We start from the raw sequence: 229409 nt of genomic DNA on the forward strand, positions 1-229409 counted from the left end.
TCGTCGGGGCCTCCGCGCGGTCGCGCTCTCGACACAGGCGCGCCCCTTCGGCTCACTCACCGTAGGGCGCCCCATGCCGTAGTGGGCGAGCACAGCAAGGGGGCCCGTGCGGAGGAGTTCTCCGCACGGGCCCCTCTGCTACGAGTACTCCGCTCAGCGGGCCTCTACCGGGACGAAGTCGCGCTCGACCACGCCCGTGTAGATCTGGCGCGGGCGGCCGATGCGGGAGCCGGGCTCCTTGATCATCTCGTGCCACTGGGCGATCCAGCCGGGGAGGCGGCCGAGGGCGAAGAGGACCGTGAACATCTCGGTCGGGAAGCCCATGGCGCGGTAGATCAGACCCGTGTAGAAGTCCACGTTCGGGTAGAGGTTGCGCGAGACGAAGTAGTCGTCGGAGAGCGCGTGCTCCTCCAGCTTCAGCGCGATGTCCAGCAGCTCGTCGGACTTGCCGAGGGCCGAGAGGACATCGTGCGCGGCAGCCTTGATGATCTTGGCGCGCGGGTCGAAGGACTTGTACACCCGGTGGCCGAAGCCCATCAGGCGGACGCCGTCCTCCTTGTTCTTCACCTTGCGGATGAAGGAGTCGACATCGCCGCCGTTGGCCTGGATGCCCTCCAGCATCTCCAGCACGGACTGGTTGGCGCCGCCGTGCAGCGGGCCCCAGAGCGCGGAGATACCGGCGGAGATCGAGGCGAACATGTTCGCCTGCGAGGAGCCGACCAGCCGGACCGTGGAGGTCGAGCAGTTCTGCTCGTGGTCCGCGTGCAGGATGAGCAGCTTGTCGAGCGCGGAGACGACGACCGGGTCGAGGTCGTACTCCTGGGCCGGGACCGAGAAGGTCATGCGCAGGAAGTTCTCGACGTAACCGAGGTCGTTGCGCGGGTAGACGAACGGGTGACCGATCGACTTCTTGTACGCGTATGCCGCGATGGTCGGCAGCTTGGCGAGCAGGCGGATCGTGGAGAGGTTGCGCTGCCGCTCGTCGAACGGGTTGTGGCTGTCCTGGTAGAACGTCGACAGGGCGCTGACCACGGAGGACAGCATCGCCATCGGGTGGGCGTCCCGGGGGAAGCCGCGGTAGAAGTTCTTGACGTCCTCGTGCAGCAGGGTGTGCTGCGTGATCTCGTTCTGGAACGTGGAGAGCTCGTCGACGGTCGGAAGCTCGCCGTTGATCAGCAGGTACGCCACCTCCAGGAAGGTGGAGCGCTCGGCCAGCTGCTCGATCGGGTACCCGCGGTACCGAAGGATGCCCTGCTCACCGTCGAGATAGGTGATCGCGGATTTATAGGCAGCGGTGTTGCCGTAACCGCTGTCCAGGGTGACCAGACCGGTCTGGGCCCGGAGCTTCCCGATGTCGAAGCCCTGGTCGCCGACGGTGCTGTCGATCACCGGGTAGGTGTACTCGCCGTCGCCGTACCGCAGTACTACAGAGTTGTCGCTCACGTCATCCCTCACCGACGTAGTGCCTCTTCTTCGAGGTGCCCTGACTGTCTCTACCATCCCCCAATTGGCTCTGAAGAGTGCACTCGGGGTCGACCATCGGGCCCATCGGCGGCACTGAGTGCCGCCAACCTGTTCATCCTGCCCGTTCCGTCCAGCATCTGGAAGGGCTGTGTGACCTTTACGACTCGTTTGATCGATCAAATTTCACTCACGAGGCGACGGGCCTTCACGAGAGGTACTCACAGTGACCGGGGCGCGAGCCGGAAGTCGAGGGCCGTGCACCGCCGTCCCGCCGAGACCGTGCGGACCGCCTGGCCGATCGCCTTGCGCGAGCCGACGAGGACGACCAGCTTCTTCGCCCTGGTCACGGCCGTATACAAAAGGTTGCGCTGGAGCATCATCCAGGCTCCGGTGGTGACCGGGATCACCACGGCCGGGTACTCGCTGCCCTGGGACCGGTGGATCGTCACCGCGTAGGCGTGCGCCAGCTCGTCCAGTTCGTCGAACTCGTACGGAACCTCCTCGTCCTCGTCGGTGCGGACCGTCAGCCGCTGGTCGACCGGGTCGAGAGCGGTGACCACGCCGACGGTGCCGTTGAAGACGCCGTTCTCGCCCTTGTCGTAGTTGTTGCGGATCTGGGTGACCTTGTCGCCGACGCGGAAGACCCGGCCGCCGAAGCGCTTCTCGGGCAGGTCGGGGCGGGCGGGTGTGATGGCCTGCTGCAGCAGGCCGTTGAGGTTGCCGGCGCCCGCCGGGCCCCGGTGCATGGGCGCCAGCACCTGCACGTCCCGGCGCGGGTCGAGCCCGAACTTGGCCGGAATACGACGGGCCGCGACATCCACGGTGAGCCGGCCGGCCTCCTCCGTCTCGTCCTCGACGAAGAGGAAGAAGTCCTTCATGCCGTCGGTGACCGGATGCTGCCCGGAGTTGATGCGGTGCGCGTTGGTCACCACGCCGGACTGCTGGGCCTGGCGGAAGACCTTGGTGAGGCGGACGGCGGGGATCGGGCCGCCGTCCGCGAGCAGGTCGCGGAGGACCTCCCCGGCGCCGACGCTGGGGAGCTGGTCGACGTCGCCGACGAAGAGGAGGTGGGCGCCCGGCGGCACCGCCTTCACCAGCTTGTTGGCGAGGAGGAGGTCCAGCATCGAGGCCTCGTCGACCACCACCAGGTCGGCGTCGAGCGGGCGGTCCTTGTCGTAGGCCGCGTCGCCGCCGGGCTTCAGCTCCAGCAGGCGGTGGACGGTGGAGGCCTCGGCGTCGGTCAGTTCGGCGAGGCGTTTGGCGGCGCGGCCGGTGGGGGCGGCGAGCACGACCTTCGCCTTCTTCGCGCGGGCCAGTTCGACGATCGAGCGGACCGTGAAGGACTTGCCGCAGCCCGGGCCGCCGGTCAGCACGGCCACCTTCTCGGTGAGAGCCAGGCGGACGGCCGCCTCCTGCTCGGGCGCCAACTCCGCGCCCGTACGCCCCCTCAGCCAGGCCAGCGCCTTGTCCCAGGCCACGTCGTGGAAGCCGGGCATCCGGTCCTCGCCGGTGCGCAGGAGGCGCAGCAGCTGGGCGGAGAGGGAGAGTTCGGCGCGGTGGAAGGGGACGAGGTAGATCGCGGTGACGGGGTCTCCCCCGTCCTGGCCCGGCACCTTCTCGCGCACCACGCCGGGTTCGCCGGAGTCCTCGTCGGGCAGGGCGAGTTCGGCCAGGCACTCGATGACCAGCCCCGTGTCGACCTGGAGGAGTTTGACCGCGTCGGCGATCAGCCGCTCCTCCGGGAGGTAGCAGTTGCCCTGGTCGGTGGCCTGCGAAAGGGCGTACTGGAGGCCCGCCTTGACGCGCTCGGGGCTGTCGTGCGGGATGCCGACGGACTGGGCGATCTTGTCGGCGGTGAGGAAGCCGATGCCCCAGACGTCGGCGGCGAGGCGGTACGGCTGGTTCTTCACGACGCCGATCGAGGCGTCGCCGTACTTCTTGTAGATGCGCACGGCGATGGACGTGGACACCTCCACCGTCTGGAGGAAGAGCATGACCTCCTTGATCGCCTTCTGTTCCTCCCAGGCGTCGGCGATCTTCTTGGTGCGCTTGGGGCCTAGGCCCGGGACCTCGATGAGGCGCTTGGGCTCCTCCTCGATGATCTGCAGGGTGTCCAGGCCGAAGTGCTGGGTGATGCGGTCCGCGAAGATCGGGCCGATGCCCTTGACCAGGCCGGAGCCGAGGTAGCGGCGGATGCCCTGGACGGTGGCGGGGAGCACGGTGGTGTAGTTCTCGACGGTGAACTGCTTGCCGTACTGCTGGTGGGAGCCCCAACGGCCCTCCATACGGAGGGATTCGCCCACCTGCGCGCCCAGCAGCGCGCCGACGACGGTGAGGAGGTCGCCGCCGCCCCGGCCGGTGTCCACGCGCGCGACGGTATAGCCGTTGTCCTCGTTGGCGTACGTGATGCGTTCGAGCACGCCTTCGAGGACCGCGAGTCGCCGTTCCCCCGGGGGGTTTCCCGCCTGTTGAGCCATGGGGCGACGGTACCGGGGAGGTGTGACAGGGCGCCCCGCCGGGAGCGGGGCGCCCGTGCCGTCCGACGGGCCCGGCGGATGCTCAGAGGATGAAGACGCTCTGCGCCGTCTCCGTCTGGTACGTCTCGCCCGGATACACCAGCCACTCGACCGGGCCGCCGCAGTCCGCTCCGGAGTGGACCTCGGCGATGGCGTCGGTGTGGTTGGCCACCGACGACGGCAACCGGTCGACGGGGTAACAGCCGCTCGGGTTCTCGTATCCGATGTCGTTGATGATCAGGACGCCTTCCGCCGCGTACGCCGATCCCGGCACCGCGACCGTCAGGGTCACGGCGGCCGCGAGTGCCCCCAGGGCCACGGCCCTACGTCGTCGCATCATGGTGGGATCCCCCTCCTGGCGCGGACCGCCCTGATGCAGCCCACAGCCGTCACCCAAGGTATGCGATCGAGTTCGTTGTGTAATCAGCGCACGGAGGTGCCGCCCGCGCCATCGGAGTGCGCCTCGCGACTTCCGGAAGGACGTCGCACCGGTCGGCACGCAGGAGTGCGCGCCGGGGCACCCGGGACCTCGGTCGCGACCTCGGTCACGATTGGATTTCAGCCACCGCCGCCCCCTTGCCCCGGCCATGTGGAATCGATTCCAATCGGTCGTGAAATCGATTCCATGAGTTCCACGAGGAGGTGGAGCGGCGATGGCCGGCATCAAGGATGTCGCGGCCGAGGCGGGGGTGTCGGCCGCCACGGTGTCGCGGGTGCTCAATGATCATCCGTCGGTCAGCGCGGCGGCCCGGGCGCGGGTGATGACGGCCGTCGAGACTCTGGGGTACCGGCCGAACGCCGTCGCGCGGTCGTTGCGTACGGATCAGACGCACACCCTCGGGCTCGTCATCAGCGACGTCATGAATCCGTACTTCACCGAGCTGGCGCGGTCCGTGGAGGAAGAGGCGCGGGCGCTCGGGTACAGCGTGATCATCGGGAACGCCGACGAACGGCCCGAGCTTCAGGATCATCATGTGCGCAATCTGCTGGACCGGCGGATCGACGGGCTGCTCGTCTCGCCGACCGACGGTGGTTCGCCCCTGATGCTGGACGCGATCCGGGCGGGCACTCCCATGGTGTTCGTGGACCGGTGGATCCCCGGCGTGGACGTGCCGGTGGTGCGTGCCGACGGGCGCGGCGCCGTACGGGATCTCGTCGCCCATCTCCACGGGCTCGGGCACCGGCGGCTCGCGATCATCGCCGGGCCCGCGGCCACCACGACCGGCCGGGAGCGGGTCGAGGCCTTCCGGGAGGCCCTCGGCGAGTTCGGGCTGGCGCTGCCGGACGACTACATAGGGCAGGGCGACTTCCAGGCGGACAGCGGGCGGCGGGTGACCGAGGGGTTCCTCGATCTGGCCGAGCCGCCCGAGGTCGTCTTCGCCGCCGACAACCTGATGGCGCTGGGCGCGCTGGACGCCGTGCGCGCGCGTGGGATGCGGGTTCCCGAGGACATCGGGCTGGCCGCGTTCGACGACATCCCGTGGTTCGTGCACACCGATCCGCCGGTCACGGCGGTCGCGCAGCCGACGGGTGAGCTGGGGCGGGCCGCCGTACGCGCGCTCGTCGACCGTATCGAGGGGCGGCCCCCGCAGTCCGTCACCCTCCCCGCACGTCTCGTCGTACGTCTGTCGTGCGGCGAGTCCCCCGAGTCCCCCGTACCGAACAGGAGCGCGTCGTGAGCGACCCGGACGAGTTGCTGCGCATCGAAGGCATACGCAAGACCTTTCCCGGTGTGGTCGCGCTGGACGGCGTCGACTTCGATCTGCGCCGGGGCGAGGTGCATGTGCTGCTCGGGGAGAACGGCGCGGGCAAGAGCACGCTGATCAAGATGCTCTCCGGTGCCTACACCCCCGACGCGGGGCGGATTCTGGCCGGTGGTCAGGAGGTGCGCATCCATGGTGCGCAGGACTCCGAGAGGCTCGGGATCGCCACCATCTACCAGGAGTTCAATCTCGTCCCCGATCTGAGCGTCGCCGAGAACATCTTCCTCGGGCGGCAGCCGCGTCGCTTCGGGATGATCGACCGGAAGCGGATGGAGGCCGACGCCGCCGAGCTGCTGGAGCGGGTGGGGGTCACCGTCTCGCCACGCGCGCGTGTGCGTGAACTCGGTATCGCCCGGCTCCAGATGGTCGAGATCGCGAAGGCGCTGAGTCTGAACGCCCGTGTGCTGATCATGGACGAGCCGACCGCCGTGCTGACGACCGAGGAGGTCGAGAAGCTCTTCGCGATCGTGCGGCGGCTGCGTGAGGACGGGGTGGGCGTCGTCTTCATCACGCACCATCTGGAGGAGATCGCCGCTCTCGGGGACCGGGTGACCGTCATCCGGGACGGGAAGAGCGTCGGGCAGGTGCCCGCCTCCACGCCCGAGGACGAGCTCGTACGGCTCATGGTCGGCCGGTCGATCGAGCAGCAGTATCCGCGGGAGCGGGCCGACGCCGGGGACGCGCTGCTCGCCGTCGAGGGCCTGACGCGGGACGGCGTCTTCCACGACGTGAGCTTCGAGGTGCGGGCCGGCGAGGTCGTCGGTGTCGCCGGGCTCGTGGGCGCCGGGCGTACGGAGGTCGTGCGGGCGGTGTTCGGCGCCGATCCGTACGACAAGGGGGCCGTGAAGGTCTCCGGGGCGCCGGTGCCCAAGGACGACGTCAACGCCGCGATGACCGCCGGGATCGGGCTGGTGCCCGAGGACCGCAAGGGCCAGGGGCTGCTGCTGGACGCGTCCGTGGAGGAGAACCTCGGGCTGGTGACCCTGCGGGGCGCCACCAGGGGCGGGTTCGTCGACCTGAAGGGGCAGCGGGAGAACGCGGCCCGGGTCGCCGAGCGGCTCGGGGTCCGGATGGCCGGGCTGCACCAGCACGTCCGCACCCTCTCCGGCGGCAACCAGCAGAAGGTCGTCATCGGCAAGTGGCTGCTGGCGGACACCAAGGTGCTGATCCTCGACGAGCCGACGCGCGGCATCGACGTCGGCGCCAAGGTCGAGATCTACGAGCTGATCAACGAGCTGACGGCCGCCGGTGCGGCCGTGCTGATGATCTCCAGTGACCTGCCCGAGGTGCTCGGTATGAGCGACCGGGTGCTGGTCATGGCCCAGGGGCGGATCGCGGGCGAACTCGCCGCCGCCGAGGCCACGCAGGACGCCGTGATGGCGCTCGCCGTCTCCAACCCCACCCTTCTCGCGACTGAAACGGAGGCCCCCCGTGGCCGCTGACACGCTCAAGAGCACTACGGGCGCGAGTGGCGCCTCGGGAGCCTCGGGGCTTCGCCGGCTTCTGCTCGACAACGGCGCGCTGACCGCGCTCATCGCCCTCGTCATCGCGATGTCGGTGCTGTCCGGCGACTTCCTGACGGCCGACAACCTGCTCAACATCGGCGTCCAGGCCGCCGTGACCGCGATCCTCGCGTTCGGTGTGACCTTCGTGATCGTCTCGGCGGGCATCGACCTGTCGGTGGGCTCGGTGGCGGCCCTGTCGGCCACCGTCCTGGCCTGGAGCGCCACGTCGGAGGGCGTCCCGGTCTGGATAGCCGTGATCCTCGCGATCGGCACCGGTATCGCGTGCGGCCTCGTCAACGGCTTCCTGATCTCGTACGGGAAGCTGCCGCCGTTCATCGCGACGCTCGCCATGCTGTCGGTGGGCCGCGGTCTGTCGCTGGTGATCTCGCAGGGCAGCCCGATCGCCTTCCCTGACTCGGTGTCGCACCTCGGGGACAACCTGGGCGGCTGGCTGCCCGTGCCGGTCCTGGTGATGCTGGTGCTGGGTGGCGTGACGGCCGTGATCCTCGGCCGTACGTACATCGGGCGTGCCATGTACGCGATCGGTGGCAACGAGGAGGCGGCCCGGCTGTCCGGGCTGCGGGTGAAGCGGCAGAAGCTGGCGATCTACGCGCTGTCCGGGCTGTTCGCCGCCGCCGCCGGCATCGTGCTCGCCTCCCGGCTCTCCTCCGCGCAGCCGCAGGCCGCGCAGGGCTACGAGCTGGACGCCATCGCCGCGGTCGTCATCGGCGGCGCCTCGCTGGCCGGTGGTACGGGCAAGGCGTCGGGGACGCTGATCGGCGCGCTGATCCTCGCGGTGCTCAGGAACGGCCTCAACCTGCTGTCCGTGTCCGCGTTCTGGCAGCAGGTCGTCATCGGTGTCGTCATCGCGCTGGCCGTGCTGCTGGACACCGTGCGGCGCAAGGCGGGGGCGACCCCGGTTCCGGCGGGGGCCGGTGGCTCCGGGGACCGGAAGAAGCAGGCGCTGACGTATGTGCTGGCCGCGGTGGTCGCGGCGGCGGTCGTGGGCGCGACCTCCTTCCTGCACACCGGGTCGTCGGCGGCGAAGAGCGAGAAGATCGGGCTGTCGCTGTCGACGCTCAACAACCCCTTCTTCGTGCAGATCCGGGCCGGTGCCCAGGACGAGGCGAAGAAGCTCGGTGTGGACCTGTCGGTCACCGACGCGCAGAACGACGCCTCGCAACAGGCCAACCAGTTGCAGAACTTCACCAGCGAAGGCCTCGGCACGATCATCGTCAACCCGGTGGACTCCGACGCGGTGACCCCGGCGGCGAAGGCCGTCAACAAGGCGGACATCCCGCTGGTCGCCGTCGACCGCACGGTCAACGGCGCGAACACCGCCGCGCTCGTCGCCTCCGACAACGTCAGCGGCGGCGAGCTGGCCGCCAGGTCGCTCGCCGAGAAGCTGGGCGGCAAGGGCGAGATCGTCATCCTCCAGGGGCAGGCGGGCACCTCCGCCAGCCGGGAGCGCGGCGCCGGCTTCGCCGAGGGGCTGAAGGCCTACCCCGGCATCAAGGTCCTCGCCAAGCAGCCCGCCGACTGGGACCGCACCAAGGGGCTCGACGTGATGACGAACATGCTCCAGGCCAACCCGGACGTCGACGGTGTCTTCGCCGAGAACGACGAGATGGCGCTCGGCGCGATCAAGGCCCTCGGCTCCAAGGCCGGAAAGTCCGTCCAGGTCATCGGCTTCGACGGTACGGCGGACGGGCTCAAGGCCGTCGAGGCGGGCACGCTGTACGCGTCGGTCGCGCAGCAGCCGGCCGAACTCGGCAGGATCGCGGTGCGCAACGCGGTCAGGGCCGCCGAGGGCGAGAAGGTCGAGAAGTCGGTGATGGTGCCGGTGAAGGTGGTCACGTCCGAGAACGTGGCCGAGTTCAGCGGCTGACGTCACCGTTCCGGCAGAAGGGACCATTCATGTACGACTACGACCTCCTGGTCGTGGGTTCGGCCAACGCCGACCTGGTGATCGGTGTCGAGCGGCGGCCGGGCGCCGGGGAGACCGTGCTCGGCTCCGACCTGGCCGTGCACCCGGGCGGCAAGGGCGCCAACCAGGCCGTCGCGGCGGCCCGGCTCGGGGCGCGTACGGCGCTGCTGGCACGGGTCGGCGACGACGGCAACGGACGGCTGCTGCTGGACTCGCAGCGGGCGGCCGGGGTCGACACGGCGGGCGTGCTGGTCGGCGGGGCGCCCACCGGGGTCGCCCTGATCACGGTGGACCCGTCGGGCGACAACAGCATCGTGGTGTCGCCCGGCGCCAACGGGCGGCTGACCCCGGAGGACATCCGGGCCGCCGACGCGCTGCTGCGGGCCTCACGGGTCGTCTCGGCGCAGTTGGAGATCCCGTTGGAGACGGTCGTGGAGGTCGTACGGCGGCTGCCGGAGGGCACCCGGTTCGTGCTGAACCCGTCGCCGCCCCGGGAGTTGCCCGCCGAGGTGCTGGCCGCCTGTGATCCGCTGATCGTCAACGAGCACGAGGCACGGGTCCTCGTCGGGGGTGATCCGGCGGATTCACCTTCGCCGGAGGACTGGGCGGCGGCGCTGCTGGCGCTCGGGCCGCGTTCGGTGGTCGTCACGCTGGGCGCGGAGGGGGCGTTGGTCGCGGACGCCGGGGGCAGTGTGCGGGTGGCGGCGGTGAAGGTGGAGGCCGTGGACACGACGGGGGCCGGGGACGCGTTCACGGCCGCCCTGGCGTGGAAGCTGGGCGGCGGTTCGGCACCGGCCGAGGCCGCCGCGTACGCGGCCCGGGTCGGGGCCGCCGCCGTCACCAAGGCCGGGGCGCAGGTGTCGTTCCCGACCGCCGAGGAGGTCGCTGCGCTGTGAAGCGGGCCGGGATACTCAACCGTCATCTGGCGGGCGCCCTCGCCGAGTTGGGCCATGGGCACGGGGTGCTGGTGTGCGACGCGGGGATGCCCGTGCCGGACGGGCCGCGCGTGGTCGACCTGGCGTTCCGGGCCGGGGTGCCGTCCTTCGCGGAGGTGCTGGACGGGCTGCTCGACGAGCTCGTGGTCGAGGGGGCGACCGCCGCGCGCGAGGTGCGGGGGGCGAACCCGGAGGCGACCGTACTGCTGGAGGACCGCTTCCCCGACCTGGAGCTCGTCTCCCACGAGAAGCTCAAGGAGCTGTCGGCCGGCGCGCGGCTGGTCGTACGCACCGGGGAGGCGCGGCCGTACGCGAATGTGCTGCTGCGGTGCGGGGTGTTCTTCTAGGGGTTCCGGGACTCCCGGGGCTTCCGGGGTTCCCGGGACTCCCTGGAACCCCGGGAGTCCCGGGAGTTCGCCGGGCCGGCCGTCAGTAGGTGCGGCGGCGCACCAGGTAGGCGGCCGCGGCGAAGAGGGCCATGGCCAGGCCGAGGTAGAGGGAGCACTCGATGATCAGCATGGCCGGGTAGCGGCTCGCGGGGTGGTACTCGGTGTAGTGCCGCATGCCGTGGTCGGCCAGATAGCGTTCGAGGGCGGCGCTGCCGTCGCGGACCGTGTCGCTGTCGTAGACCTGCTTGAGGACGTCTCTCTTCTCCCCGTCGGAGAGTCTGTGTCCCGCGCGGTCGACCAGCCCTTCGTCCACGATCCAGTCCGTCACCGGGCGCGGATCGGCCGCCTGCCCCGCGTCCGGCGCCGCCGTACGGACCAGGGGGCTCAGGTAGTGGGGCCGGGCCGCCTCCTCCAGGGTGATGTTCACCGTCAGGCAGACGACGAGGGTGAGGCCCATGGCGACCACGGTCCGCCGGAGCAGGACTCCGGCCAGGACGCCGAGGGCCAGGGCGAACAGGGTCAGCGCGACGAGGCCCGGCGACACGGTGAACGCGGCGCTGCGCATCCGGCTGCCGACCGAGTCCAGGGGCCTGCGCCACCAGGTGAACAGGAGCGAGCAGGCCAGCGCCAGGACGGCTGTGCCGAGGCCGACCAGGGTCAGTTGGGTGACGAGCCACCGGGTGCGGGACACCCCTTGGGTGAAGGCGAACCGCCAGGTGCCGTTCTCGAACTCCCGGGCCAGGAGCGGTGCGCCGACGAAGGCGCCGACAAGGGCGGGCAGGAAGATCACCCAGACCATCCGGTTGCCCCACTCGCTGTACCGGTCGGTGAACTGCTCGACCAGTTGCGCGCATCCGGCGCGGGCGCCGGGATCGGCGACACAGGCGGCGATGCCGTCCGCGCGGTACTCCTCGTGCATGGCGAAGCCGCTGATGAGGGTGGGGACGGTGACGGCGGCCAGCAGAAGGACGCCCGTCAGCAGAGCGGCGCGGTGCTGGCGCCAGGCAACCCAGATCACTGGTCGGTCCTGCCCTTCGAGAGAGGCGAGTCGAGATAGGCGAGGACGAGGTCCTCCAGGTTCACGGGGTGGGCTTCCCAGCGGGGGTGGGTGGGCGCGGCGGCCGGCCGGCGCACCAGGAGGTGGCTGTTGCGGTCGCCGTGGGTGGCGGTGACCAGTCCGTCGAGGGCGGCGTCGGCGACCCGGGGGCCGGTCAGGACGCGGTGGCCGGCGAGCAGGTCGTCGATGTCGCCGACGAGGCGTACCTGTCCGCCGTGGAGCAGCACCAGGTAGTCGCAGACCCGTTCGAGTTCGGTGACCACGTGGGAGGAGAGCAGCACCGTCATCTCCGTCTCGGCCACCGCGGTGACGAGGGTCTTCATGAACTCACGGCGGGCCAGCGGGTCGAGGCTGGCGACGGGTTCGTCCAGGACCAGCAGGCGCGGCTGCTTGGCCAGGGCGAGGGTGAGGGCAACCTGGGCCTGCTGGCCGCCGGAGAGCCGGCCGGTCCTGCGGTCGAGCGGGATGTCGAGGTCGCGCAGTCGGCGTTCGGCGCCCGCCTGGTCGAAGCGGGTGTTCGTACCGCGTCCGTACCGCAGCATCTCGGCGACGGTGAACCCCCGGTAGAGGGGATGGTCCTGGGCGACGAACCCGACCTGGGACAGGCTCTGCGGACGGCCCGGCCGCAGCGGCGTACCCAGCAGGGAGACGGTGCCCTCGGTGGGGGCCAGCAGGCCTATCGCCAGGTGCAGCAGGGTCGTCTTCCCCGCGCCGTTCGCGCCGACGAGCGCGATGACACGGCCCGCGGGCAGGGAGAGCGTGCAGTCCCGCAGTGCCCACTGCCGGCCGTAGCGCTTGCCCACCCGGTCGATCCGCACGGCGGCGTCGGCGGCGTCGGCGGTCATGCCGTCTCCCGGTGCTGCTCGTCGCTCATGACCGCGTCGACCATGGCGCGCACCTGCTCCGGCGCGAGACCCGCCCCGCGCGCGTCGGCCAGCCACTGCCGCAGCCGGCCCGACAGCCGGGCGTAGGTCGCGGCGGGCACCTGTTCGATGTCGCCGGTGACGAACGTGCCCTGGCCGGCACGGGGCGCGGCGAGCCCGGCGTGCTCCAGCTCGCGGTACGCCTTGGCCACGGTGTTCGGATTGATCACCAGAGCGGACGCGACCGCGCGCACCGTGGGCAGCTGGTCGCCCTCCTGGAGATGGCCCAGCAGGATGCCGCGCCGGACCTGGTCGACCAGTTGCAAGTAGGCCGGTACTCCTGACCGGTCAAGCACTCGGAATGCGAACACGCGCACCCTCCGCCCCTCCATCACGCGATGACCCAATGTCTCGGTGTACTAGCAAGATAGTACACAGATGACACACGGGTCCCCGGCCGGCCTCGGCGAAGAGTGGCGCACACCTCGGTGAAGAGTGGCGCACGCGGTGACGCACCCGGCGCGGGAACGTTTCGAGGGGCCGGTCCACTGGACCGGCCCCTCGGCTTTCCCCTCCCCGTCAGAACTCCCGCGATCCCCCCGGATCCCCCTCCGAGAAGTCCTGATGCCAAGTACGACCCGCGGGGTGCGGGGAGGGTTGTACGGCACCTCAGGGATTCTTCGGCGCCAGGGAGTCGACCTCGGCCGCGTAGAACCACGCGGGGTCGACGTCCATACCGGTGAAGTGGCCCGCGAGTTCGAGGGACAGGGCTCCGTGGAGACGGGTCCAGAAGGTCAGGGCCCGGTGGAGGGCCTGGTCCTCCGGCAGGTCCCCGCAGGCGCCGAGCAGGGTCGCCAGGATCTCGGACGTGATCGTGGCGGTGTCGGCGGGGGCGTGGTAGCCGGGGATGGGCGTGCCGTAGATCAGGAAGTAGCGGTGGGGATCGTCCAGGGCCCAGGCGCGCAGGGCGTGCGCCAGCGTGGCCAGGTCGGCGCCGGTGTCGGCGACCTCGGCCGGCTCGGCGGCCCTGGCGGCCTCGGCGGCCTCGCGGAAGGTGTCGGCGAGGCTGCGGTAGGCGTCCCGGATCAGCTCGGTGATCAGCTCGTCGCGGCCGGCGAAGTACCGGTAGAGCGCGGGGCCGCTCATGCCCATCCGTTTCGCGATCGCGTTGAGGGACAGCGCGGAGGCCCCCGCCTCGGCGATCTGCTCCCACGCGTGCTGCTTGACCTCCGCGCGGACCTGGGCGCGATAGCGCTCGCGGGGGGTCTTCGCGTCGTTCGCGTCGTTCGCGCCCTCGGTTGTCGTCATGGTTAGAGGCTATCACTGTTGTTATTGACAGTCTCGGACGCGATCGGTTACAACTTCTCACGAGAGCGAGAGCCAGTCACGTCATCCAGATCAACGCGCAACGCGGAGGCAGTCATGAACGCCGGAGAACTCGTCGAGGTCGTCCTGCCGGGCAAGGTCGAGCCGGAGGGGCTGCGGATACGGCGCGGGGCCGTTCCCGTGGCCGGTCCCGGGCAGGTCGTGATCCTCATGGAGGCCACCGGGGTGTCCTTCGCCGAGCAGCAGATGCGGCGGGGCCGGTACTACGACCAGCCGCCGTTCCCGTTCGTCCCCGGGTACGACCTGGTCGGCAGGGTGCTCACGACCGGCGAGGGCGTCGACCCGGGTCTGTCCGGGGTCCGGGTGGCCGCGCTGGTCAAGGTCGGCGGCTGGGCGAGCCATGTGGTCGTCGAGGCGGCGGACGTGGTGCCGGTGCCGGAGGGGATCGGTGCCGCGGAGGCGGAGACCGTGGTGGTCAACGGCGTCACGGCCTGGCAGATGCTGCATCGCTCGGCCCGCGTCCGCGCCGGGCAGACCGTCCTGGTGCACGGCGCCAACGGGGGCGTCGGCTCGGTGCTGGTACAGCTCGCCCGCGCCGCCGGGGCGAAGGTGATCGGGACGGCGTCCGCCCGCCACCACGACGCGCTGCGGGCGCGGGGAGTCGTCCCCGTCGACTACCGCACCGAGGACGTCGCGGGACGGGTCCGCGCGCTCGCCCCCGGCGGGGTGGACGCCGTCTTCGACCACATCGGCGGCCGGAGCGCGGTCGACTCCTGGCGGCTGCTCGCGCCCGGCGGCACGCTCGTCGCGTACGGCAGCGCGTCCACGCGGGACGACGAGGGGTCCAAGCAGTGGCCCGTGCTCAAGCTGCTCGGCCGGGTGTGGCTGTGGAACGCGCTGCCCAACGGCCGCCGTGCCTCCTTCTACAACGTCTGGGCCGGGCGGGCCCTGTCCCCCAACCGCTTCCGGGCCCGGCTGCGCACCGACCTCACCCAGGTGTTCGCGGCCCTCCGACGCGGTGACGTGACCGCCCAGATCGCCGCGCGGCTGCCGCTCACCGACGCGGCCGAGGCGCTGCGGCTGGCCGAGTCGGGGACGGTCGCGGGGAAGGTCGTGCTCAATCCGTAGGACCGCCGGTCGACGGCCGTCCGTAGGACCGACGGCCATCCGTAGGACCGCCGGACGTCGGCCGACCGCGATCCGCGGGACCGGCCGACGCGCCCATCGACAACCTCAGCCGTCAACACCCTGAAGGGGACACCATGTTCGGTCTGCGCACCGCCACGTCCACCGTCTCACTCGCCGTCGCCGCCGCCGTCACCGTCGCCGGGATTCTGGGGACCGCCGCCCCGTACGCCCGGGCGGCGGCCCCGGCCGACGCGCCGCACGACGGCGGGTCCGCCTGTCGTGGGGAGGGCGTCGACCGGACGGCCCTGATCCGCTACCAGGCCGATGTCGTGATCGACGCGCCCCTGAGCACCGTTTGGAAGCTGCAGACCGACGTGGAGAACTGGCCGTCCTGGCAGGCGCCGGTGCTCGGCGCCGAGCGGCTGGACCACGGGCCGCTGCGGAAGGGCTCGCGGTTCCGGTGGACGACACCGGCGCCCGCCACACCGGCAACTCCCGCGACCACGCTGGAGATCACCTCCACCGTCCGGCAACTGGAGCGCGGCGTCTGCCTCCTGTGGAGCGGGCCCGCGGTCGGCGAGGGGCTGCGCGTCGACGAGGGCGTCCACCTGTGGCGCTTCGAACAGGTACGGGGCAAAGTCCGGGTGCACACCGAGGAGACCTGGACCGGCGCCCAGGTCGAAGCGGACGTCCCCACGGCGACGGAGGCGCTCGGCCGGGGCCTCGAAGCGTGGCTCCGCGACCTGAGGACCACGGCCGAGGCCCGCTCCGGCCGAGGGTGACCACGCCACGGGGCTGTTCGATTTATGTCCCGATGGTGTCACTTCGCGGGCAAGCGCGTTGCGGGTGCAACGCGTTGTGGGAGAGCATGTTCGGGACGTAGGTGAACGCGTAAGTGAGCACGCGAGTGAACACGCGAGTGATGACCTAAGTGATGACATACGCGAACCGGACACACGGGGGTGGAACGACGTGAAGTTCGACATGGGGTCGACGACCCTGGCGGATCTCGGGAAGAGCACGCTCGGATCGAGCGACGACCTCGGGACGCTGATCCAACTGCTGATCAGCGCGGCGGAACCGCTGGAGGGCAAGTTCAACGGCGCGGGCAAGCTGGCGTTCGACTCGTTCAAGAACCGCGCGGACGAGATCACCGCCGATCTGAACGGCTCGCTCGCCGCGATCCTCGGCGGTCAGTCGGGCATGGACACCGCGTTCGGCACCGGCGACGTGGAGTCCCAGGACAACGCCAACCAGAACATGGGCCAGGCCAACTTCGACGCGGCCCGCTTCGGCGCCCGATAAGCAGCGACGAGCAGGAACTAGGGGGAAGTACTCATGGCTCAGAACCAGGACCGCCGTTCGTACGACACCGGCGCCTCGGGCGAGGTGCAGACCGCGCTCGGCACGATCGTGGGGCAGCTGGAGCGGGTGCTCGGCGACCGCGACGCCGCCGTGAAGGCCGCGATGACCGAGTTCCAGGCCGACGGGGTCTCGGACGACTACCACGGCAAGGAAGAGCGCTGGAAGAAGGCCGCGGGCGAGGTCCGCGAGATCATCCGCCTGGTGCGCACCACGCTCGAACAGAACGACGGCACCGCGCAGTCCACGCTGTCCAAGGCCCGCGCGGCGGTCGACCAGATCGGCTGACGGAGCGAGCGAGGCGAGAGGGGTTCCGCAGCCGTGGCGGCACAGGATTACGACAGCCAGTTGCTGGAGTCGGTGTCGGTGCGGCGTCGGCGGCTGCGGGACGCCCTGCTGTTCGGGGCGCAGCGGCAGCGGCGCTCGGTGGACGAACGGATCGGGAAGGTCTTCGCCGGGATCGTCATCGCGGCGGTGTTGTGCGCGGGATGTGTGGGGTGGTCTTTCGTGTCGAACCGCATCATCGGAAAGAGCCCGTACGGGGGTTCGGTGCAGCCGTCGGTGACTCCGTCCGGCACGCCCTCGCCCACCGGGTCGCCGGCCGTGTCCCCCACACCGTCCTCCAGGTTGTCCACAGGGTTTTCCACAGCCCCGACCGGCGATTCCGCCCGGTGATAGGTTCGATCGCGTGATGGCTACGGGGACGGCTGCAGGGACATCGGGGCAGGCCACAGGCGGTGCGCGGACGGCGCTCAGCCGGGTCACGCTCGTCGGTGAGCGACGGCGGGTCGATCTCGTGCTGCCGTCCCGGGAGCCGGTCGGGCTGCTGCTCCCGGAGGTCATGCGGCTCCTGGACGACCGGGTCGGCGAGCGGCCCGAGTTGCGGCATCTGGTCACGGCGGACGGCTCCGCGCTGGCGCACGACAGCACGCTGGAGTCGGCCGGGATCCCGGACGGCGCCGTGCTGCGGCTGGTCCGGGCCGAGGACGCGCCGTCGGCGCCCGTGGTGCACGACGTCACGGACGAGGCGGCCGAGGATCTCGACGCCCGGGGCGGGCGTTGGCGGCCGGCCGCGCGCCGTGTCACCGCCGGGCTCGCCACGGTCGGCTGGGCCCTGGCCGCCGGCGTGTTCGCCCGCGCCGCGTACGAGCCCGGTGTCGTCGCGGGCGCGCTGCTCGGCGTCGCGCTGGTGGCCGCGCTCGCGGGCGCGCTGCTGGGGCGGACCGGGAAGCGGGCCCTGTCCACGACCCTGATCGCGACGGCGGGTGCGCTGGGCTTGCTCGGCGCGTCGACGTCGGCGCAGGCACAGCAGTGGTCCGGGACACCGCAGGTCGCCGCCATGGCCACGGCCGGGGTCGTCACGCTCGCCCTGCTCGGGCTGTTCACTCCGCTCGGGCGGGGTGGACTGGTCGGGGCCGGAGCGCTGGCGGGGGCCTCGGTGTGCTGGCTGGGGATCGCGGCGGCCGTCTCCGGCTCGTTGTCGCTGTCGGTGACGGACCAGGCCGAGGTGGGGGCCGTCCTCGCGGTGGTCTCCGTGGTCGTGCTCGGGCTGCTGCCCCGGCTGGCGCTGATGGCCTCGGGGCTCTCCGGGCTGGACGACCGGCGTTCCGGGGGCGCCTCCGTGAGCCGCCTCCAGGTGTCGGCGGCGCTCACGGCCACCCACCGGGGGCTGGTGCTGGCGACGGTCACCATGGCCGTCTCGGCGACCGCGGCCGGGGTGTTCGCGTTGCGCGCGCCGACCAAGTGGACCGTGCTGCTGGCCGCCGTCACCATGGTCGTCCTCGCGCTGCGCGCACGGGCGTTCCCGCTGGTCGCGGAGGTCGTGGTGCTGCTCGGCGCGGCGGCGGTGCTCGCCGTGCGGCTGGTGTCGGCCTGGCTGGACCACACCGGCGACGCGGCCGGTCCGCTCGCCGTCCTCGTCCTGCTCGCCGCGCTGCCGCTGCTGGTGCTCGCCGTGCGGCCCGCCGAGCATGTCCGGGTACGGTTCCGGCGCCTGGGCGACACCCTTGAATCGATCGGCGTCATCACTCTGTTCCCGCTGCTCATCGGGGTGTTCGGCGTGTACGGACGACTGCTCGACACGTTCGCTTAGGAGCTGGGGGCCATGGCGCAGGCAGGGGACTGGCAGCGGGACGTGCTGCGCGAGCTGGGCCGGCAGGACGCGGCGGCGGCCGGGGGCGACACCGCTCCCGGTCCACCGGAGACCCCCGCCCGGCGGGCCGAGCCGACGCTGAGGCTGGTGCGGTCGGTGCCGGCGGAGGCGTCCGGGGCGACGGACCGGCCCGAGGCGACCGGGTCGCCGGAAGCCCCGCAACCGCCGGAAACCCCGCGGGAGTCCGGCGACGACCGGGCCGCGCGACCGGCACCGGGCGACGGCACACCTCCCGGGCAGCCGCGGACGCGGTCGGTGCCCGGCGCGCACCCGCCCGTGCAGGGGTTCGCCGCCCCGCCGGCGCACGCGATGCCCGTCGTACGGCCGCCCGGTCAGGAGACGCCCGGTGCTCAGCCGCCGGCGGGGCCGGGGCCCGGCGGGCGACCGCCGGTCGCGCCCGACGCCGTGAGGCCGGGCATGCCGTACGCGCCCGCCGAGGCGCCCCGCGCGGGGCATCCCCAGGCAGCCGCGCAGTGGTCGGGAGCGGCCGGGGACGCCCACCGGCCGGACGGGTCCGGTGAGGCGAACCGTCCGGCGGAACCCGGCGGTCACCCCGCGCCCGCGCCCGGCCAGGGGGCCACCCCCGGCTCGGAGATCGCGCCCGGGGACGACGTATCGCACGCCGCCCCGGCCCCCCGTGGCTCCCGGTCCCCGCAGACCCCGGTGCGCGCCCCCGACGCCGTGCCCACCATCGATCCTCGGCTCGCGCACGCGCTCGGGCGACCGCAGCACGGGGATTCGGTGGCCCGGCGGACAGGGCGGTCGATCCGGAAGCTGGCCTCGTCCGCGGCGCAGGACGTGGCGGAGGAGACGCGGATCGCGCGGGAGCTGCAGCAGCCGGTGACGACGGGGCGGGTGATCGCCGTGACGTCGATCCGGGGCGGGGTCGGGAAGTCGACGACGGCCGCGCTGCTGGGACGCACGTTCAACCACTACCGGCACGACCCGGTGCTGACCCTGGAGGCGGACGCGGCACTGGGCACCCTGCCGGTGCGGATGGGCGCCGACTCGGTGCGCTGGGCGGCGGCCGACCTCGCACGGATCCTCGACCCGGCGATGCGGCTCACCGATGTCACCGGATACCTGGTGCCCGTGGCCGACGGCGGCTGGCTGCTGCCCGGGAGCCAGGGCCGGGTCGGCGCCCCGCTGGACATCCGTACGTACCGCACGGTGACCCTCGCGCTGCGGCGCTACTTCGCGGTGACCGTGGTGGACTGCGAGACCCTGCCGGGTGAGGTGGCCCGTACGGCGATGGACACGGCGCACGCGCGCGTGGTCGTGGCGCCGATGACCGCGGAGGGGGTCAACGGCACCCGTCAGGTGCTGGACTGGCTGGGCCGGTTGCCGCACTCCGCGCTCGCCTCGACCGTCGTCGCGCTGACCGCCAACTCCCCCGATCTGACGCTGGACCGAAAGACGGCCGTGGCCCACCTCAAGGAGGCCGGCGTCCATGTGGTCCCCCTCCCCTACGACCGTCACCTCGCGCAGGGCGGCCCGATCCGCACCTCCCTGCTGGGCCGGGAGACCCGTGCGGCGGCGATCACGCTCGCGGCCGAGGTGATGACCCGGGCGGTGAGGATGCGATGAGCGGCCACCGTCGTACGGCAGGACATGAGGAAGAAGGGGTCCGGTCGTGACCCAGCAGGTGATCCACCGGCCCGCCCGGAGCAGCCGGCCGCTCGGGGCCGCCGGTGCCCGGACGATCGAGCCGCCGCCCAACCTCCCGGAGGGCAAGGCGGGGACGGCGGCGACGGCGCTGCTGCCGATGGCGGGTGTCATGGGCTCGGTCGTGATGATGACCGTGATCCGCAACAGCCAGTTCGCGGCGCTCGGCGCGATGGTGCTGGTCTTCGCGCTGCTCGGCGCGGTCGCGCTCTTCCTCTCCCAGCGCGGCAAGGCCCAGCGCACCCGGCGTACGCAGCGGGAGCGGTATCTGGAGTATCTGGAGGAGCTGCGCGAGGAGTTCGGGGCGGAGGAGCGGGACCGGCGGGCGCTCGCGCGGGTGCTGAACCCGCCCCCGGAGGCGCTGTACGACCTGGTGCGCGACCCGGCCCGGCTCTGGGAGCGGCGGCGGCAGGACGCGGACTTCCTGCGGGTGCGGGTCGGCACCGGTGACGTACCCGTGGCGCATCTGGCCATCGGGCAGAACCAGGGCGGGGTGCTGACCCCGCCGGACCCGTTCATGCTGAACGAGGCGCGGGCGCTGCTGGCGCGGTACTCGGTCGCGGGCGGCTGCCCGATCACCGTGCCGTTGGACCGCGCGGGCAATGTCAGCGTGGTCGGTGACCGGGAGGGCGTGCTGCGGGTGGCCCGCGCGCTCCTGGTGCAGGTCGCCGTGGCGCACGCGCCGGACGACGTGGCCGTGGCGCTCGGGGTGCCGGGCGAGCGGCTGGCGGACTGGGAGTGGGCCAAGTGGCTGCCCCATGTGCTGGACGCGCAGGAGCACGACGGTCCGGTGGCGGCCCGCCGGATCGCGCCGGGACTGCCGCAGCTGGCCCGGCACTTCCGGCACGAGCTGGGCCGGCGGGCGTCGTACGCGGCGGAGGTGCGCCGCGGGCTCGCCGACCGCAAGGCGCTGCGGCTGGCGTCGCGGATGCTGGTCGTGAGCGACGAGTACGGGGACACGGCCGTCGAACTGCCGCGTCCGGACACGGCGGTGGGGCTCGCGGACATGGGCGTCACCGTGCTGCATCTGCTGGAGGAGCAGGTGCACGAGCCCGATCAGGTGGCGGTGCGGATCACCGTGCGGGGCGATCAGGTGGTGGTGGAGGATCTCCGCGCGCCGGACCCCCTGGCGACACCCGAACCCCTCGTGGCCGCCGCCGCGCACGGCACCTCCGACCAGGTCACCGCCGCCGGTGCCGAGGGCCTCGCCCGGCTGCTGGCGCCGCTGCGGCTGTCCGCCGAGTCGGCCGCCGAGGGCACCCCGGTCACCGGGCCCGTGGACTTCCCGGGCCTCCTCGGGATCGACGACCCGGCCGTGCTGAATCTGGCCGATCTGTGGGCGCCGCGCGGTGAGCGGGAGTTCCTGCGTGTGCCCATCGGCCTGACGGACCGTCATGAGCCGGTCCTCCTCGACCTCAAGGAGTCCTCCGAGCTGGGCATGGGCCCGCACGGGCTGTGCGTCGGCGCGACCGGTTCCGGCAAGAGCGAGTTGCTGCGCACCCTGGTGCTGGCGCTCGCCGCCACCCACTCCCCCGAGGATCTGGCGCTCGTCCTGGTCGACTACAAGGGCGGCGCGACCTTCGCCCCGTTCACCGGACTCCCGCATGTGGCCGGTGTGATCACCAACCTGGAGAACCAGGCCGGGCTGGTCGAGCGGGTCCACTCCAGCCTCGCGGGCGAGGTCAAGCGGCGGCAGCAGGTGCTCAAGGACGCGGGGAACGTGGCCGACATCGGGCACTACGCGGCCCTGCGCGCCACCCGGCGGCCCGATCTCGAACCGCTCCCGCATCTCTTCGTCGTGATCGACGAGTTCGGTGAACTCCTCACTGCCAAGCCGGACTTCATCGATCTCTTCCTCTCCATCGGGCGTATCGGCCGGTCCATCGGCGTGCATCTGCTGCTCTCCAGCCAGCGCATCGAGGGCGGCAAGCTCAAGGGGCTGGACACCTATCTGTCGTACCGGCTGGGGCTGCGCACCTTCTCCGCCGACGAGTCGCGGACCGTGCTCGACACCACCGACGCCTTCCATCTGCCGCCGCTGCCGGGCTTCGGCTATCTGAAGGTGGACACCTCGACGTACGAGCGGTTCAAGGCGGGGTACGTGTCGGGCGCGTACCGGGGTCCGGCGCTGACCGTGGAGGCGGACGACACGCCGCTCGCCTGGACGTATCCGACGTACAACACGCTCGGCGCGTCCGGTGGCGGGAGCGGCGCGGGAGCGGCCCCGGAGGGGCCCAAGGCGACCAAGCGGGAGACCGGGCCGACGGTGATGTCGGTGATGGTGGACCAACTGGCCTCCGCCGCGCGGCCGGTGCGCCGGATCTGGCTGCCGCCGCTGCCGGACGCGATCACCCTGGACGCGGCGGCCGGGCCCGTCCGGGTGGACGAGCGGGGGCTGCGACTGGCCTCCGGGAAAGCCGCAGAGGGCCCGATGCGGGTGCCCCTCGGGGTGCTGGACGATCCGGCGAAGCAGTGGCAGGGGCACTGGGTGCTGGATCTGACGGTCGCGGGCGGGCACGCGGCGGTGATCGGCGGCCCGCAGTCCGGCAAGACGACCCTGCTGCGGACGCTCGCGCTGTCGCTGGCCACCACGCACACCCCCGCCGAGGTCGCGATCTACGGGCTCGACCTGGTCGGTGGCGGCCTCTCGGCCCTCTCCGGGCTGCCGCACGTCGGCGGGATCGCGGGGCGGGCCGACCGGGAACGGGCCGCGCGGACGGTCGCCGAGGTGCGGACGATGCTGGTCGAGCGGGAGGAGCTGTTCCGCGAGCACGGCATCGACTCGGTGGACCAGCTGCGGCGGCTGCGCGCGCAGGGCGGGCTGCGGGAGCTGGGCTCGACCGACATCGTGCTGCTGATCGACGGCTTCGGGGCGCTGCGCGACGAGTTCGCCGAGCTGGACGACACGGTCGTGGATCTGCTGAAGCGCGGCGGCGGGTACGGCATCCATGTCGTCGGCGGCATGCTGCGCTGGAACGACGTACGGATCGCGACGCAGTCGATGTTCGGGACACGGGTGGAGCTGCGGCTGAACGACCCGAGTGATTCGAGCGTGGACCGCAAGCTCTCCGAGACGCTGTCGCCCGACACCCCGGGCCGGGTGCTGACCGACGGCAAGCTGTTCGCGCAGGCGGCCCTCCCCCGGCTCGACGGACGGCCGGCGACGGGTGATCTCGGTCCGGCGCTGGAGGACGCGGCCCGGACGATACGGTCCACCTGGCACGGTGAACTGGCCGCGCCCGTAAGGGTGTTGCCGACCCGGCTGCCGTCCGCGCGGCTGCCGTCGGTGGTCGCCGAGCCGCACCGGGTGCCGATAGGGGTGGACCAGGACGCGCTGGCGCCCGCCCTGCTCGACCTGTTCGGCCAGGACCAGCATCTGCTGATCCTCGGCGACAACGAGTGCGGCAAGACGAACCTGCTGAAGCTGGTCGCGGCGCGGCTCGTGGAGCGGTACTCGGACGAGGAGCTGGTCTTCGGCGTCTTCGACCCCCGGCGCGGGCTGCGCGGAGTGATCCCGGAGCCGTACCGGGGCGGGTACGCGCACAACGCGAAGCTCGCGGCGGGGCTGGCGACGGGGATCGCCGGCGAGCTGGAGAAGCGGATGCCGGAGAGCGCCGACCCGGACGCGCTCACCGACGAGCCCGCGTTCGAGGGGCCGCGGATCGTGATCCTGGTCGACGACTACGACATCCTGACCACCGCCGGACAGCAGCCGCTGTCGCCGTTCCTGCCGTACGTCTCGTCGGCGCAGGACATCGGGCTGCACTTCGTGATCACGCGCCGGGTCGCGGGCTCCTCCCGGGCGATGTACGAGCCGCTGCTGCAGACCCTGCGCGAGACCGGTACGGCGGCGCTGCTGATGACCGGTGAGCGGAGCGAGGGCCAGCTCTTCCCCGGTCTGTACGCCTCGGCGCAGCCGGCCGGGCGGGGCACGCTGGTCCGCCGGGGCCGCGCCCACCAGTTGATCCAGACGGCCCTCGACGGCGGCCTCGACGGCCGACCCGGCAGTGGCCCCGACAGCGAGGAGGGCGACCGCCCGTGACCAAGGACGTCATCGCCCTGACCCCGAGGATGCCCGATGTCTGGGCGCTCATGACGAGCCTGTACGCCGGAGGTTCGGAGCTGGATCTGTCGGCGGCGGCCGAGGGCGCGGTGGTCCAGTTGCACGGGCCCGGCGGGCGTCCGCTGGTGTCCGTGGAGTCGCCGGTGCTGGTGCAGGTGCCCGGTGAGGCGGAGCGGCTGCTCGGGCAGGCCATGGAGGCCCCGTTCTGGTGGACGGAGGCGCGGGCGTCCACGGCGGTGCCGGAGGCGGAGCGGCTCGCGGGGGTGGTGTGCGGGCGGCTCAACGCGCTGCTGGGCGGCTCGACCTGGCCGCCCGGGGCGGCGGGCACGAAGGTCGTCGATGTGTCGGCCGTGCCGTCGGCGGGGTCGGCGCAGCCCGCCGTGGACGTGGTGACCGAGAACGCGGCGGTCGTCCTCGTCGACCGGCCGGTGGTGGCGCTGACCAGCTGGCTCGCGGAGATCATGCGGACGGCGGTGGTGTCCCGGCGGTCGCTGCAGATCGTCACCCCGGCCGGGGTGCGGCTGACCCCGGCCGCCCGTGCGACGCTCGCGCGCGTCCCCAACCGGTGGGTGGTCCAGGACCCGGAGTGCGGGTACTACGACGGGGTGTCGGGGGCGGTGCTGCGCTGGCGGGACGGCGCGTTCACCCCCGCGCTCGCCGAGGACGGGACGGCGACGGTGGCCGGCGCGTTCACCCGCCCGACGGACGGGGACGCTCCCGGGCGGCAGCTGATCGTCGCCCTGCGGACCGTGCACAGGGCCGACGAGCGGCTGCTGCTCGGCGGGGCCCTGGAGGCGGCCTGGCGGGCGCTGACGGGTGCGGCGCCGGTGGGCTGGGGCACGGCGGAGCCGGTCAACCTCCCCTGGTCGCTGCGGCAGTTGACGGACCTGGCGCGGGAGCGGGCGCCCGAGCCCTCGCAGGTGGTCGTGGTGGGCGCCCCGGAGCGACCGGCCATGGCCACGGTCCGGGTGACCCGGACGACGAAGGGCGTGGAGGAGGACGCGGTCCTCACGCTCGGGTACGCGGCCGGTGAGGAGCCGCCGCTGGACCGGATCGAGGCGCTGGCCGACACCCTGGTGCGGGAGCACGGGCTGCGGACCATGCTGACCTCGGTGCGCGTGGCCCGCGCCGATCTGACGACCGCGCCCCGGCTGGAGGGCCCGCCGCTCCCGTACGCCTTCACGCTCGGCCCGGAGGACGTCCACGCCATCGGCCTGGACCACGCCCGCCGGCCCCCGGTGGAGGTCCGCGCCCGCCACCTCGGCCCGGCGTCCCGTCCGGCCCTGCACTACCCCCTCGGGGACGGCGCGGACCCCGGGGCCTGGGCACGGCTGCAGCAGCTCACGGCCCATCTCAAGGGCGATCATTCCCGGCCAGTCACCCCTGCTCGGTGAGGGTGACTCGCGTCACTAACTCAACGACCAATACGAGCAGTAAGAGCTCTGACGGGTGAGGGATTTACCGGCCTGACCAGGGTCCCTAACCTCCCGGCAACAGCTGCCAGAAGGCACGCGCCAGGAGGAGAACCATGGCCAGATCCAGCCAGCCCAGCACCCGACGCATCGTCGTCACCGCGTGCGCCGCGACGCTCGCCCTCGGCAGCCTGGCCGCCTGCGGCGGCGGTGACGGCGACGCGCCGAAGGTGGCGGAGAACAAGATCGCGGCGGGCCAGGTGCCGGACTACTACCCGGCGGACTACGCGGACCTGATCGCGGCGGCGGAGAAGGAGGGCGGCAAGCTCACCGTCTACTCCAACCTCGGTGACGAGAACATGGCGCCGATCGTCCGGGACTTCAAGAAGAAGTACGACTTCATCAAGACGGTCTCCGTCAACGAGCTGGACAGCGACGAGCTGTTCCAGAAGACCCTCTCGGAGAACGCGGCCGGTTCCTCCCCGGCGGATGTGCTGATCTCCAGCGCGGCGACCGCGTGGTCGGACTTCTCGGCCCGCAAGGGCACGGTCCTCACGTACAAGTCGCCCGAGCTGGAGGAGCTGGGCGCGAGCGCGGAGCTGCTGCCGAGCGTGTACTCGCTGTCGCAGGACCCGATGACGATCGCGTACAACACGTCGCTGATGGAGACCCCGCCGACCACGCTGACGGACTTCGCGAAGATCGTGACGGGGGACGAGGCCAAGTTCAAGAACAAGGTGACGGTCCGCGACCCGGAGGGCTCGTTCGGCTTCACCGTCACGCGGGCGCTCACCGAGGGCAACCCGGAGGCGTGGGACGACCTGAAGAAGATCCTGCCGCTGACCCGCCCGGAGACCTCCTCCGGCACGCAGCTGGAGAAGATCGTCGCCGGTGAGTACACGGCCGGATTCCTGATCAGCGCGTCCCCCGCCTACCCGGTGGTCGAGGACAGCGCGGGTCTTGTGAAGATCGTCTTCCCGAAGGACGGCACGGTCGTGCTGCCGCGCGGCATGGGGATCGCCGCCGAAGCGCCGCACCCGGCGACCTCGAAGCTCTTCATGGACTTCGCCCTCTCCGAGGAGGGTCAGCGCGCGGTCGCCGAGGGCGGTCTGGCCTCGTACCGCGACGGGGTGAAGGGCGAGGGCCTGCACACCTACCAGGAGGTCGTGGACGCGGTCGGCGAGGAGAACATCATCCACGTCAAGTACGAGCCGGTCTCCAAGGACGACTCCGCGGCCTGGCTGGAGCGCTTCGACGGACTCCGTAAGTAGCCGGACTCCGCAGGCAGGCAGCTTTCAAGGACCGATCGGAGTCAGCCCAGATGTCAACCCTCACCCAGCCACCCCGCACACCCGCGGACGAGTCACCGGCGGAGACGTTCCGGCCCCCGCGCTACCGCCGCCCCTTCGGCATCGGACGGGACACGGTCGTCCAGTACGGCGTCCTGGCGTTCCTCGCCGTCCTGGTGCTGGCCCCGATCGTCCCGACCCTCTACCAGAGCATCCGCAACCGCCCGCTCTACGAGGCGGGCGGGGCGTTCACCCTCAGCGGCTACACCGACCTCTTCACCAAGGCCGGCTTCGGTGAAGTCGCCCTGAACACCCTGCTGTTCGCCTCGCTGACCACGGTCCTCAGTCTCGCGATCGCGATCCCGATGGCCATCGTGGTCGTCCGGACCAAACTGCCCGGCGGGCGGCTGATCGCCCTCGCCATGCAGTGGCCGTTCTTCATCTCGTCGCTGATCCTGGGCTTCGGCTGGATCATCATGTACGGCCCGGCCGGGTTCGTCAGCGTCAAGGTGCAGCAGCTCTTCGGCTCGGTGCCGTGGAACCTGTACTCGATCCCCGGCATGGCGCTCACGGAGGCCGTGGCGCTCGCCCCGATCGCGTACGTCTTCTGCGCCAACGCCCTGCGGCAGTCGGACGCCTCGCTCGAATCGGCCGCGCAGGTCTGCGGGGCCGGTCCCTTCCGCATCCTCGCCCAGGTGATCGTGCCGCTGCTGCGCCCGCCGATCGTCTACAGCGCGATTCTCGTCTTCTCCGTGTCGATCGAGACGCTGAGCGTGCCGCTGCTGTACGGCCAGCCCGTCAGCATCGACGTCTTCTCGACTTTCCTGTACCACAACGGACTTCAGTCGGTGGACCCCGACTACACGATGCTGGGCGCGGCCTCCACGGTCATCCTCGTCGTCACGCTGAGCCTGGTCGCCGTGCAGGCGAAGCTGCTGAAGGACGCGGCCCGGTTCGTGTCCGTGCGCGGCAAGGTGACCCGTCCGCGCAAGCTGGACCTGGGCTGGCTGAAGTGGGTCAGCATCGCGTGCATCTGGTTCTACGTGATCGTCGGCGCCCTGATCCCGATCGCGGGCCTGGTGATGCGGTCCTTCACGCTCGTGTTCACACCACTCCAGTCGCCGTTCAGGACGGTGACGACCAAGAACTACGAGATCGTCTTCGACTCCGACAACTATGTGCAGTCGCTGTACAACAGCATGATCGTGGCCGGGGTCGGCTCGGTCGTCGTGTCCGCGCTGGCCGTGTTCGCGGTGATGGTGGCCCGGCGGTCGACGTTCCGCTTCGGCCGGGCGGTGGAGTATCTGGCCCTGATCCCGCAGTCGCTGCCCGGCATCATCATCGGTATCGGCTTCTTCTGGGCCTTCGCGCTCGCGCCCTTCGGCATGGGCTCGGTGCTCCAGGGCACGATCTACGCCGTCATCATCGCCTTCGGGATGCGGGCCCTGCCCAGTGCGTTCGGCTCGGTGGCGCCGGCGATCATGCAGATCGGCGGGGAGCTGGACAACGCGGCCCGGGTCTCCGGCGCCGACTGGCTGATGACCTTCTTCCGGGTTCTGCGGGCCCTGATCACACCGGCGTTCGCGGGCGCGCTGATCCTCACCTTCGTGATCATGCTCAAGGAGTACTCCCCGGCCGTCTTCCTCTCCTCGGCCGACAACAACATCCTCGGCACCACCATGCTCAGTCTCTGGACGCAGGGCAGGGCCGGATCCGTCGCCGCGCTGGCCACCCTCCAGATCGGCATCACCGCGGTCTTCGTCGCACTCGCGGGACTGCTCATGAAGGGAAAGCACCATGCCTGAGGTGACCGTCAAGAACCTCGCCAAGACCTTCGGCGACAACTCCGTCCTGCGGGACGTCACCTTCACCATCAAGGACGGCGAGTTCTTCACGCTGCTCGGCGCGAGCGGCTGCGGCAAGTCGACGACGCTGAACTGCATCGCGGGTCTGGAGCAGCCGACGGAGGGCTCGATCGCGGTGGGCGGCAGACCCTTCGTGGACGCGGGCGCGGGGGTCTTCCTTCCTCCCGAGGAGCGCAACCTCGGCATGGTCTTCCAGTCGTACGCTCTGTGGCCGCACATGACCATCGCGAAGAACCTGGCCCTCCCCCTCAACATCCGCAAGGTGCCCAAGGAGAAGCAGAAGACGCTGATCCACGACGCGCTGGACAAGGTGGGGCTGGCCGCGCTCAGCGGCCGCTACCCGCATCAGCTCTCCGGCGGCCAGCAGCAACGCGTCGCGCTGGCACGGGCGTTGGTGTACTCGCCGAGTGTCCTGCTCCTCGACGAGCCGCTCTCCAACCTGGACGCGAAACTCCGCGAGCAGGCCCGCGCCTGGCTGAAGCGGCTCCAGGAGGAGCTGGGCATCACCACCGTCTACGTCACCCACGACCAGGACGAGGCGCTCGCGCTCAGCGACCGGATCGCCGTGATGGAGGGCGGCAACATGATCCAGATCGGCACCCCGCACGAGATCTACGAGAAGCCCGCGGCACCGGCGGTGGCCGCGTTCGTCGGCCGCTGCAACTTCCTCACCGGCAAGGTGGTGAGCGTGGACGGCACCCGGCACAGCGTGCTCCTCGACGCGAGCGGCGAGATCGTCCGGGTCGACAGCGAGGCACGCGTGCCGACCGGCGACTCCGTCACGGTCGCCGTCCGCCCCGAGCGCCTGGAGGTCGTCGCCTCCGCCGAGACCCCGGCGGGTGTGAACAGGCTCGACACCCAGGTCATCACCAGCTCCTACGTCGGCTCCCGCTACGAGTACGACGTCCGCCTCGGGGACCAGGTGGTGCAGGTGCTCAGCGCGGGCGGCGGCCTCGCGGGCGAGGTGGCCCTGGTCTTCGATCCGGGGCACGCGCTGCTGTACGCGGACCGGGTCGAACTGCCGAAGGACCAGCGGGACCTGCTGACAGTGACGTCGTAGCCCCGCACGTCGGAGCCCTGGACGTTGTAGCCCCAGACGTCGTGGCCCCCTGGCCCCGCGCCTCGCTGCCCGGTTCCGGCAGCGGGGCGCGGAGCATGGCTGCCTGTCGGCCCCGTTGTCTGCCCGGTCGTCATCGAGTGAAGCTGTGGCCATGAGAATCGGCGCGTCGCTGCTCACGCTGTCCCTGCTCCCGTTGCTGGCCTGTATCTGGGTGTTCGCCGTGTGGCTGCCCGGGGACATGGACCGGTACGTGGAGTACGGGAGGGCCGAGCCGTGCGCCGGCGGGGCCCCGGCGGCGGAGTGGGAGGACTGTCTGCGGACGGCCACCTTCACCGTCGACAGCACCAAGAACACGCGGAGCAGAAGCGGCGGTTACCGGGCGACGCTGTCCGGGGCACCCCACTGGAACGGCGTCGTGGAGTTCGGCGGCCCCGACCCGCTGCTGGAGCGGCTGCGGCCGGGTGACCGCGTCACCGGCACCGTCTGGCGCGGGGACGTCATGGCGCTCGGCCGGGGGGACGTGCGGCAGGGTACCTCCGAGGAACCTCGTGACGAGTACCAGATGACGGCCGCGATCGGCACGTTCGCGGGTCTGCTGGCGGCCCTGGGGTGCTGGCTCGGCGGGATGCGGCTGACCGGCCCCCGTGGTCACGAGCACCGCACCTGGGCCCGGTACGGCAGACCCCTGTTCTTCACGCTGCTCACCGTCTGCTGCGGGGTGGGGCTGCCGTTCGTCTGGCTCGGCCTCCCGTGGTGGCTGGTGCCCACCGTCGTCGTCCCCGTCATGGTGTACACGGCGTGGCAGCTCCACCGGTACCGGCGGTCGCAGGCGGCACGGCAGCCGGTGCCGGTGGCGGTGGCGGTGCCGGTGGTGGAGTAGGGGCCGGCTCCGCGTCGGTCCCGCCGGCTCCCTCGCGCGTCGCGTCGACGGCCCGTTCGAGGAGGTCGAGGGCCTGGGCCTCGCCCTTGCGGTGGCCGGCGGTGCGGTGCAGGGCGAGGGCCTCGTGGGCGTGGGCGGCGGCGACCGCCGGTTCGCCGCGCTGGAGTGCGGCGCGGGCCAGGACGAGCAGGGCCTCGCCCTCCACGAGGACGTACTCCGTGCGGCGGGCGAGGGCCAGGGCGCGCTCGGCCTGCTGCCGGTCGGCGGGGTCCGGCACGGAGGCGAGGCCCAGCAGGGCGCGCGCCTCCAGGTCGTACGCGCCCCGGTCGCGGGCCTGTTTGAGCGCCTCTCGGTAGACGTGCGCGGCCTCGCCGTTTCGGCCGAGAGCGAGCAGGACGGAGCCGAGCGTGACCCGGGCCGCCGCGCGGAAGTAGTCGTCGACGTCCTGGTCACTCAACTCGGTGGCGGCCGTGGCGAGTTCGAGGGCGCGGGCGAGGTCGCCGGTGTCGCGGTGGGCCGAGGCCCGCAGGCGCAGTACGTGCGCCTCGCTGCCCACGTCCGCGCTCTCCCGGGCCATCGACAGGGCGGCGTCGAGGTGGGCCGCCGCCCGGTGGCGGTCGCCGAGGAGGTTCAGGAGCTGTCCGAGGGCGGCCTGCCGGTGGATCTGGTTGTGCCGGGAGTCCCGGGACCGCGCCAGGGTGTCGGCCCTGACCATGTGGTCGAGCGACTCGGACAGCCGCCCCAGGTCGCGCAGCACATGGGAGAGGCCGGCCAGGACGACCGGATGCCCGTCCGGCAGGCCGTTGCGCCGGTCGATCTCCATGGCCCGCTCCAGATGCTCCGCGCTGCGCCGCAGCCGGCCGCTGATCCGGGTCACCATGCTGAGATTGGTGTGCGCGGTGGCGGCGACCGCCGGCGCGCCGACGGCCTCGGCGAGCGCGAGCATCTGCTCGAAGTGGGCGATCGCCGCTTCGGGGCGGCCTTGTTGGATGTACGCGATGCCGAGGATGTTGTGCGCGGTGCCCTGGGCCAGGGGTTGTCCGGCGGCACGCGCGGCAGAGAGCGCGGCCTCGCCCAGGGCGGTCCAGTCGACGGCGAGTTTGCGGGTCCAGGTGTAGCCGCGCAGGGCGTCGGGGAGCAGCCAGGCCGCCGGATGGTTCTCGACGGCCGCCTGCCGGACGGCCGCGGCGACGTTGGCCAGTTCGGTGTCCAGCCAGCGGATCGCCGCCCGCGCGTCGGGAATCTCCGCCGAGGCCACCGCGGCGTCGGGGCCGCCGCCCTCTCCCCGGGGCAGCAGGCGCTGCTGCCCCGGGTAGAGCAGCTGGGCGCAGCGGTCCACCACCGCCACCAGCCAGTCGTACAGCCGTCTCCGGGCGGCCCGGCGGTCGGGCTCGCTCTCCGTGGCGCGCAGCCGTTCGGCGGCGTACAGCGCGACGAGGTCGTGGCAGCGGTACCGGCCGGGCCGGTGTTCGCGCAGCAGGTGGGCGGCGGTGAGCCGGTCCAGCAGCGCGGCGGCCTCTTCGGGCGTGGTGCCCGCGACGACGGCGGCGGCCCGCAGCCCGGTCTCGGGGCCGGGCAGCAGGGCCAGGACGCGGAACATCCACCGCACCGGGGCGTCGAGGGCGTAGTACGAGTGGTCGAAGGCGGCCCGTACGGCGGTGGACCGGTCTCCGGTGACCGACAGCGCAGTGAGCCGGTCGCCCTCTCCCAGTTCGTCGGCCTGTTCGCGCAGGGTGCGGACGGGGGTGTGGTCGAGGTTGGCGGCGGTGATCCGCAGGGCCAGCGGGAGGTGTCCGCAGGCGCGGGCCAGGTCGGCGGCGGCGCGCGGGTCGGCGTCGACGCGGGCCCGGCCGAGGGTGCGCACCAGCAGCAGCCGGGACTCCTCGGCGCTGAGCACGTCCAGCGCGATCCGGCGGGCCCCGTCGCGGGCGGCGAGCCCGGCGAGCCGGTCGCGGCTGGTGACCAGGACCAGACAGCCGGGGCCGCCGGGCAGCAGGGGCCTGATCTGGTCCGGGTCGGCGGCGTTGTCGAGGACGACCAGCATCCGCCGTCCGGCGGCCAGGGTGCGGTACAGGTCGGCGGCGGCCTCGGGTGAGCCGGGGACCCGTTCCGGGGCCACGCCCAGCGCGAGCAGGAACCGGGCCAGCGCCTCGACGGGGCGCAGCGGGGCGCCCTGGGCGTGGCCGCGCAGATCCACGAAGAGCTGCCCGTCGGGGAAGCGGTCACGCACCCGGTGCGCCCAGTGCACGGCCAGGGCGGTCTTGCCCGCCCCGGCGACACCGGTGAGGGCGCACAACACGCCTCCGCCCCGGCCGGGTTCGGGCCCGGCCCCGTCGAGCAGGGCGTCGAGGCGGGCGAGTTGGTCGGTACGGCCGGTGAAGTACGCGGCGTCGTACGGCAGCAGCGCGGGCACGGGTGCGGGGGCGGGGGCGGCGAGCGCTCGGGTGGTGGCGGTGTGCGGGAGGTCCATACGCAGGACGCGCAGGTGGGCGTCGGTCAGTTCGGGGCCGGGGCGGACGCCGAGCTGGTCGTCGAGGCGGTCACGCAGGGCCGTGTAGAGGCCGAGGGCGGCGGCCTGCTCGCCGGACGCGGCGAGCGCGAGCATCAGCCGGGCGTGGACCCCTTCGTGCAGGGGCTCCAGGTCGGCGGCCCTGCGCAGTTCGCCTACGGCGTTGTCCGTCGTCCCGGCGGCGAGGGCGCTGTCGGCGTACGCCTGGAGCACCGACAGCCGCAGCCGGGTGAGGGTGACGGCGGAGGGGTGTTCGCGCAGCCGCGACGGCATGTCCTGGAGGACGGCCCCGCGCCACAGCCGTAACGCCGCCTCGGCCTGGGCGTACGCCTCGTCCGTGCCCTCGGGGAGCACGGCCAGGACGGCGAACCGGGCCGCGTCCGACCGGTGTTCGTCCAGGTCCAGCGCATAACCGGTGCGGGTGCGGAGCAGCGGGCCGCCCGCGGAGTCCCCGGGGCGGACCGCCGCGGCGAGCAGTCTGCGCAGCCGGGCCACGTAGGTGTGGACCATGTTCAGGGAGCTGGCGGGCGGCCGGTCGTCCCACAGGATGTCGACGATCTCGTCCAGGGACACGGGGGCGCCGGGGTGGAGGCCGAGGAGGGCCAGCAGGGTGCTCTGTTTCGCGGCGCCGGGCGGGGTGTGCCTGCCGGTCACCATGAGGGTGAGTGGGCCGAGGATGCCGAGCTGGAACGGTGGCGAGTCCAGGGGCCCCGGTTCACCGTCGGACCCGAGGGCCGCGAGCAGCCTGAGGACGGTGGGGCTGTGCGATGACCGTGCCCGGCCGTGCTCGATCTCGCGGATGGCGCGGACACTCACCCCCGCGAGTTCGGCGAGTCGGGGCTGGCTCAGGCCCAGTCGCGTCCGCCGCTCGCGTAGCCAGGCCCCCAACTGCTCAGGTGTGCGCCCCAACGTGTCCCACTTCTCCGTTCCGGATGCATGACAGTACGTGCCCGTGGAGTCACCTGAAGAGGTCAATCCCCGCCAAGAGCGGACCGAAAAAATCCACAACCGAACGAGAAACAAAGGAATGTGACGATGAGTCAGAGTCGTGGGCGGTCCGCGCCGCCTGCCGCACGACCGGCAACGTTTGCCGCCCCGAGTCCGGCGACGGCCCTGGCAGCTCACTCCTTTGCGCAGGTCAGGACCGGTTGTGTCAGACGAGACAGATGCCGGTCGCCGGTACAGAAACAGCCCAGCGTTTCGCCGGTCCCCCTTCCTACAGTCGAGCCATCGGGCCGGGGAGGCGCTCCAGGAACCGGACGCGCGCTCGGCGTTCTCTGAAAGGGCACAGAATGGACCGTTCTCCGCTCACCAGACGTGGCGCGCTGACCGCCGCCATGGCCACCACCGCCGCGCTCGCCGTCCCCGTGGCGGCCCATGCGAGCGCCCCGGCGAAGGCCGGCGCCGCCGAGGCCGGGCAGCTGATGCCGAAGATCCCGAAGGGCAAGGTCCTGCGGGTCGCCATGGCGGACACCGAGAAGGCGGCCGGGCGGCCGGGGTCCGCGCGACAGGCCTCGCTGACGGACGACACCGTGCTTCCGAACGACACCATGGGCTGGGACACGGTGTCCGCCGTCAAGCTGACGGATGTGAACCGGGCCATCGCCGGCAACACCACCCTGCCCGACTCCTGGAGCGCCGAGATCGAGGCGTCCCCCTTCAGCCAGCAGGTCCAGGTCACCGGCGGATTCGACACCTGGTCCCTGACGCCCGGCGGCACCGGCGGCAACGTCCTCATGTCGATCCCGTTCACCGCCACACTGGTCGTCGGGGATCCGACCCAGAAGCCCACCACGTACGACATCCAGGGCGGTACGTCGACCGTCGAGGTCTCTCTGGAGTACCACAACTCATCCAGCGACAGGAACGTGAAGGAGCTGAAGCTCCAGTCGTCGCCCGACGACGGTGGCGACGACGACGGCGATGACGACGACGACAAGCCGCTCGCGCTGGTCACCAAGCTGAATTTCACCGCGCCGGTCATCCGGGACTCGGCGGAGAAGGCCGCGGTGATCCGGAACCTGGAGACCCTGCTCCAGCAGTGGCTGAACTCCAGGGACGCGAACGACACCGCGAACCTCGGGAAGTTCGACCACGTGTTCGCCACCGTCGATCTGAACACCGCCGAGGCACAGGGCGAGTTGGCCTGGCTCACCCCCACGACCCGGGAGTACGCCTACGTCAACGGCAAGACCCCCGACACCTCCTACCTCGGTGTGCTGTGCATGACCGAGAACCGCGACCCGGGCACGGCCGCACAGGAGCTCGCACCGGGCGCCATCATCGCCGGGGCGCAGGCCACGTTCACCCTCTCCATGGAACGTGTGATCGACAAGATGGTCATGCCGGCGCTCAAGCACAGTTTCCCCGACGGCGATTTCGTCGTGCAGGGCGACGAGGTCCTGAGCAAGGGGGACTTCTCCCTGGACCCCGTCAAGGGAGGCGGCCTCACGTACTACCCGAAGGCGACGTCCTTCGACTTCTCCGTGCTCGGGCAGACGTTGCAGGTGGAGATGGACGTCCACATCCCCATCTCACCGGGGATCGACGGCTACGCCACCATGAAGTACCGCGTACTGCCGTCGATGACGCAGAACGACAAGGGCGAGCCCACGCTGACCTTCGACGTCGTCACCCAGGACTCCGACCACTGGTACACGGTCGCGGACTGGGTCGAGGGGATCGAGATCGGGGTGGACATCGTCTTCGCCATCCTGACGGCCGGTGTCGGCGTGATGCTCGCCCGGGGTGCGAGCCTGATGGTGAAGGTCGCCATCGCCGTTGTATCGGCTCTCGTCGCCGGTCTGCCGGCGCTCTTCGAGTCGATCCCGCTGTTCAACGCCACGGCCGCGCTCAAGAGCCTGCCCGGTATGACGGAGATGGTGAACGCGGTGACGGGGCCCATCACCTGGGCCGACGCCAAGACCTTCAACCCCACCACGGCCATGATCAACGGAGGCCTCCAGGTCGGCGGAACCTGCTTCAGCCAGTAGCCGGACCAAGGGAAAGGACTTCCTCATGGATCGCTCCGCACTCACCCGGCGCGGCGCGCTGAGCGCCGCCTTCGGCTCCGCCGCGGCGCTCGCCGTCCCCGCCACCGCGCAGGCCGCCACCGCGCCGGAGGCGGCGGTCGGCACCTCTGCCCTGCTGCCGGCCGTGCCCCGGGGCAAGCGCCTCCACCTGTCCTACGCGGACGCCGACTCCACGACCGCGCGGAAGGCCTCCGCGCGGAAGGCGTCCGCGCGACTGGGGGACACTCCTCCCACCGATGATTTCTCCACCTTCGGCTGGGACACCGTCTCCGTCATCGCGCTGACGGACGTCAACAACGCCATCGCCAAGTACGGCACCTCACCGAGCGCGTGGGACGGCACCGTCCCCGGCACGAAGTTCAGCCCCCCGGTCGTTCTCAACGGGCAGTTCGACCCATGGACCCTCGCCACCGGCGGCACCGGCGGCGGTGAGGTCGTCATGAGGATCCCGTTCGGCGCGGACCTGGGGGTGGGGAACCGCGGAGACGAGACGGTCTACGGCATCAGGGGCGGTACGGCCACGGTCGAGGTCGACCTGGCCTTCGACCCGGAGCGGAACCTGAGGGTCGACACCCAGCCGGACACCGAGAAGCCGCTCGCCGTGATCACCCATCTGGAGTTCGTCTCCCCGCCCGCCGGAGGCCTGGAGCCGGGTGAACATGATTGGCTGGTCATGACCCTGACGCAGCTGCTCGACCAATGGCTCAACGATCCGACCCATCTGGCCGCGTTCGAGCACGTCTTCACCGCCATCGACATCAACTCGGCCGAATCGATGGGAAACCTCGCCTGGCTCCTGCCCACCCACACGGACTACGCCTACTTCAACGGCACGAACGACGACGACTCCTTCCTGGGCGTGCTGTGCATGACCGAGAAGCGCGACCCCGGCAGGGCACCGCAGGAACTGGCGCCGGGCGCCATGGTCGTCGGACAGGAGAGATGGTCCGGACTCACCGTCTCGAAGGACCGTTTCATGAACAAGATGCTCCTGCCGGGGCTGCGGCGCCACTTCCCGGGCGTGGACATAGGCATCAACGACAGCGGAGCGTTCACAGCGGCGTCGGAGTTCCGCATGGACAAGCTCGTCGTCGACGGCAACAGCTACCAGCCGGTGGCCACCGAGTTCACGGTCTCCGTGGACTACGACAGGATCACCACGAACATGCAGCTCCTGGTTCCGGTGAACAGCCATATCAGCGGCCACGCCTGGATCGAGTACGCGATACAGCCGACGCTCGGCAAGAACTCCCAGGGCGAGGCGTGTCTGACGTACGAGGTGATTCAGCAGAACATCCAGCACTGGGTGGTGACCGACGGCGTCATCGGCGAGTTCGAACTCTGGCTCGCGAAGGTCGCCGACGGAATCGACGGCATCCTGCGTGCCGCCATGAACGGTCTGGGGCTGAAGTTCCTGGCCGGCATGGTGTCCTTCCCCTTCGACTCACTGGAGGACTGGGACGCCGACGAGGCTCTCGACCACCTGCCCACCGCCGACGCGTTCGCGCAGCAGGCGACGCTTCCGATCGCGTGGAAGAACGCCGATGTGCTGAGGCCCGCGCAGGTGCGGCTGCACAACGGGGCCCTCCAGATCTTCGGCCCCACCTTCCCCTAGAACCCCCGGCCGCGCCTCTTCGGCGGCCTGCGGTCGGGGAGGCGTCTCATCAGTGAGCGCCAGCCCGGCAGGTCGATCTCCACGAGTACGGTCTTGCCGGGCGGTCGGCGGTCCAGGATCTCCCAGCGGTCGGCGAGGGCGTCGACGAGGACCAGGCCGCGCCCGTTCTCGTCCAGGGGCCGGGCCGGGCGTACGGTGCCGGGGCCGGGCGGCAGGCGTTCGGCGCGGGTGTCGGTGACCTCGATGCGGAGGGAGCCCGTGGGCAGGGAGAGGCGCAGCTCGAAGTCCCGGCCCGGGACCCGGCCGTGCGTCACCGCGTTCGCCGCCAGCTCGGCGACGACCACGGCCGCCCTGTCGGACGCCTCCGAGCCGTACCGGATGCCCCAGGCGTGCAGCCGGCGCAGGGCCAGGTGTCTGGCGAGGCGCGCACCCAGCGGTGTCGAGCTGAACCGCTGGGTGAACGCGAGCACGGTGACGGGGTGTTGCGAGGCGGGCGGTGCGGTCATGTCACCAAGGTGACCTGCGGAAAGCCCTGTTCACCAGCTCCGCGCCGCGTACGCTGCGCGAGCGTACACGGTTACGTACTGGACGGTACTGGTGACAACACGTAACCATGGGTGTTGGAACGGTGTGGTTCGGCGGGCGGGTGCGCGGGAGGTGGCCGATGGGGGCCGACAGCGGCGGCGTGGTGGGGCTGGGCGGGGGCGGCGAGCCGGAGTCGTCCGACAGCCTGCGGACGTTCGGGGCGATGGTCCAGGCGCTGCGCGAGCACGCGGGGCTGAGCCGGGAGGAGTTGGCCGAGGTCATCGGTTACTGCAAGCACATGGTGGCCTCGGTGGAGCTGGGGAGGCGGATGCCGGATCAGGCGTTCGTGGAGGGGGTGGATCGGGCCCTGGGCGATACCGGTGCGCTGATCAAGGCGGCTCAGCATTTGGGGAGGCAGCCGGGGTTGGCGGCTTGGTTCAGGAAATGGGCCAAGCTGGAGGCGGAGGCGATCGTGCTCTACACGTACGAGTGCCGTCTGATTCCTGGGCTTCTACAGACCGAGGCATACGCCCGAACCCTGTTCAAGAACCAGCTGCCGCCGTTGGGCGACGACCAGATCGAGGCCCAGTGGGAAGCACGGTCCGAGCGGCAACAACTTCTCAGGGAGCGGCCGAACACCGCGTTCGGGTTCATCCTGGAGGAGGGGCTGTTCCTGCGTGGCACAGGCGGGGCGGAGATCACTCGCGAACTCATCGGCCATGTGCTGAACCTCGGCGAGCTGCGGAATGTCGAGATTCAGATCATGCCCCAGAGGCAGGAAACCCACTCCGGGCTCGATGGCCCCATGCAGTTGCTGGAGACACCCGAAAACCGCCACCTCGCCTACTGCGAGGGGCAGGAAAGCGCCCAGTTCATCCCTGACCGCAAAGTGGTCAGCATGCTTCAGATGCGGTATGCCAGGATGCGCTCACAGGCTCTCACTCTCACAGACTCCAAGAGCCTGTTGCAGCGGATGCGAGGGGACCTATGAGCACCACCGAACTGACCTGGTTCAAGAGCAGCTACAGCAGCGGCGGCTCCGGAGACTGCGTCGAAGTGGCCCTCTCCTGGTTCAAAAGCAGCTACAGCAGCGGCGACGGCGACGACTGCATCGAGATCGCTCAATCCTGGCACAAGTCGAGCTACAGCGGCGGTGACGGCGACGACTGCGTCGAAGTGGCCGTAGCCCTCCCCCACACCATCCACATCCGCGACTCCAAGAACACCCCCGGCCCCCAGCTCACCCTCTCCCCCACCGCCTGGGCCGACTTCGTCCCGTACGCGGCCGTCGCCCGGGGCTGAACCCGCCATGATCGGAACCGTGTTCCAGAGCGACGACGTGCCCGTGGAGCACCGGTTCGACTTCTGGCGGGACTTGACGCACCAGGCGATCGCGCCCAGCGAGATGCACAGCGAGTTCGCCGGCGACTTCTGGGCGCGGCAGCGGCTGCTGGCGCTGGGCCCGGTGCTGGTATGGCCGACCGCGCATCTGCCGACGGGGTTCCGGCGTACCGAGAGGCTGGTGCGGCAGTCCGACCCGGAGATGTACCACCTGTCGCTGGTGCTCGGGGGCGGGCTGGGGTTCGAGCATGTGGGGCGGGCCGAGGTGTACGGCCCGAGCGATCTGTGGCTGAGCGACACGTCACGGCCGTACGACGTGTGCCCGCCGGACGGTCTGGGGCGTCAGGTGATCACCGGGGTCGGCGTGGACTTCCCGAAGGCGCTGCTGCCGCTGCCGCCCGCCCGGATCGGGCAGTTGCTGGGGCGGCGGCTGTCGGGGCGGGAGGGGGTGGGGGCGCTGCTGACGGGGTTCCTCACGGGCCTGGAGCAGCAGGCCGACACCCTTCAGCCGTCCGACGCGCCCCGGTTGGGCACCGTACTGATCGACCTGCTGGCCGCGTGGTTCGCGCAGGTGCTGGAGGCGGAGGACGCGCTGCCGCCGGAGACGCGGGAGCGGGCGCTGACGACGCGGATACGGGCGTTCGTCCGGCAGAACCTGCACGACCCGGAGCTGACACCGCCGGTGATAGCGGCGGCGCACCACATCTCGCTGAGCTATCTGCACCGGCTGTTCCAGGAGGACACCCCGGGCGAGACGGTCGCGGCCTGGATCCGGGCCCAGCGTCTCGCCGGCGCCCGCCGCGACCTGGCGGACCCCGGCCTCTCCACCACCCCCATCCACACCATCGCCGCCCGCTGGGGCCTGGTCCGCGCGTCCGACTTCACGCGGGCGTTCCGGGGGGCGTACGGGGTGTCTCCGACGGAGTACCGGGAGCGGGCCGGGGCCGTGGGGGAGGCGGGGTAGAAGTGGTCGGTCTTGCGGATCGGCACCGCTGCGGACTCCCGCGCTACGCGACAAAACACTCTAATAGAAGTTTTGTTAGATTGAGCGGGTGAATGAACCTGCCTACGGGCCCGGCGAGGGTCCGACCAAGTCCGTCTCGGTTTCCGTGCACGAGGGCACCATCGCGGCCGTCCGTTCACGCGTCGGCAAGCGCGGCATCTCCGCCTATGTGGAGGCCGCTGTGCGACGGCAGATCGAGCGGGACCAGCTCGACGAACTCATCGCCGCGAACGAGGAGCTGCACGGCCCCCTCACCCAGGAGGAGATCGACGCGGCCGAGCATGAGATGTTCGGCGACAACCAGGATGGCCGGGCGGTGGCGTGAGCGGCACCTGGGTTCTCGACAGTGAGGCTCTGTGCCTGTACCTGCGTGGCGACCGCGCAATGACCGCGAGGCTCGCCGTCGCAAGCAAACGGGACGTCAGGGTGATCACCAGCGCGGCCACGGTCGTGAAGGCCGACCCCCAGGGGGCGCACACCGCCCGCCTCGCCTGGGCCCTCTCCCGCCTTGTGGTGGAGCCGGTCACCAAGGACACCGCCAAAGAGGCTGTCGCCCACATGAAGGACAGCGGCAGGACCGGCGGGCACAAGTACGCCCTGGACGCGATCGTCGCCGCCACCGCCCGCGCGGCGCAGCCGCCGGTGACCGTCCTCACCTCCGACCTCGACGACCTCAAGCCGCTCTGCGGCAAGCAGGTCGAGGTCAGGCAGGTCTGACCCGAGGGCCGGGCCGGGACCGCCCACGCACGAGACGCGGCCCCGCCCCGCCGGTCAGCGTCTCAGGTCCATGACCCCGATTCCGAGTCCCTCGTACACACCTGGTTCCACCGTGGCGATCAACGCCCCTGCCGGAAGGGTCTGGTTGGGCCTCGCGGCGTGGACGGCGGCCGAGGCGTCCTGGGCGACACCCGCTCGCCCGAGCTCGGCAACCGTCAGGGCCATGGCGTAGTCGTCGTCGATCATGGACAGTACGTCCACCAGGACACCCACATGGTCGACCATGCCCGCACGACGGCGCTCGGCCTCCAGCAGACACAGGACAGGCACCCACAGTCGGACGTCGTCGCTCGCCGCCGCGGCGTGGATGAGGCCGGAGACCTGCTTGTCGCCTCCCAGCGCCACGAGGGTGGGTGCGTCGAGAACATAGTGCTCGGTCTGGCTCACGGGGACGGCTCCACCTGCGCGAGGGCGGCCCTGTGGGCAGCCGTGGCCTCCCGCATCTTGCGCCGCATCTCCGCCGACTCCTCCTCGGACACCTCGTGCCCGAAGCGTTCGGCGAGCACGGCCCGCGTGCGATCGGCGCGTTCCTTGATCTGCTCGGGTGTCAGTGTCTGAGCAGCTATGTCCTGCATGAGAGCACGAAGGCTCGTCCCCCGGGCCTCGGCCACGGCGGCGAGCTGGTCACGGACTTCGGCGGGCACACGGATCATGACGTCGGACATGAGTCAAGTATACGCGACGTATACGCCCACTTCAGTTGGCGGCGAGCCGGGTGCCGACCTGACACCCGGCCCGCCGCCCGGGGTCACGCCGCGTGCTCCACGAACCGCCGGGCCGTCTGTGCGAGCAGCTCGCGCCCGTCGCCCGCCCACAGCTCGTCGTTGAACAGTTCCACCTCAATGGGGCCGGTGTAGCCGGCCGCCTCGACGTAGGACTTCCACTCGCGCATGTCGATCGCGCCGTCGCCGATCTGGCCCCGGCCGGTCAGGACGCCCTGGGGCAACGGGGTGATCCAGTCGGCGAGTTGGAAGGTGTGGATGCGGCCGGAGGCACCCGCGCGGGCGATCGCCGCCGGGGCCGTGTCGTCCCACCAGATGTGGTAGGTGTCCACGGTGACGCCCACCTGGTCCGCCGGGAAGCGTTCCGCGATGTCGAGCGCCTGGGAGAGCGTCGAGACCACACAGCGGTCCGAGGCGAACATGGGGTGGAGGGGCTCGATGGCCAGGCGGACGCCGTTCGCCGCCGCGTACGGGCCCAGTTCGGCCAGCGCGTCCGCGATGCGCTCACGGGCGGCGTACAGGTCCTTCGAGCCCTGCGGCAGGCCGCCGGAGACCAGGACCAGTGTGTCCGTGCCGAGCGTCGCCGCCTCGTCGATCGCCTTGCGGTTGTCGGCCAGTGCCGCCGCCCGCTCGGCCGGGTCGATCGCCGTGAAGAAGCCGCCCCGGCAGAGGGTGGTGACCGCGAGGCCCGCGTCGCGGACCGCCTTGGCCGTGGCCTCCAGGCCGTGCGCCGCGACCGGCTCGCGCCACAGGCCCACGCCCGTGATGCCCAACTCCACGCAGCCGTCGATCAGTTCGGGGATCGACAGCTGCTTGACCGTCATCTGGTTGATGGAGAAACGCTCAAGTCCCGCGGGAGCGGTGTCCGTCGTGCTCACTGGGCCACCCCGTACAGCGAGAGCAGGTTCTTCATCCGGGTCTCCGCCAGCGCCGGGTCCGGGAACAGGCCCAGGCCGTCGGCGAGTTCGTAGGCGCGGGCGAAGTGCGGGAGGGAGCGGGCCGACTGGAGGCCGCCGACCATCGTGAAGTGCGACTGGTGTCCGGCCAGCCACGCCAGGAAGACGACACCCGTCTTGTAGAAGCGGGTGGGCGTCTGGAAGAGGTGGCGGGAGAGTTCGACGGTCGGGTCCAGGAGGGCACGGAAGCCCTTCACGTCACCCGTGTCCAGGACGCGGACCGCCTCCGCCGCCAGGGGGCCCAGCGGGTCGAAGATGCCGAGGAGGGCGTGGCTGAAGCCCTTCTCGTCGCCCGCGATCAGCTCGGGGTAGTTGAAGTCGTCGCCCGTGTAGCAGCGCACGCCCTGCGGGAGGCGGCGGCGGATGTCGATCTCGCGCTGGGCGTCCAGCAGGGAGACCTTGATGCCGTCGACCTTGTCGGGGTGGGCGGCGATCACGGCGAGGAAGGTCTCGGTGGCCGCGTCGAGGTCCGAGGAGCCCCAGTAGCCGTCGAGGGCCGGGTCGAACATCGGGCCGAGCCAGTGCAGGACGACCGGTTCGGCGGCCTGGCGGAGCAGGTGGCCGTAGATCTCCAGGTAGTCCTCGGGGCCCTGGGCCGCCGCCGCCAGCGCGCGCGAGGCCATCAGGATCGCCTGGGCGCCCGACTCCTCGACGAGCGCCAGCTGCTCCTCGTACGCCTTGCGGATCTCCGCGAGGGAGGCCGACGCCGGGTCGGTGAGCTGGTCGGTGCCGACGCCGCAGGCGATGAGGCCGCCGACCGACTTCGCCTCGGCCGCGCTGCGGCGGATCAGCTCCGCCGCGCCCGCCCAGTCGAGACCCATGCCGCGCTGCGCGGTGTCCATCGCCTCGGCGACACCCAGGCCGTGCGACCACAGGTGGCGGCGGAAGGCGAGGGTGGCGTCCCAGTCGACGGCCGCCGGGGAGTCCGGGGAGACGTCCGCGAAGGGGTCCGCGACGACATGCGCCGCCGAGAAGACCGTACGGGAGGTGAGGGCGGTGCCCGCCGACACGGCCAGGGGCTCGGTGCGCGGGGTGTAGGCCCGCAACCGCCCCCCTGCGTCAGGGAGTTGAATGATCCCGTTCGTCACAGCTGGATCTCCGGAACGTCGAGACGGACACCCTCGGCCGACGACTTCAGGCCCAGTTCGGCGAGCTGGACGCCGCGCGCGCCGGCCAGCAGGTCCCAGTGGTAGGGCGCGTCGGCGTAGACGTGCTTGAAGAACAGCTCCCACTGCGCCTTGAAGCCGTTGTCGAACTCGGCGTTGTCCGGCACCTCCTGCCACTGGTCGCGGAAGGAGTAGGTGGCGGGGATGTCGGGGTTCCACACCGGCTTGGGGGTGGCGGAGCGGTGCTGGACGCGGCAGTTGCGCAGACCGGCGACCGCCGAGCCCTCGGTGCCGTCGACCTGGAACTCGACCAGTTCGTCGCGGTTGACGCGGACGGTCCAGGAGGAGTTGATCTGGGCGATGGCGCCGCCGTCCAGCTCGAAGACGCCGTACGCGGCGTCGTCGGCGGTGGCGTCGTAGGGCTTGTCCTGCTCGTCCCAGCGCTGCGGGATGTGCGTGGCGGTGAGCGCCTGGACGGACTTCACGCGGCCGAACAGCTCGTGCAGCACGTACTCCCAGTGCGGGAACATGTCGACAACGATGCCACCGCCGTCCTCAGCGCGGTAGTTCCAGGACGGGCGCTGGGCCTCCTGCCAGTCGCCCTCGAAGACCCAGTAGCCGAACTCGCCCCGGATGGAGAGGATGCGGCCGAAGAAGCCGCCGTCGATGAGGCGCTTGAGCTTCAGCAGACCCGGGAGGAACAGCTTGTCCTGGACGACGCCGTGCTTGATGCCGGCGGCGTTCGCGAGACGGGCCAGCTCCAGGGCGCCGTCGAGGCCCGTCGCGGTCGGCTTCTCGGTGTAGATGTGCTTGCCCGCCGCGATCGCCTTCTTGATCGCCTCCTCGCGGGCCGAGGTGACCTGGGCGTCGAAGTAGATCTCGACGGTCGGGTCCGCGAGGACCGCGTCGACGTCGGTGGAGACGTTCGCCGGGTCCAGTCCGTGCTGCTCGGCGAGGGCCTTCAGCGCGTGCTCGCGGCGGCCGACGAGGATCGGCTCCGGCCACAGCACGGTGCCGTCACCGAGGTCGAGACCGCCCTGCTCGCGGATGGCGAGGATCGAGCGGACCAGGTGCTGGCGGTAGCCCATGCGCCCGGTCACGCCGTTCATGGCGATCCGTACGGTTCTGCGCGTCACGGCCGTTCCTTTCGTTGGTATGCGTTCGGGGTGCGTTCGTTTTTCGCGTACGCGTCCGGCGCCGCGTACGCCCGACGAAAGGTGAGCGTCCCAGCAAGCGCTTTCTATCTGATGAGAAGCTAGCCTCTGAGCAGCGGTCTGGACAAGACCGCGCGGGGGTCGAGTTGTTCGAGGGGGCGAACGGCGAGCTGTTCGAGGGGGCGAACAGTGGTCGCGGTCGTATGGTTCCCCGACAGCCCGAACGAGACGCGCACCCGGAGGACGAGAAAACGATGACTGTGACCCTGGCGGACGTGGCGGCCCGCGCGCAGGTGTCGCCCGCGACCGTCTCCCGGGTGCTCAACGGGAACTACCCGGTGGCCGCGTCCACGCGCGAGCGGGTGCTGAAGGCCGTGGACGAGCTGGACTACGTCCTCAACGGCCCCGCCAGCGCGCTCGCCGCCGCCACCTCCGACCTCGTCGGCATCCTGGTGAACGACATCGCCGACCCCTTCTTCGGGATCATGGCCGCGGCCATCCAGTCCGAGATCGGCGGGCCGGGCGGCCGCGCGGGCGGGGAGCGGCTGGGTGTGGTGTGCAACACGGGCGGCTCCCCGGAGCGCGAGCTGACGTATCTCACGCTGCTGCAGCGGCAGCGGGCCGCCGCCGTCGTGCTGACCGGTGGGGCCATCGAGGACCCGGCGCATCTGACCGCCGTCGGCAACAAGCTGCGCAAGCTGGCGGAGGCCGGGACGCGCGTGGTGCTCTGCGGGCGCCCGCCGACGCCGGAGGCCATCGCGATCACCTTCGACAACCGGGGCGGCGGGCAGCTGCTCACCGAGCATCTGATCGGACTCGGGCACCGGCGGCTCGGCTACATCGCCGGCCCGCAGGAGCGGACGACCACCCGGCACCGGCTGGAGGGCCATCGCGCGGCCCTGGCGGCGGCCGGCGTCGAGGACGACCCCCGCTGGACCGTGTACGGCCGCTACGACCGGCTCTCCGGGTACGAGGCCACGCTGGAGCTGCTGCGCCGGGACCCGTCGCTGACGGCCGTGGTCGCCGCCAACGACACCGTCGCGCTGGGGGCGTGCGCGGCCCTCCGTGACTCCGGGCTGCGGATTCCCGACGACGTGTCCGTGGCCGGGTTCGACGACCTGCCCTTCAGCATCGACGCGGTACCCGCGCTGACGACCGTACGGCTGCCGCTGTCCGAGGCGGGGGCCCGGGCCGGCCGCATCGCGATGGGCCGCGAGGAGCCGCCGCACGGGGGGATCGCCACGGTGCGGGGGGAGTTGATGGTGCGGGGGTCCAGTGGGGGGCCTCGGGAGGCGTAGGGCGGAGCGGCCGGGGCGCGCGGGGGTCGGTCGGCTCAGGGGGTGTCGGGGGTCCGGGGTTCGGGGGTCCGGGCTTCGGTCGGGGCCGGTGCCGGTCGGGGCCGGGAGCCGCGGAGGCCTTGGGACGCGGTCGCGCCCAGGGTGAGTACGCACAGTGCGATGCCTCCCAGAACGGTCGGGTTCACCCAGGCGGGGACCAGCTCGGTTCCCGCGCCCTCCTCCGTGACGCACCGCACGCTGACCGGCAGGGTCATCCGGGTCACCACGTACTCTCCGGGGGCGCCGGCGGCGGCGCACATCTGCTCCGGGTCCAGGATGTAGAAGCCGGTCATCACGCCGTACGCGTACGCGCCGAGCGCCGCCGCCCCGCCGCCGAGCGCGAGCAGCGCGCAGGAGCCGGCGTCCGGCAGCCCACGCCGCCGCCCGCCCGACCACCGTCTTCGCGCGCGCAGGGTCAGTGCCACGGCCGTGGCGAGGACGACCGGCGGGGTGGCGAACGGCGCGAGGGTGAGGGTCAGGAAGAGGACGCCGTAGAAGAAGTGCTCCATGGTTCAGCGGACTTCGCAGGGGTGTCGGTGGTTCCGGGGGCACCGGTTCCGGGGGCTGGGGGCGAGGGTCGGGCGGGCTCTGCGGGGTTCTCACCGAGCGTGATCGTTCGGCGCGCGAGGGTCACCGGTCCGCCGTACGTTGGGCGGGCAAGGCACTTCACCCCCCACCAAGGAGTAACCATGGCCGCCAAGGACAAGGGCAGCATGGACAAGATCAAGGGCAAGGCCAAGGAGATGACCGGCAAGGTCACCGGCGACCGTGAGCAGCAGGCCGAGGGCAAGATGCAGCAGGCGCGCGGCGAGGCCAAGAAGATGAAGGGCAAGGCGGAGGAGCGCGTCCAGGAGACGCAGCGGTCGGTGCGGCGCGACGGTATGTGAGGTCGCGCTGCGGAAGGGGGCTCCCTGGAGCAGGGAGCCCCCTTCGGCGTGAGTGGGGCCCGCCCGGCGTGGGCGTGGGCGGGGGCCGAGGGGCCGGGGCCTCCCTCCACGTCGGCGCCGTCGATCGCGTCCGCATGAGTCGGGTGGCCGGGGTACCCGGTCGGTATGGAGAGCCAGGTCGTGGGGCCGGCGCTGCCGGAGAGCAGGGGGCGGGTGTCGGCTGCCGTCGTGGGGTGTCTGCGGAGGGCGGGGGCGCCGCCGGACAACCGGGTGATCGCGGGCGCCGACCCCTTCGGCGAGGATCTTCAGCTCGCCCTCTACCTCTGCTACGAGCTGCACTACCGCGGCTTCGCCGACGTCGACGCCGACCTCGAATGGGACCCCGAGCTGCTGCGCTGCCGGGCGGCCCTGGAGTGGCCGTTCCTCGAAAGCCTGCGCGACCGGGCCACCCGGCACACGAGCGCCCGGGAGGCACTGGACGAACTGCTCGTGGAACCGGCGGACGGCGACGCGGGCGGGGTCGGTGACTTCCTCCAGGACCGGGGCGAGCTGTGGCAGGTGCGGGAGTACGCGGCGCTGCGCTCGCTCTACCACCTCAAGGAGGCCGACCCGCACGCGTTCGTGCTGCCCCGGCTGTGGGGGCGGGCGAAGGCGGGGATGGCCGCGGTGGAGTTCGACGAGTTCGGCGGGGGCCGGGCCGAGCGGGTGCACGCCCGCCTCTTCGCCGACCTGATGACCGACCTGGGGCTCGACCCGGCGTACGGCCGCTATGTGGACTCCGCCGGGGCCGAGGCGCTCGCCCTGGTGAACCTGATGTCCCTCTTCGGGCTGCACCGGGCCCTGCGCGGCGCCCTGGTCGGCCACTTCGCGACCGTCGAGATCACCTCCTCCCCCGGCTCCCGGCGGCTCGCCCGCGCGATGCGGCGGACCGGGGCGGGCGCCGCCGCCGAGCACTTCTACGACGAGCACGTCGAGGCCGACGCCGTACACGAGCAGGTCGTGCGGCGGGAGGTCGTCGCCGGGCTGCTGGAGGAGGAACCGCAGCTGGACGCCGACGTGGCCTTCGGCGTCGACGCCACCAACCATCTGGAGGACGCCCTCGCCGACCGTCTCCTCGGAGCGTGGCGGGCGGGTCGGTCGTCGCTCCGGACGCCGGTGTGACGCGCCCGCGAGACGAGAAGTGAGGAGCCGGTGATCGCCATGCCGAACGCCCCCGCCGAACCCTGCCGCATCACCCTCCAGCGCCCCGGTCCCCTCCTGGTCGAGGGCCCGGTCGAGGTCACGCTGGAGGACGGCACCACCGTGTCGTCGGACCGCTTCCGCGTCGCGCTGTGCACCTGCCGCCGCAGCGGGATCTATCCGTGGTGCGACACCAGCCACCGCCTCCGACGCCGGGACCGTTGAACGCCGCCGGGCTCTTTTCCCGTGCGCTCACGCCCACCCCATCGACTCCTCTGACTCAGTCAGCTATTCTCCTGACTGAGTCAGAGATGAACGGACGGCGGGGCGGCCACAAGGGGGCGATCGGTGATGACCGTGCACGACATCCGCGCGTTCAACCGCTTCTACACGAACGTGATCGGCGCGCTGGACTACGGCCGCCAGGTGTACGCCCCCTACACGCTCACCGAGGCGCGCGTGCTGTGGGAGCTGGCGCACACCGCGCGGGCGGAGGCGGCGGAGCTGCGGGCCGAGCTGTCGCTGGACTCGGGGTATCTGAGCCGGCTGCTGGCGAAGTTCGAGAAGGACGGGCTGGTCGAGCGGGCGCGGTCGGCGCGCGATCCCCGGCGGCAGCGGGTGACGCTCACCGCGCGCGGCCGGGAGACGGCCGCGCTGCTCGGGGAGCGGTCCGACGAGGCGGTGGGCTCCCTGCTGTCGACCGTGCCGCCCGCCGACCGGCCCCGGCTGACCGAGGCGATGGGCGACATCCGCGCGATCCTCGGCGACCGCCGCCGCACGCCGGACCCCGACGACGTACGGCTGCGCGGGCCGCTCCCCGGCGACCTGGGCTGGATCGTGCAGCGCAACGCGGCGCTGTACGCGGCGGAGTACGGGTTCGACGCGGACTACGAGACGCTGGTGGCGCGGATCGTCGCGGACTACGCCGAGCAGCGGGACCCGGAGCGGGAGCGGCTGTGGATCGCCGAGGTGGACGGGCGGCCGGTGGGGTGCGTGATGTGCGTACGGGACGAGTCGCCCGGGGCCGCGCGGCTGCGGCTGCTGCTCGTCGAACCGGAGGCGCGGGGGCTGCGTATCGGGGACCGCCTGGTCGGGGCCGTCGTGGACTTCGCCCGCGAGACCGGCTACCGCGAGGTCGTCCTGTGGACCAACGACTGTCTCGCCGCCGCCCGCCGGATCTACCGGCGCCACGGCTTCACGCTCGTCGCCGAGAAGCCCCACCGCTCGTTCGGCGTGGACCTGGTGGGCCAGGACTGGCGGCTGGAGCTGCCGGCGGCCCCGGGGCACGGGGAAGCCGCCTCCCCCGCGTCCGAAGGGCAGCCGGGACAGCCGGGACAGGCAGGACAGGCAGGACAGGCAGGACAGGCAGGCAGGCAGGCAGGCAGCCGGGACAGCACATGACCGGGTGACGTGTGACGTGTACGGTCCGAAGGCATGAAACTCGCGTTCTCCACCCTCGGCGTCCCCGGCCTCCCCGTCACCGATGTCCTCCAGCTCGCCGTCACCCACGGCTACCACGGCGTGGAACTGCGCGCCCATCCCGAGGAGCCGGTGCATCCCGGTATCGGGGCGGACGAACGGGCCGCCGTGGCGGCCGAGTTCAAGGCGGCGGGCGTCGAGATCCTCGGCCTCGCCGGGTACGCGCGGGTCGCCGCGCCGGGCGAGGACGGCCCCGTGCTCGACGAGATCCGCCGGCTGCTCGACCTGGCACGGGATCTGGGGGCGCCCTACATCCGCGTCTTCCCCGGTGCCGATCTGGACGGCGGCCAGAGCCGGGAGGAGGCCGACGCGATCGCCGCCCGGCGGCTCGGCACGGCGGCGGAGGACGCGGCCGACCGGGGCGTACGCGTGCTGCTGGAGACCCATGACTCGCACCGCACCGGCGCCGACGCGATCCGTGTCCTCGGTCCGGTCGGCCACGGCAGTGTCGGCTCGCTCTGGGACGTGATGCACACCTGGCTCGGCGGCGAACAGCCCGCCGATTCCTACGCCGCCCTCTCCCCCTTCCTCGGCTACGTCCAGGTCAAGGACATCGCCTCCCCCGAGGACACCACCCCGCTCGCGCTCGGCGCGGGCGTCCTCCCGCTCGGCGAGTGCGTCGAACTCCTCTCCCGCAAGGACTGGGACGGCTGGCTCTGCTGGGAGTACGAGAAGCGGTGGTACGAGGAGGCCACGCCGCTGCCGGAACTGCTCGCGGCGGGCCGGGAGCACCTGGGGCGCCTGCTGAACGACGCCGCGTAGGGGTTCCGCCCGCGCACCGGTTTTGACCACGAATCAGTATCGAGTCACCCAAAGCCGATCACCCGTCGGACAATTACCGACAGTAACTCTTGGAAAACTGAGCGCTGCGGTACGCCCTTACAGCAGACTTACCTCCCGCAACAGCCATGCGCAACTGGCCATGTATCGGGGGGATTTGGCATATGCAAGGCACGGTCGACGGATTCAGCTACGGTGCGGTCACCCCGGTGGCCGCCTATGTCATGGCCTGCCTGGGCGCGGCGCTCGGACTGCGCTGTGTGGTCAGGTCGGTCTACAACGAACAGTCCTGGAAGCCGGGTTGGCTGGCGCTGGGCGCCGCGTGCATCGGGTGCGGCATCTGGACCATGCACTTCATCGCGATGGTCGGCTTCCGGGTGAAGGAGAGCCAGATCCGCTACGACGTGGGGCTGACCGTGCTCAGCCTCGCCGTCGCCATCGCGGTCGTCGGTATCGGGGTCTTCGCGGTGGGCTACCGCGGCGTCAGCACGTCCACGCTGTGCTCGGCGGGCTGCGTCACGGGGCTCGGTGTGGCCGCGATGCACTATCTGGGCATGGCCGCGATCCAGTTCAACGGCTACATCCAGTACGACATCGCGGTCGTCGCCCTCTCCGTCGGCATCGCCATCGCCGCCGCGACCGCCGCGCTGTGGGCGGCCGTGTCGATCCGGGGGTTCCTCACCAGTCTGGGGGCCAGCCTGGTGATGGGGGTAGCGGTCTCCGGCATGCACTACACGGGCATGGCCGCGGTGGGCGTGCACCTGCACGGCACCACCGGCGGCACGTTCACCGGCGAGTCGCCCACGTCGATCCTGCTGCCCATGCTCATCGGGCCGGTCATCTTCCTGCTTCTCGCGGGCGTGGTCGTGATGTTCGACCCGATGCTCGTCCTGGGCGAGGGCGACTGGGACCGGTCAGCCGCCACGCGCGGGCGGGAGCCCCAGCGCGGCCCCTGGCGCGCCGACCGCCCCGACGTCCCCCTCCAGCACCCGGACCCCGACCCCTCCGGCTCCCTCTTCGCCCCCCGTCCCCGCCGGACGGCTCCACCGGAGCCCCAGGGGACGGGGCGCCGGGTCCAGCCGTGGTGAGCGGGGTTCGCCGCCGGGTGCGTTTTCAGGTGCGGGTCCGGTGGGGGGCTGGTGGGGGGGGGCTGGTCGCGCAGTTCCCCGCGCCCCTAAGAGACCGGGGCCCCGCAGCCTCGAACGGCGACCGGCGGCGGGCCACTAGGCGCCGGGCTCCCGCAGCAGTCGGGGCTGTACTCGTTCCTCCACCGCCGCGTCGCCCTCGCGCCGCACGATGTACGCGCCCTTGCCCGGGAGTTCGGTGACCGCCTCCGTCAGACGGGTGCCGTGGTAGACGAGACCGACGCCGTCGTCCGTGCAGTGGGTCTCGGGCAGGGTGCCGTCGGCGACGAGGCGGTGGGTCAGGGGGCGGCGGCCCTCGTCGACGTCGTAGTGGACGCCGTTGCCGTACGGGAGGAACCCCAACGCGTCGGTCACCGGGCGGAGTCGCGGGCCGAAGGAGTCCGTCGTACCGCCGTGGAACCAGCAGATGGAGCCCGCGCTGACCCCGCTGAGGACGACGCCGGACTGCCAGGCCCGACGGAGGATGCCGTCGAGTCCGTGGACGCGCCAGACGGCCAGCAGGTTGGCGACCGAGCCGCCCATGACCCAGACGACGTCCTGGTCGAGGACGGCCGCCTCGATGTCCTCGATGTTCGGCATCGGGAAGAGCGCGAGCGGTGTCAGATCGAAGCCCGCGACCCGTGCCGCCTCGCTCATGCGCGCGGTCATGTGCTCGGCGTCCCCGATCGCCGTGCCGATGTACATGACCTTCGGCCGCCGCCCGCTCACCCCCGACAGCTCGACGGCGTGGTGCACGAGGGAGTGGAAGGTCACCCGGGTGCGGTCACCGACGCGGTGGCCGCCCGAGGTGGCGACGATGGTGGGCTCGGGGGCGGTCATGGCCTGGAGGTTAGTGGAAGGTGTGCGGACGTCGCGGCGAGGGGCGCCTAGGGGGGTGGGGGTGCGGATTCGTCGGCGGGTGCGGGTGGTTCGTGGTTGCTCGCGCAGTTCCCCGCGCCCCTGAAAGACCAGGCCCCTGCGGGCCTGGAAGACCAGCCCTCCGCGGCCTGAAAGCCCACCGGCGGCGGGCCTGAAAGACCACCGGCGGCAGCGGGCCTGAAAGATCACCCGAGGTGGCGGGCCTGAGACGCACGGGGCGCAGCCCCGGCTTTTCAGGGGCGCGGGGAACTGCGCGAGAAGCCCCACCGGGCCCGCACCCGCCAAAGAACCCGCACCCCCCACCCCCCTGACCACCCCCAACCCCACCCGTACCGACTTCCCGAAATCGCTCCTCCCCGGGGAACCCGAACCCACCCCGCCCCGTCCAACCCCCACGCCGCCGGATGAGTCTCCGCAGTGCGGTGTCGGCCTCGCTGCTGGCTGCGATCGCTGACCAACCCTCTCCACCGCCTGCGGCCGGCGGCACGCCGTCATCGGTGCGCCCCCCTCCTCAGCGCCGGTGACGGCCCCTCATGTGTCGCCGTGCGGTCCCTTGACCGAAAGAAACTTCCCGGATAATCGTGACACCTTGGAAGTTTCCTTCAGCAGATCTCCGGAAGGAGCGCCGCACGTGCCCTCCAGACGTACCGTTCTCGCCGCCACGGCCGGCGTCACCACGGCCCTGGCCCTCGGCACCGACGCACGGGCCGACGCCGCCGACAGCACACACGACGACACCTCGCTCCGCCGCCTCGTCTCCCGGATGAGCCTGGAGGAGAAGGTCGGCCAGCTCTTCGTGATGCGGGTCTACGGGCACTCGGCGACCGCGCCGGACCAGGCCGACATCGACGCCAACCTCCAGGAGATCGGGGTCCGGACGGCCGCCGAGCTGCTGGCGAAGTACCGGGTCGGCGGGATCATCTACTTCTCGTGGGCGCACAACACCCGCGACCCGCACCAGATCGCCGCCCTCTCCAACGGCATCCAGCGCGCCTCCCTCGCCCTCCCCCGCGGTCTGCCCGTCCTCGTCTCCACCGACCAGGAGCATGGTGCCGTGGCAAGGGTCGGCGCGCCCGCCACGCTGCTGCCGGGGGCGATGGCCCTGGGAGCGGGGGGTTCGCCCGCCGACGCCCGTGAGGCGGGGCGCGTCGGGGGCGCCGAGTTGCGCGCGCTCGGCGTGCGGCAGGACTACGCACCGGTCGCCGACGTGAACGTCAACCCGGCCAACCCGGTCATCGGCGTCCGGTCCTTCGGCGCCGACCCCGAGGCCGTCGCGGGGCTGGTCGCCGCGCAGGTGAAGGGCTATCAGGGCGCGGGGGTGGCGGCCACCGCCAAGCACTTCCCGGGGCACGGGGACACGGCCGTCGACAGCCACTACGGCTTCCCGGTCATCGAGCACACCCGCGCGCAGTGGACGGCCCTGGACGCCCCGCCGTTCCGCGCCGCGATCCGGGCCGGCATCGACTCGATCATGACCGCGCACATCATGGTCCCGGCCCTGGACCCCTCAGGCGACCCGGCCACCCTCTCCCGCCCGATCCTCACCGGCATCCTCCGCGGCGAGCTGGGCTACGACGGCGTCGTGGTCACCGACTCGCTCGGGATGCAGGGCGTACGGGAGAAGTACGGCGACGACCAGGTGCCGGTGCTGGCGCTGAGGGCCGGGGTGGATCAGCTGCTCAACCCGCCCTCGATCGACGTGGCGTGGCACGCGGTCCTGGCCGCCGTACGGGCGGGTGAGCCGACCGAGGCGCGGCTCGACGAGTCGGTCCTGCGCATCCTGCGGCTCAAGGCGCGGCTCGGGCTGTTCGAGCGGCCGTATGTCGACGAGGGAGGCGTGGACCGGATCGTGGGCGTCCGGCGGCATCTGGACACCGCCGACCGGATCGCCGAGCGGACCACGACCCTCCTGGTCAACGAGGGGCCGCTGCTGCCGCTGTCCCGGCGTACGCACCGCAACGTGCTGGTGGTCGGCGCCGACCCGGCGTCCCCGTCGGGCACCACGGGACCGCCCACGGCCGTCCTCGCCGCCGAGCTCGCCTCCCTCGGCTTCACCACCACCAGCCTGTCGACCGGTACGGCCCCGACGCCGGACCTCGTCGACCGGGCCGTGGCGGCGGCCGGGGGCAAGGACGCGGTGGTCGTGGCAACGTACAACGTGACGGCGGACAGTACGCAGCGGACCCTGGTCGAGCGGCTGGTCGCCACCGGGGTGCCGGTGGTCGCCGTCGCCGTCCGCAACCCGTACGACGTGGCCCAACTGCCGGGCGTGAAGGGCTTCTTGGCCTCGTACTCCTGGACGGACGTCGAGGTGCGGGCGGCGGCGCGGGTGCTGGCCGGGCGGGTCGCGCCGCGCGGCAGGCTGCCGGTGCCGGTGCAGAAGGCCGGTGACCCGGAGTCGGTGCTGTACCCGATCGGACACGGACTGACGTACCCGGCCTCGGACACGGACTGACGTACCCGGCCTACGACACACACCCGTCGTCACCCCACCGACGTGCGCAAAGCACCCGGTTCGTCTGGCGTGCCCCTGAGGGGAGGGGCACGCTGGACGGGTACATCGGGGGGTGGTTCATGCGAGGAGTGCGTACCGGGCTGCTGCTGTCGACCGCGGTGCTGGCCGTCGCCGCGCTGTCGGGGTGTCAGGCCTGGTCGGGCGGGGTGGGCGGGGAGCCCGCGTCGGCGGCGGCCACGGTCACGACCGCGCCGACCCGGCCGACCGGGTACGGGACGGTGTTCCTCGGGGTCGACGAGTGCAGTTCGTTCGGGACGACCAGCTTCACCGAGGTGCCCTGCGCGGGCGAGCGGGCCGCCGCCCGGGTCGTGGCCCGGCACGACGGCCGGGTGGGGCAGGGGCCGCTCTGCCCGCCGACCACCGACTTCGTCCTGCACATCAGCGAGTCCACCGACGAGCGGGACGGCGACGACGAGGACGGCGACGGTTCCGTGCCGCAGGGCTACGCCTGTATGCGCAAGCTGCAGCCGCCGCACCCGGGCGACCCCGGCGGCGGGGGCGGGCCCCGCACCATCGTCGGCGACTGCGTCTACGGGGCCGGGCGGGGCGAGGTCCGGGAGACGGCCTGCGACGGCAACGGCCGGCACGATCCGGAGTACGAGGTGACGACGGCCGTCGCCACGAAGGAGCGGTGCCCGGCCACGACCGAGCTGTATGTGCGGCTGGGCGGCGGCAGCCGGCCGGTGGGGTGCGCGGTGCCGGTGTGAACGACCGGGCACCACCGACGACCGGACACCACCGACGACCGGGCCCCGGTGCCACCATGAGGCGGCACCGGGGCCCGGCTCAGCCGGACGGACGGCCTGTCACGGCCGCAGCGCGGGCTCCCGCTCGACGTCCCGCTTGTCGAGCTTGGAGTCGAACTTCGCCAGCGGCTTCGCCTGGCTCGGGTCCGCCTGGACGGCGGCCGGGGCGACACCCGCCCACTTCAGGATCCGGGCCGTGGCCAGGTCCTTCTGCGCCTCGACGAGACCGGCGACATTGGCGCCGTGGTTGGCGCCGGGGGCCGTGAAGACGTACGAGTCACGGGCCTTCTTGCCCAGGTGGAACGGCTCGGCGCCCCACGGGTCGTTCTGCCCGTAGACGAAGAGCATCTGCTTGGCGTTGTCGCGGACCCAGGTGTCGACGTCCCGCATCGCCTGCGGCTGGAACTTCATGCTGATGTCACGCGGCACGAAGTTCCGGGGCGGCTGGTAGCCGTAGCGGATGTACTTCTTCTCGATGTGCGGGAAGTCGATCGTGGGCGCGCCCAGCTGCGTACCGGCCTGGTAGTAGTACGGCGTGTACGGCTCCAGGCCCTGGTCGGTGTAGAAGGAGAAGCCGGAGATCGTGTCGATGGACGTCCAGATCTCGTCGTCCGTGGCCTTCTTGGCGTCCTTCGGTATGACGTCGCTGTCGCAGTCGGCGAGCAGGCTGTACTGCCAGAAGCCCCACACGTAGTCGAGGACGACCGCCTCGTACGCCTTGTCGAGGCTGCCGACCGTGTCGAAGGTGAAGCCCTCGGCGGCGGCGACCTCCGCGTACTTCTTCTCCAGCGGCTCACGGCGCACCAGCGCCTCGCGCTGCACCGCGTTCAGCCGGTCGCGGCACTCCTTGGTGCCGACCTTGGCGAAGAACCGGTCGTAGGCCGAGTCCTCCTTGTTGACGACGTCGTTGGGGGCGACGTACGCGACGACGCCGTCCATGTCGTGCGGGTAGAAGCGCTCGTAGTAGGTGGCGGTCATGCCGCCCTTCGAGCCGCCGGTCGAGACCCAGTTCTCGCGGTAGATCTTCCTCAGCGCCCGGAAGATCCGGTGCTGGTCGCTGGCCGCCTGCCAGATGTCCAGCTTGGACCAGTCGGCCGGGTCGGGGCGTGACGGGCTGAAGAAGCGGTACTCCATGGAGACCTGGTTGCCGTCCACGATCTGCGTGGGCTCACGGCGGCCGGGGTTGGTGGAGACGCTGTAGCCGCCGGTGTAGAAGACCGTCGGGCGGGCGGTGTCCTTGTGCAGCACGGTGATCCGCTGCTGGAACGTGCCCTTCTTCGGGTTCCTGTGGTCCACCGGCTGGGTGAAGTTGAGGACGAAGAAGCGGTAACCCGGGTACGGCTTCTCCTGGATCAGGCTCACGCCCTTGATGGCGAGCAGTCGGTCCTTGATGTCAGCGGTGTCCGACCCGGCGGCCGTGGCCGCCCCCGCCGTGCTCAACGTGCCGATGAGCACCACGAGCGACAGCACCCACCTGAGTGCTTTGCGCATGCGTTTCTCCCCTATGCAGCGGCTGTGCGCCGGAAGCTATCGGAGCCATCGCCGGGGCACCAGGGAAGAAAGGGGCCAACTGGACTGCTTTCGGCCGCAGATGGGAGCGGTAGGGAAAACCCTGTGCGGCGCGGCTCGGTCAGCGCAGGATCCAGCCCGAGTCGTAGGTCCTGCCGCCCGCCCTGGCCTTGATCCACACAGCGCGCCGGCCCGCGTGGACGGTCACGGGACCGGCCGGGCGCTTCGCGTTGCGCACCCACCGGCCGCCCCACGCCCGGATGCGCAGGGTCCCCTTGTGGGCCTTCTTCCGGGGCACGAGCACGGCGCACACATGACGGCCGCCCTTGCGGTAGACCCGTACGGTCCCGGTGTCGAAGGTCAGCGTGCGCACCTTGCGGCCGGGGCAGGACGTCGCGGCGGCGTTCGGGGCGGCCTGCGGGGCGGCCTGCGCACCGGTCGCCGGTCCGGCCAGGGTCAGCAGACCGGCGATCGTCAGCACGGCCAGCACGAGCGCCATCGGCCGACGTACCCCACGCCTGCTCACCGCTTCCCCTCCCGCCACACGACCGTACTGATGTACGGACGCACGACCCCCCTCGAACGGTTGCGCGCTCGGACCGAACCGCCGCTACGGCTTCAGCGCCGGCTCGCCCACGAAGGTCCGCCACAGCGCCGCGTACCGGCCGTCGCGGGCCAGCAGTTCGTCGTGGGTGCCGTCCTCGGCGACCCGGCCGCCCGCCATGACCACGACCCGGTCGGCGCGGGCCGCCGTGGTGAGGCGGTGGGCCACCACGAGCGTGGTGCGGCGGCCGGCCAGGCGGTCGGTGGCGTGGTTGACCTGGGCCTCGGTGGCCAGGTCCAGGGCGGCCGTCGCCTCGTCGAGGAGCAGGATGTCGGGGTTCACCAGCTCCGCGCGGGCCAGCGCGATCAGCTGGCGCTGCCCGGCGGAGAGGTTGCGGCCCCGCTCGGCGACCTCGTGGAGGTAGCCGCCGTCGAGCGTGGCGATCATGTCGTGGGCGCCGACGGCACGGGCGGCGGCCTCCACCTCGGCGTCGGTCGCGTCCGGGCGCCCGTAGGCGATGGCGTCGCGGATGGTGCCCTGGAAGAGGTACGCCTCCTGCGGGACGACACCGAGGCGGTGCCGGTACGCGGTGAGGTCGAGGTCGCGCAGATCGGTGCCGTCGACGGTGACCCGGCCGCCGGTGGGGTCGTAGAAGCGGGCGACGAGCTTCACGAGCGTCGACTTGCCCGCGCCGGTCTCGCCGACGAAGGCGACGGTCTGCCCGGCGGGGATCGACAACCGCACGTCGCTGAGGGCCGCTTCCCCCTCGGTGTCGGCGCCGTACGCGAAGTCGACGTCCTCGAAGACGATGTCGCCGCGCAGGGACGGCACCTTCCGGGGTGCGGAGGCCGCCTTCGTGGAGGTGGGCTCCTGGAGGAGTTCCTGGATGCGGCCCAGGGAGACGGTGGCCTGCTGGTAGCCGTCGAAGACCTGGGAGAGCTGCTGGACGGGGGCGAAGAACAGGTCGATGTAGAGGAGGTACGCCACCAGCGCGCCGGTGGTCAGGGTGCCCGCGTCGACGCGGTGGGCGCCGACGATCAGGACGGCCGCCGCCGCGGCCGAGGACAGGAACTGCACGAACGGGAAGTAGACCGAGATCAGCCACTGACCGTGGACGCGGGCCTGACGGTAGCTGTCGCTGCCGGCCGCGAACCGCGCGCCGCCGTCGCGCTCGCGGCGGAACGCCTGCACGATCCGCAGCCCGGCGACCGACTCCTGGAGGTCCGCGTTCACCACGGACACCCGCTCACGCGCCAGCTCGTACGCCTTCACGCTGGCCCGGCGGAAGTAGACCGTACAGACGATCAGCGGCGGGAGCGTGGCGAAGACGACGAGGGCGAGCTGTACGTCGAGGACGAGCAGGGCGACCATGATGCCGAAGAAGGTGACGACGGAGACGAAGGCCGTGACCAGGCCGGTCTGCAGGAAGGTCGAGAGGGCGTCGACGTCCGTCGTCATCCTCGTCATGATCCGCCCGGTCAGCTCCCGCTCGTAGTAGTCGAGTCCGAGGCGCTGGAGCTGGGCGAAGATCTTCAGCCGGAGCGAGTAGAGGACGCGTTCGCCGGTACGGCCGGTCATCCGCATCTCGCCGACCTGCGCCGCCCACTGGACGACCACCGCGAGCAGCCCCAGCAGGGACGCGGCCCACACCGCGCCGAGGGCCGCCTGCGAGACCCCGTCGTCGATGCCGTGCCGGATCAGCACGGGCAGCAGCAGCCCCATGCCCGCGTCCACGGCGACCAGGGCCAGGCTCAGGGCGAGGGGCACCCCGAAGCCGCGCAGCAGCCGCTTCAGCCCGTACGACTCCTCCGGCGCGACCGCGCGGGCCTCGTCCACGGCGGGGGTGTCGGTCGCCGGGGGCAGCGCCTCGACCTGGGCGAGGAGTTCGGGGGTGGCGGGCGTGCCGTCGAAGGCGGCGTCCCGGGGCTCCCGGTCCCCCGTCCACAGCCGGGGCGTGATCCCGCGCTCGGCGTCGAACTCGGCGTCCAGCTCGTCCCGTATCGAGTCGCGTACGGGGCTGTCGTCGGCCTTGGTCAGCGAGTGGGCGGCCGACGGGGTGTGGCCGGGCGAGACACCGCCCAGCTCGTCGGGGTCGGTGAGCAGGCGGCGGTAGAGGGCGGAGCGGCGCTCCAGCTCCTCATGGGTGCCGATGTCGGCGAGGCGGCCCTCGTCGAGGACGGCGATGCGGTCGGCGAGGCCCAGGGTGGAGCGCCGGTGGGCGATCAGCAGGGTCGTACGGCCCGCCATGACGTGCTGGAGCGCCTCGTGGATCTCGTGTTCGACGCGGGCGTCCACCGCCGAGGTCGCGTCGTCGAGGACGAGGAGCCGGGGGTCGGTGAGGATCGCCCGGGCCAGGGCGACGCGCTGGCGCTGGCCGCCGGAGAGGGTGAGGCCGTGCTCGCCGACCTTGGTGGCGTAGCCCTCGGGCAGCTCGGCGATGAAACGGTCCGCCTGGGCGGCGCGGGCGGCGGTCTCGATCTGCTCGTCGGTCGCGTCGGGGCGACCGTAGGCGATGTTGGCGCGGACGGTGTCGGAGAAGAGGAACGAGTCCTCGGGGACCAGTCCGATCGCGGCCCGCAGCGAGTCCTGCGTCAGCTCGCGGACGTCGTGGCCGCCGATCAGGACGGCGCCGCGCGTCACGTCGTAGAAGCGCGGCAGGAGGAGCGACACGGTCGACTTGCCGGAGCCGGAGGAGCCGACGACGGCGAGGGTCTCGCCGGGGCGGATCTCGAAGCTGAGACCGTCGAGGACGGGGCTGGTCTTTCCGGAGGCGTCCTGGTAGCCGAAGGACACGTCGTCGAACTCGACGGTCGCGGGGGCGTCGGCGGGGAGGGTCTTGGTGCCGTCGGTGAGGCTCGGCTCGGTGTCGATCAGCTCCAGGACGCGTTCCGTGCCGGCGCGGGCCTGCTGGCCGACGGTGAGCACCAGGGCGAGCATCCGGACCGGGCCGACGAGCTGGGCGAGGTAGGTGGAGAAGGCGACGAAGGTGCCGAGCGTGATGTGGCCGCGCACGGCCAGCCAGCCGCCGAGGGCCAGCATCGCGACCTGGCCGAGGGCGGGGACGGCCTGGAGGGCGGGGGTGTACCGGGAATTGAACCGGATGGTGCGCAGCCGCCCCGCGAAGAGCCGCCGGCCGACCTCCCTGAGCTTCCCGGTCTCCTGCTCCTCCTGCCCGAACCCCTTCACCACGCGTACGCCGCTGACCGCGCCGTCGACCACACCGGCGACGGCGGCGGCCTGGGCCTGGGCGTACCAGGTGGCCGGGTGCAGCTTGCTGCGGCTGCGCGCGGCGATCCACCACAGGGCGGGGGCGACGGCGATCGCGACCAGGGTGAGCGGGAGGGAGAGCCAGGCCATGATCCCGAGGGAGATCAGGAACAGCAGGATGTTGCCGATGGTCATCGGCAGCATGAAGAGAAGGCCCTGGATCAGCTGGAGGTCGCTGGTGGCGCGGCCGACGACCTGGCCGGTGGACAGCTCGTCCTGCCGTCGCCCGTCGAGGCCGGTGATCGTGCCGTACATCTCCGTCCGCAGGTCGTGCTGGACGTCGAGGGCGAGACGGCCGCCGTAGTAGCGGCGGATGTAGGTGGAGACGTACACGAGGAGGGCGGCGCCGATCAGGGCCGCCGCCCAGGGGGTCATGTCCCTGGTGTTGTCCCCGATCACGTCATCGATGATCACCTTGGTGATCAGGGGGACCAGGGCCATCACCGCCATGCCGGCGAGGGAGGAGCCGAGGGCGAGGATCACGTTCTTCGGGTACCGCCAGGCGTATCCGGTCAGCCTTCGCGCCCAACCTCGGTCGCCCCCCTGGTGCGCTGCCACGCCGGTGCCCTCCTGTTCGTCCTGGTCTCCGCATGACACCAACACGGCGGGAGAGGGATTTCATCCCCCCGCAATATTTGGGGGGCGCCGTTTGGGGTGGGGGGTGGGGGTTCGTCGGCGGGTGCGGGTCCGGTGGGGGCTGGTCGCGCAGTTCCCCGCGCCCCTGAAAAGCAGGGGCTGCGCCCCTTGCTTTTCCCCGCCCGCCCAGCGTCTCTCCCGCCCGCCCAGCGTCTCTCCCGCCCGCCCAGCGTCTTTCCCGTCCGCCCACCGCCTTCCCTGCCCGCCCACCGTCTTCGAGGCCCGCAGCCCCGTCGCTTTTCAGGCCCGGAGCCCCGGTGCTTTTCAGGCCCGCAGGGCCGTGGCTTTCCAGGCCCGCAGGGGCCTGGGGTTTTAGGGGCGCGGGGAACTGCGCGAGAAGCCCCACCGGAGCCGCACCCGCCAACGAACCCGCACCCCCTCCCCAGAACGCGCCCCCTACGCCGAAGCCTCCGCCCGCTCCTCCTCCGCCGCCGCCGTCGGCTCCACGTCACCCGCGACCACCTCGTCCTTGCTGAACAGGCAGACGAACGCGCAACCCGCGGCGATCAGCGCGGCGATGTACCAGTTGCCGCCGGGGAGGTCCCAGGAGAGGGAGAGGTCGAAGAGGATGCCGGCGAGCAGGGAGCCGATCATGTTGCCGGCGCTGCGGAAGAAGTGCATGGCGCCCATCGCCTTGGCGAGACGGTCGGCGGGGACCTTGCGGGCGACCCAGATGTCGAAGGAGGGGACGAAGAGGATCTCGCCGAGGACGACGGTGAGGCAGCCGACGACCACCCACACAGCGGAGCGCCCCGCACCGAACGCCGTGAACGCGACGACCATCCCCGCCAGGCCCAGGGCCATCACCGCACCGGGGCGCAGGTGCTTGATGAGGAACTTGAACAGGGGGTACTGGAGGACCAGGACGGTCAGCCCCGTGATCCAGAACGGGGCCGACGGCGCCCACCCCGACGCGTACTCCTCCATGTGCAGCGGGATGCCGACCATGAAGCCGATGGAGAGGAACCAGAAGACGGCGGAGAGGAGGAAGTAGCGGGTGGCGCCGCGGACCTCGATGCCCTTGAAGACCGCCGTGCTGACGAGCGGCTTGTGCTCCTTCGCCGGCGGCTCCCCGAAGCCGTCCCTCGGGATGAACGCGGACGCCGCCAGGCAGAAGCCGATGAAGATCGCGAAGACGACGGAGAAGAGGGTGCGCAGGTCGACGTCCGCGAGGAGACCGCCGGCCAGCGCGCCGCCGAAGAGACCCACCTGGGCCGACATCTGGAAGGTCGAGAACGCCTTCGGGCGCTCGTCGTCGGGGTACGAGACGAGGATGTTCTTCAGGCCGGGGAAAGCCGTGCCGGAGCCGAGGCCGATGAAGAGGGCCAGCACGCTGTACACGACGACTCCGCTGCCGAAGCCCATCAGGCCCAGCGCGACCGCCTCCGTCGCGGTGCCCGCGAACACCGCGCCCCGGATGCCGATCCGGGCCGCGACCCCCTCGTAGAAGAAGGTCGCGGCGAGGCGGCCGACGTACGTCATGCACATCACGACGCCGGCCCAGAAGCCGCTGTCCGTGCCGCCGAGGGAGGCGACGAGGACGGGGAACCAGATGAAGTTCCCGATGTGGGCGAGGAAGATGCCGGCGTTCACGCCGATCAGCGCCCGCCTGCGTTCGGTGGTCACGCGGTCGTTCCCTTCGGGTCGGACGGAGTACGGGGGGCGCGCAGGTCCGCTATCGCGCGGGCGAGCGCCGGGCGGTCGAGGTCCGTGCCCCGGACGACCGTGCTGACGGGCAGGGCCGACAGCGGGCGGTCCGGGGTGGCGGCGGGCAGGAGGTTGTAGGTGGCGGGGGCGCCGGCGCTCAGCGGGTGCTCGCCCGCCGGGCCGCCGCTCAGCTCGTCGAAGTAGCGGCGCCCGCCGACCGTGGCCCCGTGGCGCAGCATCCGGTCCAGCGAGGGGTCGTCGCCGCGCAGCAGATCCAGTTCGCCGAGCAGTGAATAGCCGTGGTAGGCGCCGGTGTTGCCGGAGTCGGTGCCGATCAGCAGGTCGCCCCGGCTCAGCGCGGCCAGGGCGTTGCGGCGCATGTCGGCGAGGGCGGCGGTGCGGGTCTCCTGGACGCCGTACTCGATGCCGTAGGGCTTCTCGATGCCCCTGACGAAGTCGAGGTTGCGGACGTCCTGGGTCTCGGCGAAGCCCTCGCGGGCGTACTCGGTGAGGAACTCCTCCCCCGTCATGATCATCGGGCGGAGTCCGGCGAGCGTCGAGACGAAGCGGGCGCCCTCGAACTCCTTCCAGTCGATCGCGTCGAGGGTGCGGTCGCGCACGGTGTGGGCGAAGAGCCGGAAGCCGCACGCGTACGCCCAGCAGGTCTCCTGGAGGGTGTTGCAGTCGATGACCGCCGTCACGCCGCGTTCCGCCGCCATGCGGGCGGTGAAGCGCAGCACCCGCTCGGAGAGGCGGGAGAAGCGGACCGGGCTGCCGGGCTGTTCGGTGCCGTCGGTGAACATCACCTTCAGGAAGGTGCCGCCGCGTTCGGCGTTGGCGCGCAGGGCGTGATCGAGGTCGGACTCCACGGAGAGCATGTGCACCGGGGCCGGGAACTCGACGCCGTGCCCGGTGCGGCCCGCCGTGTCGGTGGTCGCCGTCACCGCGTAGCCGCAGTGGACGATCTCCGGGTACGGCCACGGGGAGGCCTCCCGGCCGGCCGCCCAGGCGTCGGCGGCCAGCGGGAAACCGAACATGTCCACGACGTGGGTGACCCCGTGGTACAGGTACTGGAGGGCCACGATCCGGGGGTCCTCGACCGTGTCGTCCCAGTTGGCGGGGAGGGCGACATGGGCGTGGGTCTCGGTGTAGCCGGGCCACAGCTCGTGCTCGCCGCCCTGCCGGGGGCCGGTGGCGGTGAAGGCGGTGAAGACGCCGTTCTCCGTGGTGATGTCGTAGAGCGCCCCGGGGTCGAGGGCGGGGACCGCCACCCCCCGCAGCCGCCCGCCGCTCGGCGGGGCGGGGGTCATCGGGCCACCTCGACCTTCAGACGCAGCTCGATGGCGTCCAGGGCCTCCTCGTTGCGCTTGTTGACCTCGTCGCGGTCGGCGCCGGTGAAGATGATGTGGCCGATCCAGTCGAAGTTGCTCTTGGAGAGCCGGCTCACCTCGACACCGGGCTTCTTGTAGGCGAGGGCGGAGTGGAAGCCGGGGAGGTCCGTCAGGCCGTCGAAGCCGATGGACTCGACCGTGCCGGCGACCGGGGAGCCGAACCAGTGGCCGCCCGCGACGGTCTCACCGGGGAAGGGCAGTTCGGGGCGCTCGCCGAGGGCCTGGCGGATGACCTCCAGATAGGCGTCGACGCCGGAGCTGATCTGCATCAGGCTGGGCACGATGCCGCCGATGAGCCGGCCGTTGACCTCGCAGAGCACCGGTCCGTCCGGGCCGAGCAGGAACTCGGTGTGGATGAAGCCGAAGTCGACGCCCAGCTCTTCGAGGACCTTCGTGGTCATCGCGAACAGCTCGTCCTGGAGCGGGTGTCCGGTGAAGTAGGTGGCGCCCATCTCGATGAAGTGCGGGAAGCCGCTCAGCGGACGGTCGGTCAGCCCGAGGTTGACGATCTCGCCCTTGCCGAGCACACAGGACTCGACCGAGATCAGCTCACCGGTGACGAACTCCTCGATCAGGATGTCCGGGATACGGACGACGCCGCGCCCGTAGTCGACGACCTCGGCCAGTTCGGCGAGGTAGGCCGTGAGGTCGTCCTCGTCCTTGAGGTGCAGGACGTGCAGGCTGGCGGTGCCGTCGGACGGCTTCACCACGCAGGGGAAGCCGATCTCGCGGACGGCGGCCTCGACCTTCGTCGGGTCGGAGATGTGCGCGAAGCGCGGCTGCCGGACGCCCCTGCCGTCCAGCGTGAGGCGGGTGAGGTGCTTGTGGCGGGCGTTGCGGGCGCCGTCGACGCTCATCCCGGGCAGGCCCAGCGCCTCGGCGACGGCGGCGGTGTGGACGGTGTGGTACTCGCTGTACGTGGTCACCCCGTCCACCGGGCGCTCGGCGTGGATCTCGCGGGCCAGCGCCGTCAGCTCCTCGATGGAGAAGGCCTGTTCGCTCTTGACGACATGGCAGTTGGGGTGCGCGTACGCGGCCTCGGTAAGCGGGGAGACGGCGAGGTAGAAGTCGGGGTCGACCGAGACGAGGGTGACGTCGTGGCCGAGGTCGAGCACGCCCGCGATGCCGGCCATGCCGTTGGGGTTGCATTCGATCATGAGGATGTGCACGGGGACTCCTTGAATGGGCTGGTGGGTGTGATCAGTTCGTGGGGTGGGGTGAGCGGCGGCGGACGGCTACGTCCTCGACGCCCGGTCCAGCGCGTCCAGTACGGCGGGCAGGTCCAGGCCCAGTGCGGCCATGACCTCCTCGTGGTCGCCGCCCTGCGCGGGCCAGCCGCGGTCCGCGCTCACGGAGGTGACCCGGCAGGCGGGCAGCAGCAGCGCGAGCGCCTCCGCGACGCCGCCCTGGCCCCGGTGCTCCTCGACCACCACGAACCGGGAGTGGTGGCGGGCGAGTTCGGCGGCGGCGGGCACGAGGTTCTCGTGGTCGAGATACACGAGGTGCGCGTGCGCGGTGCCGGGTACGGACCGCCGGGCGGCGAGGGCGAGCCGGGTGCCCTCCTCGCCGACGGAGACCAGGCATACGTCGTCGGGTCCGGCCCTGAACTCCCAGTTGACGAGCGGGAGTTCGCCGCCGGGCAGCGGGAGGGAGCCGTACCTGGCGTTGCGTCCCGTACGGATGTAGTGCGGGCGCCCGGAGCGGACCGCCTCCCGGACGACCGCCCGCATCTCCGCGTCGCCGTAGGGGGCCGCGATCGTCACGCCCGGCACGCTGCGCAGGATCGCCAGGTCCTCCAGGCAGTGGTGGGTGGTCCCGAACCAGGCGCCGGACACACCGGCGTAGGGCGCGACGACCGTGACCCCGGCGGCCAGATAGCCGAGCGTCAGCTTGAGGCTCTCGGCGGCGCGCAGCGCGGCGAACGGCGCGAACGTGCTCACGAACGGCTTGTGGCCGCCGGCCGCGAGCCCCGCCGCCATGTCGACCATCGCCCCCTCGGCGATCCCGAGATTGAAGAAGCGCTCCGGGTGGGCGGCCTGGAAGGGGTGTCCCTTGCCGCCCAGGTCCGCCTCCAGGCAGACGATCGTGTCGTCGGAGGCGGCGAGCCGGGTCAGCTCGTCCCGGTAGGCGTCCCGCCCGGACAGGGTCACCGGGCGCGGGTCGGTGGTGGGTGCGGGGCCCGCCGGAGTGGGCCGGCGTTCGTCGGTGAGGCTCATCGGATCGCTCGCTTCCACTTGGCGGCGCGCGCCTCGTCGATGGTCACGTAGTGGCTGGCGGCCTTGCCCTCGACGGCGCGGACGCCCTTGCCCTTGACGGTGTCGGCGAGGACGGCCAGGGGGCGGCGGGCGGCGGAGCGGTCCGCGGCGAACAGGGCGGTCAGGGCCGCCAGGTCGTGGCCGTCCACCTCGGTGACGTCGAACCCGAACGCGGTGAAGCGCTCGGCGAGCCGGGGCAGCGGGGAGATGTCGGCGACCATGCCGTCGTTCTGGCCGCCGTTGCGGTCGACGACGAGCACGAAGGTGCCCAGTTCCTGCGCGGCGGCGACCTGGCAGGTCTCCCAGACCAGGCCCTCCTGCAGTTCGCCGTCCCCGGCGACCGCGATGCCGAGCCCGTGCCGCCCCCGCAGCCGCTGCGCGAGCGCCCACCCGGCGGCGTACGGGACGCCGTGGCCGAGGCTGCCGGTGGGGAAGCGGACGCCGGGCACCTTGGGCCCGGGATGGCCGGTGTAGGGGTGGCCGGCGAGGCCGTACAGCGGCGCCGGGTTCTCCGGCAGGACACCGCTGACGTGCAGGGCCGCGTAGAGCCCGGCGGCGGCGTGGCCCTTGCTGAGGACGACCTCGGTGCCGTCGTCGGCGGCGGCGCGGTGCAGCGCGGCGATCAGGATGTCGAGGACGGAGAGGCTGCCGCCCAGATGGCAGCCGCGCGGGCTCGCCGCCATGTCGACGACCAGCCGGCGGGCCTCGGCGGCCCGTTCGGTGAGCGTCGCCGTCAGGTCGTCGTCCGCGACGCGGGTCTCCTCCCGTACGGCCGTGGTCATCGCCGGCTCCCCTCGGGCAGCGCGAACCACCGGTGGACGGCGTCGGCGAGCAGGGAGCGGGCGGTGCGGTACTCCATGGGGTCGATGCGTTCCTCGTCGGTGTGGTCGAGCGCGGAGTCACCGGGCCCGTACGCCACCATCGGGACGTCGTGCCAGGTGGTGGCCAGCGTGTTCATGTCGGACGTGCCCTTCTTCACCACGAAGCGGGGTCTGATCCCGGCCTGGGCGAAGGCCCGGGTGAAGACCTTGACCAGGGCGCCGGACCGGCCTCCGGCGTGCCCGGGGGTGGCCCGCAGCACCTCGACGTCCACGTCGTCGCGGACCTGGCCGAGCGCGGCGGCCGTGAGCGCGGCGACCTCCGCGCCGGGCGGCACCCGGAAGTTGAGGATCCCGGTGGCGGTGGCGCGCTCGCGTCCGTTCTCCACCCGGACGTCGATGACGGCGCTGAGCGCGTCCGGCGCCTCGGCGAGCACCGCCGTCCGGATCCGGCCGAGGACGTCGATCAGCCGGTCCGGCGCGGACACCGCGTCCATCCCGGCGGAGTGGCCGCTGGGCACGGAGGCGGTCACCCGGAGCTTGAACAGCCCGAAGTAGCCGAGGGTCAGGGTCCCCGAGCCGCTGGGCTCGCCGATGACGACGGCGTCGGCCGGGTAGCGGTCGCGGACGTGGAAGGCGCCCTTGGAGGAGGAGATCTCCTCCTCGACCGCGCCGACCACGCGCAGCTGCGCGCCCTCGGGGATGTCCGCGTGGGCGAGCACCTCCAGGAAGTTGGCGAGGCTGCCCTTGGCGTCGACACTGCCCCGCGCCCACAGCTCGCCCTCGCGCCACTCGGCCGGCCAGTGGTGCGGGACCGTGTCGAGATGGCCGAGGAGGAGCAGCCGCCGGGGCCCGTCGCCGCGGACGGCGACGAGGTTGCCCGCCTCGTCGACATGGGCGTCGATCCCGCGTTCCCGGCACCATTCGGCGAGGTAGGCGGCGAGTTCGGCCTCGTCCCGCGACACCGACGGCACACAGGCGATCCGGGTGAGCAGCCCGAGATCGGCCGCCGGCTCCTTCGTCCGCCAGAACCGCGTCCAGCCGGACGGCTCGCTCATGGTGTGCGGGCCGGTGATGGCGACATCGGCACCGCTGTCCTTCATGGCGATCTCGGCGGCGCGTACCTTCTGCCGCATCCTGCCGCCCGCGTACCTGGCGCCCTCGCCCGGATAGGCGTCGTACAGCGTCGAGCCGGGGACGGCCGGGTCGGTCAGCAGCCCGGCGGTGCCGGTGACCAGCCGCAGATGGTCGGCGCCGAGCGCGCAGGTCAGGACGGCGGCGAGGACGTCGGCGTCCACGTTCAGCGGGGCACCGCCGGCCGGGTCGGCGACCGGCGGCGACAGACAGACCACGTCGTACGCCTCCAGCAGCGCGGTCAGCCCGTCGACGTCGACGTCGGTCGGCACACCGGCCCGGTGGTCGCGGACGACGAGGGCGCGTCCCTCGCCGGACACCGCCTTCAGCGGCCGGTTGGCCCGGCCGGTGACGAGTCCGCCGCGCGCGGCGACGGAGGTGAACACGCTCAGTCCGAGCGCCCGCAGCTCCCGCTCCACGGCGGGCAGGGTGACCCGCTCGTAGGCGTCGACCAGATGGGCCATCTCCGCCGGGGGGCAGTACCGCACCGAGTCCCCGTTGGCCAGCCGCAGCCGGGGCATCGGCCGTCCGATCGCCTCGTAGTGCCGCTCGATGCCGGTGGCGCCGCCCGCGACGAGCAGCACCCGGGCGCCCCTGGCCACCAGGTCCGCCAGCTCCTTGTGGACGGTGCCGCGGTCGAGGGTGGCGCTGCCGGCCTTGACGACGTAGAGGGGGCGGGTGGACGTGCGGGCGGGCGGGGCCGGTACGGCCGTGGCACGCGTGGCGGCAGCCGGACCGGGCTCCACGGCCGCGACCGGCCGTTCCAGTTGTGCCGTCATGGCGACACCGCCGTGGTGGGCAGGCCGGCCGTCTCCGGGAAGCCGCTGATCAGGTTCATCGCCTGGACGGCCTGTCCCGCCGCGCCCTTGATGAGGTTGTCGAGGGCGGCGACGGCCACGACCTGGCCGCCCTGGACCGCGATGGCGACCTCGGCGACGTTCGAGCCGACGACCGCCTTGAGCATCGGGAAGTCCTGCGGAGCCCTGGGTGCCGGGCGGACCCGTACGAACGGCTTGCCGACATACGCCTTGGCGTAGGCCCGCTTGACGTCCAACGAGGTGACGCCGTCCCGGAGTTCGGCGTACGCGGTGACCAGGATGCCCCGGGCCACGTCCAGGCTGTGGGTGGAGAAGCGGAGGTCCACGGCCGCGCCGGTGAAGTCGGCGAGGGCCTGCCGGACCTCGGGTGCGTGCCGGTGCCCGTACAGCTTGTGCACCCGGAAGTTGCCGGTGCGTTCGGCGGGCGGCTCGTTGCCGCCGCGTCCGCCGCCGGTGGAGCCGGTCTTGGCGTCGACGACGACCTTGTCGGTGGCGAGGGGCTCGGTCCCTGCGAACAGCGGGTAGAGGGCGTAGATCGTGGTGACGGCCATGCAGCCGGGCAGGTTCACGAACCGTCCGTCGGGCACCTCGGTGCTCAACTCCGGTACGTAGTACGCGAAGTCCTCCAGCGGCGGATGCTCGGCGGTCCTCGGGTAGTGGGTGCGCACCTCGTCCTCGGCGCGCAGCCGGAAGTCGCCGCCGAGGTTCAGCACCCGCTTGGCGTGCGCGGCGATCAGCGGCAGCCGCTCGGGCAGCGCGCCGGTCGGCAGACAGCCGAAGGCGATGTCGACGGGGTCGAGGTCCGCCAGTTCGGCGAGTGGCCGGAACTTCAGCCCGCCCGCCTTCGGATGGTTGCGCAGCCAGGGGTGCACACTGCCGACGGTCGCGCCTGCGGCCCGTTCGGCGGAGAGGAAGGCCAGCTCGACATGGGGGTGTTCGAGCAGGAGCCGGATGACCTCGCCGCCGGTGTATCCGCTGGCGCCGACGACGGCGACGCGGATCCTCTCGTTCGTGAGCCCGGTGTCAGCCAAGGCGGGCCGCCTTCTCGTACGGCCGGACGTAGTCGCGCTCCTGGACGAGCTTGCGGACGGCGTCGGGGCGGCGGGCGACCTTGCGGAAGGCGTCGGCGTAGCGCAGGATCCGCTCGTACTCGACCGGGGAGCGCAGCTCGCGGCAGAGGACGAGGGTGGAGTCGAGCATGCCGAGGGTGACGGGGAAGTCCTCCGGCCGGTGGTCGCGCACGGCGCCCGGGTTGAGGCTGAACGGATAGCCGTTCCCGAACCCGTCCCGGTGCCGGAAGGGCAGATGGCACGGGATGGGTGTGTTCTGCCACTCGCGCGCCGGCACCCCCTCGGCGACCAGCAGTTCGTGCACGGCCTCCTTGACGGCGTGCACGGGCAGATCGTCCAGGCCTACGGCCTCCGGACGCAGGGTGATCCGGTACATGTTGTACGCGTGGACGTGCCCGTCCGGCACGTGCGGCGGGGTGAACAGCCCGGTCCCGCGCAGGGCCTCGCCGAGCAGCGCGGCGTTGCGGGCCCGGATCTCGTCGTAGTAGGGCAGCCGCTTGAGCTGGCTGCTGCCGAAGGCGGCGGCGATCCAGGACATGCCGTAGTCGATGCCGTGCCGCCGGAGGTATCCGGCGGCCCTCTCGTACGCCTCCTCGGTCGCGAAGAAGGCGATGCCGCCCTCCCCGCCGAGCGGGAAGTTCTTGTCGGCCATCAGGCTCTGCCCGGCCGCGTCCCCGAACGACCCGGCGACACGGTCGCCGATCTTCGCGGAGTGGGCGTGGGAGGCGTCCTCGACGAGGGCGATGCCGTGCCGGTCGGCGAGGGCGCGCAGCGCGGGGACGTCGGCGGGCAGTCCGTGCACATGGACCGGCATGAGCGCCCGGGTCCGCCCGGTGATCGCGGCCGCCGCGGCGGCCGGGTCCATGCAGTAGGTGACCGGGTCGACGTCGACGAACACGGGGATCGCGTGGGCGGCGACGACGGCCTGCGCGGTGGCGATGAAGGTGAACGCCGGCACGATGACCTCGTCGCCCGGCCGCACCCCGGCGCCCACGAGCGCCATGTGCAGACTGGACGTACCGCTGGCCGTGGGCAGCGCGAACCCGGCGCCCACATACGCCCGGTAGGCCTCCGCGAAGTCGGCGACGACCTTCTCCGGCGCCTGCCGCTGGGCGAGCATCAGGTTGAACACGTCCTCCTTGGTGATGACGGGGAAGAGCGTGCGGCGCATGGCCCGGGGAATGATCTCCCCGCCGCCCAGCGCGGCGAGTTCGTCGTCGAGGTCCGCCGGATTGGGCAGCGGCAGCGGCGCGTTCGGAAAGTCGGTGATCATGACTGGGTCGCTCCGGAGGTCGCGGCGGGGCGCTGCGTCGCCGCCTGGTTCTGTGCCGCCTGGGTCAGGGCCATCCGCACACAGGCGGCGACCAGCGGGCTGAGCCGGTAGTTGAACTGCACGCCGGGTACGAGGTCGGCGTCGGCCTCCTCCTGCGTCCACATCGTGCGCAGGTCGTAGGCGCCGAAGATCTTCAGCCGCTCGGCGCGGGCCCACAGGCGCGGGTCGTCGGTGAGCACGGCGGCGGCCGGTCCGAAGCCGAGGCCCGTCAGGTCCACCACCAGCGCCGGCGCGGTGGCCCCCGCGACCAGCTCGCCGAGCCGGTGGGCGTTCGCCGGGTCCAGCGCGATGAAGTCGTACGCGGCCGGGCCGTCGTACGTCGTGACGTCCACGCCCAGCCAGGCCAGGAACGCGGCGGTCTCCGCGTCCGGCTCCGCCAGGGCTATGGCGTCCCCGTGGCCGATCCCCTGACCGGCCAGCGCCGCGTGGATCGCCCCGGTACGGCTGTTGAGCAGCACGGCTTTGCTCCGCCGCGTCTTCTTCGTCAACAGCCTTTCCAGACCGGGCAGTTCCCGGTCACTCTTCTCGATGCTCATCACCACACCCGACGTGAGAACACGGGTGAGCACGGTGGCGGTGTCGAACAGCTCCATACGCTGCGGGACCTCTTTCCGGTTGGGTGTGTGGTCGGGTGCGGGCCCGGTGGGGCTTCTCGCGCAGTTCCCCGCGCCCCTAAGGGCAACGGCCCCTGCGGGCCGTTGAAAAAGCACGGGGCGCAGCCCCTGCTTTTTCAGGGGCGCGGGGAACTGTGCGACCAGCCCCCACCGGACCCGCGGACGGGGGTCGAAGGGGCGCAGCCCCTGGGGATGGGACGGGTAGGGGCGGCGGGGGCGAAAGGAACCTGCCTAGGCGGCCGCAGGCGCGGGCACAGCCTCGGCGAGCCGCTCGGCGACATACGCCGCGTACAACCCCGCCACATCCACCCCATGCGCCGCGGACGACTTGGCGAACTCCGGATTGGCGTTCACCTCAAGCACCAACAGCTCCCCGGCGACCCGGTCCTCGACCAGATCCACCCCGTAGAACCCGGGCCCCAGCACATCCACCACCCGCTGACACAGCTTGTCGATCTCCGCGGTCACCTCGACCCGCTCGACCCGCGCCCCCAGATGCGTGTTGGTCCGCCAGTCCTCGGACACCCGCTGGATCGCCACGACGGGCGTCCGCCCCACCACCACGACCCGCAGATCGTGGCCCGGCTTGTCGACGTACGCCTGCACGACGACGGGGAACAGCTTCCCGCCCGCGTCCGCGGACTCCCGTCCCCCGGCCCACGCCTCGACACACTCCGCGTTGGCCATCTTGGTGACCCCCCGCCCCCATGACCCACTGACGGGTTTGACGACGGCCGGCATCCCCAACTCACCGACGGCGGCGCGCACCTGGTCGTAGCTGAAGGCGTGCCGGGTGACCGGATGCGGGATGTCGTGCCGGGCGAAGAGCAGCGACTGCAGCCCCTTGTCGTTGCACGCCTCGATGACGGAGGACCGGTTGAGGGTGGTCACCCCGGCGTACTCCAGCCGCCGGGAGACGCTGATGGCGTCCCGGTGGGACAGGTTGCGGATCACGGCGAGGGCGGGCGGGCCGCCGGTGCGGCCCGCCACCACCTCCGCCAGATCCTCCATCAGCAACGGCCGGGCCGTCAGCCCCTCGGCCCGCAGCGCCCCGAGGAGCAGCTTCTCCTCGGGCCGCAGCATCGTCACCGAGAGCAGGACCTGATCGGCGGTCGTCACTCGCCCCAGTCCTCTTCCACCTCGGGGGCGAGGTCGAGCCGCGCCCCGGCGGCGGACTTCTCGACCACCTCGTGCTCCTGGCCGCAGGCCGCGCACTCGGTGATCTCCCCCTTTTCCCAGTCCTCCTGGACCTCGAATTCCGTGTCGCACACCAAGCACTTCGGTGCGGCAATGGCGGTGGTCATTTCCTCGGTCTCCCTCGTTCGTTCAATGTGAAACCGCCTCCTGTAGGAGCCCCGGAACGGGCAGGCGGAATTCACCGGACTTCGTTTGGACATCGCCAGGACATCGCGTGGACATCGCTCCGGTCGGAGGTGGTTCCGCCAACCGCTTTCTTTGCGAACTCACACACCCGGTCCCGCGCCGTGACGACTCGTCGGCCAGGTCCGTCCAAGCGGGCGGGGCGCCGGCGGCGTACGAGCGCTGTGTGAGCGTTGCCTCAGCACCGCGTGATCACCACGCCCGCTCTACGCGCGTTTTGCGTTGGCTTTACCCGCTCTTCGACCGGAGTCCGGGCTCACGGCCAGCCGGGGTCGCCCGGGGCGTTGGACGCCTGGGCATGGGCGACCGTGGTGCGGTCGGCCGCCTCGGCGGTGACGGAAAGGGTCAGCACCGCGGCGGCGACAAGAGCGAGTGCCGCGGCGATTCTGTTCATGTACTTCATTTCCCGTATCCCCCTGAAGAATTCTCGGACTTGCGGCTCCCCGCCGCTGTCCACACGAAGAGCATGCCGGGGTCCGCCGGTTGCCGGAAGGGATTGAAGGGGTCATGATCGTGCACTGCAGGAATCTGAAGGGGGCAGGCATGTGCGGAGAGTCGGACATAGGCGGGGGCGCCGAGACCCGGGGGGAGGTGTGCGGTGAAGGCATCGAGTTCTATCGCACCGCCCTGTCGGCGGGAAGGGTTCCGCGCGCGGAGGCACCCGCGTGTGTGAGCGCGTTCGGGCTCGTGGTGCCGGCGGTGGACGACCCGGAGACGCTGGTGCCGATCCCGCCCTCGGTGGCGAGCGCGGCGCTGGCGCACCCGCTGGAGCGGCTCATCCTGGACCAGCAGCAGGCCCTGGCCGCCGTACGGGCGTCGATGTCGCAGGCGGAGAGCGTCTACCGCGCCGCCCGCCGGCTGGAGAGCGAGTCCTCGCAGCGCCTCACGCCCGCACCGGCCATCACCGCCGCGCTGGACGAGGCGATCCGGGGCACGAGGAACGAACTGCTGACCGCGCACCCGGGTGGCAGACGCCCCGAGGAGGTCCTGGTCAAGGCGTTGCCGCGCACGCTGGAGGCACATCGCAAGGGCGTCAAGCAGCGCACGCTCTACCAGCACACCGTGCGCGCCCACGGGCCGACGCTCGACTACATCAAGCAGGTCACCGAGCTGGGTGTGGAGGTGCGTACGGTCGACGAGGTGTTCGACCGGATGATCATCTGCGACCGTGCCGTGGCCTTCATCCCGGACATGGGCAAGGACCACGGCACCCACGCCCTCAAGGTCACCGACCCCGGCGTGGTGCACTTCCTGGTCTCCGCCTTCGAGTACGCCTGGGAGCGGGCGAAGCCGGTCGTCTACGAGCACGACCAGCAACGCCCTCCGCTCCTCACCGACGAGACCCGGCTGCATGTGCTGCGCCTCATGGTCGACGGCTACACCGACGCCGCCATCGCCGGGCGGCTGGGCATCAGTGCCCGTACCGTCGCCAGCCACCTCAAGAAGGTCGGCGATCTGCTGGGCAGCAACAGCCGCGCCCAGCTCGCCTATCTCACCGCGAAGAGCGGCCTGTTGGAGGACGCGGCGGACTGCGACTGCGAGCGGCGGGCCTGACGGAGGGGTGGCGGGCAGGGGTGTGTCGGGCGGGGGTCAGGCCATCCGGACCCGGAGGGAGTAGAACCGGGTCGTCTGGGCGGCGTTCTGGTTGTCGTCGCTGGTCAGGAGGACGTTCAGACGACCGCCGGCCCACGGCCCCCCGGTGACGGCCATCCCCTCGATGTTGTCCAGCAGGGGATTCGGCTGCGGCTGCTTCGCCGTGGCGCCCAGGCTCGGGCAGTCCACCAGGTCGGCGAGGAGTGCCTTGCGGACGAGCCGTACGCCGTCGCCGTCCCGGCCGGTGAGGACGTCGACGCCGCTGGTGTCGGTCGCGCGGCGGGTGTCGGCGGCGTAGAGGCGGACCGTGTTGCCGACCCCGGCGGTGAAGCCGCGCTCCAGGACGAGCAGCCGTCCGCCCGGGAGACCCGCCACCTCGACGACACCGAGGCCGGTGTCGGCGCGGTAGCCGTACTGGCCGGAGAGCGCGAAGTCCCGTCCGCCGCCGTGCCGTTGCCAGGTCTGGAGGCGGACGGTCCCGGCGGCGTCACCGAAGAGGGCCCCCTCCATGGAGGCCAGCAGCGTGCGTCCGCCGGGCAGCAGGGTGAGCCCCTCGAAGGTCTGGTTGGCGGTGGCCCGCCCGGCCGGGGCGACCTTCAGCGCGTCGGGGACGGGCAGGCTGCCGAGGATCCGCCCCCGCCGGTCGTACCGCCGTACGGTCGGCTCGGTCTCGGAGGTGATGAGCCGGGTGCCGTCCCGGTCGACGGCCACCGCCTCGGAGTCGAGCGCGGCGCCGGTCTCGGTGACGAGCGGGAGGGCGCCCTTCGGGCGGAGCGTGCGGGGGTCGAGGGTGAGGAGGGAGGAGCGGTCGGAGACGGCGAGGAGCGAGCCGTCGCGGTCGACGGCGAGGCCGGAGAGGTTCCCGACGAACGTGTCCTCGTACGTCGTCTTGTCGAGGACGTCGGAATAACCCGCGATCGACACCGACGGCGAACAGGCGTGCGGGCGCGGCGAGTCGGCGTGCACCGGCGCGGCGGCGGCGAGTGCGGTCGTGGCCGCCGCCAGGCCGGCGGTGAGGGCGGCGAGAAGGGTTCGCAGAGGCATGGCGTCACGGTAGGACGCCCCCGGTGATACGGAGATGGCCCCGCCATGAACGTCCGGATGTCATCCGGAACCTTGGGCGCCTGATGACTCGGGACCGCGGGCCAGATGGCGACTGCGGCCCCGGCGGGACTTCTCGCGCAGTTCCCCGCGCCCCTAAAGGCCCAGGCCCCTGCGGGCCTGAAAAGACCACGGGCGGACTGACGGCGGACGTCGGCGGACTGACGGCGGGCGTCGGCGGACTGACGGCGGACGTCGGCGGACTGACGGCGGACGTCGGCGGACTGACGGCGGACGTCGGCGGACTGACGGCGGACGTCGGCGGACTGACGGCGGACGTCGGCGGACTGACGGCGGACGTCGGCGGACTGACGGCGGACGTCGGCGGACTGACGGCGGACGTCGGCGGACTGACGGCGGACGTCGGCGGACTGACGGCGGACGTCGGCGGACTGACGGCGGGGAAAAGCAAGGGGCGGAGCCCCTGCTTTTCAGGGGCGCGGGGAACTGCGCGAACAGCCCCCACGCACCCGCACCCGCCGACGAAACCCGAACCCCCGAGCTACTGGGCGCCCTCAGGAACCGGAACGGTCGCCTCCTGCGGCCGATCCGTCGGCACGTACCGCTCCACGTTCACGGTCGCCCCCGACGCCGTCTTCTTCGGCGGCACCAGATCCTTGTGGATGGCCTTGGAGACGGCCTGGATCGTGTTCACCCCGTACTGCATGTCCGGATTGCCATGGGTGAGGACGGTGATCGTGTAGTCCCGCCCACCCCCCACGAACGTACCGACGCTGTGCACCCGCCACCCGTGCGTGGCACGGGACAGCCACCCGTTCTTGACGTGCACCTTCACCGTGGACGGCGCCCCGGCCGGGGTGCCCCAGCGCTGCGAGGCGACGACCTGGTTCATGAGCTTGAGCGTGTACGCGCGCGCGTTGTCGCTCAGGACGGTGTTCTTCGCGGTGAGCAGCGCGAGCAGCCGCTGCTCGTCCCGGACGGTGATCTGGGTGAGACCCCAGTAGTTGTTCGCGCCCGGCTTGGTCTGCGTCATCTTGGCGGCCGTGAGGAACGCCTGGATCTTCTTCACGCCGAGCTGCTTCCACAGGGTGCTCGTGGAGGCGTTGTCCGACTTGGTGATCATGGCGGTCGCGAGCTTGGTCTCGCGGTCGGTGAGGTACCGGTTGGTCTTCTTGGCGTCGAAGAGCAGGGCCGCGAGCACGGTGACCTTCACGACGCTGGCCGAGTCGAAGGCGGTGTCGCCGCGGAGCGTGCAGGTGGTGTTGGTCGCGCGGTCGTACACGCCGACCGCCACCGTCCCCTTCCGCTTCGCCAGCGCCGCCGTGATGTCCTTCTTCAGCTTGTCGGCCAGCCCGGCCTGCTTCGACGTACAGCTGACGGCGGGCGCGGCGGCGGCGGCCGGCGCGAACGCCACCGCCGCCGACGTGATGGCCATCCCGGCCCCGAGCCCCGCCGCAAGCACACGCGTCCGTACGGACGTCCGTGACACCCGGGATACCCCCGATATCCGGTGAGTCATAAAAACGCTTCCCATCCCGTTGATTGACTGGAACCCGCCTATGGCGGATTCACCACAGTCGACTCGCGAGAGTGAGCGATAGTTGTACGTCAGTTCGCATCGGATTTCCGCCACCCGTACGGCCGGTACGCGATCACCCGCGGCGGCCCGGCGCGGTGACCCCGTAGCCTCGGCCCCATGACCACCACCCTGGAGACGATCCACGACGTACCCGTCCTGATGTGCGCCCCCGAGGGCGAGGTGATCGCCAAGGAGAGCGACGCGCTCGATCTCATCGGGAACGCCGGGTATCAGGGCGCCGCCTGGGTCGTCGTGCCCGTCGAGCGGTTCGACGAGGCGTTCTTCCGGCTGAGCACCCGGCTCGCGGGGGACGTCGTCCAGAAGTTCGTGCAGTACGGGGTCGGGCTCGTCGTCGTCGGTGACATCTCCCGCTACACGGCCGCCAGTTCAGCCCTGACGGACTTTGTCCGTGAGTGCAACCGCAACCGGCAGACGTGGTTCCTGGCGGACGTCGACGAGCTGCGGGAGCGCCTCACGGGCTGAGGCCCCCGGTCCCGTCCCGGGCCCCGTTGTGGGCCCCGGCCCCGGTTCGGGCTCCGCCTCCGCCGTCCACCGCCGGTCGAGCCGGAAGTAGCCGTACACCACCGAGCCCATCGCCAGGAGGAGGAGAGGTCCGTACACCCACGGGTGCCGGGCCATCTCCACCGGCAGATAGCGGTAGGCCACCAGCAGCGCGACGAACACCGTCGCGCCGTGGGCGACCAGTCGCAGCCCCGAGCGGTCCCAGCCGCGGTCGATCGTGCGCAGTGCCGTCTCGATGGTGAGCGTGAAGACGACCCCGGCGATGAGGTCGACGCCGTAGTGGTAGCCGAAGCCCAGCGTCGCGGTGAGCGTGGCGACCAGCCAGAACGTGCCCGCGAAGCGCAGGGCGCGCGGGCCCCGGCGGGAGTGGATGAAGATCGCGGTGGCCCAGGCCGTGTGCAGACTGGGCATGCAGTTGCGCGGGGTGATGTCGTCGTACGGCATCGGGTGCGGGGTGCCGATCGGCGGGGCCGTGCCGGGCCACAGGTTGGCCAGCGCCCAGTGCTCGCCGCCGGTGCCGAACGCGCCCGTGCCGTAGGCGAAGACGGGCCCGACCACCGGGAAGATCATGTAGATGCCCGGCCCGAGGAGGCCTATCAGCAGGAAGGTGCGCACCAGGTGGTGGCGGGGGAAGCGGCGTTCGGTCCGCACGTGCCGCAGCTGGTAGAGCGCGACGACGACCGCGGCCACCGCGAGCTGGACGTAGACCCAGTCGAGGAGGGTGGAGCCGACCGGGCCGGTGGCCCGGAGCATCCGGCCCACCACCCACGACGGGTTGCCGAGCGCGTGGTCGGCGGTGGCCAGGTACGGGTCCAGCACGGTCGGGCGGGTCTTGGAGGTGATCAGCAGCCAGGCGTCACCGGTCTTGCGGCCGGCCACCAGCAGCAGGCCGAGCCCCACGCCCTTGAGCAGCAGCGTCCGTTCACGGCCGGTGCGGCGGGTGACGGCGATGACCGCGCAGCCGAGCAGCACCCACAGCGCGCCGTTGCCGAACATCATCTCGGCGTCGAGAGCCCATCGCACCAGGAAGAAGACGAGGTCGATACCGAGTGCGACCCCGAGCGCGATGAAGCGCTGCCGCCAGGTGAGCACCACCATCGTCAACGCCATGCTGGCGTACAGCAAAGGCCCCGATTTCGGGGCGAAGAAGACTTCTCGCGCCTGATTGGTGATCGGCCCCGGCAGACCGTATCCCCGCGAGACGATCTCCAGCGCGGACACGAATCCGACGGCCACGACGGCCATCGCGGCCCACAGAACCACCCTCGGCCGGCGCCATGCGGTGGACGCGAAAGCGCTGCGTATGCGCGGGAGGACCCGCGAGGCTATGGATATCACCTATCCGGCCGATGCCTTGTTCGGTCGAGCAGGTCTCTTCTTGGTGGACAGCATGACTTCCCGGTGAGTGGGTGGGCCACGGGTGAGTGACGGGCGGGTGAACCGGAACACGACGGACGTGATCGCTCTATTGAAGACTGTCAATCGTCTGTCAAGGTTGCCCGATACCGGCCAACTCTGTGCACCGAAATACGGCCCCAGCACGCCCGAATCCCCACGTCAATGAGGGTCTCCCCTTGACTCGGGGCGCAGGTAGGGGAGTTGGGGCACGAGGGTTGCCCCGTTCTTCAGAACGTCACCGAATCGCCTCACATTCGTAACACATGGACTGACCCGTCCATGCCAATCTCTCGGTTACCCACACAGTCAACCCGCGTAGAACGAGGCTCCCCGAACCAACTCCTCGTCCTGCGCGGCCCTCTGGGAAGGGACACCCCTCATGCCCGCTGCGCGGATACGCAGTTGGAAGTCGGTCGCTCTCGCGACGTCGGCCGTGCTCGTCGGTATCGTCCTCCCGGCGGCCACCGCCACCCCCGCCTCGGCGACGACGACCGCGTACGACGACACGTACTACGCGAACGCGATCGGCAAGACCGGTACGGCCCTGAAGTCCTCCCTGCACACGATCATCAGCGACCAGACGACGATCTCGTACTCGGCGGTCTGGAACGCCCTGAAGGTCACCGACCAGGACCCGAGCAACAGCAGCAACGTCAAGCTGCTGTACAGCGGCATCTCCCGCAGCAAGTCCCTCAACGGCGGCAACTCCGGCAACTGGAACCGCGAGCACGTGTGGGCCCAGTCGCACGGCGACTTCGGCACCTCCGCCGGACCCGGCACCGACCTGCACCATCTGCGCCCCGAGGACGTGGCGGTCAACGCCCGGCGCGGCAACCTGGACTTCGACAACGGCGGCAGCAGCTTCACCAACAGCGGTGGCAGCCTCGTCGACTCGAACTCCTTCGAGCCCCGCGACGCGGTCAAGGGCGATGTGGCCCGCATGATCCTGTACATGGCCGTCCGCTACGAGGGCGACGACGGCTGGCCCAACCTGGAGCCCAACGACCTCGTCACCAACGGCGGCACCCGCTTCCACGGCCGGCTCTCCGTCCTGAAGACCTGGAACGACGAGGACCCGCCGGACTCCTTCGAGGAGCGCCGCAACGAGATCATCTACGACGACTACCAGGGCAACCGCAACCCGTTCATCGACCACCCCGAGTGGGTCGAGGCGATCTGGTAGCGGAAGCGTCCGGCAACGGCTACGCGCGGCGAACCCCCGGCCCGGCGGCCGGGGGTTCGCCGTGTTCACAGCGGCCCTCTACCCCGCCCGCCCTTTACCCGCCCCTGTGTGGATTCACAGGCCGCTGCCAGGCACGCCACAGTGCGCGCCCATGCCGTCGCCGCACGGTGCGGTGGTGACATCTGCCACCGATCCACGTCCCCACGCCCCGCTCGCCACCGACGGCGCCGAGCCGCCGTCACCGACGACCGCGCCCACCACGTCCGTACGACCGCCGGAGGCCGCGCCCCGCTGGTCGCTGCCCGCGCTGATCGGGATCATGGTCCTGGCCGGGGTGCTGTACTCCTGGAACCTGTCCTCCTCCGGCCTCAACAGCTTCTACAGCGCGGCGGTGCTGAGCGGCACGGAGAGCTGGAAGGCGTGGTTCTTCGGCTCGCTGGACGCGGGGAACTTCCTCACCGTCGACAAGCCGCCGTTCGTGCTGATGGTGATGGGGCTGTCGTGCCGGGTGTTCGGTTTCGGCACCTGGCAGATGATGGCGCCGCTGATCGCCTCCGCGCTCGGCACGATCTGGATCCTGCACTCCTCCGTGAAGCGGGTCTGGGGCCACGGGGCGGCGGCCGTCGCCGCGCTCGTGCTCGCCCTCACCCCGATCACGGTCGCCATCAACCGTGACAACAACCCCGACACCCTTCTCGTGTTCCTGATGGCCGCGGGCGCGGCCCTCGCGCTGCGGGCCGTGCACAACGGCCGGCTGCTGCCGCTGCTCGGCTCGGCCGTCTGCTTCGGTCTCGCCTTCAACACCAAGATGCTCCAGGGCTACATCGCCCTGCCCGCCGTCTTCGCCGTCTACCTGTACGCGGCCGATCTCCGTCTGGTGAGGCGGATCGTCAACCTGGCGCTCGCGGGCGTGGCACTGGCCGTCTCCAGCTTCTGGTGGGCGGCGGCCGTCTCCCTCGTCCCCGCCGACGAGCGGCCGTACATCGGCGGCTCCACGGACGGCACCGCCTGGAACCTGATCATGGGCTACAACGGCCTGGGCCGGATCCTCGGCGGCGAGGGCAACGGCGGCGGGGGTGGCGGCGGAGGCGGCGGCTTCTCCGGCACCGCGGGCCTCGGCCGGATGTTCAACGACGTCCTCGGCGGCCAGATCTCCTGGCTGCTGCCGTTCGCCGGTGTCGCGCTCGTCGGTGGGCTGGTGCTGTGCGGACGCGCCCCGCGTACGGACCTCACCCGCGCGGCGCTGGTGATGTGGGGCGGCTGGACCGCCCTGCACTACCTGACGTTCAGCCTCGCCGAGGGCACGATGCACCCGTACTACACGACCGCGCTCGCCCCCGGCATCGCGGCCCTGAGCGGAGGCGGCGGCCTGATGCTGCTGCGCGCGTTCCGCGACGACAAGCGGTGGCTGTGGGTGCTGCCGGCCGCGTTCGCGGTGACGGGGGTGTGGGCGGTCGTCCTGCTGCGCCGGGCGACGGACTGGAACACCTGGCTGTGGCCGGCGGTCGCGGTCGTGATGGCCGGCGCGGTGGCGGGCCTGATCGTCTTCCGCTCCAGCACGTCCGGCACCCGGCCGCGCCTCCTGGCCGCCTCCCTCGCCGCGGCGGTCCTCGCCTCGGTCGCGGGCCCGGCCGCGTACGCCGCCACCGAACTCTCCGCCACGGGCGGCGGCATGGGCGGCACCAACCCGACCGCCGGGCCCACGACGGGGAGCGGCATGGGCGGCGGCCCCGGCGGGGGCGGCGGCAACCGCGCGGGCGGCGGCGGTCCCGGTGGCGGCGGCTTCCCGGGCGGCGGCCAGATGGGTACGCCTCCGAGTGGCGCCCCCGGCGGCACCCAGCAAGGCGGGCAGCCCGGCGGCGGCCAGGCCCCGCAGGGCGGTACGAGCGGCGGACCCGGCGGCGGTGGCGGTGGCGGCATGGGAGGCGGCGGCGGAGGCGGGATGGGCGGTGGCGGCGCGAGCAGCGAGCTGATCTCCTATCTGAAGAAGAACCAGGACGGCGCCAAGTGGCTGCTCGCGGTGTCGAGTTCGCAGAGCGCGGCGCAGCTCATCCTCAGCAGCGGCGAGCCCGTCATCTCCATGTGGGGCTGGTCCGGCAGCGACCGGGCCATGACCCTCACCAAGCTCAAGGAACTCGTGAAGGCCGGCGAACTGCACTACATCCAGCTCGGCGGGGGCATGGGCGGCGGCCCCGGCGGCACCTCCTCCCTCAGCTCCGAGGTGACCGCCTGGGTGCAGAAGAACGGCACGGCGGTGAAGGCGAGCGAGTACGGCGGCGGTACGGCCTCGGAGGCGTCGTCGGGTGACACCGACACGTCGGCGAGCGTGTACCGCCTGGACGCGTCGGACGTGAAGTAACCGGGCCGGCCCCTCCTCCCCTCCCACGAGGGCCCCCGGACGCACCGGCGTCCGGGGGCCCTCGGCAGTTACCCACCCATGACATTCGGGCGTACAACCGATGAACCCCCGATCGAGTCGGACTCCATGGACGCGGCGCTTCCGCCGTGCCCGACCCCGCCGACCCGAAAGGCACGTGCATGTCACGAGCAGGAGCAGTCGCACGAGCAGGAGCACGACGCGGCACCCGCACGGCACGGCTGAGCGCCCCCGTCGCCGCGGTGGTACTGCTGGCCGGAGGCCTGACCGCGATGTCGCTCGGCCCGGCCTCGGCGGCCCCCGCGAAGGTGGGCGTGGCGGACGACTTCAACGGCGACGGCTACGCCGACCTGGTCGTGGGCGCCCCGAACGGCACGGTGTCCGGGAAGGCCAAGGCCGGCTATGTGGCCGTCCTGTACGGCTCGAAGAGCGGCGTCTCGCCCTCGAAGGCCGCGCAGCGGAAGCTGATCAGCCGCTCGACCAGCGGTGTCCCCGGCTCGGCCGCCGCGAACCAGCGCTTCGGCACGACGTTCACCAAGGGCGACCTGGACCGGGACGGCTACGGCGACCTGGTGATCGCGGGCGGCACGGCGGGCTCGGTGATCGTCTGGGGTTCGGCGTCCGGGCTGACCGGCGGGACGAGCCTCGCCCAGTACGGGGCGGCCCCGCAGGCGGGCGACTTCGACGGCGACGGCAAGACCGACCTGGCGCTGTTCTCCGCGCAGTCGATCAGCGGCGACGACCCCGAGGGCGCCCCGGCGGCCCTGTGGAAGGGTCCGGTCTCCCGCGCGGGCAAGCCCGCCGCCGTGCTCAACCTCCTCGACAAGTCCCTGTGGTGGGGCTGGAACGAGGACGACGCCTCCTGCGCGACCGGCGGCGGCTGCGAGAACGGCCCGGCCTCCATCACCGGTCCGGTCGTCTCCGGCCAGGTCGGCGACGTCAACGGCGACGGCCGGGACGACCTCGTCCAGTGGCACTACACGGGCGACGGCACCTGGGGCAACCGCCTTCTCCTGGGCGCGAGTTCGGGCTTCAAGCGGGGCTGGGTGCCCGGCGACGACGTGAGCCGCGACCCGGCGGGCACGGGCATCGGCGACATCAACCGCGACGGCTACGACGACGTGGTCGTGGGCGCCGACGGCTGGACCGACCAGGTCCGGGTGGCGTACGGCTCCGCGGCCGGCCTCTCCGAGGCGAGCACCAAGACCTTCGACCAGAACCTCCCGGGCTTCCCCGGCGCCCAGGAGGAGGGCGACCTCGTCGGCTCGGCGGTCTCGGTCGCCGATGTCACCGGTGACGGTTACGCCGACATCGCCCTCGGCATCGCGTACGAGGACGTGACGGACATCGTCAACACGGGCTCGGTCGCCCTGGTCCCCGGCGGCGCGGCCGGTGTCACGGGCGCGGGCACGAAGGTGTTCCACCAGAACACCGCCGGGGTCCCCGGCGCCGCCGAGGCGGAGGACAGGTTCGGCACCACCACGGCCCTGCTGGACCTCGACGGCGACGGCCACGCCGACCTCGTCGTGGGCGCCCCCGCCGAGAACAGCGACAACGGCGCCGTCTGGGTCCTCCCCGGCACCACCACCGGCCCGACCACCACCTCGGCCCAGTCCTTCGGCCCCGGCGGCGTGGCGGGCCCGACGACGGACGCGGCGTTCGGCGCGGCACTGCGCTGAGCGCGTTCCGGTTCGGTGCGACCCGGCGCTGACCTCGCCCCGGTTCGGTGCGGCCACCGCCGCCCGGTCGCACCGAACCGGGTCCGGCCGTGGGGCCCTCAGCCCCTCAGCCCGTGTGCCGCAGGATCTCCTCGGCCAACCGGCCGTCCAGGGCGCTCGGCAGGGTGTGCCCCAGCCCCTCGATCATGACCAGCCGGGCGCCGGGGATCGCGGCGGCGGTGGCCTCCGCGTGGGCGGGCGGGAACATCGGGTCCTCGGTGCCGTGGAGGACGAGGGTCGGGGCGGTGACGGAGGCGAGGGCGGCGGTGTCGTCCCCGCCGGCCGCCCCGGCGAGGGTGTGGTTGAGCCCGGCGGCCAGGTCGCGCGCCCGCTCGTACACCCGCCGTTCCATGGCCCGGTACTCCCCCTCCTCGAACGGCAGCACCGAGCCGTGCAGCACCCGCCACAGCGGCAGCCGGAGGGCGAGATGACCCTCCAGCCCCGCCCCTGGGTCGGGGAGGGTACCGGCGAGCACGGTCAGCAACTCGGTGCTGGGCGGCGGCAGTTCGCCCGGCTCCGGCGGCGTCCCCGCCAGGGCCCGCAGCACCGCCGCCGCCGTGTCCGTGCCCAGCGGCTGGGAGGACAGGCTCGTCAGGGTCAGCACCCGCCCCGGATCGGTGACGGCGACGCGCTGCGCGATGATCCCGCCCAGCGACGCGCCCACGAGATGCGCCCGCTCCACCCCGAACGCGTCCAGCACGGCGAGCGCGTCGGAGGCCAGATCGGCGACGGTGTAGGGCCGTACGGCGAAGTCCACGACGGAGGAGCGCCCGGTGTCCCGGTGGTCGTAGCGGATCACCCGCCGCCCGCCCTCGACCAGACCCCGCACGATCCCGTCGTTCCACTGCACGCCCTGCGCCTGCGCCCCCATCACCAGCAGCACGACCGGATGCCCGGGACTGCCGAACTCCTCGGCCCACAGCTCGATGCCGTCCACGGCGACGATCCGCTCACGGCCGGCCAGGACGTCGTTCGTCTCATCTTCCACTCTATTTTCCTGCATGGTCGTTCAAGATAATGACTCGGCGCGGATCCCGCACGCGATTTCCCGCGGGAACCGGCGAAGTGGACGCCCCGCCACCCCACCCGGCACCCTGACCCCATGGCCGGAGTCAAGGGACAGGTGCAGAAGCGGGGCGTGGAGCGCCGGCGCGCGATGGTGGACGCGGCGATCACGCTCTTCTCGCAGCAGGGGGTACGGGGAACCGGCGTCGCCGCGATCGCGGAGCGGGCGGGTGTCACGCCCTCCGCCCTGATCCACCACTTCGGCAGCAAGGACGGCCTGGTCCAGGCGGTCCTGGAGGAGGCCGACCGCCGCGCGCTGGCCCGGCTGTCCATCGCCCCGGACGCGGAACCCACCCTCGACCAGGCCTTCGCGTGGCTGCTGAGGGACGTCGAGCACACGGCCGTCGCCGAACGCGAACTGACCGCCCTGCACACCACGTTGACGGCCGAGAACCTCGAACCGGGCACCGCCCTGCACACCTGGTTCCGCGACCGGGGCCGGGCCCTGCGGGCGCAGCTGGCCGCCCTCTTCACCCGGGCCGCCGCCGACGGATCGATCCGCCCCGACATGAGACCGGACCTCCTGGCCGCCGAGGTGACCGCCTTCCTCGAAGGCGCGCACTTCATCTGGCTGCTGGACCCCGAACAGGTGGACCTGGCCGCCCTGTGCCACGGCTACTTCGAGGGTCTGAGAGCCCGCCTCCGCCCGTGACCCGCGTCAGCCCTCCGGATGCGCCGGCAGATCCGTACGCAGATCCGTAGGCAGTTCCGTAGGCAGATGCGTCGGCGCGAACATCCGCAGCACCGCGGGCAGCACGACCACCGAAGGGCCGGGCGTGGCAAGGGACTTGGCGAGGTCCTCGGTGAGGGTCTCGGGGGTGGTCCGGGTGCCCGGTACGCCGAAGGACTCGGCCAGGGCCACATAGTCCGGCCGGGTCAGTTCCGTGGCGGTCGTCTCGCCGAACGCGTCGGTCATGTACTCGCGGAGGATGCCGTAGCCGCCGTCGTCGACGATGAGCCAGGTGACGTTCAGGCCGTACTGGCGGGCCGTGGCGAGTTCGGCGACGGAGTAGAGCGCGCCGCCGTCGCCGGAGACGGCGAGGACCGGGCGGGTGGGGTCGGCCGCCGCCGCGCCGAGGGCCGCGGGGAAGCCGTAGCCGAGGCCGCCCGCGCCCTGGGCGGAGTGCATGTGGTTGGGGCCCTTGGCGTCGAACGCCGACCACGCCCAGTAGGCGAGGATCGTCATGTCCCAGAAGGACGGCGAGTCGGCGGGCAGGGCCTTGCGGATGGACGCCAACAGGCCCTGTTCCAGGGTGAGTTCCTGGGCGGCGATCCGGTCGGCGACCTTCGCCAGGACCTCGCGGACGCGCTCGGCGGCACCGGTGTCCGGGGTGTCCGTCCGCTCCGGCACCGTCTCCAGCAGCGCCTGGAGGGCGAGCCGGGCGTCCGCGTGGATGCCGAGCGCCGGGTAATTGGACTCCAGTTTGCCGAGGTCGGCCTCGATCTGGATCACCCGGCCGCGCGGCTTGAACGTGTGGTAGTTCGAGGAGAGTTCACCGAGCCCGGAGCCGACCACCAGCAGGACGTCCGCGTCCTCCAGGAAGTCCGTGGTGTGCCGGTCCTCGATCCAGGACTGGAGGGACAGCGGGTGCGCCCAGGGGAACGCGCCCTTGCCGCCGGGTGTGCAGACCACGGGCGCCTGCAGCGTCTCGGCCAGCTGCCGCAGCTTGCGGGAGGCGTCCGCCCGGACGACTCCGCCGCCCGCGATGATCGCCGGGCGGGCGGCGCGCGACAGCAGGTCCGCCGCCACCGCCGTGAGTTCGGGGCGCGGGGGCAGTTCCTCGGGGAAGGCGTCACCGCCGGTCACCACCGGGATCAGGGTCTCGGCCAGCAGCACGTCCTGCGGGATCTCCACCCACACCGGGCCGTGCGGGGCGGAGAGCGCCGACTTCCAGGCCGCCTCGATCGCGGACGGGATCTGGGACTGCGTACGGACGGTGTGCACCGACTTCACGACGCCCCGGAACGAGGCCGCCTGGTCCGGGAGTTCATGGAGATAGCCGTGCCGTCCGCCGCCCAGGCCCGCCGTCGGGATCTGGCTGCTGATGGCGAGGACCGGGGCGGAGGCCGCCGCCGCCTCCTGGAGCGCGGCCAGGGAGGTCAGCGCGCCCGGCCCGGTGGAGAGGAGCAGCGGCGCCGCCTCCCCCGTGATCCGGCCGTACGCGTCCGCCGCGAACCCGGCGTTGTTCTCCACCCGCAGTCCGATGTACCGCAGGTCGGAGCGGCGCAGCGCGTCGAACATGCCCAGCGCGTGCTGGCCGGGGAGCCCGAAGACGGTCGTGGCGCCGAGCCCGGCCAGGGTCTCCACGACCAGGTCTCCGCCGTTGCGGCCGGGGGGAGGGTTCAGCGCGGCCTCCGTCTGGGCGGCCGTCGGGCGGAGTACCAGGTCGTGGTCGTGGGTCACTGCGCTGACCTGTCCTTCTCTTCCTGTGAGATCCGCTCCTGCGAGATCTGCCGGGCCATGATCGTGGTGAGTTCGTACGCCGTGTGCGAGGCGGCCACGGCGGTGATCTCGGCGTGATCGTACGCGGGCGCCACCTCGACGACATCGGCGGAGACCAGATGGCAGGAGGCGAGGCCGCGCAGGATCTCCAGGAGTTCGCGGGAGGTCATGCCGCCGGCCTCGGGCGTGCCCGTGCCGGGCGCGTGGGCCGGGTCGAGGCAGTCGATGTCGATGGAGATGTAGAGCGGGCGGTCGCCGATGCGCTGCCGCAGCTGGTCGGCGACCTCGTCCGCGCCCCGCCGGTAGATGTCGGCGGAGGTGACGATCCCGAAGCCCATCTTCTCGTCGTCGGTGAGGTCCTGCTTGCCGTAGAGCGGGCCGCGGGTGCCCACGTGGGAGAGCGCCTCCGTGTCGAGGATGCCCTCCTCCACGGCCCGCCGGAACGGGGTGCCGTGGGTGTACTCGGCGCCGAAGTACGTGTCCCAGGTGTCGAGATGGGCGTCGAAGTGGAGCAGCGCCACCGGCCCGTGCTTCTTGGCGACCGACCGCAGCAGCGGCAGCGCGATGGTGTGGTCGCCGCCGAGGGTCATCAGCCGGGCGCCCGTGCCGAGCAGTTCGTCGGCCGCCGCCTCGACCGTCTCGACGGCCTCGTTGATGTGGAACGGGTTGGCGGCGATGTCACCGGCGTCCGCGACCTGGGCGAGGGCGAACGGGGAGGCGTCCTGGGCCGGGTTGTAGGGGCGCAGCAGCCGGGACGCCTCACGGATCGCGTTGCCGCCGAAGCGGGCGCCCGGCCGGTAGGAGACACCCGAGTCGAACGGCACGCCCACGACCGCGACGTCCGCCCGGCCCACCTCGTCGAGGCGCGGCAGCCGGGCGTAGGTCGCGGGACCGGCGTAGCGCGGGATGCGGGAGGAGTCGACGGGGCCGCGGGGCGTCTCGGTGCCACTCATGATGTTCTGCCTTCTTTCCTACGCTTCGTCGCGTATGTACTACTCGGTTCGACTCTACTGGTGGGCCGGGGCCGGCTCGGACACGGGTTCGGGTGACCGCCCGGCCAGCCGCTCCCGCCAGGCGGCGAGGACGGCCGCGTCGGTGGGCGGGGTGGCGAGGGAGACGATCAGATACGCGGCGAGCGAGAGCAGCAGCCCGTAGTAGACGGGCTCGTTGGCGAGGATGCCGTGCGTCGCCATCAGGACGACCACCGCGACACCGCCGGCCGCGACGGCGGCCAGCGCGCCCTGCGCGGTGCCCCGCCGCCACAGCAGTCCGCCGAGGATGGGCACGAGGAGGCCGCCGACGAGGAGGTTGTAGGCGACGGTCAGCGCCTCGACGACGTTGTTGAGCGCGATCGCCGTACAGATCACCGCGACACCCATGACCAGGATGAAGACGCGGTTGCCCCGCACCTCGTCGTGGTCGTCGCCGGCGGCCCGCCCCACCGCTCCCCGCAGCCGGGACCAGATGTCGTTGTTGGCGACGGTCGCGCAGGCGATGAGCGCGCCGGAGGAGGTCGACATCACGGCGGCCAGGGCGGCGGCGAGCACCAGCCCCCGGACGCCGATGGGGAGTTCCTCCTTCACGATGGTCGCGAAGGCGTCGTCGGCGCTCGCCAGGTCCGGGAAGAGCACCTTGGCCGCCGTACCGATGACGGCGCCCGCGACGGCGTACGCCAGACAGTAGGTGCCCGCGACCGTGCCGCCCCACCTGGCGGTCCGGTCGCTCCTGGCCGTGAACACGCGCTGCCAGATGTCCTGCCCGATGAGCATGCCGAACGTGTAGATCAGGACATAGGTGAAGATCGTCTCGCCGCCGATGCCCAGCGGGTCGAAGTACGAGGTGGGGAGCGCGTCCCGCATCTCGCCGAAGCCGCCCGCCTTGACGACGGCGATCGGCAGCAGCAGGAGCAGCACGCCGATGGTCTTCACCACGAACTGGACCATGTCCGTCAGCGTGATCGACCACATGCCGCCGAGCGTGGAGTACGCGACGACGATCGAGCCGCCGAGGACGATCGCGAGCGTGCGGTTCATGTCGAACAGGACGTCGAAGATCGTGGCGTAGGCGATGGTCGAGGTGACCGCGAGCATCAGCGTGTACGCCCACATGACGACGCCGGAGATGACGCCCGCCCGGCCGCCGTAGCGCAGGTCGAGCATCTCGGAGACGGTGTAGACCTTCAGCCGGGCGATGCGGGCGGAGAAGAAGACGGAGAGGGCGAGCAGGCCCAGGCCGATGGTGAACACCATCCAGGCGCCGGACAGCCCGTACCGGTAGCCCAGCCCGACCCCGCCGATGGTCGAGGCGCCGCCGAGGACGATGGCCGCCATGGTGCCGGAGTACATCGTCGGGCCGAGGCGGCGCCCGGCGACCAGGAACTCGCTCTTGGACCGGGCGCGGCGCATGCCCCACCAGCCCATGGCCAGCATTCCGGCCAGATAGACGACGATGACGGTGTAGTCGACGGCCATGGTGAACGGCCTCCTTCGCGCACACTCGGTGGCGGGTGATGGGCACCGACACTAGGTGGCCGGAAAGCGACTGCGAAGTGTACGTTTCATCCATCCGAGCCGCCCCGGATGGAGGGAACGCACACCATGCCGGAACCGGCCGCACCACCCGCCCCGGCGGTCCCTCCCACCCCGCCCGTCCTCCTCTCCGCGCTGCTGGCCCGCGACGACCTCGGCCTGCGGCAGATCGCCGGGCCGGTGGACGCGGGCACGGCGGTCCACTGGGCGCACACCTCGGAGATGTCGGACCCGTACCCGTATCTGCTCGGCGGCGAGCTGCTGCTGACGGCCGGCGTCCACATCCCGGAGGCGGCCGGCTCGGGCACCTACTTCGACGACTACGTCTCCCGTATCGTCGCGGCGGGCGGCGCGGCCCTCGGCTTCGGCGTCGCCCCGGTGCACGACACGGTCCCGAGGGCGCTGGTGGCCTCCTGCGACAGCTACGGCCTGCCGCTGGTCGAGGTCCCGCCCCGGACGACCTTCTCCGGCGTCGCCCGCGCGGTCTGGCAGCTGATGGCCCAGGCCCGCCACGCCGAACTGCGCCGGGTCACCGAGGCCCAGCAGGGCCTCGCCGCAGCCGCGTCCCGCCCGGACCCGGTGCGCGCGGTCCTCCGCCAGCTCGCCCGGCGGGTGCACGGCGCCGTGGTGCTGTACGGCCCGGAGGGCACGGAACTGGCGTCGGCGGGACGGGGGTACGACGAGACCCTCCACCAAGGCCTGGCGGCACTGACAACCGTGGTCCGCCCAAGGCCCTCCAGGGGCGCGGGGCCGAGTCATATGCGGCTCCGCCGCGCGGGCGCGACCACCCACGAACCACCCGCACCCGCCGACGCCCCGAAACCCCCCACCCCCTCCCCGCGCACCTCCACCCCCACCTCCGCCACGGACACCCTCGACGGCACCCACCTCGCCGCCTACTCCCTGGGCGCGGGCCACTTCACCCTCGGTGTCGCCACCCCCCACCGCGACCCCGGCGACCACACCATCACCTCCGTCGCCGCCGTCCTCCTCTCCCTCCTCACCGGCGAACACCAGAGCGACACGGGCGCGGCCCGCACCTCGGCGCTGGTACGGCTCCTGCTGGGCGCCGACCCGCAGGAGGTCGCCCCCCTCCTGGGCAGAGGCACCCGCTGGCTCGTCGTCCACGCGCAGCCCTCGGCCGGCGGCCCCCGGCCGGAGGCCCTCGCCGGCGCCGCCCTCGGGACCGCGCTGGGCTCGACCCTGGTGGACGCCCACGGCACCGGCGTCCGCGCCCTCGTCCCCGCCGACCGCGAGATCACCGAGCAGCCCGGCTGGATCTGCGGTGTGAGCGCCCCCGCCGAACCGCACGAGTGGCCCGCCGCCGACGTCCAGGCCGCCCGCGCGCTGGCCCGCGCCAGGGCGACCCGTACGGCACTGGTGCGGCACGGGTCCCGTACGACGCTCGCCCAGCTCGTCCCGGAGGACGACGCGACCGCCCACGCGCACGCCCTGCTCGCTCCGCTCGACACCGCCCCCGGCGCCGCCGCGCTCACCGAGACGCTGCGCACCTGGCTGTCGCTGCACGGCAGTTGGGACCGTACGGCGGTGGCGCTGGCCGTGCACCGCAACACCGTCCGCCAACGGATCGGCCGGTGCGCGGCGTTGCTGGGCGCGGACCTCGACGACCCGGACGTACGGATGGAGTTGTGGTTCGCGCTGCGGCGGGAGTGAACGGGCGGCCGGCCACCCATGGCCCGGCGGAGAGTGACGCAGGTCGCAGCGGCCGGGACGCCCGCGACTCCCACTCTCCTCTGCCTCACAATGGACGCATGCCGATACCCGGGACCCCCAGCCGCGCCGAGCTCGTCGAACACCTCGTGAAGACACGTATCGCGGGCGATGTCGCCACCCCGCGCGAGAACAACCTCTCCCACTACCGCGAACTGGCCAACGGCAACCGCCACTACTGGCTCGGCCTGGAGCTCGGGGACCGCTGGAGCGACGAGCAGGACGTGCTGGCCGTGATGGCGGAGCGCGTCGGAGTGAACGACGACCCGGGGTACCGCTACGGCCAGGACACCATCGACCCGGATCTGACGGTCGACGGGCTGGAGCGCATGGCGGCCCGGCTGCGCAAGGCGGCCGACGGCGGGCAGCGGGTCCTGCTCGCCACCGGGCACCCCGGCGGGCTGCTCCAGGTGCACCACGAGACCGCGCGGGCGCTGCGCGCGGCGGGCTGCGAGATCGTGGTCATCCCGGACGGCCTGCAGACGGAGGAGGGGTACGTCATGCAGTTCGCGGACGTGGCCGTCCTCGAACACGGCGCCACGCTCTGGCACACCCACTCCCCCGAGCCGATGCGCGCGATCCTGCGGGGTCTGGAGGGCGCCGGCCGCCCGCTGCCCGACCTGGTCGTCGCCGACCACGGCTGGGCGGGCTGCGCGGGCCAGCTCGGCATCGACTCCGTCGGATACGCGGACTCCAACGACCCCGCCCTCTTCCTCGGCGAGTCCGAGGGCACCCTCCAGGCCGTGGTCCCGCTGGACGACCATGTGGTCAGCCCGCGCCACTACGACCCGATGTCGGCGTATCTGCTGGAGCAGGCGGGGCTCGGCGAGGCGTAGCCCCCCCCCCGGCGCCCCCGGGCGGGCCTCAGGGCGTCTTCGGCCTCGGCACGCGGACGACGCCCTCCTGGATCACGGAGATCGCGAGCCGCCCGTCCTGCGTGTAGATCCGGCCCTGGCCGAGGCCCCGGCCGGCCGCCGCGGACGGCGACTCCTGGTCGTACAGCAGCCATTCGTCGGCGCGGAACGGCCGGTGGAACCACATGGCGTGGTCGAGCGAGGCCCCGACGACATCGCCGACCGCCCAGCCGCCGCGCCCGTGCGCGAGCAGGACGGAGTCGAGGAGCGTCATGTCGGAGACGTAGGTGGCGAGGACGACGTGCAGCAGCGGGTCGTCATCCAGCTTGCCGTTGGCGCGGAACCAGACCTGGGAGTGCGGGGCGCGGGGCTCGCCGTAGCGGCCGAAGGGCGGGTCGTCCACGTACCGCAGATCGACGGCGGCCCGTGCTTCGAGCATCTTCTCCACGACGGCCGGGTCGAGGCCGTACGCCGGGAGCCGCTCCTCGGCGGTCGGCAGGGACTCCGGGTCCGGTGCGGCGGGCATCGGGGCCTGGTGGTCGAGGCCGTCCTCGTACCGCTGGAAGGAGGCGGAGAGGGCGAAGATCGGCTGGCCGTGCTGGACGGCGACGACACGGCGCGCGGTGAAGGAGCGGCCGTCGTTCATGCGCTCCACGGTGTACACGATGGGCGCGCCGGCGTCGCCGATGCGCAGGAAGTACGCGTGGAGGGAGTGCGGCAGCCGGTCCGCGGGGACCGTCCGCCCGGCGGCGACGAGCGCCTGGGCCGCGACCTGCCCGCCGAAGACCCTGGGGACGATGGCGGGCCGGGACTGGCCGCGGAAGATGTTCTCCTCGATCTGCTCCAGGTCGAGCAGATCGAGGAGAGACTGAAGTGCGGGCTGACTCATGGGGTCAGTTGTACTGTGCGGCGGTTTCCGGTGCCTTACCGACCGATGTCCTCGCTCACAGACCCATGTCCTTGGCGATGATCGTCTTCATGATCTCGCTGGTGCCGCCGTAGATGCGGTTGACGCGGTTGTCCGCGTACAGGCGGGCGATGGGGTACTCGTTCATGAAGCCGTAGCCGCCGTGCAGCTGGAGGCAGCGGTCGATGACGCGGTGGGCGACCTCGGTGGTGAACAGCTTGGCGGAGGCGGCCTCGGCGGCGGTCAGCTCGCCCGCGTCCAGCGCCTCGGTGGCGCGGTCCACGACGGCCTCGGCGGCGTCCACCTCGGCCTGGCAGGCGGCCAGTTCGAACTTGGTGTTCTGGAAGGCGGCGACGGGCTGGCCGAAGACGACGCGCTCCTGCACGTACTGCTTGGCGAAGCGTATGGCGGCCTTCGCCTGCGCGTAGGCGCCGTAGGCGATGCCCCAGCGCTCGGAGGCGAGGTTGTGGCCGAGGTAGTAGAAGCCCTTGTTCTCCTCGCCGAGGAGGTCCTCGACGGGCACCTTGACGTCGACGAACGCCAGCTCGGCGGTGTCGGAGGTCTTCAGCCCGAGCTTGTCGAGCTTGCGGCCGACCGAGTAGCCCTCGGCCTTGGTGTCCACGACGAAGAGGGAGATGCCGTGGCGGCGGTCCTCGGGGGTGGCGGAGGAGGTGCGGGCGCAGACGATCATGCGGTCGGCGTGGACGCCGCCGGTGATGAAGGTCTTGGCGCCGTTGAGGACGTAGTGCGTGCCGTCCTCGGAGAGCTTGGCGGTGGTGCGCATGCCCGCGAGGTCGGAGCCGGTGCCCGGCTCGGTCATCGCGATGGCCCACATCTCCTCGCCGGAGCAGAACTTCGGCAGGAAGCGCTTCTTCTGCTCGTCGGTGGCGAGCAGCTTGATGTACGGCAGGCCGAGCAGCACATGCACGCCGGAGCCGCCGAAGGTGATGCCCGCGCGGGCGGTCTCCTCGTACAGGACGGCCTCGAACTTGTACGAGTCGATGCCGGCGCCGCCGTACTCCTCGTCCACGCGGATGCCGAACACACCCAGCTCGGCGAGCTTGTGGTAGAACTCGCGCGGCGCCTGGCCGGCGGCGAGCCACTCGTCGTACACCGGCACGACCTCGGCCTCGATGAAGGCACGCAGGGTCTCCCGGAACGCCTCGTGATCCTCGTTGAACACCGTACGGCGCACCGCCGCCTCCTTCACCTGGGGCTCGTTCTAAGCGCTTGCTCAGCCAACCGTACCGGCGGGTAGACAACCCCGTCCAGCCCCACCCGGCCGTAACGCTCGTCACGCTTTCCACGCCGAGGACGCAGGGGAGGATGAGCGGTAGGATAGGTGGCATGAGTGAGCTCACCGGCAAGTACTCGATCACCATGCCGCGCGACATCGCCGAAGCCGCCAAAGCCCGCGGCGGCCCCTCCGGGCTGTCCGCCTACGTGGCCGCCGCGGTGGCCCGTCAGATCGAACGCGACAATCTGAACGAGCTGATCGAGGTCGCCGAGGCCGAGCACGGGCCCGTCACCGACGAGGAGATCCGGGCACTCCGCGACCAGCTCCACCAGGCCCGGCCAGAGCGGACCCGAGGCACGGCGAGCGCCGCGTGACCCGTTCCCCCGCGGTCCCCGGCGGCACCCTCGTCCTGGACAGCGAAGGGCTGGCCAAGGCCGTGCTGCGCGATCGCACGGTCACCGGCTGGCTCGCCCTCGCCCGCGCCGACGACCTCCGAGTGATCACCTCCGCGGCAACCCTCGTCGAGGTGGTCCACCCCCGGATCAACCGGCCGGCCCTGGAGTGGACGCTGTCCCGCCTCGTCGTCGAACCGGTCACCGAACCCGTCGCCCGCCACGCCGCCGCCCTCCTCGCCGACGCCGGCCTGCACGGCCACACGTACGCCATCGACGCCGTACTCGCGGCCACCGCCCTCGCCGCCCCCGGCCCGGCCACGATCCTGACCTCCGACCCGGACGACCTCACCACCCTCTGCGGCGGACGGGCCACGGTCATCAAGATCTGACCGGCGCACATCAGCCCACTCCCGGAGACGGCCGAGGGCGGGCCTCGTCCAGCCTGTCCGCACGCCACGGCGGTCGCCCGGGGGACGCCGGGAGCCCGGCGAAGCGGGCTTCGAACTGTCGTGGTGGCCGATGCCGGACGCGATCCAGGTAGCCACCGAGGGCCGCTTCCTGCTCCAGGGCTGCCCACTGGCACTGCTGCTCACCCAGCGGGTCACTGTCGCCTGACCGACGAGGCGCATCCCCGAGTCTGTGACCGGTTCATACGTCGCCGGTCGCCTCACAGGTCACCCGATCGGCAGAGACATCGAGTGAGGCCACCGCTCACCCCTGCGGGAAGCGGCCTGGCCCGGAGACGGAAGACGGTCACTCGGAGGAGGCCGCCGCCGCCCCGAACGCCCCCCGAGCCATCCGGTGCAGCAGCCCGGCCATGGACGACCGGCCCGGCAGGGCCCCCGCGCGCCCCAGGTGCGGGGTCGAGTTCAGCAGGCCGAAGACCGAGTGGACGGCGGAGCGGGCCGTGGGTTCGGCGAGGGTGGGGTGGACCTCGCGGAGTACGGACACCCACAGCTCGACGTACTGGCGCTGGAGCTGGCGCACCAGCTTGCGGTCGCTGTCGCGGAGGCGGTCCAGCTCGCGGTCGTGCAGGGTGATCAGGGGACGGTCGTCGAGGGCGAAGTCGATGTGCCCCTCGATGAGCGAGTCGAGGACCGCCTCGGCGTCGCGCCCGGCGGACACCCCACCCGGCCCGTCGGACGGACCGCCGGACGCCCCGTCGGCCTCCGCGAGCCGCCGCTTCGCGCCCGTCAGGAGCTGCTCGCTGATGCCCACCAGCAGTTCCGCGAGCATCGCGTCCTTGCCCGCGAAGTGCCGGTAGAGACCGGGGCCGCTGATCCCCACGGCGGCGCCTATCTCGTCGACACCGACCCCGTGGAAGCCGCGCTCGGCGAAGAGCCGCGCGGCTTCCTTGAGGATCTGCTCGCGGCGGGTGGGGGCGTCGGTTCTGGTGGTCATGAGAGCAATTCTAGACAGGGAGGTTAGCGGTCGTTAACCTGAAGGAAATGCGTTAACGCTCATTAACAAGGTGAGGGGTTCGCAGGATGCACGAGGCACCGGAGCTTCACAGCGCGGCGGATCCCGCGTCGGAAGCCTGGCGGGCCAACGAGGAGGCCCATCGCGCGCTGGCCGACGAGCTGCGCGCCAAGCTGGCCGCGGCCCGGCTCGGCGGCGGCGAGAAGGCCCGCGCCCGGCACACCGCGCGCGGCAAGCTGCTGCCGCGCGACCGGGTGGACACCCTCCTCGACCCCGGCTCCCCCTTCCTGGAGCTGGCACCCCTGGCCGCCGACGGCCTGTACGACGGACAGGCACCGGCCGCCGGGGTGATCGCCGGGATCGGGCGGGTCTCCGGACGCGAGTGCGTGGTCGTCGCCAACGACGCCACCGTCAAGGGCGGCACGTACTACCCGATGACGGTGAAGAAGCATCTGCGGGCGCAGGAGGTGGCGCTGGAGAACCGCCTGCCCTGTCTCTACCTGGTCGACTCCGGCGGCGCCTTCCTGCCCATGCAGGACGAGGTGTTCCCGGACAGGGAGCACTTCGGACGGATCTTCTACAACCAGGCGCGGATGTCGGGGGCGGGCATCCCGCAGATCGCCGCCGTGCTCGGGTCGTGCACCGCCGGCGGCGCGTACGTCCCCGCCATGAGCGACGAGGCCGTGATCGTCCGGGGGCAGGGGACCATCTTCCTCGGCGGCCCGCCGCTGGTGAAGGCCGCCACCGGCGAGGTCGTCACCGCCGAGGAGCTGGGCGGCGGCGAGGTGCACTCCCGGGTCTCCGGCGTCACCGACCACCTCGCGGAGAGCGACGCCCACGCCCTGCGCATCGTGCGGACCATCGTCTCCACCCTCCCCGCCCGGGGCCCGCTGCCCTGGTCGGTCGAGCCGGTGGTCGAGCCCAAGGTGGACCCGTACACGCTGTACGGCGCGGTGCCGGTCGACTCCCGCACGCCGTACGACGTCCGCGAGGTCATCGCGCGCGTGGTCGACGGTTCGCGGTTCGCCGAGTTCAAGGCGGAGTTCGGGCAGACCCTGGTCACCGGCTTCGCCCGGATCCACGGGCACCCGGTCGGGATCGTCGCCAACAACGGCATCCTGTTCTCCGAGTCCGCCCAGAAGGGCGCCCACTTCATCGAGCTGTGCGACCAGCGCGGCATCCCGCTGGTGTTCCTGCAGAACATCTCCGGCTTCATGGTCGGCCGGGACTACGAGGCCGGCGGCATCGCCAAGCACGGCGCCAAGATGGTGACGGCCGTGGCCTGTACGAGGGTCCCGAAGCTGACGGTCGTCATCGGCGGCTCGTACGGCGCGGGCAACTACTCGATGTGCGGCCGGGCGTACTCCCCGCGCTTCCTGTGGATGTGGCCGGGCGCCAAGATCTCCGTGATGGGCGGCGAGCAGGCCGCGTCCGTCCTGGCCACGGTCAAGCGGGACCAGCTGGAGGCGCGCGGCGAGGCGTGGCCCGCCGAGGACGAGGACGCCTTCAAGGACCCGATCCGCGCCCAGTACGAGCGCCAGGGCAACGCCTACTACGCGACCGCCCGGCTCTGGGACGACGGGATCATCGACCCGCTCGACACCCGCCAGGTCCTGGGCCTCGCCCTGACCGCCTGCGCCAACGCGCCGCTGGGTGACCCCCAGTTCGGCGTCTTCCGGATGTGAGGGGACGGACGAAGATGTTCGAGACAGTACTGGTGGCGAACCGCGGCGAGATCGCCGTCCGCGTCATCCGCACCCTCCGCGCGCTGGGCGTCCGCTCCGTCGCCGTCTTCTCCGACGCGGACGCCGACGCCCGGCACGTCCGGGAGGCCGACACGGCGGTACGGATCGGCCCCGCGCCGGCGGCCGAGAGCTATCTGTCCGTGGAGCGGCTGCTGGAGGCGGCCCGCACCGGCGCCCAGGCGGTGCACCCGGGGTACGGCTTCCTCGCGGAGAACGCCTCCTTCGCGCGGGCGTGCGCCGACGCGGGCCTGGTCTTCATCGGGCCGCCCGCCGACGCCATCTCCCTCATGGGCGACAAGATCCGCGCCAAGGAGACGGTACGGGCGGCCGGGGTGCCGGTGGTGCCGGGTTCGAGCGGGAGCGGCCTCACGGACGCCCAACTCGCCGACGCCGCACGGGAGATCGGCATGCCGGTGCTGCTGAAGCCCAGCGCGGGCGGCGGCGGCAAGGGCATGCGGCTGGTCCGGGACGCGGCCGTGCTGGGCGAGGAGATCGCCGCCGCCCGCCGCGAGGCCCGCGCCTCCTTCGGCGACGACACCCTCCTCGTGGAGCGGTGGATCGACCGGCCCCGGCACATCGAGATCCAGGTCCTCGCCGACGGCCACGGGAACGTGATCCACCTCGGCGAGCGCGAGTGCTCCCTGCAGCGCCGCCACCAGAAGGTCATCGAGGAGGCGCCCAGCGTCCTGCTCGACGAGGCGACCCGGGCCGCGATGGGCGAGGCGGCCGTGCAGGCGGCCCGCTCCTGCGGCTACTCGGGCGCGGGCACGGTCGAGTTCATCGTCCCCGGCGGCGATCCGTCCTCGTACTACTTCATGGAGATGAACACCCGCCTCCAGGTCGAGCACCCGGTGACCGAGCTGGTCACCGGCGTCGACCTGGTGGAGTGGCAGCTCCGGGTCGCGGCGGGCGAGCGGCTGGGCCTCGGCCAGGAGGACGTGACACTGACGGGGCACGCGGTCGAGGCCCGGGTCTGCGCCGAGGACCCCGCGCGCGGGTTCCTGCCGTCGGGCGGCACGATCCTGACGCTGCGCGAGCCCCACGGCGACGGCGTGCGCACGGACTCCGGCCTCACCGAGGGCACGGAGGTCGGCTCGCTGTACGACCCGATGCTCTCCAAGGTCATCGCGTACGGCCCCGACCGGCCCACCGCGCTGCGGCGGCTCCGCGCGGCCCTCGCGGAGACGGTCACCCTCGGCGTCCAGACGAACGCCGGCTTCCTGCGACGACTGCTGGCCCATCCGGCGGTGGTGGCGGGCGAGCTGGACACCGGGCTGGTGGAGCGGGAGGTGGCGGGGCTGGTCGCCGGGGAGGTGCCGGAGGAGGTGTACGAGGCGGCCTCGGCCGTACGGCTGCACGGGCTGAGGCCTCGCGGGGACGGCTGGACCGACCCCTTCTCCGTCCCGAGCGGCTGGCGGCTCGGCGGTGCGTCGCTGCCGCCCGCCTTCGCACTGCGCGCGACGGGACTCGAACCCGTCACGCACCACCCCCGGGGTACGCACACGGTCACCGGCGACCGGGTGTCGGTGACCCTGGACGGCGTCCGCCACACCTTCCACCACGCCGCCGGCTGGCTGGGCCGGGACGGCGACGCCTGGCAGGTGCGCGACCACGACCCCGTCGCGGCCTCCCTGAACCGGTCCGCGCGCTCCGGCGCCGACTCGCTCACCGCCCCCATGCCCGGCACGGTCACCGTCGTGAAGGTCGCCGTCGGGGACGAGGTGGCCGCCGGGCAGAGCCTGCTGGTGGTGGAGGCGATGAAGATGGAGCACGTCGTCGCCGCCCCGCACGCCGGGACCGTCACCGAGCTGGACGTCACCCCGGGCACGACGGTCGCCATGGACCAGGTGCTGGCCGTGGTCGCGCCGCACGAGGAGCCCGAGGCGAACGGGGAGGTGCCCCGATGACGACCGCCCTGCCCATGACGTTCCCCGAACCCGGCCTGCCCGCCCGCGTCCGTATCCACGAGGTCGGCGCCCGCGACGGCCTCCAGAACGAGAAGTCGACCGTGCCCACCGAGGTGAAGGCGGAGTTCGTCCACCGCCTGGCCGCCGCGGGCCTCACCACCATCGAGGCCACCAGCTTCGTCCACCCCAAGTGGGTGCCCCAACTGGCGGACGCGGAAGCCCTGTTCCCGCGCGTCGCCGAGCTTCCCGTGGACCTCCCCGTCCTCGTCCCCAACGAGCGCGGCCTCGACCGCGCGCTCGCCCTCGGCGCCCGCCGCGTCGCCGTCTTCGCCAGTGCCACCGAGTCCTTCGCCAAGGCCAACCTCAACCGCACGGTGGACGAGGCGCTGGCGATGTTCGAGCCGGTCGTCCGCCGGGCGAAGGCGGAGGGCGTGCACGTCCGCGGATATCTGTCGATGTGCTTCGGCGACCCCTGGGAGGGCGCGGTCCCGGTCCCCCAGGTCACCGGGGTCTGCCGCGCCCTGCTCGACATGGGCTGCGACGAACTGAGCCTCGGCGACACGATCGGTGTGGCGACACCGGGCCATGTGGGGGCGCTGCTCACCGAGTTGGACGGGGCGGGCATCCCCGCCTCCTCCCTCGGTGTGCACTTCCACGACACCTACGGCCAGGCCCTCGCCAACACCCTCGCGGCGCTGCGCCACGGCGTCACCACGGTGGACGCGTCCGCCGGCGGCCTCGGCGGCTGCCCGTACGCGAAGTCCGCCACCGGGAACCTCGCCACCGAAGACCTCGTGTGGATGCTGGACGGCCTCGGCATCGACACGGGAGTCGACCTCGGCCGCCTCGTCGCCACCAGCGCGTGGATGGCCGCTCACCTGGGCCGGCCCAGCCCGTCCCGCACCGTACGAGCCCTCTCCCACCAGGAGTGACCATGAACCACCACCTCTCTCCCGAGTTGGAAGAACTCCGCCGCACGGTCGAGGAGTTCGCGCACGAGGTCGTCGCGCCCAAGATCGGCGACTTCTACGAGCGGCACGAGTTCCCGTACGAGATCGTGCGCGAGATGGGCCGGATGGGGCTGTTCGGGCTGCCGTTCCCCGAGGAGCACGGCGGCATGGGCGGTGACTATCTGGCGCTGGGCATCGCGCTGGAGGAGCTGGCCCGTGTCGACTCGTCCGTGGCGATCACCCTGGAGGCCGGGGTGTCGCTGGGCACGATGCCGATCCATCTCTTCGGCACCCCGGCGCAGAAGGCCGAGTGGCTGCCCCGGCTCTGCTCCGGCGAGGTGCTGGGCGCGTTCGGCCTCACCGAGCCCGACGGCGGCTCGGACGCGGGCGCGACCCGTACGACGGCCCGGCTGGACGAGTCGACGAACGAGTGGGTCATCAACGGCAGCAAGTGCTTCATCACCAACTCGGGCACGGACATCACGGCCCTGGTGACGGTCACGGCGGTCACCGGGCGCACCCCGGACGGCAAGCCCCTGATCTCCTCGATCATCGTCCCGTCCGGCACCCCGGGCTTCACGGTGGCCGCCCCCTACTCCAAGGTCGGCTGGAACGCCTCCGACACCCGGGAGCTGTCGTTCGCGGACGTCCGGGTCCCGGCGGAGAACCTCCTCGGTGAACTGGGGCGCGGCTACGCCCAGTTCCTGCGCATCCTCGACGAGGGCCGGATCGCCATCTCGGCGCTGGCGACGGGGCTCGCCCAGGGCTGTGTGGACGAGTCGGTGAAGTACGCGAAGGAACGGCACGCGTTCGGCCGGCCGATCGGCGCCAACCAGGCCATCCAGTTCAAGATCGCCGACATGGAGATGAAGGCCCACACGGCCCGTCTCGCCTGGCGCGACGCCGCCTCCCGGCTCGTCTCCGGCGAACCCTTCAAGAAGGAGGCGGCCCTGGCGAAGCTCTACTCCTCCACCGTCGCCGTCGACAACGCCCGCGACGCCACCCAGATCCACGGCGGCTACGGCTTCATGAACGAGTACCCGGTCGCCCGGATGTGGCGCGATTCCAAGATCCTGGAGATCGGCGAGGGCACGAGCGAGGTGCAGCGGATGCTGATCGCCAGGGAGTTGGGACTGGTCGGCTGACCGACAGGATACGTTCGATTTGATGGCCGGAAACAGTCGCGACAACACGACTCCGGCACTCTTCCACCCGGCTCGCCACAGGCGGGCCGGGTGTCTTTTCACCCCGTGTGCGGCGGTCGCCCGGCCCGGTCACACCCCCTGCACATCAGGGACACATTTCACAGGTTTACGTTTCAACTGATCCCCGCAAACCTCAAGAACCTTCGATTCACAGGTAATTCAAAGATTAGGGCGGCGGCGGACCTGGGCATTCCACTCCCTGGAACCACCCCCTGGACAACTAGTGAGGTTAGGCTAACCTACCTTCGAACTCACCCCCGGGCGGAACTCCGCCCCGTTCGAAAGTAGCCATACACATGTCCAACGCCAGAGCCGCTCACCTCACCCGCCGTGGCATCCTCGCCGCCGGTGGCGCCCTCGGTCTCGGTGCCGTGCTCGCCGCCTGTGGAGACGAGAAGTCGACGAGCGGCAGCGCCGGCTCCGGCAAGGAGACGGCCGCCGCCGAGTCCGGCCCCTGGTCGTTCAAGGACGACCGCGGGGTGACCGCCAAGACCGACAAGGCCCCGGCGAACATCGTCGCGTTCGTGGGCGTCGCCGCCGCGCTCTTCGACTACGGCATCGACGTCAAGGGCGTCTTCGGCCCGACGAAGACGACGGACGGCAAGGCCGACGTCCAGGCCGGCGACCTCGACGTCGGCAAGGTCACCGTCCTCGGCAACGTCTGGGACGAGTTCAGCGTCGAGAAGTACGCCGCCCTCGCGCCCGACGTCCTCATCACCACGATGTTCGACGACGCCGGCACCCTCTGGTACGTGCCCGAGGCCTCCAAGGACAAGATCGCCAAGCTCGCCCCGAGCGTCGGCATCTCCGTGTACGACCGCCAGCTGACCGAACCGCTGCAGCGCGTGCTGGAGCTGGCCAAGTCGCTGGGCGCGGACACGGAGTCCGAGAAGACCACCGCCGCCAAGAAGCGGTTCGAGGACGCGGCGGCCCGGCTGCGCGCGGCCACCAAGGCGAAGCCCGACATCAAGGTGCTCGCCGGCTCCGCCAGCCAGGACATCTTCTACGTCTCCGGTTCGAACCTCTCCATCGACCTGGAGTACTTCAAGGCCCTCGGCGTGAACTTCGTCGAGCCGAGCGCCGAGGTGCTGAAGGCCAGCGGGGGTTGGTTCGAGAACCTCAGCTGGGAGAACGTCGACAAGTACGACGCGGACGTCATCATCATGGACAACCGCACGTCGGCGATCCAGCCGGACGCGATCGAAGAGGCGACGTGGAAGAAGCTGCCGGCGGTGAAGGCCGGGCAGGTCATCGGGCGCAACCCCGAGCCGATCCTCTCCTACGACAAGTGCGCGCCGCTCCTGGAGGAGCTGGCCGAGGCGATCGAGAACGCGAAGAAGGTCAGCTAGGGCCGAGGTCGTGGGTCGGGTGCGGGTGTGTGGGGGCTGGTCGCGCAGTTCCCCGCGCCCCTGAAAAAGCAGGGGCTGCGCCCCGTGCTTTTTCAACGGCCCGCAGGGCCGTTGCTCTTAGGGGCGCGGGGAACTGCGCGAGAAGCCCCACCGGACCCGCACCCGCCCACGAACCCGCCCCGCCCCCGCCCCTCACCCAGGAGCCCCCATGACGACGGCCGTAGCCGCCCCCTTCCGTTTCTTCTCTCTTCAGGTCGCGCGGACGGAGCGGCTGGGCCCGTCCCTCGTGCGCGTCTCGTTCGCGGGGGACGACCTGCGGTTCTTCCGCTCCGACGGCGCGGACCAGTCGCTGTCGCTGTTCCTGCCGCACCCCGGGCAGGAGGTCCCGGCCGTGCCCTACGAGTCGGGGGACGACTGGTGGCAGGCGTGGCGGGAACTGCCGGACGACGTACGGGCGGTGATGCGCTCGTACACCCTGCGGGGGCTGCGCCGCGACGCGCACGGCGAGACCGTCGGGATCGACATCGACTTCGTGCTGCACGGGGTCGAGCCGGGGGCCGCCGCGCCCGCCGGGCCCGCCTCGCGGTGGGCCTCGCAGGCCGCTCCCGGCCACCGGGTGGTCCTGCTCGGGCCCGCGATCGCCGACAACCGCGCGATCCGGTTCCGGCCCCCGGCCGACACCGATCTGGTGCTGATCTGGGGCGACGACACGGCGCTGCCCGCCGCCTCCGCGATCCTGGAGTCGCTGCCGGCCGGCACCCCGGCCCGGGTCTGGCTGGAGGTCCACCACCCGGGGGACATCCAGGACCTGGTGACCGAGGCCGGCGCCGAGATCACCTGGCTGGTGCGGGACGAGGGCGCGCCGCCCGCCCTGGACACCATCCGCGCCGCCCAACTGCCGCCCAGTGAGCTGCCGTACGCCTGGATCGCCGGTGAGTCCGGCCGGGTGAAGGAGTTGCGCCGTCATCTCGTGCGGGAGCGCGGGATCGACAAGCGGCGCGTCACCTTCGTCGGGTACTGGCGTGAGGGTCTGACGGAGGAGCAGTTGCGGGAGCGCGGCGAGTAAACCGAGTTACCGGAGTCATCGACGTGACCACAGTCACGGACGAGGCCGGGCTCCACTCAAGTTAGTTAGGTTAGGCTTACCTAAGTTGGACGACGTGATGTCACCCCCCACTCACCTCTCCGTCCCACCCGGACCGCCCCGCTCGGAGGACCTCCCCATGCGCTCGCACCTGCTCAATGACACGACCGCGGAGCGGTACCGCCGCACCGTGACCGAAGGCGTGGAGCGGGTGGCGGCCAGACTCGCCACCACCGACCGACCGTTCACCGGTGTCACCGTCGACGCCCTCTCCCCCCACATCGAGAAGATCGACCTCGACCGGCCGCTGCACGACACGGCCGCCGTCCTCGACGAGCTGGAGGACGTGTATCTGCGCGACGCGGTCTACTTCCACCACCCGCGCTATCTCGCCCACCTCAACTGCCCGGTCGTCATCCCGGCCGTGCTCGGCGAGGCCGTCCTCTCCGCCGTCAACTCCTCCCTGGACACCTGGGACCAGTCGGCCGGCGGCACCCTGATCGAGCGCAAACTGATCGACTGGACCAACGAGCGCATCGGCTTCGGGCCCGCCGCCGACGGCGTGTTCACCTCCGGCGGCTCCCAGTCCAACCTCCAGGCCCTGCTGCTCGCCCGGGAGGAGGCCAAGACCGACGACACGGCCAGACTGCGGATCTTCGCCTCCGAGGTCAGCCACTTCAGCGTGAAGAAGTCGGCGAAACTGCTGGGCCTCGGCCAGGACGCCGTCGTCACCGTCCCGGTGGACACCGACAAGCGCATGCAGACCATGGCCCTCGCCCGCGAGCTGGAGCGCTGCAGGCACGACGGTCTCGTCCCCATGGCCGTCGTCGCCACCTCCGGCACCACCGACTTCGGCTCCATCGACCCGCTGCCCGAGATAGCCGAGCTGTGCGCCCAGTACGACACCTGGATGCACGTCGACGCCGCCTACGGCTGCGGTCTGCTCGTCTCGCTCAAGCGCCGCCATCTCCTCGACGGCATCGAGCGCGCCGACTCCGTCACCGTCGACTACCACAAGTCCTTCTTCCAGCCGGTGAGTTCGTCCGCCGTACTGGTCCGCGACAGGGACACCCTGCGCCACGCCACCTACCACGCGGAGTACCTCAACCCGCGCCGGATGGTCACCGAGCGCATCCCCAACCAGGTCGACAAGTCCCTCCAGACCACCCGCCGCTTCGACGCGCTCAAGCTGTGGATGACGCTGCGCACGATGGGCGCCGACGGCATCGGGCAGCTCTTCGACGAGGTCTGCGACCTGGCGGCGGAAGGCTGGCGGATGCTCGCCGCCGACCCGCGCTACGACGTGGTCGTCGAGCCCCGGCTGTCCACGCTGGTCTACCGCTACATCCCCGAGGCCGTCACCGACCCGGCCGAGATCGACCGCGCCAACCTGTACGCCCGCAAGGCCCTGTTCGCCTCCGGCGACGCCGTGGTCGCGGGCACCAAGGTCGGCGGTCGCCACTACCTGAAGTTCACCCTGCTCAACCCCGAGACGACGGTCGCCGACATCGCCGCCGTACTCGATCTGATCGCCGGCCACGCCGAGCAGTACCTGGGAGAGTCCCTTGACCGCGTCGCTTCCTGAACCCGCCGAGTACGCGGAATCCGCGGTATCCGCGGTGTCCGCCGTGAAGACCCACGACTTCATCGGCATCGGGCTGGGACCCTTCAACCTCGGCCTCGCCTGCCTCACCGAGCCCATCGCCGAACTCGACGGGATCTTCCTGGACTCGAAGCCGGCCTTCGAGTGGCACTCGGGGATGTTCCTCGACGGCGCCCACCTCCAGACCCCGTTCATGTCGGACCTGGTCACCCTCGCCGACCCGACGTCCCCGTACTCCTTCCTGAACTACCTGAAGGACTCCGGCCGTCTCTACTCGTTCTACATCCGCGAGAACTTCTACCCGCTGCGGGTCGAGTACGACGACTACTGCCGCTGGGCCGCGAACCGGCTGAGCAACGTCCGCTTCAACACGACGGTGACGGAGGTGACGTACGAGAACGAGATCTACGCCGTGCGGACGGCCGACGGCGACGTCCTCCGCGCCCGTCACCTCGTCCTCGGCACCGGCACACCCCCGTACGTCCCGGAGGCGGCACACGGCCTGGACGGCGACTGGATCCACAACTCCCGCTACATGGCGCACAAGCGGGAGCTGCAGCGGAAGAAGTCGATCACGCTGGTCGGCTCCGGGCAGTCGGCCGCCGAGATCTACCTCGACCTGCTCGGCGAGATCGACGTCCACGGCTACCAGCTGAACTGGGTGACGCGCTCCCCGCGCTTCTTCCCCCTCGAATACACCAAGCTCACGCTGGAGATGACCTCCCCGGAGTACATCGACTACTTCCGCGAGCTGCCGGAGCCGACCCGCTACCGCCTCACCCAGGAACAGAAGGGCCTCTTCAAGGGCATCGACGGGGACCTCATCAACGAGATCTTCGACCTGCTCTACCAGAAGAGCCTGGGCGGCCCGCTCCCCACCCGGCTGCTCACCAACTCCGCCCTGCACAGCGTCCGTCACGAGAACGGCACCTACACGCTCGGCCTGCGTCAGGAGGAGCAGGAGAAGGACTTCGCGATCGACTCGCAGGGTCTGATCCTCGCCACCGGCTACAAGTACGCCGAGCCGGAGTTCCTGAAGCCCGTCCGCGACCGGCTGGTCTACGACGCCCGGGGCAACTTCGACGTGGCCCGCAACTACGCCATCGACACCACCGGCCGGGGCGTCTTCCTGCAGAACGCCGGCGTCCACACCCACAGCATCACCTCGCCCGACCTGGGCATGGGCCCGTACCGCAACGCGTACATCATCCGTGAGCTGCTCGGCACGGAGTACTACCCGGTGGAGAAGACCATCGCGTTCCAGGAGTTCGCCGTATGAGCGCCGCGGACAGCGCCCACGCTGCGGACTTCACCTTCCGGCCGCTCGACCCGCTGAGCGACGCCGAGCTGCTGCACCGCTGGGTGACACACCCCAAGGCGGCGTACTGGATGATGCAGGACGCCAGGCTGGAGGACGTCGAGCGGGCGTACATGGAGGTCGCGGCCGACCCGCACCAGGAGGCCCGGCTGGGGCTGCTGGACGGCGAGCCCGTCTTCCTGATGGAGCGGTACGACCCCGTCCACCGTGAACTCGTCGGCCTGTACGAGCCCGAGCCGGGTGACGTCGGTATGCACTTCCTGGTGCCGCCGACGGACACCCCGGTGCACGGCTTCACCCGGGCCGTGATCACCGCCGTGATGGCGCACCTCTTCGAGGACCCGGCCACCCACCGGGTCGTCGTCGAGCCGGACGTGTCCAACAAGGCCGTCCACGCCCTCAACGAAGTCGTCGGTTTCGTCCCCCACGGTGAGATCGACAAGCCGGAGAAGCGCGCACTGCTGAGCTTCTGCACCCGAGAGCAGTTCACCGACAGCCGGACCAGCCAGAGCCTGGCTGCCCGAGGAGTATCCGTATGACCCTGTCCGATGCCGTGGCGCATCTGTCCCCCCACCGCTGGGCCCGGGCCAACCGGCTGCTCATCCGCAAAGCCCTCGCCGAGTTCGCCCATGAGCGGCTCATCACGCCCGAGGCCACGGCCGACGGCGGCTTCGAGGTCCGCAGCGACGACGGTCTGACCCGCTACGGGTTCACCGCCGTCCGGCGCGCCCTCGACCACTGGCAGGTCGACGCCGACTCGATCTCCCGTCAACGAGACGGCGTCGACCTCCCTCTGGCCGCCCTGGACTTCTTCATCGAACTGAAGAAGTCCCTCGGCCTGAGCGACGAGATCCTGCCGGTCTATCTGGAGGAGATCTCCTCCACCCTGGCCGGCACCTGCTACAAGCTCACCAAGCCGCAGACTCCGGTCGCCGAGCTGGTCGACAGCGGCTTCCAGGCCATCGAGACCGGGATGACCGAGGGCCACCCCTGCTTCGTCGCCAACAACGGCCGCCTCGGCTTCGGCGTCCACGAGTACCTGTCGTACGCCCCCGAGACGGCGAGCCCGGTCCGCCTGGTCTGGCTGGCCGCGCACCGCTCCCGGGCGGCGTTCACGGCGGGCGTCGGCATCGAGTACGAGACGTTCCTGCGGGACGAGCTGGGCGCGGCGACGGTCGACCGTTTCCGCTCCGTCCTCACCGGCCTGGAGCTGGACCCCGCCGACTACCTCTTCATCCCGGTCCACCCCTGGCAGTGGTGGAACAAGCTCACCGTCACCTTCGCCGCGGAGGTCGCGCAGCGGAACCTGGTGTGCCTGGGCGAGGGCGACGACGAGTACGTGGCCCAGCAGTCGATCCGGACCTTCTTCAACGGCTCCGCCCCCGAGAAGCACTACGTCAAGACCGCCCTGTCCGTCCTCAACATGGGCTTCATGCGCGGCCTGTCGGCGGCGTACATGGAGGCGACCCCGGCCATCAACGACTGGCTGGCCGGCCTCATCGACAACGACCCGGTGCTGAAGTCCACGGGCCTGTCGATCATCCGCGAGCGGGCGGCCGTCGGCTACCGGCACCTGGAGTACGAGGCCGCCACCGACAAGTACTCCGCGTACCGCAAGATGCTGGCCGCGCTGTGGCGCGAGAGCCCGGTGGCCTCCCTCCAGGAGGGCGAGTCCCTGGCGACCATGGCCTCCCTCGTCCATGTCGACCACGAGGGCAACGGCTTCGCGGCGGCGCTCGTCGCCCGCTCGGGCCTGACCCCCACGGAGTGGCTGCGCCGCTATCTGCGGGCCTACTTCACCCCTCTCCTCCACAGCTTCTACGCCTACGACCTGGTCTTCATGCCGCACGGCGAGAACGTGATCCTGGTGCTGAAGGACGGCGTCGTCGAGCGGGCGATCTACAAGGACATCGCCGAAGAGATCGCCGTCATGGACCCGGACGCGGTGCTCCCGCCGACGGTGGAACGCCTCCGCGTGGACGTCCCCGAGGACAAGAAACTCCTCTCCCTCTTCACCGACGTCTTCGACTGCTTCTTCCGCTTCCTGGCCGCCAACCTCGCCGAGGAAGGCGTCCTGGACGAGGAGGAGTTCTGGCGCACGGTCGCCGAGACGGTCCGTGACTACCAGCACGCGACGCCCGAACTGGCCGACAAGTTCGCCCAGTACGACCTGTTCGCCCCCGAGTTCGCCCTCTCCTGCCTCAACCGTCTCCAACTCCGCGACAACGAGCAGATGGTCGACCTCGCCGACCCCGCGGGCGCGCTCCAGCTCATCGGCACCCTGAAGAACCCCATAGCGGGCCTGTAGCCCCCGGCCCCATGAACTGACGGGCACCTCGGAGTACGGTCCTCCGAGGTGCCCGTCGCCTGTTCGTCCGCGGCCCGGTGGGGCTTCTCGCGCAGTTCCCCGCGCCCCTGAAAAAGCAGGGGCTGCGCCCCGTGCTTTTTCAACGGCCCGCAGGGGCCGTTGCCTTCAGGGGCGCGGGGAACTGCGCGACCAGCCCCCACGCACCGGCACCCGCCGACGCACCCGCAACCCCCCACCCCCTACCGCGCACCCCTTACCGCGCCGCAGGCCACGGCACCCCCGGCGCCCGGAAGTACCCCACCCCCATCGCCTCCCACCGCGAAGCCTGCGCGGCGAGCCGCCCCCGATACCCGTCCCACCCGAGCGCGCCCCTCGGCGACCACCCCAACTCCGCAACCCCCGGCAGCCGAGGAAACACCATGTACTCCACATCCGCCGAGGAGACGATCGTCTCGGTCCACAACGGCGCCTCGACCCCCCGCACAGCCGCCGCCGGCACCCCCGCCAGATACGCCCCCGGATCCCAGTCGTACGCCCGCCGCACATCCACGTACCCGGCCCAGTCGAGGCCCAGCGGCGTGTCCTTGTCGTACTTCATGTCGAGATAGATCCGGTCGGCCGGCGACAGAACGACCCCGGTCCCGTTCCGCGCGGCGGCGGCGACCCGCTCCTTCTCCTCCGCCTCCGTGCTGTCGAGCCCCCAGTACTGCGCGAGAGCGCCCCGCGCGGGGGTCGCCCCGGTCAGCTGGTGCCAGCCGACGACGGTCTTCCCGTACCGCTCGACGACGGGCTGCACCCGGTCCATGAACTTCACATAGTCCTCGTGGCTGGTGGAGTGCGCCTCGTCCCCGCCGATGTGCAGATACCGCCCCGGCGTGAGCGCGGCCAGCTCCCGTACGACGTCGTCCACGAAGTCGTACGTCACGTCCTTGTCGACGCACAGGGAGCTGAACCCGACCTCGGTCCCGGTGTAGAGCGGCGGCGCGACCCCGTCGCAGTTCAGCTCGGCGTAGGACGCGAGGGCCGCGTTGGTGTGGCCGGGCATGTCGATCTCGGGGACGACCTCCAGATGGCGCGAGGAGGCGTACCGGACGATCTCCCGGTAGTCGTCCTTGGTGTAGAAGCCGCCGGGGCCGCCGCCGACCTGGGTGGAGCCGCCGTACGTCGTCAGGCGCGGCCAGGAGTCGACGGCGATGCGCCAGCCCTGGTCGTCGGAGAGATGCAGATGCAGCTTGTTGAACTTGTACAGCGCCACCTGGTCGATGTACCGCTTGACCTGGTCCACGGTGAAGAAGTGCCGGGAGACGTCCAGCATCACACCGCGCCAGCCGTAGCGCGGGGTGTCCTTGATCGTGCCGCCCGCGACCAGCCAGGGGCCGGGCTGCACGGAGTCCTTCTCGACGGCGGCGGGCAGGAGTTGGCGCAGGGTCTGCACGGCGTGGAAGAGCCCGGCGGGCGCGCGGGCGGTGAGGGTGACACCGGAGTGCCCGCTCTCCAGCCGGTAGCCCTCCTGGCCGAGACCCGTCTCCCCGGGGGCCAACCGCAGGCGGATTCCGGCCTCCTGGCGCTCGGTCAGCGGCAGCCGGTACCCGGTCGAGGGCCGCAGTATCCCGGCGAGGTACTCCCCCACCCGGCGCACCTCGGGCCCGCCGGACACGACGATGCGCGCGTCGCTCCGCAGCCGGTACGGCGAGCCGTCGGCCCGCACCGAGGCGGGAGCCGGAATCACCCGCCCGAGCGGAGTCGTGGCGGTGTCGGCGCCGGAGTCGGGGTTCTCGGACACGGGTGCGGCTCCCACGGAGAGGATCCCGGCCGCCACGAGCAGCAGCGAACCGAGAAGGCGGGTCGATCGGTGGCGCGGTCTCACAAGGTGCTCCCTTCCACAACCGAACGGACGACACCACCATCCCCGCAAGAACCCCTTCAGGTCTAGACCATCTCACCCACCGACCGATGGAACAATCCCTGTCATGGCGGAAATCCTCCAGCGGGACGGCACATGGACCTTCGACGGCGACACCCTGCGGCTGACCCCGGGCCGCGACAAGAACGTGAGTCTGCTCCGCAAGACCCTCGGTGAACTCTCCGTCCCGCTGGGCGCGTTGGCGGGCATCTCCTTCGAGCAGGGCAAGAAGTCGGGCAGGCTGCGGCTGCGGCTGCGCGACGGCTCCGACCCGCTGCTCCAGGCGACCGGCGGCCGGCTCGCCGACTCCAACGACCCGTACCAGCTGAGCGTCGACTCCGACTGGTACGGCGTCGCCGAGTACTTCGTGGACGAGATCCGCAACGCGCTGCTGCTGGACGAGGTGCCGACCGACGCGGTGGACACCTATCTGCTGGCCGGCCCGGCGGTCCCGCTCTCCGTCTCCGCCGGGGACGGCACCGCGAGCTTCGACGGCGACCACGTACGCCTGGAGTGGAACTGGAAGACGGAGGACTCCAAAGCGGCGTCCGGGGCGCGCACACTGTCCCTGGCGGACATAGCGGGCGTCGAGTGGCAGCCCTCGGTCGGCCTGGAGAACGGCCACCTCCGCTTCTCCGTGCGGAACGCGCCGACCAAGGCGCCGCCCAAGTACGACCCCAACTCCGTGGAGCTGTGGGGCTTCAAGAAGGACCCGCTGATGGCCCTGGTCGCGGCGGCCGTGCAGGCGCGGCTCCCGCATCCGGCGGCCCCCGTGCCCGGGCGGCTGCCCCCGCCGGCCGCGGACCGGGCCACGCCCGCCCCCGAGGAGGACCACGACGCCCTGCTGCGCCGTCTGCGCGAACTGGGCGACCTCCACCGGTCCGGGGTGCTCACGGACGAGGAGTTCACCCTGGCCAAACAGGCGGTCCTCAAGCGCCTGTGACACGCGTGAGGACCGCCCGTACCGAGGGGTGGGGTCACTTGGCCCGGCGCGCCACCGTGAAGTGGTCGACCTGCGCGCCGGTCTCGGCGATGCCGCGCACGGTCAGCGTGGCGTAGTGCCCCTTCGGCGCGGGCTTCACGTCCACCCGCAGGAAGGAGTAGTCGAGGTAGCGCACCCGCGACCAGGCGACGGTCTCGTTCTGCTTGCCGTCCTTCACGTTGATGTACGAGGAGACCGACTCGACCTCGTTCTCGTGGCCCTCGTAGGACAGCGGGGCGCTGAAGGCGTAGAGGCTGCGGCCGGCCGCGCCCGCCGTGACATAGACCACGCCCTCGGTCTCCGGGTACGCCGTGCCGCCGATCGGGAGCTTCTTCCTCACCGCGCCGCCCTTGATGACGTCGGTGCGCTCGTACTGGTGGTTGTGGCCGTTGATGACCAGGTCCACCGAGTACTTCTCGAACAGCGGCACCCACTCCTGTCGCACGCCGCCTTCCGAGGCGTGCGCCGTGGAGGTGCAGTACGCGCAGTGGTGGAAGAAGACCACGACGAAGTCGATGTCACGGGAGGCGCGGAACTTCTTCAGCCGCGCCTCCAGCCACTTGGTCTGGGTGCCGCCGGAGATGCCGAGGTTGGCCGGGATCTCGAAGGAGATGTCGTTGGCGTCGAGGGAGATGACGGCCGTGTTGCCGTAGACGAAGGAGTAGACGCCCGGCAGGTTCTTCCGGTCGGGGCCGTTGTCGGGGAGGTTCCAGCGGGCCTCCTCGCCGCCGTAGCCGTTGGGCGAGTACCAGGCCTCCATGTCGTGGTTGCCGTAGGCGGGCATCCACGGCACGGACTTGGCGACGGACTCGGTCTGGGCCAGGAACTGGTCCCACACCCGGGAGTCGAAGCCGGTGTCGGCGGTCTTGCCCTGCCCGGCCGGGTCGGCGTAGGCGATGTCACCGGCGTGCAGGTGGAAGGCCGGGTTCTGGCCGAGCAGCAGGCTGTTGTTGGCGAGGCCGTGGTAGCCGACGCCCTCGTCGCCGAAGGCGGTGAAGGTGAAGGGCGCCTTGTGGGCGGGGGCGGTGATGAAGGTGCCGAGGGTGCCCAGCAGACGCGGCTCGGCCGGGTCGAAGCCGGCGTGGCCGACCCCGTAGTAGTAGGTCCGGCCCGGCTTGAGGTGGGTCAGCTCGGCGTGGACGTAGTACTGCGTGTGATCGCCGCTCGCGCCGACGCCGGCCGGGGTGAAGAGGGTGCGGACCTCGGCGTCGATGCGGCGGGAGAGGTCCTGCGGGTGGGCGCCGATCCGGATGAACGGCTTCTTCACGGCGACCGGGACCTGCCAGGAGACGGTGACCTCGGTGCGCGGGTCGTTGCCGAAGGCGAGGTGACGGCCGAAGGGGGCGACGAGGGAGCCGTCGACGCGCTCGGTGCTCGTACGGGCCCGGGTGGGGACGGAGGTGCGGAGCGCGGCCGGGGTGGCGGCCTGGGCCGTGGCCGGCACGAACGCGCCGCCCGCGACGGCGCCGAGCGTGACGGCGCCGCCTCTGATCATCGAGCGGCGGGAGAACGTGGAGCGCAGGTACTCGTGCTGCTCGGCCATGCTCATGCGCTCGGCCAGCTGCTCGGGTACGCCCATACGAGGAATGTCCATGACGTCCGAAAGTCGTCGCCTCAGGCGACGGGATGCGGACCGCCGGATGGACAGCTCACGAACAGGCCCTCATAACACATTCAACGTTCCCCCAAGGGTCAGTAACAGCACCCTGCCCGATATCGGGCAGATTTCTTGCGTAACCCTCTCCCTTCCCCCAGGATCTACCGAGTGCACGACGAACTTGTTGATCATTTGACGCGGTCCTCACCCCTCAGCCGGGGCGAGGCACTGCGGGTGGTCCAGGACGTGCTCGCCTACTTCGACGAGACGACCGAGGAGTTCGTCCGTCGCCGCCACCGCGAGCTCCAGGCCCAGGGCCTGGTCAACGCGACGATCTTCGAACGCATCGAGGCGGACCTGAAGTACCGCGCGGTCGCGCCGCCGGAGCTCACGCTCAGGCAGCTGCGCCGCATCGTCTACGGCTGAACATCCACGACTAGGGGATACGTATATATGTGCGGGATTGTCGGTTACATCGGCAAGCGCGATGTGGCGCCGCTGCTCCTGGAGGGCCTGCAGCGCCTGGAGTACCGGGGCTACGACTCGGCGGGCATAGTGGTCACCTCGCCCAAGACGGCCGGTCTGAAGATGGTCAAGGCCAAGGGCCGCGTCCGTGACCTGGAGGCCAAGGTCCCCGCGCGCTTCAAGGGCACCACCGGCATCGCGCACACCCGCTGGGCCACCCACGGCGCCCCCTCCGACGTCAACGCGCACCCGCACATGTCGGCCGACAGCAAGGTCGCCGTCGTCCACAACGGCATCATCGACAACGCTTCCGACCTGCGGAAGAAGCTCGAAGCCGACGGCGTCGAGTTCCTCTCCGAGACGGACACCGAGGTCCTCACCCACCTCATCGCCCGCTCCCAGGCCACCACCCTGGAGGAGAAGGTCCGCCAGGCGCTGCGCATCGTCGAGGGCACGTACGGCATCGCCGTCATGCACGCCGACTTCAACGACCGCATCGTCGTCGCCCGCAACGGCTCCCCCGTCGTGCTCGGCATCGGCGAGAAGGAGATGTTCGTCGCCTCGGACATAGCGGCACTGGTCGCCCACACCCGCCAGATCGTCACCCTCGACGACGGCGAGATGGCCACCCTCAAGGCCGACGACTTCCGCACCTACACCACCGAGGGCACCCGCACCACGGCGGAGCCCACCACCGTGGAGTGGGAGGCCGCCTCGTACGACATGGGCGGCCACGACACGTACATGCACAAGGAGATCCACGAGCAGGCCGACGCCGTGGACCGCGTGCTGCGCGGCCGGATCGACGACCGCTTCTCCACCGTGCACCTCGGCGGCCTCAACCTGGACGCCCGCGAGGCGCGCCAGATCCGCCGCGTGAAGATCCTCGGCTGCGGCACCTCGTACCACGCGGGCATGATCGGCGCCCAGATGATCGAGGAGCTGGCCCGTATCCCCGCCGACGCCGAGCCGGCGTCGGAGTTCCGCTACCGCAACGCGGTCGTCGACCCCGACACCCTGTACATCGCCGTCTCCCAGTCCGGCGAGACGTACGACGTGCTGGCGGCCGTGCAGGAGCTGAAGCGCAAGGGCGCGCGGGTGCTGGGCGTGGTGAACGTGGTCGGCTCCGCGATCGCCCGTGAGGCGGACGGCGGCATCTACGTCCACGCGGGCCCCGAGGTCTGCGTCGTCTCCACCAAGTGCTTCACCAACACCACGGTCGCCTTCGCCCTGCTGGCGCTGCACCTGGGCCGCACCCGTGACCTCTCCGTCCGCGACGGCAAGCGGATCATCGCGGGCCTGCGCAAGCTGCCCGCGCAGATCGCCGAGATGCTGGAGCAGGAGGAGGCGATCAAGAAGCTGGCCCAGGAGTACGCCGAGGCCCGCTCGATGCTCTTCATCGGCCGCGTCCGGGGCTACCCGGTGGCCCGTGAGGCCTCCCTGAAGCTCAAGGAGGTCTCCTACATCCACGCGGAGGCCTACCCCGCCTCCGAGCTGAAGCACGGCCCGCTGGCGCTCATCGAGCCCGCCCTCCCGACGGTCGCCATCGTCCCCGACGACGACCTGCTGGAGAAGAACCGCGCCGCGCTGGAGGAGATCAAGGCCCGCAGCGGCAAGATCCTCGCCGTCGCCCACCGCGAGCAGGAGAAGGCCGACCAGACGATCGTCGTCCCCAAGAACGAGGACGAGCTGGACCCGATCCTGATGGGCATCCCCCTCCAACTCCTCGCCTACCACACGGCGTTGGCGCTGGGCCGGGACATCGACAAGCCGCGCAACCTCGCCAAGTCGGTGACGGTGGAGTAGCGGTCCCTCCTCAGGAGAGACGAAGACGGACCCCCACGTGATGCCACCCATCACAAGGGGGTCCGTTCCATGACGCCGAGGGTCGCCCAACCTCCCCGCGCCGCTGCCAACTACCGTGGCCGTCACACCACTCGGTCCGGCATCACGCGGGTTATGCCCTTCACAAGGACACAAACACCCCTACGCGCCAGTAGACTTACGGGTTTCCGAAAGTCGTCCCGAAGGTCAGGGAATGACGATGACGGGCCGCTGCGCCCGCTTCGCGAGCCGCCCCGCGACCGACCCGAAGAGCCGCCCCACGAGCCCGTGCGTCGACCCGACGACGATCGCGTCGGCCTCGTACTCCCGTCCCACCTCTTCGAGTTCGTGGCAGATGTCGCCACCGCGCTCGACGAGGATCCAGGGCACTTCGGCGAGATAGTCGGCGCAGGCCAGCTCCAGCCCGAGCACTTCGGTCCGGTGGTCGGGGACGTCGACGAAGACGGGTGGCTCGCAGCCGGCCCACACGGTCGTGGGCAGCCGGTTGGCGACATGCACGATGATCAGGCCCGAGCCTGAGCGGCGGGCCATGCCGATGGCGTACGCGAGGGCGCGCTCACTGGACGTCGAGCCGTCGAAGCCGACGACGACGCCGTGTTTGAAGGCGGGATCGCAGGAGGGGCGTGTCTCTTCCGCCGCAAGGGGCTCGGCCGCCGTGTGATCGGCGACGGGCCGCCGCTTGCGGTCCGCGGAGTCGAAGAATTCTTGACCGGCCATGGGTGTCTCGGCGTTTGGATCCTCGTGTGGGACGACGTGGATGGGACGTCAGTGTGCGGCGGAGCCGTGTCCGGGAATCATCTTCCCAACCCCATACCCCCAAGGGTACGACCGCACGCCTCCTCCGCCCAGATCCCGCACCGGCTGCGCGGGGTTCCAGGGAGCATGCACGAGCACCGCCCCGTAACGCAATGGTTGCTGCCCCGTACAGCCGGTTTCCACAGCCGTACGCGAGCCGTACGTGCGCGGGGGCGGCACTGCCCCCGCACAGGTCCGCATACTCACCGCGTTCCAGGGCAGCCGAGCCGCTGTACGCCTCGCCTCGCCTCGCCCCGACGGCAACCCGATCGAGGGGCGTACGCAACACAAGCAACACCGGCAACACCAGTGACCGACGGGTCGAACACGCGTTGAACCCTCGTAAGCCGATCCCGAGGGAGCCAGGAGGGAGCCCGCAGTGTCCGCACCCCGCACAGCGCCCCGCGTCGCGCCCCAGTCCGCCCCCGAACCCGTAGCCCGAGCCGAAACCCGAGCCGCCGAGATCCCCCCGCCCTCGGCCCCGGTCCCGCCCTCCGCCGCTCCCGCTCCCGTCTCCCCCTCCGCCCCCGCCGAGACCGCCACGGACGTGGTCCGCTGGGCGGCCTTCAGCTGCGTCCTGGTCCCGGTGGTCCTCGTCTGGTACGGCACCTCCCTCGCCGGCGCGACGGGCGCCGCCCTGGGCCTCGCCGCCGTCACCGGCGTCTGCCGCGTCCTGCTGCGCCAGTCCGAACGCGGTGCGGCACGGGCCGCCCGTTCGATGGCCGAAGATCGCACCCCCCGGCACGGCCGACGCGGACGCTCCGCCTCCGGGGCGCACAGGGGCGGACGGAACTCCGGCCCGAGTACGCCGGTCGACTGACCGGTTTCCGCGCACACCCCCGTATCTTTTCAGCCAACTTCGGCCACCTGCACATCCCTTGGTCGAACACCCCTCCACCCCCCGTTCGACCTGCACTGAAAGGGGTCCAGGGGCCGCGCGCACCCTACGTGGACCGGCCACTGGGACGAGGCGTACTTCCCTGCACGGCCCACGAGTGCAACGCTTCGTGATCGAATGCTTCACGCCAAGTTGCCATGTCGACAATGTGCCGGATGCCGAACTGGTCACGCCGGCACCACGGGACACAGTAGATTCGATCATGACTGTCTTATGGCGGGGGACTCGTGCAGGACCAAGGGGAAACGTGCAGGAGCGACACAACCGAGGAGCCGCGACCACCGAGGGGGGCTTAGCAGTATGAGCCACGACTCCACCGCCGCGCCGGAAGCCGCGGCCCGGAAGCTGTCCGGGCGACGCCGCAAGGAGATCGTCGCGGTGCTGCTGTTCAGCGGCGGTCCCATCTTCGAGAGTTCCATACCACTGTCGGTGTTCGGGATCGACCGCCAGGACGCCGGCGTACCGCGCTACCGCCTGTTGGTGTGCGCGGGCGAGGAAGGCCCGCTGCGGACCACAGGGGGCCTGGAACTCACCGCACCGAACGGCCTTGAGGCGATCTCGCGGGCGGGCACGGTGGTCGTGCCCGCATGGCGTTCGATCACCTCACCGCCGCCGGAGGAAGCGCTCGACGCACTGCGCCGAGCGCACGAAGAGGGCGCCCGCATCGTCGGGCTGTGCACCGGCGCGTTCGTGCTGGCCGCCGCCGGACTGCTCGACGGCAGGCCCGCGACGACACACTGGATGTACGCGCCGACGCTGGCCAAGCGCTATCCGTCCGTCCACGTCGACCCACGAGAGCTCTTCGTGGACGACGGCGACGTACTGACATCGGCCGGCACCGCGGCCGGAATCGATCTCTGTCTGCACATCGTGCGGACGGACCACGGGAACGAGGCGGCAGGGGCCCTGGCCCGTCGTCTCGTCGTCCCACCACGCCGATCGGGCGGCCAGGAGCGCTACCTCGATCGGTCTTTACCAGAGGAGATCGGCGCCGACCCGCTCGCCGAGGTCGTCGCCTGGGCGCTGGAGCACCTCCACGAGCAGTTCGACGTGGAGACGCTCGCGGCACGGGCGTACATGAGCCGGCGTACGTTCGACCGCCGGTTCCGTTCGCTCACCGGGAGCGCTCCCCTGCAGTGGCTGATCACCCAGCGGGTGCTGCAGGCGCAGCGTCTGCTGGAGACGTCGGACTACTCGGTGGACGAGGTCGCGGGGCGCTGCGGCTTCCGTTCGCCGGTGGCGCTGCGCGGGCACTTCCGGCGGCAGCTGGGCTCGTCCCCGGCGGCGTACCGGGCGGCGTACCGGGCGCGGCGTCCGCAGGGCGAGAAGCACAGCGACCACCACCACGACGGCCCGCACGGCGTCCCGGGGCCGTCCCCGGTGTCGCAGGAGCACGCGCCGGTGCCGCTCCAGGCCCGGCGCACGGCCGCGGCGAGCGCCCTGGCGCCGTCGGCGTCCCTCTCCACGGAGGGCGCCAAGCCGGAGCTGTACGCGACGGGCCGCCTGCCGGGCCAGCGCAGCGCGCCGTAGCCCGCACGGCTGTATGACGTACGGCCCGGTCCCGCACCCGATCACCCTGTGATCACCCTGGTGCAGGACCGGGCCGTACGGCTGTCACGGGCCGTAAGGTGAGACACATGAACGATCGCATGGTGTGGATCGACTGCGAGATGACCGGCCTCTCGCTGTCCGACGACGCGCTCATCGAAGTGGCCGCCCTCGTCACCGACTCCGAGCTGAACGTGCTCGGTGAGGGTGTCGACATCGTCGTCCGCCCGCCGGACTCCGCCCTGGAGACCATGCCGGAGGTGGTGCGCACGATGCACACCGCGTCCGGCCTCCTCGACGCGCTGCCCGGCGGCACGACGCTGGCCGACGCGGAGGCGCAGGTCCTGGCGTACGTCCGGGAGCACGTGAAGGAGCCGGGCAAGGCCCCCCTGTGCGGGAACTCGGTGGGCACGGACCGGGGCTTCCTCCTCCGTGACATGCCGGCCCTGGAGAGCTACCTCCACTACCGCATCGTGGACGTCTCCTCCGTCAAGGAGCTGGCCCGCCGCTGGTACCCGAGGGCGTACTTCAACAGCCCCGAGAAGAACGGCAACCACCGGGCCCTCGCCGACATCCGCGAGTCCATCGCCGAGCTGCGCTACTACCGCGAGGCGATCTTCGTCCCCCAGCCCGGCCCCGACTCGGACACGGCCCGCACGATCGCCGCGAAGCACGTCCTGCCCGCGGGGTGACCCTGCCGCCGGGGCCCCGACGGGCCCCGAACGCCCCCGCCTAAACGCGTGCGCGGGCACCCCTTCGGACCCTGTACACTTTTTCTCGGCCGGTCGGTGAAACCTTCGGACGAACCGCCGGTCATGGTGGGTGTAGCTCAGCTGGTAGAGCACCTGGTTGTGGTCCAGGATGCCGCGGGTTCGAGTCCCGTCACTCACCCTGAGGAACGAGCCCCGATCTGGGAGACCAGATCGGGGCTCGTTCGCGTATCGGGGTCTGCCGGGGCGGGACTCAGCAGGTGTCGTAACGCCAGACGGCGGCCTCGCGGGCCCACTGCTCCCGCTTCTGGTCGAACTTGGGCGTGCCGACGCCGTACGAGACGCGTGCCACATCGCCGTCCGTCTCGTTCACCTCGAACCGCTTCACCTCCTTCGGCTCGGTGTCACCGATGGCCCGCCGGGTCTGGTCGGCCCGTTCGGTCAGTACGGCCATGCCGGCGCGCGTGATCTGCTTCTGGCAGCGGGCGGTGAGCATGCCGAAGGCGGTGTCGGGCCGGTTCGCGAAGTAGGCCGCGGTGTACTCACGGACGGCCGTTTCGAGAGCGGCCCTGTCGGCGGCGTCGATGCCGGCGGCGGTCTCGGCCGGAGTGGGTGTGCCGCTCGGCTTCCCGGCCCCGGCGGACGGTGTGCCGTCGGCTCCGCCCGGCTCGCTGTCGGACGTACAGGCCGCGAGCGTCGTGAGAAGCGCGGTGGCGAGTAAGACGGTGACACGGGTGCGCATGGTCCCCCCTGGGATGATCGGTGTGCGGAGGGCATCGTGACATGTCGTGGCGGCGGCACGGCTCAGCGGCACCGCCCCTCAGCCGTGCCACGCTTCCGCGAACTCCCGCACTCCCGCGAACCGTTCGGCGGGGTCGGGATGCGTGGCCCGCTCCAGGACGCCCAGTTGAGCGCCCGTACCCCGCCAGGCCCGCTCCTCGTCCCCCGCGTCGAGCAACAGCCGGGCGGTGCGGCCCAGGGCGTGGACCGTGGTGCGGGAGTCGATCGTCGCGCCGCGCTCGAACTCCTCCGGCGCCATGAACCGGGTGGACCCCGGGAGCCGCTCGGCGTCCAGCACGAAGGGGCCGGGGCGGTACTCGTCGAGGTCGATGAGACGCGTCTCGTGTGCCGTGAAGTCGTACAGCAGCGCCCCGTCGTAGAGATCCACGGCGACGTATCCGGCGGCCTGGACGGCGAGATGGGCGTCGAGAACGCGGGCGAAGGCCGCCTCGATCCGGGCGACGGGCAGCGCCCGGAAGCGGACCATCGGACTGCCGGGGACCGTACGGTCGCCTCGGCCGCGCTCGGCCGGGTCGTACAGCACCTCCCCCTCCCGCCAGGGCATGACCACGGCGAACCCCTCCCCGAGGGCGATCCGGTGCACCTGCGGGACGATCACCGGGTGCCGCACGGCTCGGTGAAACCCCCACGCCCGCTCCAACGACCGCAGCCCCGCCCCGCCGACGGCCGTCTTCACGAACCACCGCTCGTCGCGGCCGTGCAGCCGCACCCCGTAGGCCGTGCACCCGGAGTCCTGCTTCCCGAACGTCCGGAAGACTTCGCCGACCCGGGCCAAGTACGCCTCCAAGGGGCCCTCGACCCGGTCGGCGCCCAACAGCGGGTGGGTGCCCGTGTGTTCCGCACTACCTCGAAGCTTCTCCATGAAGGCCAGGCTGCCAGCAGCCACAACGGGTGCGCTGCCGGAGAAGCCCGGGCGTCAGGCCTGCCGCTACAGCCTCCCTCCTCTCCCCTCTCGACCGCGCGTTGCGCCTGGCGACGCCTTCGCTCAGCGCTTCGGCCCGGGTCACGGGCGTGAGCCGGTCCGGTCGCGCGGCGGTCCGGGGCGACTGGGTGGCTCGCACGGGCCCATCACGCCACCACCTCCGCACCGATCACATGCCCATCGAGATCGATCCCGAAGTCCGCCGCGAGCACCAGCGCGAGCCTCCGCCGGGCCTGCCGTTCCTGCTCCCGCTCGGCCTCGACGACGTACGGCCGGACCGCGACGGTGGCCCCTCCGTCGAGCGGGCCGTGGAGCCCGTACGGGGATCGCGGGGCCGGGAGCCGCTGCGGGGCCGTGGCCGCCGTATGCGGGCGGCGGGCCGGCGGTGATACGGCGGGGCGGGAAGCGGCCCGCCGCCTGCCCGTGCCGGGGGCTACGACGCCCAGGGCCCACCGCACGAACGCATGGATAATGCTCACTGTCGTCAGCTCCTTCGAAGCTGGTGGCCATGCCCCCGGACGTTCGCCGCGTCGCGGGGGTCTTCTCGTGTCGGTGCCGACGTTAGCGCAACCTGGTCATGCCCTGCCATGGCATGACACAGAAGGACGCTGTTTTCCATGGGCACATACGGTCTAGCCATGGTGGACATCCCGAAGGGCTACGGCCCGGACGCCGAACTGGACGCGGAAGCGGCCGACCCCCTGTACCTGCAGCTCGCCGCAGTCCTGATCGCCCGGATCGAGAACGGCGCGTACCCGCTGGGCCGAGCCGTGCCCGGTGTCGACCGGCTGATGCAGGAGTTCGGCATCGCTCGCGGGACCGCACGCAAGACGCTCGTGCTGCTGGCCGAGATGGGATACGTAAGAACGGTCGTCGGCAAGGGGTCGTTCGTGATCGAACGGAAGGCCGTCGAGTCAGCCAAGGACGACGAATCCACCAACTGACGTTGTCTCTCCCCGGTGGCCGAAGGCCGGCCGGCGAGTCGGTGGTACGCGTTCACCGCAACCGTGGCCTCATGCGGTGGACGCGACCGGCGCAGTCGTGGGTCGACCACCGAGGCGTGAAGGCGGGCTGAACACTCCTCGCTGGGGCCGGACTCCAGTTCCCGGCACCACAACAGCGGGGACAGCGGCGACTCGGTGTCGGCCGGTGCGCGTGCCCGGTCAGGAGCCGTCGATGTCAGTGCCGGCCCGTAGCGTGGTGACATCACATTCGCGTTGCTGGCTGCGCGCGGCTGGTCGAAGGCGGGGCTCGGGCCGTGATGCAGGTCCGGGCCCTTCCTGCTGCCCACCGCGAGCGGGGAGTTGCGGAGCGGACTCACCCGGTCGCGCGTTCATGAGGAGTCCCGCGCCACCAGCTCCGTAGGCAGCACCACCTGCCGCCGTTCCAACCCCCTGGACACCGCCGGCCGGCGGTCCGCGATCTCGTCGAGGAGGAGGTCGATCATCGCGCGGCCCATCTCCTCTATGGGCTGGCGGACGCTCGTCATCGGGGGGTCACTGTGGCGGGCGATGGCCGAGTCGTCGTAGCCGACGAGGGCCACGTCGTCGGGTATGCGGCGGCCGGCCTCGCGGAGGACCTGGCGGGCGCCCGCAGCCATGACGTCGGACTCGGCGAAGACCGCGTCGAGGTCGGGGCAGCGGGCCAGGAGTTCGGTCATGGCACGCCGGCCGCCCTCCTCCGTGAAGTCGCCGGGGGCGATCAGGCGCTCGTCGACCTCGCGGCCGGCGTCCTCCAGGGCGTCCCGGTAGCCGACGACGCGCCGCTGGGCGCCGTAGACGTCCAGGCGCCCGGTGATGGTGGCGATCCGGGTGCGGCCCCGCGCGATCAGGTGCTCCACGGCCGAGCGACCGCCGCCGTAGTTGTCGGAGTCGACGGAGGGCAGGGTTTCGTGTTCTGAACGCGGGCCGCTGATGACCGCCGGGATTTCCAGTTGTGACAGCAAATCGGGGAGCGGGTCGTCGGCGTGGACCGAGACCAGCAGGACACCGTCGACGCGGTGCGCGGCCAGGTACTGGGCCAGGCGGCGGCGCTCCCGGTCGCTGCCCGCGAAGATCAGCAGGAGCTGCATCTCCGTCTCGGACAGCTGGGCGCCCACGCCCTTGAGGATGTCGGAGAAGTACGGCTCGGCGAAGAAGCGGGTCTCAGGCTCGGGGACCACCATCGCGATCGCATCGGTGCGATTCGCCGCGAGGGCGCGGGCCGCCGTGTTCGGGACGTAGCCCAGCTCCGCGACGGCCGCCTCGACCGCCGCGCGGGTCGCGTCGCTGACCCGGGGCGAGCCGTTGATCACCCGGGACACCGTCCCCCTGCCCACACCGGCCCGTGCGGCGACCTCTTCCAACGTCGGCCGCCCACCGCTCCGGCCCCGTGCTCCGTGGCCTGCCACCATGGTCGCCTCCCGTTCACACCGCGCTGGCGTGGAATCTAACAGTCCTGATCCTCGTACGACGTCCGGGAAGGAGTCCCGGGAAGGAGTCAACCGGGTGCGCCCGCCCTCGGTGACCCCCGGGGCCGGCCGGGCACCCGGGTCCCGGTCCGGCCGGCGCCACCGGCCGGTTACACGAGTCCAACGGTCCGGCGGCGCCCGCCTCCGGGCCCGGCCCCCTCCCCGCCGGGCTCCGAAACCCCGCCCACGCCCGGCCCGCGCCCTGCCCGAGCCCGGCCCGCATCCCTCCCCTGCCCCGCCCACACCCGACCGTTTCCGGGCATGCCCGGCGCCGGCCCCCGGGTTAGTTAACAGCCCGATAACCGAAGACATCTCTCCGCGCTCGCTCCCTTGACACCCCCGCACGAACCGACGACTCTTCAACACATCACTCGTGGGAGCGCTCCCACAGTACCTGGCACTTACACATCCCGCACGTTCCCCGCCCGAGCCGCAGCATGAACGAATGGGCCCAACAACGCAGTTGGCCGGGGGGTCGGCACGTCAGGGCATCAGGAGGACGCAATGCGAGCACGTACCCTCCCGCACTCCCGGCTCCGGTCGGGCGGGGGCACCCGTAGCGCCCGCAGGGCGGTCGCCATCGCGGCCGTCGCCGCGCTGGGCGCCGGGCTGCTGGCCGGCTGTGCCGACGACGGCAAGGACGAGGACAGCTCGTCGTCGGACGGCGGTGGCGGTGGCAAGACCAAGATCACCCTGGGGCTCTTCGGCACCGCGGGCTTCGAGGAGTCCGGGCTGTACAAGGAGTACGAGAAGCTCAACCCGGACATCGACATCGAGCAGACCGTCGTGGAGCGCAACGAGAACTACTACCCCGCGCTCCTCAACCACCTGACGACCGGCAGCGGTCTCCAGGACATCCAGATGATCGAGGTCGGCAACATCGCCGAGATCGTCCAGACCCAGTCGGACAAGCTGCTCGACCTGTCGAAGTACGGCAAGAAGAGCGACTACCTGGAGTGGAAGTGGCAGCAGGCGACCACTTCCGGGGGACAGACGATCGCCGTCGGCACCGACGTCGGCCCGATGGCCATCTGCTACCGCAAGGACCTCTTCGAGGCGGCCGGTCTGCCCACCGAACGCGACGAGGTCAGCGCGCTGTGGGCGGGCAGCTGGGACAAGTTCGTCGAGACCGGCAAGAAGTACAAGGCGAAGGCGCCCAAGGGCACCACCTTCCTGGACTCCCCCGGCGGTCTGCTCCAGGCGATCCTCAGCGGTGAGAAGGACCGGTTCTACGACGCCTCGGGCGAGGTCATCTACAAGACGAACCCGGCCGTCAAGACCGCCTTCGACCTCACCGCCGGGGCCGCCGAGGACGGGCTGATCGGCAACCAGACGCAGTTCCAGCCGGCCTGGGACACCACGATCGCCAACAGCAAGTTCGCCGCGATGTCCTGCCCGCCGTGGATGCTCGGCTACATCAAGGGCAAGTCGAAGCCCGAGGCGGCCGGCAAGTGGGACATCGCCCAGGCGCCGAAGTCCGGCAACTGGGGCGGCTCCTTCCTGTCCGTGCCGAAGAGCGGCAAGAACGCCGAGGCGGCCGCGAAGCTGGCCGCCTGGTTGACCGCGCCGGAGCAGCAGGCCAAGCTCTTCGCCGTACAGGGCAGCTTCCCGAGCACCCCGGCCGCCTACGACTCGACCGCGGTGAAGGACGCCAAGAACGACATGACCGGTGACGCGCCCATCGGCCCGATCTTCGCCCAGGCCGCCGAGAACATCCCGGTCCAGACGATCGGCCCGAAGGACCAGATCATCCAGCAGGGCCTGACCGACAACGGCGTGATCCTCGTGACCCAGGGCAAGTCGGCCGAGGAAGCGTGGAAGAACGCCGTCAAGACCATCGACAACGCACTGGACAAGTGACCGGAATGACCGGTATGCCCACACGGCACGACACCGCCGCGCCCCCCACCGAGGGGGGCGCGGCCCCGGCCCGCAAGGCCGCGGAGCCCGCGGCCGAGGAGCGTCGCCGGGCCCGGCTGTCCCGCCGCTGGCAGCGGGACGTGCGCTGGAGCCCGTACGCCTTCGTCTCCCCCTTCTTCCTGCTGTTCGTCGCGTTCGGCCTGTTCCCGCTGCTCTACACCGGCTGGGCCTCGCTGCACGCGGTGGAGCTGACCGCGCCCACCGACATGAGCTGGGTGGGACTGCGCAACTTCACCCGGATCTTCGACGACGAGTTCTTCTGGAACGCGGCGCAGAACACGCTGATCATCGGGGTCATCTCGACCGTTCCGCAGCTGATGATGGCGCTGGGCATCGCGCACATCCTCAACTACAGGCTGCGCGCCTCGACCTTCTACCGGGTCGTCATGCTCGCCCCGTACGCCACCTCGATCGCCGCCGCCACCCTGGTCTTCGTGCTGCTCTTCGGCCGCGACTACGGAATGATCAACTGGTTCCTGGGGATGCTCGGCTTCGACCACATCGACTGGCAGAACGGCGAGTGGTACTCGAAGATCGCCGTGTCCACCATCGTCATCTGGCGGTGGACCGGCTACAACGCGCTGATCTACCTGGCGGCGATGCAGGCGATCCCTCAGGACCTGTACGAGTCGGCGGCCCTCGACGGTGCCAGCCGCTGGAAGCAGTTCCTCCATGTGACGCTGCCGTCGCTGCGCCCGACGATCCTCTTCACCGTCGTCGTCTCGACCATCGGCGCCTCCCAGCTCTTCGCCGAACCCCTGCTGTTCGACGCCAACAAGGGCGCGTCCGGCGGCTCCCAGCACCAGTTCCAGACGCTCGGCCTCTACCTGTACGAGCAGGGCTGGGTGAACCAGCACCTGGGCCGCGCCTCCGCCATCGCCTGGACGATGTTCCTGATCCTCATCGTGGTCGGAATCATCAACTACGTCATCTCGCGCCGGCTGCGCGCCAGTAGTTAGGAGACCGGCCGTGACGACGACCATGACCAAACCCCCGGCCGACGCCGTGCCCGAGCCGCCGAAGAACGGCGGGCGCAGGCGTGGCCTCAAGGCGGCGCGGGCGGGCGGGCAGCATCACGCGGGCCCCGTCGCCTACATCATCCTCATCGTGTTCACCCTGGTGTCGGTCTTCCCGTTGTTCTGGACGGCGGTCGCCGCCTCCCGGGACAACGCGCGGCTGGCGGACACCCCGCCGCCGTTCTGGTTCGGCGCCAATCTCTTCGACAAGCTCGAAGTGGCCTGGAGCGACGCCAATCTGGGTGAGGCGTTCCTCAACACGACGATCGTGGCGGGCGTTTCGTCGCTGACGATCGTGGTCCTGTCGACCATCGCCGGGTTCGCCTTCGCCAAGCTGCGGTTCCGGGGCCGGGGCGCTCTGATGCTGATCGTGATCGGCACGATGATGGTGCCGCCCCAGCTCCAGGTGATCCCGCTCTACATGATGGTCGCCAAGCTCGACTGGACCGACCAGTTGCAGGCGGTGATCCTGCCGTCGCTGGTCAGCGCGTTCGGTGTGTTCTTCATGCGGCAGTATCTGCTCCAGGCGCTGCCCGACGAGATCATCGAGGCGGCCCGCGTCGACGGCGCGAGCAGCTGGCGGGTGATCTGGCATGTGGTGTTCCCGGCCGCGCGGCCCGCGATGGCCGTGCTGGGCATGCTGATGTTCGTCCAGACCTGGAACGACTTCCTGTGGCCGTTCCTCGTCCTGACCCAGCTGGGCAATCCGACCGTGCAGGTCGCGGTCGCCGGTCTGGGCCGTGGCTACACCCCCGACCAGGCCCTCATCATGGCGGGCGCGCTGCTGAGCACGCTGCCGCTGCTCCTGGTCTTCGCGATCTTCGGCAAGCAGATCGTGGGGGGCATCATGCAGGGCGCGGTGAAGGGGTGACGGGCTGACCGCCCGGCAGCACCCCGGCATCACCCCACCGCCACCCTCGCCGCCGCCCTCGGACACCTCGCGGTTCCACCGCGGGCCGGGTCATCGCCGCCCCGGCCCGTCCCTCCCGCCTGTTCCACTCCCCCCACCCACCTCCGTCGGTCTACCCGACCACCTATGGGAGCGCTTCCATGCCTGAACCCGTGAACCCGGTCACCCCGGTGACCTTTCCGCCCGCCTTCCTCTGGGGCGCGGCCACCTCCGCGTACCAGATCGAGGGAGCGGTGCGCGAGGACGGCCGTACGCCCTCCATCTGGGACACCTTCAGCCACACCCCGGGCAAGACCGCCGGTGGTGAGACCGGTGACATCGCTGTCGACCACTACCACCGCTACCGCGACGACGTGGCGCTGATGGCGGACCTGGGCCTGACCTCGTACCGCTTCTCCATCTCCTGGTCGCGGGTGCAGCCGACGGGCCGGGGCCCGGCGATCCAGCGCGGGCTGGACTTCTACCGGCGGCTGGTCGACGAACTGCTGGAGAAGGGCATCAAGCCGGCCGTCACCCTCTACCACTGGGACCTTCCGCAGGAGCTGGAGGACGCGGGCGGCTGGCCCGAGCGGGACGTCGTGCACCGCTTCGCCGAGTACGCGCGGATCGTGGGCGAGGCGCTGGGCGACCGGGTCGAGCAGTGGATCACCCTCAACGAGCCCTGGTGCACGGCGTTCCTGGGCTACGGCTCCGGGGTGCACGCGCCGGGCCGTACGGACCCGGTGGCGTCGCTGCGCGCGGCCCACCATCTGAACGTGGCGCACGGGCTGGGGGTTTCGGCGCTCCGCTCGGCGATGCCGGCCCGCAACTCGATCGCGGTCAGCCTGAACTCCTCGGTGGTCCGGCCGGTCACGAACGCGCCCGAGGATCTGGCGGCGGCCCGGCGGATCGACGACCTGGCGAACGGTGTCTTCCACGGGCCGATGCTGCACGGGGCGTACCCGGAGACCCTGCTCGCCGCCACCTCCTCGCTCACGGACTGGTCGTTCGTGCTGGACGGCGATCTGGCGACGGCCAACCAGCCGCTGGACGCGCTGGGGCTGAACTACTACACGCCCACGCTGGTGGGCGCCGCCGACGCCGATCTCCAGGGCCCCCGGGCGGACGGCCACGGGGCGAGCGCGCACTCGCCGTGGCCGGGCGCGGACGACGTCCTGTTCCACCAGACGCCGGGCGAGCGCACGGAGATGGGCTGGACCATCGACCCGACCGGGCTGCACGAGCTGATCATGCGGTACGCGCGGGAGGAGGCCCCGGGGCTGCCGCTGTACATCACCGAGAACGGCGCCGCGTACGACGACAAGATGGACGCGGACGGCCGGGTCCACGACCCCGAGCGCATCGCCTACCTCCACGGCCACCTCCGGGCGGTCCGGCGCGCGATCGCCGAGGGGGCCGACGTCCGGGGCTACTACCTGTGGTCCCTGATGGACAACTTCGAGTGGGCGTACGGCTACGGGAAGCGGTTCGGTGCCGTGTACGTCGACTACGCCACCCTCACCCGTACGCCGAAGTCGAGCGCGTACTGGTACGGGCAGGCGGCGAAGACGGGGGCGTTGCCGCCGCTGGCGACGTCCTCGGCGTAACGGACTCCGGGCTAGGGGCAAGGGGCAACGGACCACTGGGCCGGGGGCTGGGGAGCCCCCTGGGGGAAACGGGGGAACGGGGAGCGGGGGCCCCGGGGCGCGGCGCGGTTAGGGGAGCGCCGCGCCCCGGTGTGTGTGGCGGGTGTGTGGGTCAGAGAGTGCCTGGGGATGCCAGCCACTGCGTCGGCTGGCCGGTGACCGAGGCGATGGTCTCGAAGTCGTTGTCGTAGTGGAGCACGGTCAGGCCCTGGAGTTCGGCGGTCGCGGCGATCAGAAGGTCGACAGCGCCCGCGGACCGGTGTCTCCCTCGGTCGGTGAGGCTTCGTTGCACCTCCCATGCCCGTGTCACCGCCCGGTCGTCCAGGGGAGTCCAGCCGAACAACGCGTCGAGGTCGCGGACCAGCTCTGCCCGGTCCTCGGCGTTCCTGGCGCTGTAGAGGAATTCCACCTCGGTGAGCGGGCAGCGAGCGATCAGCCCCTCGTGCAGCGGCTTCTCCCACTGGGTGCGAGCCTGCTGTTTCAGAATGCGGACCAACGCACTGGTGTCGACCAAGTAGACGGCGGCGGTCATCGACGGTAGTTCTCCTTGTCGAGCAGCACGTCGAAGTCCCCGGCGTCCGCCCGCGCCGCGAGCCTGGCCAGCGCGAGCGCCCGCTTCTTGCGTTCGACACCTTCCTTGAGCGCGGCGTTGACGGTGTCCTTCTTCGTCTTGGTCCCGAAAGCTATGGCGGCCTCGGCCAGCAGTTCCTCGTCGATGTCGATCAACGTCTTGGCCATGAGGACTCCCCATATATATCCGGATGCACATCGAGTATATACAGAGTGCTCGCATCCGCGAGGAAGAGCGCGCCCCTGACGGCGGTGGTCAGAGCTGCCGGTAGTAGTACACCGTCGGGAACGGGACGCAGCCGAGGCTCTCGTACAGGGCGCGGGCGGGGGCGTGGAAGGTGTCGCCGCCGGTGCCGATCTCGACGAGTTTCGTGCCGTGTGCGCGCAGGTCGGTGAAGGCGTGCTCGCACAGGGCGGTGCCCGTGCGGCCGCCGCGGTGGTGCCGGTCCACGGCGAGCAGGGTGATCTCGCCGTGCCGGCGGGCGGGGTCGGCCCGCCAGGCGACATAGCCGGCGAGGACGCCGTCGGCGGACTCGGCCACCGCGACGTACCGGTGCCGGGCCGGGTCGTGCAGGGTGGGCACCAGCTCGCGGTAGTCACCGCGCCAGTCGGCGTGCAGGGTGGCGAGGACGAGCCCGTCGAGGAGGGTGCCGACGGAGTCCTCGTAGAACAGCCGGAACGTGTCGACGGTGAGTTCGGTGAGTCGTGCCAGGTCGTCCTGGACGTATGCGCGAATCAGCATGGAGTGGACCTCTCGGGAGCCGAGGGAGGAAAGGGACACCTCTGGCCCGCCGGTCACACGGTCGGTGCCGGTGGGCCGACCTCAGCGGCGCGTACGCCAGGAAGAGAAGCACTCCATGCACGGCATGCTAGCGGCCTACGAAGGGACAGGTCATATGACTTTGCTGGTCGCCGCCGTCATCGTCCACGACCGGGCCGCGGGCCGGGTCGTCCTCCTCCAGCGGGGCGAGAACGCCAAGTTCGCCCGGGGCCGGTGGCACCTGCCCGTCGGGAAGAGCGAACCCGGGGAGCCCGTCACCGCGACCGCCGTGCGCGAGCTGTACGAGGAGACGGGCCTGACCGTGAAGCCGGAGGCGCTGGAGGTCGTGCACCTGGTCCACGCGGCCCACGGCGTCGAGGCACCGGACGGCTTCCTCACCGTCGCCTTCGCCGCCCACGAGTGGACCGGCGAGCTGGAGAACCGGGAACCGCACAAGCACGCCCAGGCCCGCTGGACCGACACCAGCGCCCTCCCCGAGGACTTCGTGGAGGGCGACGCGGCCGCGCTGCGCGGGTATCTCGACGGAGGGCCGCGACTGTCGCTGTACGACTGGACCTGAGCGCGGGAGCGGCGGTACGGCGACCGCCGTACCGCCACCGGGTGTCACCGCGGCCGGTGCCACCGCTTCAGCCGGCGTCCGTCACAGACGCCACCACACGTCGAACTGACCGTCCGGGCGCCGGGAGACGACGAAACCGCCGTAGGTGAACGGAGGTTCGATGTTGGCGAAGTTCAGGACGGACTGGGCGTCGGAGAGGATCGAATGGACCCAGGGGCCCGCCGCCTCGTCGGCGGCCTGATCCCTGAGTTGCCGGAGTTCCGCGATGTTCTCGGACATGGGGAGCGACTCCTTTCCCGTGGGTGGTGGACCCGTTGAGAGGGTGGGCGGCCAAGGCGCCGCCCACCCACAGGAGAAACTACTCTCCGCGTTCGAATGACTACAGAGCGCGATCGGAGTGAGTGCGGGGCGCACACGCGCCCGCGCGGTCCGGGTCAGCGCGGCTCGCGCACCACCGCCACATCCCCGGCCGCCACCAGCACGGACGCCGAAGCTCCGGCCGTGATGAGCGGCTTGCCGGTGAGCAGTTCGGACGCGTCGGCGGAGACCGTGATCTCGGCCGGTGACTCCCCGTGGTTGATCAGGAAGAGGTAGTCCGCGTCCGGGCCCCGGCGCAGTACGGCCTCCACACCGTCGGGGGTCGGGCGGACGGACTCGACGCCCGCCTCGGTACGGACGCGGTCCAGGAGGGACGCCAGGGTAGCCGGGTCCGGGCGGGTGGCCACGTACCAGGCCGTGCCCGAGCCGTGCGCGTGGCGGGTGACCGCCGGGACTCCGGTCAGCGGGCCCGAGGCGTACGACGTGACGGCCTCCGCGCCCGCGAGGGCGACCCGTTCCGACCAGAGGGAGGCCGTACCGCCCTCGCTCAGTTCCACCGACTCCCCCGGCAGCAGCGGGAACAGCTCGTCCGTGCGGACGCCGAGGGTCTCGCGGAACGCGCCCGGGTAACCGCCCAGCCGGACATGGCAGTTCTCGTCCACCGCGCCGCTGTGGAAGCCGACCGCGAGGGTGCCGCCGGCCTCCGCGAAGCCGGTCAGGTTGGCCGCGCCCGCGTCGTCCACCAGGTAGAGACTCGGGGCCAGCACCAGCTTGTAGGAGGAGAGGTCGGCGTCGGGGCGGACGAAGTCCACCGCCACACCGGAGCGCCACAGCGGCTCGTACCAGGAGCGCACCTGGTCCTGGAAGCGAAGCAACTCGCTGGGCTGGGACGGGAGTTCCACCGCCCACCAGGCGCTCCAGTCCCAGACGATCGCGACCTCGGCGACGCCCCTGCTGCCGCGCACCTCCGCCAACGACCGCAGATCCGCGCCCAGTCGGACGACGTCACGCCAGATCCGGCTGTCCGTGCCCGCGTGCGGCAGCATCGCCGAGTGCCACTGCTCGGCGCCCGCCTTGGCGGCCCGCCACTGGAAGTAGGCGATGCCGTCGGCGCCCCGGGCCACATGGGCGAGGGCGTTGCGGCGCAACTCCCCCGCCGTCTTGGCCCGGTTGACCGGCTGCCAGTTGACCGCGCCGGTGGAGTGCTCCATCAGCAGCCACGGAGCGCCGCCCGCCAGCGAGCGCACCAGGTCGCCGCTGAGCGCGATGTCGATCTCGGACTCGGGGTCCGTGGACTGGAGGTAGTGGTCGTTCGACACGATGTCCAACTCCGGCGCCCAGCGCCAGTAGTCGAGCTTGTCGAAGTTGTACATCACCATGAAGTTGGTGGTGGCGGGGGTCGCGGGGGCCGCCTCCAGCAGTACCTCGCGCTCCGCCTTGCACAGCGACAGCAGGGCGTCGGAGCAGAAGCGGCGCCAGTCCAGCTGGTGGGTCGGGTTGGGGACCGCGCCGGTCGGGCGGGGCGGGATGATCTCGTCCCAGTCGTAGTACCACTGGCTCCAGAACGTCGTGCCCCAGGCGTGGTTGAGCGCCGCCAGGTCGTCGTCGTACTTCTCGCGCAGCCAGACCCGGAACGCCGCCGCGCTGGTGTCGCAGTGGCACTCGCCGTTGTGGCAGCCGTACTCGTTGTGGACGTGCCACATGACGACGGCCGGGTGGTCGGCGTACCGCTCGCCGAGCACCCGGGCGATCCGCAGGGCCGCCTCGCGGTAGGCGGGGCTGGAGGGGCAGAAGGTCTGCCGGCTGCCGTACGAGAGGGTGCGGCCGTCCTTGTCGACGGGCAGCGCCTCGGGGTGCCTGACGAAGAACCAGGCCGGCGGGGCGGCCGTCGGGGTCGCCAGGTCGGCGGCGATGCCGTTGTCGTGGAGCAGGGCGAGGATCTTGTCGAGGCGGGTGAAGTCGTACTCGCCCTCGCGCGGCTCCAGGAGCGCCCACGAGAAGATGTTGACGCTCACCATGTTCACGCCCGCCTCACGCATGAGGCGTACGTCCTCGGCCCAGACCTCCTCGGGCCACTGCTCGGGGTTGTAGTCGCCGCCGTAGGCGAGACCCGGGACGTTCAGTTCGCGCTTCGCTTCGCGCTTCATTCGGCAGCCCCTTCGGCTTCCAGTCCGTTGTCCGTGCCCCTGCTCAGCAGGCGGCGGGTCGTGTCCACGCCCCACGGGTCCAGCGACAGCAGCCGGTCGCTGGAGGCCATCAGGCCGCCCGTGGCCTCGACGTGCGCCGCCCAGCGCTCGCGGGTCTCCACGGCGGGGCGGGCCATCAGGCAGTCGGGGTCGTTCACCCAGAGGCGGCCGTGCTGCCACTGGCGGCCGGCGCCGGTGAACTCGGCGGGGTCCTGGCCGGGCTGGCTGTAGTCGTCCGCCTCGGGGCGCCGGTGCGGGGCCGTGTCGGGGCTGACCCGCATCGCGTCGAACAGCCCGATCGAGGGGAGGATCGGCGCGCCGCAGCCCAGCAGGTAGGCGTCGGGGCCGATCGCGGCGCGGATCAGTTCGATCCCGGAGCGGTACGCGGCGAGCGCGTCCACGTCGGCGTGGCGTACGCCGTCCAGGGCGCCCGCGTAGAGGAAGTCGACCTTGAAGTAGTCGTAGCCCTCGGCGCGCAGGGTGGTGAAGACCTCGGTGAGGTACGCCGCCGCCCCGGGGTGGGTGGTGTCGAGCACGTACAGGTCGTGGCCCCAGTTGCGGCCGGCGTGGGTGGGGGCGCCGTTCGCGTCGCGCACCAGCCACTCGGGGTGCTCGGCGGCCAGGGTGCTCGCCGGGTCGACCAGGAAGGGCGCCGTCCAGATGCCGGCGCGGCGCCCGCGTGCCCGGATGGCCTCGGCGATGCCCTCGCGGGAGCGGAAGCGGCCGGAGAGGGTGAGCCAGTCGCCGAGGGCCTTCTGGTAGCCGTCGTCGATCTGGACGACGTCGATGGGCAGGTCGAGGGTGTCCATCGCCCGGAGGTTCTCGTGGATGTCGTCCTCGGTGACGGAGGTGAAGTACTCGTACCAGGAGCACCAGACGGTGGGTGCCGGGCGGGGGGCCGTGAGGCCGAGGCTCGCCGCCCAGTCGCCCAGCACCGACTGGATGTGTTCGCCGGTCCACTCCTTCACGGGGCCGTCGGCGCTCACCTCCGCCCGGCCGTCGCGGACGACGAGGCGGATCGAGGGCACCTCGGCGGTCGGCTCGGGCGCCGCCCACAGCCGTACGGGGGTGCCGTCGCCCGGGTCGAGCGCGAGCAGGCCCTCGCCCTGGAAGGTGTCGGCGGGCACGGTGCGGCCGGGGCGGTAGCAGACGGTGGCCCAGTTGGCGCCGGTCGGGCGGTACGGGGCGTCGCCGAGGGCGTAGGGGCCGCTGGGGCTCCAGGACTGCCAGCCCTCCTCGTGGACCCGGGCCGTGTGCGGGTCCACGGGCACGGAGGTGACCGGGGTGAAGGGGTGGGGCACGGTGGTTCTCTCTCAGGGGTTCAGGAACGGTTGTGGCGCCGGACCCGTTTCGGGCACGGCTCCGGCGCCGGACCTCGGTGGTCCGGCGCCGGAGCGCTGGCGGAAGGCCGTGTCAGCCCTTGTTCGCGCCCAGGGTGAGGCCGCCCACGAACTGCCGCTGGAGCAGGAAGTAGACGATCAGGGTCGGGATCGCGGTGAGCAGGGCTCCGGCGGCGACGAGGTTGTTGTCGGTGAAGAACTGGCCGGAGAGGTTGTTCAGCGCCGAGGTGATCGGCATGTTCTCGCCGGTGGAGATCAGGACGAGCGCCCAGAAGAAGTCGTTGTAGATCCAGATGGACAGCAGCGTGGCGAGGGCGGCCATCGCGGGCTTGCACAGCGGTAGCACGATCTGCCAGTACATCCGCCACACCGAGGCGCCGTCGACGAGCGCGGCCTCGGTCAGTTCGTGCGGCAGGGAGCGCATGTAGTTGCTGAGCACGAAGGCGCAGAACCCGGACTGGAACGCGATGTGGATGAGGACCAGGCCGAGCGCGGAGTCGTACAGCTTGCCGCTCATCGTGATGCCGGGCAGGTCGATGAGCAGGTAGAGGCGGTACAGCGGGGTGATGATGACCTGCTGCGGGAGCAGGTTGCCCGCCGTGAACAGCAGCAGCAGGAACAGGTTGACGCGGAAGTCGAAGCGGCTGACGTAGAACGCGACCATCGACGACAGGAACAGCGTGAGCAGCACCGCCGGGACGGCGATGATCAGCGTGTTCACGAAGTAGTGCGTCATGTCCGACTGCGTGAACGCGTTCGTGAAGTTGTCGAGGGTCAGCTTGTCGGGCCAGGAGACATAGCCCTTCTCGGATGTCTCCGAGTAGGGCCTGAGGGCCGCGTAGATCGCCCAGAGCAGCGGGGCGAGCCAGGCCAGCGCGGTGCCGGCCAGGAACACGTGCAGCAGGATCCGGGCGGGCCGGACGGGCGTACGGACCTTGTGCAGGCCCGTCGCGGGGTCCGTCATGACGCCCTTGGTGACGGTGGGGGCGGAGGCGCTCATGCGCGGCGCTCCTTCCGGAAGGTGCTGATCAGGTACGGGATGATCACGACGAGCGAGATCAGCAGGAGGACGACCGCGATCGCCGACCCGTATCCGATCCGGCTGGACTCACCGATGATGTTGCTGGTCACGAGGATCGACAGCAGTTCGGTGCCCTGGGCTCCGCCGTTGAAGACGAAGACGAGGTCGAAGGCGCGCAGGGCCTCGATGATGGTGACGACCAGGACGACCGTGTTGGTGGGGCGCAGCGTCGGGAAGATGACGTTCTTGAAGGTCTGCCACTCGTTGGCGCCGTCGAGGGAGGACGCCTCGCGCAGCGAGGGGTCGACGCCCTTCAGGCCGGCCAGGTAGAGGATCATCATGTAGCCGGTGTGACGCCAGGACGCGGCGATGAGAATGGCCCAGAGGTTGAGGTCCGGGTCGCCGATCCAGTCGATGTACTTGCCGGGCTCGTTGGCGCCGATCAGGCTGTTGATCAGGCCGGTGTCCGGGTTGTAGACGAGCTGCCAGACGAAGCCGATGACGGCCATGGAGAGCACGACGGGCAGGAAGAACGCCGTCTGGTAGACCCGGCTGAACCGGATCTTCTTGTCCAGCTGCACGGCCAGGAACAGGCCCATGGGCGTCGGGATCAGGATCAGGACGACGAACCAGATCACGTTGTGCTGGACGGCCGGCCAGAACTGCGGGTTGTTCTCGAACAGCTCCTTGAAGTTCTCCAGCCCGACCCACTTGATGGAGTCGAAGCCGATGCCGTCCCAGGTGGTGAACGCGAGGAGGATCGAGGCGAGGGCCGTCACCCAGACCAGCAGGACGTGCAGGATCGTCGGCAGGCCCGCCATCACACCGAGGGTCAGCCGGTCGCGCTTGGTCAGCAGCCGCTTGTGGCCCGTCGCGGGCTTCTTGGCGGGGACATGGGCAGAGCCCGGAGGCGGCACGGCCGCCTCCGGGTTGCCCGACTTCTCGGGGGTGGTGTCTGTCTTCGTCATGACGAGGCGAAGATCGTCTTCTTCTGGCGCTCGATCGACGAGAGCAGGCTGTCGATGCCCTTGGGGTCGCGGATGAACTTCTGCAGCGAGGGCTGCATCACCGTGGAGGTGAAGTCCGGACGGCTGTCGCGGTCCATGAACTGGGTCAGGCTCTTGGCGCCCGCGATCATCTCGTACGCCTTCTTCTGCAGCGGCGTGTACGACGAGGTGTCGGCGCCGGAGGCGGCGTGCACGACGCTCGGGTCGGCCTTGAGGTAGATGTCCTCGGCCTCCGTGGTGCCCAGGAACTTCAGGAGCTTGACGGCCTCGGCCTTGTTCTTCGGGCTCTTGCTCATCATGAAGCCGTCGGTGGGCGCCTCGACGGTGTCCTGCCCGTACGCCGGGTCGATCTCCGGGAAGGCGAAGAAGTCGAGGTCGTCGAGGTCGTCCTTGTTGGTGAACTGCTGCGCCACGAAGGTGCCCAGCAGGTACATGCCGGCCTTCTTCGACACCAGGGTCTGCGCGGCGTCCTGCCAGGTGCGGCCGACGGCGCCCTCCTGGTGGTACGGGAGCAGCTCCGCCCACAGGTCGAAGGCGGACTTGACCTTGGCGTCGGTCCAGGACGCCTTGCCCGCCATCAGCTCGACGTGGAAGTCGTAGCCGTTCTTGCGGAAGTTGATCTGGTCGAAGGTGCCGAGCGCGGGCCAGGCGTCCTTGTCACCGAAGGCGATCGGGGTGAGCCCGTCCTTCTTCATCTGCTTGCACAGGGCGATCAGCTGGTCCCACGTGGTGGGAACCTCGTAGCCCTTCTCCGCGAAGACGCTCTTGCGGTAGAAGAGCGCCCAGGGGTACGTGTACAGCGGCACGAAGTAGTACTTGCCGTCCTCGCCCTTGCTGAGCTTCTGCATCGCCTCGGGGAAGTTGCCCTGGATGCTCTTCCACACGTCGTCGATCGGCGAGGCCAGCCCCTTGGCCGCGAAGAACTGCATCCGGTAGCCCGCGAACCAGGTGAACACGTCGTCCGGGGTGCCCTGCAGATACGAGTTGATCTGCTCCTGGAAGGTGTTGGAGTCCTTGGTGTTCACGTCGACCGTGATGCCGGACTTCTTCTTGTACGCCGCGTAGATCTCGGCGAACGCCTTCTTCGGAACCGGGTCGGACGCCTTCGACCCGAGGGTGACGGACTTCGGGTCGGCGGCCGTGCCGCTGCCCCCGCAGGCGCTCAGCAGGGGGATGCCGGCGCCGAGCGCTGCCGCGCCGCCTATGCCGCGCAGCAGGCTGCGGCGGCTGGGACCGGGCACGGCGAGACCGGAGGGTGTGAGTTGCATGTACGGCTCCCTGGGGACAGGTGGTTCGGTCTCAATGGCCCTCGCCGGTGACTGATCGAAAACAATCAGAAACCAACTCGACCGAACACGGCTGGCCGCCATAACAGCTCTATGTCATGTCATACGTCAAGACTTCTTGTCCCCCTTTGTTGAAACGTAATCCCTGGTTGTCGAAACGTGACCGTCACACGCGTGACCCAGATCACAGACGGACATGAACGCACATACAGGGACACACCAATCGCACAAGCCCGAACGCACCCCCGCGCATGATCATTTGAAGGCGGAGGGCGTCTTGCCGTATTTGCGCCGGCGTATGGACGCGCCCCGGTGCCCCCGGCGCTTCACCGGTCCGCCGTCCCGCGTCGCGCCGCCGTTCAGCTGGATCCAGATCCGCACCTCGGTCCCGCCCAGCACCGACGACCCCAGGCGCACATCGCCGCCGGTCGACTCGGCGAGTCGGCGGACGATGTCGAGGCCCAGACCGGTCGAGCCGTCGCTGCCCGAGCCCCGGCCACGGGCCATCGCGGCCTCGCGGTCGGTGATGCCCGGCCCGGCGTCCGAGACCAGGACGATCACCGCGTCCTCGCCGTTGTGAACATCCACCGCGAACGCCGTGCCCTCCGCCGTGTGACGGAAGACATTGCCGAGCAGGGCGTCCAGCGCGGCGGCCAGGTCGGCGCGGGCGACGGGTATCCGGACCGGGCGCTCGACCCCGGCCACCCGCCACTTACGGCCCTCGTCCTCCGCGAGCGCCGACCAGAACGCCATCCGCTCCCGGACCACCTCGGCCGCGTCGCACCCGGCGCCGGGCCCCGCCACCGCCGTCCGCGGCTTGGCCTCCCGCGCCGTCCGGATGATCGTGTCGACCTCCCGCTCCAGCTGCTCGACCGCCGCCCGCGTCTGCTCGGCGGCCGGTCCGTCGCCCAGCGAGGCCGCGTTCAGCCGCAGCACGGTCAGCGGGGTCCGCAGCCGGTGCGACAGGTCCGCCGCCAGCTCCCGCTCGTTCGCCAGCAGCTGGACCACCTGGTCCGCCATCGCGTTGAACGCCACCGCCGCCAGCCGCAGCTCCTTCGGCCCCTTCTCCGGCACGCGCGCGCCCAGCTGCCCCTCCCCCAGCTCGTGCGCGCTCTCCACCAGCCGCCGCGCGGGCCGGACCATCCGCACCCCCAGCCGGTCGGCCACCGCCACCGAGCCGACGATCAGCGCGAGGCCCACCCCGGCGAGCACCGCCCACGCGGTGGCCACTCCGTTGCTCACCTCCGACTCGGGCACGAACACCTCGACGACCGCTATCGCGCCGGAACTGAGCGCGGTGGGCTGCAGCAGCGTGGACCCGCCCGGCACCTCCGTGGTCGAGGCCCGGCCCAGCCTTCGCACGGTGGCGATGTCCCGGTCGGACGCCCGCTGTCGGCCCAGGTCGAGCGCGCCCGCCCCGGCGCCGTCCGCCGGTATGTGCACCGCCATCCCGTCGTCCGACCCGGCCGAGGCGACGACCCGCTCCAGCTGCTCCCGGTCGGTGGTGATGGAGAGCGCCGGGGCGATCGCGGCCGCCTCCCGCTCGGCGCCCGAGAAGGCCCGGTCCCGCGCCATCTCCTTGACGACCAGCCCGAGCGGCACCGCGAAGGCGACCACGACCATCGCCGTCACCGCCAGGCACACCTTCACCAGCGCCCACCTCATGACGCCACCGCCCCACGCGCCTCGGCCGGCGTCCCCCTCATGGCCGCTCCTCCGCGCCCGGCGGCTCCAGCTTCACGCCGACCCCCCGCAAGGTGTGCAGATAGCGGGGCTTCGCCGCCGTCTCCCCCAACTTCCGCCGCAGCCACGACAGATGCACATCGATGGTCTGGTCGTCCCCGTACGCCTGCTGCCACACCTCCGCCAGCAGCTCCTTGCGCGGGACGACGACACCGGGCCGGCCGGCGAGGAAGGCGAGCAGGTCGAACTCCCGCCGGGTGAGGTCCAGTCGTACCCCGTCCAGCTCGGCCTGACGGCGCAGCGGGTCGATCGCGAGGCCGCCGACGCGGATGACCGTGGACGGCGGCGCCTCGGCGGACGAGGCGCGGGAGCGGCGCAGCACGGCCGCCATCCGGGCCGACAGGTGCTCGACCGAGAACGGCTTGGTCAGATAGTCGTCCGCGCCCGCGTTCAGCAGCCGGACGATCTCCGCCTCGTCGTCGCGCGCGGTCGCGATGATGACCGGGACGTCCGTGATGCCGCGCAGCATCTTCAGTGCCTCCGAGCCGTCCAGGTCGGGCAGCCCGAGGTCGAGGATGACCACGTCGAAGCGGATGTGCGCGACCTCGCGCAGCGCCTCCAGGGCCGTGCCGACGCTGCGCACGGTGTGTGCGGCGTCCGTCAGATGCCTGATCAGCGCCGAGCGTACGAACTGGTCGTCCTCGACCACGAGCACACTTGCCATGCGCCGCACCGTACGCCAAACGGGCCGGGCCGGTCGGGGCCTGTGGACAACTCGCGCGACCACGACGGGAAGGGCCTGTGGACAACTCACCCGAGGACGAGGGGAGGGGCCCGGGACCACGACACGACTGGGGCCGGTGGGGCAGTATGGCCGCGATGCGCAGAGGGCTTCTCCACGTACTGGCCTGGCTGCTCGCCACGGGCGCGGCGGTCACGCTGTCGTGGTGGGGCGTCCACACGGTGCTGGCCGGCACGGCCTACGACCCGCCCCGCGCCCTCCCGATCACGGCCGTGGACGACCGCGCCCAGGGCGCCCCCACGCCGATCACCGCGACGCCGCTCCCGGAGCCGTCGAAGAGCACGGAGCGGCCGGAGGAACCCGGGAAGCGGGGCGGCGCAGACTCCGGCGAGCGGTCCCCGACCCCGTCCGAGCCGTCGAAGTCCCCGGGGACCGGCCCGAGTCCGGGCACCGGTGCCCCGGCCCCGTCGACGGCGCCGGGCGAGATCAAGGCCTACGACACCGAGGGCGGCCGGGTGGTCTTCTCCCTCGCCGACGCCTACGCGACCCTCGTCTCGGCGACGCCCGGCTCGGGCTGGTCGATGCAGGTGTGGAAGACCGAGACCTGGATCCGGGTCGACTTCGCCGCCGGCGCGGACCGGGTGTCGGTCTTCTGCACCTGGCACGACAGCGCGCCCCGGGTGGACGTACAGAACTTCTGAGGCCGCCCGGTGCCGGTGCGCGCGCTCAGTGGAACGCCGACGACGGCGGCGCCGGTGAGGCCACCGCGCCCGCGTCCGTCACCGGGACCGCGCCGCCCGTGAAGTCGGTGAGCGCCCGGCCGTGTTCGACGCGGCCGGGGTGCGGGTCGGAGGCGGCCCGGCGGGTCAGTTCGGCGACGGGGAGCGGCCGGTCGGAGGCGACGAGGACCGCGTTGCCGAAGCGTCTGCCGCGCAGCACGGTGGGGTCGGCGACCAGGGCCAGTTCGGGGAAGACCGTGGCGGCGGTGGCGATCTGGCCCCGCAGATGGGCCAGCGGGGGGCCGTCGGCGAGGTTGGCGGCGTAGCAGCCGCCGGGCTTCACCACCCGCCGTACGTCCGTGAGGAACTCCGTCGACGTCAGATGCGCCGGGGTGCGCGCCGCGCTGAACACATCCGCGATCACCAGGTCCGCCCAGCCGTCCGGCACCTTCGCGAGCCCCTCGCGCGCGTCCGTCGACCGCACCCGTATGCGCGCGTTCGGGTCCAACGGCAGTGCCCGCCGGACCAGTTGGACGAGGGCCGCGTCGCGCTCGACGATCTGCTGGGTGGAGCGGGGGCGCGTGGCCGCGACATAGCGGGCAAGGGTGAAGGCGCCCCCGCCGAGGTGCACGGCGTGCACGGGCCGCCCGGCCGGGGCGACGAGGTCGATCACATGCCCGAGCCTGCGCTGGTACTCGAAGGACAGATACGCGGGATCGTCGAGGTCGACATGCGACTGCGGCGCCCCGTCGACCAGCAACGTCCAGGCCTGCGGCCGGTCCCGGTCCGGGAGCAGCTCGGCGAGCCCTCCGTCGACCTCCTCGACCACGGCGTCCGCATCCTGCCCACGCCGTCCGCGCCCCTGCTTCGACCTGCCCATCAGTCCATTATCGAGCGTGGAGCAGGGTGCGCGCGCCGGGCGCCCGGGCGCACCTCTACCGACAGTTGTCCGCCGCCTCGATCAGCCGCGCCGCCTCGTCCAGCGCCGCCCGCAGCACCGTCGGATCGGTCGCGAGGTCCGCCTCCCCGGGCGGCAGCAGCCAGTCGGCGCCCTCCGCGGGGACCAGCACCGCGCCCCGCCCGTCGCTCTGCGTGCACGTACTCCCCGGCACGTCCCACGCGTCCGCCGTACCCGGCGGCACCAGGAATCCGAGGGTGTCGCACGTGTCGTCGTGCAGCACGGGCCCGACCGTCATGACGGGCCCCACCGCGTCGACGGCGCCCCGGCGGAGAATGTCGACCGCCTCCAGCCCCTGCCGCGCGGGCACGGTCACCAGGTCGCACTCGGAACGGGGTTCGAGATTCTTCATCCGGGCCTCCCACGCCTACCAGCGCCCTGCCCAACGCGCCACCGCGTCAACGGCTACGGCGAAACTGCGCCGCAAAGGATGGCAGTTCATGGCAGATCCAGGATGAGATATCCGGTTTGTAGCCAAACCTCGCGTGGAGGCCCCGATGGGGCGGGTACGTTCTTGCCCCGCCGGACACAGCGGAACCAAACGTGCAGCACGCACACAAGTCCTAATGAATCCGGCATGGTTCGACGGTTCGCGAGAGAGGGCCCGGCCATGGCGTCGTCAGCGGTGACCTCGTCCCAGTTCCCCCGTCCACAACGGCCGAACCTCGCCTTCAGGCGGCTGCGCGGGCAGCGTTCGCCGGGCGAGTTCGCCGCGGCGGTACGGCGGGCCGCGCGTGAGATCGGCGAGCGGGTGAGCTGTGACGCGCGTTACGTCGGACGGGTCGAGGCAGGCGAGATCCGCTGCCCCAACTACGCATACGAACGGGTGTTCTTGCACATGTTCCCCGGCCGGACACTGACCGACCTGGGGTTCGCGCCCCGCGCGGAGGTACGCGGTCGGGGGGCGCGCCCCGCCGAGGAGGCGCCCTCCCCTCGCAACAAGAGCCGCTCGCACTCCTCACACGGAACGAGGGGTGAGACGGAAGGGGCGTACGAGCCGTATGACACGCAGGAGATGTACGACATGCAGGACCCGCGGGGCGACACGGGCTATGTGCGCGGCCGGCGGGGCACGCAGCACACGTACCAGAACCACGAGGAGAGCGACGTGCAACGTCGCGCGTTCATGACCGGAGGTACCGCCGCGATGGCGGCCGCCTCGTTCGGCCCCTTCGCCCTGGGGGGCACCGCCTCGGCCACGGGCCGTCCCGTGCACCGGGCTGGTACGGGGGAGGCGGGGGCCCTCGAAGCGGCCGTACGCAAGATCCGGCTGCTCGACGACCGGCACGGGGCGGACGGGCTGTACCGCAGGGCCTCGGCGCCGCTGCGGGCGGCGTACGCGCTGCTCGACGCGGGCACCACCCGGCAGGCGACCGCCGACCGGCTCTACTCGGGGGCGGGCGAACTGGCCATCTCCGTGGGCTGGCTGGCCCATGACTCGGGCCGGTTCGACGACGCCCGCTCGCACTACGCGGAGGCCCTCGCCACCGCCCGGATGTCGGGGGACGCCGGGCTGGAGGCGCACGCGTTCTGCAACACGGCGTTCCTCGCGCGGGACGCGGGCCGCCCGCGCGAGGCGGTACGGGCGGCGCAGGCCGCGCAGCGGGTCGCCCGGCCGCTGGGCTCGCCCCGGCTGATGTCCCTGCTGGCGCTGCGGGAGGCGGGCGGCTGGGCGGGGCTCGCCGACCGCACCGGCTGCGAGCAGGCGCTGGCCCGGGCGCACGCCCTGTTCGGCCGGGGGGCGTCCGAGGCCGACCCCGAGTGGATGAGCTTCTACGGGGAGGCCGAGCTGGAGGGCCTGGAGGCGCAGTGCTGGTCCACGCTGGGCGACTGGCCGCGGGCGTCGCGGCACGCGCGCCGGGCGGCCGGGACACAGAACCCGCACTTCACCCGGAACATCGCGCTCTACACCGCCGAGCTGGCCGACGACCTCGCGCGCGGGGGGCGTCCCGACGAGGCCGCGGCGGCCGGGATGCGGGTCCTCGACCTCCTCGACGAGGTCCAGTCCTCCCGTGTCCAGCAGATGCTGGCGGGCACGGCACGGGTCCTGCTGCCGCACCGCCGGGCCTCGGGGGTGTCGGCGTTCCTGGAACGGCACGCGGGGGTCGCGCGGAGCGCATAGCCGGGCGCCGGCGGCGGAGAGCCTCTGCGGCGGAGGGCGTCTTCCGCGGAGGACGTCTTGCGCGGAGGACGACGGCTAGCCGGCCAGGTGCCCCGTGTCGTTCCACGACTCGATCGCCGGGTCGCCGTAGGCCCAGCCGAGGACCGACAGGGACGTCGGGTTGAGGCGCACGCGCGCGGCGAAGGAGAGGTCGAGGCCCAGCCAGCGGGCGGCTATGGAGCGCAGGACGTGGCCGTGGGCGAAGACCAGCACGTCGCGGTCGTCCGCGCGGGCCCAGGCCACCACCTCGTCCGCGCGCGCGGAGAGCTGGTCGAGGGTCTCGCCCCCGGGGACGCCGTCGCGCCACATGAGCCAGCCGGGGCGGAAGGCCTGGATCTCGGCGGGGGTGAGACCCTCGTACGCGCCGTAGTCCACCTCCATCAGCGTGTCCCACTCGGTGGCCCGGTCGCCGAAGCCGGCCAGATCGCATGTCTCACGCGCGCGGGAGAGGGGACTCGTGCGGACGTCGACACCGGGCAGCCCGTCCAGGGGCGCCCGGTGCAGGCGCTCCCCGAGGAGCTTGGCGCCGCGCCGTCCCTCTTCGAGGAGCGGAATGTCCGTCCTGCCGGTGTGCTTCCCGAGCAGGGACCATTCCGTCTGTCCGTGCCGGGCCAGCAGGATGCGCGGTGCCATGGGCTTCCTTTCAGGACGCCTTCGGGAAGAAGGGAGAAATCGGAGGCGGATGTCTCCATCATCGCTCACGCTGTCGGAGGGCAACCCAAAAGGCGATCCCGGCGTCTTGGACATCGTCTTGCTCAAGGGCCACAGCAGCACCACACACAGATGAACATCGACGCGTACAGGCGACAGATGGGGGAGGACGTTCGGATGCCGCAGACCGAGGCGACCGAGGCACCGGTTACCAGAAGGACCGGCGCACCGGTTACCGAGGCGGCGCCGAGCTCCCGGCTCCGCTGGTGGACCGAGCTGCCGCTGATCCTGCTGGTGTACGGGGCCTACTCGGCCGGCCGGCTGCTGGCCCGCGGCGACACCTCGCACGCCGTCGAGCACGGGCTGACGATCCTGCGGATCGAGAAGGCCCTGTGGCTCAACGCCGAGCATCCGCTGAACCGTCTGTTCACCCGTGAACCCTGGATAGGGATACCCGCCGACTTCTGGTACGCGTCGCTGCACTACCTGGTCACACCCGCGCTCCTGGTCTGGCTCTTCAGGTCCCGCACCGTGCGCTACCGCGCGGCCCGGACCTGGCTGCTGACCTCCACGTTCATCGGCCTCATCGGCTTCACCCTGCTCCCCACCTGCCCGCCCCGGCTGCTCGCGCCCTCCCACGGCTTCGTCGACACCATGGCGTACTACAGCTCCTGGGGCTGGTGGGGCGGTGAGGCCAGCGCGCCCCGGGGCCTGGGCGGCATGACCAACCAGTACGCGGCGATGCCGAGTCTGCACGTCGGCTGGGCCCTGTGGTGCGGGGTGATCCTCTGGCGCTTCGGCGGCGGCTCCCGTCTCGTCCGCACGGCCGCGGTCGCGTATCCGCTGATCACCACGATCGTGGTGATGGGCACCGCCAACCACTACTTCCTCGACGCGGTGGCGGGCGCCGCCGTGATGGGGGCGGGTCTGCTGCTGACCCCGCTGGTGCTGCGGATCGCGGACCAGTGGCGCGGCTCGCTGGGACTCGCGGCGGTGGCCGGGGAGCGGTTCGGCGGGGCGGACCGGCGTCCGGCGGAGGAACCCGCCCTTCCCGCCACAGCGGCCTCTTCGGGCTCGATCTCCCCCATTGTCAGTGGTGGGTGCCAGACTTCCCCGGGTGAGCGATTTCCACGGCAGCGGATCACCGGACCCGAGCCGGGTGCCGCCCCCTCGGAAGCAGGGGACGGCGCTCCGGCAGCGACTCGCTGAGCTGCGCGGACCCGAGGTCCCCCCCAAGGCGCTGGACGCGCGCGCCCTCGCGGCGCTCGCGGCCAACCCCGGCTGTGAGCGCCGCGCGCTGCTCGACGGCGCGGGGGTGAACAAGGCGGTGCTGGCGGACGCGCTCGGCTCGCCCTCCGCCTTCGGCCAGTCCCAGTTCGCCTTCATGCGGGGCAACGCCTTCGAGGCCCGCGTCAAGGCGGACGGCGGCGCGGAGCTGCTGCGGCTCACGCACGAGAGACTGGACCCCGGCGCCGAGCCGCCGAGCTCGGCGTCCGTTCCCGACCTCACCGCCGTCGGTCCCGAGGGCCGCGCCGCCCGTACGGCGCTGGCGCTGCGCGAGGCCACGGACGCGGGCGGCTGGACACTGCTGGACCACCCCATGCTCGCGCTCGACGTCGCGGGCACCCCCGCGTTCCTGGAGCCGGACGCCGTGGTGGTCCACCCGGACGGCAGCTGGTCGGTCGTCGAGATCAAGTCCTTCCCGATGCTGGACGGTTCGGCGGACCCGGCGAAGGTCGGCGCTGCGGCCCGCCAGTCCGCGGTGTACGTGCTGGCGCTGGAGGAGGTCGCCGCCCGGCTCGGCGGCGAGTCCCGCAAGGGCTCCCCCGCTCCCGAGGTCCGCCACCGGGTGCTGTTGGTCTGCCCCAAGGACTTCACCAACCTCCCCACGGCCGCCGCGGTGGACATCCGTAAGCAACGGGCGGTCACCCGCCGCCAGTTGACCCGGCTGACCCGGATCGAGGAGATCGCGGACACCCTCCCCGAGGGCACCTGCTTCGCCACGGACCTGCCCCAGGGGCGGCTGACGGAGGCCGTCGAGGCGCTGTCCGCCACCTACGCCCCCGAGTGCCTCGCCGCCTGTGAGCTGGCCTTCCACTGCCGGGCCCGCTCCCGCACGGACGGCGCGGTCACGTCCCTGGGCCGGGCCACGCGCGCCGAGCTGGGCGGCCTCACCACGGTCGACGACGTCCTGGCGGCGGCCCACGGCCGGGCCGGCGACCCGGACGACCCCGCCGTGGCCGCGCTGCGCAGAGCCGCGGCGCTGCGGGCGGAGGCGCTGGGCACCCCGGGCGCGCGCCGCGAGGCGACCCCCGTCCTCGGTACGGCCCCGGAGGGCGTTCCGTGTCGCTGATCGCCACCCTCGCCCGTCTCGAAGCCGTCAGCACGGGCCGCGCCCAGCCCGCCGCCACCGTCCTGCACCGGCATCTCTCGGACCGCCCCCTCGTCCTCGTGCCGCTCACCACAGCCGGTGAGGCAGGGGCCCCGCTGGGCGCGCTCGTCGGCACCGACCGGGACGCGCCCCGGCTGCTGGTGGTGGCCCAGCCCCGCGACCGCGACCTGCGGTTCGCGTTCCTGGCCGAGCTGGCGGACATCGTGCTGCCGTACATGGACACCTACGCCGACGTGGTGGAGGCGGCCGAGCGCAACGAAACCGATCCGGAGACCGGCAAACGCGTCAAGGTCGAGGTCGAACTGTGCGCGGACGCCCCGCAGTTGATCCTGCCGAGCCGCACGGGCATCGACTTCGTCCGGCTCCTCGGGCGCTCCATGCGGTTCCGGCGCACCGCCGAGCAGGACCCGGAGGCGCCCCATCCGGCGCCCCCGCGCGTGCCGTTGCTCGGCCGGTGGCTCACCCACTTCGGGGAGCGGGCGCGGGTGCCGGGCTCCTCGCTGCTGCTCGCGCTCACCGATCTGCTGTCGCGGCACTGGGCCACCGGCCAGTCCGGGGTGGAGGACCAGCACCTCGCGTCGCTGCTGGCCTGGATCGACCCGCCGGAGGGGGAGCCCGGCGAGGCGGCGGCGCGGCGGGCCGAGCTGGCGCGGGACGCCGAGGGGCAGTTGCTGTGCCCGCCCGCCGGACCCGCGACCGACCCGGCGTTCGACAACAGGCTGCTGGCCCCCGCCATCGAGCGGTACGACAAGGCGCGCCTCGCGCTGGCCGCCGCCGAGGACGGCATGGAGGCCGACGACCGGCTGGGCGCGCTGACCGCCGCCGAGCGGGAGATCCGCGCCCTGGTCGAGAGCCGCACCCGGCCCACCTGGGACGCGGTCTGGCACGGCCTCGACCTGCTGCGCGCCCTGCCGGAGGGTGCCCACGCGGCCGACCGGTGGACCCGCGACCGCTGGTCCTTCACCGGCCACCGGGACCGGATCACCGCCGGGGAGCCCCCGCAGCCCCGGATCGACGACGCGGTCACCGCCGCGAACAAACTGGCCGCGCGCGAGCGCGAACAGGCCCGCCTCGACGCCCAGGAGGCGCTGGACGACCCGCTCGTCATGGCCGGGCGGCGGCTCGCCGGGGAGGCGTTCGCCGGAGAGGTCACGGACGTCGTGATGGCGTACAGCGAGAGCAAGCGGCCGAGCCCCCGGCCGCTGGTCACCGTACGGACCCACGACCGGCCGCATCTCGGGGAGCGGGCGAAGGTGTACCGCTCGCTGGGCGGGAAGCCGCAGACGGCGGAGTTCGTGGCGTACGAGGAGTGCGCGGACTCCGGGGAAGGCGGGACCGGTGGCCCGGACGGCGGCCTGCTGGTGCTGCGGATCATGGACAGGATGGGGCGGGGCAAGGAGCCGGAGGCCGGGTCGGTGCCCGAGATGGGGGACCTGCTCTGCTTCACCCTCTTCGAGCACGACCAGCGGGGCGGGGCGAAGCTGCCGGACCCCGAGGAGACACCGTGGACGCACGGCGGGCCGCCGGGTGAGCCCGACGCCGTACCGCTGCCGGACCCGGTGACCGAGGAGGACGTGCTGTGACCGTCACCGAGACCGTGCTCGACCCCGGGGCGGCGGCCGGCCGCGCCACCGACGCGATCCTGCGCGACACGCTGCACGGGGACGCGCGCGGGGTCGTCGTCGACTCCCCGCCCGGCGCCGGGAAGTCGACCCTCGTGGTCCGCGCCGCGCTGGAGCTGGCCTCCGCCGGACGCCCGCTGATGGTCATCGCACAGACGAACGCGCAGGTCGACGATCTGGTGATCCGGCTCGCCGAGAAGGAACCGGACCTGCCGGTCGGCCGGCTGCACAGCAGCGACAGCGACCCCTACGACAAGGCGCTGGACGCCCTGGGACACGTACGGAAGTCGACGAAGGCAGCCGATCTCGCCGGGCTGGACGTGGTGATCTCCACGGCCGCGAAGTGGGCCCACGTCAAGGGTGTCGAGCCGTGGCGGCACGCGATCGTCGACGAGGCGTACCAGATGCGGTCGGACGCGCTGCTGGCCGTGGCGGGCCTGTTCGAGCGGGCGCTGTTCGTGGGTGACCCGGGGCAGCTGGACCCGTTCGCGATCGTGGGCAGCGAGCAGTGGGCGGGGCTGTCGTACGACCCGTCGGCCTCGGCGGTGACGACCCTGCTGGCGCACAACCCCGAGCTGCCGCAGCACCGGCTGCCCGTGTCGTGGCGGCTCCCGGCGTCGGCGGCGCCGCTGGTCTCCGACGCGTTCTACCCCTTCACCCCGTTCCGCAGCGGCACGGACCACGGGGACCGCGGGCTCGGGTTCGCGGTGCCGTCGGACGGCTCCGGCCCCGACCGGGTCATCGACGAGGCGGCGGAGTCGGGGTGGGGCCTGCTGGAGCTGCCGGCCCGGCACACACCCCGCACCGACCCGGAGGCGGTCCGGGCCGTCGCGCTGGTCGTACGGCGGCTGCTCGACCGGGGCGGGGCGGCGACCTCGGAGCGGTCCGACGAGCCGGTGCCGCTGACCGCCGACCGGATCGCCGTCGGCACGGCCCACCGCGACCAGGCCGCCGCGGTGCGCTCCGCGCTGGCGGAGCTGGGGGTCGCGGACGTGGTGGTCGACACGGCGAACCGGCTCCAGGGCCGGGAGTACGACGTCACGGTCGTCCTCCACCCGCTCTCCGGGCGGCCCGACGCGACGGCGTTCCACCTGGAGACCGGACGGCTGTGCGTCCTCGCCTCCCGGCACCGGCACGCCTGCGTCGTGGTGTGCCGCGCGGGTGTCTCCGACCTCCTCGACGACCATCCGTCCACCGAGCCGGTCCAGCTGGGCGTCACCGTGAAGTTCCCGGACGGCTGGGAGGCGAACCACGCGGTCCTGGCGGAGCTGGGGGAACACCGGGTGGCCTGGCGGCCTTAGGACAGATGGGGAAGGTGGGGACAGGAGCGGGGCGGCGCCTTCGGGGGCGCGGGTGTGTGAGGGGCGGGGTGCGGGGCGCCGGGTGGGCTCGATGCCCACTTGCGCGGTCACGAGACAATGGACGGTGGCCTTCCCCCCGGGACACCCCCGGGGCCGGCCCACCGAACCGTCGTACGAGGAGGAGAAGACATGGCGGAGCCCACGTCGCGTCGGAACGAACCGCGGCTACGCCCCGCGCCCCTGCTCTTCGAGCCGGCCGAGGCGGCCGGGGACCCCGAGCACTTCTTCGATCTGGAGTCGATCGACGACCCGCGGGCGCTGCTGTCGCGGGCGACGGAGTTGGCGCAGGCGTTCCGGGCGGCGGCGGACCGGGCCGTGGAGTTCCAGGCGATGGCGGCGGCGCAGCTCGCCGATCCCCGGCGGTTCGACCGGCTGACCGCGGCGGATGTCGCGGAGCGGGCGGAGTGGACCGAGGACTACGCGAAGAAGATGATCGAGTACGGGCGGGAGCTGGCCCGGGGGCGGGACGCGAGCGGGCCGGAGTCCCTCTGAGATCCGGGGCCTGGGCGGGGCTCGCACACCGGCGCTCGCCGGGTGCCGCCCCGCCCACCTGTGCCGCCCCTGGCGACGCGGGCGCCCGCCGCCACACCGTGAAGCGCTGCGGCGAATCACCACCGTGAAGCACCGCCCTGAAACACCCTCTGGCATATGCCGAGTGGGCAAGATACCCCACTTGCCCACCTGCCGTACCAGTTTTCGGTAACTGCCCGGGGTCGGGCGATGGCGGGCGGTACACCTGGAGTCATGAGCGGTGAAGTGGGGACGGGCAGGTATCCGGGGGACGGGGTCGATGTCTCCGGGGTCACGGCGGACGGGGCGGCTTGGCTGGCCTCGGCAGGAACGTATCCGCGCAGCACGCTGACGCTGTGGGAGGAGCGGCCGGCGGCGCCGGTGGTGCTGCCCTGCGGCACCGTCTTCGACGTCGTCAGCGTGCCGGCGATCTTCGGGCGGCGGATGCTCGACCGGCTGTGGGACGGGGGCCCCGGTTCGGGACCGGTCGCCGTCTACCGGGGGCGCATGCTGCTGTTCGCCTCCCCCGGCACCGCCCAGCGGCTGCCCACCCTCCTGGAGTGGGAGGAGTGGGGCTCCCCCGGCCGTACCGGCGCCGTCCCGCCCCTCCTCTGCCACGGCGCCGGCGACGCGGTCACGGTCCCGGCCGTCCTCCGCCCCGACCCCTCCGACCGGACCGATCCGGCCGACCGGCCCGGCGGTCCCGGACGCCCCGGAGTCACCCGGCTCGGGTCCCGCTGGCTCGTCGCCCCGGACACCCTGCGACCTTGGCTTCCGGGGCCCGAGGTACTGCTCTGGGCGGCCGTCCGCGCGGCCCGGTCGAGCGCCTCCGCGACCGTGCGGGTATCGATTTTTCCTCCCGCCGATCAGGGTGCTAAGGTCTACGACGTCAGCAGGCGCCGCTAGCTCAGTTGGTTAGAGCAGCTGACTCTTAATCAGCGGGTCCGGGGTTCGAGTCCCTGGCGGCGCACGACACGAAGGAAGCCCCTCGCGCGAGCGAGGGGCTTCCTTCGTTCTCCCGTCCGCTCACCGGTCCGTGGTGATCCGCACCGTCCACGCCCCCGTCGCCGTGCGCCCCTCCACCGCCACCCGCACCGCCTCCCCCGGCACGGTGAAGCTCTCCCCCACCCCCACCGGCGCGTCCGCGAGGGGCGGGTACACGGACTCCTCCCAGCAGGCTTCGGTACGCGGATGGGCGTCGAGGACCTCGATGGGGCCGTTGCCCGACTCGGCGCCGCCGCGGATGCGATAGACGAGGACGCCCTGGGTGCAGACGGCGGCGTCGTTGCCGACCGCGCCCCGCGCCTCGATCGCGAGGACACTGTCGGGACCGGTACGGACGACCGCCAGCTTCGCCCCCCGCCCGGCGCCGAAGGCGCGCGCCCCGCCCCCACCGCCGTCGCCACCACTGCCGCTGTCACCGGTGCCGCCGTCACCGCCGGCGGCCCGCCGCCCCCCGGACCCGGTCGCGGCACCCACCCCCGGCCCCGCGCCCGCGTACCCGACGGCCTCCCCCTCGTACGCCCCCTTCGGCCCCGCGCCCACCGCCTCCAGCGTCAACCTCGTGGTCCCCACCCCCCGTACGCATGTCACCTGGCGCGGTTCCAGCCAGCCGAGCTTCCACTTGTGCCAGGCGAACAGGTCCGGGGCCAGGGCGAACTGGCTGCCCATGAGGTCCCAGTCGCCGACATGGGTGTCCCAGTCGCCCTTGCCGTCGGCGGGGCGGTGGTAGAGGTCGGGGAGGTCGAAGACATGGCCGGTCTCATGGGCGAGGACGAGGCGGTCCGGCGGGTGTCGCTCGAACACGGTGACGACCCGGCGAAGGTCCGCGCCGTCGACCTCCAGCGGGGATTCGAGGTTGACCACCTTCGTCGCGTCCGAGTCGACGCCGGGTGCGTGCGGATCGGCGACGAAATACACGATGTCGTAGCGGGAGAAGTCGACATGCGGGTCGGCCGTGGCGAGCGCGTCCCTGAGGTAGGCGGCCCGATGCGTCGCGTTCCAGTCACGTCGTATGGCGTACGCGGTCGACGGCTGCGGCATCTCCAGCCACTCGCGGCGCGGATGCGGGCGGAGCGCGAACTTGCCGTACGAGGCGCGTTCGAAGAACTCACTGGTGGCCGGAAAGTGATCCGCGGTCAGTTCGGCCGGTGTGGTGAGAGGGGCCGCGTCCGGGAATGACAAGAATACGAGTACGGCGTCGAGGTCGCGGGTGGGGCGTGGATACGCGGAATTCCAGGTGTCGAGACCCTCCGAGTGGTGTGCCTGGGTGCGCCGCAGGGTGCACGGCTCCGACAGCGGTACGGCGGAGGGAGCCGCGATCAGGGAGGTCGCGGCCAGTGCGGTGAGGGAGGTGAGCATGGCCGCGGTACTGCGCAGAGTGGGCGCCCGGTCGCCGAGGAGTTCCTTCCGGGGGAGCGGACGCTGCACGGAGACCTCCGGATGCGGATCTTGGGGACACCGCGTCCAGATTTTCCGAATTTGTAGTACTACGCCCTGTTTGCCTGCACCAGAAGGGTGAGGGGCGAGCGAGGGGGCGGGGGACCGCCACCCGGTTGCCGACACCCCGGGCACTCACAGAACGTCACAAGCGGTCGACGGAACGGGGAAGCTGTTCAGCTCGGGGCAGAAACGATCTGTCAGATCAGGTCGTTGTTCAGGGAGACTGGAGAGTGGCTGGAAGGCCCTGGGGTCAGCCTCTATGATCGGCACACTTTCCTGCACGGACACGGCTCGAGCGCCCTTACGTACCTGGTTCGGCCGCTCCGACGAGACAAACGAGATCCATCGAAAACGAGTGCACTGCGGGAGCGAACGGTGAGCGGAACGTCCCAAGGGCCGGCGCCCGCGGCAGACCTCGTCCGGCCGGCAATTACAGAACGTAACGTCCATGCGTCAGTTCCGTCGTCCGGGGAGAGTCCCACGACGCCTGCCGCCTTCTCCGTCGCGCCGCTGGCCATGGCCGTCGTCGACCGGGACGGGCTGGTCGTCACCGCCAACGGGGCGATGGGGACCCTGCTGGGGACGGGCGGGGAGCCGCTCGTCGGGCGGGTCGCCGCCGATCTGGTGGACCTCGCCTCGGACACCCGTACCTGGCACGCGTACCGCGAGGTGCTGCGCGGCCGGCAGGCCCGGCTCCGCTGCACCCGGCGGCTGAAACAGCCGGACGGGACCTGGCTGTGGGTGCAGGTGTCCGTGGCACCGCTGCCCGAGGAGGAGCGGGCGGTGCTCCTCTCGGTCACCGACATCAGCGCCAACCGCCAGCTTCAGGCCAGGCTCCGCCATCTCCAGATGCACGACCCGGTGACCCGGCTCCCCAACCGCACCCTGTTCTTCGAACAGCTCTCCGCCGCCCTCGAACGGGAGGCCTACGACGAGGCCGGCACCGGGCGGATCGGCCTGGTCTATCTGGACCTGGACGGGTTCAAGGCGGTCAACGACACCCTCGGCCACCGGGTCGGCGACCGGCTCCTCACGGCCGTCGCCGAGCGGCTCACCCGGTGCGCCGACGAGGCCGCGCTGCTGCGCACGGCCGGTACGGCGGCCGGGGCGCCGCTGGTGGCCAGACTCGGCGGTGACGAGTTCGCGCTGCTGGTGGAGGACTCCACCGGCACGGAACAGCTCGCCGACCTGGCCGACTCGGTGCTCAAGGCGCTGCAGGCGCCCTTCGACCTGGCCGGTCAGCGGCTGTCCGTCTCCGCCTCGATCGGGGTCGTCGAACGGCAGTCGACGAGCACCACGGCGACGGGGCTGATGCAGGCCGCCGACACCACGTTGTACTGGGCGAAGGCCGACGGCAAGGCCCGCTGGACGCTGTTCGACCCGGAGCGCAACGCCCACCGGATGACCCGTCAGGCCCTGTCGTCCACGCTGCGGGCGGCCGTCGGGCGGGGCGAGTTCGTGCTGGAGTACCAGCCGCTGGTGGGCATGGCCGAGGGCGAGGTGCGCGGGGTCGAGGCGCTGGTGCGCTGGCATCACCCGCAGTTCGGCCTGTTGACGCCGAATCGGTTCATCTCACTGGCCGAGGAGGACGGTTCGATCGTCCAGCTCGGGCGGTGGATTCTGGCCACCGCCTGCCGGCAGGCCCGGCGCTGGCAGATCGACCACCCCGAGCGGGCGCCGATCTTCGTGAGCGTCAACGTCGCCGTCCGCCAGGTCTGGGACTCCGACCTGGTCGCCGATGTCGCCGAGATCCTCGCGGAGACCGGCCTCGCCCCGCACCTGCTCCAGCTGGAACTCACCGAGTCCGCGCTGATGGGCTCCGCCGGGCGCCCCCTCCAGGCACTCAAGGCGCTGAGCGACATGGGCGTCCGTATCGCCATCGACGACTTCGGCACCGGGTACTCCAACCTCGCCTACCTCAGCCGGCTGCCGGTGTCGGTGCTGAAGCTGGACGGGGCGTTCGTCCGGGGGTTCCAGTACGAGGGCGCGGAGGAGGGGGTGGCCGCCGGGGACGACGGACAGCCCAACCCCGCCGACGAGATCATCGTCGAGGCGCTCGTCCAACTCGCCCACCGGCTCGGGCTGTCCGTCACGGCGGAGGGCGTGGAGACCGACGCGCAGGCCTCGCGGCTGCGCCGGCTCGGCTGCGACACCGGGCAGGGGTGGCTGTACTCCCGCGCGGTGTCGCCGGAACGGATCGCGGAGCTGCTGGGGGCGGCGGCCTGCCCTCAGGCCTGAGCGGCGCTCGGTTCCGTGGCGGCCCCGGCCGCCGGGAGGTCGTACGCGTCCGCGATCAGTTCGTAGGAGCGCAGGCGGAGTTCGGCGCTGTGGGCGTGGGTGGTGAGCATCAACTCGTCCGCGCCCGTGCGCTTGTGGAGGTCGTCGAGGCGGGTGCGGACCTCGTCGACGGTGCCGTGGACGACGTCCGCGTTCCAGGAGTCGATGAAGTCCTGTTCGACGACGCTGAACTGGTGCGCCTCCGCCTCCTCCGGCGTCGGGACGAGACCGGGGCGGCCGGTGCGCAGCCGGACCATGTTGAGCGCGGCGGCCCTGACCTGGCGGCGGGCCTCCTTCTCCTCGTCGGCGGCGAGGGCGGAGACACCGATCAGCGCGTACGGGGCGTCCAGGACCGGCGAGGGGCGGAACGACTCCCGGTACAGGTCGAGCGCCGGGATCGTGTTCCGGGCGGAGAAGTGGTGGGCGAAGGCGAAGGGGAGGCCGAGGGAGCCGGCCAGCCGGGCGCTGAAGCCGGAGGAGCCGAGCAGCCAGACCGGGGGGCGGTGCGGGGACTGCACGCCGCCGGGTGAGGTGCTCTGGATCGGGCCCGGGACCGCGTGGATACGACGGTAGGGGTGGCCGTCGGGGAAGTCGTCGTCCAGGAAGCGGGTCAGCTCCGCGAGTTGCTCGGGGAAGTCGTCGGCGCCCTCGTGGAGGCTCGTCGAACGGCGGAGGGCGGCGGCGGTGGCGCCGTCCGTGCCGGGGGCGCGGCCGAGGCCGAGGTCGACGCGGCCGGGGGCCAAGGCTTCGAGGGTGCCGAACTGCTCCGCGATGACCAGGGGGGCGTGGTTGGGGAGCATCACACCGCCCGAGCCGAGGCGGATGCGGGTGGTGTGGGCGGCGAGGTGGGCGAGGATCACGGCCGGGGAGGACGAGGCGACGCCGGGCATGGAGTGGTGTTCGGCCACCCAGTAGCGGTGGAATCCGCGCCGCTCGGTCTGGCGGGCGAGGGTGACGCTGGTGCGGAGGGCGTCTGTGGCTGTGCGGCCGGCGCCTACGGTGACCAGGTCGAGGACGGAGAGGGGGGCCGGGGCGGTGCCCTTGGCTTCGCCTCGTATCTCGTCCGGTGTCTCGGCTGTGGTCACGGTGGGGCCTCCTGGGGTGTGTGGCTTGGGATACCGGGTGGGTTAACAGGAGGGTGGCTCCGGTTATTCCCTCGCCCCCGCCGCCCCTACCCGTCCCGTCCCTTCAAGGGGCTGCGCCCCTTTGACCCCCAGGCGTCCGTTCGGTGGGGCTTCTCGCGCAGTTCCCCGCGCCCCTTCAGGGCGCGGGGAAGTGGGCCGGTGGTCATACCTGCACGATCGGTTCCCTGGTGAACAGGGCGCCCAGTCGTGGGGCGTTCACCCTCCTGTCCGCCAGCCTCAGGGCTTCCCAGACCGTGACCTGGTTGGCGGTGAGGACCGGTTTGCCGAGTTCCTTCTCCAGGGTGGGGATGTGGGAGGCGGTGTGGAGGGCGGTGTCGGGGAGGAGGACGGTGTCCGCGTCGGGATGGTCGGCGGCGCGGGCCAGGGCGAGGGTCTCGTCCAGGCCCCAGGTGCCCACCTCGGCCGCCGTGATGATGCCCGCGCCCCGGACGGAGAGGACCTCGATGCCCGCCGCCGCCAGGAAGTCGACGAAGAGACGGGCCACGTCGTCGGGGTAGGTGGCGGCCACGGCGACCTTGGTGGCGCCCAGCTCCCGGGCCGCGTGGGCGAAGGCGAAGGAGGTGGAGGAGGCGGGGAGGCCGGCGGCGCGGGCGAGGGCGCGGATCTGCTCGTGGGCGCCCTCGTAGCCGTGGACGAAGCTGCCGCTGGTGCAGGCCCAGACGACGGCCTCGGCGCCGGACATGCGCAGGGCCTCGCAGCCGGCGGCGAGGCGTTCGGGGGCGCCCATCTCGCGCAGGGCGTCGACGCGGTGGGCGTCCTCGCCGATGTCGGTGTGCACCACGTCCACCCGGATGTCGCTGCCGAGCAGTTGCTCCATGCGCGGATAGTCGTCCTCGGCGGAGTGGCCCGGGTAGAGGAAACCGAGTGCGGTCATGCCCAACCTTCCTGTTCTTCCGGCAGTACGGGCGGCGGCGGTACAGGCCCTCGGCCAAACGTCTGTTTGGCCGACTCGTCGATCAGAGCCTGGTACGGGCCCACCGCCCGAGTACCCAGATGACGCAGTGCCGCCCATATCGTCACCTGGTTGGCCGAGAGAACGGGCATCCGCAGTTCCGCTTCCAGCTGGGGGATGACGTCGTACGTGGGGAGGTTGGTGCAGGAGATGAAGAGTGCGTCCGGCGTCGGCGGCCGGACCGCGTGGTGGGCCATGGCGACCACGTCGTGGTACGGGACCTTCCAGATGTGCCGGACCAGGCCCAGCGAGGCGCGGCCGGTGACCAGGACGCCCGCCTCGGCGAGGTACTCCTCCAGGGACCGGGTGACCGAGACGGTGTACGGGGTGACCAGGGCGATCCGGCGGGCGTTCAGCTCGGCCAGGGCGGCGAGCATCGCGCCGGAGGTGGTGACGGCGTGCGCGGCGCCCGCGCGGGTCATGGCCTCGCCCATCGCGCGCTCCCCCGCGACCCCGCCGACGAAGCTGCCGCTGGTGCAGGCATAGGCGACGACCTCGGGCGCGACCTCGTTGAGGGCCCGGACCCCCTCGTGCAGGGTCTCGTGCTCGGAGACCAGCCGGGCCAGGTCGAGGCTGACCTCGACGGGCACGTACGGGGTCCGGGTGAGGTGCAGGGAGACGTCGTCCGGGACCCAGCGCCACAGTTCGCGGTCGAGGGCGAAGTCGAACGGGGCGATGACACCGACGCCGCGCTGCGGACGGGGTCCACCGAGGAAGGAGACGCTCATGACAGCCACCGGCCTCACGGAGAGAGATGTGCGGGCGACAGACCGTGCGCAAGTCCGTGTTGACGAAGGTAGGTTCGGGTGCGAGCGTGGTCAATCAGTGCATGTCACACGCATCTCGTGGGGTGGCCGGTGTCCTCGCCTTTGACCTCGTCGCAGCGTCCGCGTCTGCTCGTCCTCGACGCCGAGCCGCGTCCCCGGCTGGGGCGGCTCACCGGGCGGGCCACGGTCGAGTACGCCGACGCCTCCGCCCTGGCCGGGCGGCTGCCGTCCGCCGATGTGCTGCTGGTGTGGGACTTCGCCTCCCACGCGGTGCGCGAGGCCTGGCCGGGCGCCGGGCCCCGGCCGCGCTGGGTGCACACCGCGAGCGCCGGCGTCGACCACCTCCTCGGTCCCGGACTCGCCGCCGACGAGGACACGGTGGTGACGAACGCGCGGGGTGTCTTCGAGGTGCCGATCGCCGAGTACGTCGCCGCGCTCGTCCTCTCCATGGCCAAGGATCTGCCGCGCAGTTGGGAGTTGCAGGGGCGGCGGGAGTGGCGGCACCGGGAGGCGCTGCGGGTGGCGGGCGGCCGGGCGTGCGTGGTCGGCTCCGGGCCGATCGGGCGGGCGGTCGCCCGCACCCTCAAGGCCCTCGGCCTGCACACGGCCCTGGTCGGGCGGACCGCGCGGGCGGGGGTGCACGGCCCCGAGGAACTCGACCGGCTGCTGGCCCGCGCCGACTGGGTGATCGCGGCCGCGCCGCTGACGGAGGCGACGTACGGCATGTTCGACGCCCGGCGGTTCGGGGTCATGCAGCCGTCCGCGCGGTTCGTCAACGTGGGGCGTGGGCAACTCGTGGTGGAGGACGCGCTCGTCGAGGCGCTGCGCAAGCGGTGGATCGCGGGGGCGGCGCTGGATGTCTTCGAGCGCGAGCCGCTGGGGCCGGACGATCCGCTGTGGGAGGTGCCGGGGCTGATCGTCTCACCGCACATGAGCGGGGACACGGTGGGGTGGCGGGACGAACTCGGCGCCCAGTTCGTGGAGTTGTTCGGTCTGTGGGAGGCGGGCAAGCCGCTGCCCAACGTGGTCGACAAGCAGCGCGGGTACGTGCCCGGGCACTGAACTCCCCGGGGAGGGGCCGCATGTCGGAACTGCCGGAACTGACCGCCGTACGACTGGTCGAGGGGTACCGCAAGGGCGAGTTCAGCCCGGTGGACGTGGCGCGGGCGGTGCTGGAGCGGGCCGAGCGGGTGCAGCCGGACGTGAACGCGTTCGTGCGCGTCGACACCGAGACGGCCCTCGGGCAGGCACGGGCGTCGGAGGAGCGCTGGCGGCGCGGGGAGCCGGCCGGGGCCGTGGACGGGGTGCCGGTCACCGTGAAGGACATCCTGCTGATGCGGGGCGGGCCGACCCTCAAGGGCTCCAGAACCGTCGCGGAGCACGGCAGTTGGGACGAGGACGCGCCGTCCGTGGCCCGGCTGCGGGAGCAGGGCGCCGTCTTCCTGGGGAAGACCACGACGCCCGAGTTCGGCTGGAAGGGCGTCACCGACTCACCGCTCAGCGGGGTGACACGCAATCCGTACGACCACACCCGTACGGCCGGCGGGTCCAGCGGTGGCGCCGCGGCGGCCGTCGCGCTCGGGGCGGGGCCGCTGGCGCTCGGCACGGACGGGGGCGGCAGTGTGCGCATTCCGGCCGCGTTCTGCGGGGTGTTCGGGCTGAAGCCGACGTACGGGAGGGTGCCGCTGTATCCCGCGAGCGCCTTCGGGACGCTGTCGCACGTGGGGCCGCTGACCCGGGACGCGGCCGACGCGGCGCTGATGCTGGACGTCGTCTCCGGGCCCGACGCACGGGACTGGTCGGGGCTCGGGCCGCCCCCCGGGTCCTTCGTGGACGCGCTCGCCGGCGGGGTGCGGGGGCTGCGGGTCGCGTACTCGGCCTCGCTCGGCGGACAGGTCGCCGTACAGCCGGGGGTCGCCCGCGTGGTGCGGCGGGCCGTGGAGGGGCTCGCCGGGCTCGGGGCGTACGTCAGCGAGGCCGACCCCGACTTCTGCGATCCCGTCGCGGCGTTCCACACCCTGTGGTTCAGCGGGGCGGCGCGGGTGACGCAGCGGCTCGGGGCGCGTGAGCGGTCGTCGCTGGACCCCGGGTTGCGGGAGATCCGGGAGCTGGGGGCGCGGATCTCCGCGCTGGACTATCTCGCCGCGGTGGATGTGCGGATGGATCTCGGGCGGCGGATGGGGGCGTTCCACGAGCGGTACGACGTGCTGGTCACGCCCGCGTTGCCGGTGACCGCGTTCGAGGCGGGGGTGGAGGTGCCGGGGGGTTCCGGGCATCGGAGGTGGACGGGGTGGACGCCGTTCACGTACCCCTTCAACCTCACGCAGCAGCCCGCGGCGAGTGTGCCCGTGGGGGTGGACGGGGGTGGCTTGCCGGTGGGCTTGCAGGTGGTGGCCGCTCGGCATCGGGACGATCTGGTGTTGCGGGTGGGGCATGCGTTGTTCGAGGCGGGGGTGGCTTCGTCGCGGCGCGCCGCATAGCTCGGGGGTACGGGGTTCGTCGGCGGGTGCGGTCCGGTGGGGCTTCTCGCGCAGTTCCCCGCGCCCCTGAAAAGCAGGGGCTGCGCCCCGTGCTTTTCAGACCCGCCGCCGGTCGCCTTCAGGGCCACGGGGCCCTGGTCTTTCAGGGGCGCGGGGAACTGCGCGACCAGCCCCCACCGGACCCGCACCCGCCGAAGAACCCGCACCCCCGAGCTATGCGGCGCGCCGGAACGAAAGGGTCTCCCCCAGCGCCCCCGCCCGCCACAGGTCGTTGCACGCCGCCGCCATCTCCTCCAGCCCCGACACCACCTGCCCCCAGACGATGCCGGGCACCCACCCCACATCGCCGTTCAGCAGCAGGTTGTTGCGTTCGTAGAAGAGGGCCAGGTCGACGAGGGTCGTACCGGGGCGGACGTCCTCGCCGTCGTAGCCGTACGCGCCGGTCGCCAGCTCCGTGCCGGCGAAGGAGAAGTAGCAGAGGTCGCCCGGGATGGGGGTGACCGTGGGGTTCTCCAGCGGTGGCTCGCGGTCGGCGAAGGGCGGGAAGAGGGCGTAGATCTCGTTGCGGGCGTACTTCGCGTGGTAGACGTCGCCGGACAGGGGCAGGGCGTCCCAGACGGCGGCGCAGGTGAGCGGCGCGCGGTCGTCGAGCAGCCGGGCCGTGCAGCCGACCCCGCGCCGGTCGAGCGCGACCTCGATGTGCCGTTCCGCCATCCCCGCCTCCTCGCCTCGTGCTCGGCCCGTGCCTCGGCCCGTGCCGCGGTCCGTCCGCAGACGCGCCTGCCCGGTCGTGCGGGCTTCAATCCCGGCCGTTCGCCACAGGCCCCCCGGCGTGAAGGACCGGAAAAGAACCGGCATACCCGTGGACGCCTCGGGTAGCCGCGCGGCCATGGCTCGATTGCACGCACACGAAGACGGACACGACAGGAAAAGCCGACAACCAGGCAGACCCGGCCTCCCCCGCCGCACCCTCCTCACCGGCACCGCCGCCCTGGTGGGCACCGGCGCTGTGGCCGGGGCGAGCAGCGGCTGCAGCCGGGTGGCCACCGCGGACACCGGCGACGGCGGACAGCTGTTGCAGCAGCTGCGCGCGAAGGGCACCGTACGGCTGGGCATCGCGGGCGAGCAGCCGTACGGCTACATAGGCGAGGACGGTGAGGTCACCGGCTCCGCCCCGGCCATCGCGACGCGGATCTTCCGCAGACTCGGCGTCGACCACGTCGAACCCTTCCCGACCGAGTTCGGTTCGCTGATCTTCGGGCTGAACTCGCTGCAGTTCGACGTGGTCGCGGCCGGTATGTACATCAACCCGGAGCGCTGTGAGCAGGTGCTCTTCGCGGATCCCGAGTACCAGATGAAGGACGCCTTCATCGTGCCCAGGGGGAACCCGAAGAAGCTGCGCACCTATGCCGACATCGCCCGGACCGGGGCCCGTATGGCGACCGGTATCGGCTACGCGGAGATCGACTACGCCGAGGCGGCCGGGGTGAAGAGGATCGACACCCTGCCCGACCAGCTGGCCGGTCTCCTCGCCGTCGAACAGGGCCGGGTCGACGTGTTCGCGGGCACGGCCGTCACCGTACGGAACGTGGTCGAGCAGACCGGGAGCACCAAGGCGGAGGCGACCGACGAGGTCACCCCGATCGTGGACGGCAAGCCCGTCATCGACGTCGGCGGGTTCGCGTTCCGGATGCCCGAGCGGAATCTGCGGGACGCCTTCAACCGTGAGCTGCACAAGATGAAGCGGAGCGGTGAGCTGCTGGAGGTCATGCGGCCCTTCGGGTTCACGAAGGACCAGATGACCGACATCCGGGCAGAGGAGAAGTGCCGCCCATGACCGCGATGAACGCAACACCGCTCGTGCATGGCACGGGCGACACGCCCCTCGTCACCGCCGCCGGGTTCCTCGACGGCCTCGCCTTCAGCTCGGGGCTGTGGGAGCTGCTGCTGCGCGGTGTGTGGATCACCGTCCAGCTGACCGTGTACGGCGCGGCGCTCGGTGCGGCCGTCGCCTTCGCCGTGGGGCTCGCCCGGCAGCACCGGCTGTGGATCGTGCGGTTCGTGGCGGGCGCGTACTTCGAGATCTTCCGCGGCACCTCCGCCCTGGTCCTGATGATCTGGGTGTTCTTCGTGGTGCCGCTGACCTTCGGCTGGCAGCTCGTCCCGATGTGGGCGGCCGTGCTCACCCTGGGCTGCACCTACGGCGCGTACGGCTCGGAGATCGTGCGCGGCGCGGTGGCCGCGGTGCCGGTGGCGCAGCGCGAGGCGGGGGTGGCCCTGAGCTTCACGCCCGCCCAGCGGATGCGGAAGATCGTGCTGCCGCAGGCCTGGCCGGAGATGGTGCCGCCGTTCTGCAATCTGCTCATCGAGCTGCTGAAGGGCACCGCCCTGGTGTCCGTGCTCGGTGTCGCCGACACGACGTTCGCCGCCCAGCTGGTGCGCAACGCCACCGGGCAGAGCGCGCCCGTCTACTCGGTGATCCTCGTCATGTACTTCGTGCTCGCCTTCGCCATCACCCGGGTGATGCGGCAGGTCGAGCGGCGCGCCAAGGCCGGTGTCGGCCGGGCTCCCTCGAAGGGTGTCCCCGGGCCCCGCCGGGCCGTCACCGGACGGCCCCGGGACCTGGCCGCGGCGGGTGCGGGAACGGGTGCCGGAACGGCCACGAAGACATCCGCACCCGGAGGTGCCTCATGACGTGGGACTGGTCCACACTGGGCGACTTCATGCCGGCCTTCTGGAACGGTGTGTGGGTCACCCTGCAAGCCCTGTTCTGGGGTTCGCTGCTCGCCTTCTCCCTCGGTCTGGTCTGGGCCCTCGCCCAGCGTTCGTCGCTGAAGGCGGTGCGCTGGCCGGTCAAGGCGATCACGGAGTTCGTCCGCAACACCCCGCTGCTGGTGCAGTTGTTCTTCCTGTTCTATGTGCTGCCCGAGTGGGGTCTGACCCTCTCCGCGCTGGCCACCGGTGTGCTCGGTCTCGGGCTGCACTACTCGACGTACACCGCCGAGGTGTACCGCGCCGGGATCGACGGGGTGCCCGCCGGCCAGTGGGAGGCGGCGACCGCGCTCAGCCTGCCGCGCTCGCGCACCTGGACCGCGGTGATCCTGCCGCAGGCGCTGCGCCGGGTCGTGCCCGCCCTCGGCAACTACGTCATCGCGATGCTGAAGGACTCGCCGATGCTGATGACCATCGGTGTGCTGGAGATGCTCGGCGAGGCCCGCCAGTTCGGCTCCCAGACCTTCCAGATGAACGAGGCCATCGTGACCGTCGGCATCGCCTTCATCGTCATCGCCTACCCCGCCTCCCTCCTCCTGCGAGCCCTGGAGCGTCGTCTTGTCCGCTGACACCCCGCTGATGAAAGAACCCGAGTCGCCCGACAGCCGAGTGGCGGACACGAGTGAGCTGATCCGCTTCGAGAACGTGACCAAACGTTTCGGCGACACCACCGTCCTCGACGGGCTGGATTTCTCGGTCGACGCCGGGAAGCACGTCACGCTGATCGGTCCGTCCGGCTCCGGCAAGACGACGATCCTGCGGCTGCTGATGACGCTGACCAAGCCCGACGACGGGAGGATCACCGTCGGCGGACAGCAGTTGTTCCCGGCGAGCGACAAGCAGTGCCGTGAGGTCCGCAAGAACATCGGGATGGTGTTCCAGCAGTTCAACCTCTTCCCCAACATGAAGGTGCTGCGGAACATCACCGAGGCGCCCGTCACCGTCCTCGGGCTCTCCAAGGACGAGGCCGAGGCGCGCGCCCGCGAACTGCTCGACCTGGTGGGGCTCTCCGACAAGTGCGACTCCTACCCGAGCCGGCTCTCCGGCGGGCAGCAGCAGCGGGTGGCCATCGCGCGGGCCCTGGCGATGCGCCCGCAGGTGCTGCTCCTCGACGAGGTGACGTCCGCGCTCGACCCCGAACTGGTCGCGGGTGTTCTCGACCTGCTCAGGGACATCGCCCGCACCACCGACATCACGATGCTCTGTGTGACCCACGAGATGAACTTCGCCCGGGACATCTCGGACCAGGTTCTGATGTTCGATTCTGGCCAGGTGATCGAGTCGGGCAGCCCCGAGAAGATCTTCGGTGACGCCTCGCACGAACGTACGCGCGAATTCCTCGGCGCGGTCAACTGATTACGCCAAGTGAACGGGTGAACGCGCGGAAACGCGTGGGAACATCCGAGGTCCGCCCGCCGGGCCATGCCTTTGGCATATGCCAGAGTGCTGGTCCGGCAGTTGGGAGGCCCGGGGGCGCCGGGATTTTCTCGCGAACAACCCCTCCACGTACGGCTCTTGGGCCGTATCGTGGGACTCGGCAAGCTGTCCGAAAAACGGCCCGAGAAGCGCAGGGGGAAACCGTGGCGCTCAAGCACGAGCCGACCGCGCCGTACCACTCGGCCCAGGACGCCCTGCGCGTCCTGGAGACGGTTGCGCGGCACGCAGGTGGCGTCACCGACGCCGAGATCGCCCGTCGCACCGGCGTCGGCAGCGAGCGGTTGACCGCGCTCCTGCGGATGCTGCGTCGCGAGGGATATGTGGAGCAGACCACCGACGGCGCCTATGTCTCCGGTGCCGCCCTCGCCCGGCTGGGCTCCGCCCAGGGTCATGACCAGGCCCTGCGCGAGCAGCTCCAGCACACATTGGACCGGCTGCGGGACTCGGTGGGCGCCGCCGTCTATGTCACCCGCTATCTGGACGGGGAGATCCAGGTCACCGGCTGGGCCGACGGCCCGGCCACGCCCGCGGTCCACGAGTGGGTCGACTTCCGTTCCTCCGCCCATGCCACCGCCTTCGGCAAGGGGCTGCTGGGCCAGCTCGACCTCAACGGCCGGCGCGACCACCTCTCGCGCCACCGCCCGGCCCGGCTCACCGCCCGCACGATCACCAACGAGAGGGTGCTGCTGAGCAAGCTCGACGCCCAGACACCCACGGTCCCCGTCCTCGACCTCCAGGAGTACGCGCCGGGCACGGTCTGCGCGGCCGTCCCCATCACCGCGGGCTCCGCCGTCGGCTGCCTCGCGCTGTCGCTCCCGCTGGAGCACGCGCACCGGCTGCGGGCGGCGGCGAGCACGCTGAACCGGGGGGCGGCGCCGGTGCTGCTGTCGTTGGCGATCTAGCGAGCCCTGTCCGACGGAGATCCAGCTCACGTTTAAGCGGTCGAAGGCACCCGTTCGGACCAGGTAGTATTTTCTCTGTCGCCAGCCGCCGAAGGCGGAAGGGCGACAGAGTCTGCGCCGCTAGCTCAGTTGGTTAGAGCAGCTGACTCTTAATCAGCGGGTCCGGGGTTCGAGTCCCTGGCGGCGCACAGAGAGAAGGCCCCCCGCTCCGGCGGGGGGCCTTCTGCTTATCCCCGCAGGTACGCCAGGACGGCCAGCACCCGCCGATGTGTGTCCTGCGCCGGCGGCAGGTCCAGCTTCCCGAGGATGTTGCCGATGTGCTTGCCGACGGCCGCCTCGGTGACCACCAGCTCGCGGGCGACGGCCCCGTTCGACCTCCCCTCGGCGACCAGCGCCAGCACCTCCCGCTCGCGCGGGGTCAGCGCCGCCAGTGGATCACGCCGGCGCCGCAGCAGCTGCCGTACGACCTCGGGGTCGACGACCGTGCCGCCGGACGCGACCCGCTCCACCGCCTCCGCGAACTGCTCGACCTGACCGATGCGGTCCTTGAGGAGATAGCCGACGCCGGTGCCGTCGCCGGTGTCCAACAGCTCGGCGGCGTAAGCCCGTTGGACGTACTGGCTGAGGACGAGGACGGGCAGGGCGGGGTTCGCCGCGCGCAGTTCGAGGGCGGCGCGCAGGCCTTCGTCCGTCAGACCGGGCGGCATCCGTACGTCGGTGACGACGAGGTCGGGGGTGTCCGCCCGCACGGCCGCGATCAGCGACTCCGCGTCCCCGACGGCCGCGACGACCTCGTGGCCGAAGCGGGTCAGGACGCCGACGAGGCCCTCCCGCAGCAGCACGCTGTCCTCGGCGAGCACGATCTTCAGCGCTGCGGGCAAGGGATCTCCAGGGACAGGACGGTCGGGCCGCCGGCCGGGCTGTGGACGGACAGTGTCCCATCGAGCACGGCGAGCCGGTCCGCGAGTCCGGTGAGGCCCGTGCCCCGCGCGGGGTCGGCGCCGCCCGTGCCGTCGTCGCGCACCTCCACCCGCAGCCGCCCGCCCGTGTACCGCCCGCCGATCCACGCCCGCCCCGCCCTGCTGTGCCTGCCGATGTTGGCGAGCGCCTCCCGGACCGCGAAGTACGCGGCGGACTCGACGGATTCGGCGAACCGGGGAAGGTCGACGTCCACCTCCACGGGTACGGCGGAACGGTCGGCCGCGTCGGCGAGGGCGTCCGGGAGGCCGTAGTCGGCGAGCACCTGGGGGTGGATGCCGTGGATCAACTCCCTGAGTTCGCCCAGTACTTGGTCGGCCTCGTGGTGGGCGGCGGCGAGGCGGCCGGCCAGCTCCGGCGGGGCGTCCAGCCGGACCAGGCCCAGGGTCATGCTCAGGGAGACCAGCCGCTGCTGGGCCCCGTCGTGCAGATCGCGCTCGATGCGGCGCCGCTCCGCCTCGAAGGCCGCGACCAGCCGGGCCCGTGACCGTGTCACCTCGTCCAGCCGCCGTTCCGCCTCCGCCTCGCTCGGCGCGAGCAGCAGCCGGGCCAGGGCGGCGCGGGCCCGCGCGTACCGGACGAGGGGCCACAGCAGCGCGAGGAGCAGGACCGCTCCGGCGGCCGTGCACAGCAGGGCCTGGCCGTAGGAGTCGATCAGCCAGAGCTTGGCGATCCGCGCGTCACCGCTCGCACTGCTCGTCGTCGCCAGCTGCACGGGCGCCCCGATCATCGCGCCGGGCACACCCAGCGCGCCGAACAGCACGAGCGCGTCGAACGGCCACAGCACGAGACCGAGCAGCACCGTGTACGCCAGCTCCCGCCAGGTCGCCCGCTCGGTCAGTCGCAGCCGGGCCCAGGCGGCGAGTCCGGGTTCGGCCGGGGTGGCGTGCGGGTCGGGCGGCGGCGGGGTGCGGGTGAGGGCCAGCCGCCGTCGTTCGAGGGCGCCGACGGGGATGCCCGACAGGACGGCCACGGCGAGCAGCGGCAGGCCGACGAGGACCGGGGCGAGGGCGAGGCCCAGGGTGCCCAGGACCAGGAGCACCACCAGCAGCGGGGCGCCGACGAGCATCCCGCTCAGCAGGTAGGCCACCGCGCGAGGCGTTTCCCGTACCGCGTCCCGTATCGCGTCCCGTACGACCGTTCGGATCATGGGGTCACGGTAGGCGGGGGCGGTGGGCGGCGGCCATGGGCCCAGACGGTGTCCGGAGGGTGGGCCCAGCCCTACCTCGTCAGCAACTCCTCCCGCCCCCGCGCCCGGTACTCCGCCACCAGCCGCGCCTGGTCCACCGCCGAGAACTTGCGGTACGCCCACTTCCCGGGCGGGCGCCACCAGACCGGGTCGGAGCAGCGGAAGCCCTCGCGGCGGAGGGCGGCCCGCTGGATCTTGTTGGTGGCGGTGACGGGCATGGCCGGGACGACCCGGATGAAGCGCGGGGTCATCTTCGTGCCCAGATCGGGCTGGGCCAGCAGGAATTCGGCGAAACCGCAGGGGTCGAAGGTGCCGGCGAGGGTCGCCATGACCTGGTCCCCGGCGACCGGGTCGGGCACGGCGTACACGGCGACGGCCTCGGCGCCCTCGTAGCGGGCGAGGATGTTCTCGATGACGGCGGCGGCGAGGTTCTCGCTGTCGACGCGGAGGCGGTCGTCGGTGCGTCCGGCGAAGTGGAGGAAGCCGTCGGGGTCGCGGTAGAACAGGTCGCCGGTCCAGTACCAGCCGTCGTGGAGGCGGGCGGCGTCCGCCTCCGGGTTGCGCCAGTAGCCCTCGAAGGGGTTGGGGCCGCGGTTGACCAACTCCCCTATGGCCTCGGTGCCGTTGAGCAGACGGCCGTCGTCGGCGAGCAGGGCCGGCGGGCACTCCTCGCGCGTCTCCGGGTCGACCACCGCGAGATCGTCGCCGGGTGCCGCCCGCCCGATCGCGCCGGGCGGTGTGCCGGGCGTGCGCTGGATCGCCGCGCCGCCCTCGGACGACCCGTACCCCTCCACGAGCCGCACCCCGAACCGCTCCTCGAAGGCCGCCGCGTCCACCGCCCCGGCCTCCGTGCCGAAGCCCGTGCGCAGCGGGTTGTCGCGGTCGTCGGGGCGGGGCGCGGTGGCGAGGACGTACTGCACGGCCCGTCCGACATAGGTGAAGTACGTGGCCCGGTACGCCCGTACGTCGTCCAGGAACCCGGAGGCCGAGAAGCGGCGGCGCAGGGCGACCCCCGCCCCGGCGACCAGGGCGGGGGCCCAGTCGGCGATGACCGCGTTGCCGTGGAACAGCGGCATGCAGACGTAGTGCACGTCGTCCCGGCGCACCCCGAAGCGGTCCACCAGTGCCCGCCCGGCCGCCGCCAGCCGCCCCTGCGAGCAGATCGCGGCCTTGGGTGCGCCGGTGGAGCCGGAGGTGAAGTAGAGGAGGAGGCGGTCGGCGGGGCCGGTCCGCGCCGGGGCGGGCACGGCGCCGGCGTACGGGGCGAGGAGGTCGGCGTAGGCCTGGCTGTCCGTCACCAGGACTCGGACGCCCGGGAGTTCGAGGCCGTCGAGGAGCGGCAGGTGGGCCCGTTCGGTGATCAGGACCGCGCACTCGGTGTGCAGGATGTCGCGGGCCAGTTCGGGTCCGCGGCGGGTGGGGTTGATCCCGGCGACGGCGGCGCCCGCGAGGGCCGCCGCGCTCAACCACTGGGGGAATTCCGGGGTGTTGTCGAGGAGGACGCCGACATGGGGCTCGGCGGCGGGTGGCAGGAGGTCGGCGAGCAGGGCCGCGCGGGCGGCGGCTCCGGCGGCGACCTCGTGGTGGGTCAGGACCTGTTCCTCGAACCACAGCCCGGGCCGGTGGTCGTCCCACCGGTCGGCGACGAGCTGTGCGACCGTGCGCCTCGTGGACTCCATGTCGGCGCACGGTAGTTGACGTACCGTCAGTTGAGGAGGGTCACGGCGTCGGGAACGAGGGGTCCGTCGAGAACTGGTGGAACGTGACCATGAAGAAGACACAGAACGCGAAGGCCACCCCGAGCAGGGTCAGGATGCCGACACCGGCGGCGCCCTGCTTGAACCCCTGGTCGCGGCCGTGCGCCGTGGCCACCACGTCCGGGCCGGCGGTGTAGTGGACGGTGACGAAGTCGCCCTCGACGGTCGTCATCGGCCCGTCCTCCTCCTCGAAGCGGACGGGGCGGCCGTCGTGGGTCGTGAACTCGTACACGTGGTGGATCGTGGTGTGCACCGAGCTGCGGTCGCCCATGCCGGTGCTGACGGTCGTGAACGCCCTGAGGCAGCGCGCCTCGGCGGTCAGCCCGCTGTTCCAGGCGCGTCTGATCCGCAGCCAGCTGCTCAGCACCCGGTAGGCCATGAAGCCGATGAAGGCCATCATGACAAGGGGAATGAGATAGAAGAAGACGTCCATGATGGTCCCCCGAAGTCCGGTCGCCGCCCTGGTCGGCGGCGTGTGGGGACCGTACCCGCGTGGGGGCCCCGCGCAGCTCAAGAGATCCTCAGAACTGAGCGGGGCCGGGGCGCAGCACCGCCCGGAGGGTCAGAAGGTGACGTCCGAGCAGGCGTAGAACGCGTTGGTGGTGTCCGCGACCGTCCACACCGCGAGGATCACGTGGTGGCCGCTCAGCCCGGACGGCAGCCGGCCGGTGTGGGAGAGCGTGGACGGTGGGCGCTGGCCGTTGTAGGGGACGGTGAAGAACGGGGTGAGGTTGAGGTCGGAGCGGGCCAGGGCGTGGTTCTGGTTCCAGCCCGCCTTGGTGACGTAGTACTTGAAGTCGGTGGTGGCGTGCATGGCGGTGAACTGCCAGCGGAACGTGTAGTTCTGACCGCCCGTCACCCTGGTGGTGGGCCAGGCGGCGCCGCCCGGCCTGGTGGACGCGTTGAGCTGGTTGAACCGGCTGTTGCCGCCGGAGCAGAGTTGGCCGTCAGCCGGCCCTGAGCCCGGGAAGCCCTTCGGGCCCTCCACGCTCTGCGGCTCCCACTGGATCTCGCCGCAGTTGGTGACGGTGCCGTTCTGACAGAGCTTCTGCCGGCTGACGGGAAGGTCGGTGTAGCCGTGGCCGGAGGCGCCACCACTGGAGAGCACGAGCGCTCCGGTGGTGGCGAGGCCGACCGCGGCGGCGTACCACTTGGTCCTGTTCCGCGCGTGATGGCGCATACTGCCGCTCCCTGGAGTACGTGGGGGTGTTTCCAGGTCTAGACCAAGTCCCAGATTATGGGTGCGCGTTGAACATGTCCATACCAATTCACGGGTTCACGGCGACACTTCGCGCCGCCCTGTGTAGAACGCCACCGTCAGGTCCTTCACCAGCGCCTTGCGTTCGTAGTCGTCGAGTTCGACCAGGCCGCGCAGGGTCAGCCGGGTCACCGTGTCCTCGACCGAGTCGACGACGGAGGTGAGCACGGTGTCGCGGTGCTGGGCGTCGAGCGCGGCGACCCGGCGGCGCTGCATCACCGCCGCCACCTCGGGCGCGTACTCGATCCGGGTCGGCTGGACCGAGAACACCTCCATCCCGGCCGGCGCCGAGTCCACCGCCACCAGCCCGGTCAGCGCCTCGCCCACCGCCTCCGTGTTCCGCAGCGTGGCGTCCCTGACCAGCGCGCCCGGCGCCACATCGGCCGGCAGCCGCGACAGCACCCGGGAGACCGCCGCCTCCACGCACTCCCGCAGATACCGCTCATGGTCCTCGACCCCGAGCAGCGCCCGCGCGGTGTCCCGGACCCGCCAGGTCACGAGCACGACGACCCGCAGCGCGACCCCGTTGGCGTCCACCGCCGCGATCGGCTCGCTCCGCCAGTGCCGCAGCCGTACGTCGACGCGGCGGCGCAGCACCAGCGGGTTCACCCAGAGCAGCCCGGTACGGCGGACGGTCCCCCGGTAGCGCCCGAACAGCCCAAGCACCCAGGCCCGTCCGGTCCGCCCGCGCGCCAGCCCGCCGAACCCGAACAGCGTCAGGGCCCCGGCGCCCGTGTACGCGGCCCACTGCGCGGGGCCCAGTCCGGCACCGGCGTACGCGGTCGGCAGCCCGAGCGCCCGTACCGCGAGCCCCGGCAACGCCCCGGCCCACCAGGAGGTGAGGACGCATCCGGCCACCCCGCACGCCCCACCGAGCGCCCCCACCACCCCGGGCACCACCCGCGCCGGGCGCTCGACGAGTCCGGGGTCGACCTCGACGGTGGGGCGCGGCTTCGTGGCCGTGAGCCCCTGCCGCACCCGGGGCTGCTCACCGGTGCCGCGCCGCCGGCCCACGACGGCGGGGGCGACCGGCACGGCCACGGGTGCGGGGTCGTCCCGGAACAGCAGATGGACGGGGATCTCGGTGGTGGTCTCGTTCTGGATGAGCCGGGCGGGCCGCGCGGCCCCCTCGGGCTCCGGTGTGGACGAGGTGGTCGTACTCATACGTGCCTCCATGCCTCCGCGCAGGAAGAACCGTGGTGAGAGTGGTCGAAGGGGGTGGGGGTGCCCGATGCGGGCTGGTGCGGGCGGGTGCGAGTGCGCGTGCGGGCGTCAGGAGAACAGGCGGCGCCAGGTCTCCGGGCCCGGGTAGCCGTCCGCCGCGCCGCCGCGCCACCCCTGGGCCCGCTGGAACGCCTCCACGTTCCGCCGGTCCGACTCGTCCCAGCGGGACCCCGGCCCCGAGGCGTAGTACTTGCCGAAACCCTTCCTGACCAGCTGCTCCCCGAGCCGGCTGACATACGGGTTGTCCGCGCCCGGCCGGAACATGCCCCGCCCGGGATAGCCGAGCACGCCGTGCGAGGCGGGCGTCACGGGCGGCGCCCCCGGCTTCCCCGGCTTCGCCGAGCCCCTGGGCGGGGCGGGCTCCTCGGGCCCGCCGGGTGCGGCCGGCTTCCCGGGCGGCCGGTGCACCACCGGCGGCTTCGGCTGCGCGGGCTTGCCCCCGGGGCCCGGGTTGCCGGCCTGCGGGATGTCCCGGCCCCGGCCGCTGACCAGATAGGACCAGGTCAGCGGGCCCGGAATGCCGTCCGCGAACCGGCCCGACCAGCCCTGCGCCCGCTGGAACGCCCGGGTGGCCCGGCGGTCGGCGTCGGACCAGACCGGCCCCGGCCCGTCGGTGTAGAAGCGGGCCCCGCCGCGCTCCACCAGCATCCGCCCCAGCCGGGTGACGTACTTGTTGCGCGCGCCGGACCCGAACGCCTCGGCCCCCGGGAAGCGGTCACCTGCGGACGGCCCTGCGGCACCCTTGGCGCCCGGCTGCTCCGGCGGGACCCCGGGGGCACCGGTGCCGTCCGGGCCGTCGGTGCCGTCCGGGCCGTTGGAGGCGTCCGTCCCGCCGTCCGGGCGGCCCTCGGCGTCGTCGACGAGCCCCTTGTAGCGGTACGGCACATAGCGGGTCGCGTTGTCCCAGTACCCGTACGGGGTGGCCTGCCTGCGGGCGTACGGGCGGGCCGACTCGTAGGCGATGTAGTGGGTCTCCGCGAGGTCCGTCCAGCCGCCGAAGATGACGACGTGCGAGCCCTTCTGCGGGTCCTTCGGATTGTGGAAGAGCAGCATGTCGCCGGGTTCCAGCCGGTCCTTGGAAATCCGCTGGGCGAACTTGTCGAGGCTGCCCGTCCATTCGTTCCCGGGGAGGTTCCAGGCCATCGACACAAACCCCGAGCAGTCCTGCCGATAACCGTCGGACCAGTATTCGCGCATGCTGTACGGCACCCCGGCCGCGATCCAGGTCTTGGCCCGTCTGATGATCTCGGCGCGGGTGGTGGGCGGGATCCGGACCTCCTTCGGCGGCTTCTCCCCGTCCGCCGGGCGCCCTCGGGGACCATGCAGCGGAGTCTTCTTCCCCTGGGGGGTGTCCGGCCCGTCACCTGCGGGAACGGCACCGGGGCTGACCGGGCCGTGGGCCGCCGCGACCGCCGGTACGGCATGCCCGGCGCCGAGTGCGGCACCGGCGGCGGTGGCCACCACGAGGGCGCTCGTGGCGGTTCGGGCCGCCGGGTGGCTCAGCCGGGCGTAGCGGGCCGAGTGCGGCATGATCCGCCGCCAGTGGACACAACCGGGGCATTCGCAGTCGCCCCCCGGATCGATCTCCTCGAATACCGGAGTCCCCATGCGATTCCCCTCGCGAACCGACCGAAGAATTCCACGCTTCTGCACGCCGGTCAGTTTCTCAACGGTCATCCCGTGTCGCATGCTGACGGTCCAAATGATGTACACGAGGCGCCCGGGGCGGGGGCCGGGCCCCGCCCCCGCCCGGTCCGTGGTCGGGAGCACCCCCGCCCCTCCGGTAAAGTTCTTCTCGCGCGCCGCTAGCTCAGTTGGTTAGAGCAGCTGACTCTTAATCAGCGGGTCCGGGGTTCGAGTCCCTGGCGGCGCACCATCGGAAGAGGCCCCTCGCGAAGTGAATCGCGAGGGGCCTCTCCGTATGTGGCGATGTGGGGTGATGCCCCAATGACGGCGTATGACCGGTAAACAGCGCGTTTCGCATCTTGCGATCAAGCTTCACACCGTAGAACCCTGGGTCGTAAGAGACTGCGGATACATGGCAGTTTGGGGGCCTTGGGGTGTTCCGCGCCCCGGGATGGGGATCATGGGCCCCCGGCGACGCACGTGATGCACGCGCTCAGGAACAAAAGATGCCGAGGGGGCATCAATGCAACCGGATGGCCGTCGCCCCGTGTCCTCATGGTGTAGATCACATGGTGACGATGACCCACTGATGCGTCCGTAACGGTCGAGGGGGACCGAATCGGATGGAATACCGACGAACACACGCTCGACGCGTGTGCGGGGGGATGACTCATGACGTCGACGCCGACGGGCGCCCGGCATAACCACGACCCGTCCGAGACGACCCGGCTCAAGGTGCCGTCGCACCGGACCGGAGCCTTCCGCAGGCTCAAGAAGACACTTCCCAGATACGACTACGAGCACTACAGCCGACTCGCCGGACCACTGACCCAGCCCGATCCGACCAAGCCCTACCGGGTGCAGTACCGCTCACTGATCTCCCAGGAACCGCACCGGCTGCGGGTCGCCCTGATGCTGGCGGCCGCGCCCCTGCTCTCCCTGGTCCTGCTGGCCTGGCTGCTGCAGCAGGACCACTGGACCAAGCGCGACTACGTCGAGTACGAGTTCCTGCCCACCCTCGACCTGGTCATGCTGGTCTCGATCGGCCTGATCGAGTTCTTCCGCTGTATGAACGTGCTGTCGAACGCGCACGCCACCCTGGTCGCCCGCGACCCGGTCCCGGTGGTGCCCGAGACCGGCACCAGAGTCGCCTTCCTCACCTCCTTCGTGCCCGGCAAGGAGCCGCTGGAGATGGTGACGAAGACCCTGGAGGCCGCGGTCAGGCTCCGGCACCGGGGACTGCTGCACGTCTGGCTGCTCGACGAGGGCGACGACGCCGATGTGAAGGCGGTCTGCGCGCGCCTGGGCGTGCACCACTTCTCCCGCAAGGGCATCGCGAAGTGGAACCAGCCCAAGGGCCCGCACCGTGCCAAGACCAAGCACGGCAACTACAACGCCTGGCTGGACGCGCACGGCGACGACTACGACTTCTTCGCCTCGGTCGACACCGACCACATCCCGCTCCCCAACTACCTGGAGCGGATGCTCGGTTTCTTCCGGGACCCGAACATCGGCTTCGTCATCGGCCCCCAGGTGTACGGCAACTACGACAACTTCGTCACCAAGGCCGCCGAGTCCCAGCAGTTCCTGTTCCACGCGCTGATCCAGCGCGCCGGCAACAAGTACGGCGCCCCCATGTTCGTCGGCACCTCCAACGCCGTACGGATCAAGGCGCTCAAGCAGATCGGCGGGCTGTACGACTCGATCACCGAGGACATGGCCACCGGTTTCGAGATCCACCGCCACAGGAACCCGGCGACGGGGAAGAAGTGGCGCTCGGTCTACACCCCGGACGTCCTCGCGGTGGGTGAGGGGCCCAGCGCCTGGACGGACTTCTTCACCCAGCAGATGCGCTGGTCGCGCGGGACGTACGAGACGATCCTCAAGCAGTACTGGAAGGGCTGGTACTCGCTGCCGCCGACCAAGCTCTTCAACTACACGATGATGATCATCTTCTACCCGATGTCCGCCCTCAACTGGATCCTGGCGGCGCTGAGTTGCGCCCTGTTCCTGGGCCTGGGCGCCTCCGGGGTGAACATCGACCCGACCGTGTGGCTGATGCTCTACGGCAACGCGTCCGCGCTGCAGATAGGCCTGTACGTCTGGAACCGCCGGCACAACGTCTCCCCGCACGAGCCGGAGGGCTCCGGCGGGGTGGCCGGCATGGTGATGTCCGCGCTGTCGGCGCCGCTCTACGCGAAGGCGCTGATCGACTCGGCCCTGCGCCGCAAGAGCAAGTTCGTGGTCACGCCCAAGGGGGACTCGGCGAGCCCGGACCGGTGGTTCGGCACCTTCCGGTACCACTGGTACTTCATCGCCATCTTCGGGGCCTCGATCACCGCCGGGTTCGTCCTCGGCCACGCACACCCCGCGATGATCATCTGGGCCGTCTTCGCCATGATGATCACCGCCCTCCCCATCTTCGCCTGGCGCTACATGCTGCGGCAGGACAAGAAGAAGGCCGCCGCCGCGGCCGAGCTCCAGGGGTCCATGGTGGCGCCGCCCGAGGCGGCTCCCGCCCCGTTCGCGCCACCACAGACACCGCACGCCCCACCCGCGCCTCACGCTCCCCAGCACAAGCCGAGCTGGGCGGCGTCCGGGTCGGGCGGCGGGGGTAGCGACCAGACGATGCAGATCGCGCTGGGCGGACTCGGCGGACGTGGCGGAGCGGGGGGACGTAAGGAATGAAGGACCGTGCAGGCCGCCGCCGTGCCCGTCGCCTCGCGATCGGCGCGGCGGTGGTCCTCGCGCTCGCCGGGATGAACGGGCCGTGGGTGTACCGCTTCAGTACCGAGAAGTACCACCAGTACAAGATCAACAGACCCGAGTACAAGGCGGACAACGGGCACTGGCAGGTCGTGGAGTTCCCGGAGGAGTACCGGCAGAACACCATCCACGCGGCCCTGCTGCACACCGGCAAGATCCTGCTGATCGCGGGCTCGGGCAACGACGCCGACAACTTCGACAGGAAGAAGTTCGACACCCGCCTCTGGGACCCGGTCGCGCAGACCATCAAGCGCGTACCGACCCCGGCCGACCTCTTCTGCACCGGGCACACCCAGCTGTCCAACGGCAATCTGCTGATCGCGGGCGGCACCAAGCGCTACGAGAAGCTGAAGGGCGATGTCACCAAGGCCGGCGGCCTGATGATCATCCACAACGAGAACCCCGACAAGGGGATGAGGCTCAAGGCGGGCACCAGGTTCGTCGGCAAGGCGAACGGCAAGACGTTCGTCCTCAAGGACACCGTCGAGCTCAAGAAGGCCGTCAAGACCTTCGACCCGGACACCGGCAGGTTCACCGGCAACAAGCCCGGCATCGCACGCGCCTACGTCGAGGCCGAGCGCAGGGGCAAGAAGTACGAGACGGGGACGGAGGACAACTACAAGGTCTCGGGGCTGACGGGCGAGGACGCGCGGAACACGTACGGCATCGCGCAGAAGCTCGCCCTCGACAAGAAGGACTTCCAGGGGATCAAGGACGCCTACGAGTTCGACCCGGTCGCCGAGAAGTACATCAAGGTCGACCCGATGAACGAGGCGCGCTGGTACCCGACCCTGACGACACTGTCGGACGGCACGGTTCTCAGCCTCTCCGGGCTGGACGAGATCGGGCAGCTGGTCCCGGGCAAGAACGAGATCTACGACCCCGGGACGAAGAAGTGGACGTACACCAAGGACGAGCAGCAGTTCCCGACGTACCCGGCGATCTCCCTGATGCAGAACGGCAGGCTGTTCTACTCGGGCGCGAACGCGGGGTACGGACCGGACGACATCGGGCGCGACCCCGGGATCTGGGACCTGAGGACCAACAAGTTCACCAAGGTCCCCGGGATGAGCGACAGCAAGCTGCTGGAGACCGCCGGGACGGTGCTGCTGCCTCCGGCGCAGGACGAGAAGTACATGGTGATCGGCGGGGGCGGGGTCGGTGAGTCGGAGCGGTCCAGCAGGAAGACCCGGCTGATCGATCTGCTGGCCGACGAGCCGAGGTTCACGGACGGACCGGAACTGGCCAAGGGCACCCGGTATCCGCAGGCCTCGATCCTGCCCGACGACACGGTCCTCATCTCCGGCGGTTCCGAGGACTACCGGGGGCGGGGCGACTCCAACATCCTGGAGGCGCGGCTGTACGACGCGAGGACGGGTGAACTGCGGCGGGTGGCCGACCCGTTGGTGGGCCGGAACTACCACTCCGGGTCGATCCTGCTGCCGGACGGGCGGGTCGTGTTCTTCGGCTCCGACTCCCTCTACGCCGACAAGGCCAACACCAAGCCGGGGGAGTTCGAGCAGCGCATCGAGATCTATACGCCGCCGTATCTGTTCCAGGACGCGCGGCCGACGCTGACGGGCGGGCCGAAGACGGCGGCGCGCGGCGGGAAGGCGGCGTTCGGGACGCGGCACGGGTCGTCCATCCGGTCGGCGCGGCTGATCCGGCCCAGCGCGTCCACGCATGTGACGGATGTGGACCAGAAGTCGATCGAGGTGGACTTCGAGGTGACCGGGGACCGGATCGAGGTGACCGTGCCGAAGAACCGGAATCTGGTGCAGTCGGGGTGGTACATGCTGTTCGTGACGGACGACGCGGGGACGCCGAGCGCGGCGCGGTGGGTGAAGGTGCCGTAGGGGTTCGCTTTCGGGTGCGGGCGCGTGGGGGCTGGTCGCGCAGTTCCCCGCGCCCCTGAAAAGCAGGGGCTGCGCCCCGTGCTTTTCAGGCCCGCCGCCGGTCGCCGTTCGAGGCTGCGGGGGGCCTGTGTCTTTCAGGGGCGCGGGGAACTGCGCGAGAAGCCCCACCGGACCCGCGCCCGCCGACGAACCCGCGCCCCCACCCCATCAGGCGCCCCTAATCAGACGCCTTCGCCAGGTCCAGCGCGTACTCAGGCCACCACTCCCCCGCCTTGGGGCCCCCCTTGCACTCCCCGTCGGACTCACCGGGACGCTTCACCCACAGATACGCGTCCACCAACTCATCCGCGGTCTTCGTCGTCGGAGACTCCCCCAGCGCCCGCCCCGGCGGATTGCACCAGCGCTCGCCCTCGTCGCCCTCGGTCCAGGGGCCGTTGCCGTTGCGGCTGGTGTCGATGACGAACGGCTTGTCGCCGATCTCCGCGGAGAGCCGTCTGCCGTACTCGATGGAATCGTCCGTGGTGTAGAAGTTCGAGACGTTGACGGCGAAGCCGTCCGCCTGGTCGACGCCGGCCCGCTTGAGGGGATCGTGGATCTCCTCGGGGTCGCCCCAGCCCGCGTTGCCCGCGTCCAGGTACACCGTCGTGTTCTTCAGCCCGCCGAGCCGCTCGATCGCGCCCTTGAGCAGGTCGTACCGCTCCTCGTGGAACTCCTCCGGGGTGCAGCCGTCCACCAGGTGGAGCACCGCGTCGGGCTCCAGGACGATCGTGGCCGACCGGTCCCCGATGCCCCGGGCCACGCCGTCGATCCACGTCCGGTACGCGTCGCCGTCGGCCGCGCCGCCGCCGGAGTACTGGCCGCAGTCGCGGTGCGGGATGTTGTAGAGGACGAGGACCGCGTCCCGGTCGGCCTTCTCGGCGGCCTCGGTGAAGCCCTCGGCCTCCCGCTCCGGGTTCTCCGGGCCGATCCACTCGCCCGTCGGCTGCTCGGCGATCCGGCGGATCAGTTGGGCGTCCTCGTCCTGGCCGGCCTTCTCGTAGGCGGCGACCTGGGTCGCCGCGTTCCCCCGCGGGTTGACCCAGAACGGGTCCGTGCCGCTCGGTTGTTGGGTGATGCCGGAACCGCCGGACCGGTCCTTCCCGCCTTCCCCGTCGTCCCCCCCGGAACAGCCGGCGAGCAGTAACGCCGCCACCACCGCGGACGCCCGAACCCCGGCCCCCCTACTGCCGTACATCCAACTCCCCCTTGGGTGCACCGTGTCGTAAGCCCCAATCCTGACATAAGTCCCGCCTCGCCCACGAGGCCGTCGCCGCCTTGGCCGAGAAGCGGCTTGCCGTGCCGCGTCCACCTGGGCCGATGACATAGAGCCACGCCCTGTCGACTTGGCGTCAAACAGCCTCTAGCCGGTGGCGCCCGGGCGCTCTAGAGTCGCAGACGAACGGCCCCGGCCCGGCCTGTCGCGCCCTGGCGGGTGTTGCGAGTGTTCCGAGTTCCCAGACCTCCCGTGTTCGCGCCGGGCCAACTCCCGCGGCCCGAGCGCGCACGGTCGAGGACCAGCCCGGTCGGCGGCTTCCGGGGGAGCGGGCCGCCGGCCGGGCCGGGTGTCACCCGGCTCGCGAGGGCGCTCTCACCTGCCGACTCGCAAGGGCGCTCTCACGTCCCCGTCCCGCTCAGGTACGCGGAGACGACGACGTTCGCCGTGTAGGTGCGGCTCGCCCTGTCGAAGGTGCCGCCGCAGGTGACGAGCCGGAGCTCGGCGCGCCCCGACTGCCGTACGCCGTAGGCCTGTCGGGCGTCGAAGTCGTCGCGGCCGAGGACCTGGACGTCGTCCACGGTGAACTCGGCCATGCGGCCGTCGCTGCGGGCGACCCGGATCTTCTCGCCGACCCCCAGCGCGCTCAGCTTGTAGAAGACGGCGGGCCGGGTCTCGGTGTCGACGTGCCCGACGAAGAGCGCGGCGCCCGTCGCCCCCGGCCGCGCACCGGCGGCGTACCAGCCGACGACGCCCGGCTGGCCGTAGGCGGGCGGTTCGATCGCCCCGTCCCGGTCGAGGCCGCGGGCCACGACGGGTGCCTGCACGCCCAGCGAGGGGATGTCCAGCCGCTGGGGCCGCGCTCCGCCCAACGGCTCTGCCGCGGGCGGCAGTTCGGCCTGGGCGGGCCGGCCGACCGCCGCCACGTCACCGGTGGTCGGCGCGGACGCGCCGGGCCGTACGTCGGTGACCTCACGGCCCCACAGCCACAGCCCGAGCAGCAGCACGGCCCAGGCGACACCGGTGATGACACGACCGGTTCCGCTGCCCGGCCCGTTCCCGGCGCCCCCGATCACGCTTCCGTCGTCGGAGTAGTCCCGTCCCGGCACAGCGACCCCTTACTCCGTACCCCGGCCGCGGCTCCGGCGCGCGCCGCGCGCCACGACCGCCACCGCCGCGACCCCGGCGAGGACCAGTCCGACCACCGCGTGACGGGTGCCGGGACCGGCGTGCCGGGCGTTGTCCATGGAGCCGGCCGGGCCGGCCGGGCCCCGCGCGCCCGCCAGGTCGGCCGCCGCGAGGTCGGCCGCCGCCCCACCGCCGCCCGCGCGCACCGGGGCGACCGGGGAGGCGGGGGCCGAGGGCCGGGGGGAGGCGGCGGGCTTCGTGTCCGGCCGCTCGGCGTCCGACGGCCCGGTGTCCGGCCCACCGGTGGCCGGTGGTCTGGTGGCGGGCTTGCCGTCGCCGACCCTGATCGTGCCCTTGACCTTGTCCTCGCGGCCGTCGCAGGTGATCCGGACGCCGTAGGTGCCGGGGTCGAGCGAGGACCGGACGCGGGTCTCCCCGGCGAGCGTGCCGGGGCCGCCGCCGTCGAGCCGGGTGAGCTGCGCGTCCGCGACGAACGCCTTCGAGGAGGCCGTTCCGGACCGGCCCGCACAGCCCTCGGCCCGCACCTGGATGTCGCTGCCCGGCGTCGGCGAGGCCGGCACCACCGAGACGTTCCCCGAGTCGGCCGCGTGGACCGGGGGCGCCGACACGGTCAGCGCCGCCCCGACCACCGCCCCGGCACAGAGAGTGACTCGCAATGAGCCCATGGTGAACCTCCAGACACCTGAGACTCCCCCGCCGGGCGGCGGGCCGCATCCGGGGAGGGGCCGGGGCTGCTCCGTCCGGGTGTCCGTGGGTTTACCGGAGGCCGGGGGTCAGATGCGGTCGACGAGGTCCGCGATCGAGTTCACGACCTTCGACGGGCGGTACGGGAACTTCCCGATCTGCTCGGGGGTGGTGAGGCCGGTGAGGACGAGGAAGGTCTCCATCCCGGCCTCGATGCCCGCGAGGACGTCCGTGTCCATCCGGTCGCCGATCATCGCGCTGGTCTCGGAGTGCGCGCCGATCGCGTTCAGCCCGGTGCGCATCATCAGCGGGTTCGGCTTGCCCGCGAAGTACGGCTTCTGCCCGGTCGCCTTGGTGATCAGCGCGGCCACGGCCCCGGTCGCGGGCAGCGGGCCCTCGGTGGAGGGGCCCGTCTCGTCGGGGTTGGTGGCGATGAACCGGGCGCCGCCCTCGATCAGCCGTACCGCCTTCGTCATGGCCTCGAAGGAGTAGGTGCGGGTCTCGCCGAGCACGACGTAGTCGGGCTGGTGGTCGGTGAGGACGTACCCGATGTCGTGCAGCGCGGTCGTCAGCCCCGCCTCGCCGATGACGTACGCCGTGCCGCCGGGCCGCTGGTCGTCCAGGAACTGGGCGGTCGCGAGGGCCGAGGTCCAGATGTTCTCCACGGGCACGTCCAGGCCCATGCGGGAGAGGCGGGCGTGCAGGTCACGGGCCGTGTAGATGGAGTTGTTGGTGAGCACCAGGAAGGGGCGCCCGGACTCGCGGAGCCTCTTTATGAAGGCCTCGGCGCCGGGGATCGGCACGCCCTCGTGGATGAGCACACCGTCCATGTCGGTGAGCCACGACTCGATGGGCTTGCGCTCTGCCATGTGCGTTCTCCTGCCGACCTCTGCCAGTACCTGCCGTCACCTGCCGTACGTCCGTATATCCGTACGTTCTGGTTCGACCCAACCCTAGTGAGCGTCGGCCGAAATGAGGAGGCCGATCTTGGCGGCTGAGACCGCGCTCATCAGGTCGGCGGGGGTGCGCTGCCCGGGAGGCGCGCGGGACGGTCCCCGCCGGCCTCAGCCGGCGCGTCTGCGGACCGTCGCCACCAGCAGCCCGCCGGCGGACAGGAGCAGCAGCCCGGTCACATACGGCAGCGCCTCACGCATCCCCGAGGCGGCCAGTTCGTCTGCCCGCGGCCGTGACTCGCCCGGTACGACGCCTCCGCCCTCCTTCGCGGCCCCGCCGCCGTCCCGGCCGCCCCCTTCCTTGCCCGCCCCGCTCTCCGCCGCCGGCTCCCCGCTCTCCTTCCCCTCGTTCTCCTCCTCCCCGTCGGTGATCCGGAAGCGGTAGTCGTTCGACTCGCCGACCCACTCGCTGTCGTCGCCGCGCCGCTCGACCACGGCCGCCTTCGCCACGACGTCGTTGGGGACGGCCGCGTCGGAGGTGAGGGAGAGCCGGACCCGGACGGTGAGGGTGCGGCGGGGCGGCACGGTGAAGCCGGCGCCGCCGAGGACGCCGACCAGTTCGTCCGCGTCGGTCCGTTCGAAGGTCACCGGCCGGGCGGTGGTCCCCTCGGCGTCCGCGTAGAACTCCAGCTGCGGCTGGCTCCGCTCCAGCGTGCGCGAGCCGTCGACCAGGACGACCACCGGGTGGATGCCGCCGCAGGTCCGGGAGGTGGTGTTGGTGAGGTCCACCGCCCAGGTGTGGAAGCCGCCGCCGGCGACATAGGTGGCGGGTCCCCCGCGGATACGGGTCCGGATGGGGAAGGCGCCGCGGTCGCGCCCGGCGCAGGTGGGCCGCCGGTCGTCCGCCACCGCACCAGGCGCTACGGGGCCGGAGGCACTGCCGAGCGCCACCGCGGGACCACTGACGAGGGCGGCTGCGGTGGCCAGGGCGAGGGTCAGACACGTACACAGTCGCATGAACACATGACCATGCCATCGGCCCGCGTCCCTGAGCCCCGCCACGCCTTGCCACCCCGGGATCGCCCCCGGAGGTCCGCTCGATCAGCGGAGCGGGGGGCGCCCTCGTAGGCGCAGGCGGACAGGCGGCGGACAGTCACGCCCGCTCACGCCCACTCACATCCGCTCACCCGTCCTCACGCCCGAACAACGGCGCCAACAGCAGCTGAGCCGCGCCCTCCGCGACCCCGGACGCCCCGCCCCCCACCACCCGGACCGGCACGGCCGGATCCTCTCCCTGCCGCCGAGCCCACTCGTCCAGCACCAGCCCCACTCCCCGCACGAACACATCGGGCCGCGCCTCGACCGTCCGCCCGCCCAGCAGCACCAGCTCGATGTCCAGCAGTCCCACCAGGTTCGCGGCCCCCGTGCCGAGCACCCGCGCCGCCTCCTCCACGTCCCCCCGCGCCACCGCCGCGAGGCACAGCGCCTCCACGCACCCCCGGTTCCCGCACTCGCACATCGGCCCGTCCAGCTGCACCACCTGGTGCCCGAACTCACCGGCCCGCGTGCGGGCCCCGCGATGCACCGCCCCGTCGATCACGAGCCCGGCCCCCAGCCCCGTACCGAGATGGAGGTAGGCGAAGGACCCGTGCGCCCCCGCGACCGCCGCGAGTCCGAGGGCCGCCGCGTTGGTGTCCTTGTCCACCACCACCGGCATCCCGAGCCGCCGCGCGAGCGCCGCCCGCAGCGGAAACCCGTCCCACTCCGGGAACCCGGTGACCCGGTGCAGCACCCCGTGCAGATGGTCGAGGGGCCCGGGGAGGGCGACCCCGACGCCGAGCACGGGGAGCGGTGCGGAGCCGTACACCTCGGACCCGCTCCCGGCGCGGCCCTCGACCCGCGCGGCCGTACGCCCCTCGCTCACCCCCGCCAGCAGCGCCTCCACCTCCCGGGCCGCGCCCTCGACCACCGCGTCCGCCCCGGCGCCGAGGTTGAGCGGGGCCCGCCGCTCGGCGACGACCGTGCCGGTCAGGTCGCAGAGGACGGCCGTCAGTTCGTCGCGGTCGAGATGGAGGCCGACGGCGTGCCCGGCGTCGGGCACCAGCCGCAGGACGGTGCGCGGCTTGCCGCCGGTGGACGCCCGGTACCCCGCCTCCGTCACGAGCCCGTCCGCGCGCAGCCGGGCGGTGATCTTGCTGACCGCCTGCGGGGTGAGCCCGGTCCGGTCGGCCAGCTCCAGCCGGCTTATCCCGGCCACCCCGGCGGCCCGCAGCAGGTCCAGCACCAGTGCCCCGTTGTGGCTGCGCAGGGCGAGCAGATTCACGCCGGTCACTCCCGCGGTACGCCCGCCGCCGGTGCCCCTGCCGCTCCGGTCGCTGGTCCCGTTGCCGTTGCCGTTCCGGTTGCCGTTCACACCCCCATTGTCCCTCGCGCTTGCACTTTGGAAACAGCGTTGCTTAAGTGGACGGCATGACAGGCACGACAGACACCAGCACAGGTACCGACGCGGGTACCGGCTCAGGCGCCGGCGCGGACGGGTCCCTCCGCGTCGCCCTCGTCGGCTACGGCCTCGCCGGCTCCGTCTTCCACGCCCCGCTGATCGCCGCGACCGAGGGCCTGGCCCTCGACACGGTCGTCACGTCGAACGCCGAACGGCGCGCCCAGGCCCGCGCGGAGTTCCCGGAGGTGCGGTTCGCCGCCACGGCCGACGAGCTGTGGGCCCGCGCGGACGAACTGGACCTGGTCGTCATCGCCTCCCCGAACAAGACGCACGTGCCCGTGGCCACCGCCGCCCTGGAGGCGGGCCTCGCGGTCGTCGTCGACAAGCCCGTCGCCGGTACGGCGGCCGAGGCACACGAGCTGGCCGCCCTCGCGGACTCCCGGGGCCTGTTCCTCTCCGTCTTCCAGAACCGCCGCTGGGACAACGACTTCCTGACCCTCCGCAAGCTGCTCGCCGACGGCGAACTGGGCGAGGTCCGCCGCTTCGAGTCCCGCTTCGAACGCTGGCGCCCCCAGCTGAAGGGCGGCTGGCGCGAGTCCGGCGACCCCGCGGAGATCGGGGGCCTCCTCTACGACCTGGGCAGCCATGTCGTCGACCAGGCCCTCACCCTCTTCGGCCCGGCCGCCCTCGTGTACGCCGAGGCCGACCTGCGCCGCCCCGGTGCCGAGACGGACGACGACACGTTCATCGCCGTGACCCACGCGAACGGCGTCCGCTCCCACTTCCACGCCTCCGCCGTCACCCCTCAACTCGGCCCGCGCTTCCGGGTGCTGGGCTCCGAGGCGGGATACGTCAAGTACGGCCTCGACCCCCAGGAGGCGGCCCTGCGCGACGGCGTACGCCCGGCTCCCGGCACCGCCTGGGGCGAGGAGCCCGAGGACCTCTGGGGCCGTGTGGGCGCCGGCGACTCCCCCCTGACCGGCGGCGGCAGCCCCGTCCCGACCCTCCCGGGCGACTACCCCGCGTACTACACGGCCGTGGCCGCCGCCCTGAACGGCACCGGCGAGAACCCGGTCACGGCGTACGAGGCCGCCGCCGCGCTGGACGTCCTGGAGGCGGCGCGGAAGTCGGCGCGCGAGGGTGTGGCGGTGAAGCTGTCATGACCGGGACCCCGACCGTCGCGGAACTGGAGGCCCAGGAACTCCGCCTGGTCTTCGACCAGTTCACCCACGACGACGCCTGGGCGCTCGGCTCCCTCCTGGTGGAGCTGGCCCGCGAACGCCACGCCCCGGTCGCCATCGACATCCGCCGCGGCAGCCAGCAGCTCTTCCACGCCGCCCTCCCCGGCTCGACCCCGGACAACGACGCCTGGATCGACCGCAAACGCCGGGTCGTGGAACGCTACGGCTCCTCCTCCTACCTCGTCGGCGCCCGCTTCCGCGCCAAGGGCACCACCTTCGAGGACTCCTCCCGCCTGGACCCCGACACCTACGCGGCCCACGGCGGCTCCTTCCCGGTGACGGTCATGGGCGCCGGAGTCATCGGCACGGTCACGGTCTCGGGCCTCCCCCAACTCGACGACCACGCCTTGGTGGTGGAAGCCCTGGAACGCTTCCAGAGCACCTTGTAACCACCGGACGCCGCCGTTTCTTTCAGGGGCGCGGGGAACTGCGCAATCTTCGGGGGCGCGGGGAACTCCGCACCCCATTAGGGGCGCGGGGAACTGCGCAATCTTTTAGGGGCGCGGGGAACTCCGCAATCTTTTAGGGGCGCGGGGAACTCCGCAACCCTTTAGGAGCGCGGGGAACTCCGCAATCTTTTAGGGGCGCGGGGAACTGCGCGACCAGCCACGACGATCCCGCAGCCGCCAACGAACAGCAGCCCCCCGCCCCTTAGGCACCCGGCACCAAGCGGAGCGCCTACGCGTTCAAGAACTCCTGCCGCTGCCGCCCCAGCCCCTCGATCTCCAGCTCCACCACATCCCCCGCCCGAAGGAACGGCTTCGGCTCGGGCTCCCCCAGAGCCACCCCCGCAGGCGTCCCCGTATTGATCACATCCCCGGGGTACAGCGTCATGAACTGACTGACGTACCGCACGACCTCCCCCACCCCGAAGATCTGCTCCCCTGTCGTCCCGTCCTGCTTCGACACCCCGTTGACCCACAGCCGAAGCCCCAGCTTCTGCGGATCGGGCACCTCGTCCGCGGTCACCAGCCACGGCCCCAGCGGATTGAACGTCTCGCAGTTCTTCCCCTTGTCCCAGGTCCCGCCGCGCTCCAGCTGGAACTCCCGCTCGGACACGTCATGGGACACCGCGTACCCGGCGACATGCTCCAGCGCCGCCTCGCGCGACTCGACGTACCGGGCCGTACGCCCGATCACGACCGCGAGTTCGACCTCCCAGTCGGTCTTCGTCGACCCGCGCGGCACGAGCACCGTGTCGTTCGGCCCGACCACCGTGTCCGCCGCCTTGAAGAAGATCACCGGCTCGGACGGCGGCTCGGCCCCGGTCTCGCGCGCGTGGTCGTGGTAGTTCAGCCCGATGCAGACGATCTTGCCGATCCGGGCGATCGGCGGACCGATCCGCAGGCCCGCCGCGTCCAGGACGGGCAGCTCACCGCTCCCGGCGGCCTCCCGGACCCGCCCGAGCGCCGCCTCGTCCGAGAGCAGCGCGCCGTCGATGTCCGGCACCACGCCCGACAGGTCCCGCAGGACCCCCTCGGCGTCGAGCAGCGCGGGCCGCTCCGCACCCGTCGTACCGACTCGCAGCAGCTTCATGGTCGCCATCTCCCTCGGTCGTCCATCGCGCCCGACCGATGGGTGCGGCCACCGGAGGACTGATCGATCGTCCAAGGTCGCCGTCCACTTCGCAAGACCCGGTTCACGGACTGGACCGCGCCCATTGCCGCCCTGTCGCCGCCCCGCCCCTACCGGGTGGTGACGGCCGCCGCCTGCGCGCCGGGGGCGGTCCCGGCCGAGGGCAGCGGGTAGAGGAACGCCCGCTCCACCGCGCTCCACGTCGTACTGGTCACCACGTACAGCGCGGCCGCCAGCGGCACCACGGCCACGCTGACCAGCGTGAAGAAGGACATGAACGGCATGAACTTGCTGACGGCCCCCATGCTCGCCGCCATCCCGGGCACCTGCTCGTCCGACACGGCCGGCATCCCGGCCGTACCCGCCGCCATCATCCGCTTCGTCCGCCGGAAGTTGAAGGCCGCGACGCACCCGACGATCACGAAGAGCCCCAGGTAGACAAGCCCCTGCGGCCCGAACGCACCGCCGTCGCCGAGGGCGTCGTGCCAGCGGTCGCCGAGCGGGGCCGCGAAGAGCTTGTGGGTGAGGAGGGCGTTGGACTCGCCGCCGATCGTCGTGTTGGAGAACAGGTGGTAGAGGAGGAAGAAGGCCGGCAGCTGGCAGAGGCTGGGCAGACAGCCGGACAGCGGCGACACCTTCTCCTTGGTGTGCAGCTCCAGCATCGCCTTCTGGAGCTTCTCCGGGTTCTTCGCGTGCTTCTTCCGCAGCTCCGCGATCTGCGGCTGCAGCGCGATCCGCGCCCGCTGCCCCCGCGCCGCCGCCCGGGACAGGGGGTGCACGAGCAGGCGTACGAGCGCCGTGAACAGGACGATCGCGACGGCGGTCGCGGAGGCGTGGAACAGCGGCTGGAGCAGATCGGCGAGGTGCGCGACAAGGTCGGCGAAAACGGACATGGGTGTGAGCCCTCCAGGGGTCTCGTCGTGCCGGGGAGCGCCGGTCGGATGACCGGGACTCGGCGCGACGGCCCGCCTGCGGAGCACAGACCCCGGTCAGAAGGACCGGATGAAGTGGTGTGGGTGTGCCCTACGCGGCGGTGGCCGTCAGGAGGGCGCGTCCGGGAGCCCGGGGGCGCGTACGCCCGCGTGCGTCGGGATCTCGCTGGGGCAGGAACGCCGTACGGCGCTCACGGTCCCGTATGGCCGTCCGTACCCGCGTCCGGGGTACGACGGGCGCGCTGCGCGAGGCGAGCAGCGCGCACGCGGCGAGGACGGAGCCGGCCGCGGCGGTGGCGGCGAAGGCGACGGCCGCGGAGAGCGTGCCGGTGTCGAGGACGGCGACCTCGAAGAGGAGCAGCAGAAGCATCGCGGCGGGACGCCGGCCGAACCAGCTCCGGATCATGACGCCCTCCTCTCGGCGCTCCCGGCGCCGCGTTCTGCGGCGCACTCGCACACATGCTCTCATCACATGCTCATCAGATGGTCTCACCCGATGCTCTCATCCGAGCCGGACCGAGCGCAGCTTCCCCCAGACCACGAGCCGGTACGTGGAGGTGTACGCGGGCGTGCAGGTGGTGAGCGTGAGGTAGTGCCCGCGCTCGTCGTACCCGTACGCCGTCCGTACATCACTGCGCGGGACGGGCCGCAGGACGCCGCCGTCGCCGGGCGCGGTCTGCGGGAGCGTCCGGTCGACGACGTACGTGTACACGGCGCCCCTGGTCTCGACGCGGACCTCGTCGCCGGGTGTGAGCCGGTCGAGCCGACGGAAGGGCTCGCCGTGGGTGGTGCGGTGCCCGGCGAGCGCGAAGTTCCCGGGCCGGCCCGGCTGCGCGGTCCCCGGGTAGTGCCCGACGTACCCCTTGTCGAGCACGTCCGCCCGGCCGACCCCCTCGGCGACGGGCGCGCGGAGGCGGAGGCGGGGGACGGCGAGGACGGCATAGGGCTGGGCGGGCCCGGTGGCCACGCGTCCGGCCGCCCACCGCCGCTCCAGCGCGGCCACCTCCCGGGCCGCCGTCTGCTGGGCCTGCCGGTTGGTCCACCACAGCTGATGGGCGACGAAGAGGAGGAGAACGAGCCCGAGAGTGACGGCGCACTCGGCGGCGACGCGGAGAGCGCGAACGTGGGCGACTTTCATCTCCCCTTCTCCCAACCGTTGGAAGAAACCCTGGACGAAACCCGATGAAACCCCGGAACAGAGAGCAGAAAGCGCTGTCACACCTCTCGACAAGCTCACCACTCACCCCTGACTCTTCCGTTGTCCCCACTGAGCAGTTCGGACGGGTGGCCGGTCCCCCAACCCCACCTTTCCCTCCCCTCGGCACCCGCATCCCCCGGAGCTGACATGACTGCATCCCCCGACCCCAAGGACGACCGGGCGAGACCGGCCGCGGCACCCCCCACCCCGGAACGGCCCCCGACGGCCTTCGGCCGCAGAGCCCTGCTGGCGGCGGCCGGCGGCGCGGTCGTCGGCACCGCCCTCGGCACGGGCACGGCGAGCGCGGACGCGACGATCGCCGTCAACCCGGCCACGAAGTACGGCACCTGGGAGGGCTGGGGCACCTCGCTCGCCTGGTGGGCCAATGTCTTCGGCGCCCGGGACGACTTCGCCGACCTGTGGTTCACCACCAAGACGACGACGTACAACGGCACGGCCCTGCCCGGCCTGGGCATGAACATCGCCCGCTACAACCTCGGCGCGTGCAGCTCGAACTCCATCAACGGCGAGTCGATGGTCAAGTCCCCCAACATCCCCGCCTTCAAGCAGATCGAGGGCTTCTGGCAGGACTACACCAACGAGAACCCGACCTCCTCGGCCTGGAAGTGGACGGCGGACCCGAACCAGCGCGCGGCCCTGACGAAGGCGGTGGCGCGCGGAGCGACGACGGAACTCTTCGCCAACTCCCCCATGTGGTGGATGTGTTCGAACCACAACCCGTCGGGAGCCTCCGGCGGCGGCAACAACCTCCAGACCTGGAACTACCGCCAGCACGCCTCCCACCTCGCGGCGACGGCCCTCTACGCCAAGAACAACTGGGGCGTGAACTTCGCGACGGTCGACCCCTTCAACGAGCCGGCGTCGTCCTGGTGGACGGCGACCGGCACCCAGGAGGGCTGCCACATGGACCCGGCGGTCCAGGCGGCCGTACTCCCGTACATGCGCAGCGAGTTGGACGCCCGCGGCCTGACGTCGGTCCGTATAGCGGCGTCGGACGAGACGAACTACGACACCGCCCGCTCGACGTGGAGCGCCTTCAGCTCATCGACGAAATCCCTGGTCAGCCAGGTGAACGTGCACGGCTACCAGGGCGCGGGAGGCCGCCGCGACCTCCTCTACACGGACGTGGTGACGACGTCCGGCAAGAAGCTCTGGAACTCGGAGACGGGCGACAGCGACGGCACTGGCTGGACCCTCGCCCGCAACCTCTGTTACGACTTCCGCTGGCTCCACCCCACGGCCTGGGTCTACTGGCAGGTGATGGACCCGACGGCGGGCTGGGCGATGATCGCGTACGATGCGAACACCCTCCAACCGACCACAGTCCAGACCAAGTACTACGTCATGGCGCAGTTCAGCCGCCACATCCGCCCCGGAATGACCATCCTGGACGTGGGCTCCAGCTACACGGCGGCGGCGTACGACGCGTCGGCGAAGCGCCTGGTGATCGTGGCGATCAACACCGCCACCTCCGCGCAGACCTTCACCTTCAACCTCTCCGGCTTCACGACGGTGACCGGCGGCTCCGGCGGCCTGGTCCCCCGCTGGAACACCCACACCTCGGGCGGCAGCGACCGCTACCGCGCGTACTCGGACACGTTCCTGAACGGCAAGTCGGTGGCGGTCCCGTTCGCGGCGGGGGCGGTGCAGACGCTGCAGATCGACGGGGTGACGATCTAGGCGGAAGCGGAGGTGGGAACGAACGCGCCCCTGACCTGCCCCCTCCCACCTCCGCCCGCACCTCGCCTCTCATCCCCTTCCCTCCCCCATCGACGCTACGGTGTCGTCCATGCGCCCCGACACGCCTGCCGAGAACGTCGACCACACTGCCGAAGCGGCACGCCTGGAGCGGACCGCCGACCTCTACCCGGAGGACGCCGAGCACCTGCTGCTGCAGGCCGCGGCCCACCGGGAACTGGCCGGCGACCGCCCCACCGCGACGGCCCTCTACGACCGCCTCCTGTCGTCCTCCACCCCCCTGGACAACCCCCACCTCGTACGCGCGCTGAAAGCGTCCAACCTCTGGGAGTACGGCCACGAGGCGGAGGCCCGCGCGATCATCGACGGAGTCCGCGCGGCCGCCCCGCGGGACCCGGCCCCCTGGGTGATCGTCGCCGAGGCCCTGGAGGCCCACGACGAGCTGGAGGCGGCCCAGGACACGTTCACCTCGGCCGTGACCCTCCTCCTGACGGACGTGGCGGAGCCCCCGTACTCGACCCGTGCGCTGCTGTTCGGCCGCCACCGGGTCCGCCGCATGCTGGGCGCCCCCCACGACAACTGGGACGCCGTCGCGGACACCCAGCACTCCTCCTCCGTCTCCCTGGACGAGCTGCACGACCCGAAGCGGGTATGGTCCCTGGGCTCGGACAACCCGGCAGAACTCCAGGCCGAGATCTCCCGCCTACGCGCGGAGTTGGGCGCCTACCGCGAGGCCCTCTCCCGCCCCTTCCCGGTGGCGGTCCTCCACTGGCCGGCCCCGGAACTCTCGGAACTGGTGACGGCCTACCCGGGCCTGACCACCGAATACCCGTCCCACGAGGCCCACTTGGCGACGATAGAGGCCTCCCTGCGCGAACTCGCCTCCTCCGGCACCCCCAACCTGGGCATCGTCACGGGCACGGTCCCGTCCTACGAGGCCTTCGCCGCCTCGGAGGGCTCGTCCCCGGCCGACGCGACACTGCTGCCGCAGTACGCGACGACGCTGGCGGCGCGGGGCTTGGCCGTCTCCTGGCCGCCGCAGCGGGGCAGCGCGTGCTGGTGCGGCTCGGGCCAGACGTACGAGGGGTGCCACGGGGCGTAGCCCAACCACCGGCGAAACCGCCCCACCCACCCGGGCCGCTCGCTCGCTTCACCTCCGCACCGGAACGGCCCGGGTCAAGGGTGGCCCGCAGGGCCATCGCCGAAGGCGACGCGCAGCGCCCTTGAGGCGGGGTGCGGAGGGCGACGCTGCGGGGCAGCGAGCGCTCTACGGCGCTTCACAACCGGGTCACGTCCCCGTGGTGCCGTAGAGGTCTGCCACGCCCTAGGCGCACGAGTCCCACGCCCGATGCACAAGCGCGACTCTGCTCCTGCAACGGAGCGGAATCACCGCGACGCAAGGTCAACCGGTGTGTCGAACCAGCAAGGATTCCGGGATCCTCGACAGGATGGCGGGCTCTTGGACACCGCGGTGAGCGAAGTGGAGATCCTCGCGAGCCCGAGTACACAGCACGAAGAAGCGAAGGAGCGCGTCTGCACTGGTCGGGTCCTCTGTGTATGCGTCCAGGTCCGGCACAAAGACGCTGTCGAATTCCAAACCCTTCATACTTGCCGTGCTTACCACCCGGATGGGTCGCTCTGAGAAGTTAATCGTGTTCCGGTATCGATCGTCGTGCACATAAGCCTGGGTGTATTTCTCAAGCCCAAGACGCGTAAGCTCGCTCTGAATATTCCGCAATAAATGGGTCGACTTGCAGATGATTCCAATACTCCTATCCGGATAAGCTTTGAAGTACCGCGAGACTTCAGTGACGACGTATCCCATCGAGGGCACTTTCAGAACAATAGGAGTGGGACCCAAGCGCGCCGGCAAAGACATATCACCCCGACCCTCATCGCGGAATTTTGATGCCAGCAATGCGATCTCTCGACTGTTCCGGCGGTTCTCCCGCAGAACGAGCGGATCGGTGTGCACGGTGAGGCATCGGCAAATCTCGGAAATGGTGCTCTCGTCGTCACCGATTCGCTGGTTCTCATCTGCGAACACGGTGACGCCGACGCCGAGGATACGGCACAATTGATAGAAGGCAACTGGCAGATTCTGACCCTCATCGATCACCAGATGCACAGTCGACCTGACCTTCTGCAAAATGCAGTCCCGCTGCATCTCGATCCAGTTGTAACTCCAACCGTCTTCGTCGATTTTTGGGGGATCGACTTGGAAGCGCCTGCGCCAGAAAGAACTAATCCATCGATGATAGGTGGTCACGTTGAGAGCTACCGTTAGGTCCGGCGCCATTTGCGCAAGGTACTGATGCAGCAGATTGGAGCGCGTGAGAAGCACGACATCGCGCTCGGCAGTTGCCAGCGCCCACGCACGGTAGACAGCCATTACGGTCTTCCCGGCGCCAGGTGCCCCCGTGATGACGTGACTTCCATGGAAAGGAAGATCAATTACTTTCTGCTGCTCGATCTCAAGGTCGAGGAGAGAAGGAATATTCACGATAGATCGACAATTTCAGCCGATTCCTCGAGTGCTGCCTGAACGACTCCCCGGAAGAACCCCGGCACCTCTCTGTCACCGATCAACAGTGTCCGATCCAAAAGAGAGTTGTCGACCTCGCAACATGTCTCGGGAAGGAGCGTACACGCGTGGCACGCGGCACGGTTGAGGTTAGCCAGAGACCTTCCCGTCGAGTCGGCACAGAGAGGGTCCTGCGAGCACCATTGCGCCGTTTCCAACAATCGGATCAAAGTCTCGACGAGGTTCGGTGGTTGCCCCTGGCGGACGAGCCCGCCCAGCGTCCCTTCTGCGTCGCCGGCCGCTGTATAGATGAACACTCCGGCCTGAGGGGGAAGTTCGCTGCCCGGCGCGTGGCTTCGAGCGTAAACACGTTCTCGTAGCGAGGCCGCGTTGTACCCGCTGTCATAGGAGAGTTGGCGGATGAAGTGATGGGCAAAGGTGTGCAGCATCACGAATCGCGGGAGGAGTTCCGGACCTGATTTTTCTCTGAGGCGCTCGGCCTTGTAAGAGGCGCCCAGATTTCCCTCGATGCGCCGTGTCCAGTCGCGTACCGCTGGAATCCCTTCCCAGGCTCTCAAACGTTCCTCGTCGACGGCGATGAAGATTCCCTCACCATAGATCTCTACGGCAGGCAACCACCGGGCTCGACCCTTGGTGTTGACCGACACGACGCGTCCGCCTTCTTCCTCGTCGCTGCCGCCCGAGCTGGGCTCGTAACGCGAGAATCCTTCGAGCGCACGTACCTCACGCACTCGGTCCGCGACGACGACCGCCGAGAAGCCCGCAGCCAACTCCTGCATGAAGTCGGGGTCGTCGCGGCTGATCCCGAGGCGGGTCCGGCGCACGGAGAAGTTTTTCGAATCGGCGACGGATTCCGGGGCGGAAAAGGCCGCCCATTCAGCAATGCTGAGGTCATCGTCCGAATCAGCCACCGAAGGCATCGACGAAACCGCGTCGACATGGTGGCGTCGTAGCGTTTCCACGAATTCCTCAGAAACCTCGCAGTGCATCGCGATGATCTGCCTGAGTGCGTCGGAAACCGGACTGTCGACCGCGCTGATGAATTCTGGCCACAGAGCTTCATCGACGACCTTCTGAGCCAATTCGTCGTCCTCGGCGAGACCAGCAGGTGCGGGGATGTCGATCGCCGAGTGCGTAATCGGGAAGTACACGTTGGAGGCTCCGCGCTGTACCGCCTGCGGTGTTTCCTCGCAGGGATCCGCCTCATCGGTGTCGGCTTGCCAGGGGTGAGTCCCGGGACATTGCAGACCCGTCCGCTTGAGAATGTTCTTCTGGCTGATACCTGCCAGATTGCGATCGGCCCGACAGACGACACACACGACGCGTAGGGCTTCCAACCCCGAGGATTCAGGAGTGGCGACGAACCGAAGTCGGCGAACCTGACATTGTCGCTGAGCATGTCCTTCACTCTTGGAGTGGGCCCATCGACGCCAGTCGATGTCGGCCATATGGCCTCCCCTGCACACCTGGATGAAGCGCATTGGGGCCAGCTGTGGTTTTCCTGCGCAACGCCCACAGGCAGGCTGCTTGTCCCGCAGCTCCCGATCCACGCGCCAGAGTTGCATGTCCCTGCACTGCGGGCAGAACAACCACTTGGGGAATCGCACATAGGCGGGTCCGATACGGGTCGCGTAGGCAGCCTTCCCGGAAGGGATGACGGGAGCCGAGCGGAAGCCCTCAACCCTCAGCTTCCTTGCGAGTCGTGGCGATTGCACCCGCTCGGCATTCGCCGACCAACTCCGGATGTCAGCAGCCACGAACGATTCACCCCGAAGGTCGATGATCCCGCCGACTCCGAAAGGGACGATGGTCTGCGCCCTGCGTACTTTGCGACGAATATCTTTCACTGCCTTCACGCTCCTCTCACATCGACGAGACACTCGCGGTCGACATTGCGCATCGACTGTGCCGTCTCCCACAAACCACCTTGCTTACCGAAATCCATGAGGAGCGATACGTGCAAACGCCCCTGGGGCTGGTAGTAGAGGCGGCTTCCGTCGCCGCGCGCAATCTCGGCTTCTTGCCACCATTCGTCGATCAGCTCGTCGAGCTGATCGGTTGCGGCCTCCGCTTCCTCCGGGTCGGCACGTTGTACGTGACTCACGATGAGGTCACGGACTCGCGCAACTCCATCGGCGTGATCGAGGATGTCTCCCGCTCTATTCTCAGTATTCAGGCCGACTCCGTGTCGTACTAGGATGGTCAGCACCGCATGCAGGGCTCGCTTGCGAGAAGGCATGGACCACGGTGTGACGCTCGTTGGTTCCACGTGCCGGTAGAGCGCACGGTGGTAGGCACCGAACGACTCGTAGTGGGAACGATCACGTGGTTTGGTAGAGCGGAAAAGCGTCACGATCAGACCCGGTACATCACGACGGCCAACACGACTGGTGGCCTGAATGTATTCCGATGTCGTCTTGGGTTGGCCATTCATGAGCATGAGGCCGAGCCGTGGAACGTCGACCCCCACGGAGAGCATGTTGGTCGTGGCGAGGAAGGAGACGCTGCCGCGCTCTTTGAAGCTCTTGCCCAGGCGCTCAAGGAGCCGTGGCTGAGCGGCGCGTGGGATATTGCTGGTGAGCTCGACTACCGAGTCGTCGTCCAGCTTGCGCCGCCGAGTATCGTCCTTCGTCAGATGTTCGAGGCGCGCGGGGATGTCGTCTCGCGCGATCGTCACGGTTCGACCGAGTTCCCGCAGACTGTTGTGATACGCGACCGCGGTCCAGTACGCGTCCCGAAGGTCGTCGTCTTCACAGATCTCTTTCGGGGCCTGCAAGGCGGCGGCACCCACGTGAACCGTCGAGGTCGAGGCGGTGTGCCCCTGTGCCATGACACCCACGTACAGACGCCCGGGCTTGTCCTCGTCCGGCGAGGCGAAGTACGAGTGGCCCGCCTTGATCCCCGACGGAGGGAAGAGCTGTGCCGGGCGGCCGTAGAGGCTGCGAATCTGGTCCTGTGAACGCCGGATCGTCGCTGTCGACGCGATGACCTTCGGTACGGTGCCGCGCCAAGCGCACAGTTCGAGGATGGCGGACTCGTACAGACCGACAGTCGTCCCCAAAGGGCCCGCAAGCAAGTGCAGTTCGTCCTGGATCACAAGTGAGGGGGCGCGCTTGCCGTCCTTCCCGAAGAGATTGCCCGCCTTTGGCTCCCACGCGAGTCGTGCGAACTTGTCCACTGTCCCAAGTACGAACGTGGGCGGTTCCTCGTAGATCTGTTCGTCCACCACGGAGACCGGCAGCCGCTCGTGGAAGACGCAGGTGGTTCGAGGACAGAAGAATGAGGTGGTAACCCCGTCCGCCCTGATGCCGAAGTCTCCCTCCTGTCCCTGTCGTTCAGGAACGATCTCGGTGCCGCACCAAGGACAGCGTTCCAGCAGAAAACGATCATCGGGCTCGTTCATCTGCTTCAGAACATCGAGCTCGTCCGCCGCAGCGGAGACCTTGTTCGGCGTCGTTTCCTTGCCCACCCAAAGGCCGATGGAAATGGGTTCCTCGCCCAGGTCGAAAGGCAGGGGCCCGTCGTGTCCCTTCCTGATGTATTCGAGGGCACAGATTGCCGTCGCCGTGCGTTGGAATTGCTGCGTGGTGAGCAGACTCAGCGTGTACCGGCTCAAAACGGCCGTACCGCCCCCGGCTGCGCCGAACCGAAGCCGGCGCCAGAGGATCTCGAAGCAGGCCGTGAGGAGGTACGCCTCCGTCTTGCCTCCACCTGTGGGGAACCAGATGAGGTCGACCGTCTTACGGTCATCGTGCTCAGGGTTCATCAGGCCCTCGACCACGAGCAGGAAGTAGGCCAGTTGGAACGGGTGCCACGCATAGTCGCCACTGGGCTCGGTCAGCTCAAGTACTTCGCTGTTCCTGCGGCGACGCTTCCCCGCCAGTTCCTGGCGGCTGTGGAACATTTGGAGCGCCATGGCTCTGTTGGCCAGGCGAAAGGCTTCACGTGCCTTGTTTCCTGAAGGGGTTGCCGCAGTGAGGGCTGTTACCCCGGACTTCATACGGTCGAGTGCGGTGCCGATGCGGCAGAGGATTCGTGCAGCGGGTGCGGCAGCCCATGGCTGCAGGTCCTTGCCCTGCGCCCGCTGTTTGTCGAACCAGTTGCCGTACCCCTGGACGAATGAATCCAGTTCGGCCCGGAGATCGTCTACTGGCAGTCCAGGCCGGGACAGGTACGCGAGATTGAGCACTGGCAGGTCCTTGGGCCCATCGGGCTTGATGTGCTGGACCACCTGCTGGGGCATGACCTGCGCTCGCACAGTGGTGACCTGGTCGGATTCGTCGTCCCACTCGACGGCGCATCCATGCCCCACGGCCCTGGTCACGATGTGCCGATACTGGACCCGAAGCTCCTGCTCCTCCTCATCGCGACTGTTGAGACGGATACTCGGATACTCGAGCACCGTCCCGCCGAGCGTCGTCATCTGAAGTTCGGCCTGGAAGAGCATCAGGTCGCGGTTCTTGTACGGGCTCTCCTCTTCGTCGTGCGCGTTGGCCAGAACACAGGTGACGAGATGGCCGGCAGCGAAGGGACGCCACCGCACGTGGAGACGACCGTGTCCCTCCAGAACGAGGATCGGGTCCGTCTGATCCGCAGTGACGGTTTCTGTCGCGCAGAGTCGCGGTTGCCTTCTCCAATTCCGACGTCCACCCTCACGCGACGTAACGTAGCGTGAGGCCCCACACGTCACCTTGAGGCGAGACGCGTTGGTGAAGAAGGAGAAGCCCAGCGACGACGGAAGCCATGCATTGGCTTCGGCCACAGGGTCGTCGGCGAAGGTGTCCTCTTCCCCGTTCCCGGCCTGTGCCTCGTCGAAGGCCTGCTCGCCGTCTGCCTGCGAGTGCTCCAGCAGGGAAGCTCCACGCGGATACAACGTCCCCATCAGATAGCGACGGTCCGGCGGGTCGGCAAGGGTTTCGTCCCCGGCAACGGCCGGCCCGACCAACTGTCGGCGGAGGTACCTGACGAACTCGGTGCGGTGCTCGGAGAGCCGTGATTCGGAGTCGTTCACTTGAGACGCCCCTCCCCTGTCAATGCGGCCATGCCCAGGTCCTTCAGCTTCCGGCGGGTGCCGGGGCGGCAAGCGACCCAAAGCTGGGCGCGGGCCCTGGTCCAGGCGACGTAGAGGGCGTCGAGGCGACCCTCAAGGTGTTCGGGTTCAAGGTCGATCAGACAGACGACGTGGTTCTCGTGACCCTTGAAGTCCGAAACAGACGACCAGGTGAGACGATGCTTCGTGCGGTCGGTCCCCACTACATCGGCGAATCGCTCAATCCTGGAGGCTCGTTGTGACAGACGGACCGAGCTCGTTTCCCAATCCCCGGAGGCGGACAGCAGCGTGATATCCCGTGGCGAGACACCTTCTCCCACGAGTTCGTTCACATAGGTGTCGAGTACGGTGGCCTCCTCTTGAGCGGTGTGCACGTCGACGTAACGGACCGGCTCCCCCTCGCCCGCAGAGGCAACGCCCAGGTCTGCGCCCGTATAGAAGTGGACCTGTTTGACGATCTGCACGGTGTTGCGACAGTTACGCTTCATAGGCCCGTACACGGAACCCAGAGGACGCAGATATTCCCAGGCATCGGGATCGTAGGCGTCCGGGGTCAGCACCTGGTTGTTCTGGTCCAGCATGAATATCCAGCGGCCCTCGGCAAGGCCACCCGAGACCAGAGCCTCGAAGACATCGAGACTCTCGAAGGTCATCAGGTCCTGCGCCTCGTCCACGATCAGTTGGTCGAAGACGCGGTCCCGAACCTCGTCGAGGCGGTCGTATGGCAGGACTGTGATCGCGCCGTCGGTGAGGATGCGGCTCACGTGGGTCGCGAGTGTTGTGCTCGCGCAGGTGAACAGAACACTGCCGTGGGCAGACTTGCGACGGGCCGCCTCGGCGGCGAGGAACGTCTTTCCCGTGCCTGCGCCACCGGTCCAGATGAGGCGTGGATTGGACTCCAATTCGTCGAGCCTGTCGAACTGTTCGTTGGTGAGACGTTCGAAGGCGACGTCGAGATGTGTCAGGCGGGACTGCAGATTGGGTACAAGGTCGAAATCCGGTCGGATGGCTTCGAGCATCTTCTTGCGCAGGGAGGCAGAGACGGGGGTGCGGGCCCACCTGTTTCGCGCCAGCCAGAAGCGAGTGGCTCGTTCGATGCCCTGTGCCAGACCACGCCCGCCGTCGTACGCAGTAGCGCCGAGATACTGTTGCGGCTCGAACTCAGTTGTGCGTCGAATATCGACGTCTGTGGTGATCACCAGGTATCCGCTGGGGACGCCCTGGTCTCTCAGGCCACCGACCAGGGCGCCGATCTCCCGCTCGAACTCGTGCATACCCCCACTGGCCTGCGCAAAAGGGCTCTCCTTCGGGCCTTCCTCCCGACCAGGCGGACCGTAGTACCACTTCCCGTCACTATGGTGGACCCGACCGCCCTTGACCTCGATGAAGAGCAGGATGTCGGGCATGATGACGACGAAGTCGATCTCGCCGACACGCTTCCTGTGGTGCTTGGGGAGATGAACCGTGTGCAGGGCGACGCTCTGGTCGTCGGGAATCGCCTTGAGCGCGGCGAACACACTGTGCTCGGCCTGGCTCTTGGTGCTGCTTGAGATCTCGCTCGGAATGATCCGCATCAACTCTCCCCATCGTCACGCCAACACGTCCTTAAACTACCGAGTCGTGGATCGTCAGGGCACCATGGGTCGTGCGAGGAAGTGCTGGCAGCGGCGGTCCAATGAGTGATGGACTACGCGGGGACAGAGACACGGTGCGGGCGCGGGGGCGTGATGACCACGGAGCAGGACGGCGCATCCAGCAGGCGAGCGGCTGAAGCTGGTTGGGATTTGCTCGTCGGCCTCATACGTCGGTTCACAGCCGAAGGAGTCGAACGCCGCACGGCTCTGGATCAGGTGATGAGGGCTGCGCGGCTCGACCCGCAGGAGACCCAGGCCTTCTGCGACGCCATGACAGCGACAGAGGTGGACGACGAACCCGTCGAAGAGGAACCGTACTTCACACGGCGTGTACCCACCGAGGACACGACTGCCCTCGATGAAGTTCTCGACGACTTGGATTCCCCCGAGGAGGAAGAGGAAGTCCCGGACCTCGAGTCCCTTCGAGGGACGGTGCGTGTCGACGATATGGACGCGGCACGCCGTACAGCTCGGGATCTGCTCGAGGCCGATCGGAGGCGGACGAACCCGCACCGGCGTCTACTGAGCGCCGAGGAGGAAGTGGGGCTCTGCCTCTTGTTCCGAGGAGCCGGAACACCGTCGGAACCGTTGCCCGATGGCTACTTGGCGACATTGCCACGAGACAGTGAGGCACACAGGGCCCTATCCGCAATGGTCATCCACAATCAGCGTCTCGTTCATAAGATTCTGAACGGACTGGGGCACCGGCACGGGAGCCCCATGTACGATGATCTTGCGCAGCATGGCATGATTGGGCTCATCCGCGCCGTGGAGAAGTTTGACGTATCCATGGGGTGCAAGTTTTCAACCTATGCCACCTGGTGGATTCGACAACGCATTACTCGCGCCGTGGCCGATGAAGGAGCAGCCATTCGACTCCCGGTCCACATTTGGACCGATGTGGAGAAGGTGCGAAAAAGGGAGCGGGAATTTCTCTCCCAGGGCAGAATCCCCAACGTTGATGACCTTGCCTTGGCATGTGACCTCAGTCCCGCAAAGGTGATGGAGTGTCTGCGATTGGGGCGCCGAGCACTTCTTTCTCTCGAACAACCTGTCGCCGAGAACGTGACTCTCGGAGAATTCGTGGTCGATGAGTTCTGGTCGGTACCAGGACCTGAACAAGCGCTGCGGTCAGAATTCGAGCGCGAGGAACTCTTCCAGCTGTTCGATGCGGGTGCACTCACGAAAAGAATTCGAAAAATTCTTCTACTACGGTACGGATTCATCGATGGCGAACCCTGGACACTGGAAGAAATTGGTAAGCACTTCACTGTCTCCCGAGAACGTATTAGACAGCTCGAGAAACGTGCACTGCAAGAGCTGAGGATCCAAATGGGACTGGATCCCGACGACCCCGAGTCGGAGCGCCGTCGACTGAAAGCTGCTCGAAAGATCGCTCAGGAAGCCTCTGGGAAGACAGCGTTTCACAAAGGCGCAGGGAGACCGGAGGACGCTGGGGGCGGTGCGTCGCTTCCGGACACAAGCGTCGACGCATTCGAGGCAGAGAGCAGTTCCGACGAGAGAGAGGTAACAGTGGCCTCGCAGGGGACGGAGTTCGGTCGGTGGTTGACCGAGCGGATGCAAGAAAAGGGAACGGACGAAGGCGAACTGGCACACCGGCTGGGAGTGACGCGAGCAGTTGTCGAAGCTTGGCTGTACGACCGTTCCATGCCTCGCCCTGATCTTTTGGTCAGGGTGAGGGAGGTCTTCGGAGCCGAGAACGAATCCTCGCAGCACTCCACAGTTGGTCCGGAACGGCAGGACCAACCCGCGGAGACGTCAGTCGTGTGGTACCACCGCCCCGGTCATGACGATGGTGGCCGCGAGTTCGGCAACGCGGCGGCTTTCGCCTTCGAGGCGGATCTGGAGGTCCTTGCCCGTGAGGCGACCCAGAACAGCCTGGACGAGCGTGACAGGAGGAACAACCATCCGGTCAGGGTCTGTTACACCCTGCACGAACTGACGGGTGATGCTCTGGCCCGGTTCCGCACGGCGATCCGCTGGCACGACCTCCATCCGCACTACGAAGCGGCCGCCGCACAGGACCAGAAGGTCGGACGTGTCATCAGCGCCGGTCTGCGGGAGATGTTCGAGCGGGATCGGCTGGTCCTTCTTCGCGTCGATGACTACAACGCCAATGGGCTGACCGGTGACGACTACGAGGACGGCCGATTCGCCGCGGTGGTCCGGCGCCAACTCGAGAGCCGCAAGTCGGATGTGACAGCTGGCGGCTCATACGGCCTCGGGAAGGCCACGCTCTGGGCCACCAGCCGTCTGGGGCTCGTCCTCATGAACTCCACGCTGTCCGAACCACATGAGGGCCACTCCCAGCGGCGGCTGATCGGGCGGCTCGATCTGCCCTGGCGGGAGGTGAACGGCAGGAGATTCGCCGGTCCCGCCTGGCTGGGTCGGCCGGATGGCGAGGCGGACAATGCAGAGGTGGTCCGCTCCTGGTGGGCCGACGCAGAGACGGTCGAGAACCTGCACCTCACCCGCGAGGGCGATGATCCTGGCACCTCTTTCTTGATCGTCGGAGCACATGATGTAGCCAGCCTCGCCGAGGCCGGGCAGGACCAGGAAAGCGACGCCGGCGACGACGAGGACAGCCTGGAGCGCATGCACCAGCGGTTGGTTCGCGCGCTCGGACGTAACTTCTGGGCCGCGATGACAGCGGGCGGCGACCGTCGGCCATTGCTGGAGGCATCGGTGCGGACGCTGCGCAATGGCGTGGAGTACCTTGAGGAGGAGCGGGTCGAGCCACACGTGCATCAACCCGCGCGTTCACGTGCTCTTCATGCCTTCCTGAGCGGCACCACGGTGGACCGCCTCACCGAAGCAGGTCAAGTAGCCCTCACCACAGTGCCGTTGAAGGTACCCGAGAGGGACGGTCTCGCCGGTACGGCTGGCGAGCATCGGGCAGTGCTCCTCGTCACCGAGGCCACGGACGCCGATGGCAGGATCAACCAGGTCTCCGCGATGCGCGGCAATCGCATGACGGTCAAAACGAGCTGGGTTCCCGGTCTCCCTGTGGGGACCAACCCGTTCCAGGCAGTTCTGCTGGCCGGCCGGGCGGCAGGAGATGACGCGCCGTTCGCAGCTGAGGCCGAGGAGTTTCTGCGCTCCTCCGAGCCGCCGGAACACAACAAGTGGGGCCAGACCGAGGAGCTCAGGATGCGCTACTCACCAGCGGCCCATCGGCGGATTGCAGCGTTGACGACTGCAACCAACAGGGCCGTACACGAACTTGTGGCGATTCCCAAAGAGAAGAAGCCGGGCAGCACGAGCAAGTTGAGTAAGCGGCTCAAGATTTCTGGCAAGCCCACCAGCAAGGCCAGGGGAACCGTGACGCTTCCGAAGCTGGACGAATTGGACGCCGTGATCGGCCCCTCCGGTGCCTGGCAGATCATCGCCGAGGTCAAGGTCTCGTCTGAGGGAGGGCCGTGGCGCATGAGCCCCGTCGCCAAACTGGAGGTGCGCTCCGGCCCTCGTCCAATGGTCAAGTGGGCCGAACTCGTCGCTGTCAGCAACTGTGAACTTACCGACGGCGTACTACATTTCGCTCCAGGGACCCGCCGTGCTGTCTTTCGCGGTGTCACCGATGTGTCCACGCATCCCGTGCGAGCCGCGTTGACCGGTCTCGTTGTCGAACTGCACGAGAGCAAGGGAGGCGCCGCGTGAGGGCCTACCCGTACCCCCGTCTGACCGGCCCGGTGACGGCGCGAGTCACGGCCGTGCGGCTGCGCGGCCCCGGCGACACTCGCGAGCAGTTGGACACCAAGGGCTACTCGATTGTCGAGCAGGTCGTAGCACTCGGCAGAGCCGAGCGAGACGACTGGCAGACTGCAAGGATCGCCCTGACGGCAACCATCCCAACTCGTGAGATCGAGACGATCGGCCACTGGTCCGACATCGCGGTTGTCGCCGTTCTGACGGAGGGTGCCACCAACGCACGCACTGTTGCCCGGCTGGAGCCCGATGTGGAGGGCGGCAGGAATTGGTCCGGGGAGATCGAGTTCGACCGGGACGAACACTTGGATCGCGCGTCCCTCGCTGTGCACGTGGTGGCCACTGTCGGGGGGATAGCTGGTCGGTTCATCGCCTCCACCGACCAGGAGTGGATGATCGATGTGACAGCCGATGCCCCGCTTCGGGATCGCCAACTCGACGTCAACACAGTCAGTTTCGCTCGGGGCGCGGAGTGGTTGCGGAGTTTTCGAGACGCACCCTGGATCGTGGACACCTCTGGACGGATGCCCACTGTCCGCCTGAACTCCGACTTCGAGGGCCTTGCAGCGCTCGTGGAAGGCCAGGGCTCAAAAGTCGAGAATGTGGTCGGCGAGATCCTGCTGGCCCAGATGTGCGCCGACGTATGGACTGCGGTCTTCCACACCGCCATCGGCGAGCTGGAGATCGAGGACGACGGGACTCCGCTCTTCCCGCCCGACTGGCGGGGTGCGGTGCTCCGAGAGATGCTCCCGGACATTGTCCCCGGGCGGTCGGAGGAGGACGCTCTCCGAGAGGTCCACATACGGCGCTCAGGCGAGGGGAGTTGGACCGATCTGCAGCCGCGCATCCAGTACGCAGCCGCACGTCGCGCCGAGGTTCCCAAGGCGTTGGCCGCCACTGTCCGCGACATCGAACGACTGGATCAGGAGACCCACGCGTGACTTCCCGACCCGAGCACTTGCCGGAACGGCTTGCCCTGATCTCCGATGTACAGGCCGCCGAGTACATCTCTACAGGGCTGCTCGATGGACGCGAGGACGTCCCCTCCATCGCACTGAACAAGGTTGCCGAGCCTCTGCCAAGTGACGACGCGCGGCTGCGGCTGCACCAGGTCCGGGATCTGATCGACCACGCGCTGGACAGGTTCCGGGACGAGCGTCCCACGGCCGCGGACGCTTGGCTGGCACCGCGCCTGCACGAGACCCTGCGGCTGACCCGTCGGGAAGCGGCTGAGAAGCGGTTTTGGACGTATCTGGCTCTCGGTGTGGCGCCGGACTACGTCGTGTGGCGGCATCTGCCCGAAGCGAAGACGGACGGTTCGCGCGGGCGCGTGGCCCGCGACAAGTTCGTCGGCCCCCATTACAAGCAGGCGTTCGCTCGGCTCTGGTGGGCTGCCGAACTCTTCCGCAACGGCTCGGACTACCGACCTGTCGTGATGGCCTGTGGCAACCAGGACATGCTCAACTCTGCTCTTCGACTGGATGTCATCGACCATCGCCCTACGGCACTGGCTCTCGTCAGACTGATGGAGCGGGGGATTGTGCGCACAGGGCGAGAGGTGAATGCCCTGACGCCCGCAGTCAACGCTGCGGCGGCGACCTTGATGTACGACGTCATCGCTCCGGACGTGGAACGTGATGGGGAACCGTTGCGCGACTGGATCGCGGGTGCTGAATCGTCCCTTCCATCACCCCGGAACAATTTGCCCGAAGGCCCCCAGGAAGCGCGGGCTCCGGAGGAGGCGGTTGAGAGACTGGTCGGTCACTTCGAGGAACTGTTTGCGGACGCTCAGGTCAGAGGTCGGACTTCCGACGAGAGCGAGTGACCTTGTGCGACTCCGGAGGACATTGACTCTGATCACCGCACCCGAGGTGACGCAGTTCGTCCGTGGTGGCCCCCGATACGCTCGGCCAAGTACTCGCCGCTGCCAACTCCTCGCCCGAAGGGGCTTTCCCGCGCATAGCCACACCGAGCACATGCATGCCCAACCGTGGGGGTACGGCGTTGCCGACCTGCTGGGCCTGGGCCTTTCCGGACCAAGGAAAGTTGTGCGGGAAAGTCTGGAGAACTCCGGATTCCGACACGGTGAAACGGTCGGATTGGCCGGCCTCATATTCCGCGATGTCCTTGTAGATCTTGTTTCGAGAGATCTTCCCCGTGACCGTGAAAGCAGGCTCGGAGGACAAGCGCCTGCCTCGGTTCTTCGGGTCGCCTCCAGAGCCGTAGTTCGACACGACGAAAAACGTCATCTCGTCTCCCGTCCGGAGCCGGGACACATCCACGGGGGAGTCCTTCAGCTTGCTCGCCGCGTCAAGGGCCTCCGCCATGGAGATCCAGCGCTTTGGGGTCCCGAAGACTTGGGAATCGGTCGGGAGCATCTCTGCCTGAGCGATGCCGCGTTTCCCTCGATGCAGATCGAAGGGCAGGTGAGTCGCTTCGAGCGGTTCGATGGCACCATACCCAGGGAGCCGAGCGACGAGTACGGCGCGGGTGCGCGTTTGCGGTACCCCGAACTGCTCGGTCTTCAACTCCCAGCATTCTGCCTCGTATTTGATGCCCTGCAACCGCCCTTCTCCGCCGCGCAGAAGCTTCGCGTACACCTCCCAGAGGGGCAGGACCGCAGGTACCTGCTCCAGAACGATCACCTTGTACGGGTCACGGTCCTCTGTCTCGATCGCTTTGATGAGCCAGCGGAGGGGCTCCAGGACTAAGGCGGTGCGTGAGTCGCCAAGGGCGTGCAGGTCCTCGTCGATCTTGGCTTCGTCCTCCCCGTCCACAAGGCGGTGGATGAAGGTCTTCACCCTTTCCAGCGCCTTCCGGCCCGCGCCCTTGCCCGCGACGGAGAAGGACTGACAGGGTGGCCCCCCAGCAAGCACGTCGACCGATTTCGGGACCTCGTCGAAGCGGGTTTCGCGCATGACGCTCACATCGGCGTGAATGGTCGGCAGCCCCGCTGCGTAGCGTGTCTCGCACGCGTCCCTGTCCCACTCGATCCCGATGCTCTTGAAGCCCAGGAAGTGCGCTGCCACATCAAGCCCACCGGGGCCTGCGAAGAGATCCAAGATGCGGACACCATCGAGATGGCGCACTTGTGTTTCCGGGCTGTTCATGGGACCGAAGTGTAGCCGGCGACGGAGGGCGAGGAAGCACCCAGTGCGGCTCGGATCGCGAGACCGAGCGCCCTACCCACGGGCGGTGGTGAGGCGTGCCCTATCTGGCGATAGCGGGCCGTCTTCTTCCCTGTGAATCTCCAATCGGACTGGAAACCCTGTAGGAGTGCGGCCTGGTCCGTCGTGATCCTCACCATGCCGTGGCGTCCCGTCTCAGGAGCCCAGACGAAATCCGGGCCGGGAACGTTGTCAGCTACGGTGCTGCCATCGACTCCCATACGGGCCCAGGCCTTCCTCGTCCCCGTCGGTCCCAGGTCCGCGCCTCCCCTCCTGTCCGACCCACCCACCAGGGTCGGGGCCACGCTGAGAGCCTGAGCCGCCCACCGGTCGGCGTCGCGCCAACCACCCATGGCCATGGACCGGCGTAGCGCTCGACCGACGGACAGGTGCTCGGTCGCTGTCGGCTCCGGTGGACGGAACGCCTCGAAGTACGGCTTCTTGAGCGCGACGAGCACCCCTTGCTTCCTCACCTGTGGCACCCCGAAGTCTGCTGCGTTCAGGATGAACCACCGGAACTGATAGCCGAGATGATCGAGTTCCTTACCGATGAATTCGCGTATCGACTCGAAGTCGGGCGAACCCACCAGCCCCGGCACGTTCTCGATGAGCAGGGCCCGGGGCTGGACGGCGTGAACCAGATAGACGGTCGCCTCCAGCAAACGCTGCTCGACATCGGTCCGAGTCCGCGCCACGGCCGCAATTGACTTCACGCGGGGCAGTCCGGCCGACAGCAGATCAACGTCGTAAATCCCCTGGTGCCGAGAAGGGGAAAATTCCAGCAGATCCGCTTCCAGGACCTGCCACGCCGGTCGGTTCATGCGCAGGGTTTCGCAGGCCACCGGCTTCTTGTCCAGGAGCAGTACGGGTTCGAATCCGGCGTACTCCAGCCCCAAGGCCAGTCCACCCGCTCCCGCGCAGACATCGACGAAGCGTAACTCGCTCATCGCCCTCCTACTGCCGTCGTTTCCGCCCGCAGGCCTTCTCCCGGTCGACAGCTGCGGCCACCTGGTGCATGACGGCGTCCGGCGACTCGTGTTCCCAGAATCGCAGGAAAGTCCAGCCTTCAGCCAGTAGCTGAGCGTTCGTCTCCTTGTCTCGCTCGATGTTGCGATCAAGCTTCCGGCGCCACCATTCCGCGTTCGCCTTGGGACTGGTGGCGTGCTCCGGGCAGCCGTGCCAGAAGCAGCCGTCGATGAGGACAGCCAACCTGGCGCCAGTGAACGCGATGTCAATCTTCCGCCTGCGCATGCCCGGCACCGGATAGTGGATCCGGTAGCGGTATCCGGAGGCGTGGAGGAGCCGGCGCACCGCCAGTTCGATACCGGTATCCCGATTCGTCTGCCGGCTCATCCGAACCGAGACGTCGGGACTGGATGGGTGTACAACACTCATGGCTCCAGTGTCCTATTCCCGACATCCTTTCGGTCCACGATCACAGAGTCAGACCAGTTGAGTACGGACCGGGGCGGTGCAAGTTTCTCTCAAGCCTGGACAAATCAAGCCTCACCAGTCTGAAGGTAGACAAATAAGCCATTAGTCTGCCGGGCCGCTTCCGCAGCAGTACCTGATTATTCCGTAGCTCAGAACCAACACCCCGGTGAAGATCGTCCAGGAACTGCTGGTCACAGGCCAGGCGATCTTGGTGAGACTGGCGTGATCACGGTGTGAGAGCTGTCCCGGACAGCCCCGTTCATCGGGCTGGGTCCGCGTCAGCGCCGAACTCCCGGCCCGGAAGGAGGAACGCAACACCGCTCACCGCGAGGTCCTGGCCCGAGTCGAGCACGCCTTCGCCCGGATGCAGGGCTGGAAGATCCTGGGGCGACTGCCGTCCGAAAGACGACGGCGTCCACCACGCCATGTCCGGCATCGCCCGCCTGCACAACCTCGCCCTCGCCGGGCGGCAGGGAAACGATCAGGTCAACCAGATGTCGTAGATCATTTACGGGATAGCCCTGGTACGTTCCGCCGCGCGGTCCCGCGTCGGCTGGTTCCGTGCGGGACCTCAGTCGCTGCCCCCACCCCCACCCCCACAGCTGAAGCCCCCGCCCGAGTCCGACGACGAAGCAGCGCCGGAGTCGGGGTCGGAGTCGGGGTCCAGGGCCTTGCCCATGCGGATCAAGGTGCGGCCGAGGCCTGAGGGGAGGGGGTGGGCGGTGAGGATGCCGCGTCGGATCGGGCCCTTCGGGAAGGTGGTAGGGCCGTCGAGGATGTACGCGGGGAGGATTCCGGCACGCTCGGCTGATTGCAGTCGCCGTCTGCCGGCCCGGGTCGGGCGGCGTCGGGAGCCCGTCACCAGGCCTCGTGCGGCCAGGCGGCGGCCGATGTCCTCGATCTCCGGGGAGGTGCGCAGAGCGGCGTACACAGAGGTGAGGGCGCGGCTGCGTGGGCACCACGCGAGTACTGCCTGCTCGACCGGGTGCTCGGGGCGCGCCTCGCCCACAGCGCGGACCCGTGAGCCACGGATTCTGAGCGCCCCCGTCTCGGACAGTGCGATCACCGCACTGTCCGAGACCCGTTGCGCCCCGCCTGCCAGGAAGGCCAGGTCATACAGGTCCAGGGCGGCCTCGAACTCCCCCACGACCGCCACGGACCGCCGGAGCACACGCACTACACGCAGCACACGCATTCCGCATCCCCTTCGCAGCACTTCGGCTGTCGCCAGTGTCGCCCGGCAGGGGTAGGCACACCCAACTTCCTGGTCGGTTCAGAGCATTGCTTGAGCTGTTGCGGGGGAGGCGAATCAACTTCGGTCCGTGGCTCTCGGATGCCCGGTGCTCGCGAAGGTGATCCAACAGGTGTCGCGGGCGGTGTCCAGGAGGTACCAGACACGGCCTCCGCCGGTGACCTCGATCTGCCACTGCTCGCAGGTCCGGCCTCGGTGGGTGCCGTGTGCCAGGCCGCCCTTGAGCCGGTGGTGCCGGGAAGTCTCGACGGCCGGTTTGGGATGGGTGCGCATGGTGAGCCAGGCTCGGTAGGTGTTCTCCCGGGCTTGTTGGGCGAGGTTCTCCCACCCTTTGGCCGAGGCGGCGTCCGCGAAGCGGACCTCCCAGTGTCCGTCCGGTGCCGGTGGTGCGGCGCGGTCCCCGCGGCCCGCGCTCACGGGAGATCCCGGGGGTCGGATACCGGGCCGTAGTCCTCGGAGTGGTCTCGGGTCAGCGCGGCCAGCAGTTCGGGGTCGGAGTGGACCTCGGCGGTGTGCTGCCAGGCGATGAGCAACTGGGCGACGGACGCGCTGTTGCCGACGGAGTCGGCGGCCCGCATGGTGTCGACCAGCTCGACGGCGAAGGCGTGGACGTCGGACTCGGGGAGGAACCGCACCCAAGGGAACGCGTCCGGCAGTATGTCGAGGAGCAGTTCCATACTCCCGGGCTCGCGGCGGGCCATCGCGACCAGCATCCGGGTGGCCGCCGACACCACGGTCCGGTCCTGCTCGGCCCGCGCCGCGGTGGTCAGCACCAGGTCCTCGCCGTCTCTGCGGTGCAGGAGCAGTCTCGATGATTCCTGAAGCCGGGCCAGCGTCTGCTTGTTCTTGTTCACCAATTCGGAGAAGTTCACGGCGGCGCTCTCGGTAGCCATGACTTTGAAAGTACTTCGAAACTCGCGGCTCCGCCATCGCTCACGAGCTTCCTCACTCAAAAGAGACCAAACGGGTCTCCGCCGTACCCGGAAAGGGCTTGGCCCACCAGTGGTCGTAGCGGCGGTAGGGCGTGCGGTCGCCGCGGGCGGTGAGGAACGTGTGCAGGGTGGCGGCCTCTTCGGACAGGGCGTGCCAGGTGGTCTCCGGCAGGGGGTGGAAGGCCGTGGCCTCGATGCCTGTGGCCAGGGGGCGCCACACCCCCGCCACGTATCCGTCCACCAGGAGGGTGGGGAGGACGTCACCGTTCACTCGGGTCACGTATTTGCGGTAGTCCGTGGGGAGGAGGCGGGTTCGGTCGGCGTAGGCGAGGAGGGGGCTGTCCCACATGGCCATGAGGCGGGGTGGGGCGGGGGTGTCGGAGGGAGGGCGGGGGGCGCCGGGGAGGTCGTAGAGCGGTTCCTTGCCGTCCGTCGGTTGGAGGAGTTCCAGCTCGCCGGCGGACGTGAGGGAATCGATCGCCGCCCGTATCCGTGGGCGGTGGACCAGGGCGAACTGGGCCATGTCCGCCACCGTCGCCGGGCCGAAGCCGGCCAGGTAGCGGCGGATCAGGGTTTTCAGGCCCTCGGCGGCGGCCTCCGGGTCGGTGAGGGACGGGGGTGGGGCGGCGGTGACGTAGGACTGGCGGGTGGTGAAGGACCAGGGGGCGCCGGTCGGCTGGTGCCAGAGGGGGGCGTACTGGCGGAGGAGGCGGTGGGCGCTGGTGGGGAGGGTGGTGTCGAAGCGGGTCTCCAGCCAGACCTTCAGGTCGGCCGCCGTACGAGGGTGGGCGTCCGCGTACTTGAGGAGGGCCGGGAGTACGGCGTCGGCGTCCGCGGTGGTCAGGCCGGAGGCCCGGAAGCGGGGGTCGCCCAGGCGGGAGCCTCGGAGGGTCGGCTCCATGGCCTCGCGGAACGGGGTGTAGTCGTCGGCGTGGACCGTGTGGAGGGTGATGCGCATCAGGGTCGAGCGGACCAGGTGGTGGTCGCCGAGCGCCGCGTCCAGGATCGTCGGGTCGAAGGGGGCGAGGCGGTTCCACAGGGCGATGTACGGGGAGGCCGGCTGCTGGGCCTGGAGCGCCACGATGCGGCGTACCGCCTCGGTCACGTCCAACGGTTCGCGGGCCAGGAGGAGTTGGCGGGCCAGGGTCGCACGGTTGAGGGCACGGGCGGTGAGCGGATACATGGTCCCCATGGCGTGATTCTCGCGCACCACGGTTCGACGCGGCGGGCCCTGCTCCGCCGCCGCTGAGCGGGGGCAGAACAGGGCCCGTGGGGAGAACGGACGGCCCGGTCGACCTTCTACGTGGTCGTGGCCTCCCCCTTCGTCAGCAACCACTCCTCGTGCAGCGCCCCCAGCGGGATCTTCGTCTGGAAGATCGGGGTGCCGAAGATGGAGAGCTGGAGGTTGAGGGTGCCGGTGAGGTCGATGCCGCCGTACAGCGCCCAGGAGCCGGAGGCCGAGCCCGTGCCGTCCGCCGAGCCCTCGGCGGTCGCGTCGGCCTCGGCGCGGAGGTACGGGGCGACGTCGGCGGTGACGCCGACCGTGCCGTAGAGGCCGACCGTCGCCTCGGCGCCCATGGCCGCCTTGACGTCGCCCACCGCCGTGACCGTCGTCTTCAGCGGCTCACCGGTCATCTTCGACTCGCTGACGCCGGTCCAGCCCTTGGACCAGGTGAAGTTGCCGCCGACCCGGAAGTCGCCCTTGAGGTCCTGCTCGACGTCGACCGTCACGCGGCCGTCGGCCTCCACCTGGAAGTAGCAGACGAGGTCGAGGTTGACGACGATCGGCACCGGGCCGACCTGGATCACGGGGTCGGCGTGCAGTTCGGCGAAGGGGATACGGATCGGCTTGCCGTCGGTCGAGCCCGCCGCGCGGCCCTTCAGGGACCACTGAGAGGCCCAGTCGCCGGTGAGGCCCAGGAACGCGCCGCCGGGCGAGGAGCCCGTACCGGATCCGGAACCGTCGTACGAGAAGGCGACCTCGGGGGCGAGCTGGACGAAGCCCTCGACCGACGCGGCGGCCGAGGCGGGGGCGCCCGGCGCGGTCTCCACGGCGGCGCCCACGTCGATGCGCAGGCTGCCCAGCGGGAGCTTCGCGCCCTCGGGGCCGAAGGTGAGGTCGCCGGTCTTCGCCCAGGAGACCTTCACGCCCTGGACGAGCGGGTCGACCTCCATGGTGGACGGGTCGACGGGGACCGTGCCGTCCGCCTCGCTCTCGCCCAGCACCGAGTTGAGCTTGGCCGGCTCCGTCTCGACCGTCGTACCGCCGTCCGCGGCGGTCTCGACGACCTCCGTCACCTTGGCCAGTACGCCGTCGGGGGCACCGGGCGCGGGCGCGCTGGCTATGACATCGCCGACCGCCACGGCGGCCTTCGGCTTCGCGCCACTCGATCCGGTGTCGGAACCCGCACCGGAATCGGAATCGGAGCCGGAATCGGAGCCGGAGTCGGAGTCGGAGTCGGAGCCCGGTTCCGTCGACGGCGTTCCGGACGGCGTCGCCGACGCGTCGTCGTCGTCCGAAGTGGCGGACGACGGTGCCGAGATGACCGCCCGGCCGCTCTTCCGGTCGTACGACGCGACCTTGAGCGCGGACTTCTCGGCCTTGCCCTGGTCGACCGCGTTCGCGTCGGCCACGGCGGTGGGGGTGGCGCCGCCGGTCGGGGCGGAGACGACGGCGAGTTGTTCCTCGACGGGCCCGGGCTCGGGGGTCTCGGCCGTCCTGGCCGCCGCCTTGTCGACGGTGGAGGGGGAACCATTGGCGGAGCAGCCGGTGGCCAGCAGGGTCGCGACGGTGATCGCCGACAGTGCCGACACCAGGGCATGTCTTCTGAGCTTGTGCACGCGTGAGTCCTCGGGAGCGGTGACAGGGGGGTGCGCTTCAGGAGGGAGGAGAAGAGAGGAAGAGAGGAAGAGAGGGGAAGAGGGGATGCAGCGTCCAGGGGGGTGGGGCGCGACAGCACAACTGCCCGGGAGACAGTGCGTACGCGGTAGTTACCCCTCAGTAGCCATGCATGAGCATGCCAGGCTTACGGGTGCGTCGCGGACCACTTCGCCCACGTCGCGCCGGTGACGTGGGTCACATTCCCGTACGGTGCAACTATCGCCCGCAGCAAGGGAGTTGAGGGGTCCGGCCATCGCCGCGTACAGGCGTCGGGGCGGTGTTCGAGGTTGCGGGACCAGCTCGCATGGCCGAAGAAGTCGGTCGCCCGGGAGGGCGAGTCGAAGGGGACGGGCCAGCTGTCGATCCAGGCCGCGATGCGGGCGGGGAGGCCGGGGGTCGGGGGTGCCCGGCCCCGCCTCGATCAGGATCAGGATCAGGGAAGGGAGTGGAGGAGTTCCGGGCGGGCCGCCGCGACGAGGGTGGCCGTGCGACCGCCGAGCGACCGCCGAGCGACTGGCCCACGAGAGTCGGCGGGGCCCACCCCGGGGCGGCGGCGGCCAGGCCCGGGGCAGCCAGGCCGAGACCCTGAATCACCGTCACCGCGCCCCGTACGCAGGCCTCCCGGGCCATGCCAGCCGGGCGTCGCAGTCACCACGCGGTCGCCGTCGGCCAGGAGCGTGCGGGCGGCTTCCCGCCCCGCCTCCCACCTCACCCTCCATCTCCCTCTCCGCCTCGCCCTCCATCTCACCCTCCGGGTGTGAGCGCGGGCACAGTCGACGCCGAGCCGCCCACACCTCTCCGACCAGCACTTTCTCCGTCACATTCGACAGGAAACCTGATATTACCCATGGGTCGGGACGTTTGACTCTGGTGAGCTGTGCGCTTGCTGAGAAGACTCGCCGCACCGCAAGCGACCGCCGGTGATCAGGCCGTGCACACACCTCGCCCGGCCCCGACTCCCCCACGCCCTGTCACGGATCCACGCACGAAGGAGTCTTCTGCATGAGCGCGACTTCGGGACCGATCAAACCCGCCGAACCACACACCGAACCACACACCGAACCACACACCGCACCACCCACCGAACCCTCCGGCGGCCAACGCCACAAACGCCGTTCCCGCTGGCTCAGCGGGAAGTTCCTCGCCCTCTTCCTCGCCGTCGCCACCATCCTCGGCGGCGTGACCCTGCTGACGACGGAGTCGCAGCAGAAGGCGAGTGCCGCCGTCGACGACGGCAACGGCTTCACCTTTCCCGGCCGTCTCGAAGAGATGGTCGCGTTCTGGGCGACCAAGGCCTGGCCGACGAACAAGGCCACGTCCTCGGAGCAGGACTCGAACGGCACCACGGCCTTCATCTACCGCGGCGGCAACTACGGCGACCGGGACGGCCAGCTCACCGCGTTCATCACGGCCAACTTCCCCAACGCGCTGACGCCGACCTTCAACGAGTACGACATCGACTTCCGGCCCACCCGGCGGACCTCGCGCAACGCCGACCGCATCGTCCGTGACTCGACCAACGGCTTCATCTTCTTCACCGACGACCACTACGCCAACTTCCACCTCTACGCCTACCAGAACCTCCCCGACGTGGACGACGCCCAGCCGTCGATGCCCGACAACACCTTCACCGTCGAGAACTCCCTCACCCCGGTCGCGGAGGAGACGGCCGGTGACCCGCCGGCGGGAGGTGACCGCGGCGGCACACCGGACCCGACCGTCTTCGCGCCCGTCGAGGACCCGGACTTCGAGGTCCAGAACAACGATCCGCTGGGCCAGGCCGACGAGACGGGTGACCTGATCTACACGCAGATCGGGAGCTTCCTGCTCGGCGCCCTGCTGCTCATCGCCAGCGTGTGAGAACCGGCCACCGCCTTCGGGGTTAGCCTCGGTCGACGTCGGTCACGAACGGCATCGTCACGAACAGCAGGAGGCAGACATGGCGAAGGTTCCCTCGGCGGTGGTGGCCGCGAGCGGGCTCATCGGTGGGTACGGGGTGGCCCGCTGGACGAGGAAGCGCCCGCTGGGCGGAGCGGTGCTGGCCGTCGCCGGTGCCGCGGCCGCCCGGCAGTGGCAGCAGGCGGCCGGGGGCAGGGCGGCGGGGGCGCTGACGGCGGGGTACGTGGCCGCGTTCGCCGGGTCGCACCCGCTGGCGAAGAAGGTGGGCGCCTGGCCCGCGGTGTTCGGGATGGCCGGGGTGGTGGCGGCGGCCTCCTGGGCGGTGGCCGACCGGAAGGGATAGGTGGACAGAGGGATCGCGGGGTAGGGGGACAGGGGCCACAGTTCCCCGCGCGGATCCCCCGAAGGGCACGCGCCTTCACCCGACAACGCACCTCGCCCAACGCACCCTAGAGACCCCCACCCCCCTCCCCCCGAAACGCCCGCCGATACGCGTACGGACTCGTCCCCACCACCCTCTTGAAGCGGTCCCGGAACGCCGTCGGGGAGCCGAACCCCGCCTGGGTCGCGATGCGTTCGACCGTGTGGTCGGTCGACTCCAGCAGATACTGCGCCCGCCGGACCCGTGCCCGGTGCAGCCACTGCAGGGGCGTCGTACCGGTCTGCTCGCGGAAGCGGCGGTTCAGGGTACGGGCGCTGGTGCCGGCGTGGAGGGCGATGTCGTCCAGGGTCAGATCCCGCTCCACGTTCTCCTCCAGCCAACGCAGCAGGGGCTCCATCGTCGCGCCCGCCGGGGCCGGAGGCTGGTCCTGGACGATGAACTGGGCCTGGCCGCCCTCCCGTTCGAGCGGCATCACACACATCCGGGCGGTGAACGCGGCGACCGCCGAGCCATGGTCCTTGCGGATCATGTGCAGACACATGTCCAGGGCCGCCGCCGCGCCGGCCGAGGTCAGGAACTGGCCGTTGTCGACGTAGAGGACGTTCGGGTCGACGGTGACGAGGGGGTGGCGGGCCGCCAGGTCGGGGGCCGCGATCCAGTGGGTGGTGGCGCGCAGCCCGTCCAGCAGGCCCGTCGCGGCGAAGAGGAACGCGCCCACGCAGATCGAGGCGATCCGCGTCCCGCTCGCCGCCGCCGCGTGCAGCGCCTCCGCCACCCCCGGCGGCAACGGCGCGGTCGGGTCCTCGGTCCCCGGCAGAATGATCGTGTCCGCCTCGGCCAGCGCCTCCAGCCCGTACGGCGCCCGCACGCCGAACGGGCCCGCCTTCACCTCCCCGTCCGCCGCCGCCGAGCAGACCCGCACCCGGTACGCCTCCCGCCCGTCCGGCAGCCGGGCCCAGCCGAAGGTGTCGACGGGGGCCGACATGTCGAAGGGGATCACGTTGTCCAGCGCCAGGACGGCCACGGTGTGCATGGCGAGAGCGTAGGCGGGCACCGGGTTCCGGCCAAGCGTCAGCGGGCATCCCGCACGCAGGTTGGCCCAGGATCGTGACCCGCCCTCCCTGATGGCGGGAATCCGTTGGCCTCTGGCAATCCCGCCACTACTCCCCTCCGCGACCACCCCCGTACCGTCCCCCCGTGACCAAGTTCCTGCTCTCCCTCCACGTCCTCGCCGCGATCATCGCCGTCGGGCCCGTCACCGTCGCGGCCAGCATGTTCCCGCCGAGCGCGCGCAAGGCGCTGGCCGAACCCGGGAGCGAGCGGGCGGTGTCGGCCGTACGGCTGCTGCACCGGATCTGCCGGGTGTACGGCGGGGTGGGCATCGCCGTACCCGTGCTCGGGTTCGCCACGGCGATGAGCATGGGGGTGCTGAAGGACACCTGGCTGATCGTGTCGATGCTGCTGACGGCCCTCGCGGCGATGGTCCTGCTGGCTCTGGTGCTGCCCCGGCAGGAGGAGATCCTGGAGGGGCTCGACGGAGGGAGCGAGGCGACCACCGGTGGGACGCGAACGACCGTCGGTGGGACGCGAACGGCCCTCGGCCCCGCGGTGACCGCCCGACTCGCCATGTTCACCGGTGTGTTCAACCTGCTGTGGGCGACGGTCACGATCCTGATGATCGTGCGGCCCGGTTCGACCACGGGAGCGTGACTCGACCCCGCCTTCCCAGCGGTGTCCGGCTGGGTGCATGATCCGGCCATGCATCCACAGCAGTCGCCCTCCCAGACCTACGTCACCTCCGTGGCCGCCCGTCTCGCCGCCGACGAATGTCAGACCTGGTGGGAGGAGTGGGGTGGGGTGCCCGTGCTCGTGGGGCGGCGGGCCGACTTCCGGCTGCGGTGGATGGCGAAGATACATCTGTTCACGGTGGTGGTCGCCGTCCCGGAGATCACGATGCCGACGATCGGCACCTTCACCTTCCAGGCCATGGAGTACGCCAAACGCGCCAAGGGCGGGCTGCCGGCCGGTCTGCAGACCGGGATATGCCTGTTCCCCGTGCTGGTCAGCGACCGGGTGGACCCGGCCGCCGTGCAGTGGGCGGAGGGACAGGCCCGCCACGAGTGGGGCATCACGGCCCGGCCCGTCGTGGTCGACAGCGCGCGCCAGTACGTGGGGCTCTGCCGGCGCAAGGGCTTCGTGGGCAGGGCCTACGCGTCGCACATGCTCAAGAAGGGCGGGCTCTATCTCGACGGCCGGTGACCCGGACGGCGGCGCCACCCGCCCCTCCACCCATCGCCCCATCCGCCCGCCCGCACTCCCCCACGTCCCTCACTCCTCCCGCGTCCCCACAACGGCTCACCTCTGGGCCCTGATCAGCCACCTCTCGTCCACCGGCTCCGTCCGGAACCGCCGCGCCACCGAGGCCGCGATCAGCACCCACGCGCCCAGCACCAGCGTGAAGAAGGCCCAGGACAAGGGCCATACGGCCGCGTCCGGGGGCTCGGTGGGGGCGTGGAAGGACACGTACATCAGGGCGGCCGGCGGGACGGCGACCAGGAGCAACGGCCAGGCCAGGGCGTCCCGGTGGCCGAAGTAGGCCGCGAGGAGCAGCAGGACGAGGGCGAGGGCGATCACCCCCGTGACGGTCACCGGAGTCGCCTCCGAGAGGGAGCCCTCCAGCTCGGGCCGGTCGCGCAGGTCCCACGGCAGACAGAGGCGGTACGCGGCGGCGGCGAGCGCGGCACCGAGCAGGCGCGTCAGCCAGCGTTCGGGCCAGGGGCGCGTGCGCAGCGGTCGGAGCAGCTTCGGGAGCGGCTTCTCGGTCATGCGTACGAGGTTTCCCGCACCAAGGCCGAGCCGACAGAGTACGGATACTCAGACCGCCCCCCGCATACCCAGAGGACTCCGGCCGAGGCCGTGCCCCGAAGGGGCGCGGGGAGCCGCGCGACCAGCCCCCACGCACCCTCAGCCGACGGATAACCCGAACAACCCTGACAACCCTGACAACCCAACCCGCCCCCTACCCGGGGCCCTGCGCCGACAGCGGCTCCGCGATGTCCTCCAAGGACCGCCTCTCCGCCCGCACCGCGAGGAACGCCGCCACCAGCCCCGCCGCGCACATCAGCCCCGCGCCGATCCGGAAGGCGAGGACCGTGTCGGCGACGACGCCGGACTCGGTCAGCTCGGCGAAGATCAGCGGGCCGCTGATGCCGCCGGCGGCCGTGCCGAGGGCGTAGAAGAAGGCGATGGCCATGGCGCGGGTCTCCATGGGGAAGACCTCGGAGACCGTCAGATAGGCGCTGCTCGCTCCGGCCGAGGCGAAGAAGAGGACCACGCACCAGCAGGCCGTCAGGGTCACCTCGTCGAGCGAACCCCGGCTGAAGAGCCAGGCCGTGACGAAGAGGAGCACACCGGACAGCAGGTAGGTGCCCGAGATCATGATCCGGCGGCCGACCGTGTCGAAGAGCTTGCCGAGCAGCAGCGGGCCCATGAAGTTGCCGGCGGCGATGAAGGCGAAGTAGTAGCCGGTGTCGGAGGTCGGGACGTCGTAGAACGTGGTGAGGATCGCGCCGAAGCCGAAGGTGATCGCGTTGTAGAGGAACGCCTGTCCGATGAAGAGGGAGAAGCCGAGGACGGCGCGGCGGCGGTAGCGGGAGAAGACCGTACGGGCGATCAGCCCGAAGCCGACGGCGCCCCGCTGATGGATGGTCATCTCCCGGTCGGGCGGCGGCAGCGCGCTCCCCTTCTCCTCCTCGACCCGCTCCTCCACCTGGTCGACCAGCCGTTCGGCCTCGTGTTCCCGGCCGTGGATGAGCAGCCAGCGGGGGCTCTCGGGAACGTTCCGGCGGACCAGCAGGATCACCAGGCCCAGCACCACTCCGAGGGCGAAGGTCAGCCGCCAGCCGACGTTCGCCGGGAAGAGGTCGGTGTTCAGGGCGACGATCGACAGCAGCGAGCCGCCGATCGCGCCCAGCCAGAAACTGCCGTTGATGACGATGTCGACGCGCCCCCGGTACTTGGAGGGGATCAGCTCGTCGATCGCGGAGTTGATGGCCGCGTACTCGCCGCCGATACCGAAGCCGGTGAGGAAGCGGAAGAGGAAGAACCACCAGGTGGAGAAGGAGACGGCGGTCAGCGCGGTGGCCGCCAGATAGACCACCAGGGTCACCATGAACAGCTTCTTGCGGCCGAACCGGTCGGTCATATGGCCGAAGAAGAGGGCGCCCGCACAGGCGCCCGCCACATACAGGGCCGCCGCCATGCCCGTGACCTGCGCGGACGAGATCGGCAGCCCGCTGCCCTCCTCGGAGAGCCGCCCCGCGATATTGCCGACGACGGTCACCTCCAGACCGTCGAGGATCCACACCGTGCCGAGGCCGATGACGACCGTCCAGTGCCAGCGCGACCAGGGCAGACGGTCCAGGCGCGCCGGCACGGCGGTCGTGATCACACCGAGCGACCCCGGCGACTTCGACGAACCCGGCGACTTCGACGATCCCGGCGACTTCGGATCAGGGACGGACATGGGCTGGGGCTCCCTCCGCGTCGGGCGCAGTCGGCCGAACCCGACCCGAGTGCCCCCGCGAGCAGGTGTTACGCCCCCAGCGCCCGCGACACCGTGTAGATCAGCAGGCCCGCCAGCGACCCCACCACCGTGCCGTTGATCCGGATGAACTGCAGGTCACGGCCGATGTTGGCCTCGATCTTCTTCGTGGTGTGCTCGGCGTCCCAGCTCGCGACGGTCTCGGTGATGAGGGAGGTGATCTCCGCGCGGTAGGTGGTCACGACATGTACGGCCGCGCCCTCCAGCCACTTGTCCACCTTGGCCTGCGCGCTCGGCTCGGTCGCCAGCCGGGTGCCCAGCGACAGCAGGGAGACCCGCACCCGCAGCCGCAGCTCACTGCGCTCGTCCTCGGCGGCGGACACGATCATCGACCGTACGGCCGTCCAGGCGGAGGCGATCAGGTCCTGGACCTCGCCCCGGCCGAGCACCTCGCCCTTCAGCCGCTCCACCCGCGCCCGGGTGTCCGTGTCGGACTGGAGGTCGCCGGCGAAGTCGGTGAGGAAACGGTCGAGGGCGCCGCGCGCCGGGTGGGTGGGCGAGTCGCGCATCTCGGTGGCGAAGCGCAGCAGTTCCTTGTAGACCCGCTCGCCGACCTTCCGGTCCACGAACCGGGGGGTCCAGCCCGGCGCGCCGCCCTCGACGGCGTCCATGACCTGCGCGTCGTGCAGGACCAGCCAGTCGTGGGCGCGGGTGCAGACGAGGTCGACGATCCGCCGGTGGCCGCCGTCGGTGACGATCTTCTCCAGCATCTTGCCGATACCGGGCGCGATCTCCTGGGCGCCCGCCCGCCGGGTGATCGCCTCCCCGACGACGGCCTGTACGTCCGAGTCCCGCAGCACGGTCAGCGCGCCCCGCAGCGCGGTCGCCAGCTCGGCCGTCACCCGGTCGGCGTTCTGCGGCTCGGCGAGCCACGCGCCGAGCCGGCTGCCGATGCCGACGGCCCGCAGCCGCTGCCGTACGACATCCTGGGAGAGGAAGTTCTCGCCGACGAACTCACCGAGCGAGACGCCCAGTTGGTCCTTCTTGGTGGGGATGATCGCGGTGTGCGGGATGGGCAGCCCGAGCGGATGCCGGAACAGCGCGGTCACCGCGAACCAGTCGGCCAGCGCGCCCACCATGCCCGCCTCGGCCGCCGCCGCGACATAGCCGGCCCAGGCACCCGCGCCCTCGTGCGCGGCCCACTTGGCCAGGACGTACACCAGTGCCACGAAGAGCAGCAGACCGGCGGCGATGAGCTTCATCTGCCGGACGCCGCGCTGCTTCTCCTCGTCGGCCGCGCTGAAGGTGGTCATGGTGCGGTGCGAGGCGCGCGGCTCGGCGGCCCGTGCCGCTCCGGCCACCTCGCCGGCCTCGTCCGTCTTCGTACGGTCCATTCACTCCACCCGTTTCCTGTCCCCCGTACACATTGTCCCGTTCTTCATCTCTTCGACACCTGTGGACGTGACCTACTGCATGACCTACTCCCGGAACGGAACAGGAGTTCCCCGCGTCTGTCCGGGCGGGGGAACCGATGGGGGTTCCGACAAGCAGCCCTCACCCCATGACGCATGATGGGGTGATCACATCGGAGCCTCGGGGCTCCACAGCCCGAGGAGTAACACACCGCGTGACCAGGCAGCACGCAGGGGGTGTGGGGATGTCCCCCACAAAGCACCGTGCACTTCTGGCAGCCGTCGTCGCCCTGGTCGTGGCGATCTCGGCCGCGATATACGTCGGCGTCGGCATCGACGACGGCTCCCAGCACCAGGAGACCTTCGCCCGCGCACCCCGCAACAGCGCCGCGCCCGCCTCGACCGGCGTCTGGGTGGGCGCCTGGGCCGCGTCACCGAGCGGGTCGGAGCCGGGCACCGAGCAGGCGGGCCTCGCGGGCCGTTCGGTGCGCAACGTGGTGCACACGACCGCCGCCGGTACGAGTGCCCGCGTCACGCTGTCCAATCTCTACGGCCAGCAGCCGCTGACGATCAGCCACGCCTCGCTCGCCGTCGCCGCCTCCTCGGACACCCCGGCCGCGGCGGCCGACACCATGCGCCGCCTGACCTTCGCGGGCAACCCGACGGTCGTCATCGCCGCCGGTCAGCAGGTGGTGAGCGACGCCGTACGGGTGGCGATCCCGCACGACAGCGACGTACTGATCACCACCTACTCCCCGACCCCCTCGGGTCCGGCGACCTACCACGCGCACGCCCGGCAGATCTCGTACACCGCCGAGGGCGACCGGGTGGCGGACGTCACCGGGGAGCCGTACACCACTCAGACACTCCACTGGCGGTACGTCACCGCGCTGGACGTGCTGAGCAACGAGTCCGACGGCACGGTCGTGGTCCTCGGCGACTCGCTCACCGACGGCGTCACCTCGACCGTCAACGAGAACCGGCGCTGGACGGACGTCCTCTCCGGCCGTCTGCGCGCCGCCACCGGCTCCTCGGACATCCCGCGCTACAGCGTCGTCAACGAGGGCATCAGCGGCAACCGCGTCCTCACCGACGGCAACGGCCGCCCCGCCGAGAACCCGAGCGGCCTCAACCGCTTCCAGCGGGACGTCCTCGGCCGGACGGGCGTCAAGGCCGTCGTCGTCGACCTCGGCGTCAACGACATCCTCAAGAACCCCGGCCGGGCCGACCCCGAGGCCATCACCGAGGGCCTGCGCCGCCTCGTCGACCGCGCCCACGCCCGGGGGCTGCGGGTCGTCGGCACCACCCTCATGCCCTTCCACGGCCATCGCGGCTACTCCGACCAGCGCGAGTCGGTCCGCCAGGCCGTCAACGCCACCATCCGCTCCGGCAACGTCTTCGACGCCTACGCCGACTTCGACAAGGCCCTGCGCGACCCCTACGACCCCCGCAGCCTCCGCCCCGACTACGACTCCGGCGACCATCTGCACCCCAGCGACCGGGGCTACGAACGCATGGCCCAGACCTTCGACCTCCAGGAACTGAAGGGCGCGGTACCGGCGGAGCTGTAGGCATCCAGGGGCACGGGGAACGGCGCGTCTTTCAGGGGCGCGGGGAACGGCGCGAGAAGCCCCACCGGACCCGCACCCGGCACACGACCTACCGCTCCCCACCCCTGCTCCGCTGCTCCAACCCACGGCGGGCCTCCCGCCGTTCCAACCGCTCCTGCCGCCGAGCCTCCTTCAACCGCTGCCGCTCGGCCTTCGGCACCTTCCGCTCGACCCCGATCCCGCCCCAGAACGCGAACCCGGTGAGGGTCACCCGCGGCGCGCCCGGCTCCCCCGGCACCCCCTCCTCGCCATGGTCGAAGCCGCCCATGATCCCGATGCCCCGGACCACGACCTCGACCCCGGGCGGCACGATCACATTGATCCCGCCCATGACCGCCACGCAGTTGATCGTGACCTCGCGCTCCGCGAAGACCGCGTCCCGCAGATCCAGTTCCCCGCCGCCCCAGAACGCGAAGCAGTCGAACCGCGCGGGCACGGTCCACCGCCCCTTGCGCTCGAACCCGGACAGGACCGCCACGCCCCACGTGGACGACCCCTCGCCGCCGACGATCCGCTCCGGCCAACTCGCGTCCCCCGCGGGCCCCTTGACCAGCGAGACGGACGCCGACGACGACGGCACGACGGCCGGCGGCGCCACCGCCCCCGCCCCCGCCCCGGGCAGATCCCGGGTGATGGGCGCGAGTTCGCCGTACGTCCGCGCCTTGTAGGTCGCGTCCAGCCGCTCCTCGAACTCCTCCATGTCGATCCGCCCCTCCGCGAGGGCGTCCCGCAACTGCTCGGAGACCCGTTCACGATCGGCGTCGGAGGCACGAAGATCCGCGGCGGCCTGAAGATCCGGTGTGTCGTCCGTCATACGATCAGCCTACGAGGAACCCCCGCACGGGGCTACGACACAGCGGACCCCGGCTCCGCCAGGCGCTCCGCCGCCTCCGCCGCGACCCGCTCCGCCTGCTGCGCGTACATCTGGGCGATCACGGCCTCGATGTCCGGCTCCCGCACGGAGAGGTCCACCAGCGGATACGCGGACGCGATCCGCGCCACCAGCGGGGCAGCCGACTCCGACGCCGGGAACGCCAGCCACTGCCGGGGCCCCTCCACCCGTACGACGCGGGCGGGCGCGGCGTCGATCGGCGGCACTTCGCGCTCCAGGTCGACGACGAGCGTGCGCTCGCTCTCGCCCACCTCGTGCAGCCCGGTCAGCGGCCCGTCGTACATCAGCCGCCCATGGTCGATGACCATCACCCGGCGGCACAGCTGTTCGATGTCCTGGAGGTCGTGCGTGGTGAGCAGCACGGTCGTGCCCCGCTCGCTGTTCAGCTCCTTGAGGAACTCCCGGACCTTGGCCTTGCTGATGACGTCCAGCCCGATCGTCGGCTCGTCCAGATACAGCACCTCGGGGTCGTGCAGCAGGGCCGCAGCGATGTCCCCGCGCATCCGCTGGCCGAGCGACAGCTGCCGTACGGGGACGTCCAACAGCTCGCCCAGTTCGAGGAGTTCGACGCACCGGTCGAGGTTCTCGCGGTAACGGGCGTCGGGGATGCGGTACATGCGGTGCATCAGCCGGTAGGAGTCGATGAGGGGGAGGTCCCACCAGAGGGTCGTACGCTGTCCGAACACCACGCCGATACGACGCG

Annotated in this window: 198 protein-coding genes, 4 tRNA genes and 1 pseudogene (1 of these 203 cut by a window edge); 101 read left to right on the top strand and 102 right to left on the bottom strand. The window is 71.0% G+C overall.

What is annotated here, in order from left to right; genetic code table 11:
• Window positions 1-153: 153 nt before the first annotated feature.
• The 3 genes from J8M51_RS04205 to J8M51_RS04215 all read right to left on the bottom strand — a co-directional run bounded on the left by J8M51_RS04205 (window position 154) and on the right by J8M51_RS04215 (window position 4320).
• On the bottom strand, window positions 154-1443 hold the full coding sequence (locus J8M51_RS04205; protein ID WP_216589232.1) for a citrate synthase: 1290 nt from the start codon (window positions 1441-1443) through the stop codon (window positions 154-156).
• A gap of 239 nt (window positions 1444-1682) precedes the next feature.
• On the bottom strand, window positions 1683-3941 hold the full coding sequence (gene recD2, locus J8M51_RS04210; protein WP_086756917.1) for an SF1B family DNA helicase RecD2: 2259 nt from the start codon (window positions 3939-3941) through the stop codon (window positions 1683-1685).
• An 82-nt stretch (window positions 3942-4023) separates the two neighbouring features.
• Window positions 4024-4320: a hypothetical protein gene (locus J8M51_RS04215; RefSeq protein ID WP_143673225.1), complete on the bottom strand. Its 297-nt coding sequence runs from the start codon at window positions 4318-4320 to the stop codon at window positions 4024-4026.
• Between the two features lie 313 nt (window positions 4321-4633).
• Here J8M51_RS04215 and J8M51_RS04220 point away from each other — a divergent pair, with 313 nt between their 5' ends.
• From J8M51_RS04220 to rbsD, 5 genes are read left to right on the top strand one after another with little or no spacing between them, the layout of a single operon-like run.
• The gene (locus J8M51_RS04220) at window positions 4634-5659 is read left to right on the top strand and encodes a LacI family DNA-binding transcriptional regulator (protein ID WP_086756920.1); all 1026 of its coding nucleotides are present in this window, start codon (window positions 4634-4636) and stop codon (window positions 5657-5659) included.
• Window positions 5656-7185: a sugar ABC transporter ATP-binding protein gene (locus tag J8M51_RS04225; protein ID WP_086756922.1), complete on the top strand. Its 1530-nt coding sequence runs from the start codon at window positions 5656-5658 to the stop codon at window positions 7183-7185. The genes J8M51_RS04220 and J8M51_RS04225 overlap by 4 nt, the downstream gene beginning before the upstream one ends.
• Window positions 7175-9136 (top strand): ABC transporter permease/substrate-binding protein, encoded by a 1962-nt coding sequence (locus J8M51_RS04230; RefSeq protein ID WP_267298969.1) that lies wholly within the window; start codon window positions 7175-7177, stop codon window positions 9134-9136. Before J8M51_RS04225 ends, J8M51_RS04230 begins: the two co-directional genes overlap by 11 nt.
• A gap of 29 nt (window positions 9137-9165) precedes the next feature.
• Window positions 9166-10071, top strand: a complete 906-nt coding sequence (locus J8M51_RS04235; protein ID WP_086763278.1) for a ribokinase — start codon at window positions 9166-9168, stop codon at window positions 10069-10071.
• On the top strand, window positions 10068-10457 hold the full coding sequence (gene rbsD, locus J8M51_RS04240; protein WP_086763276.1) for a D-ribose pyranase: 390 nt from the start codon (window positions 10068-10070) through the stop codon (window positions 10455-10457). The genes J8M51_RS04235 and rbsD overlap by 4 nt, the downstream gene beginning before the upstream one ends.
• Before the next feature lie 82 nt (window positions 10458-10539).
• Here the strand turns inward: rbsD and J8M51_RS04245 are convergent, their stop codons facing one another.
• The 4 genes from J8M51_RS04245 to J8M51_RS04260 form a co-directional block, all read right to left on the bottom strand.
• Window positions 10540-11517 carry an ABC transporter permease gene (locus J8M51_RS04245; RefSeq protein WP_086763274.1) on the bottom strand — a complete coding sequence of 326 codons (978 nt, stop codon included), beginning with the start codon at window positions 11515-11517 and terminating at the stop codon, window positions 10540-10542.
• Window positions 11514-12401: an ABC transporter ATP-binding protein gene (locus tag J8M51_RS04250; RefSeq protein WP_086763272.1), complete on the bottom strand. Its 888-nt coding sequence runs from the start codon at window positions 12399-12401 to the stop codon at window positions 11514-11516. The genes J8M51_RS04245 and J8M51_RS04250 overlap by 4 nt, the downstream gene beginning before the upstream one ends.
• The gene (locus J8M51_RS04255) at window positions 12398-12745 is read right to left on the bottom strand and encodes a GntR family transcriptional regulator (protein WP_236067688.1); all 348 of its coding nucleotides are present in this window, start codon (window positions 12743-12745) and stop codon (window positions 12398-12400) included. The genes J8M51_RS04250 and J8M51_RS04255 overlap by 4 nt, the downstream gene beginning before the upstream one ends.
• Before the next feature lie 343 nt (window positions 12746-13088).
• Window positions 13089-13727 (bottom strand): TetR/AcrR family transcriptional regulator, encoded by a 639-nt coding sequence (locus J8M51_RS04260; protein WP_086763268.1) that lies wholly within the window; start codon window positions 13725-13727, stop codon window positions 13089-13091.
• A gap of 114 nt (window positions 13728-13841) precedes the next feature.
• Between J8M51_RS04260 and J8M51_RS04265 the strand changes: the two genes are divergently transcribed.
• The 13 genes from J8M51_RS04265 to J8M51_RS04325 all read left to right on the top strand — a co-directional run bounded on the left by J8M51_RS04265 (window position 13842) and on the right by J8M51_RS04325 (window position 30621).
• A complete protein-coding gene (locus tag J8M51_RS04265; RefSeq protein WP_086763266.1) occupies window positions 13842-14873 on the top strand; it encodes a medium chain dehydrogenase/reductase family protein in 1032 nt (343 codons plus the stop codon).
• Between the two features lie 134 nt (window positions 14874-15007).
• Entirely contained in the window at window positions 15008-15655 is a 648-nt protein-coding gene (locus J8M51_RS04270; RefSeq protein ID WP_086763264.1) for an SRPBCC family protein, read from the top strand.
• 190 nt (window positions 15656-15845) lie between these two features.
• A complete protein-coding gene (locus J8M51_RS04275; RefSeq protein ID WP_179203485.1) occupies window positions 15846-16178 on the top strand; it encodes a hypothetical protein in 333 nt (110 codons plus the stop codon).
• 33 nt (window positions 16179-16211) lie between these two features.
• Window positions 16212-16523 (top strand): pore-forming ESAT-6 family protein, encoded by a 312-nt coding sequence (locus tag J8M51_RS04280; protein ID WP_086763262.1) that lies wholly within the window; start codon window positions 16212-16214, stop codon window positions 16521-16523.
• A 33-nt stretch (window positions 16524-16556) separates the two neighbouring features.
• Window positions 16557-16910, top strand: a complete 354-nt coding sequence (locus tag J8M51_RS04285; RefSeq protein WP_086763260.1) for a hypothetical protein — start codon at window positions 16557-16559, stop codon at window positions 16908-16910.
• 16 nt (window positions 16911-16926) lie between these two features.
• Entirely contained in the window at window positions 16927-18327 is a 1401-nt protein-coding gene (gene eccD, locus J8M51_RS04290; protein ID WP_216589243.1) for a type VII secretion integral membrane protein EccD, read from the top strand.
• A 12-nt stretch (window positions 18328-18339) separates the two neighbouring features.
• Window positions 18340-19974 carry a hypothetical protein gene (locus J8M51_RS04295; RefSeq protein WP_267298970.1) on the top strand — a complete coding sequence of 545 codons (1635 nt, stop codon included), beginning with the start codon at window positions 18340-18342 and terminating at the stop codon, window positions 19972-19974.
• A gap of 46 nt (window positions 19975-20020) precedes the next feature.
• Window positions 20021-24094 carry a type VII secretion protein EccCa gene (gene eccCa / locus J8M51_RS04300; RefSeq protein ID WP_256965813.1) on the top strand — a complete coding sequence of 1358 codons (4074 nt, stop codon included), beginning with the start codon at window positions 20021-20023 and terminating at the stop codon, window positions 24092-24094.
• Window positions 24091-25509, top strand: coding sequence for a DUF6177 family protein (locus tag J8M51_RS04305; RefSeq protein WP_086760214.1), 1419 nt, complete (start codon window positions 24091-24093; stop codon window positions 25507-25509). Before eccCa ends, J8M51_RS04305 begins: the two co-directional genes overlap by 4 nt.
• A gap of 134 nt (window positions 25510-25643) precedes the next feature.
• The gene (locus tag J8M51_RS04310) at window positions 25644-26798 is read left to right on the top strand and encodes an ABC transporter substrate-binding protein (RefSeq protein ID WP_086760212.1); all 1155 of its coding nucleotides are present in this window, start codon (window positions 25644-25646) and stop codon (window positions 26796-26798) included.
• 50 nt (window positions 26799-26848) lie between these two features.
• Complete coding sequence (locus tag J8M51_RS04315; protein ID WP_086760209.1) at window positions 26849-28621, top strand: ABC transporter permease; 1773 nt, start codon at window positions 26849-26851, stop codon at window positions 28619-28621.
• Complete coding sequence (locus J8M51_RS04320) at window positions 28614-29741, top strand: ABC transporter ATP-binding protein (RefSeq protein WP_086760207.1); 1128 nt, start codon at window positions 28614-28616, stop codon at window positions 29739-29741. Before J8M51_RS04315 ends, J8M51_RS04320 begins: the two co-directional genes overlap by 8 nt.
• A gap of 151 nt (window positions 29742-29892) precedes the next feature.
• On the top strand, window positions 29893-30621 hold the full coding sequence (locus tag J8M51_RS04325; RefSeq protein WP_256965809.1) for a hypothetical protein: 729 nt from the start codon (window positions 29893-29895) through the stop codon (window positions 30619-30621).
• Here J8M51_RS04325 and J8M51_RS04330 read toward each other — a convergent pair.
• On the bottom strand, window positions 30524-34039 hold the full coding sequence (locus J8M51_RS04330) for a BTAD domain-containing putative transcriptional regulator (protein WP_086760205.1): 3516 nt from the start codon (window positions 34037-34039) through the stop codon (window positions 30524-30526). The genes J8M51_RS04325 and J8M51_RS04330 overlap by 98 nt on opposite strands.
• A gap of 383 nt (window positions 34040-34422) precedes the next feature.
• On the opposite strand from J8M51_RS04330, the gene J8M51_RS04335 reads away from it, so the two are divergent.
• Window positions 34423-36123 carry a TULIP family P47-like protein gene (locus J8M51_RS04335; RefSeq protein ID WP_107473801.1) on the top strand — a complete coding sequence of 567 codons (1701 nt, stop codon included), beginning with the start codon at window positions 34423-34425 and terminating at the stop codon, window positions 36121-36123.
• Between the two features lie 25 nt (window positions 36124-36148).
• A complete protein-coding gene (locus tag J8M51_RS04340) occupies window positions 36149-37777 on the top strand; it encodes a TULIP family P47-like protein (RefSeq protein WP_267298971.1) in 1629 nt (542 codons plus the stop codon).
• Here the strand turns inward: J8M51_RS04340 and J8M51_RS04345 are convergent.
• On the bottom strand, window positions 37774-38283 hold the full coding sequence (locus J8M51_RS04345; protein WP_086755885.1) for an ATP-binding protein: 510 nt from the start codon (window positions 38281-38283) through the stop codon (window positions 37774-37776). The two genes, J8M51_RS04340 and J8M51_RS04345, sit on opposite strands and share 4 nt — an antisense overlap.
• Before the next feature lie 158 nt (window positions 38284-38441).
• On the opposite strand from J8M51_RS04345, the gene J8M51_RS04350 reads away from it, so the two are divergent.
• The 5 genes from J8M51_RS04350 (at window position 38442) to J8M51_RS04370 (ending at window position 41363) form a co-directional block, all read left to right on the top strand.
• Entirely contained in the window at window positions 38442-39293 is an 852-nt protein-coding gene (locus J8M51_RS04350) for a helix-turn-helix domain-containing protein (protein WP_086755884.1), read from the top strand.
• A complete protein-coding gene (locus tag J8M51_RS04355) occupies window positions 39290-39604 on the top strand; it encodes a DUF397 domain-containing protein (protein ID WP_267298972.1) in 315 nt (104 codons plus the stop codon). Before J8M51_RS04350 ends, J8M51_RS04355 begins: the two co-directional genes overlap by 4 nt.
• A 7-nt stretch (window positions 39605-39611) precedes the next feature.
• Window positions 39612-40607: a helix-turn-helix domain-containing protein gene (locus J8M51_RS04360; RefSeq protein ID WP_267298973.1), complete on the top strand. Its 996-nt coding sequence runs from the start codon at window positions 39612-39614 to the stop codon at window positions 40605-40607.
• A gap of 88 nt (window positions 40608-40695) precedes the next feature.
• Window positions 40696-40971, top strand: coding sequence for a hypothetical protein (locus J8M51_RS04365; protein WP_086762288.1), 276 nt, complete (start codon window positions 40696-40698; stop codon window positions 40969-40971).
• Between the two features lie 59 nt (window positions 40972-41030).
• A complete protein-coding gene (locus J8M51_RS04370; protein ID WP_256966240.1) occupies window positions 41031-41363 on the top strand; it encodes a DNA-binding protein in 333 nt (110 codons plus the stop codon).
• A 54-nt stretch (window positions 41364-41417) separates the two neighbouring features.
• Here the strand turns inward: J8M51_RS04370 and J8M51_RS04375 are convergent, their stop codons facing one another.
• From J8M51_RS04375 to J8M51_RS04395, 5 genes are all read right to left on the bottom strand, one after another.
• Window positions 41418-41810: a PIN domain-containing protein gene (locus J8M51_RS04375; protein WP_086762292.1), complete on the bottom strand. Its 393-nt coding sequence runs from the start codon at window positions 41808-41810 to the stop codon at window positions 41418-41420.
• Complete coding sequence (locus J8M51_RS04380; protein ID WP_060887480.1) at window positions 41807-42088, bottom strand: Arc family DNA-binding protein; 282 nt, start codon at window positions 42086-42088, stop codon at window positions 41807-41809. The genes J8M51_RS04375 and J8M51_RS04380 overlap by 4 nt, the downstream gene beginning before the upstream one ends.
• 83 nt (window positions 42089-42171) lie before the next feature.
• Window positions 42172-42969, bottom strand: coding sequence for a sugar phosphate isomerase/epimerase family protein (locus J8M51_RS04385; RefSeq protein WP_086762296.1), 798 nt, complete (start codon window positions 42967-42969; stop codon window positions 42172-42174).
• Window positions 42970-43019: 50 nt separating this feature from the next.
• The gene (locus tag J8M51_RS04390) at window positions 43020-44177 is read right to left on the bottom strand and encodes a dihydrodipicolinate synthase family protein (protein ID WP_086762298.1); all 1158 of its coding nucleotides are present in this window, start codon (window positions 44175-44177) and stop codon (window positions 43020-43022) included.
• A gap of 8 nt (window positions 44178-44185) precedes the next feature.
• On the bottom strand, window positions 44186-45343 hold the full coding sequence (locus J8M51_RS04395) for a Gfo/Idh/MocA family protein (RefSeq protein ID WP_086762294.1): 1158 nt from the start codon (window positions 45341-45343) through the stop codon (window positions 44186-44188).
• Between the two features lie 272 nt (window positions 45344-45615).
• On the opposite strand from J8M51_RS04395, the gene J8M51_RS04400 reads away from it, so the two are divergent.
• Window positions 45616-46659, top strand: coding sequence for a LacI family DNA-binding transcriptional regulator (locus J8M51_RS04400; protein WP_216591727.1), 1044 nt, complete (start codon window positions 45616-45618; stop codon window positions 46657-46659).
• 35 nt (window positions 46660-46694) lie between these two features.
• On the opposite strand, the gene J8M51_RS04405 is transcribed toward J8M51_RS04400, so the two are convergent.
• On the bottom strand, window positions 46695-47207 hold the full coding sequence (locus tag J8M51_RS04405) for a hypothetical protein (RefSeq protein WP_267298974.1): 513 nt from the start codon (window positions 47205-47207) through the stop codon (window positions 46695-46697).
• A gap of 180 nt (window positions 47208-47387) precedes the next feature.
• Between J8M51_RS04405 and J8M51_RS04410 the strand changes: the two genes are divergently transcribed.
• From J8M51_RS04410 to J8M51_RS04435, 6 genes are all read left to right on the top strand, one after another.
• Window positions 47388-47585, top strand: coding sequence for a CsbD family protein (locus J8M51_RS04410; RefSeq protein ID WP_216591701.1), 198 nt, complete (start codon window positions 47388-47390; stop codon window positions 47583-47585).
• 165 nt (window positions 47586-47750) lie between these two features.
• Window positions 47751-48746: an iron-containing redox enzyme family protein gene (locus J8M51_RS04415; RefSeq protein WP_216591700.1), complete on the top strand. Its 996-nt coding sequence runs from the start codon at window positions 47751-47753 to the stop codon at window positions 48744-48746.
• Window positions 48747-48785: 39 nt separating this feature from the next.
• Window positions 48786-48989, top strand: a complete 204-nt coding sequence (locus J8M51_RS04420; protein WP_086763445.1) for a CDGSH iron-sulfur domain-containing protein — start codon at window positions 48786-48788, stop codon at window positions 48987-48989.
• 126 nt (window positions 48990-49115) lie between these two features.
• A complete protein-coding gene (locus J8M51_RS04425) occupies window positions 49116-50165 on the top strand; it encodes a bifunctional helix-turn-helix transcriptional regulator/GNAT family N-acetyltransferase (protein ID WP_086763439.1) in 1050 nt (349 codons plus the stop codon).
• A 33-nt stretch (window positions 50166-50198) separates the two neighbouring features.
• Window positions 50199-51005: a sugar phosphate isomerase/epimerase family protein gene (locus J8M51_RS04430; RefSeq protein ID WP_086763441.1), complete on the top strand. Its 807-nt coding sequence runs from the start codon at window positions 50199-50201 to the stop codon at window positions 51003-51005.
• A 182-nt stretch (window positions 51006-51187) separates the two neighbouring features.
• Complete coding sequence (locus tag J8M51_RS04435) at window positions 51188-52111, top strand: MHYT domain-containing protein (RefSeq protein WP_216591698.1); 924 nt, start codon at window positions 51188-51190, stop codon at window positions 52109-52111.
• A 135-nt stretch (window positions 52112-52246) separates the two neighbouring features.
• Here the strand turns inward: J8M51_RS04435 and J8M51_RS04440 are convergent, their stop codons facing one another.
• Window positions 52247-52987: a Type 1 glutamine amidotransferase-like domain-containing protein gene (locus J8M51_RS04440; RefSeq protein WP_086763402.1), complete on the bottom strand. Its 741-nt coding sequence runs from the start codon at window positions 52985-52987 to the stop codon at window positions 52247-52249.
• A 670-nt stretch (window positions 52988-53657) separates the two neighbouring features.
• On the opposite strand from J8M51_RS04440, the gene J8M51_RS04445 reads away from it, so the two are divergent.
• On the top strand, window positions 53658-55481 hold the full coding sequence (locus J8M51_RS04445; RefSeq protein WP_267298975.1) for a glycoside hydrolase family 3 protein: 1824 nt from the start codon (window positions 53658-53660) through the stop codon (window positions 55479-55481).
• A 119-nt stretch (window positions 55482-55600) separates the two neighbouring features.
• On the top strand, window positions 55601-56248 hold the full coding sequence (locus tag J8M51_RS04450; RefSeq protein WP_216591456.1) for a hypothetical protein: 648 nt from the start codon (window positions 55601-55603) through the stop codon (window positions 56246-56248).
• Between the two features lie 99 nt (window positions 56249-56347).
• On the opposite strand, the gene J8M51_RS04455 is transcribed toward J8M51_RS04450, so the two are convergent.
• The 15 genes from J8M51_RS04455 to J8M51_RS04525 all read right to left on the bottom strand — a co-directional run bounded on the left by J8M51_RS04455 (window position 56348) and on the right by J8M51_RS04525 (window position 75097).
• Window positions 56348-57778, bottom strand: coding sequence for a S28 family serine protease (locus J8M51_RS04455; RefSeq protein ID WP_086761817.1), 1431 nt, complete (start codon window positions 57776-57778; stop codon window positions 56348-56350).
• A 139-nt stretch (window positions 57779-57917) separates the two neighbouring features.
• Window positions 57918-58295: a hypothetical protein gene (locus J8M51_RS04460; RefSeq protein ID WP_086761818.1), complete on the bottom strand. Its 378-nt coding sequence runs from the start codon at window positions 58293-58295 to the stop codon at window positions 57918-57920.
• 111 nt (window positions 58296-58406) lie between these two features.
• Window positions 58407-62165: an ABC transporter ATP-binding protein gene (locus tag J8M51_RS04465; protein WP_267298976.1), complete on the bottom strand. Its 3759-nt coding sequence runs from the start codon at window positions 62163-62165 to the stop codon at window positions 58407-58409.
• Window positions 62166-62639: 474 nt separating this feature from the next.
• Window positions 62640-63869: an MFS transporter gene (locus J8M51_RS04470; RefSeq protein ID WP_086764033.1), complete on the bottom strand. Its 1230-nt coding sequence runs from the start codon at window positions 63867-63869 to the stop codon at window positions 62640-62642.
• Window positions 63866-65200 carry an amidohydrolase family protein gene (locus J8M51_RS04475; RefSeq protein WP_086764035.1) on the bottom strand — a complete coding sequence of 445 codons (1335 nt, stop codon included), beginning with the start codon at window positions 65198-65200 and terminating at the stop codon, window positions 63866-63868. Before J8M51_RS04475 ends, J8M51_RS04470 begins: the two co-directional genes overlap by 4 nt.
• On the bottom strand, window positions 65197-66450 hold the full coding sequence (locus J8M51_RS04480; RefSeq protein WP_086764037.1) for an ATP-grasp domain-containing protein: 1254 nt from the start codon (window positions 66448-66450) through the stop codon (window positions 65197-65199). The genes J8M51_RS04475 and J8M51_RS04480 overlap by 4 nt, the downstream gene beginning before the upstream one ends.
• Window positions 66451-66516: 66 nt before the next feature.
• Window positions 66517-67497: a transketolase family protein gene (locus tag J8M51_RS04485; RefSeq protein WP_216589163.1), complete on the bottom strand. Its 981-nt coding sequence runs from the start codon at window positions 67495-67497 to the stop codon at window positions 66517-66519.
• Window positions 67494-68318 (bottom strand): thiamine pyrophosphate-dependent enzyme, encoded by an 825-nt coding sequence (locus tag J8M51_RS04490; RefSeq protein ID WP_086764039.1) that lies wholly within the window; start codon window positions 68316-68318, stop codon window positions 67494-67496. The genes J8M51_RS04485 and J8M51_RS04490 overlap by 4 nt, the downstream gene beginning before the upstream one ends.
• Window positions 68315-70267, bottom strand: coding sequence for a M20/M25/M40 family metallo-hydrolase (locus J8M51_RS04495; protein WP_267298977.1), 1953 nt, complete (start codon window positions 70265-70267; stop codon window positions 68315-68317). Before J8M51_RS04495 ends, J8M51_RS04490 begins: the two co-directional genes overlap by 4 nt.
• Window positions 70264-71337, bottom strand: coding sequence for an N-acetyl-gamma-glutamyl-phosphate reductase (argC, locus tag J8M51_RS04500; RefSeq protein ID WP_267298978.1), 1074 nt, complete (start codon window positions 71335-71337; stop codon window positions 70264-70266). Before argC ends, J8M51_RS04495 begins: the two co-directional genes overlap by 4 nt.
• Complete coding sequence (locus J8M51_RS04505) at window positions 71330-72649, bottom strand: DegT/DnrJ/EryC1/StrS aminotransferase family protein (RefSeq protein ID WP_086763348.1); 1320 nt, start codon at window positions 72647-72649, stop codon at window positions 71330-71332. Before J8M51_RS04505 ends, argC begins: the two co-directional genes overlap by 8 nt.
• Window positions 72646-73302 (bottom strand): PLP-dependent aminotransferase family protein, encoded by a 657-nt coding sequence (locus J8M51_RS04510; protein ID WP_086763346.1) that lies wholly within the window; start codon window positions 73300-73302, stop codon window positions 72646-72648. The genes J8M51_RS04505 and J8M51_RS04510 overlap by 4 nt, the downstream gene beginning before the upstream one ends.
• A 252-nt stretch (window positions 73303-73554) precedes the next feature.
• Window positions 73555-74442, bottom strand: a complete 888-nt coding sequence (locus tag J8M51_RS04515; RefSeq protein ID WP_086757706.1) for a RimK family alpha-L-glutamate ligase — start codon at window positions 74440-74442, stop codon at window positions 73555-73557.
• Complete coding sequence (locus J8M51_RS04520; RefSeq protein ID WP_086757724.1) at window positions 74439-74627, bottom strand: lysine biosynthesis protein LysW; 189 nt, start codon at window positions 74625-74627, stop codon at window positions 74439-74441. The genes J8M51_RS04515 and J8M51_RS04520 overlap by 4 nt, the downstream gene beginning before the upstream one ends.
• Before the next feature lie 332 nt (window positions 74628-74959).
• Entirely contained in the window at window positions 74960-75097 is a 138-nt protein-coding gene (locus tag J8M51_RS04525) for a hypothetical protein (RefSeq protein ID WP_179203195.1), read from the bottom strand.
• 149 nt (window positions 75098-75246) lie between these two features.
• Here J8M51_RS04525 and J8M51_RS04530 point away from each other — a divergent pair, with 149 nt between their 5' ends.
• Entirely contained in the window at window positions 75247-76257 is a 1011-nt protein-coding gene (locus tag J8M51_RS04530) for a LuxR C-terminal-related transcriptional regulator (RefSeq protein WP_086757708.1), read from the top strand.
• 36 nt (window positions 76258-76293) lie between these two features.
• Here the strand turns inward: J8M51_RS04530 and J8M51_RS04535 are convergent, their stop codons facing one another.
• Window positions 76294-77340 carry an esterase-like activity of phytase family protein gene (locus tag J8M51_RS04535; protein ID WP_086757709.1) on the bottom strand — a complete coding sequence of 349 codons (1047 nt, stop codon included), beginning with the start codon at window positions 77338-77340 and terminating at the stop codon, window positions 76294-76296.
• A gap of 559 nt (window positions 77341-77899) precedes the next feature.
• Window positions 77900-78793 (bottom strand): serine hydrolase, encoded by an 894-nt coding sequence (locus J8M51_RS04540; protein WP_179203196.1) that lies wholly within the window; start codon window positions 78791-78793, stop codon window positions 77900-77902.
• Window positions 78794-79054: 261 nt separating this feature from the next.
• Between J8M51_RS04540 and J8M51_RS04545 the strand changes: the two genes are divergently transcribed.
• Window positions 79055-79420 (top strand): DUF4180 domain-containing protein, encoded by a 366-nt coding sequence (locus J8M51_RS04545; protein WP_086757711.1) that lies wholly within the window; start codon window positions 79055-79057, stop codon window positions 79418-79420.
• On the opposite strand, the gene J8M51_RS04550 is transcribed toward J8M51_RS04545, so the two are convergent.
• On the bottom strand, window positions 79325-80722 hold the full coding sequence (locus tag J8M51_RS04550) for a phosphatase PAP2 family protein (protein WP_256965235.1): 1398 nt from the start codon (window positions 80720-80722) through the stop codon (window positions 79325-79327). The two genes, J8M51_RS04545 and J8M51_RS04550, sit on opposite strands and share 96 nt — an antisense overlap.
• 514 nt (window positions 80723-81236) lie before the next feature.
• On the opposite strand from J8M51_RS04550, the gene J8M51_RS04555 reads away from it, so the two are divergent.
• From J8M51_RS04555 to J8M51_RS04565, 3 genes are all read left to right on the top strand, one after another.
• The gene (locus J8M51_RS04555) at window positions 81237-82040 is read left to right on the top strand and encodes an endonuclease I family protein (protein ID WP_086757714.1); all 804 of its coding nucleotides are present in this window, start codon (window positions 81237-81239) and stop codon (window positions 82038-82040) included.
• A 175-nt stretch (window positions 82041-82215) separates the two neighbouring features.
• The gene (locus J8M51_RS04560) at window positions 82216-84399 is read left to right on the top strand and encodes an ArnT family glycosyltransferase (protein ID WP_267298979.1); all 2184 of its coding nucleotides are present in this window, start codon (window positions 82216-82218) and stop codon (window positions 84397-84399) included.
• A 179-nt stretch (window positions 84400-84578) separates the two neighbouring features.
• The gene (locus tag J8M51_RS04565; protein ID WP_086757715.1) at window positions 84579-86096 is read left to right on the top strand and encodes an FG-GAP-like repeat-containing protein; all 1518 of its coding nucleotides are present in this window, start codon (window positions 84579-84581) and stop codon (window positions 86094-86096) included.
• 106 nt (window positions 86097-86202) lie between these two features.
• Here J8M51_RS04565 and J8M51_RS04570 read toward each other — a convergent pair whose 3' ends face one another.
• Window positions 86203-87123, bottom strand: a complete 921-nt coding sequence (locus tag J8M51_RS04570) for an alpha/beta fold hydrolase (RefSeq protein ID WP_256965239.1) — start codon at window positions 87121-87123, stop codon at window positions 86203-86205.
• A 114-nt stretch (window positions 87124-87237) separates the two neighbouring features.
• Here J8M51_RS04570 and J8M51_RS04575 point away from each other — a divergent pair, with 114 nt between their 5' ends.
• Entirely contained in the window at window positions 87238-87852 is a 615-nt protein-coding gene (locus J8M51_RS04575; RefSeq protein ID WP_086757718.1) for a TetR/AcrR family transcriptional regulator, read from the top strand.
• A 6-nt stretch (window positions 87853-87858) separates the two neighbouring features.
• On the opposite strand, the gene J8M51_RS04580 is transcribed toward J8M51_RS04575, so the two are convergent.
• The 3 genes from J8M51_RS04580 to J8M51_RS04590 are packed head-to-tail and all read right to left on the bottom strand — an operon-like array spanning window position 87859 to window position 92114.
• The gene (locus tag J8M51_RS04580; protein ID WP_086757720.1) at window positions 87859-89604 is read right to left on the bottom strand and encodes a thiamine pyrophosphate-binding protein; all 1746 of its coding nucleotides are present in this window, start codon (window positions 89602-89604) and stop codon (window positions 87859-87861) included.
• On the bottom strand, window positions 89601-90596 hold the full coding sequence (gene speB, locus J8M51_RS04585; protein WP_086757722.1) for an agmatinase: 996 nt from the start codon (window positions 90594-90596) through the stop codon (window positions 89601-89603). Before speB ends, J8M51_RS04580 begins: the two co-directional genes overlap by 4 nt.
• Before the next feature lie 54 nt (window positions 90597-90650).
• Window positions 90651-92114, bottom strand: a complete 1464-nt coding sequence (locus J8M51_RS04590) for a sodium:solute symporter (protein WP_216589153.1) — start codon at window positions 92112-92114, stop codon at window positions 90651-90653.
• Window positions 92115-92222: 108 nt separating this feature from the next.
• Here J8M51_RS04590 and J8M51_RS04595 point away from each other — a divergent pair, with 108 nt between their 5' ends.
• Both J8M51_RS04595 and J8M51_RS04600 read left to right on the top strand, forming a co-directional pair.
• Window positions 92223-93845 (top strand): PucR family transcriptional regulator, encoded by a 1623-nt coding sequence (locus J8M51_RS04595; protein WP_267298980.1) that lies wholly within the window; start codon window positions 92223-92225, stop codon window positions 93843-93845.
• 98 nt (window positions 93846-93943) lie between these two features.
• Window positions 93944-94738 carry a phosphatase gene (locus J8M51_RS04600; RefSeq protein ID WP_086756913.1) on the top strand — a complete coding sequence of 265 codons (795 nt, stop codon included), beginning with the start codon at window positions 93944-93946 and terminating at the stop codon, window positions 94736-94738.
• 28 nt (window positions 94739-94766) lie between these two features.
• Here the strand turns inward: J8M51_RS04600 and J8M51_RS04605 are convergent, their stop codons facing one another.
• Both J8M51_RS04605 and J8M51_RS04610 read right to left on the bottom strand, forming a co-directional pair.
• A complete protein-coding gene (locus J8M51_RS04605; RefSeq protein ID WP_086756911.1) occupies window positions 94767-95645 on the bottom strand; it encodes an acyl-CoA thioesterase in 879 nt (292 codons plus the stop codon).
• Between the two features lie 55 nt (window positions 95646-95700).
• On the bottom strand, window positions 95701-96858 hold the full coding sequence (locus J8M51_RS04610) for an acyl-CoA dehydrogenase family protein (protein ID WP_086756915.1): 1158 nt from the start codon (window positions 96856-96858) through the stop codon (window positions 95701-95703).
• 152 nt (window positions 96859-97010) lie between these two features.
• Here J8M51_RS04610 and J8M51_RS04615 point away from each other — a divergent pair, with 152 nt between their 5' ends.
• Together J8M51_RS04615 and J8M51_RS04620 are read left to right on the top strand one after the other, a co-directional pair.
• Window positions 97011-97274, top strand: coding sequence for a CopG family transcriptional regulator (locus J8M51_RS04615; RefSeq protein ID WP_086756909.1), 264 nt, complete (start codon window positions 97011-97013; stop codon window positions 97272-97274).
• A complete protein-coding gene (locus J8M51_RS04620) occupies window positions 97271-97684 on the top strand; it encodes a PIN domain-containing protein (protein WP_086756907.1) in 414 nt (137 codons plus the stop codon). The genes J8M51_RS04615 and J8M51_RS04620 overlap by 4 nt, the downstream gene beginning before the upstream one ends.
• A 364-nt stretch (window positions 97685-98048) precedes the next feature.
• Here the strand turns inward: J8M51_RS04620 and J8M51_RS04630 are convergent, their stop codons facing one another.
• Window positions 98049-98696: a TetR/AcrR family transcriptional regulator gene (locus J8M51_RS04630; protein WP_086756905.1), complete on the bottom strand. Its 648-nt coding sequence runs from the start codon at window positions 98694-98696 to the stop codon at window positions 98049-98051.
• 86 nt (window positions 98697-98782) lie between these two features.
• Between J8M51_RS04630 and J8M51_RS04635 the strand changes: the two genes are divergently transcribed.
• The 10 genes from J8M51_RS04635 (at window position 98783) to J8M51_RS04680 (ending at window position 112183) form a co-directional block, all read left to right on the top strand.
• Entirely contained in the window at window positions 98783-100399 is a 1617-nt protein-coding gene (locus J8M51_RS04635) for a carboxyl transferase domain-containing protein (protein WP_086756904.1), read from the top strand.
• A gap of 14 nt (window positions 100400-100413) precedes the next feature.
• On the top strand, window positions 100414-102366 hold the full coding sequence (locus tag J8M51_RS04640) for an acetyl/propionyl/methylcrotonyl-CoA carboxylase subunit alpha (RefSeq protein WP_267298981.1): 1953 nt from the start codon (window positions 100414-100416) through the stop codon (window positions 102364-102366).
• On the top strand, window positions 102363-103298 hold the full coding sequence (locus tag J8M51_RS04645; protein WP_086759697.1) for a hydroxymethylglutaryl-CoA lyase: 936 nt from the start codon (window positions 102363-102365) through the stop codon (window positions 103296-103298). The genes J8M51_RS04640 and J8M51_RS04645 overlap by 4 nt, the downstream gene beginning before the upstream one ends.
• A 2-nt stretch (window positions 103299-103300) precedes the next feature.
• Entirely contained in the window at window positions 103301-104461 is a 1161-nt protein-coding gene (locus tag J8M51_RS04650) for an acyl-CoA dehydrogenase family protein (protein ID WP_086759699.1), read from the top strand.
• 356 nt (window positions 104462-104817) lie between these two features.
• Window positions 104818-105870 (top strand): ABC transporter substrate-binding protein, encoded by a 1053-nt coding sequence (locus J8M51_RS04655; RefSeq protein ID WP_086759701.1) that lies wholly within the window; start codon window positions 104818-104820, stop codon window positions 105868-105870.
• 208 nt (window positions 105871-106078) lie between these two features.
• Window positions 106079-106936, top strand: coding sequence for a siderophore-interacting protein (locus J8M51_RS04660; RefSeq protein ID WP_086756863.1), 858 nt, complete (start codon window positions 106079-106081; stop codon window positions 106934-106936).
• 157 nt (window positions 106937-107093) lie between these two features.
• A complete protein-coding gene (gene desA, locus J8M51_RS04665; protein ID WP_086756864.1) occupies window positions 107094-108539 on the top strand; it encodes a lysine decarboxylase DesA in 1446 nt (481 codons plus the stop codon).
• 34 nt (window positions 108540-108573) lie between these two features.
• The gene (locus tag J8M51_RS04670) at window positions 108574-109836 is read left to right on the top strand and encodes a lysine N(6)-hydroxylase/L-ornithine N(5)-oxygenase family protein (protein WP_086756866.1); all 1263 of its coding nucleotides are present in this window, start codon (window positions 108574-108576) and stop codon (window positions 109834-109836) included.
• Window positions 109833-110414 (top strand): GNAT family N-acetyltransferase, encoded by a 582-nt coding sequence (locus tag J8M51_RS04675; RefSeq protein WP_086756868.1) that lies wholly within the window; start codon window positions 109833-109835, stop codon window positions 110412-110414. Before J8M51_RS04670 ends, J8M51_RS04675 begins: the two co-directional genes overlap by 4 nt.
• Window positions 110411-112183, top strand: coding sequence for an IucA/IucC family protein (locus tag J8M51_RS04680; protein ID WP_086756869.1), 1773 nt, complete (start codon window positions 110411-110413; stop codon window positions 112181-112183). Before J8M51_RS04675 ends, J8M51_RS04680 begins: the two co-directional genes overlap by 4 nt.
• Before the next feature lie 253 nt (window positions 112184-112436).
• On the opposite strand, the gene J8M51_RS04685 is transcribed toward J8M51_RS04680, so the two are convergent.
• Window positions 112437-114050, bottom strand: a complete 1614-nt coding sequence (locus tag J8M51_RS04685) for a beta-N-acetylhexosaminidase (protein ID WP_216591514.1) — start codon at window positions 114048-114050, stop codon at window positions 112437-112439.
• 103 nt (window positions 114051-114153) lie between these two features.
• On the opposite strand from J8M51_RS04685, the gene J8M51_RS04690 reads away from it, so the two are divergent.
• Complete coding sequence (locus J8M51_RS04690) at window positions 114154-115029, top strand: DUF4429 domain-containing protein (protein ID WP_086755702.1); 876 nt, start codon at window positions 114154-114156, stop codon at window positions 115027-115029.
• A gap of 34 nt (window positions 115030-115063) precedes the next feature.
• Here J8M51_RS04690 and J8M51_RS04695 read toward each other — a convergent pair whose 3' ends face one another.
• Window positions 115064-116647 (bottom strand): purple acid phosphatase family protein, encoded by a 1584-nt coding sequence (locus J8M51_RS04695; RefSeq protein ID WP_256964630.1) that lies wholly within the window; start codon window positions 116645-116647, stop codon window positions 115064-115066.
• Between the two features lie 186 nt (window positions 116648-116833).
• On the opposite strand from J8M51_RS04695, the gene J8M51_RS04700 reads away from it, so the two are divergent.
• Both J8M51_RS04700 and glmS read left to right on the top strand, forming a co-directional pair.
• On the top strand, window positions 116834-117091 hold the full coding sequence (locus J8M51_RS04700) for a hypothetical protein (protein ID WP_086755700.1): 258 nt from the start codon (window positions 116834-116836) through the stop codon (window positions 117089-117091).
• 27 nt (window positions 117092-117118) lie between these two features.
• On the top strand, window positions 117119-118936 hold the full coding sequence (gene glmS / locus J8M51_RS04705; protein WP_086755699.1) for a glutamine--fructose-6-phosphate transaminase (isomerizing): 1818 nt from the start codon (window positions 117119-117121) through the stop codon (window positions 118934-118936).
• A gap of 225 nt (window positions 118937-119161) precedes the next feature.
• Here the strand turns inward: glmS and J8M51_RS04710 are convergent, their stop codons facing one another.
• Window positions 119162-119692, bottom strand: a complete 531-nt coding sequence (locus J8M51_RS04710) for a universal stress protein (protein WP_037703396.1) — start codon at window positions 119690-119692, stop codon at window positions 119162-119164.
• Between the two features lie 457 nt (window positions 119693-120149).
• On the opposite strand from J8M51_RS04710, the gene J8M51_RS46225 reads away from it, so the two are divergent.
• The 4 genes from J8M51_RS46225 to J8M51_RS04730 all read left to right on the top strand — a co-directional run bounded on the left by J8M51_RS46225 (window position 120150) and on the right by J8M51_RS04730 (window position 123107).
• On the top strand, window positions 120150-120590 hold the full coding sequence (locus J8M51_RS46225) for a hypothetical protein (protein ID WP_398855545.1): 441 nt from the start codon (window positions 120150-120152) through the stop codon (window positions 120588-120590).
• A 378-nt stretch (window positions 120591-120968) separates the two neighbouring features.
• Entirely contained in the window at window positions 120969-122198 is a 1230-nt protein-coding gene (locus J8M51_RS04720; RefSeq protein WP_216591571.1) for a helix-turn-helix domain-containing protein, read from the top strand.
• A gap of 107 nt (window positions 122199-122305) precedes the next feature.
• Window positions 122306-122908, top strand: a complete 603-nt coding sequence (gene orn, locus J8M51_RS04725; RefSeq protein ID WP_086761369.1) for an oligoribonuclease — start codon at window positions 122306-122308, stop codon at window positions 122906-122908.
• Between the two features lie 126 nt (window positions 122909-123034).
• Window positions 123035-123107 (top strand) — tRNA-His (locus J8M51_RS04730).
• Between the two features lie 72 nt (window positions 123108-123179).
• Here J8M51_RS04730 and J8M51_RS04735 read toward each other — a convergent pair.
• From J8M51_RS04735 to J8M51_RS04745, 3 genes are all read right to left on the bottom strand, one after another.
• Window positions 123180-123668 (bottom strand): hypothetical protein, encoded by a 489-nt coding sequence (locus J8M51_RS04735; protein WP_086761367.1) that lies wholly within the window; start codon window positions 123666-123668, stop codon window positions 123180-123182.
• A 78-nt stretch (window positions 123669-123746) separates the two neighbouring features.
• The gene (locus J8M51_RS04740; protein WP_086761365.1) at window positions 123747-124589 is read right to left on the bottom strand and encodes a serine/threonine protein kinase; all 843 of its coding nucleotides are present in this window, start codon (window positions 124587-124589) and stop codon (window positions 123747-123749) included.
• 206 nt (window positions 124590-124795) lie between these two features.
• Complete coding sequence (locus J8M51_RS04745; protein WP_086761363.1) at window positions 124796-125128, bottom strand: hypothetical protein; 333 nt, start codon at window positions 125126-125128, stop codon at window positions 124796-124798.
• A gap of 159 nt (window positions 125129-125287) precedes the next feature.
• On the opposite strand from J8M51_RS04745, the gene J8M51_RS04750 reads away from it, so the two are divergent.
• Window positions 125288-125593 carry a GntR family transcriptional regulator gene (locus tag J8M51_RS04750; RefSeq protein WP_086761361.1) on the top strand — a complete coding sequence of 102 codons (306 nt, stop codon included), beginning with the start codon at window positions 125288-125290 and terminating at the stop codon, window positions 125591-125593.
• 389 nt (window positions 125594-125982) lie between these two features.
• Here J8M51_RS04750 and J8M51_RS04755 read toward each other — a convergent pair whose 3' ends face one another.
• A complete protein-coding gene (locus J8M51_RS04755; RefSeq protein ID WP_216591577.1) occupies window positions 125983-127038 on the bottom strand; it encodes a LacI family DNA-binding transcriptional regulator in 1056 nt (351 codons plus the stop codon).
• 564 nt (window positions 127039-127602) lie between these two features.
• Here J8M51_RS04755 and J8M51_RS04760 point away from each other — a divergent pair.
• From J8M51_RS04760 to J8M51_RS04775, 4 genes are all read left to right on the top strand, one after another.
• Window positions 127603-128958 carry an ABC transporter substrate-binding protein gene (locus J8M51_RS04760; protein ID WP_267298982.1) on the top strand — a complete coding sequence of 452 codons (1356 nt, stop codon included), beginning with the start codon at window positions 127603-127605 and terminating at the stop codon, window positions 128956-128958.
• A gap of 14 nt (window positions 128959-128972) precedes the next feature.
• Window positions 128973-129977 (top strand): carbohydrate ABC transporter permease, encoded by a 1005-nt coding sequence (locus J8M51_RS04765; RefSeq protein ID WP_267298983.1) that lies wholly within the window; start codon window positions 128973-128975, stop codon window positions 129975-129977.
• A gap of 10 nt (window positions 129978-129987) precedes the next feature.
• Window positions 129988-130905 (top strand): carbohydrate ABC transporter permease, encoded by a 918-nt coding sequence (locus J8M51_RS04770; protein WP_216591687.1) that lies wholly within the window; start codon window positions 129988-129990, stop codon window positions 130903-130905.
• A gap of 179 nt (window positions 130906-131084) precedes the next feature.
• Entirely contained in the window at window positions 131085-132530 is a 1446-nt protein-coding gene (locus J8M51_RS04775; protein ID WP_086763187.1) for a GH1 family beta-glucosidase, read from the top strand.
• A gap of 151 nt (window positions 132531-132681) precedes the next feature.
• Here the strand turns inward: J8M51_RS04775 and J8M51_RS04780 are convergent, their stop codons facing one another.
• From J8M51_RS04780 to J8M51_RS04790, 3 genes are all read right to left on the bottom strand, one after another.
• Window positions 132682-133101: a PIN domain nuclease gene (locus J8M51_RS04780; protein WP_086756264.1), complete on the bottom strand. Its 420-nt coding sequence runs from the start codon at window positions 133099-133101 to the stop codon at window positions 132682-132684.
• Entirely contained in the window at window positions 133098-133307 is a 210-nt protein-coding gene (locus J8M51_RS04785) for a type II toxin-antitoxin system VapB family antitoxin (protein ID WP_086756266.1), read from the bottom strand. The genes J8M51_RS04780 and J8M51_RS04785 overlap by 4 nt, the downstream gene beginning before the upstream one ends.
• Window positions 133308-133395: 88 nt before the next feature.
• Window positions 133396-133881, bottom strand: a complete 486-nt coding sequence (locus J8M51_RS04790) for a GNAT family N-acetyltransferase (protein WP_086756267.1) — start codon at window positions 133879-133881, stop codon at window positions 133396-133398.
• A gap of 154 nt (window positions 133882-134035) precedes the next feature.
• Between J8M51_RS04790 and J8M51_RS04795 the strand changes: the two genes are divergently transcribed.
• Window positions 134036-134479 carry an NUDIX domain-containing protein gene (locus J8M51_RS04795; protein WP_086756269.1) on the top strand — a complete coding sequence of 148 codons (444 nt, stop codon included), beginning with the start codon at window positions 134036-134038 and terminating at the stop codon, window positions 134477-134479.
• 81 nt (window positions 134480-134560) lie between these two features.
• On the opposite strand, the gene J8M51_RS04800 is transcribed toward J8M51_RS04795, so the two are convergent.
• The 8 genes from J8M51_RS04800 to J8M51_RS04835 form a co-directional block, all read right to left on the bottom strand.
• Entirely contained in the window at window positions 134561-134758 is a 198-nt protein-coding gene (locus J8M51_RS04800) for a hypothetical protein (RefSeq protein WP_086756271.1), read from the bottom strand.
• Between the two features lie 155 nt (window positions 134759-134913).
• Window positions 134914-136944: a beta-galactosidase gene (locus tag J8M51_RS04805; RefSeq protein ID WP_086756273.1), complete on the bottom strand. Its 2031-nt coding sequence runs from the start codon at window positions 136942-136944 to the stop codon at window positions 134914-134916.
• Entirely contained in the window at window positions 136941-138284 is a 1344-nt protein-coding gene (locus tag J8M51_RS04810) for a glycoside hydrolase family 36 protein (RefSeq protein ID WP_086756275.1), read from the bottom strand. Before J8M51_RS04810 ends, J8M51_RS04805 begins: the two co-directional genes overlap by 4 nt.
• 112 nt (window positions 138285-138396) lie before the next feature.
• Entirely contained in the window at window positions 138397-139287 is an 891-nt protein-coding gene (locus J8M51_RS04815; protein WP_086756296.1) for a carbohydrate ABC transporter permease, read from the bottom strand.
• Between the two features lie 32 nt (window positions 139288-139319).
• Complete coding sequence (locus J8M51_RS04820) at window positions 139320-140312, bottom strand: carbohydrate ABC transporter permease (protein ID WP_086756276.1); 993 nt, start codon at window positions 140310-140312, stop codon at window positions 139320-139322.
• Window positions 140309-141619, bottom strand: coding sequence for an ABC transporter substrate-binding protein (locus tag J8M51_RS04825; protein ID WP_256964841.1), 1311 nt, complete (start codon window positions 141617-141619; stop codon window positions 140309-140311). The genes J8M51_RS04820 and J8M51_RS04825 overlap by 4 nt, the downstream gene beginning before the upstream one ends.
• Window positions 141620-141892: 273 nt before the next feature.
• Window positions 141893-143302 (bottom strand): sensor histidine kinase, encoded by a 1410-nt coding sequence (locus J8M51_RS04830; RefSeq protein WP_086756279.1) that lies wholly within the window; start codon window positions 143300-143302, stop codon window positions 141893-141895.
• Window positions 143303-143339: 37 nt separating this feature from the next.
• Window positions 143340-144044 (bottom strand): response regulator transcription factor, encoded by a 705-nt coding sequence (locus J8M51_RS04835; protein WP_086756281.1) that lies wholly within the window; start codon window positions 144042-144044, stop codon window positions 143340-143342.
• A gap of 146 nt (window positions 144045-144190) precedes the next feature.
• On the opposite strand from J8M51_RS04835, the gene J8M51_RS04840 reads away from it, so the two are divergent.
• Entirely contained in the window at window positions 144191-144763 is a 573-nt protein-coding gene (locus J8M51_RS04840; protein WP_086756282.1) for a hypothetical protein, read from the top strand.
• A 25-nt stretch (window positions 144764-144788) separates the two neighbouring features.
• On the opposite strand, the gene J8M51_RS04845 is transcribed toward J8M51_RS04840, so the two are convergent.
• Together J8M51_RS04845 and J8M51_RS04850 are read right to left on the bottom strand one after the other, a co-directional pair.
• Complete coding sequence (locus J8M51_RS04845; protein WP_086756284.1) at window positions 144789-145661, bottom strand: spermidine synthase; 873 nt, start codon at window positions 145659-145661, stop codon at window positions 144789-144791.
• A 55-nt stretch (window positions 145662-145716) separates the two neighbouring features.
• Entirely contained in the window at window positions 145717-146091 is a 375-nt protein-coding gene (locus J8M51_RS04850) for a hypothetical protein (protein ID WP_086756285.1), read from the bottom strand.
• Window positions 146092-146349: 258 nt separating this feature from the next.
• Between J8M51_RS04850 and J8M51_RS04855 the strand changes: the two genes are divergently transcribed.
• Window positions 146350-147861 (top strand): hypothetical protein, encoded by a 1512-nt coding sequence (locus J8M51_RS04855; protein WP_086756287.1) that lies wholly within the window; start codon window positions 146350-146352, stop codon window positions 147859-147861.
• 75 nt (window positions 147862-147936) lie between these two features.
• Here the strand turns inward: J8M51_RS04855 and J8M51_RS04860 are convergent, their stop codons facing one another.
• Window positions 147937-148533: a histidine phosphatase family protein gene (locus J8M51_RS04860; RefSeq protein ID WP_086756289.1), complete on the bottom strand. Its 597-nt coding sequence runs from the start codon at window positions 148531-148533 to the stop codon at window positions 147937-147939.
• Between the two features lie 195 nt (window positions 148534-148728).
• Between J8M51_RS04860 and J8M51_RS04865 the strand changes: the two genes are divergently transcribed.
• The 7 genes from J8M51_RS04865 to J8M51_RS04895 all read left to right on the top strand — a co-directional run bounded on the left by J8M51_RS04865 (window position 148729) and on the right by J8M51_RS04895 (window position 155406).
• A complete protein-coding gene (locus J8M51_RS04865; RefSeq protein WP_086756290.1) occupies window positions 148729-149760 on the top strand; it encodes a phosphatase PAP2 family protein in 1032 nt (343 codons plus the stop codon).
• Complete coding sequence (locus J8M51_RS04870; RefSeq protein ID WP_086756292.1) at window positions 149711-150904, top strand: hypothetical protein; 1194 nt, start codon at window positions 149711-149713, stop codon at window positions 150902-150904. Before J8M51_RS04865 ends, J8M51_RS04870 begins: the two co-directional genes overlap by 50 nt.
• Window positions 150895-152526: a hypothetical protein gene (locus J8M51_RS04875; protein WP_086756294.1), complete on the top strand. Its 1632-nt coding sequence runs from the start codon at window positions 150895-150897 to the stop codon at window positions 152524-152526. The genes J8M51_RS04870 and J8M51_RS04875 overlap by 10 nt, the downstream gene beginning before the upstream one ends.
• A complete protein-coding gene (locus J8M51_RS04880; RefSeq protein WP_267298984.1) occupies window positions 152523-153866 on the top strand; it encodes an AAA family ATPase in 1344 nt (447 codons plus the stop codon). The genes J8M51_RS04875 and J8M51_RS04880 overlap by 4 nt, the downstream gene beginning before the upstream one ends.
• Window positions 153867-154055: 189 nt before the next feature.
• Window positions 154056-154418, top strand: coding sequence for a hypothetical protein (locus J8M51_RS04885; protein ID WP_216591859.1), 363 nt, complete (start codon window positions 154056-154058; stop codon window positions 154416-154418).
• Window positions 154419-154670: 252 nt separating this feature from the next.
• Window positions 154671-155342, top strand: coding sequence for a bifunctional DNA primase/polymerase (locus J8M51_RS04890; protein ID WP_086764742.1), 672 nt, complete (start codon window positions 154671-154673; stop codon window positions 155340-155342).
• A tRNA-Lys gene (locus J8M51_RS04895) sits at window positions 155333-155406 on the top strand. The genes J8M51_RS04890 and J8M51_RS04895 overlap by 10 nt, the downstream gene beginning before the upstream one ends.
• Before the next feature lie 56 nt (window positions 155407-155462).
• Here the strand turns inward: J8M51_RS04895 and J8M51_RS04900 are convergent.
• Window positions 155463-156866 (bottom strand): M6 family metalloprotease domain-containing protein, encoded by a 1404-nt coding sequence (locus J8M51_RS04900; protein ID WP_267298985.1) that lies wholly within the window; start codon window positions 156864-156866, stop codon window positions 155463-155465.
• A gap of 387 nt (window positions 156867-157253) precedes the next feature.
• Between J8M51_RS04900 and J8M51_RS04905 the strand changes: the two genes are divergently transcribed.
• Window positions 157254-159116, top strand: a complete 1863-nt coding sequence (locus tag J8M51_RS04905) for a putative bifunctional diguanylate cyclase/phosphodiesterase (protein ID WP_086754562.1) — start codon at window positions 157254-157256, stop codon at window positions 159114-159116.
• Here J8M51_RS04905 and J8M51_RS04910 read toward each other — a convergent pair.
• The 3 genes from J8M51_RS04910 to J8M51_RS04920 all read right to left on the bottom strand — a co-directional run bounded on the left by J8M51_RS04910 (window position 159107) and on the right by J8M51_RS04920 (window position 161980).
• Complete coding sequence (locus J8M51_RS04910; protein ID WP_086754560.1) at window positions 159107-160240, bottom strand: LLM class flavin-dependent oxidoreductase; 1134 nt, start codon at window positions 160238-160240, stop codon at window positions 159107-159109. The two genes, J8M51_RS04905 and J8M51_RS04910, sit on opposite strands and share 10 nt — an antisense overlap.
• Window positions 160241-160442: 202 nt before the next feature.
• On the bottom strand, window positions 160443-161174 hold the full coding sequence (locus J8M51_RS04915; protein ID WP_086754558.1) for a maleate cis-trans isomerase family protein: 732 nt from the start codon (window positions 161172-161174) through the stop codon (window positions 160443-160445).
• Window positions 161171-161980, bottom strand: coding sequence for a maleate cis-trans isomerase family protein (locus tag J8M51_RS04920; protein ID WP_179202983.1), 810 nt, complete (start codon window positions 161978-161980; stop codon window positions 161171-161173). Before J8M51_RS04920 ends, J8M51_RS04915 begins: the two co-directional genes overlap by 4 nt.
• Before the next feature lie 141 nt (window positions 161981-162121).
• On the opposite strand from J8M51_RS04920, the gene J8M51_RS04925 reads away from it, so the two are divergent.
• Together J8M51_RS04925 and J8M51_RS04930 are read left to right on the top strand one after the other, a co-directional pair.
• The gene (locus J8M51_RS04925; RefSeq protein ID WP_086754554.1) at window positions 162122-163081 is read left to right on the top strand and encodes a D-2-hydroxyacid dehydrogenase; all 960 of its coding nucleotides are present in this window, start codon (window positions 162122-162124) and stop codon (window positions 163079-163081) included.
• A 20-nt stretch (window positions 163082-163101) separates the two neighbouring features.
• Window positions 163102-164499: an amidase gene (locus tag J8M51_RS04930; protein ID WP_086754552.1), complete on the top strand. Its 1398-nt coding sequence runs from the start codon at window positions 163102-163104 to the stop codon at window positions 164497-164499.
• A gap of 213 nt (window positions 164500-164712) precedes the next feature.
• Here J8M51_RS04930 and J8M51_RS04935 read toward each other — a convergent pair whose 3' ends face one another.
• Window positions 164713-165213, bottom strand: coding sequence for a DUF3830 family protein (locus tag J8M51_RS04935; RefSeq protein WP_216588604.1), 501 nt, complete (start codon window positions 165211-165213; stop codon window positions 164713-164715).
• 175 nt (window positions 165214-165388) lie between these two features.
• On the opposite strand from J8M51_RS04935, the gene ehuB reads away from it, so the two are divergent.
• From ehuB to J8M51_RS04965, 6 genes are all read left to right on the top strand, one after another.
• Window positions 165389-166336 (top strand): ectoine/hydroxyectoine ABC transporter substrate-binding protein EhuB, encoded by a 948-nt coding sequence (ehuB, locus tag J8M51_RS04940; protein WP_216588605.1) that lies wholly within the window; start codon window positions 165389-165391, stop codon window positions 166334-166336.
• Window positions 166333-167193 (top strand): ectoine/hydroxyectoine ABC transporter permease subunit EhuC, encoded by an 861-nt coding sequence (gene ehuC / locus J8M51_RS04945; protein WP_086763731.1) that lies wholly within the window; start codon window positions 166333-166335, stop codon window positions 167191-167193. The genes ehuB and ehuC overlap by 4 nt, the downstream gene beginning before the upstream one ends.
• A complete protein-coding gene (gene ehuD / locus J8M51_RS04950; protein ID WP_086763733.1) occupies window positions 167190-167840 on the top strand; it encodes an ectoine/hydroxyectoine ABC transporter permease subunit EhuD in 651 nt (216 codons plus the stop codon). Before ehuC ends, ehuD begins: the two co-directional genes overlap by 4 nt.
• Window positions 167841-167850: 10 nt before the next feature.
• Window positions 167851-168627, top strand: a complete 777-nt coding sequence (locus J8M51_RS04955) for an amino acid ABC transporter ATP-binding protein (RefSeq protein WP_086763735.1) — start codon at window positions 167851-167853, stop codon at window positions 168625-168627.
• A gap of 224 nt (window positions 168628-168851) precedes the next feature.
• Window positions 168852-169610, top strand: coding sequence for an IclR family transcriptional regulator (locus J8M51_RS04960; RefSeq protein WP_086763737.1), 759 nt, complete (start codon window positions 168852-168854; stop codon window positions 169608-169610).
• A gap of 114 nt (window positions 169611-169724) precedes the next feature.
• A tRNA-Lys gene (locus J8M51_RS04965) sits at window positions 169725-169798 on the top strand.
• A 39-nt stretch (window positions 169799-169837) separates the two neighbouring features.
• Here the strand turns inward: J8M51_RS04965 and J8M51_RS04970 are convergent.
• The 7 genes from J8M51_RS04970 to J8M51_RS05000 form a co-directional block, all read right to left on the bottom strand.
• On the bottom strand, window positions 169838-170491 hold the full coding sequence (locus tag J8M51_RS04970) for a response regulator (RefSeq protein ID WP_216588606.1): 654 nt from the start codon (window positions 170489-170491) through the stop codon (window positions 169838-169840).
• A complete protein-coding gene (locus tag J8M51_RS04975; protein ID WP_267298986.1) occupies window positions 170476-171738 on the bottom strand; it encodes a sensor histidine kinase in 1263 nt (420 codons plus the stop codon). The genes J8M51_RS04970 and J8M51_RS04975 overlap by 16 nt, the downstream gene beginning before the upstream one ends.
• Window positions 171739-171809: 71 nt before the next feature.
• Window positions 171810-173456, bottom strand: a complete 1647-nt coding sequence (locus J8M51_RS04980; RefSeq protein ID WP_086760095.1) for a long-chain-fatty-acid--CoA ligase — start codon at window positions 173454-173456, stop codon at window positions 171810-171812.
• A 40-nt stretch (window positions 173457-173496) separates the two neighbouring features.
• Window positions 173497-173967 carry a DUF3592 domain-containing protein gene (locus J8M51_RS04985; protein ID WP_086760097.1) on the bottom strand — a complete coding sequence of 157 codons (471 nt, stop codon included), beginning with the start codon at window positions 173965-173967 and terminating at the stop codon, window positions 173497-173499.
• Window positions 173968-174096: 129 nt separating this feature from the next.
• Window positions 174097-174714 carry a lytic polysaccharide monooxygenase auxiliary activity family 9 protein gene (locus tag J8M51_RS04990; RefSeq protein ID WP_086760099.1) on the bottom strand — a complete coding sequence of 206 codons (618 nt, stop codon included), beginning with the start codon at window positions 174712-174714 and terminating at the stop codon, window positions 174097-174099.
• A 96-nt stretch (window positions 174715-174810) separates the two neighbouring features.
• Window positions 174811-175956, bottom strand: coding sequence for an SPFH domain-containing protein (locus J8M51_RS04995; RefSeq protein WP_216588608.1), 1146 nt, complete (start codon window positions 175954-175956; stop codon window positions 174811-174813).
• Between the two features lie 108 nt (window positions 175957-176064).
• Window positions 176065-177624 carry a peptidoglycan-binding protein gene (locus J8M51_RS05000; RefSeq protein WP_086760101.1) on the bottom strand — a complete coding sequence of 520 codons (1560 nt, stop codon included), beginning with the start codon at window positions 177622-177624 and terminating at the stop codon, window positions 176065-176067.
• A 191-nt stretch (window positions 177625-177815) separates the two neighbouring features.
• On the opposite strand from J8M51_RS05000, the gene J8M51_RS05005 reads away from it, so the two are divergent.
• The 3 genes from J8M51_RS05005 (at window position 177816) to glxA (ending at window position 182264) form a co-directional block, all read left to right on the top strand.
• A tRNA-Lys gene (locus tag J8M51_RS05005) sits at window positions 177816-177892 on the top strand.
• 422 nt (window positions 177893-178314) lie between these two features.
• On the top strand, window positions 178315-180330 hold the full coding sequence (locus J8M51_RS05010) for a glycosyltransferase family 2 protein (RefSeq protein WP_086760103.1): 2016 nt from the start codon (window positions 178315-178317) through the stop codon (window positions 180328-180330).
• A complete protein-coding gene (glxA, locus tag J8M51_RS05015) occupies window positions 180327-182264 on the top strand; it encodes a radical copper oxidase GlxA (RefSeq protein ID WP_086760105.1) in 1938 nt (645 codons plus the stop codon). The genes J8M51_RS05010 and glxA overlap by 4 nt, the downstream gene beginning before the upstream one ends.
• A gap of 217 nt (window positions 182265-182481) precedes the next feature.
• On the opposite strand, the gene J8M51_RS05020 is transcribed toward glxA, so the two are convergent.
• From J8M51_RS05020 to J8M51_RS05045, 6 genes are all read right to left on the bottom strand, one after another.
• Window positions 182482-183498: a glycoside hydrolase family 6 protein gene (locus J8M51_RS05020; protein WP_267298987.1), complete on the bottom strand. Its 1017-nt coding sequence runs from the start codon at window positions 183496-183498 to the stop codon at window positions 182482-182484.
• Between the two features lie 419 nt (window positions 183499-183917).
• Complete coding sequence (locus J8M51_RS05025) at window positions 183918-184625, bottom strand: class F sortase (protein WP_216588613.1); 708 nt, start codon at window positions 184623-184625, stop codon at window positions 183918-183920.
• 9 nt (window positions 184626-184634) lie between these two features.
• On the bottom strand, window positions 184635-185330 hold the full coding sequence (locus tag J8M51_RS05030; protein ID WP_267298988.1) for a hypothetical protein: 696 nt from the start codon (window positions 185328-185330) through the stop codon (window positions 184635-184637).
• Window positions 185331-185438: 108 nt separating this feature from the next.
• On the bottom strand, window positions 185439-186218 hold the full coding sequence (locus J8M51_RS05035; protein ID WP_086751513.1) for an HAD-IIA family hydrolase: 780 nt from the start codon (window positions 186216-186218) through the stop codon (window positions 185439-185441).
• Window positions 186219-186413: 195 nt separating this feature from the next.
• Window positions 186414-187259: a cell wall protein gene (locus J8M51_RS05040; RefSeq protein WP_267298989.1), complete on the bottom strand. Its 846-nt coding sequence runs from the start codon at window positions 187257-187259 to the stop codon at window positions 186414-186416.
• A 166-nt stretch (window positions 187260-187425) separates the two neighbouring features.
• Window positions 187426-188655, bottom strand: coding sequence for an ROK family transcriptional regulator (locus J8M51_RS05045; RefSeq protein ID WP_398855561.1), 1230 nt, complete (start codon window positions 188653-188655; stop codon window positions 187426-187428).
• A gap of 56 nt (window positions 188656-188711) precedes the next feature.
• On the opposite strand from J8M51_RS05045, the gene J8M51_RS05050 reads away from it, so the two are divergent.
• Window positions 188712-189845, top strand: coding sequence for a Gfo/Idh/MocA family protein (locus J8M51_RS05050; RefSeq protein WP_086752143.1), 1134 nt, complete (start codon window positions 188712-188714; stop codon window positions 189843-189845).
• Window positions 189842-190312 (top strand): heme-degrading domain-containing protein, encoded by a 471-nt coding sequence (locus J8M51_RS05055; protein ID WP_086752145.1) that lies wholly within the window; start codon window positions 189842-189844, stop codon window positions 190310-190312. The genes J8M51_RS05050 and J8M51_RS05055 overlap by 4 nt, the downstream gene beginning before the upstream one ends.
• A gap of 289 nt (window positions 190313-190601) precedes the next feature.
• On the opposite strand, the gene J8M51_RS05060 is transcribed toward J8M51_RS05055, so the two are convergent.
• The 4 genes from J8M51_RS05060 to J8M51_RS05075 form a co-directional block, all read right to left on the bottom strand.
• Window positions 190602-191459, bottom strand: coding sequence for a fumarylacetoacetate hydrolase family protein (locus tag J8M51_RS05060; RefSeq protein ID WP_086752153.1), 858 nt, complete (start codon window positions 191457-191459; stop codon window positions 190602-190604).
• A gap of 149 nt (window positions 191460-191608) precedes the next feature.
• The gene (locus J8M51_RS05065; RefSeq protein WP_086752147.1) at window positions 191609-192391 is read right to left on the bottom strand and encodes a YidC/Oxa1 family membrane protein insertase; all 783 of its coding nucleotides are present in this window, start codon (window positions 192389-192391) and stop codon (window positions 191609-191611) included.
• 130 nt (window positions 192392-192521) lie between these two features.
• Window positions 192522-192836 carry a DUF6412 domain-containing protein gene (locus J8M51_RS05070; RefSeq protein ID WP_086752149.1) on the bottom strand — a complete coding sequence of 105 codons (315 nt, stop codon included), beginning with the start codon at window positions 192834-192836 and terminating at the stop codon, window positions 192522-192524.
• A 96-nt stretch (window positions 192837-192932) separates the two neighbouring features.
• Entirely contained in the window at window positions 192933-193568 is a 636-nt protein-coding gene (locus tag J8M51_RS05075) for a class E sortase (RefSeq protein ID WP_267298990.1), read from the bottom strand.
• 207 nt (window positions 193569-193775) lie between these two features.
• Between J8M51_RS05075 and J8M51_RS05080 the strand changes: the two genes are divergently transcribed.
• The gene (locus tag J8M51_RS05080; RefSeq protein ID WP_267298991.1) at window positions 193776-195329 is read left to right on the top strand and encodes a glycoside hydrolase; all 1554 of its coding nucleotides are present in this window, start codon (window positions 193776-193778) and stop codon (window positions 195327-195329) included.
• A 109-nt stretch (window positions 195330-195438) separates the two neighbouring features.
• Complete coding sequence (locus J8M51_RS05085) at window positions 195439-196449, top strand: SEC-C domain-containing protein (protein WP_267298992.1); 1011 nt, start codon at window positions 195439-195441, stop codon at window positions 196447-196449.
• Between the two features lie 300 nt (window positions 196450-196749).
• On the opposite strand, the gene J8M51_RS05090 is transcribed toward J8M51_RS05085, so the two are convergent.
• From J8M51_RS05090 to J8M51_RS05105, 4 genes are read right to left on the bottom strand one after another with little or no spacing between them, the layout of a single operon-like run.
• Window positions 196750-197850: an AAA family ATPase gene (locus tag J8M51_RS05090; protein ID WP_267298993.1), complete on the bottom strand. Its 1101-nt coding sequence runs from the start codon at window positions 197848-197850 to the stop codon at window positions 196750-196752.
• The gene (locus tag J8M51_RS05095) at window positions 197847-199811 is read right to left on the bottom strand and encodes a DUF1998 domain-containing protein (RefSeq protein WP_317852973.1); all 1965 of its coding nucleotides are present in this window, start codon (window positions 199809-199811) and stop codon (window positions 197847-197849) included. The genes J8M51_RS05090 and J8M51_RS05095 overlap by 4 nt, the downstream gene beginning before the upstream one ends.
• Entirely contained in the window at window positions 199745-202903 is a 3159-nt protein-coding gene (locus tag J8M51_RS05100; protein ID WP_086752030.1) for a helicase-related protein, read from the bottom strand. Before J8M51_RS05100 ends, J8M51_RS05095 begins: the two co-directional genes overlap by 67 nt.
• Window positions 202900-204516, bottom strand: a complete 1617-nt coding sequence (locus J8M51_RS05105; RefSeq protein ID WP_086752032.1) for an NERD domain-containing protein — start codon at window positions 204514-204516, stop codon at window positions 202900-202902. The genes J8M51_RS05100 and J8M51_RS05105 overlap by 4 nt, the downstream gene beginning before the upstream one ends.
• 153 nt (window positions 204517-204669) lie before the next feature.
• Between J8M51_RS05105 and J8M51_RS46090 the strand changes: the two genes are divergently transcribed.
• The 3 genes from J8M51_RS46090 to J8M51_RS05125 are packed head-to-tail and all read left to right on the top strand — an operon-like array spanning window position 204670 to window position 210127.
• The gene (locus tag J8M51_RS46090) at window positions 204670-208254 is read left to right on the top strand and encodes a sigma-70 family RNA polymerase sigma factor (protein ID WP_179202867.1); all 3585 of its coding nucleotides are present in this window, start codon (window positions 204670-204672) and stop codon (window positions 208252-208254) included.
• A complete protein-coding gene (locus J8M51_RS05120; RefSeq protein ID WP_179202868.1) occupies window positions 208251-209243 on the top strand; it encodes a hypothetical protein in 993 nt (330 codons plus the stop codon). The genes J8M51_RS46090 and J8M51_RS05120 overlap by 4 nt, the downstream gene beginning before the upstream one ends.
• Window positions 209240-210127 carry a DUF6339 family protein gene (locus J8M51_RS05125; protein ID WP_086752035.1) on the top strand — a complete coding sequence of 296 codons (888 nt, stop codon included), beginning with the start codon at window positions 209240-209242 and terminating at the stop codon, window positions 210125-210127. Before J8M51_RS05120 ends, J8M51_RS05125 begins: the two co-directional genes overlap by 4 nt.
• Here the strand turns inward: J8M51_RS05125 and J8M51_RS05130 are convergent.
• From J8M51_RS05130 to J8M51_RS05140, 3 genes are read right to left on the bottom strand one after another with little or no spacing between them, the layout of a single operon-like run.
• Window positions 210096-211412, bottom strand: coding sequence for a DNA cytosine methyltransferase (locus J8M51_RS05130; RefSeq protein ID WP_086752037.1), 1317 nt, complete (start codon window positions 211410-211412; stop codon window positions 210096-210098). The two genes, J8M51_RS05125 and J8M51_RS05130, sit on opposite strands and share 32 nt — an antisense overlap.
• Window positions 211409-212416 (bottom strand): DNA cytosine methyltransferase, encoded by a 1008-nt coding sequence (locus J8M51_RS05135; protein WP_086752039.1) that lies wholly within the window; start codon window positions 212414-212416, stop codon window positions 211409-211411. Before J8M51_RS05135 ends, J8M51_RS05130 begins: the two co-directional genes overlap by 4 nt.
• Window positions 212417-212423: 7 nt before the next feature.
• The gene (locus J8M51_RS05140) at window positions 212424-212864 is read right to left on the bottom strand and encodes a very short patch repair endonuclease (RefSeq protein ID WP_086752041.1); all 441 of its coding nucleotides are present in this window, start codon (window positions 212862-212864) and stop codon (window positions 212424-212426) included.
• 313 nt (window positions 212865-213177) lie between these two features.
• Here J8M51_RS05140 and J8M51_RS05145 point away from each other — a divergent pair.
• Window positions 213178-213406: pseudogene (locus tag J8M51_RS05145) on the top strand (IS5/IS1182 family transposase); the annotation flags it as partial.
• Between the two features lie 68 nt (window positions 213407-213474).
• Here J8M51_RS05145 and J8M51_RS05150 read toward each other — a convergent pair.
• The 5 genes from J8M51_RS05150 to J8M51_RS05170 form a co-directional block, all read right to left on the bottom strand.
• A complete protein-coding gene (locus J8M51_RS05150; protein WP_267298994.1) occupies window positions 213475-214098 on the bottom strand; it encodes a TIGR04222 domain-containing membrane protein in 624 nt (207 codons plus the stop codon).
• A gap of 114 nt (window positions 214099-214212) precedes the next feature.
• Window positions 214213-214572, bottom strand: coding sequence for a hypothetical protein (locus J8M51_RS05155; protein WP_086764283.1), 360 nt, complete (start codon window positions 214570-214572; stop codon window positions 214213-214215).
• Window positions 214569-215048: a hypothetical protein gene (locus J8M51_RS05160; RefSeq protein WP_086764285.1), complete on the bottom strand. Its 480-nt coding sequence runs from the start codon at window positions 215046-215048 to the stop codon at window positions 214569-214571. The genes J8M51_RS05155 and J8M51_RS05160 overlap by 4 nt, the downstream gene beginning before the upstream one ends.
• A 52-nt stretch (window positions 215049-215100) precedes the next feature.
• On the bottom strand, window positions 215101-216279 hold the full coding sequence (locus tag J8M51_RS05165; protein WP_267298995.1) for a winged helix DNA-binding domain-containing protein: 1179 nt from the start codon (window positions 216277-216279) through the stop codon (window positions 215101-215103).
• A gap of 107 nt (window positions 216280-216386) precedes the next feature.
• Complete coding sequence (locus tag J8M51_RS05170) at window positions 216387-217928, bottom strand: hypothetical protein (RefSeq protein ID WP_086764439.1); 1542 nt, start codon at window positions 217926-217928, stop codon at window positions 216387-216389.
• Between the two features lie 1042 nt (window positions 217929-218970).
• On the opposite strand from J8M51_RS05170, the gene J8M51_RS05175 reads away from it, so the two are divergent.
• Both J8M51_RS05175 and J8M51_RS05180 read left to right on the top strand, forming a co-directional pair.
• Window positions 218971-219828: a ribonuclease domain-containing protein gene (locus J8M51_RS05175; protein WP_267298996.1), complete on the top strand. Its 858-nt coding sequence runs from the start codon at window positions 218971-218973 to the stop codon at window positions 219826-219828.
• Between the two features lie 79 nt (window positions 219829-219907).
• The gene (locus J8M51_RS05180) at window positions 219908-220210 is read left to right on the top strand and encodes a hypothetical protein (protein WP_216591676.1); all 303 of its coding nucleotides are present in this window, start codon (window positions 219908-219910) and stop codon (window positions 220208-220210) included.
• Window positions 220211-220316: 106 nt separating this feature from the next.
• Here the strand turns inward: J8M51_RS05180 and J8M51_RS05185 are convergent, their stop codons facing one another.
• Window positions 220317-221282, bottom strand: a complete 966-nt coding sequence (locus tag J8M51_RS05185; protein ID WP_267298997.1) for a GlxA family transcriptional regulator — start codon at window positions 221280-221282, stop codon at window positions 220317-220319.
• 164 nt (window positions 221283-221446) lie between these two features.
• On the opposite strand from J8M51_RS05185, the gene J8M51_RS05190 reads away from it, so the two are divergent.
• Together J8M51_RS05190 and J8M51_RS05195 are read left to right on the top strand one after the other, a co-directional pair.
• Window positions 221447-221959 (top strand): protease, encoded by a 513-nt coding sequence (locus tag J8M51_RS05190; protein ID WP_086763783.1) that lies wholly within the window; start codon window positions 221447-221449, stop codon window positions 221957-221959.
• Between the two features lie 48 nt (window positions 221960-222007).
• The gene (locus tag J8M51_RS05195) at window positions 222008-222508 is read left to right on the top strand and encodes a levansucrase (RefSeq protein ID WP_216589300.1); all 501 of its coding nucleotides are present in this window, start codon (window positions 222008-222010) and stop codon (window positions 222506-222508) included.
• Window positions 222509-222604: 96 nt separating this feature from the next.
• Here J8M51_RS05195 and J8M51_RS05200 read toward each other — a convergent pair whose 3' ends face one another.
• From J8M51_RS05200 to J8M51_RS05210, 3 genes are all read right to left on the bottom strand, one after another.
• Window positions 222605-223075: a hypothetical protein gene (locus tag J8M51_RS05200; protein ID WP_086764751.1), complete on the bottom strand. Its 471-nt coding sequence runs from the start codon at window positions 223073-223075 to the stop codon at window positions 222605-222607.
• Between the two features lie 193 nt (window positions 223076-223268).
• Window positions 223269-224774 (bottom strand): MFS transporter, encoded by a 1506-nt coding sequence (locus tag J8M51_RS05205; protein ID WP_256964049.1) that lies wholly within the window; start codon window positions 224772-224774, stop codon window positions 223269-223271.
• Between the two features lie 68 nt (window positions 224775-224842).
• Window positions 224843-226186 carry a DUF445 domain-containing protein gene (locus J8M51_RS05210; RefSeq protein WP_086752640.1) on the bottom strand — a complete coding sequence of 448 codons (1344 nt, stop codon included), beginning with the start codon at window positions 226184-226186 and terminating at the stop codon, window positions 224843-224845.
• 263 nt (window positions 226187-226449) lie between these two features.
• Here J8M51_RS05210 and J8M51_RS05215 point away from each other — a divergent pair, with 263 nt between their 5' ends.
• Window positions 226450-227775: an SGNH/GDSL hydrolase family protein gene (locus J8M51_RS05215; RefSeq protein WP_086752642.1), complete on the top strand. Its 1326-nt coding sequence runs from the start codon at window positions 226450-226452 to the stop codon at window positions 227773-227775.
• A gap of 88 nt (window positions 227776-227863) precedes the next feature.
• Here the strand turns inward: J8M51_RS05215 and J8M51_RS05220 are convergent, their stop codons facing one another.
• Complete coding sequence (locus J8M51_RS05220) at window positions 227864-228628, bottom strand: DUF1707 SHOCT-like domain-containing protein (protein ID WP_086759885.1); 765 nt, start codon at window positions 228626-228628, stop codon at window positions 227864-227866.
• Window positions 228629-228660: 32 nt separating this feature from the next.
• Window positions 228661-229409 carry the 3' portion of an ABC transporter ATP-binding protein gene (locus tag J8M51_RS05225; protein WP_086759893.1) on the bottom strand. 271 nt of this gene lie beyond the right edge of the window, so the window shows 749 of its 1020 coding nt (coding positions 272-1020); its start codon lies off the right edge, out of view; its stop codon occupies window positions 228661-228663.

Origin of the sequence: Streptomyces griseiscabiei (genome assembly GCF_020010925.1) — a bacterium.
Lineage (GTDB): Bacteria > Actinomycetota > Actinomycetes > Streptomycetales > Streptomycetaceae > Streptomyces > Streptomyces griseiscabiei.

Bases quoted from the DNA above. Each gene is read 5' to 3' on its own strand.
- J8M51_RS04235 (WP_086763278.1), top strand. From the start codon at position 9,166: ATGTACGACTACGACCTCCTGGTCGTGGGTTCGGCCAACGCCGACCTG.
- J8M51_RS04420 (WP_086763445.1), top strand. From the start codon at position 48,786: ATGCCGAACGCCCCCGCCGAACCCTGCCGCATCACCCTCCAGCGCCCC.
- J8M51_RS04600 (WP_086756913.1), top strand. From the start codon at position 93,944: ATGCCGATACCCGGGACCCCCAGCCGCGCCGAGCTCGTCGAACACCTC.
- J8M51_RS04315 (WP_086760209.1), top strand. From the start codon at position 26,849: ATGTCAACCCTCACCCAGCCACCCCGCACACCCGCGGACGAGTCACCG.
- J8M51_RS04850 (WP_086756285.1), bottom strand. From the start codon at position 146,091: ATGAAGAATCTCGAACCCCGTTCCGAGTGCGACCTGGTGACCGTGCCC.
- J8M51_RS04545 (WP_086757711.1), top strand. From the start codon at position 79,055: ATGACCACCACCCTGGAGACGATCCACGACGTACCCGTCCTGATGTGC.
- J8M51_RS04695 (WP_256964630.1), bottom strand. From the start codon at position 116,647: ATGGGCGTACCCGAGCAGCTGGCCGAGCGCATGAGCATGGCCGAGCAG.
- J8M51_RS04830 (WP_086756279.1), bottom strand. From the start codon at position 143,302: ATGAGGTGGGCGCTGGTGAAGGTGTGCCTGGCGGTGACGGCGATGGTC.
- J8M51_RS04790 (WP_086756267.1), bottom strand. From the start codon at position 133,881: ATGCTGATTCGCGCATACGTCCAGGACGACCTGGCACGACTCACCGAA.
- J8M51_RS04250 (WP_086763272.1), bottom strand. From the start codon at position 12,401: ATGACCGCCGACGCCGCCGACGCCGCCGTGCGGATCGACCGGGTGGGC.
- J8M51_RS05135 (WP_086752039.1), bottom strand. From the start codon at position 212,416: ATGAGCGAGTTACGCTTCGTCGATGTCTGCGCGGGAGCGGGTGGACTG.
- J8M51_RS04485 (WP_216589163.1), bottom strand. From the start codon at position 67,497: ATGAGCCTCACCGACGAACGCCGGCCCACTCCGGCGGGCCCCGCACCC.
- J8M51_RS04835 (WP_086756281.1), bottom strand. From the start codon at position 144,044: ATGGCAAGTGTGCTCGTGGTCGAGGACGACCAGTTCGTACGCTCGGCG.
- J8M51_RS04350 (WP_086755884.1), top strand. From the start codon at position 38,442: ATGGGGGCCGACAGCGGCGGCGTGGTGGGGCTGGGCGGGGGCGGCGAG.
- J8M51_RS05020 (WP_267298987.1), bottom strand. From the start codon at position 183,498: ATGTACGGCAGTAGGGGGGCCGGGGTTCGGGCGTCCGCGGTGGTGGCG.
- J8M51_RS04645 (WP_086759697.1), top strand. From the start codon at position 102,363: ATGACGACCGCCCTGCCCATGACGTTCCCCGAACCCGGCCTGCCCGCC.
- J8M51_RS04930 (WP_086754552.1), top strand. From the start codon at position 163,102: ATGTCGGAACTGCCGGAACTGACCGCCGTACGACTGGTCGAGGGGTAC.
- J8M51_RS04985 (WP_086760097.1), bottom strand. From the start codon at position 173,967: ATGGACGTCTTCTTCTATCTCATTCCCCTTGTCATGATGGCCTTCATC.
- J8M51_RS04855 (WP_086756287.1), top strand. From the start codon at position 146,350: ATGGCGTCGTCAGCGGTGACCTCGTCCCAGTTCCCCCGTCCACAACGG.
- J8M51_RS05210 (WP_086752640.1), bottom strand. From the start codon at position 226,186: ATGGACCGTACGAAGACGGACGAGGCCGGCGAGGTGGCCGGAGCGGCA.
- J8M51_RS05165 (WP_267298995.1), bottom strand. From the start codon at position 216,279: ATGGGGACCATGTATCCGCTCACCGCCCGTGCCCTCAACCGTGCGACC.
- J8M51_RS04655 (WP_086759701.1), top strand. From the start codon at position 104,818: ATGTCCAACGCCAGAGCCGCTCACCTCACCCGCCGTGGCATCCTCGCC.
- J8M51_RS04270 (WP_086763264.1), top strand. From the start codon at position 15,008: ATGTTCGGTCTGCGCACCGCCACGTCCACCGTCTCACTCGCCGTCGCC.
- desA (WP_086756864.1), top strand. From the start codon at position 107,094: ATGCGCTCGCACCTGCTCAATGACACGACCGCGGAGCGGTACCGCCGC.
- J8M51_RS05130 (WP_086752037.1), bottom strand. From the start codon at position 211,412: ATGAACAGCCCGGAAACACAAGTGCGCCATCTCGATGGTGTCCGCATC.
- J8M51_RS05050 (WP_086752143.1), top strand. From the start codon at position 188,712: ATGACAGGCACGACAGACACCAGCACAGGTACCGACGCGGGTACCGGC.
- J8M51_RS04775 (WP_086763187.1), top strand. From the start codon at position 131,085: ATGCCTGAACCCGTGAACCCGGTCACCCCGGTGACCTTTCCGCCCGCC.
- J8M51_RS04615 (WP_086756909.1), top strand. From the start codon at position 97,011: ATGAGTGAGCTCACCGGCAAGTACTCGATCACCATGCCGCGCGACATC.
- J8M51_RS04335 (WP_107473801.1), top strand. From the start codon at position 34,423: ATGGACCGTTCTCCGCTCACCAGACGTGGCGCGCTGACCGCCGCCATG.
- J8M51_RS04220 (WP_086756920.1), top strand. From the start codon at position 4,634: ATGGCCGGCATCAAGGATGTCGCGGCCGAGGCGGGGGTGTCGGCCGCC.
- J8M51_RS04840 (WP_086756282.1), top strand. From the start codon at position 144,191: ATGGCCGCGATGCGCAGAGGGCTTCTCCACGTACTGGCCTGGCTGCTC.
- J8M51_RS04405 (WP_267298974.1), bottom strand. From the start codon at position 47,207: ATGGAGCACTTCTTCTACGGCGTCCTCTTCCTGACCCTCACCCTCGCG.
- J8M51_RS04380 (WP_060887480.1), bottom strand. From the start codon at position 42,088: ATGTCCGACGTCATGATCCGTGTGCCCGCCGAAGTCCGTGACCAGCTC.
- J8M51_RS05075 (WP_267298990.1), bottom strand. From the start codon at position 193,568: ATGAAAGTCGCCCACGTTCGCGCTCTCCGCGTCGCCGCCGAGTGCGCC.
- J8M51_RS04265 (WP_086763266.1), top strand. From the start codon at position 13,842: ATGAACGCCGGAGAACTCGTCGAGGTCGTCCTGCCGGGCAAGGTCGAG.
- J8M51_RS05200 (WP_086764751.1), bottom strand. From the start codon at position 223,075: ATGACCGAGAAGCCGCTCCCGAAGCTGCTCCGACCGCTGCGCACGCGC.
- J8M51_RS05010 (WP_086760103.1), top strand. From the start codon at position 178,315: ATGACGTCGACGCCGACGGGCGCCCGGCATAACCACGACCCGTCCGAG.
- J8M51_RS04340 (WP_267298971.1), top strand. From the start codon at position 36,149: ATGGATCGCTCCGCACTCACCCGGCGCGGCGCGCTGAGCGCCGCCTTC.
- J8M51_RS04400 (WP_216591727.1), top strand. From the start codon at position 45,616: ATGACTGTGACCCTGGCGGACGTGGCGGCCCGCGCGCAGGTGTCGCCC.
- J8M51_RS04915 (WP_086754558.1), bottom strand. From the start codon at position 161,174: ATGACCGCACTCGGTTTCCTCTACCCGGGCCACTCCGCCGAGGACGAC.
- J8M51_RS04885 (WP_216591859.1), top strand. From the start codon at position 154,056: ATGGCGGAGCCCACGTCGCGTCGGAACGAACCGCGGCTACGCCCCGCG.
- recD2 (WP_086756917.1), bottom strand. From the start codon at position 3,941: ATGGCTCAACAGGCGGGAAACCCCCCGGGGGAACGGCGACTCGCGGTC.
- J8M51_RS05055 (WP_086752145.1), top strand. From the start codon at position 189,842: ATGACCGGGACCCCGACCGTCGCGGAACTGGAGGCCCAGGAACTCCGC.
- J8M51_RS04710 (WP_037703396.1), bottom strand. From the start codon at position 119,692: ATGGCCGGTCAAGAATTCTTCGACTCCGCGGACCGCAAGCGGCGGCCC.
- J8M51_RS04935 (WP_216588604.1), bottom strand. From the start codon at position 165,213: ATGGCGGAACGGCACATCGAGGTCGCGCTCGACCGGCGCGGGGTCGGC.
- J8M51_RS05140 (WP_086752041.1), bottom strand. From the start codon at position 212,864: ATGAGTGTTGTACACCCATCCAGTCCCGACGTCTCGGTTCGGATGAGC.
- J8M51_RS04360 (WP_267298973.1), top strand. From the start codon at position 39,612: ATGATCGGAACCGTGTTCCAGAGCGACGACGTGCCCGTGGAGCACCGG.
- J8M51_RS04690 (WP_086755702.1), top strand. From the start codon at position 114,154: ATGGCGGAAATCCTCCAGCGGGACGGCACATGGACCTTCGACGGCGAC.
- J8M51_RS05150 (WP_267298994.1), bottom strand. From the start codon at position 214,098: ATGCGTGTGCTGCGTGTAGTGCGTGTGCTCCGGCGGTCCGTGGCGGTC.
- J8M51_RS04760 (WP_267298982.1), top strand. From the start codon at position 127,603: ATGCGAGCACGTACCCTCCCGCACTCCCGGCTCCGGTCGGGCGGGGGC.
- J8M51_RS04660 (WP_086756863.1), top strand. From the start codon at position 106,079: ATGACGACGGCCGTAGCCGCCCCCTTCCGTTTCTTCTCTCTTCAGGTC.
- J8M51_RS05065 (WP_086752147.1), bottom strand. From the start codon at position 192,391: ATGTCCGTTTTCGCCGACCTTGTCGCGCACCTCGCCGATCTGCTCCAG.
- J8M51_RS04990 (WP_086760099.1), bottom strand. From the start codon at position 174,714: ATGCGCCATCACGCGCGGAACAGGACCAAGTGGTACGCCGCCGCGGTC.
- J8M51_RS04495 (WP_267298977.1), bottom strand. From the start codon at position 70,267: ATGACGGCACAACTGGAACGGCCGGTCGCGGCCGTGGAGCCCGGTCCG.
- J8M51_RS04505 (WP_086763348.1), bottom strand. From the start codon at position 72,649: ATGATCACCGACTTTCCGAACGCGCCGCTGCCGCTGCCCAATCCGGCG.
- J8M51_RS05000 (WP_086760101.1), bottom strand. From the start codon at position 177,624: ATGGGGACTCCGGTATTCGAGGAGATCGATCCGGGGGGCGACTGCGAA.
- J8M51_RS04320 (WP_086760207.1), top strand. From the start codon at position 28,614: ATGCCTGAGGTGACCGTCAAGAACCTCGCCAAGACCTTCGGCGACAAC.
- J8M51_RS04975 (WP_267298986.1), bottom strand. From the start codon at position 171,738: ATGATCCGAACGGTCGTACGGGACGCGATACGGGACGCGGTACGGGAA.
- J8M51_RS04565 (WP_086757715.1), top strand. From the start codon at position 84,579: ATGTCACGAGCAGGAGCAGTCGCACGAGCAGGAGCACGACGCGGCACC.
- J8M51_RS04720 (WP_216591571.1), top strand. From the start codon at position 120,969: ATGAGCCACGACTCCACCGCCGCGCCGGAAGCCGCGGCCCGGAAGCTG.
- glmS (WP_086755699.1), top strand. From the start codon at position 117,119: ATGTGCGGGATTGTCGGTTACATCGGCAAGCGCGATGTGGCGCCGCTG.
- J8M51_RS04415 (WP_216591700.1), top strand. From the start codon at position 47,751: ATGGAGAGCCAGGTCGTGGGGCCGGCGCTGCCGGAGAGCAGGGGGCGG.
- ehuD (WP_086763733.1), top strand. From the start codon at position 167,190: ATGACGTGGGACTGGTCCACACTGGGCGACTTCATGCCGGCCTTCTGG.
- J8M51_RS04995 (WP_216588608.1), bottom strand. From the start codon at position 175,956: ATGAGTACGACCACCTCGTCCACACCGGAGCCCGAGGGGGCCGCGCGG.
- J8M51_RS05060 (WP_086752153.1), bottom strand. From the start codon at position 191,459: ATGAAGCTGCTGCGAGTCGGTACGACGGGTGCGGAGCGGCCCGCGCTG.
- orn (WP_086761369.1), top strand. From the start codon at position 122,306: ATGAACGATCGCATGGTGTGGATCGACTGCGAGATGACCGGCCTCTCG.
- J8M51_RS04435 (WP_216591698.1), top strand. From the start codon at position 51,188: ATGCAAGGCACGGTCGACGGATTCAGCTACGGTGCGGTCACCCCGGTG.
- J8M51_RS05040 (WP_267298989.1), bottom strand. From the start codon at position 187,259: ATGCGACTGTGTACGTGTCTGACCCTCGCCCTGGCCACCGCAGCCGCC.
- J8M51_RS04820 (WP_086756276.1), bottom strand. From the start codon at position 140,312: ATGACGAAGACAGACACCACCCCCGAGAAGTCGGGCAACCCGGAGGCG.
- J8M51_RS05180 (WP_216591676.1), top strand. From the start codon at position 219,908: ATGGCGAAGGTTCCCTCGGCGGTGGTGGCCGCGAGCGGGCTCATCGGT.
- J8M51_RS04455 (WP_086761817.1), bottom strand. From the start codon at position 57,778: ATGCGCAAAGCACTCAGGTGGGTGCTGTCGCTCGTGGTGCTCATCGGC.
- speB (WP_086757722.1), bottom strand. From the start codon at position 90,596: ATGAGTGGCACCGAGACGCCCCGCGGCCCCGTCGACTCCTCCCGCATC.
- J8M51_RS04675 (WP_086756868.1), top strand. From the start codon at position 109,833: ATGAGCGCCGCGGACAGCGCCCACGCTGCGGACTTCACCTTCCGGCCG.
- J8M51_RS04355 (WP_267298972.1), top strand. From the start codon at position 39,290: ATGAGCACCACCGAACTGACCTGGTTCAAGAGCAGCTACAGCAGCGGC.
- J8M51_RS04800 (WP_086756271.1), bottom strand. From the start codon at position 134,758: ATGTCCGAGAACATCGCGGAACTCCGGCAACTCAGGGATCAGGCCGCC.
- J8M51_RS05030 (WP_267298988.1), bottom strand. From the start codon at position 185,330: ATGGGCTCATTGCGAGTCACTCTCTGTGCCGGGGCGGTGGTCGGGGCG.
- J8M51_RS05160 (WP_086764285.1), bottom strand. From the start codon at position 215,048: ATGGCTACCGAGAGCGCCGCCGTGAACTTCTCCGAATTGGTGAACAAG.
- J8M51_RS04650 (WP_086759699.1), top strand. From the start codon at position 103,301: ATGAACCACCACCTCTCTCCCGAGTTGGAAGAACTCCGCCGCACGGTC.
- J8M51_RS05185 (WP_267298997.1), bottom strand. From the start codon at position 221,282: ATGCACACCGTGGCCGTCCTGGCGCTGGACAACGTGATCCCCTTCGAC.
- J8M51_RS04635 (WP_086756904.1), top strand. From the start codon at position 98,783: ATGCACGAGGCACCGGAGCTTCACAGCGCGGCGGATCCCGCGTCGGAA.
- J8M51_RS04605 (WP_086756911.1), bottom strand. From the start codon at position 95,645: ATGAGTCAGCCCGCACTTCAGTCTCTCCTCGATCTGCTCGACCTGGAG.
- J8M51_RS04780 (WP_086756264.1), bottom strand. From the start codon at position 133,101: ATGACCGCCGCCGTCTACTTGGTCGACACCAGTGCGTTGGTCCGCATT.
- J8M51_RS04310 (WP_086760212.1), top strand. From the start codon at position 25,644: ATGGCCAGATCCAGCCAGCCCAGCACCCGACGCATCGTCGTCACCGCG.
- J8M51_RS04980 (WP_086760095.1), bottom strand. From the start codon at position 173,456: ATGGAGTCCACGAGGCGCACGGTCGCACAGCTCGTCGCCGACCGGTGG.
- J8M51_RS04765 (WP_267298983.1), top strand. From the start codon at position 128,973: ATGCCCACACGGCACGACACCGCCGCGCCCCCCACCGAGGGGGGCGCG.
- J8M51_RS04425 (WP_086763439.1), top strand. From the start codon at position 49,116: ATGACCGTGCACGACATCCGCGCGTTCAACCGCTTCTACACGAACGTG.
- J8M51_RS04640 (WP_267298981.1), top strand. From the start codon at position 100,414: ATGTTCGAGACAGTACTGGTGGCGAACCGCGGCGAGATCGCCGTCCGC.
- ehuB (WP_216588605.1), top strand. From the start codon at position 165,389: ATGGCTCGATTGCACGCACACGAAGACGGACACGACAGGAAAAGCCGA.
- J8M51_RS04795 (WP_086756269.1), top strand. From the start codon at position 134,036: ATGACTTTGCTGGTCGCCGCCGTCATCGTCCACGACCGGGCCGCGGGC.
- J8M51_RS04430 (WP_086763441.1), top strand. From the start codon at position 50,199: ATGAAACTCGCGTTCTCCACCCTCGGCGTCCCCGGCCTCCCCGTCACC.
- J8M51_RS04740 (WP_086761365.1), bottom strand. From the start codon at position 124,589: ATGGAGAAGCTTCGAGGTAGTGCGGAACACACGGGCACCCACCCGCTG.
- J8M51_RS04555 (WP_086757714.1), top strand. From the start codon at position 81,237: ATGCCCGCTGCGCGGATACGCAGTTGGAAGTCGGTCGCTCTCGCGACG.
- ehuC (WP_086763731.1), top strand. From the start codon at position 166,333: ATGACCGCGATGAACGCAACACCGCTCGTGCATGGCACGGGCGACACG.
- J8M51_RS04595 (WP_267298980.1), top strand. From the start codon at position 92,223: ATGGAGGGAACGCACACCATGCCGGAACCGGCCGCACCACCCGCCCCG.
- J8M51_RS05215 (WP_086752642.1), top strand. From the start codon at position 226,450: ATGTCCCCCACAAAGCACCGTGCACTTCTGGCAGCCGTCGTCGCCCTG.
- J8M51_RS05205 (WP_256964049.1), bottom strand. From the start codon at position 224,774: ATGTCCGTCCCTGATCCGAAGTCGCCGGGATCGTCGAAGTCGCCGGGT.
- J8M51_RS05070 (WP_086752149.1), bottom strand. From the start codon at position 192,836: ATGATCCGGAGCTGGTTCGGCCGGCGTCCCGCCGCGATGCTTCTGCTG.
- J8M51_RS04510 (WP_086763346.1), bottom strand. From the start codon at position 73,302: ATGGAGCTGTTCGACACCGCCACCGTGCTCACCCGTGTTCTCACGTCG.
- J8M51_RS04535 (WP_086757709.1), bottom strand. From the start codon at position 77,340: ATGCCTCTGCGAACCCTTCTCGCCGCCCTCACCGCCGGCCTGGCGGCG.
- J8M51_RS05220 (WP_086759885.1), bottom strand. From the start codon at position 228,628: ATGACGGACGACACACCGGATCTTCAGGCCGCCGCGGATCTTCGTGCC.
- J8M51_RS04525 (WP_179203195.1), bottom strand. From the start codon at position 75,097: ATGAACAGAATCGCCGCGGCACTCGCTCTTGTCGCCGCCGCGGTGCTG.
- J8M51_RS04955 (WP_086763735.1), top strand. From the start codon at position 167,851: ATGAAAGAACCCGAGTCGCCCGACAGCCGAGTGGCGGACACGAGTGAG.
- J8M51_RS05105 (WP_086752032.1), bottom strand. From the start codon at position 204,516: ATGCGGATCATTCCGAGCGAGATCTCAAGCAGCACCAAGAGCCAGGCC.
- J8M51_RS04575 (WP_086757718.1), top strand. From the start codon at position 87,238: ATGGCCGGAGTCAAGGGACAGGTGCAGAAGCGGGGCGTGGAGCGCCGG.
- J8M51_RS04280 (WP_086763262.1), top strand. From the start codon at position 16,212: ATGGCTCAGAACCAGGACCGCCGTTCGTACGACACCGGCGCCTCGGGC.
- J8M51_RS04520 (WP_086757724.1), bottom strand. From the start codon at position 74,627: ATGACCACCGCCATTGCCGCACCGAAGTGCTTGGTGTGCGACACGGAA.
- J8M51_RS05035 (WP_086751513.1), bottom strand. From the start codon at position 186,218: ATGGCAGAGCGCAAGCCCATCGAGTCGTGGCTCACCGACATGGACGGT.
- J8M51_RS04410 (WP_216591701.1), top strand. From the start codon at position 47,388: ATGGCCGCCAAGGACAAGGGCAGCATGGACAAGATCAAGGGCAAGGCC.
- J8M51_RS04890 (WP_086764742.1), top strand. From the start codon at position 154,671: ATGAGCGGTGAAGTGGGGACGGGCAGGTATCCGGGGGACGGGGTCGAT.
- J8M51_RS04370 (WP_256966240.1), top strand. From the start codon at position 41,031: ATGACCGCGAGGCTCGCCGTCGCAAGCAAACGGGACGTCAGGGTGATC.
- J8M51_RS04825 (WP_256964841.1), bottom strand. From the start codon at position 141,619: ATGCAACTCACACCCTCCGGTCTCGCCGTGCCCGGTCCCAGCCGCCGC.
- J8M51_RS04540 (WP_179203196.1), bottom strand. From the start codon at position 78,793: ATGGCCATCACGTCGGCGGCGGTGGCGTTCGCGCCGGCCGCCGCCGCC.
- J8M51_RS05195 (WP_216589300.1), top strand. From the start codon at position 222,008: ATGCATCCACAGCAGTCGCCCTCCCAGACCTACGTCACCTCCGTGGCC.
- J8M51_RS05175 (WP_267298996.1), top strand. From the start codon at position 218,971: ATGAGCGCGACTTCGGGACCGATCAAACCCGCCGAACCACACACCGAA.
- J8M51_RS46090 (WP_179202867.1), top strand. From the start codon at position 204,670: ATGACCACGGAGCAGGACGGCGCATCCAGCAGGCGAGCGGCTGAAGCT.
- J8M51_RS04860 (WP_086756289.1), bottom strand. From the start codon at position 148,533: ATGGCACCGCGCATCCTGCTGGCCCGGCACGGACAGACGGAATGGTCC.
- J8M51_RS05080 (WP_267298991.1), top strand. From the start codon at position 193,776: ATGACTGCATCCCCCGACCCCAAGGACGACCGGGCGAGACCGGCCGCG.
- J8M51_RS04735 (WP_086761367.1), bottom strand. From the start codon at position 123,668: ATGCGCACCCGTGTCACCGTCTTACTCGCCACCGCGCTTCTCACGACG.
- J8M51_RS04385 (WP_086762296.1), bottom strand. From the start codon at position 42,969: ATGACGGTCAAGCAGCTGTCGATCCCCGAACTGATCGACGGCTGCGTG.
- J8M51_RS04345 (WP_086755885.1), bottom strand. From the start codon at position 38,283: ATGACCGCACCGCCCGCCTCGCAACACCCCGTCACCGTGCTCGCGTTC.
- J8M51_RS04450 (WP_216591456.1), top strand. From the start codon at position 55,601: ATGCGAGGAGTGCGTACCGGGCTGCTGCTGTCGACCGCGGTGCTGGCC.
- glxA (WP_086760105.1), top strand. From the start codon at position 180,327: ATGAAGGACCGTGCAGGCCGCCGCCGTGCCCGTCGCCTCGCGATCGGC.
- J8M51_RS04865 (WP_086756290.1), top strand. From the start codon at position 148,729: ATGCCGCAGACCGAGGCGACCGAGGCACCGGTTACCAGAAGGACCGGC.
- J8M51_RS04750 (WP_086761361.1), top strand. From the start codon at position 125,288: ATGGTGGACATCCCGAAGGGCTACGGCCCGGACGCCGAACTGGACGCG.
- J8M51_RS04460 (WP_086761818.1), bottom strand. From the start codon at position 58,295: ATGGCGCTCGTGCTGGCCGTGCTGACGATCGCCGGTCTGCTGACCCTG.
- J8M51_RS04295 (WP_267298970.1), top strand. From the start codon at position 18,340: ATGGCGCAGGCAGGGGACTGGCAGCGGGACGTGCTGCGCGAGCTGGGC.
- J8M51_RS04680 (WP_086756869.1), top strand. From the start codon at position 110,411: ATGACCCTGTCCGATGCCGTGGCGCATCTGTCCCCCCACCGCTGGGCC.
- J8M51_RS04530 (WP_086757708.1), top strand. From the start codon at position 75,247: ATGTGCGGAGAGTCGGACATAGGCGGGGGCGCCGAGACCCGGGGGGAG.
- J8M51_RS04490 (WP_086764039.1), bottom strand. From the start codon at position 68,318: ATGACCACGGCCGTACGGGAGGAGACCCGCGTCGCGGACGACGACCTG.
- J8M51_RS04215 (WP_143673225.1), bottom strand. From the start codon at position 4,320: ATGATGCGACGACGTAGGGCCGTGGCCCTGGGGGCACTCGCGGCCGCC.
- J8M51_RS04845 (WP_086756284.1), bottom strand. From the start codon at position 145,661: ATGGGCAGGTCGAAGCAGGGGCGCGGACGGCGTGGGCAGGATGCGGAC.
- eccD (WP_216589243.1), top strand. From the start codon at position 16,927: ATGGCTACGGGGACGGCTGCAGGGACATCGGGGCAGGCCACAGGCGGT.
- J8M51_RS04440 (WP_086763402.1), bottom strand. From the start codon at position 52,987: ATGACCGCCCCCGAGCCCACCATCGTCGCCACCTCGGGCGGCCACCGC.
- J8M51_RS04590 (WP_216589153.1), bottom strand. From the start codon at position 92,114: ATGGCCGTCGACTACACCGTCATCGTCGTCTATCTGGCCGGAATGCTG.
- J8M51_RS04475 (WP_086764035.1), bottom strand. From the start codon at position 65,200: ATGACCCCCGCCCCGCCGAGCGGCGGGCGGCTGCGGGGGGTGGCGGTC.
- J8M51_RS04920 (WP_179202983.1), bottom strand. From the start codon at position 161,980: ATGAGCGTCTCCTTCCTCGGTGGACCCCGTCCGCAGCGCGGCGTCGGT.
- J8M51_RS04785 (WP_086756266.1), bottom strand. From the start codon at position 133,307: ATGGCCAAGACGTTGATCGACATCGACGAGGAACTGCTGGCCGAGGCC.
- J8M51_RS04325 (WP_256965809.1), top strand. From the start codon at position 29,893: ATGAGAATCGGCGCGTCGCTGCTCACGCTGTCCCTGCTCCCGTTGCTG.
- J8M51_RS05085 (WP_267298992.1), top strand. From the start codon at position 195,439: ATGCGCCCCGACACGCCTGCCGAGAACGTCGACCACACTGCCGAAGCG.
- J8M51_RS04260 (WP_086763268.1), bottom strand. From the start codon at position 13,727: ATGACGACAACCGAGGGCGCGAACGACGCGAACGACGCGAAGACCCCC.
- J8M51_RS04630 (WP_086756905.1), bottom strand. From the start codon at position 98,696: ATGACCACCAGAACCGACGCCCCCACCCGCCGCGAGCAGATCCTCAAG.
- J8M51_RS04815 (WP_086756296.1), bottom strand. From the start codon at position 139,287: ATGACGGACCCCGCGACGGGCCTGCACAAGGTCCGTACGCCCGTCCGG.
- J8M51_RS04805 (WP_086756273.1), bottom strand. From the start codon at position 136,944: ATGAAGCGCGAAGCGAAGCGCGAACTGAACGTCCCGGGTCTCGCCTAC.